We start from the raw sequence: 229,891 nt of genomic DNA on the forward strand, positions 1-229,891 counted from the left end.
GCGTGAGGCGCGCGGCCTGGACTCTCTGCGTCAGGACCTGTGCCTGATTGATCCCGCCGATAACCCCGCTGCTGGATCCGCAGAAGAGGGTGCCGCTGTCTCCGAGACGCCCGTCGAGGTTAGCGCTGAGGCTACCGAGCACGCCCCCATTGAGCGTAAGGACGTACCCGAGAACCCCTTCGCGCACATGAGCATTGTGCGCCCCGACCGTGAACCGGCAAGCACCGACGGCGAGAAGTACCATAGCATCCGCCTCTACGAGGAGCTGCCCGTGGTCATTCTGCCGGTGGACCATGTGCTCACCGTGCTTGATGAGGTGCCCGTGGAGGAGCTTGCCGAAGAGTTCCTGCTGCAGCCCGCCTCCGATATTCCCGCCTATGAGGAAGTCTCCCGCGCATGGCGTGAGAGCGCCGGTCGTATTGTGCCTGAAGGTCTGACCGATAAGGAAACCATCGAGCTGGTTGCCGCCGGTGTGGGCCTGTACATTGTGCCCATGTCCATTGCGCGTTTCTACCACCGCAAGGACCTCACCTACCGCCCCGTTGTGGGCCTGGACCTCTACCCGGTGCACCTGGTGTGGCCGCGTGCCCCCAAGGGCGAGCCGCGCAGCGAAGAGCTCGAAGCGCTCCTGCAGGACTTCATCGGTATTGTGCGTGGCCGCACCGCAACTAGCGAGCGCGGTAGCGAAACCCGACAGGCACGCGCCGAACGTATCGCCGCTGAAAAGGCAAAGGAAAAAGCGAAGGCACGAGCCGCCAATGCCCGCCGCGAAGCACGCGATAAAAAGCGTGCCAACGCCAAGAAAAACGGCAACGCGCGCCAGCACGCTCGACAGTCCGCCAAAGCCGCCAGCGCACGCCGCGGCAAGAAACGCTAACGAACGATAGACGGTAAAATCAAACCATGGCATTAGCAATGGAAACCCGACCCGCAGCCTACGCAGTGATCATTGAGCAGGGCAAGCTGCTCATGACCCGTTGGGTGCCCGAAGACCGCGCGCTCAGCCCCCTCTGGTCCCTGCCCGGCGGCGGCATGGAACCCGGCGAACAGGCCGACGAAACCGCGCTGCGAGAGACCCTCGAAGAGACCGGCTACAGCGTCGCCATTGAAGACATTCTGGGCGTGCACGCCGGACACTTCCCCGTGCGCTCCACCCAGAAAGACCCGCAAGCGCTACCCTTCTGCGCCCTGCGGGTGGTTTTCCGTGCCCACATTGTCACCGGCGAACTGCGCCACGAAATCAACGGCTCCTCCGACACGGCACGCTGGGTACCCATCGCTGAGCTGGACACCATCCGCTACGGCACCCTCATCGACGAGGTCGCCTCCATGATGGGCTACTCGAACGCCGCCAGCTGGGCACGCGAATACCGCGAATTTCTTGCCGACGAGAACGCACGGAAGCTTCCCTAATGAACCGACTAACCCTCACCCGCCGTGCGGCGCTCACCTCCCTGGCGCTCATGCCGCTGCTTGCCGCTTGCGGGAATAATGACGCAACCCCGCAGGTGGACCCTTCCGCCTCCAGCTACGGTACCCTGCGTATCGGCTACGGCGCCCTGCGTGAGATGCGCGCCGTAGCGCACGTGTACGCACGCGCCCTGCGACAGGTCGGCTACACCGTCGAACTTGTTGACACCGATAACAGCCGCGCCGCCGCCCTGCGCGGGCTCATGGTTCCTTCGGCTAATTCCGCCACCCCTACCGCTACTCTGCCCGACGACGAGGCAACCGGTAGCACCACTGCCGCGGCCCTTGAATCGTTGGACCTGGTCATCGACTACAGTGGAGACCTGCTGCTCTACCTGACCGACGACGGCAAAATCAGCCCTGCCGCCGCCCAGAACGAACGTATTGCCGCCTCCGTGAGTGCCTCCGCTCAAGCCGCAGGCGTGACCCTGCCCCCGGCAGCTACCCCCACCGCGGAGGAGAGCACCGCCTCCGCGCATGCTACGGACGCAACCGCAAGCCCCACCGCAAGCTCCACCCGCTCCGCAGACCCCATCAACCTGCGCGCCATGAGCACCACCGACATGACCAACGCCATCTCGCGCATCCTGCCCGAAGAGCTCATGCTCCTCAACGGCGCCCACGCCACCAACAAGGATGTACTGGTCACCACCCGCGCCGTGAGTGCCCGCCACAAGCTCAACTCCCTCGCGAACCTGCGTGAGGTGCAGTCTTCCCTGGCGTTCTCCATTCCGACCGGGTACTCCAGCGGCACCTACGGCGTGGATTCTTTGCGTAGCCTCTACCGTTACCGTGTGCACGACCCGAAGATTCAAGACGACCCCGCCGAGCGCGTCAACGCCCTCACCGCAGACACCGTGCAGGTGACCCTGCTGCACAGCAGCGACTCCGCGATTGAAGAGAATCGCCTGGTCACCCTGGAAGACCCCTCGACGGCGCTTTTGCAGCAGCAACTGGTGCCCATTATTCGCCGTACCCTGCCAGATAGCGCCCGGACGGCAATTAACCGCGTATCATCTACATTAGACACGGGTAACCTCTCGTTCCTGCTGCGTCTGACTAGCGGTTCCAACCCCATCGCAGATGACGACGCAGCACAATTCATTTTGGATCACCCTAGAAAGTAAATCATCATGACGAAGTACCGTCAGTCCTCAAAGTTGAGCAACGTCCTGTACGACATCCGCGGCCCCATTCTGGATGAAGCCAATCGCATGGAAGCGATGGGCCACCGCATCCTCAAGCTGAACATTGGTAACCCCGCGCCCTTCGGCTTTGAGGCGCCGGATGCCATCATGATGGATATCATTCGTCACCTGCCCGAAACTCAGGGCTACTCTGACTCCCGCGGCCTCTACTCGGCACGTACCGCCATTGTGCACCACTACCAGAACCGCGGCATCATGAACCTCGACACCGAATCTATCTACTTGGGTAACGGTGTATCTGAGCTGATCCCGATGACCCTGCAAGCACTGTGCGAGACCGGCGACGAAATCCTGGTCCCCATGCCCGACTACCCGCTGTGGACCGCAGCCACCGCGCTGGTCGGCGGCAAGCCCGTGCACTACCTCTGCGATGAGGAAAACAACTGGTACCCGGACATCGAAGACATTAAGTCGAAGATTACCGAGCGTACCAAGGGAATCGTGGTTATTAACCCGAACAACCCCACCGGTGCCGTCTACCCGCGTTCCGTGCTTAAGCAGATTGTGGATGTGGCACGCGAGCACGGTCTGGTCGTGTTCTCTGATGAGATTTACGAAAAGATTACCTACGATGGCGCAGAGGCCATCAACATGGCGACCCTCACCGGCGACGACGTGCTCTGCCTGACCTTCTCCGGCCTGTCCAAGGCATACCGCGTCTGCGGTTACCGTGCGGGTTGGGTCGCTATCACCGGCCCGAAGAAGGACGCTTCCAGCTACCTGGAAGGCATTCACCTGCTCGCCTCCATGCGCCTGTGCGCCAACGTTCCGGCACAGCACGCAATCCAGACCGCGCTCGGCGGCTACCAGTCCATTAATGAGCTGATTGTTCCCGGCGGCCGCCTGTACGAGCAGCGCACCCTGGCGCACAAGATGCTCAACGAGATTGACGGTATCAGCTGCACCAGCGCGGACGGTGCGCTCTACCTGTTCCCGAAGATTGATGTTGAGCGCTTCGACATTACCGACGACGAGCAGTTCGCCCTGGATCTGCTGAAGAGCCAGAAGATTCTCTTCAGCCACGGCCGCGCGTTCAACTGGAAGGACCCGGACCACTTCCGCCTGGTGTTCCTGCCCGATACGCAGACCCTCACCAGCGCCCTGGAGCGCCTGGGTAACTTCATGGCTGACTACAAGCAGAAGCACTAGCCTTCCCGCCTCTGTTACATATAGACAGAAATAGCCTGCCCCGCAGTTCTGATGAGCTGCGGGGCAGGCTATTTTTATTTGACAGCTGGCGGATGTGCCAGAACGGGTGCTGGAAGCGGCTTTAGTTTGCCAGGTTATCCTGACCGGCCTGTGCGCCGCGTGCCGCGTTCAGGCGCTCCTGCGCGCCCTGCAGCCACGCCTCGCAGCGGGCAGCGAGCGCCTCGCCACGCTCCCACAGGGCGATGGAGGTCTCCAGGTCGCTGGCGCCGGACTCCAGCTGGCGTACGACCTGCTCCAGTTCGGCACGTGCCTGCTCGTAGCCGAGGGTTTCGACGGGTGCGCCCAGCTCGGCGCTGTTGAAGCTAATATTCTCACTCATTGAGGAACCTTTCAGGGGTAAAAACTAGGGGTATCGGGGTTTAGGAGATGTTCGAAGGATCCGTGGAGGTCACGGTCGCCTGCGCCGAACCGGTCGCCGCACGCACCGTAATCTGCTCGCCCTTGCTCAGTGCCGAAGCGTCACGCACAATAGCGCCCGCGGCATCCTGAACGATGGAGTAGCCGCGGTTGAGCGTCTGCGCAGGCGAGAGCGAACGCACCCGCGCCAACGTATGCGACAGAGTCGCCGACTCACGCTCCAGACGGTGCTGCACCGAACGGTGAGCGCGCTCGCGTAGCTGGCTCAGCTCTTCCACACGCATGAGCAGGGAGGACTCCGGGTGGGTGAGCACCGGGCGGCTTCGCAGCTGGGCAATGTAGTTCATCTGCATGCCCACGTAGCCGAGTACCGCGCGGTCCAGGCGGGCGCGGGCTTCGGTGATGCGGGCGGTTTCCTCCGAAATATCGGGCACGATGCGCTTACCCGCATCGGTGGGGGTGGAGGCGCGCAGATCGGCGACCGCATCGAGGATGGGGGAGTCCGCCTCGTGGCCGATTGCCGAGACCACCGGGGTGGTGGCCGCCGCGACGGCGCGGATGAGCGCCTCCTCGGAGAAGGGCAGCAGGTCTTCGAAAGAGCCGCCGCCTCGGGCGATGACGATGACGTCCACCTCCGGGTGGGCGTCCAGTTCGGCGAGAGCCGCAATGACCTCAGCCGCCGCGCCCTCACCCTGAACGCGGGTATTGCGCACCTCGAAAACCACGCCGGGCCAGCGCAGGGAGGCGTTACGGATAACGTCCTTCTCCGCGTCAGAATCGCGACCCGTAATCAGACCCACGCGGTTCGGTAGCATGGGTAGCGGCTTCTTCCGCGCGTCAGAGAACAGCCCCTCAGCGGCGAGAGCTTCACGCAGACGCTGCAGCTGCTCGTGCAGGTTACCGGTGCCGACCGCGTACACTTCCTTGCCGATGAGGGAGAGCTTGCCGTTCTTCCACAGGCTCGGCTTGGCGCGGGTGACGATGCGAGCGCCTACGGTCACGTCAGCCGCCAGGCCGCTACCGGCACGCCCGAAGAGCGCGAGGGTGAAGGAGAAATCTTCGTTGAGGTCTTTGAGCTCCATGAAGACGTTGCCGCCGCGGCCGTTGAGGGAGGCGACCTGCGCCTCCACCCAGAGCTCGGGAACCTTGTCTACGTAGTTTTTGAGGTTCTGCGCGAGCAGGGCGAGGGGCCAGGGGTTGGTGGCGGTGGTTTCCTGAGACTTCCCGGGAAGCTGCCGCTCGTGCACGGGCGGCACCACCAGTGCGGGTGCCAGCTGCACTGCGGAGGGGTTGTAGAAGTTCATACCTTCTATTGTCCCTGATTGGTCGGTTATGCGCCTGCTTACAGGTCAGCCTGGCGACTCGGGTAGCTTGCACGCAGTGCAGGCAGAACTTAGCTTCTGGCGCATTCTGCGGGTCTGAATCGGCTTTGAACACTGTGAGCGGGTACCCTAGGCTCATGCGCTCACCCGATCAGTCAGCACATCAGAACAACGCCCTCAACACCGCCGCGGCTTCGTCAGCGGCGGGTACTGGCGCGCAAAACTACCCGGCGGACGCGACCCGAGTCGTCGACACCCGGATTACCCGCACGGACGGCTACTATACGGCGGACGAAGACACCACCCTGCTACAGCCCACGCGCACGCTCGGCCACGCCGCAGCCCCCACCAAGGCTGAACTGCATGCCGCCCCGGAGCCTCCCTTCGCGGCAGGTTTGCGGAGGTTCCTGACCGTTGTGCTGTGCGCGCTGGCCCTGGTGACCGGTTTGGGTGCGACCACGGGTGCCTGGGTGAACTCTAAGCTCATGTCAGAGCGCGGTTTCTCGCAGATTTCCTCCACCCTGGCAGAGGACTCGCAGCTTGCCTCACGCATCGCGGACGGTGCGGTTGAAGACCTCATGAACTCCGAGGCTATGACAACCTTCCTCGACGGCACCAAACAAAGCGGCTTATACTCCATTCTTGTAAAGCCGACACAAGACGGCATACGTTCCCTGCTCAACCGTTCCGCGGCTGAGCTGTCAAAAACTGAAGAATATCGAAGCCTCTGGAAGGAAATAGCCGAGGAAACTCGCCGCTACAACCTCGAACACCAGGACGGCCCCGCCGTCATTGTGCTCACCCCCTTCTACCGTGCGCTGGATGCGAAGGTCGGCTCTATCGGCTCCTTCGACCCGGACCTGACGAAGCTCGGCCCTGAAACCCTCAACATTGACCGGTTGAAGGACGGCAACAACCAGCAGGAGCAGCAGGAGTGGTACCTGCATGCCGGCATTAACCGTGCCGCCGCGCTGGGCAAATCCACCGTGCCGCTGACCATCATCTCGGTGCTGAGCCTGCTGCTGGCTACGTTGCTGGCACCCAGGCACCGCATCCTGGTACCGGTGGTCACGGCTCTGCTCTACGCACTGCTGGGCTGGGGCGCCGCAGCCTGGTTTGGCTCCAAAAGCCCTGAATCCCTGGGAATTACCAGCCACAGCACCGCCGGAACGGCACTGATTACCGGGGCATGGAACCAGCTTGCACCGTCACTGACCGGGCACTTGCAGGCGGCGGCAAGCTACGGGCTGGTCATGGCGATCCTCGCCCTGCTGCTCGGTATTCTGATTCGCCTCATTGCCCTGGGACGTAGCCCTGCGAGCGGTGCCACAGTCATCACACACTAAAAGTCCGAACAACGTAGGATAGTAACCATGTCCACTGAAACTATTGCCCTGGGCCTGCCGCCCGTACCCCGCGAGCGCCGCAGCCGCGCCGACGTTGAAGCCGCCGCACCCGTCACCGGTGAGAAGAAAGTCCTGCTCGCCACCCCGCGCGGTTACTGCGCAGGCGTTGACCGTGCCGTGATTGCTGTTGAGAAGGCGCTGGAGCACTACGGTGCGCCTGTCTACGTGCGCAAGCAGATTGTGCACAACCGCCACGTGGTGGAGACCCTGGAGAAGCAGGGCGCTATCTTCGTTGATGAAGTGGATGAAGTTCCCGAAGGCTCCGTGACCGTGTTCTCGGCGCACGGCGTGTCCCCGGCGGTGGTTTCCGCAGCTGGCGACCGCTCCCTGAATACTATTGACGCGACCTGCCCGCTGGTGAACAAGGTGCACCGCGAGGCTGTGCGCTTCGCCAAGCAGGACTACGACATCCTGCTCATCGGCCACACCGGCCACGAAGAGGTCGAGGGTACCGCCGGTGAGGCGCCCGAGCACATCCAGATCGTGAACTCGCCCGACGAGGTGGACCAGGTGACCGTTCGCAACCCGGAGAAGGTCGTCTGGATTTCTCAGACCACCCTGTCCGTGGATGAGACCCTGGAAACCGTGGCGCGTCTGCGTGAGCGTTTCCCGTCTCTGCAGGATCCGCCCTCGGACGACATCTGCTACGCAACCTCCAACCGCCAGGGCGCTATCAAGGAAATTGCTCCGCGCGCAGACCTGGTCATCGTGGTGGGTTCGGCGAACTCCTCGAACTCCGTGCGCCTGAAGGAAGTGGCACTCGAATACGGCGCTAAGCGTGCCGAGCGTGTGGACTTCGCACACCAGGTCGACGAGTCCTGGTTCGAGGGTGTAGCAACCGTGGGCCTGACCTCCGGTGCGTCCGTACCCGAGGTTCTGGTTCAGGAGGTGCTGGCTCTGCTCGCCAAGTACGGCTACAGCACCATCGAAGAGGTCGAGACCGCGAAGGAAGATATTCTCTTCTCCCTGCCGAAGGAACTGCGTTCCGCCCTGAAGAATGACGAGAACGTAGGCCGCCAGCTCGGTGGCCGCGGCGCTAAGCCCACTCGATAAAGGCTAGATAGCCCAAATACTGCGAATAATCCCCGTATCTTCCCCGTAGTGGGGCGGATACGGGGATTTTTGTATCTGATGTGCGGGATGCATGGGTAGGGATACTTGCGCTGCTTCACGTTCACGCTACGCGGGGGAGTGCCCCCTCTGCGGCGCCGGGGCGCCTTGAGGACGGAGCCCCCGCTTCGCGTGACCGCCTCTGCTGCTTCGCGGTCTCGCTACGCGGGGTCTTTCGTGCCCGAGGATGCACGGCTTGGGATAGCGGTACGCGCCGGGTTCCGCTCGCGGGGGAGTGCCCCCTCTGCGGTGCTGGGGCGCCTTGAGGACGGAGCCCCCGCTTCGCGTAACCGGCCGCGACGCTCGCATGTCCTCAACTCATGACATTTGTCATGTGCAGGTCATGACACTCTGTACCGCAGCGGCGCGAAAACCGGAGGTGTAATAGAAACATGAACACCGCAGCACTTCAGAACAGCAAGAACAACACCGCAGAAACCGTTATTTCTGCCCGCTCCCTCCGCCAGGTTTTCACCACCCGTGCGGCAGGCACCGTGGTCGCCGTCGACTCGATTGACCTGACCGTCAAGCGCGGCGAAATCATCGCCCTGCTCGGCCCCAACGGTGCAGGTAAGACCACCCTCATCGACATGATTCTTGGTCTGACCCAGCCCAGCGGCGGCGAGTTGAGCGTCTTCGGTCGCAACGCTTCCGAGGCGGCACGCGCCGGTCTGCTCGGTGCGGTTCAGCAGACCGGTGGCCTGCTCAAGGACCTGACGATCCGCGCCACGGTCGAGATGATTGCCGCGCTGTACCCCAAGCCCATCGACGTGGATGAGGTACTCGCCGGCGCCGACCTGACCGATATCGCTAAGCGTAAGGTTGGCAAGTGCTCGGGCGGTCAGCAGCAGCGTCTGCGTTACGCCCTGGCGACCATGCACTCGCCGGAACTGCTGATTCTGGACGAGCCGACCGCCGGCATGGACGTGAACGCACGCCGCACCTTCTGGGAGCGTATGGAAGCCATCGCAGAACGAGGAACGACCATTCTTTTTGCGACGCACTACCTGGAAGAAGCACAGAACTTCGCCCAGCGCATCGTGCTCATGGAATCCGGCTCCATCATCGCTGACGGCTCCTCCGACGAGATCCGCGCCCTGACCGGCCACCGCCACCTTTCCTTCCTCGCACCCGCACCCATCACCGACCTGGATGTTCCGGTCGAGGTCACCGAAGAGTCCGGCGGGTACCGCCACCGCATCTCCGTGCTGGAGATTGAGCAGGTACTGCGCACTCTGCTGAACAACTACAGCATCAGCGACCTGGAGGTCACCAAGCCCTCCTTGGACGAGTCCTTCACCCTGCTGACCGAGCAGGCCGCCGCCTCCAAGGCATCCGACGCCTAAACATTAGGCTGCCTAAACACCACACCATCTAAACGCTACGCCGCCGCTACACACCTCAAGGAAAACATCATGCTCCGCTACGCACTCTACGACATCCGCGCTTCTATCCTCTCGACCGACCGTTTCTTCTTCGGCGTGGCACTGCCCATCGTCTTCTTCCTGCTCTTCGGCGCGATGCAGGACTACTCCTCCCAGCCGATGGGCGACGGCAACGTAGCAGCGTACGTCATGATTGGCATGGCGCTGTACGGTGCTGTGCAGAACACCGTGGCGATTAGCGGCAGCACCGTCACCGAGCTCTCCAGCGGCTGGAACCGCCAGCTGGCGCTGACCCCGCTGACCACCGGCAAGTACCTGGGCGCGAAGGCGCTGACCGCCCTGGTGATTTCTGCGGTGCCGGTGATTGCGGTGAACATTGTGGGCATGTTCACCGGTGTTGAAATCCCCGTGAACCAGCAGCTTGCAGCCGGCGCGCTGACGGTGCTGTGCGGTCTGGTGTTCGCCTTCTACGGCATCATGATGGGTCTGCTGATTCGTAACGAGAACGCCGTGTCCATTGCGAACGGTCTGCTGGTGATTATGAGCTTCTTCGGTACCGTGTTCTCCCCGCTGAGCACCGACCTGCTGAAGTACGCCCGCTTCACCCCGCTGTACGGTGCCGCTGAGATTGCCCGCTACCCCTTCAGCGCAGGTCAGACCATTATTCTGGGTGGTGAGGACTGGTTCGTGACCGAGCCGCTCTGGTACGCAGTGGTGAGCCTGGTTGTGTGGGCGGCTATCTTCCTGGGTGTTTCTGCCCTGCTGATGCGCCGCGCAACCCGCCGCTAAATGCTTCTTCCCGCCGCAGTCTCAAGGGTTCCGTAGTATCAGGGGCTCCCGAGGCTGCGGCGGAAGCCGTACCTACTCAGGCTGTATCTACTAACACTGCCGCTACTGACACCGCCGCACCGGTGGTATCTGCACCCGCGGCACCCGCACGTTAGGCTAGAACCATGACCGAAACCCACACCCATTCCTACGAGAACGAACACCCCCACGCAGAGAACGAGGTGGCACCCTCCGCCGCGAAGCGCACCCTGGGCAAGCACCGCTTCCGCTTCCTCCACCGCGAACGCAGCGGCAACGTGAACTGGCTGGCGCTGGGCTTTAGCGCCCCGTGGCTGGTGTTTCTGCTCATGCCGCTGGACAGCTTCCTCACCACCCCGGAGCTGGGGCCGGTGCGCTGGGCCGGTGTGGCGCTGGTGGCGCTGTTTGCGGTGGTGAACTGCTCGGCGTACGCGGTGCCGTGGCTGGTGCCGGTCGCCTCCACGGTGCGTCGAAGCGTCATCTGGACGATACTGATGGCTCTGCCTGTGGCTGGCCTGACGGCGCTGCGGCTGGAATCGGCGTATACGGTGTTCTTGTCGTTCAGCATGTACTTTGTGGCGTTCTGGATTTTTGGCACAATCGCCCCGTACCGCCTGCGCTTCGGTGTGGCAGCGACGATTGCCCTGGTCTGCTGGCTAATCTTTATGGCGGGCAGCGGTTTTGACGTCACCGCGCGCGGCGGTATCGCCCTCTTTATCGGTGCGCCGATGGTGGGCATGCTGGGCTTCTCCTACCTGATTGAGCTCGGCGAACGTGCGGACGTAGCGCGTGCATCCCTGGCGCTCTCCGAGGAACGTGAAGAGATTGCCCGCGACGTGCACGACGTGCTCGGCCACTCCCTGACCGTCATCACCCTCAAAGCGGAGCTGGCGCAGCGCCTGCTGGAGATTGACCCCGCCCGCGCCGGCGCCGAGATGGAGGCAATCGCGCAGCTGTCCCGCGCATCCCTGGCGGAGGTTCGCTCAACCGTGACGCGCCTGCGCGTGCCCGACTTCTCGGGCGAGATTGAGGGGGCGGGACGTGCCCTGCAGACCGCCGGTATTCGCGCCGAACTGCCCGAGGCGCAGAACGCGCTCGCGGTTGCCGGTGTGAACGCGAAGCTGTTCTCCTGGGTTCTGCGTGAGGCGGTCACGAACATGGTGCGCCACTCCGGTGCGAACGCGGCGCGGGTGCGTCTGAGCGCAACCGGTCTGGACATCCTCGATAACGGCGTGGGTGTGGGCGATGCCCGCGGTAACGGGCTGACGGGTATGACTCAGCGTGTGGCGGCGTCCGGCGGTAGCGTGGTGATTGAGGCGGCGCCCCAGCAGTGGCTGGCGGAGAACCCTGGCGGTGGGGTGGGTACGCGCATCCGTGTGAGCATGGACGGCGATACCTCACTGCTGTAAATAGGTTCTGCAGATTGTGGAACTTAGCGCCGCGCCCTGGACGGGGGAGCTACCCGCCCCTGTATGGTGGTGGTAGACAACCTCACGCGGTTGTTCCGCCCGCCGTTATCACCCCGTATTTACCCCTGGGAGGCTTCCATGATTCGTGTTCTGCTCGCTGATGATCAGCAGCTCATCCGTGAGGCTCTTGCCGCTCTGCTGGGTCTGGAGGTTGACCTGCAGATTGTGGGTCAGGTCGGTAGTGGTGACGAGGTATTGGGTGCTGTCGCCCTGCTGAAGCCGGACGTGGTGCTGTTGGATGTGCAGATGCCCGGTACTTTGCTGGCTGATGGTATTGAGGCGGCTGCGGCGCTGCGTGATGCGGGTGCGGTGAGTGAGTCGGGTGAGCCGGTGCGCACGCTGATTGTGACGACTTTTGGCCGCCCGGGCTATGTGCGCCGCGCCCTGGAGGCTGGTGCGAGTGGTTTCGTGGTGAAGGATACGGGTGCTCGCCAGTTGGCGGAGGCGATTCGTCGTGTGCATGCGGGGTTGCGTGTGGTGGATCCGTCGTTGGCGGCGGATTCTTTGGTGACGGGTGCTTCTCCGTTGACGGAGCGTGAGGCGCAGGTGCTGCGTGAGGCGGCGTCGGGTGGTACGGCTCAGCAGATTGCGTCGGCGTTGTTTTTGTCGGCGGGTACGGTGCGTAATTATTTGTCGGCGGCGATGGCGAAGACGGGTGCGTCGACTCGTCAGGATGCGGTGCGTATCGCCACGGAGAACGGCTGGCTCTAGCCCCCTGCTCTCATCAACCCGGGCGGCTCCTGCGTGAACACGGTAGAATGGTAGTGTCTATGCCCGCAGGCGCCCCGCACCCGTTTCTTTCCGAGACTGGCGGTGTCGTGCTTGGACGCGGGCACCATTTTCGCCCTGTGCCCGCCCGCACCTGCCGCATCACGTACGCGGCGCATCCTGAGTGTATGGCGGGGTACATGATTCGAAGGAAAACTTGTGGCTCTAACTATCGGCATTGTTGGTCTGCCTAACGTGGGCAAGTCCACCCTGTTCAACGCTCTGACCGGCAACACTGTGCTGGCGGCTAACTACCCGTTCGCGACCATTGACCCGAACGTGGGCGTGGTGAACCTGCCGGATGCGCGTCTGAACCGTCTGGCTGAGATTTTTGGTTCGGAGCGTATTCTGCCCGCGACTGTTTCGTTCGTTGATATTGCGGGTATTGTGAAGGGCGCTTCTGAGGGTGAGGGCCTGGGTAACAAGTTCCTCGCGAACATTCGTGAGGCGCACGCTATCGCCCAGGTTGTGCGTGCGTTTGATGACCCGGACGTCATTCACGTGGACGGCAAGGTCGACCCCGCCTCCGATATGGAGACCATTAACACTGAGCTGATTCTGGCTGACCTGCAGACTTTGGAGAACGCTATTCCGCGTCTGGAGAAGGCTGTGAAGATTAAGAAGGGTGACGCCGCTCAGCTGGAGACTTATAAGGCTGCGCAGAAGATCTTGGAGGATGGTGACACCATCATTTCTCGTGCGAAGGACGCGAAGCTGGAGCTGGCTCATTTGAAGGAGCTGAACCTGCTGACTGCTAAGCCGTTCATTTACGTGTTCAACGCGGATGAGGGCATTCTGGCGTCTGAGGAGAAGCAGCAGGAGCTGCGTGACATGGTGGCGCCGGCTGAGGCTGTGTTCTTGGATGCGAAGCTGGAGGCTGATCTGGTGGAGCTGTCTGAGGAGGAGGCTCGCGAGATGCTGGAGATGAACGGTCAGGATGAGTCCGGCCTGGACCAGCTGGCTCGCGTGGGCTTCTCGACTCTGGGCCTGCAGACTTACCTGACTGCTGGCCCGAAGGAGGCTCGCGCCTGGACTATTTATAAGGGTGATACTGCGCCGCAGGCTGCTGGCGTGATTCACTCTGATTTTGAGCGCGGCTTCATTAAGGCTGAGGTTGTGTCTTTCAAGGACCTGGATGAGGCTGGCTCCATGGCGGAGGCGAAGGCTCGCGGTAAGGTCCGCATGGAGGGCAAGGACTACATCATGCAGGACGGCGACGTGGTCGAGTTCCGCTTCAACGTCTAAGCGATAAGAACATAACAGCGGAGCCCCGCACTGTACGTACAGTGCGGGGCTCCGCTTTATCTTTGTTGGCTTCTTCTGAAGAGTCTGATTGGGCTATCTTCTTGCTTGAATCTATAGGATGACAAGATAGAAAGCTGTCTTCCGAAGTGGTCGTCTGTGGTGTTGCGGTAACTCTTATCTGGCGGGATATACGGCAATGGTGCGCTACCTATCTATATGTTTGTGATGGATTGTTACACGCGAAAGAAGACCATTTTTTGAGTTATGTGATGCACTGCATAAAATAAAGCTATGACGAAACCGCAGTTGGTAGCGTCTAACTATTAGCACGGCAAACATGACGGGCAGCAAAACCAGTCAGATCAGTCAATGAAGAAAGCTGATCGTGGATGCCACCGAGGGCACCTTGACTACATTGCTTACTGCATCGTGCATAACCGTTATTAACCATCTCGGATTTTTACGAAAGAGGCTCCAAATGAGCAACAACGCTATCCCCCAGACCGCAAAGCAGCGCGAGCACAACGAGAACAAGGCTGAAGAGACCAAGGAACCCCGCGGCCCCCTCCAGACCGAGCACGGTGTTACCACCATTGATGAGAGCGTCGTCGCAAAGATTGCTGGCATGGCAGCTCGTGAAATCCCCGGCGTCTACGACATGGGCAACGCTGTCCGCCGTGCGTTCAACGCAGTGACCGACCGTATCCCCAACGCTCAGACCAACGTTGCTGGCGGCATTAGCGTCCAGAAGGGTGAGACCCAGGCAGCTGTCGAGGTTACCGTAGTCGTCGAGTACGGTGTCTCCATCGTCGAGGTTGCCGACGCAATTCGTCGCAACGTTATCGAGCAGATTGAGGGCACCACCGGTCTCGAGGTTGTTGAGGTCAACATCAACGTTACCGACGTTCACCTGCCCGAGGACGACTCTAACAAGTCCGAGGACACCGACCTCAAGTAACCCGCATCCAACGCCTTAATCTAAGGAGTTCTTATGAAGACAACGCACCTGGCCCTCCTGGTGGGCCTGTTCCTTGGAGCCGTTCTTGCCTTCGGTTCTTTCGGAACGTTCGTTCTGGTGGCCCTGTGTGGCTTTGCCGGATGGGCCGTAGGCCTCTGCCTGGAGGGCCGGGTCGATGTCCGAAGCCTCCTGGACGGGCGAAAGAAGTGACGATGGTGACCGCGAACCAGCGTGCAAACATGCAGCTAAGTGCTTCCCAGGAAGAACGTTCTTCCTGGGAGCACCGCGGCACCACAACCATCCCCGCGCGACTCGTTGCAAAGATTGCAGCTGAGGCTGCAAATGAAAGCGCCAACGTTGGCTCAAATGCTGGAGGCGTACTGGGAATTGGTACCCGCCACAACTTCGACTCGCGCCCTGAAGCCCAGTGTGAACTCTACGGCCAGGTAGCAGTCCTGCACCTGGACATCGGACTGGTCTTCCCCGCACCTTTGTCCCCCATCCTCGAAAATCTGCGCGCACACGTGCGTAACCGCGTTGAGTACCTCACGGGGCTTAGCGTGGGCAAGATTAACATCGAGATATCCTGGCTCAATCCGAGCAGCCACGTTAGGAAGAGCCTTAAATGAGTACACCTGTTCCGAAACTAATTCGTCGTCCCTCGCGAAGCATCCCTAGCATCCTGTTGGCTCTGGTTTTGCTTGCACTGGGGGGACTGGTGGTTTGGCTTGCGGTTCACCGAATGGTGAACGGTGCCTGGCCTGAGTCTATGGTGGGTGCCCTCACCGCTATTGGTTCTACCACTCTTGGCTCCGTCACGGCTATTATCTTCGCCATCATCCTGGCGGTGTGCGGTCTGGCTATGATCATTGGCGCTGTGTGGCCGGGAGTTCCGGATCGTGTGGAAATTTTCCCCGACGATATTCCCGGTCAGACTGTCGCAAAGCGCCGAGACTTGGCTAACCTCATTCAGACCCAGGTTGAGCAGATTGACGGTGTCCACTCCGCTATCGTTACCGCTAACGGCTCCCGCGTAGACGTTGTTGTCCATAGCGTCTTGGACGACCTCGGCCCCGTGCGTGAAGCTGCACGGAAGAAGACCGACGAAGTTCTAAAGATGCTCGCACCCGTGGGTATTGCACGTAGTCGCGTGCGGATTAAGCATATTAGCTAAAGGAGATACGAATATGCGTTCAGTTTCTGGTGTTTTGAACAGAACTGTCCTGGCCACCTTTGGGCTTCTCCTTGTAGTAGTGTCCTTTTGGCTTTTAGCTTCGGGTTTCAATGCTGGTCAGGCTTGGCCGGAAATTGCGCCTTACCTGGCCTCTGCACAGGACCCGGTAGCTAGCTTTATCGGACCTATGGTGCACACGCCGTGGTTCCTGCCTGTAGTAGCACTGGTATCAGTACTTATTGTCGTTGCCGGCTTGTTCATGCTGGTTGCGCAGGTTCCCCGTAAAGCTGCTGCCTCCCCTTTGAGGTTTAGCGGTTCTGAGGGTGTGCTGATGGCTACTTTGGCACCTGAGGTTCTGGCGCAGGCTCTGTCTGAGCGTGCTCAGGAAGTCCCTGGTGTGGAAAAGTGCGCTGTCTGGGTTACTGGCTCCCCGAAGAGCCTGTGGGTTCAGGCAGAGGCTACTGTCTCTCAGGGGTGTGAGGTTGAGTGGGCTATTGCTGAACTCAAGAACCGACTTAATAATGATGTGGCAGTATCTTTCGGCGCGAGCCCCAAGCAGATTGACGTTCTAGTACGGCTGGAGCGTTCCTCGAAGTCACGTAATGTCTCCGAATCTGTAACTGGCCATCATGCACCCGAAATCACGGGAGAGAGTATTGGCGCATAACCCTCAGAGCGAGGTGGCGCCGGAACCTCAATCCCATCAATACCCCACCGCGCAGCTGAGCGCTTTGTCTGAAGCAACGCAGGACGAGGACAGATACCTTGTTCTGCGTGCTCAGGACGGAGATATTGACGCCTTTGAGAAGCTTGTTGAGCGTTATCAAGGGCGTCTTTTCCGCTCTGCATATATGATTGTTCGGAACCGTCAGGACAGTGAAGATATTGTTCAGGATACCCTCGTCCAGGCTTGGCGTAGCCTTCACCTAGTTCGGGAACCGGCAGCTTTTCGTGGCTGGATTATGCAGATTTGCACTAATAAAGCTACTAGTATGGTGCGTAAGCGTCAGCGTCGTGCCACGGATCCTTATGATGCAGAAGGACTCGAAGGTGTGAGCGCTGCGGCTGAGATGACGTCGAGCAGTACCGCTGACCCGGCTGAGTCCAGTGAAGTTAATGCGCAGATTCAGGCCCTTGCCGATCTTTTGGCGTCCGTGGAACCTGAACTGCGTATAGTATGGATTCTTCGAGAAATCGATGAGATGTCATACGAAGAGATTGCCAAGACACTGAACCTGACAGTTTCGACCGTCCGTGGGAGGCTGGCACGAGCCCGTTCTCTCGTCATACGCCTGATGAAGGAGTGGGCTTGAGTAACACCAAAAACCTCTCAAATAAGGTCCGACACTCAGCAGCGTCGGTGAGGTCAATCGTACGATCCCATGAGCGGGATGATGCAGACACCCGCGAGTACCTACGTTTTATTGCTTCCCTGCACGAAGAATGGGACCGCCTGGAATCTGAAGGGAATGACTCGGTCCTGCCCCGTCGCCCCCTAATGGAAGCTATTCTTGCTGAAACCCGACACGGTAAGCAAGTGGAGATGCCAGCAACAGATTTAGGTCCCTACAGCATGTCTGAGTTTTCGTTGAGGGCTCTTATTCGCCGCGCTGTAGACTCAGTACCCGGTGCACGTTCCTTGCGTTCTTCTTTTGAGCATGCACCTTCAAGCGAAGAGCATCGCGGTCTGGGGGTTCCGGAGGTTGTATCCTGCCGAGTCTCGGCTCACGGTGCCGTTGAAAGCCTACCGCAACTGGCCCAGCAAGTCCGCGAAGCCGTCCGCGAAGCCTGCGATAAGAACCTGGGAGTCTCCCCGACAGTCAATGTACATATCGAGGATATTCATCATGACGACTAACTTTTCTGCCGCCGAGCTACTTCGGCTGGTCACTGCCATTCCCGGAGTACGAGGAATCGAACCTGGGCTGGGTAGCACCCTGAAAGTGATCGGTAGCCGCATGCCGCAGGCCCGCTTTGGCGTAATCGTTGAATCAGGCTCGCGTCAAGCTACTATTGAGGTCGGCATTGACGAATCCAGGCCGGTCAAAGATATCGTACGAGATATCCAAGAGACTGTCATTCGTTCGCTGTCTCAAGCGCAGCAACACGATGAAGAACATTCAAACTCTCAAACCTTAGACTCAACCAGTAGCGATGACGAGAATACCCCGCAGGTTAGGGTGAGGGTCCAGTCCCTCCTGTAGGGGGTCTACCTCAGAAAGCAGCGGAGCCCCGCACTGTACACACAGTGCGGGGCTCCGCCCTATTAACCCTCGCGCGCCACAAAAGGCAGCCGCCTGGGTGTAAGTCTTATCGACCGGGATTAGTGGTCAGCACCAACCATCACGTTGGATGCCTTGATGACTGCGTATGCAGTCTCGCCCACCTTCAGGCCCAGCTCCTTGATGGACTCGTTGGTGATGGAAGCAGAGATAACAACCTCCGGAGCAATCTCAATCTTAACGATGCCGTTGGTTGCACCCTCGGTGATCTCAACAACCTTGCCAGCGAACTGGTTACGTGCAGAAAGCTTCATGAAGCCGTGCCTTTCGTTCATAAAAACCTATAAATGCTCTAAGTACTCTACACGCCGCAGCCACTCAGAAGCACCTTCCAACCAAAATATTACGCACAAACCAGGCAAATTTTATTTTCGGCTTCACCCACGCCCCGAACCCGCCCCAAAAGACCGGCAAAAACCAGCCCCACACATGCGGTTCACACCCGCCAAATGGTATAGTCAGCACGAACGCGAGAATCTTCGCACCCTCCACCGTCGCACCCCCGCCCTCGCTGACGCGCGCCCACACGCCGCAGCACCACCGCAGTAACACCGCGGAAACAGGGGAGCGGCGCATCCGCACAGATCGAAGAAGGAACCATGAGCGAAAACCTCAACGAAATCGAAGCACCCGCCTGCCCCGAATGCAGCGAAAACTACACCTACGAAATGGGTGAACTCTGGGCATGCCCCATGTGTGGCCACGAATGGGAACGCACCGCAGCAGGCGAAACCGAAGAAGAAGCAGGCTCCAAGGTTCTCGACTCCGTCGGTAACGAGCTCGTCGACGGCGACTCCGTTACCATCGTCAAGGGTCTGAAGGTCAAGGGCGGCGCAGACATCAAGGCAGGCACCAAGGTGCGCGGCATCCGCCTGCTCGAATCCCCCGTCAACGGCCACGACATTGAGGCGAAGGTCCCCGGCGCAGGCCAGATGTACCTGAAGTCCTCCGTCGTGAAGAAGGCATAACCCAAGGCGATATAAGCCAAGAAGTATAAAACGCCTCCTGTGAGGCGCAGAAAAGGCGGCACCTCCCGCACTAGCTCACGCTAGGGGAGGTGCCGCCTTTGCATATGAGGGACTCCGTGAGCCCTCAATGGGTCGGATTGCTACTTCCTGCCGGTAAGGCCCAGGTAGACGGAAATAGTCAGCATTGCTGCGAAAATTGAAATAATCCAGCGGATCCAATCAATGCCGCTGGTGTCCGCTACACCCAGCTGGGTCGCTGCCCAGGTACCGATAGCCGCGCCGACAGCACCGCAGATAATGGTCCAAAGAATCGAAATGTTCTGACGACCTCGCATGAAGAAACGTGCGATCGCGCCAATAATTGCGCCGGTAATAATGGTGCCAATAATAGTGCCCATTGTTCTCTCCAAAGGTTGTACACCTGCCGCTGTGACAGGTGGTGTGTTAGTTCTAGTGTAGGCAATGCTGGTTACGGAAAGCTTAATAACGGGTATGTTAAGGTAAACGGCACCTCAATGTTTTACGTGTAAAACACTGAGGTGCCGTTCCTAATGAACGAAGCGACTACTTCGACTTACGCCAAATCTTCAGAGCGCTACAAATCAGCGGCAGCTGCAGGGGCAGGCGACCGTACGCAATAGCCTTACGCTGAGTGGACTGGTTACGCGCATCCAGAGCCATCTGAATGTTCGCGGGGAACACCGCAACAAACAGCAGAGCTGCCAGCAGGCCACCGGCGCGGCGGGTCTTATCATTAGCCAGCAGGGCGGCGGTGCCCAGCTCAGCTACACCCGAACCGTGAGTGTACGCGTGGGCAGGACCCGGCAGATACTTCGGCACAATCGAGTCGAAGGGATCCGGGATGATGAAGTGCAGCGCACCCATCACAGCGAGGGCACGAGCCATGCGAGTAGCCGAGCGCTCAGCGCTGTACTCTTTCTTCTTAAAAATACTCATGCTCCCATTATGCGCCCGTCAGAGGCATATTCTCCGCCTCAACGATGCGCTGAACCGCTGCGTGTTTGACTGTCTAAAATGCGGACTAGGCACGTCAAACAGAAAACATTGTTCAAAAGCAGGTAAGATAGGGAGCAACGGCACCACGTGCGGATGACGCCCCGCCTGCCCTCACCTTTAGGTGAGTCGCCAGACGGAGTAAAACACCGGGTGCCTACCGGAACAATCAAAGGAGTTATACCGTGAAGAAGATTCTGTGCATCGCTATCCTGGCAGGCGCCGCATACTTCGGTTACAAGAAGTTCGTTGCCTAAATAGCTAGCCCTCGGGCACTCTACATATCCTTAAGCAACGGAAAACCCGCCGTCTCACATATGCACCATATGCGAGACGGCGGGTTTCTCGTATGCCCAACCTCCTGGGCATCAAACACGTAGCCTATAAGGTGAATCGGCTATTCGCTCGGCGGAACCTCACCGGTCATCACAACCTTGTTCTGCGAAGAGCTCCAGCTGAACTCAGCAGTTGTGCGGCCGCTCGCGCTGGCGGAGCTCTCATCGCCCTTCACGTAGCGGTAGGTCACGCTAATCGAGCTGTCCGAGGTGCGAGTAATCACCGGGGAGAACGAGTACGGCTCATAGGTTGCGGTACCAATGAACTTGCCGCGGTGGAACAGCAGAATGTGGTGCGCCATCGAGGAGATGCAGCAATCAGACGGGGAAGAACCCGGAATCGCGTCAATCCACGACAGCTCAGCACAGGGGTCGTAACCCTCGTACGTGCGCGAAACGTTCGTCCACTGATCCCACTTGCTCTTATTCTTCAGCTCGCGCAGAGCCTTAGACACCACGGTCGATGCAGAATCAGACGCGCAGGTGGAGTCCTTCTTCGACTCAGACTTAGCTTCAGACTTGGAATCCGACTTCGACTCGGATGCCGTCGGCTCAGCATGAACCGTAATCGTCACCACCGACGGCACTGGAGCAGGCGATGAAGCACTCGGGGTAGCGCTCGCGGATGCACTCGGGCTCGCCGACGGGGTCGGGAACAGTGCCTGAGTGGAGGTCGCGCTCGCGGAAGCAGAAGCGCTACCAGAAGAAGACACCACGGTACCCGAAACAGCAGAATCAGTGCTTGCCGAGCAGGAAGTGACAACAAGAGCTAGAGCGGCGCCCAACGCGGGTAGAGCCAAAGCGGTGCGGCCGGTGAAACGGCGGCGATTAGAAGACATGGATACTCCTGAAGATGCGCGGCAGCGCGCATCGGTGCTGGTCAAGAAGTGAATAGTGAACTCGTCCAGTATAGGGAAAAAGAGGCGGGCACGTGGTGCACGCGGTCAATGCCGTTCGTTACCAGCGCCGTTCGTTACCAGCGCCGTTCGTTACCGTGGCATGGGAGAGCAGCTGCCCTGCGGCAAACCCCCGGCCCAATCACCCAGCACCAAAAACCGGCTAGCAGACCTTATCGTCCGTCAGATAATGCACCAGCCAGGCGCGCCTCGCAGTCGCAATACGCGCCGTAATCCGCGGAAAAACCCACAGACTAATCGCGCCCTGAGCCCACAAAGTCAGCGAAAACAGCAACGGCCGGAACGCAACATCACGCGGATCCACGCCGGGGTTGAGAAGGCGCGCGAGCGCATCCGACAGGAAAATCGACGGGAACATCAGCGACATCAGCACCGTACCCAGCACCCAGCCCGGCCCGAAACAGAGCAGAACCCAGCGGGCACTCATCCGCAGGTTCTTGCGGTGCGCCCAGCGAACTGCCAGCCGCGCAGACGGTACGGATACATCACGCCCAGAATCGAGCCCAGGGACACCACAATAGCCGGCACCACAAAGAACGACAGGGACATCATGAGCGTGGGGGTCAGGTTCTTGTCCTGACTGTGCAGAACCAGCGCCAGCAGGGTGCCAGAAACACCCGTGATCAGACCGATTGCAATAGCCTTCGTATGCACGAACAGGTGCAGGGCATGCGGGTCGCTACTGCGTAGCGCACGCAGCGCATGCTCCTCATCGTGGCCCATCAGGTTCGTTGAGGTGACGTCCGCAACCATCCAGCCGACCATCACCAGCGCAAAACCGGCCGGGCCCTTAAACTCGCTAAACAGCCACGAACGCCAGACGTCCGGGAACAGGTACCAGCAGATTGCCGCCAACAGGGCGTTACACATGAGCGTCTGCGTCTCCACAGGGAAGGGGCGCGTGAACATGCGGCGCAGCTCAGCGCGCACACTCGGACGGTACGTATTCTGCGGATCAACGAGGGCACGACCCTCCACCCGCTGACGGCGCAGGTCCTGACGGAGTGCCCTGAAATTCGTCACGGGGTGCGCCAGCGGCGCAAGGCGGGAAGATACGTGCCTCAAAATACTCACCTGCCCATTGTAGAGGTGCCGCTGAGGCGAAGCGGCACCGCAGAAAATCAGCTATGCGGAAACTCCACCCACTAGAGCCTGTGTCCCCTTGCACACCCGCCGCATCCAAGGGACAATGAAAGCATGGCTGAAGTAACTCTACATAACGAACTCGTAATCCACACCAACGGCGACCTGCCCGCAGTCGGCGCAAAGCTGCCCGAATTTTCGGTTCTCGCGGCTGATCTCTCCGAGATTTCCTCCGCAGATTTCGCAGATAAGAACCTGGTGCTGAACATCTTCCCCTCCGTCGACACCGGTGTCTGCGCAAATAGCGTCCGCACCTTCAACAAGCAGGCTGCAGGCCTGGAGAACACCGTCGTGCTGTGCGTCTCCAACGACCTGCCCTTCGCAATCGGCCGCTTCTGCGCAGCCGAGGGCATTGAGAACGTTGTGACCTCCTCCGCTTTCCGCTCCTCCTTCGGTGAGGACTTCGGCGTGAAGCTCGTGGACGGCCCGCTGGCTGGTCTGCTGGCACGTTCCGTGGTCGTCGTGAACCCCGCTGGTGAGGTTGTCTACACCGAGCTGGTTCCCGAAACCACCAACGAGCCCAACTACGAAGCAGCCCTGGCAGCTATCAAGTAAGCCCTAATAGCTATCAACTAGTAGCTATCAAGTAAGCTTAGTACGGGACCGGACGTAAGCCCGGCACCCGCATAGTACTTCCGTCAGGGACACCTGGCGGTACACAGCACAGCAGATACTGAACGTCTACAGCGCATGATCTAGGGTTCACCCACACATGCGGCTGGCGACAGCATAACGCCCCGCCCACCCGGTATTTCGGGTGGGCGGGGCGCTTTACTATATCCAGACTTAGTGCGCGATTCAGACTTAGTGTGCAGAGGCGTCGGGATTGCCGGGAGCGTCGGTTGCGGCGGGCTCCTCGTCCGCGACCAGCATATGCTCCGGCAGGGTGCCGCGGCGCTTAGCTACCACAAAACGCGACACCAGCAGCAGAATGTACACCACCATCGAAATCAGTAGCATCGATTGCGGCGACACCAACAAACCAACCGCCGCAGACACGCCTGCGATAGCCGCGGTGGTATGGTCTTTTGAACTCTGATATGCATCGATGGCGAGCACTGCAAAGAGTGCCGTCATCACAAAATCCACGCCCTTGAGCTCACTCAAGAAGCTTGCACCTAGTACGTAGCCGAGCGTTGCGCTCGCTAGGACGCTCAAATGCAGGCCCGCGTGAATCCACAGGATGCGGGAGGCACGCAGCTTATGGCGGTCCGGGCCCGTATTCAGTGCATACGCCTCATCAATGAGCGTGTACACGGTGTAGAACTTCGCCAAGCCGCCACGCACCCGCTCAATCGGGTAGGACAGACCGTACATGAGGTGGCGGGAATTAATGAGCAGAGTCATCACGGCGATAGAGAACAGCGAGGCATGATTCGAGATCATGTCGATCAGCACGAACTCTACGGAACCGGCAAAAACCAGGAGCGGCAGCAGGGGCGCCACCCAGAACGGCAGACCGTAACTGTGCACCAGCACGCCCAGACCAATGCCGACAAAGAACAGGCCCAGCATAATCACACCGGCAACGCGCATCGCCTCGGCGAAGCCGCTCTCGCGCGGCTGCTGCGGCCCCTGTGCATCGGGGGAGGCGGGAGCCTCCACCACGGGAATCATGCCGGTTAGCGGAAGCGCAGAAGCAATGACCTGCTCCACCTGCTCGGGAGAAGCCTGATGGGGCGCGGGTTGGCTCGCCTGCTGCGGTGCAGGCTGAGAAGAAGTAGCAGGGGAAGAAATAGAGTTCTTAGAGATGTTCATCGTGACCCTCCTAGAAAACCCAGTTAGCCAGCACAACGCAGGTGACGGTACCCGCAACCATGCTTAGCACCATATTCTTGCGCCACAGGTGCGCCCCCACGGTCACCACCAGGCCCGCCAGGTACGGTGCCGCTGTAGCGAATGAAGAATAATTAATCTTCGCCACAGCATAAATGGCAAGCAGCGCGACCGCGCCGAGCGGAATCCAGTGGCTGAGCGCATCCAAAAGTTCGGAGCCAGCCAGAGCCTTCTTCAGACCGAAGGGAAGCAAACGAAGCAGGAACGTAATACCTGCAGCCACAAGAATTGCGGCAAGAATATAGCCGGTGGTCACTTCACTGTTCATGAAGATTTTCTCTTTCTGCACATACTCAGCGAAAGACCCCGAAAGAGTGCCCCGAAAAGAGCGGAAGAGCCCTGAAAGAGGCGCGCGGGTGAAGCCGTGAAAGCATCCGCGAAAAAGGGTAGGGAGAGCCCAACCGAAGAAGGGGCTGGGGGCTAAGTAGTGCGGTAGGTACGTGAGTTGATGAAAGCCGCGAAACGAAGAGGCGGAGGGTCGTTCCTCCTACACGAGTTTTCTGCGTGGATAGTTGCGCTCGGCAGTAGTTCAGCGCGGACAGTTGCGCGCGGCAGTAGTTCTCGTGTGTGACCTCGGGTGATGCCGCTCCCGGTGCGGTGTTACTCCGGGGCGGCACAGCGTTCTGCGTCGCTAGTTTCCTTAGCGGTGTCTTTCATCTGAGTCATGGTGTACCTTCACCTCTGGGAGCCTCCGCGCAGGTTCGCGCGGGAGGCATCTTAGTAATCCTAGAAATAGAAAGAGTGGAGAGCGAAGCTCCACTCATCTATCCTAACCGGTTTCGAACACGTATGTAACGTTCTTATCGCTGTGTGGAAGCGGGAGCATCAGCGGTATCGGCGCTTTCAGCCTCAGCCGCTACCTCATGCACAGCACGATGCGGCAGAGTACCGCGGCGCCTCGCCACCGGGAAACGCGCCAGCAGCAACACCACATACGAACCCAGAGCCACCACCAGGAACGAGGACGGCACGAAAATCAGCGCAATCGCAGCCGAAACCGCAACAAAGAGCGCCGTCACACGATCCGGGTTAGCGCGGTAGCCGTCCATCGCAAGAACCGTGAAGATAGCCACCATCACGAAATCCACGCCCTTCAGACTGCTGAGGAAGCTTGCGCCCAGCACATACCCGAGGATTACACTCAGAACCCAGGACACGTAAATCAGCACGTTCACCCACAGAATGCGCGCCCCCGAACGCTCATTACGATCGGGACCGGAGTTAACCGCGAACGCCTCATCGCAAAGAGTGTGAATCGCCAGAGCCTTAGCCCAGAAACCCTTCACATTGTGCAGCGGGTAGGAAAGGCCGTACACCAGGTGGCGCGCATTCACCAGGAACACCGTCAACGCAATCGACGCTAGGGACGCTCCACCACTGACCATACCCACCATCAAAAACTCCACCGAACCGGCAAAAACTAGGGCAGATAGCAGTGGCGCAGTCCAGATCGGCAGGCCGTGCGCGTTGAGGATAATACCCAAACCCAAACCCAACACAGCGATACCGAGCATCACCACGGAAGAATCGGCAACAGCCAAGCGGAAATCACTCTGCGTGCTCGTACGCCCAGTGTCGGGACGCCCAGTGCCGGGGGTCTGTGCCATAAAAGAGTTCCTTGTGTATGTTGTGCTCTTCAAAAAATCTACTGTGTGCGTGAGGGACTTCGAAGCTCCGCCGCGGCTTTCCAGTGTATAGGAGCAAGCGGTTGACCGACGAGAAAAAGAGTTCGGGAATAAAATATGAGAAACACGCTTATAGTGAGTGACACTAAACAATGCGGTGCTGAATAACCTAGCGACCGCGCAGACAACCCGAAAGGAACCTCAATGGCCGAGCAGAACAACGCTGAACAGAACAACGCTGAGCAGAACAACACCGTGCAGACTGCTGAAGAGCAGAAGAAGGTGTACTCGCGCCAGCAGGAACGCCGCGAACTCGACAACTACCGCCAGACCAAGATCGAGCGCATCGACCGCCTGCGTTACCGTGCCTACGGTGCCAACGGCGCAACCCTCGACTTCGGTGTGGGTGAGGGCCTGCTGACCCCGGTCGAGCTGCTGCTCGCCGCAATTGCCGGCTGCTCCTCCGTGGACGTGGACGCGGGCACCTCTCGCCGCTCCACCCCCGAGGTGTTCGAGGTGCTCGCCTCGGCGCTGAAGCAGACCGAAGACGGCGCGGTGCGCCTCGACGACATTGAGGTGGACTTTGATGTGCGATTCCCCGAGGATGAGCAGGGCGTCAAGGCGCAGAAGATGGTGGACCGTCTGATTCAGCTCAGTGAGCAGAAGGACTGCACTGTTTCTCGTACCGTGGAGCACCCCACGAACGTTTCGTTCCACAACCTGGCTGACTAAAGCCGGGTGAGCTAAAAGCCTGGCGAAGTAGATAAGCCAGAGGAACCCAGTAAACAGGATTTGAACCCTCCCGTACCGCTTGTAATGAGATGGTATGGGAGGGTTTTTCTGTGTTTTTGTGGTTTTGGGTGGAAAAGAGCCTAAAAAGCGAGTAGGATTGACCCTCAGATTAGGAAAACTTACGGTACGTAAGAAATCCTTATGATTGAAGAATTTCTTGACCCAGGCACAAACCTTCGGCGGCACCACCCGCAGCAAGACTAGACTGGACACCAGACTAGAGCGCTAGCAAACGCACGAAGCAATAGCCTCAGAAAGAAGACCTGACATGGCACAGCCTACAGAGACTTCCGGCGCTGCATCGGAAGCCACCCCCGCAGAGGGTGAACTGAAGCGAGGCCTCTCCGCCCGCCACATGCAGATGATTGCAATCGGCGGCGCAATCGGCACCGGCCTCTTCGTCGCCTCCGGTAAGACCATCTCCACCGCAGGCCCCGGCGGCGCAATCCTCGCCTACGCCCTCATCGGCATCATGGTGCTCTTCCTCATGCAGTCCCTCGGCGAGATGGCTGCGCACCTGCCCGTCCCCGGCGCATTCCAGACCTACGCGGCACGCTACGTGTCCCCGTCCTTCGGCTTCGCCATGGGTTGGAACTACTGGTTCAACTGGGCGATTACCGTCGCCGCCGAGCTCGTCGCCGTCGGCGAGGTGATGAGGTACTGGTTCCCGGACATCCCATCCTGGGTGTGGGCGGCAGGATTCCTCGTGCTGCTGACCGGCATCAACGCCCTCTCGGCACGCTCCTACGGTGAAAGCGAATTCTGGCTCGCCACCATCAAGGTCGTTACGGTGGTCGTCTTCCTCATCGCGGGTATCGCCATGATCTTCGGCATCCTGGGTGGTAGCTCCCCGGGCGTCTCCAACTGGACCGTCGGTGAGGCACCCTTCGTCGGCGGCGCACCCGCCGTACTCGCCATCTTCATGGTGGCAGGCTTCTCCTTCCAGGGCACCGAAATGATTGGTGTGGCTGCCGGCGAATCTGAGAACCCCCGCCGCGACGTGCCCCGCGCACTGACCAGCGTGTTCTGGCGCATCATGCTCTTCTACATCGGTGCGATGGTCGTCATCGGCTTCCTGATTCCTTACTCCGACCCGAACCTGCTCACCGCAGCGGACGGCAACATCAACATCTCCCCGTTCACCCTCATCTTCGAGCGTGCGGGCATTGCCTTCGCGGCAGCCATCATGAACGCCGTGATCCTCTCCGCAGTGCTCTCTGCAGGTAACTCGGGCCTGTACGTTTCGGCTCGTATGCTTTTCGCGCTCGCCCAGGAGGGTAAGGCACCGAAGATGTTCACCCGCATCAACTCCGGCGGCGTGCCCATGAACGCGCTGCTGGCTACCGCAGCTATCGGCGCGGTCGGCTTCATCGCCGCACTGCTCTCGCCCGATGGTGCGTACCTGTGGCTGGTGAACGTGTCCGGTCTGGCTGGCTTCATCACCTGGGTGGGTATCGCCGTGGCTCACTACCGTTTCCGCCGCGCGTACCTGAAGCAGGGCAATAGCCTGAAGGACCTGCCTTACGTGGCGCCGTTCTTCCCCGCGGGCCCGATTATCGCCTTCCTCATGTGCCTGGTCGTTATTGGCGGCCAGAACTACGAGGCGTTCCTGAGCGGCGACTGGGCTGGCGTGCTCAGCTCCTACATTGGTCTGCCCGTGATTATCGCGGTCTGGCTGGTGCACCGCGTGGTCACTCGTGACCGCCTGATTCCGCTGGAGCAGATTGATGTGAGCGGCATCGAGGTTAAGGCTTCGAAGTAACGCGAACGCCAGCTGATAACGCCTGCGTCAGCTGATTGAATGAACTGATACGTGAAGAGCCGCCGGTTCCCCTGATTGAGGGGAGCCGGCGGCTCTTTGCTATGCGCGGTTTACACCGGGCGGGTGGGCTAGACTGTGCGCCCTGCAGCTCTTAGGAATGGCGGCGCGAACGCAGAACGCTCAAGCCAAGACCCGCACAGATCGCGGCAACGCCAATGCCAACAATCACGCCAACACTGGATGCGCCGGTGTTCGCCAGGGTAGCCTTCTTGGGGCTGCTCTCCTTAGCGAGGCTGTCCTTTGCCAGGCCGTCCTTTGACAGGGTGTCCTTAGCCGAGCGGGCGGCGGTCACCGGAGCCTCCTGAGAGGGCTTGCTCTGAGCTGGCTTGCTCTTGGGATGCGCTACGGTTGCGTCCTCCAGCTTGTCAGCGTTGGGGGTCTTATCGGCAACCGGTGCTTCCGGCAGTGCAGGAACCGTCGGCGCGTCGGTCGGGTTCACGCCCACGGTTGCTTCCGGCAGAGCGGGAACCGTGGGTGCGTCGGTCGGGTTCACGCCTACGGTTGCCTCGGGCAGGGGTGCTACGGTCGGTGCGTCAGTGGGGTTCACGCCAATGGTTGCCTCGGGCAGGGGTGCTACGGTCGGTGCGTCAGTGGGGTTCACGCCAATGGTTGCCTCGGGCAGGGGAGCCACGGTGGGAGCATCGGTCGGGTTTACACCCACGGTTGCCTCGGGCAGGGGTGCTACGGTCGGTGCGTCAGTGGGGTTCACGCCGACTGTTGCTTCCGGCAAGGGTGCTACGGTCGGTGCGTCAGTGGGGTTCACGCCGACTGTTGCTTCCGGCAAGGGTGCTACGGTCGGTGCGTCAGTGGGGTTCACACCTACGGTTGCTTCCGGCAGGGGTGCTACGGTGGGTGCGTCGGTGGGGTTTACGCCAATGGTTGCCTCGGGCAGGGGCGCTACGGTGGGTGCGTCGGTCGGGTTCACACCAATGGTTGCCTCAGGCAGGGGCGCTACGGTCGGTGCGTCGGTCGGGTTCACACCGATAGTTGCCTCAGGCAGAGGAGCCACCGTCGGAGCATAGGTCGGAACCGCAGAAACCACGGGCTCCTGCGCGAAAAGCTCAAGAGGCTTCTGAGCATCAAACGAACCGTACTCAGCACCCTCAACTCCGGCAGCCATGGTGCCCGCAATGTACTTGTGAGAGGTATTCAGCGTCGCCGCAACATCCGCCGGGACCTTCACCTCCGTCTCAAAAGCACCGTTGTGAATCTGCGAAGCAGGTACGGTCACCTCAGCCACGAAACGCATACCCTGCTGAGGAAAACGGCCGGGAACCCACACATTCGTATCAGACACCACCACGCGCACACCGTGCGGGGTCGCCTCACCGGTGTAGCCGGTACCGCGCACCTTCAACACAGTCTCACCCTTGGTGTTCAGACGCGGCGAATCCACGTGCAGAACCGGTGCGGCGCTATCCTTCACAACGTCCATGCGCAGAACCTGACCGCCACCGTAACCATCAACGATGATATTAGCGACGAAGCTGTAGTTCTTCGCCGGGTCAATCAGGCTACCGGGAACGTAATGGGTCGCAGTCGCCGTGCCATCCTTGAACGGGCCCTCAACGCGCACCGTCTGAATCGGGTTCAGAAACGGGAAACCCCTATGGTTTGCCTCGTGCAATGCCGGGGCAAAAGCGGTAGTTTTCGCGGGCAGTTTCGACGCCTTGAACGTAATCTTGTTCAGACGCAGGGCAGTCTTCAGCTGACGGGTATTGGTCTCAACCTTGTAGTTGTAGACCGTAATAACCGGCGGGTTATCCGGATTCGGGGTATTAGCCGCTGCAACAGAAGGCAGAGCGCCCAGGCTCAAGGATGCGGCAAGAAGAACAGAAGCGCCGGCGCTACCGTAGCGGCGGGCGTGGGAAGAGTTAGCCATCATGAACTTCCTTCTACATGGGTGATTGAGTGATCCGCACTCTTCCTGTATCGCGCCAAGTCGAGTGCGTATACGGTACCGCGACATCGCGGTTAATTACACCGTAACACGCACCTAAACGCATGAACCGGATATAAGATAACTCGCCGAAATATTACGTAAAACCAATGCCTACAGGACGCACAAATAGGGGGGATGAATAAGACAAACACACACAGCGTCGGCTGGAGGATACGGAAATGCTAGGGTAGAAAGATGCCCACGCAGAAGAACCCACAGAACCGAGTAGAAGCAGCCCCGCCCGCCGAACCCAACGCTACTGAGTACAGCGCTACTGAGCACAGCGCCATCGACAGCACGCACCGCGTCGTGAACGTGTGTGCTGTAGCAATCCGCAACCGGGACGGGCTCGTACTCACCGTGCGCAAACAAGGAAGCGACGGGTTCATGATGCCCGGCGGCAAACCCGAACCGGGGGAGACCCCGCTACAGACCGCCTGCCGCGAAGTGAACGAAGAAATCGGGCTCACCCCCGACCCCACCCGGATGCACCATCGCGGACTCCTGGAAGCGGCGGCACTGAACGAGGCAGGCTTTACGGTACGCGCCGAAACCTACGAATACGCACCCACCGACGAACAACACGAGCTATTGGCTTCTCTGGTGCCGCAGGCAGAAATCGCTGAGCTGCGCTGGGTCAACCCCGCCATGAGCAGCCCCTTCGATTCTGCATCGCAGGCACCGCTGAATACCGAGCAGATTTTCCCGCTGCTGGCACGCACCCCGCTACCGTAACCACCACCCCTGACGCGCCCCTGAACCGGCTGGCGGCACACATGAGGTACACAGGTGCATCCGGTACCCTCAACACAGCAACATCTATCGCGGGTAGAACGCATAGAGGCGCTCCACCCCGGAAACCCCCATACACCCCAAGGAGAACCATGAAGAAGACTGACTACAACCTCGCCGTCTACTGCGGGGCACGCTCCGGCAATGACCCGCTCTTCACCACCCGCGCCCAGGAGCTCGGCACCCTCTGCGCCCAGAACAATATTGGCGTGGTGTACGGTGGTGGCCGCACCGGCCTCATGGGCACCGTTGCGGGCGCAACCTTGGACGCCGGCGGCGTGGTTTACGGCGTGGTGACCCACAAGCTGGTTGGCCTGGAGGGCGTGTACCCCGGCCAGACCACCCTCGACATTGTGGACACCATGCACCAGCGCAAAATCGCCATGATCGACAAGGCTGACGCGTTCGTCGCCATGCCCGGCGGCCCCGGCACCCTCGAAGAGTTCTTTGAAGTTTTCAGCTGGCAGTTCCTCGATATTCACTCCAAGCCGGTCGCCCTGTTGAACGTCAACGGCTACTGGGACAAGCTCATCGACGCCATGCACTACATGGCGTCCACCGGCCTGCTCAACGAACGCTACCTGGACGAGCTCATCATCGTCACCACCCCCGAAGAGCTGCTGGAGGCGCTTGCCAAGGACCTGGAGCGCCGCGCCGCCGAAAAGAACACTGCTGAATAAAACCAACACTGCATAAAACTAACGCAGAAAACGAGATCGACTATGGCAACCACCCCCAACCAGGCACGCACCCTGCTGCTGACCTTCTTCGGCCCGTTTCCCGGCGTGCCCGTGAACCCCACCGTGGCGCTCGCCGAAGGCGCTCAGCGTCTGCTGACCCGGATGCGCCCGGATTTGAACGTCATCACCCGGGAGCTGCCCGTCAGCTACGACGGTTCCAGCACCGCCCTGCGCGCTGCCCTGCAGGATGTGCAGCCCGACGCGCTCATCAGCCTGGGCGTGGCGGTTGGCCGCGACGTGGTCAGCCTCGAACAGGTCGCTATCAACCTGGACTCCGCCGGTATTGAAGATAACGACGGCGACCAGCGCTGCGATGAGCCGATCGCTCCGGGCGGTCAGGAGGCGTACTTCTCCTCCCTGCCGGTGCGCGCCAGCTTTGAGCGTCTGCGTGCGGCGGGGGAGCCGGTCGAGATTTCGTACACCGCCGGAACCTACGTGTGCAACCACGTGTTCTACGAGGGCCAGCGCATCAGCCGTGAACTGGGGCTGAGCATCCCCGCCGGGTTCGTGCACGTGCCCGCAACCCATGCTGACGGTGAAGAAACCACCGAAGACACCGGCATGACTGCTCACCGTGACGCCGGTGGCGTGGTGCGTGACGAGCAGGGCATCCCGCAGCTGCCCGAATCCACCGTGGTGCGCATTATCGCTGAGGTCGCCTCCGACACCCTGCCCGCAGTGAACTAGTAGCACGGTATAGAGCTAAAACCCGCATAGCAAAACCGCCGGATAGCCTCCCTAACTGGGAGCCTATCCGGCGGTTTGTGCATCCTATACCCGCAGGCCATAAAACCCTCGGGGCTATGTTTGAGCTACTACTTGGTGCGGTTCTTCAGGTAGTAGTCAATCAGCGAAGCGGTCGAAGAATCCTGACGAGCCAGAACCTCGCGGTCACCCTCAATAGCGGGAACCAGGTCCAGCGCCAGCTTCTTACCGAGCTCAACGCCCCACTGGTCGAAGGAGTCAATACCCCAAACAACACCCTGAACGAAGGTGATGTGCTCGTACAGGGCAATCAGGGAGCCCAGAACGCGCGGGGTCAGGCGCGGCGCCATGATGGAGGTGGAGGGGCGGTTGCCGCTGAAGATACGTGCGTTGACCACGTGCTCTGCGGTGCCCTCTGCACGAACCTCTTCCTCGGTCTTGCCGAAGGCGAGAGCCTGAGACTGCGCGAAGAAGTTAGCCAGGAACAGCTCGTGAACATCCTGCTCGCCGTCCTTGGTCGGGTGGACCGGGTTAGCGAATGCCAGGAAGTCCGCGGGAATCAGGCGGGTACCCTGGTGGATCAGCTGGTAGAAAGCGTGCTGGCCGTTGGTGCCGGGCTCGCCCCAGAACACTTCACCGGTTGCGTAGTTGACGAAGGAGCCGTCCGCGCGAACGGACTTGCCGTTGGACTCCATGGTCAGCTGCTGCAGGTATGCGGGGAAGCGGTGCAGGTACTGGTCGTAGGGCAGAACCGCGTGGGTTTCAGCACCCAGGAAGTTTACGTTCCAGATGTTCAGCAGACCCATGAGAACGGGTACGTTCTGAGCCAGGGGAGCGGTGCGGAAGTGCTCATCCATTGCGTGGAAGCCAGCGAGGAAGTCAGCGAAAACCTTCGGGCCGAAAACGATAGCCAGGGAGGTACCGATTGCGGAGTCTACAGAGTAGCGGCCGCCAACCCAGTCCCAGAAGCCGAAAGCGTTCTCGGGGTCAATGCCGAATGCTGCGACCTTATCCAGTGCGGTGGAGACAGCCACGAAGTGCTTAGCCACAGCCTCGGATGCTTCCTTACCTTCCAGAGCGCCAGCCTCAGCCAGTGCGGACAGCAGCCACTCGCGTGCCACGCGCGCGTTGGTCAGGGTTTCGAGGGTACCGAAAGTCTTGGACGCGACGATGAACAGGGTGGTCTCGGGGTCCAGGCCGGAGACCTTCTCAGCCACGTCGGTCGGGTCAATGTTGGAGATGAAGCGTGCGGTGATGCCTGCATCAGCGTAGGGCTTGAGAGCCTCGTACACCATGACCGGGCCCAGGTCGGAGCCACCGATACCGATGTTCACAACGGTCTCGATGCGCTTGCCGGTGATGCCGGTCCACTCGCCGTTGCGCACGCGCTCAGCGAATGCGTAGATCTTCTTCAGCACGGCGTGAACGTCTGCGTCTACGTCCTGGCCGTCAACGGTCAGTGCCGGGGTATAACCCTCGGGGCGGCGCAGCGCGGTGTGCAGTACGGCGCGGTCCTCGGTGACGTTAATGTGCTCGCCAGAGAACATTGCCTCGCGAGCCTGCTCCAGCTTGACCTCTTCAGCGAGCTTGACCAGCAGCTCAAGGGTTTCGGAGGTAATCAGGTTCTTGGACAGGTCGACGTGCAGTTCGTCGGCGGTGAAGCTGAGCTTCTGCGCGCGTTCCGGGTCAGCGGCAAACCATTCGCGCAGGTTCGGAGTGAGGGACTTGTGATGAGCGGACAGAGCGGACCACGCGGAGGTGGTCGTAGGGTCAATAGAAGTAGTCATGTTTCCATTCTCTTATTTTCGGGTGTCTATGTCACCTCTTTCGAGAGTGATATGGGACGATACGGCGAAAAAATCGAAACCTGGCACACTATTGTGGGCCTTGCAACATCAAGATGTAGAGTAAAACCTATGACTTCTTCACCTGAACACACGCCCGCTGACACTCACACACCGCGCTACTTGCTCGTCTCCCGCGAAGGGGAAACCCTGCTCAGCGATGACGGAACCCTGCACTACCTGACCGGTATCGGTACTGCCGAGCCGCTGACCGAAGACGCTATCCTTGCGCGCAGCGTGATTCGCCCCGCCGCCTACGGTGCTGACGCCCAGAAGAATAGTGAGGCAGAGGTGCACGTGCTCTACTGTGAGGATGAAACCCTCGTGCAGGTCGCCGCCGACCTGAACAACCCTCGGGTGCGCGCCTCCACCAGTGGTTTCCGCTACTACCCGGTGCACGAGGACCCGGAAGGCCGCGCCCACTACGCCACCGCCCTGGCACGCCGCGACTACCTCATCGACATGCGCTACTCCGCCTACAGTGGCGAGGAGGCGCCCCTCGGCTCCAAGGGAATCCGCCGCACCGCCTCCGGCGAGATGGTGTTCCCCCGTATCGAACCCGCCGTGATGGCGCTGGTGACCAGCCGCGATGGCGAGCGCGTGCTGCTGGCGAATAACCGCCAGTGGCACCCCAACCGCTTCGCCCTCATCGCGGGTTTCGTTGACCCCGGCGAGAACCTTGAAGAGGCGATTGCCCGCGAAGTCTACGAAGAGACCGGCCTGCACACGCTCAGCACCGAGTACCGTATGAGTGACGTGTGGCCTTTCCCGCGCTCGCTCATGATTTGCTACCGGGCGCGTGTGGATGAGAACGAACCCATCATCCATCACGACGGTGAGATTCGTGCCGCACGCTGGTTTACCGCCGCTGAGCTGCGTGAGGCGATTGCTATTTCAGAGGAGCGCGGTAACAGCGACGAGGACGACCCCGCCAAGCTGGAGTTGCCCGGCACGAACGCTGTTGCCCGCCGCATGATTGATGAGTGGCTCGCAGAAAAGCCCTAGTGATACACTGGTAGCTAAGCCCAACGGAGGGGGGTCCGTTTTGGCGTGCCCGGAAACGTTCTCATCGCAGAGCGGGCCCACTGGCATACACTCAAACCGGCAAACACCCCCAGATAACCTATCTAAGGTACTGCCCCGTGACCCCCCGCGCCTTCTAGAGCGCACCCGCTGGCAAGACTATCCCCTAGATTTAAGCGAGAAACTTAACGCATGTCTGAAAACACCGCTTCGCGCCCCGACCTTCGCAATGTGGCCATCGTGGCACACGTTGACCACGGCAAGACCACCATCGTCGACGCGATGCTGCAGCAGACCCACGCCTTCTCTGCCCACGCAGATGTTGAAGACCGAGTCATGGACTCCGGCGACCTCGAAAAGGAAAAGGGCATCACCATTCTGGCGAAGAACACCACCGTGTTCTACAACGGCCCTTCCGCCAACGGTGAGACCATCACCATTAACGTTATTGACACCCCCGGCCACGCAGACTTCGGTGGCGAGGTGGAGCGCGGCCTGTCCATGGTTGACGGCGTTGTGCTGCTCGTGGACGCATCCGAAGGTCCGCTGCCCCAGACCCGCTTCGTGCTGCGTAAGGCACTGGCTGCTAAGCTGCCCGTGATCCTCGTGGTGAACAAGGTTGACCGCCCCGACTCCCGTATCGACGAGGTTGTTGGCGAGTCCATGGACCTGCTGCTCGGCCTGGCATCTGACCTGGCGGACGAAGTTCCGGACCTGGACCTGGACGCTGTGCTGAACGTTCCGGTGGTGTACGCATCCGGTAAGGCTGGCGCTGCATCCCTGAACCAGCCCGCAGACGGCCAGCTGCCCGACAACGACGACCTTGAGCCGCTGTTCAAGACCATCATCGAGCACGTGCCCGCCCCCACCTACGACCCCAACGAGGTTCTGCAGGCACACGTGACCAACCTGGACTCCTCCCCGTTCCTGGGTCGTCTGGCACTGGTCCGTATCTTCAACGGCACCCTGAAGAAGGGCCAGACCGTTGCGTGGGCACGTCACGACGGTGAAATCAAGAACGTCCGCATCTCTGAGCTACTGGCTACCAAGGCTCTTGAGCGTGTTCCCGCAGAGTCCGCTGGCCCCGGCGAGATCGTCGCAGTGGCTGGTATCGAGGACATCACCATTGGTGAAACCCTCACCGACGCTGAGAACCCCAAGCCCCTGCCGCTGATCAAGGTGGATGATCCTGCGATCTCTATGACCATCGGTATTAACACCTCCCCGCTGGCTGGCCGTGTCAAGGGCGCAAAGGTCACCGCACGTCAGGTGAAGGACCGCCTGGACCGCGAGCTGATCGGTAACGTGTCCATCAAGGTTCTGCCCACCCAGCGTCCGGATGCGTGGGAAGTTCAGGGCCGTGGCGAGCTCGCCCTGGCTATCCTCGTGGAGCAGATGCGCCGCGAAGGCTTCGAGCTGACCGTGGGTAAGCCCCAGGTGGTTACCAAGACCATCGACGGCAAGGTCTACGAGCCCATGGAGCACATGATCATTGACGTGCCCGAGGAGTACCTGGGTGCTGTCACCCAGCTGATGGCTGCACGTAAGGGCCGCATGGAGAACATGGCGAACCACGGTACCGGTTGGGTCCGTATGGAGTTCGCTGTTCCCGCACGTGGTCTGATTGGTTTCCGTACCCAGTTCCTGACTGAGACTCGCGGTGCCGGTATTTCTTCCTCCTACTCGATTGAGCACGAGCCTTGGGCTGGCGAGATTGAGTACCGCACCAACGGTTCGCTGATTGCTGACCGTGCCGGCGTGGTGACCCCCTACGCAATGATTAACCTGCAGGAGCGCGGCACCTTCTTCGTGGAGCCCACCTCCGAGGTGTACGAGGGCATGATCGTTGGTATGAACTCCCGTGCAGACGACATGGAAGTTAACATCACCAAGGAAAAGAAGCTGACCAACATGCGTTCTTCGACCGCGGACAACTTCGAAAACCTGACCCCGCCGAAGAAGCTGACCCTGGAAGAGTGCCTGGAATTCGCTCGCGAAGACGAGTGCGTTGAGGTGACCCCCGAGGCGATTCGTATCCGTAAGGTCATCCTGGACTCCAACGAGCGTGTCCGCGAGTTCCGCCGCCGCGCCCGTGCCAACGACTAATACTGCGCGAACTAATAGCGCGTTAGCGACTCACCTGCTGTAGCGGGTGCTGTCGTTGCGTAAGAACCGCCGCTGCCTTCTGAAGAGGAGGTAGCGGCGGTTCTGTTTAACCGCCCCGATTCGTTCGGGAAATATTGTCGGGGCGACGGGGAGAGAAGGGGGAGGTGAATAGGGCGCTTCTGCTTTCTGCCTAAAACTGCTTCCGAAAAGCCTGAACACCCCGCGCTGTACATGCGAGTGTGTAAGATAAAATAATGCGCCTGCACGGTGGCGGCACCCGTCCGCTACTCAACGTCTGCTGATCAACGATGTAAATTGCTGGCGCGATTTGACCGTCTAAGAAACCCAACCCTGCGTATGAGAGGGAAAGCCTGTGTCTGAAACCGAGAACACTCAGCCTGATTCTGCGACCCCCAGCTACCCTACGCAGGGTGAGCGTATCACTCCCGGTTCCCGCCGTGACCTGCTGCCGAATAATTACGATGCGAAGAAGGCACGCATCCTGTTTGTGCACGCACACCCGGACGACGAAACTTCCTCAACCGGCGCAACCATGGCGTACTACGCGCAGAAGGGTTCTGAGGTGTACCTGCTGACCGCGACCCGTGGCGAGCTGGGCGAGGTCATCCCCGAGGAACTACACCACCTGGAGGTCGGTAAGCCCGGTTGCCGCGATAACGGTGAGGCGCTGGGCGAGTACCGTACCGGTGAGCTTGCCGGTGCTATTAAAGCACTGGGTGTGAAGAAGCAGTTCTTCCTGGGTCAGGCGCCTGCCGTGGCTGAGGGCACGCTGCCCCTGTACCGTGATTCCGGTATGGCGTGGGGCCCGGAGGGTAAGCCCGTCGCCAACCCGGTGGCGGCGGCTGATTCGTTGACCGCGCAGCCTCTGGAACCGCAGGCTCAGGCGCTGGTTGCCGCTATCCGCGCCCTCAACCCGGATGTTCTTGTCACCTACGATTCGGACGGGGGTTACGGCCACCCCGACCACGTGCGCGTGTATGAGATTGTGCACCGTGCCCTGCAGATCCTTGAAGATGACGAGGACCGCCCGATTCTCACCTGGGGTATTGAGGGCGAGTTCGACGCGGCGGATCAGCGCGTGCAGGCGGCAATCTACGGTGATGGCACCGCCAAGCGCAAGGCGATGGAGGCGCACCGCACCCAGATCACGGTCGTAGACGAGAAGACTTTCGAGTACTCGAATAAGGTGCCGCAGAAGATTTCTGCCGTGGAGACTTTCCGTGTGCTCGACGGCGACCCGACTGCGACCGTGCATCCGAAGCCGCAGGAGGCTGGTCTGGTGGCGGGCGTTCTGACCGGCTCGATTCTGGGTATTTTTGCCGGTATTGCCGGGTCGATCTACCACGCTTGGGTCGTGTATGCGGGGGATACCGCCCTGCCCCTCGGCTTGCTGGTGGCGTACCTGACGGTTTTCTTTACCGCCCTGTGGTGTGCCCTGTCGTTGCGTCGCGGCTACGCGGCGGCGGTCGTGGCTGTTGCAGTGTTCGTGACCGTGTACGTGCTCGGTTACGGTCGCCCCGATTCGCCGTTTGTTCTGGTGAACCCGGGCCATTCGGCGATTGGCTTCTACGGTGCCCTGTGGTGGTTTGGTGCCCCGGTTGCGGCGATGCTGGGCATGCTCGTGTACACGCGCGCTCGCGTGAAGGACGCGCAGTATTTCTCGCCGCGTGCGGCGCATCAGCGTGCGCGCGCTAAGAAGTAGCCTGAAGGCTATTACTATGTCATATCGTGGGGGAGGGGTGTTCCGGTTAGCCGGGACGCCCCTCCTGCTGTTTTGGGCGCGGCACAGTTGCTGTCTTCTGCACCCGCCGGACAGAGGCCCGGATAGCGGAAAATAGGGAAGAAAATTTATGCGTTATTCGGTGAATTTAGCGGGGTTGAAATAGCGGCGACCTCATCAAAAAATTCATGTGACGAAGATTTCATTTTTGGCTTAATCTATTTTTAAAAGCCAGCCGACTAGCCGTAATGCAAATAAATACCAGGTCAGCCTAGCCTAAAAAATACCCCCACAAACCCAATGACCCACTGTCTGATACACCACGAAAATACTGTTAAACAGTCAGCGCGCGATAGACTATACACAGACTTCCCCGCCGGGTACCACCTACTCGGCGGTTTACTCTGTAGATTTTGCCCTGCAGCAGACGACCCGCAGACCGGCGGGCACGGGGCGAACAGCTTCTAGAAAGGCACACCAATGACCTACGTAATCGCGCTTCCCTGCGTGGATGTCAAAGACCGCGCATGCGTTGAAGAATGCCCCGTCGACTGCATCTACGAAGGCGAACGCACCCTGTACATCCACCCGGATGAGTGCGTGGACTGCGGCGCCTGCGAGCCCGTCTGCCCCGTAGAAGCAATCTACTACGAAGACGACGTCCCCGAAGAGTGGAGCGAATACGTCAGCGCCAACGCAGACTTCTTCGACGACCTGGGTTCCCCCGGCGGCGCAGCAAAGCTCGGCCCCACCGGCAAGGACGTGCCCTTCATCGCGGCGCTGCCCCCTCGTGGCGAGTAATCCCTGCGGCGAGTAATTACGGTATAACCGCATAGACTGACCGCACCCGCTAACGGGTGCCAAGAGCCTCCATCACAGCACCCGGTGCCCACGCACCGTCTAGGCGCTGGAATGGAGGCTCTTGCTGTAGGCACGCCAGCGCACGGACGCTAGACTAAAATGACGAAAACTATTCCCAAGCAACCAGGTGACACAATGACTTACGGCCTGAACCTGCCCGAATACCCCTGGGAGGCGCTCGCCCCCTACCGCGCAACCGCGGCCGCCCACCCGGACGGCCCGGTGGACCTGTCCATCGGCACCCCGGTTGACCCGACCCCGCAGAACATTCGCGAGGCGCTGGCGGCCGCCTCTGACGCTCCCGGCTACCCGACCACCCACGGCACCCCCGCCCTGCGTGAGGCTATTGCCGAGTGGTTTGAGCGCCGACGCGGCGTGAAGGGCCTGAGCCCGGAGGCAATCATGCCCACGGTCGGCTCGAAAGAGCTTGTGGCGTGGCTGCCATTCCTGCTGGGTCTGGGCACGGGCGATGTGGTCGTGTACCCGCGCGTTGCGTACCCCACCTACGATATGGGTGCCCGCTTTGCCCGCGCCGAGTCTGTGCCCGCCGATAGCCTGGATGAGCTGGACGCTGATACCCGCAGCCGTGTGAAGCTGATTTGGGTGAACTCCCCGGCGAACCCGAATGGTGTGGTGCGTACCGTGGAGCAGCTGCGTGAGATTGTGGCGCAGGCGCGTGAAATCGGTGCCGTGGTGGCGTCCGATGAGTGCTACGCGGAGCTCGGTTGGGGTGCTTGGGATGAGGCTCGCGGCGGTCAGCCGGTGCCGTCCATCCTGGATCCGCGCGTGTGTGACGGCGACTTCACCGGCCTGTTCGCGGTGTACTCGCTGTCGAAGCAGTCGAACCTCGCCGGTTACCGTGCCGCGTTCATCGCCGGTGCTCCCGAAATCATGCCGAACCTGATTAATAGCCGCAAGCACGCCGGCATGATCGTGCCTGCACCCGTGCAGGCTGCGATGATGGTTGCGTTGGCTGATGAGGCGCACGTGGCGGCGCAGAAGGACCTGTACCGTGCCCGCCGCGAGGTGCTGGAGGAGGCGATTACCGCCGCCGGTGGCCGCATTGAGGACTCTGAGGCTGGCCTGTACCTGTGGACCACTTTCGGTGAGTCCACCTGGGATTCCATTGGTCGCCTGGCGGAGCTGGGTATTATTGCTGGCCCCGGCGTGTTCTACGGCGAGGACGGCGAAGGCTACGTGCGTATTGCCCTGACCGCTTCTGATGAGGCGGTGGCGAAGGCTGCTGAGCGTCTGAAGGCATCGGCCGCTAAGTAGCCCCGACGGGTCTAACTAGCCCGCATAGCAGAAAGCCCCCGCACCCTCCCGAAAGGGGAGTGCTGGGGCTTTGCCGTATCTGCTGATAATCGTTGGCTGAGGAGCCCGAACGAGAAGGGTTACTTGCGGTCGCCGGGCAGAACGAACATCTGAACGGTCGGCGGGTTCGGGTTATCCAGAGCGTCCGGAATCAGGTTTCGGGTCACCTTTGCGGAGGTGCGCGACGCCAGCCTGTCCGTAATGCCGGTTGCTACAGCCGTCAGCACGAAGTTCACCGTCACGAAGAGTGCCGCCGCCAGAATCAGGGTCTGCAGCACGTTGCCGTCACCGGAACCGATGCGGCGCGCCGAAGCGAGCAGCTCGGGGTAGGAGATGATGTAACCGAGGGCGGTGTCCTTCAGAATCACAACGAACTGGCTGAGCATCGAGGGCATCATCGCGGTGAACGCCTGCGGAAGCAGGATCCGAATCAGCGTCTGGGTCGGGGTCAGACCAATCGCAAGACCCGCCTCGCCCTGCCCGCGAGGAAGTTGCTTCACGCCCGAACGCAGTAGCTCAGCAATCACCGAGCCGTTGTACAGGGTCAGACCAATCACCACGGCGATGAAGGGCAGCTGAGCCGGCGGAAGGCCGCTGTACTTGCCCAAGAACAGCCAGAAGAAGATCATCATGATCAGCACCGGCACGGCGCGGAAGAACTCTACCACCACGGTGCCGAACCAGCGGATAACGCGGTACTGGGAGAGTCGAGCAATACCGAAGACCACACCGAACGCAACCGAGGTAACCACCGAAACCGCTGCCGCCGACAGGGTCGAGGCAAGGCCCGGCAGGTAGTAGGAGCTCCAGGCGCGGGCGGTGAACAGGTCAGTCCACTTTTCTGCCTCCAGCTGCCCCTTCTGACCCATCACGGTCAGCACATACACCGCAAATAGTGCAAAAAGGACTACCGCAGCAATGTTGAAGATGCGGATACGACGCTGCGCGATAGGACCCGGCTCGTCGAAAAGCACCGAAGAAGCGGCGCGGGTGTCATTACTGATAAAAGGGTTTTTCATCGCTTCACCGCCAGCTTACGGGATGACCAGGTGGTCAACGCACCAATGGGAACAACAATGATGACAAAGCCCATCGCAAACATGATGAAGATAGCAAGCACCATGTTCGCGTCGAACTCAATCATGGATTTCATCAGCCCGGAGGCCTCCGCCACCGACGCGACCGAGGCGACAGTGCTGTTCTTCGTCAACGCAATCAGAGTATTGCCGAGCGGGGTAATGGCGCCGCGTAGAGCCTGAGGGAAAATCACCAGGCGGGCGGTGCCGAAGAAACCCAGACCGATAGCGCGTGCCGCCTCAGCCTGACCCTTCGGCACGGTGTTCACACCCGAACGGATCGCCTCGCAGATAAACGCCGAATGGTAAATCGACAGGGCAATGACCGCGTACACGAAGAAGTTCGTGTCGAAATCGTGCGAGAAGGAGAGCTGGAACTGCGTCCACACACCCAAAATGGCGAAAGTCATCATGATGGTGAGCGGAGTATTACGGACAGTATGCACATAGGCGGTGCCCACCCAGCGCAGGGACGGGACGGGGCTGATGCGCATGAGCGCCAGCACAGTACCGAGAACGAACGAGCCAAGAGCCGCCCAGAAGGTCAGCTGAATATTGGTCATGAAGGCGCCAACCACATCGTACTTGGACAGGAGGGTGCCGAGTTGGTCAAAGAATGACATTCGTGAACCTCTCTAGAGACCTAGGCGCAGGAGGTGCCCAGGTGCGGCGGGTTGGTTTCGGTGTTGTAGTGGTAGCCGGTGCCTTCGGTGTACTTGGTGATGAGCTTCTCCCAGGTACCGTCGGCAACCATCTCGTTGATGGCGTTGTTCACGGCTTCGCACTTGTCGGTGCCCTTGGGCAGACCCACGCCGTAGCGTTCGGTCGTGAAGGGGGAGCCGACCACTTTCAGCTTGCCCTTGTTCGCTTTGGTGGCTGCCAGACCGGCGAGGGTAATGTCGTCGGTGGTGACGGCGTCCACCACGCCGCCGTTGAGGGCGACCACGCAGTCGGAGTAGCTGTTCTGCTTGACCAGGTTCACGTTCTTGGCGAACTTGTCCTGCACCTTCTGGGCGCTGGTGGAGCCGGTGACGGAGCAGAGGTTCTTGCCGTTGAGGTCGTCCGGTCCCTTGATGTCGGTGTTGTCGGCACGCACGAGCAGGTCCTGACCAGCCGTGTAGTAGGGGCCGGCGAAGTCCACGGTCTTCTTGCGGCTTTCAGAGATGGAGTAGGTCGCAAAAATCATGTCTACCTGACCGGTGTTGAGCATGTTTTCGCGGTTAGCGGCGGGGGATTCGACGAACTCAATCTGCTCTTCGGAGTAGCCGAGCTTACCGGCGACGTAGCGTGCCACCTCCACGTCGAAACCGGTGTAGGTGTTGCCGTCCTGGTAACCGAGGCCGGGCTGGTCTACTTTGATGCCGATGCGGATCTTGTGGTCGCTGTCTGCACTGGAGCATCCGGCGAGGACGCCGGTCAGAGCGAGGGATGCTGCTGCGGCGAGTGCCGCGAGCCTACGTGAATATTTTTGCATGTTGGTCCCTCTGCTTTAGTGGTTGATGATCTTGGAGAGGAAGTCCTTGGCGCGCTCGCTCTTCGGGTTGGTGAAGAACTCGTCCGGGTGCGCCTCTTCGACGATCTCGCCGTCGGCAAGGAAGACGATGCGGTCTGCTGCCTTGCGGGCAAAACCCATCTCGTGGGTCACCACGATCATGGTCATGCCCTCCCTCGCGAGGGAGACCATAGTGTCGAGCACTTCGTTGACCATTTCGGGGTCGAGCGCGCTGGTGGGTTCGTCGAAGAGCATGACCTTGGGCTTCATCGCGAGTGCGCGGGCGATGGCGACGCGCTGCTGCTGACCGCCGGAAAGCTCTGCGGGCATCTTGTGTACCTGTGAATCCACGCCGACCTTCGCGAGCAGGTTCATGGCTTCTGCTTCTGCCTCTGACTTGGACATTTTGCGGATTCGGCGGGGTCCAAGGGTTACGTTATCGAGGATGTTCTTGTGCGCGAAGAGGTTGTAGGACTGGAAGACCATGCCGACTTCGGCGCGGAGCTTGGCGAGGGCGCGGCCTTCTTCGGGTAGTTCTTGTCCGTCAATGGTGATGGATCCGCTGGTGATAGTTTCGAGGCGGTTGATGGTTCGGCAGAGGGTGGATTTGCCGGAACCGGAGGGGCCGAGGAGGACGACGACCTCACCTTTTCCCACGGAAAGATTGATGTTCTTCAGAACGTGGTTGGTGCCGTAGTACTTGTTGACGTTGGCGATTTCGATGAGGTTTTTTTGCGCTTCGGGAGCTGCCTGTGCGGACATTTTGAACCCTTTCACGTGAGGTGCGTCTATGATGCGGGTTGTCTGTATGCTGAGCTTTCAGCTTACGCCTCAGGCGGTTTCCTGTCTGCAAAATATTCACTTTACTGGGTAAGCAATGTGAATTTTTAAGCACGAATGCATAGTTATAGTATTTTTGACGTAAAAATATGGGTAAAAAACACCCCATCTTCACAAAAGGCTCTGACTAGGGAATATATTCTTCCCTTTCTCTACGCACTCACGAGGTGTCAAACGCCTTTGGGGAGGTAGTCACGACTTGGTAAAAATTTCGAAAAAAGTGCAAAAAAGTGCCCGATAGGTGAGATAAACACCTATCGGGCACTCTTCAACACCCCTCACAAGGGGCTAAAACAGCTTAGGCTTCGTAACCGTTGGGGTTGTTCTTCTGCCAGTTCCAGTGGTCGCGAACCATGGTCTTAATGTCGCGGCTAGCGCTCCAGCCCAGATCCGCCAGAGCAGAGGAGGGATCAGCGTAAGAGACCGCAACGTCACCGGGGCGACGATCCACAATCTTGTACGGCAGCTCCTTACCGCACGCCTCCTCGAACGCGTGCAGAACCTGCAGAACCGAGTAGCCGTTACCGGTACCCAGGTTCCAGGTGTGCAGGCCGCCGTGCTCAGTAATGTAGTTCAGCGCCTTCAGGTGACCGTCAGCCAGGTCAACCACGTGGATGTAGTCGCGCACGCCGGTACCGTCAACGGTCGGGTAGTCGTTACCGAAGACGTTCAGGTGCTCGCGGCGACCCACAGCAACCTGCGCGATGAAGGGCACCAGGTTGTTCGGGATACCCGCCGGGTCCTCACCGATACGGCCGGACTCGTGCGCACCAACGGGGTTGAAGTAACGCAGCAGAGCAATGTTCCACTTGGGATCGGAAGCAGCCAGGTCAACCAGCATGTCCTCAATGTGCTCCTTGGTGCGGCCGTAGCAGGACTGCGCATCCATGTTCATCTTCTCGATCAGAGGCATGGACTCGGGCTCACCGTACACGGTAGCGGAGGAGGAGAACACGATGGAGTGGCAGTCAGCCTCGTCCATTGCGTACAGCAGGTTCAGGGTGCCAGCCACGTTGGTCTGGTAGTACCACAGCGGCTTCTCTGCGGACTCGCCCACAGCCTTCAGGCCCGCAAAGTGAATCACAGCGTCGGGGCGAACCTGCTTGAAGAGAGCCTTCATACCTTCGAGGTCGAGCAGATCAACCTTGTGGAACTCGGGGGCGCGACCAGCGAGTTCAGCGACGCGCTTGAGGGACTCCTCGGAAGAGTTCGCGAGGTTATCCATGACGACGACGTCGTGGCCTGCCTTGAGCAGTTCAAGTACAGTGTGGGAGCCGATGTAGCCGGCGCCGCCGGTAACGAGTACCTTCATGATGTCCTTTCGGGCTTTATATATCCGGAAAAAGTGCTCCGGATGGGGGACAAAAGCTGTTGAGCTGTATCTAATGGTACAGCCGTGCATGCGGTGTAAGTACTGTGGAACACTGTGCGCTTGTGCACTCTGATGTGAGCACGTGGGAGGCGTTATTGAGGTGTGTCGCCACTCGTCCCCACCTCGCTGTATAGCTTGCGTCTAATCCCACCAGAAATACCACTGGCGGCTCTGGTGAATAAACTCCGTCAGCTGCTCAAAATCCTCAAACACCTGGAACGGAAGATCGGAACAGAATGCGAACTGTTCGACCGCCAGATTCTTCGCCTCCAGCGGGTCTGCCACGGGGCGTTCCACCAGAAACTCCAGACAATCAGCACCGTCAAGAGCCGCCGGGATGGCACCGTACTTTTCACGCCAATAGTGGGTGAACGCCAGCTGCATTTCAGCGTTCGGGCAGTCATTCCAGCCGCCAAAGGGCAGGTACGCGGGAATATCGGCGGGGTCATCGGTCGGAATCTGTAGCAGGAGCATCTCGCCTTTCTTTTCTTCATCCAAAAGCTCGTAGCAGAGCAGGGCGGAAAGAGTCGGGGCGTCATCTTCGGGCTCCTCATCGGGCAGAAAATCGGAGCTCATAAACTCGTCAACAAGCTTGTTGAGGTTGAAGTCGTCCGGGTTGTCCTCGTGAGTCTCTTCGCCATCGTCGGCAACCCGGCGCAGCTGCTGGGCAATGACTGCGCTACCGTACTCTTCGGCGGAGGCGCCACCACGGGCGGTACGGTAACGCTGCAGGACAGCACGAGTGTAGGCGCTCACCTGCTCGGGGGTTAGAGTCTCAACATCGTCGATAATGTCGTGCTCAAGGGATACCGCAATGACCATGCTTTCAAGCACCGTATCGTTTAGGTTCAGGAAGAAGGGGACGAACCTCTCCGTGTGCCCCAGCTGAGCCAACTCATCGTAACGAGCCATGGCATCAGTAGCAGGAGCGCCCACCGCAATACGCTCGTGCGGGTAGGGGAAAAGGCGCGTAAAGTGCCGGTAGGTTTCGCTCATCGTCGACTCTGACTTAGTTGATTCAGGCATCTGAGTTCCTCTCTGAACTGTACAAGTGGTCAGTCATGGCGGGTACGCTGTACCCGGTACTACCAGCCTAGCGAAAGCCCGAGCCGTACGCCCTGAAAACGGTCATCGTAGCCGCCGCGGATTCGCGCCCAGCCTGTGAGAGCGGCAGACGAGGGAACACAGGGCACAGAAAAGGGGCCGGGATGCTTCACACATCCCGACCCCAAAAGTTCACGGGCCGACCCCCAACATTCGCAAGGGCAACCAACGCTAGTCCAGGTACAGACTAGTTCAGGTGCAGTGCCTCGTTCAGCTCCACGGTGTTCTTCGCACGCGGCAGAACCTCAATCGCGCCGCTGATTGAATTGCGGCGGAACAGCAGATTCGACACGCCGGACAGCTCCGCAGCCTTCACCACGTGCGCCTCCTGACCGGGCAGCAGAACACTCACGCGCGAACCTGCGGTCACGTACAGGCCAGCCTCAACCACGCAGTCATCACCCAGGGCAATACCGATACCGGACTCCGCACCCAGCAGAGAACGCTCACCAATAGACACGCGCTGAGTGCCGCCGCCGGAGAGGGTACCCATCGTGGAGGCGCCGCCACCCACATCCGAGCCGTCGCCCACCACAACGCCCTGAGAAATACGGCCCTCAACCATGGAAGTGCCCAGGGTACCGGCGTTGAAGTTCACGAAGCCCTCGTGCATCACGGTCGTGCCGGACGCCAGGTGCGCACCCAGGCGCAGACGGTCACCGTCACCAATGCGCACGCCGGCGGGAACCACATAATCCACCAGGCGCGGGAACTTATCAATGTGGCTCACGCTCAGGTGGCCCAGCTTGCGCAGACCAATCGCCAGCTTCTGGAACTCGGCGGCAAGCACCGGGCCGTGGTTGGTCCACGCAACATTCGCCAGGGTGCCGAACAGGCCGTCCAGGTTCAGCTCGTTGGGGCGAACCAGAGTGTGGGAGAGCAGGTGCAGACGCAGGTACGCGTCGACCGCGTCTTCGGGTGCCTCATCCAGGTTGATGGATGCGGTACGCACCTCGGTGCGGGCGTTGCGCGCCGGGTGCTCGGCGGCCAGTTCCTCCAGCTCGTCCGCGATGGACAGGTCGGGGGTCTGGGTGAGGGAGGGAGCGGGGAACCATGCATCCAGGACGGTGCCGGCGTGCTCGCCAGAGATAACAACATTGACCAGTGCGACGCCGGAGGCGTAACGGGGAGTGTTTTCAGACATGCCTCCCATTATAGTTTTGGGGCTTGGCACACATTCAAGACCGTCTCATATGCTCGATATGGGCGTTGTGGGCGCGGGTATGCGCGCGGGGGAACCTGTAAGGTGGAAGGATGAGCGTTTCCCCGAATATTTCTGAGTGTCACCCTGTACCGCAGCCGCCCCTGAACCTGGACGTGTCCATGCCCGAGCTGACCCGTGCCCTGCTGGATTACGAGTCGGTTTCTGGCAACGAACGAACGATTGCCGACGCCGTGCACACGGTACTGTCGTTCTGCCCGCACCTGCACCTGACCCGTGACGGGGACGCCGTTATCGCCCGCACCGAGTTCCCGCCGCTACCCGGCGCTGAGGGGGAACGCACCCGCATTATTCTTGCCGGTCACCTGGACACCGTGCCTCTGCCCACCGTTGAGGGCTCGCTGGGTACCGTGCCGTCCACGGTGCGTGAAGAGGACGGGCACAGCGTGCTATACGGCCGCGGCGCCACCGACATGAAGGGCGGCGTGGCGGTTCAGTTGAAGCTCGCTGCCGAACTGACCGCGCAGGACACCGACTACAACATGACCTACATCTTCTACGACAACGAAGAGGTCGCGAGCGAACTTTCCGGCCTGGCGCGTCTGATTCGCAACCACGGTGAGCTCATCACTGACGCAGATTTCGGTGTGCTACTTGAACCGACCAACGGCACCATTGAGGGCGGCTGCAACGGTACCATGCGTTTCTTCGTGCGCACCCGCGGCCTCGCCGCCCACTCGGGACGTGCATGGCGCGGTGAGAACGCGATTCACGCACTGGCACCGGCGTTGGCGGCGCTCGCCTCCTACGAGCCGAAGACTATCGCGGTGGAGGGCCTGGATTACCGTGAGGGCCTGAACGCGGTGCAGATTTCTGGCGGCGTTGCCGGTAACGTGATTCCTGATGCGGCGGCAATGCACGTGAACTACCGGTTCGCCCCGGATAAGACCCTGGATGAGGCGGTCGCCCATGTGCGTGAGGTCTTCGCCGGATACGAGCTGGATTTTGTGGATCTTTCCCCGGCGGCACGCCCCGGACTGGACACCCCGCTGGCGGCTTCCCTGATTGAGGCGGTGGGGCAGGAGCCTCAGCCGAAGTACGGTTGGACGGACGTGGCGCGCCTGAGCGAGATCGGTATTCCCGCCGTGAACTTCGGCCCCGGTGACGCTCTGCTGGCTCACACCGATAACGAGCACGTGAGCTTTAGCCAGCTGACCCGCTGCCACGCGGATTTGCGTGCCTGGCTGCTCAGCGACCGTGACGAGGACTAGCCGCGACGAGGACTAGCCGCGACGCTAACTCTGTTGCTGCTGATTCTGCCGGTGCTGGCGCTACTATTTGAATTTAGGTGACCGTCAGGGGTTGACGGTCCTGCATGATATGAGATTGACATGAACTTTCTTCTGATTCTGCTTGCCCTGCTGATTTCGGGCATCGCGGTGCTCTCCGTTGTGGCGCTCTCCAATGAGCGTGCCGTGCCCGGTGCCGCGTTCTTCAGCGGTGTGGGCCGTGACGGTCTGGGCACCTTCGACCGTGTCGAGGATTTCGGCTTTATCGCTCCTCTCGTCGGTGCACCCGAAGATGACAAAGTACTCGAGAACGCACCCGCCGCTGAGTCTGCTGCTTCGACCGCAGAATCTGCTGATGCTAACGCGGTTGCCGCTGAGCCGGTTCGCCGCGGTGCGGTTCCCCTGTCTGATGATGCGGAGAGCACCTTGAGCGCGCATGACTTTGTGGAGAAGCGAAAGAACCCGCAGGCTGAGGGTGCGCTTTCGGTGGCTGAGGGGAGCTAGTGCCGGTGAGTGTTCCTTCTCAGCACACTAGTCCTGTTCCGCCTGCCCGCGCTGACTCTGCCGCTGACTCTGCCCCTCGCACCGCCTCCACGAAGGAGCAGGGCGAGTCCTTTGATGAGTTGCTGACCTGGGCGTACACCGCCGCCGGTGAGCGCCTGCACCGGGTGGGGGAGCGTCTGCGTGCCCTGCCCGCGTGGCTGTCGGTACTGCTGATTTACGGTCTGTCCCGCGTGTGGGGCTTCATCGTGTTTGCTGTGGTTGGCCAGCAGCAGCTGCGCAGCCCGTGGGGTCAGCATCTGGATTATTTGTCGTTCATTAGCATCTGGGATGCCGGCTGGTATGAGCAGATCGCGGTACAGGGCTACCCGAGTGAGCTGCCGGTGAATGCGGCGGGTGTGGTTCAGCAGAATCAGTGGGCTTTTTATCCGATTTTCCCGCAGCTTTCCGGCGCTATTAGCCATGCAACGGGCATCGGGTACTACCCGGTGGCGGCGACGGTTGCTCTGCTAGCCGGTTTTGCGGCGGCGTGGGTGATTTACCTGCTGTTTGAGGCGTCGTTGAAGGCGACCGGTTTCACAAGTGAGGAGTCGCCTTCTGCCCTGTCCATGTGGGCTGTGGCGTTGGTGTCGTTCTTGCCGGTGGCGCCGGTGCTTCAGGTTCCGTATGCGGAGTCGCTGAACCTGGTGTTCCTTGCCGGCGCGCTGCTGTGCCTGGTTCAGGGACGCTACGGCCTGCTGGTTCCTGTGGCGGCGTTGGCGTGCCTGTCCCGCCCGGTGGGTGTGCCCCTGGGTGCGGCAGCCGGCCTGTGGTGGTTTGCATGCTGGGTGCGTTCGAGCCGCCAGTCGGGTATGGGCACGGCGTTTGTGCGTCATCTGGGGCAGCTGGTGAGCGCCTTGGTGGTGTGTGCGTGTGCGCTGGTGTGGCCTGCGATTGCGTGGTGGGCTACGGGCCGTGTGGATGCGTACACTGCCACGGAGACGGCGTGGCGCGGTACCCATTTGGCGCCGATTCAGCCGTGGCTTTCGCAGGGGTACCTGTACTTTGGGTATGTGGCTCCGGTGCTGTTGACTCTGCTGATTTTGGGTTTTATTGCTCTGTGTTTGAGCCCTCTGGCGCGTAGGGTTTTGGCGGCTCCGTTGAACCTGTGGTGCCTGAGCTATTTTGCGTATTTGATTCTGTTTTTGAATCCGCAGTCGTCGACGTTCCGCCTGTTGTTGCCATTGTTCCCGCTGGTGATTGTGGTGGCGGCGGCGAGCCGTTCGCGGGCGTATCGTTGGGCGTTGTTGGTGGCGGGTGCGTGTGCGCAGTGGGGCTGGGTTGGCTGGCTGTGGCATTGGAAGCAGCTCCCCGGCGGTGGAGATTATCCACCGTAAACCGAATACCGTGGCTGGAGACCGCCGGTGCGCTGCCGGCGGTCTTTTGCGTTCGGGAGGCGGGCGTGCCTGCGGTTGGAGCCGCAGCGTTTTAACCCGGCGGTGGAGATTATCCACCGTAAACCGAATACCGTGGCTGGAGACCGCCGGTGTGCTGCCGGCGGTCTTTTGCGTTCGGGAGGCGGGCGTGCCTGCGGTTGGAGCCGCAGCGTTTTAACCCGGCGGTGGAGATTATCCGCCGTAAACCGCTGATGTGGTGTTCTTAGCCGTGGGCGCAATGCCCCTCCGCGGTGCTGTAGCGTACGCCTTCTGCTTGTCCAGAGCTTAAAGACACGTCCAGAAAGCGCCGCGGGTTCGGCGGTGCTGGCTCGGAACTGATAATCTATATTCTGTGTTTGGTATTAGTGGCACCGAGTTGATTATTTTGGCCATCATCACGTTTGTGGTGATTGGCCCCGAACGCATGCCCGAATACGCCCGCCAGATTCGTGAATTCGTCAAGACCGTGCGCCGCATGGCGTTCGACGCGAAGGATGACTTCAAGGAAGCCCTGGGCGAGACGGGTCTGGAAGATATTAACTGGCGCCAGTACGACCCCCGCCAGTACGATCCGCGCGTGATTGTGAAGCAGGCGTTCGCTGAGGATGACGCCGAGCGTGAGCGTGAGGCGAAGGAACGTGAAGAGGCGTTGCTGAAGGAGAAGGAAAAGTCGGAGAGCCGTGCTCTTCCGCGAGGCGCATACGCCCCCTTCGACGTGGACGCCACCTAAGATTTTGAAACGAAAGAACCCCGCACCGTGGTGGTGCGGGGTTCTTTCTGTATCAGCTTTTTGACCGTCAGCTTCTAGATGCTCAATCTCTAGACGAAGAGCGGCAGGCTCTGACCCGCCCGCGACTCGCCCGACTGCAGCAGCTGCGAGGCGATGGACTGAATCTCTTCGGCGGTGGGGGAGTTCGGGTGGCTCCAGACCACCGGGGTGCCCTCGTCGCCGCCGGTACGCAGGTTCACATCCAGCGGGACAGAACCGAGCAGCGGTACCGGGTAGGAGAGCGCCTCCGAAAGACGCTCAGCGAGCACCTGACCGCCGCCAGAACCGAACATGTCGAGCACGGTACCGTCCGGCAGGGTCATGGCAGCCATGTTCTCCACCACGCCCACAACCTTCTGACCGGTCTGCAAGCTCAGGGTGCCGGCACGCTCCGCCACATCCACCGCGGCGTGCTGCGGGGTGGAAATGAGCACCAGCTCCGCATTCGGCAGCAGCTGAGCCATGGAAATGGCAATATCGCCGGTGCCGGGCGGCAAATCGAGCAGCAGCACATCCAGAGCGCCGAAGTGTACGTCCATGATGAACTGCTCCAGGGCACGGTGCAGCATGGGGCCGCGCCACGCCACCGGCTCGTTGCCCTTGAGGAACATGCCGATAGAAATCACGCGAATAAAGCCGCCGTTGATCTTCTGCTCACCCCAACGCTGGGCGGGGGCGGGCACATCCACGGTCGGCGGAAGAATCAGGTCATCCAGGCGGGTCGGGGCGTCGGTAATACCCAGCAGACCCGGGATAGAGAAGCCGTGCACATCCGCGTCAATAATGCCCACTGCAAGCCCGCGCGAAGCGAACGCGGCGGCAAGATTCGCGGTCATGGAGGACTTACCCACGCCGCCTTTACCGGACACCACACCGAACACGCGGGTCAGCGAACCGGGCGCGGTAAACGGGTTGGAACGCTCCGGTTTGAGCATCGAACGCAGGGCGGAACGCTGCTGCGCGTTCATCGCACCCACCTGCAGCTGCACACGCTCGATACCCTCAACGGTGGCGGCGGCGTCACGAACCTGCTGCTCGATGGTGTTCTTCAGCGGGCAACCCTCAATGGTGAGTAGCACCGTGACCTCAGCCCAGTGGCGGTCGGGAATCGGCTCACCGTGCTCATCCAGTTCAGGATGCACGAGCGCAGTCTCAACCATGCCCAGCTCCGTAATGGGGCGGCGCAGTTCGGGGTCCTCGACGCGGGCGAGTGCCGCGTAGAGGGCATCCTGCAGCGGGTTATCAGCGGTCACGGGCGCCTCCCTCACGGGTGCGCTCTGCCTGCTGCTGTGCCTGCTGGGATTCGCGGCTCTGAGGCTGGCTTAAATCGCCTCGGTGGGAATCCTGTGTGGAGTCCTTCGCAGAGCGTTCAGCCTTGTCAGAAGCTTGCTCGGTACCGTTCTCGGTACCCCCAGAGTTCTTACCCTCAGCGCCCTGCTCCTCAGCCTCCTGCTCCTCAGCGTCCTTTTCCTCGTCCTCGGAGGTATCAATATCGTCGATAGCCTCCTCCAGGTCCTCAATGTCCTCACTGATGTCCTGCAGCTGCTCGGCGTGACGCTCCTGCTCCTGCGCAATGTTCTGCAGTTCCTCAAGAATGTCACGCAGCTCGCTACGAACGAAGTCACGGGTCGCAACCTCACGCAGAGCAATACGCAGCGAAGCGATCTCGCGGGTCAGGTACTGGGTCTCCTCCAGGTTCTGCTGGTCACGCTTACGGTCCTCAGAGGCCACCACTCGGTCGCGGTCATCCTGACGGTTCTGCGCCAACAGCAGCAGGGGAGCAGCGTAAGAAGCCTGCAGGGACAGCATCAGGGTCAGCAGGGTGAAGTTCAGGCTACGCGGGTCGAACTGCATCTCCTCCGGCGCCAGGGAGTTCCACGCCAGCCACACGCCACAGAAAATGGTCATCCACATCAGGAACTGCGGGGTACCCATGTAGCGTGCAAAACCCTCGGTCATGCGGCCGAAAGCGTCCGGGTTGGGGCTTGAGAACAGCTTCGGCTTGCGGGTGCCGGGGGTGCTCAGCTGTGAGTCGCTACGCTGCGGGCGGGAGTCGCCGCGCTCGCGGTTGCGTTCAGCGTACTTCTTCTCCAGGCGGTCCTTGAGGATGCGCGCCTTATCGATGCGGGGGTTCTCTTCGGTACGGTTTGCGTCGCGGCGGTTCGAATCAGGCAAAGCGTCGTCCTACCTTTCGTACGGGAGTTCCATCATCGTAAGTGCGCCAGTCTTCGGGCAGGAGCGCATCGAGCACGTCGTCGATGGTCACTGCGCCTACCAGGCGGTGCGATTCGTTCACAATGGGAACGATGGTCAGGTCATAGGTCGCCAGCACGCGTGCCAGCTCTTCCAAACTTGCCTGGTCAGAGACAGGCTCAGTGTCGGTATCGAGGATGTGACCAATCGGCTCACTCGGCGGCACACGCAGCAGCTTCTGCATGTGCACCAGACCCAGGTACTTGCCGGTCGGCGTTTCCAGGGGCGGGCGCGTCACCATGACGGCAGCCGCCATTGCCGGAGGAATTTCCTCGGCGCGGATGTGCGCGAGCGCCTCCGCAACGGTCGCCTCCGGGGAGAGGATAATCGGCACCGGATTCATGAGCGAACCGGCGGTACCCTCGTCGTATTCGAGCAGTCGACGCACGTCGTCTGCTTCGTCGGGTTCCATGAGTTCGAGCAGCTTTTCACGCTGGGCGTCGTCCAGTTCGATAAGCAGGTCGGCGGCGTCGTCCGGTTCCATCTCTTCGAGGACCTGCGCGGCACGCTCGTCGTCCAGGTGCGACAGAATCTGCACCTGGTCCTCGGCGGGCAGCTCCTGCAGAACGTCCGCGAGGCGTTCATCCTGCAGCTCGGCGGCGATTTCGACCATGCGCTTATCGCTCATCTCGTGGATGGCGTCTGCAAGGTCGGCGGGCTTGGAGTTCTCGTGGTTCGCCACGAACGCGGTTGCCGCCTGCGGTTCCACGTCGGTGGAGAGTACCGCCTCGTCCCAGTCGACGATGAGGGTCTCCTTGGAGCGGCGGCGCCACGTGCTGGAGGAGGAGCTGACGCGCGAAACGAACAGCTCAGTCACGCCCCAGTCGCCGTTGCGGCGCTGCTCAATGGCGACGTCCTCAATGACGGCGTCGCCGCTGCCGTCGAGCAGACGCACGCGGCGGTCAAAGAGCTCACCGACGATGAGAGTCTCAGAGTTGCGCTGTTCAAAGCGGCGCAGGTTCACCAGGCCGGTCGAAATGATCTGTGAAGCGTCGATACTTCGCACACGGGTCATGGGCATGAACACGCGCTTCTTGCCGAGCACCTCAACGATGATGCCGACAACAATGGGTTCGCTGCCCTTGGCGGGGCGGGCGCCCGCAATGGATGCGCCCAGGCCGCGTTTGAGCACGACGACATCTCGGAGACGGCCGAGGCGGTCACCGAAAGGGTCAAAAACGTCGAGGCCCAAAAGGCGGGCGATGTAAATCTTGCTGGGGGTGCTGAACTTCGAATTGCTCACCTCTCTAGGGTACGCCCCGCCGCGGGGATTCGCACTTTGAGAAGCCTAATTGAACAGGTGTTCGCTACGCCTGTAGAGGAGCTGACTGCCCGCCGGGTCCAGGGTTAGGGCGGGCGGTAGAATAGGAGCCATGACTTCTAACCTGCCGAATATTCCCTCGACCCCGCCTTCTTCATATCTGGTCTCGCGCCTGGCGCAGGCTCAGGGCAAGCCCCTGCCCGCCGGTGAAGCGATCGCCTCCTTCGTCCGTCACGATGATGCGCTCGCCGCTTTTGATGTGCTCAGCGAACAGGATTACCCGGTCACGGCACTGTACCTGGTCAATGATGGTATCCGCCAGGTGGAGTACCCGGTACAGCCCGGTTACGGTCGTGCCCTGATTTCTGCGGCGATTCAGGGTGCGGTGATTGGCCTGGTATTTTCGGTGCTGATGACCCTTGCCGGTGACTCTTTTATCTCTGAAGCACTCAAGTACGTGCCGCTGTCGGTTGCCGTGTTTGTGCTGTGGCAGATGTACGTTCTGCGTCGCTCCCATGGGGGTCGCTACCCGATGCGTACCGAGGCGATTCCTTCGCGTACCGTGATGTACGCTCTGCCGGAGTACGCTCAGGATGCGCGCCGCGTGCTGGGTGCGCACCCTCGCTTCTCGGCGGCGGTTGCGGCTGCTCGTGCGGCGGCAGCCCCGGAAGCTTCGCAGGCGCGTGCCGCTCAGAGTACCGTCTCGATGAATGGTGCACCGGTTCCGACCGGCGCCCCGAAGGCACCCTCGTACCGTGCGCAGGCTGGTAGCCAGCCGGCACCGAACCAGAACCTGCCTGAGCGTGATACTACTGCGCAGAACGCGATGGCTCAGAGTGCGGCGCAGAACATGCCCGCACAGCCCACTCAGCCCACTCAGTCTGCTCAGCCTTCCGAACAGGAACAGACAGGTACTGACCAGGCAACCGCTCAGAAGTCAGATACGCAGAAGCGCCCGGCACAGCGGTACGGTCTGCGAGTGGACGACCCGGAAGAATACGCGAAGCTGATTCAGCCCAAGCCGCAGCGTCCGACCCCGCGCCCACAGGGCCTGCACGATAAGCCCTCACACGATAACTCCTCGCAGGACTCCGAATAACCGAACCTGCAATGGCGGTAGCCGCCCATCACGGCGGGAAACAGGCATAGAAGACAGCAGTACAGAAGACAGCACTTAGAAGACACGAGAAAGCCCCTCACCGAACGAATCGGTGAGGGGCTTTCCCTATAAGACGTTACTAACGTAACTGGGGGGGGGTAGGCGTTACTTCGCCAGCTTCGCCATCCACTCCTCAATGCCCTCAACGGTGCGGGGCAGTGCAGCGGAGAGGTTCACGTTGCCGTCCTCGGTGCAGAGCACGTCGTCCTCCAAACGGATACCGATACCGCGGTACTCCTCGGGAACCGACAGGTCCTCGTCCTTGAAGTACAGGGCCGGCTCAATGGTGAAGACCATGCCCGGCTCCAGCTCAGCCCACATGTACAGCTCAGCCTTTGCCTGCGCGCAGTCGTGCACGTCCAGGCCCAGGTGGTGGCTGGTGCCGTGCGGCATCCAGCGGCGGTGCTGACCGCCCTCAACGGTGAGCGAAACATCAGCGGAAACCGGCAGCAGGCCCCACTCTTCCAGACGGTGCGCCAGAACGTTCATGGCTGCCTCGTGGATTTCGTAGAACTTGGTGCCCGGCTTAGCCACAGCGAATGCGGCGTCAGCGGCATCCAGCACAGCGTTGTAGACCTTCGCCTGAACCTCGGTGAACTTACCGTTCACGGGGAAGGTGCGGGTCACGTCTGCGGTGTACAGGGTGTCGTCCTCAACGCCTGCGTCCAGCAGCAGCAGCTTGCCGTCATCGACGGTGCCGTTGTTACGGATCCAGTGCAGGATGGTTGCGTTGTTACCGCACGCTGCGATGGTGTCGTAGCCCAGGTCGTTACCGTCGGTACGTGCCACGGAGAAGAACGCAGTCTCAACGACGCGCTCACCGCGGTGGTGCTCCTTAGCCTTCGGCAGTGCACGAATGACCTCTTCGAAGCCCTTGACGGTCATGTCAACGGAACGCTGCAGGTTCTCAACCTCGATAGCGTCCTTAATCAGGCGAGCCTCAGAGAGAGCCACAGCCAGCTCGGAGTCCAGCTTGTCAGCCTGCTCCAGCTCCACGCCGGTGTTGTAGCGGGAGGTGTCAACCAGCGCGTCAACAGCCGGGTCAACGTTGCGGACCAGGCGGATGTTCACGCCGCCCAGGCCCTGGTTACCGGCGTTCTTGGTGATAGCAACCTCAAGCTCGGACAGGTCGCGGGTACGCAGACCGAAGCGCTCGGAGAATTCCTTCAGGGTGGGGCGGGGGCCAACCCAGAACTCACCGTAGCGTGCATCCGCGTAGAACTCGGTGGTGTCGCGGCCAGCCAGCGGGCGGAAGTACAGGGTCACCTCGTGGTTGGAGCCGTTGTCGCCGGTACCCTCTTCGACGGGCTCGAAGATTAGCACTGCGTCAGGCTCGTGGTCGATGCCCAGGCCGGTCTGGTGCGCAAACGCCGAGTGGGGGCGGAAGCGGTAGTCGCAGTCGTTGGAGCGGACCTTCAGCGGGCCTGCAGGCAGGACGAGGCGCTCGCCGGGGAATGCCTTGGAAATCTTGGCGCGGCGCTCAGCTGCGTAGTCTGCTACGGGCTCGCGGGTGTAGCCGTCATCTTCGGCCTTGGCCCAGTCCTTAGCAATGAATTCGGTGAACGCAGACGCCTTAGGGGTGCTGCGGTGGTCGTTCTTCTGAGCTTCGGTGCTCTTCTCATTGTTCTCAGTCATGGGTTAATCATATCGCCTTCAATACAGGTGGGCAGGTGTTTTAGCGCTTTTGACCATAAGAGGGGGCACGGTCGGGCAGAATATATCTTTAACCTGCGACCGGGTGCCTGATATTGCGCCGCCGATATTGGTAGGGTTGAATCAGAAGAGTAGATGACATGCCTTAAAACCCCGCTGAGGCGGCAACGAACTAGCAGGGGCGGGGAAGGAGAGAATATGACGCAGACAGAACACCGAAATAGTGCACCTAATGCGCAGCAGGCACCGCAGCCCGCTGAATCGGGTGCGCCTGAGCACCTGAACCGTGCCGGGCGTTACGATCTGCATATTCACTCCGCTATTTCTGACGGCACGCAGAGCCTGATCGAGCTGGTGCCGCTGATTGCTCGCGCCGGGTTAGCTGGATTTGCGCTGACTGATCACGATACGACGGCTGGTTGGGCGCAGGCGGCTCAGCTGGCGGGTGAGTACGGTCTAGATTTTCTGCCGGGTGCCGAGTTCTCTTGCCGTTACCGGTACACCGACGGTGAGGACCGCGCACGCACGAAGACTATTCATCTGCTCGCTTATGGTTTTGATCCGGTGGGTTCGGAGCTTGCGCGCCGTGTGGAGGCGATTCGTGCCAGCCGTGAGGGCCGTGCGCAGGCTATTGTGGGCCGTCTTGCCGCTGACTACCCGCTGACCTGGGATGACGTGTTGGCGCAGGTGGGGGAGGGGAACACCGCGGTGGGCCGCCCCCATATTGCTGATGCGCTGGTTGCTGCCGGTGTGGTTACTGACCGTTCTGAGGCTTTTGCGAAGCTGCTGTACACGGGCAGCCCCTACTATGTGCCGCAGGATGCGCTGGATCCGTTGGAGGCGGTGCGTCTGGTTCGTGAGGCTGGGGGTGTGCCGGTGATTGCGCATCCGATGAGTACGATGCGTGGTCCCGCCCTGAGCCTGGAGTACCTGGGTTTGATGGTGGATGCTGGCCTGGCGGGTGTGGAGGTGTATCACCGTGAGAACTCTCCGGAGGACCGGGCGCGTCTGCTGGAGTTCATTGAGCGTCAGCGTGAGGCGGGCCGTGAGGTTCTGGTGACGGGTTCGAGTGATTATCACGGCGCGGGTAAGCCGAACCTGCTGGGTGAGAACACGACGGATGCGGTGACGGTGGCGCGTATCCGTGAGCAGTTGGCGGCCCAGTAGTAAGACCAAGTAGTAAGGCGAAAGAGTGTGGGGCGGGTTCCTAATCGGGAACCCGCCCCACACTCTTTTGTTTTCACCCCATTGCATGTTCCCTAAATCTCTACCTGAAGGTTAGGATTTTTGATACGCTGAGAACGTTCTACTCATTGGGTTGCACAAAGATTGTGCCCCCTTAGTGTGAAGGAGCTATGATGCTTCGACAATTATTCGCCCGCCCCACGAAGCGGGCTATCCAGACTGGCGGCGCTGTACTCTTGGCTGGCGCCATGGTGTGCGGCAGTGTTCCGGCGTATTCTCTTGGTGTTCTGAAGCCTCGCCAGGTGACCCCTATTGTGCAGCCCGATGAACCGGCAGTGACCTGTAACGACCGCGCAATCTACGAATATAAGTACCTTCCGAATGGTTATGTGGATTACAGTCGCAAGATTATCTACGACTGGGCTGAGTGCGTTGGACTGATTTCTGAATACCAGAAGTATCAGCTAATCGAAGAAAACACCGTGATCTCTCGTGGCCAGTTTGTGGAGTATTTGTATCGCCTGTCGGGTTCTCCTGAGGTGAAGAATCTTCCGGCTCAGTCTCCGTATGGTGATATTAAGACTGATGATCCGCGTTTTCCTGTGGTGATGTGGGCTCGTGAGCGGGGCATTACTTGGGGTTGGAGTGATGGGAATTTCCATTACGATGCCCCAGCAGGTGAAAAAACAACGGTGCTTATGGCATACCGCCTAGCTGGTAGTCCGGCAGTCAAGCTACCCGATATGAATCCTCCAAATGAGGAAGAACCCTGGACCAAGCGGAACCCCAACCTTCCTTACGGTTCAGAGCTGCATCGGGCCTATGTTTGGTTGAAATACACAGGAGCCGGCTCTGATAAGAAGTACACTGGCTTCCACGAATCAGTTAGGTACCATGACGTAGCGAGCATGGACTCTGAAGGTCGACGAGTGAGTCAATGGACTTTCCAAGCAACATATGAACAGGCTTTTGAAGTATTGCGCATGGCGGATACTCGAGGCGTATTTTAAAAGATTATAAAAATAGTTTGGTCCCCTGCTCTTCTATGCAGGGGACCAAACTATTTTCTAGTTTTCTGTGGACTCATTCTCAGCTTTAGGGATTCTCGGCGCTACAAGCTTTCCCTCAAATTTAAAATTATTAATTTCGATCCTTAATAGCTCATAAAGCTCAGAGTTAATTTTAAGAACCCATTTATCCCCCATAATTTTCTTTTGGGCCGCAGTTCTGGTCTTATCACTCATCTGACAAGCATCGAAAGCATTTGCGCCAATAATACTAAGACGCTTTGCACCACCTTCAAGATAGAACCCCCATCGTGCTGCGAGAGCCGTATCAAGTGAAAATTTATCCTCTGGCTTGTCACTATCTTCGTAAGGATTATCAGAGCGCACTCCTGTAAAGGTGCAGTCACTAGCCCACTTGCTGATATACCAGTTTGCTGCCTCGTGGTTATGTGCTTTATCTGAGACTGCGTCATGCCAGCTGGAGGATTCACCGATACAGCCTACATAGTTATTCCGTGGCATTAGGGCGAACCATCCGTGGCCGCCGTTCTCTTGAGCCGTGCATCCTTGAAAGAGGTTACGTGTTCCGGCGACATACCATCCAGCACCGGTCTTGGCAGTATATTGATTGTCGGACTGGTCCTTTTTCCGCGTTACGTAGATAGAATTTTGTAGCACGGATCGGCGGTTGTACCAGCTGGTTGACCCAAAGAATTTACATTGGGAGGCGTAGATTTCAATTCCGGCGTAGTTTTTCCCTGAAAGGTTGGCATCAGAGATATCTACTGTAAGGAACTTATTATCTGCGCCACCAGGATTATTGCCATCTTTGCGGCGTAACGGATGACCGACAGGTTTGCCAACCAGCAAGCCTTGGCGCAAAGACTTGCGGACACGGATTTTATCGACTTTCATACCTCGGTCATGAAGCCCCAAAATCGCAACGCCCATATCTACATCCCAAATTTCTAGGTTAGAGAGGGAAGGGACAGCTTCAGGGTCATTAGGCTTACCCGTAAACTCAGTATGCAGAATAACCCCTGCAACATGAGCTAGTGGCGCCCCAGCATGCATATTATCCCTAAGCTGATCTACGTTGATATCCCCTTTCTTGGTACTTGTGCGAATCCACATGTCACGTACTCCGAAGCGCATCGGACGATTATTTGTCGCATTAGATATCGGATTTTGATAAGTTCCCGTATGAAAAACGCCGAAACATTCATCAGAGGTACCCGCTGCCTTGGTAAGCGCATCTGTGGACGTCGCAATAATTCGGGTAGACATTCCATGGCCGAAAAACTCCACCTTATCGAGCAAGTGAATGAAGGGGTGCGACACCTTGTAAATACCGGCAGGCAGCTCAATTGATCCTCCACCGAGCCAATACAGGCGCTCTGCCAGCTTATTCAGCTGATCGGTGCAGTCCACTACACCCGTGGGGTCTACGCAGTAATCCAGAACATTAACGTGAAGGCCGTTCTTTGCAAGATTGTGGACTGTGCGCGGCCTCGCTTTGGTATTGTACTCGAAGTATTGTAGGCGCGTACGGAACTCGTCTAGCCGCTTCTGGGGATTCTCTACCCATTCTGGGGCAGGAGTCATAAACTCCTCAGGCTTATTTGCTTGCTCAGCATGGGCTGGGGAGAAAGCTGAGACTCCTGCAGTGGTTGCGGCAAGAGCTCCTCCTGCCAAAAGGGAACGCCGTGATGGCGCATGATATTCAGACATCGATGTCTCCTAGAGGTGAGTGAATTATTTGCCCTTCATCACGACGAAGTGACGTTAGTGGGCGGATACTTTCTGCACGTAGCACAGTGCTGCGCTGCAGAAGGTATCTCTAGTGTGTATCGCTTTTTCTTCTCTTTGCAAGAAAATTTATGATTTTTACATAAATTCGTTTCAAGTTTCATGTAAATATTTTAATTTTCTTCAACATATTAATGAGGCGTATGAAATTTATTACTTTAAAGATTTTTTAACATTGCACTGAAGCTGAAGGAGAGAATGAAACTGTGTCGGTTTGCTCTGTATCTTGGCGACAGAAAGGGGTGTGCGGTTCAAGAGAATGGCGGCCACGGATGGTTCGCCCTCATGCCACGGAATAACTATGTAGGCTGTATCGGTGAATCCTCCAGCTGGCATGACGCAGTCTCAGGTACAGCGGGTAATCATGAGGCAGCGAACTGGTATATCAGCTCATGGGCTAGCGACTGCACCTTTACAGGAGTACGCTCTGATAATCCCTACGGACCAAGCCAAGAAGTACCCCTAGAAAGAATCCTTGCTTCACTGTGGGGCTTCTATTTTGAAGGTAGTGTTAGGCGTTTGAATATTATTGGAGCAAACGCATACGACCAATGCCACATGGACTACGAAGACAATAACAAACCTAAACCTAAGGCGCTGGAAGGTGCATGGAAGTTCTCTATTGAGAATCCCCTGAAACAAGCCTGCAAGATTGAAATTATTCAGTATGCCTATACATCTAATGAAACTGCAGAGAAGAAATTAAATCCAGAAGATTATCCACTCAAGAAATAAAAATTACTGAAGAATACCCCTCACCTGTCAACGGGTGAGGGGTAAATCCTATTTAAAATTAAAAGATTTATCTGCCAAACGAATCACTTCGATAGCCTGCTCATACGTAGCGTAAGTCAACCATTCAAATTTATCATTAGGTGATACGATACCGTACTGTCGATACGATACGTTCTCAATAGAATCTTTATTATTTGGATTCTGAAGACCATAGTATAGCCAGGTGTATGCTTTATGAAGCTCCGAATTATATGGCATATTCGGCCATTTTTCTTTCCAAGGAGTATATAGAAAATAGGCATTAGGATCGTCTACTTCTACCGTTACGTTTGGACTACCCGCCAATCGATACACCATCAAGGCAGTAGCAGCCTCACTAGCAGGGGTATCGTAATGGAAATTCCCATCACTCCAACCCCAGGTAATGCCCCGCTGACGAGCCCACATCACCACAGGAAAACGCGGATCATCAGTCTTGATATCACCATACGGAGACTGAGCCGGAAGATTCTTCACCTCAGGAGAACCTGACAGACGGTATAGATACTCCACAAACTGGCCGCGAGAAATAACACTATCTTTCTTGACCATTTGGTACTTCTGGCGCTCAGAAATCAGACCAACACATTGTGCCCAACTAAAGATAACGCGACGCCCCAACTCACCATCTTGCCGATAATACTCATACTCTGCGCGGTCGTTACAGGTCACTGCCGGTTCGTCCGGCTGCACAATAGGGGTCACCTCGTGAGGCTTCAAATGCCCGGTAGCATACGCCGGAACACTGCCGCACACCATGGCGCTAGCCAAGAGTACAGCGCCGCCAGTCTGGACGACCCGCTTCGTGGGGCGGGTGAATAATTGTCGAAGCATCATAGCTCCTTCAAAATAAGAGGGGAGGCACAACCTTTGTGCACCCCAATGAGTAGAACGTTCTCAGCGTATCAAAAATCCTAACCTTCAGGTAGAGATTTAAAGAATATGCAATGAGATGAAAACAAAAGAATGGGGCGGGTTCCTTATCGGGAACCCGCCCCACACTCTTAACACGTGCTCTCACGAACGCGCAGACAAGACAGCCTAGACGCTCTCACGCGACGCATGATGCTGCAACACCGCACCCGCAGCCGCCGCATCCATCTGAGCAGCCGCACGAGCCGCACGAGCCTTAGCCCGCGCCTGATGCTGACGCTGACGACGCAACTCATCACGACCATCAATACGCATCTTCTTATCCACCGCATCCATCGACCGGTGACGCACAAACCGGCAGGACGCACCCTCAACCGGTTGCGTAGTCTCCGTGAGCGTATCCAACACGGCCTTCAACGCATGACGGCTCGCCGCCGTCAACGCATCACGACTCGTGCCGCCACGAACACCCACCGTACGCTTCGGCGTGAACAGCACACTCGCCCCACGCGGCACACCGCGATACTCAGCGAACGACACCGAATCCACACCCAGGCGCTTAGCCATCACCTCAATAGCCGGCGGATTCTGATCCACACACACGAACTTACGACCCAGCTGAGCTGCCGCCGCACCCGTAGAACCAGAACCAGCAAAGAAATCCAACACCCAATCACCCGGGCGGGAACTCGCCGCAATCATACGACGCAACAAACCCGTAGGCTTCTGCGTGGGATAACCCGTCTTCTCCCTACCCGTCGGCGACACAATAGTATGCCACCACACATCCGTAGGGAGCTTACCGCGAGAAGCCTTCTCCTCAGTCACCAAACCGGGAGCCATATACGGTTCACGATCAACCTCCGCAGTATTGAAGTAATAGCAGCGGTGATCCTTCGCGTACACCAAAATATTGTCGTGCTTCGTCGGCCAGCGGCGCGTAGACTTCGCACCGTAGTCATAAGCCCAAATCAGCTCATTAATGAAGTTCTCACGACCAAAAATCATGTCGCACATAATCTTCACATAATGAACCTCACGCCAATCCAGGTGCAGGTACAGGGTGCCATCCTGCGCGAGCAGACGATGCGCCTGCTCAATACGCGGCGCTAGGAACGCCCAATAATCCTCGAACGAGTCGTTATAGCTCGCCAGAGTCTGCAGGGTGCTCGAATAGCTCTTGCCCTTAAAACCGGTGCGGTCACCCTTCTCAGAAGCCTCCGCGCTCAACGTGCGGCGCGTCTGCTTCTTGCCCGTATTGAACGGCGGGTCGATGTAAATCACGGTGAACGCACCATCGGGCAGCTCACGCAGATACTCCAGGTTATCTGCCTGTACCAGCAGCGACGGGCCCTGCGGGTCGAAAACAGCCGAATCCGTGCGGTTCGCCTCAGCGGCAGGGGAGGGCGCGGCGGGCGCCGGGGATGCTGAAATACCCAACCCCGGCCCTAGCCTTCAGAACCAGCACGGTCAGCGCCACGGCCCTTACCGCGAGAACCTTCAGAGCGGCGGCGGGTGCGGCTGCGACCTTCACCCTCCACCGGCTGACCCTCAACACGGCGGGTACGGCGACGCTGACGAGGCGCACGCTCAGAACGCTCCGAAGAACGTTCGGTACGCTCGGATGCGCCCTGCTCGTTACGCTCCGCACGCTCGGAAGAACGCTCGGAACGCTCAGTGCGCTTGCGGCCCTCGGAGCGGCTACGGCGCTCGCCGCGGCCCTCACCGGAACGACCCTCACGACCGCCGCGGGAACGGCGCGAACCCTTCTCACCGTCACGACCGCCAGAACGGCCACCATCGCGGCCACCGCGAGAACGAGCCGGACGGCCATCACGAGAATCGCGGGCACTCTCAAAGAACTCATCGCCCATGCCCTCAGCTACACGCTCCTCGCGCGGCAGGCGGCCCTTAGTGCCAGCCGGAATGTTCAGGTCATGGAACAGATGCTCAGAGGAAGAGTAGGTCTCAACCGGCTCAGGAACGCCCAGCTCCAGGGCGTCGTTAATGACCTTCCAGCGCGGCAGGTCATCCCAGTCAACCAGGGTGACAGCGGTACCCTCATTGCCCGCACGACCGGTACGGCCGGTACGGTGCAGGTAAGTCTTCTCATCCTCGGGCACGCGGTGGTTAATCACGTGGGTCACGTCTTCAACGTCAATACCGCGAGCCGCCACGTCGGTCGCAACCAGAATGTCGACCTTGCCGGTGCGGAACGCCTTCAGCGCCTGCTCACGCGCAACCTGGTTCAGGTCACCGTGCAGGGGAGCAGCAGCGAAGCCACGGTTCACCAGCTCCTCCGCCACGCGGGCAGCGTCACGCTTGGTCTTGGTGAAGATGACGGTGCGGCCGCGGCCGGTAGCGCGCAGAATGCGGCCAATCATCTCGTCCTTGTCCAGGTGGTGCGCACGGTAGACGACCTGGCGGATCGACGCCTTAGTCTTCGAGGCGTCCTCGGGGTCAGCGGCGCTAATGCGCATGGGCTTGGTCATGTACTGACGCGCCATCGCAATGACCGGGCCGGGCATGGTTGCGGAGAACAGCATGCTCTGGCGGTCCTCCGGCAGGTAGCTGAGGATCTTCTCAACCGACGGCTGGAAACCCAAATCCAGCATCTCGTCAGCCTCATCGAGGACCACGATCTTAACCTGCTTCAGGTTCAGGAAGCCCTGCTGGTACAGGTCGATAATGCGGCCGGGGGTGCCCACCGCAACCTCCAGGCCGCGGCGCAGCAGCTCAGCCTGAGGCTCAATCGGCACACCACCGTACAGGGTGGCGACGCGGGCGTTGCGCAGCTTCGCGGCAATCGCCAGGTCCTCACCCACCTGAATAGCAAGCTCACGGGTCGGAACCAGAATCAGTGCCTGAGGTGCGCCGGGGTACTCCAAATCAGCCCAACCCTCATCGTCGCGGCCGACCACACGCTGAATGGTGGGCAGACCGAAGCCGAGGGTCTTACCGGTACCGGTCTTTGCCTGACCAATGATGTCCTGGCCAGACAGAGCCACGGGAAGAGTCAGCTCCTGGATGGGGAAGGGGGAGGTAATGCCAACCGCCGCGAGGGCGTCGCTAATATCCTGGCGAACGCCGAAGTCGGCGAAGGACTTTGCAGTCTGAGTGGTTTCCTGCGTGTTCGTTTCAGTCACTGGACCGTATCTTTCTACCCCTGCTCGGGGTGTGTTTCTCCCCGTAATGGGGGATGTACCAGCCAGCGCCTCGGTAGTGGAGGCGGTGACGGGCGGGCGTCGAAAGCCGGCCGCGGGAAATTCTTACACGGGAAATTCTTACCGAGACGCCGCCTGCACGCATGGTTATTACTCATGGTTCATTCATGATGAGAAGGCGGTGCAGCCTCGGGGTCTTGAAAGGGGTACGACCGGTCATTCACTTAACCCCTCAATATTAACCTGGATTTGCTTTCGGCGCACCCCCGACCGGTTGTGGTGTGCGCCCGTGATGGGCGATATACCGCCTCAAAACCGGGTACTGCGAGGTTTTTGTGCGGGCGGTTTAAAACGCAAAACCCCGCATTCGGCACGGCGTAACCATGTGGCGCATAAAGCGCACGCACACGGCGCATAAAGCGCGGTTACGCATCGTGACGGATGCGGGGAAAGCTCAAGCTAAAGGGTAAACAGCTACCGAACTAATTAGACGCCGATACCGAAACCAACGTGACGCTTAGCGTCGGAACCCAGCTCGACGTAGCCAATCTGAGCGCCAGAAATCAGGGTGGTGTTGCCCTTATCATCCATAATCTGCAGCAGCGAGCCATCCTCAATAGCCTTCGAGACCTTCTCCATGAGGATTTCCTTAGCCTCACTGGTCTCAACAATAATTTCACGAGCAATGTGGCGAATGCCAATCTTGATTTCCATGAGTCTCCTCGCAGAATAGTCCGGCACAGCCAAACGTGCGCCGGGTATGGGAACTGTCTTATCTAGCATCTACTCTAGCGTGAATACGCCCATCGGCACCGTGAACGGGCGGTACTTCGCCGGGGGCTAATAAAATACTCGCCGCCGGATGCGCGAAAATGCGCGCGAAAAACGCCGGGAAGAGGGGAGGGAGCGACTCCTAAGACTCTTCCACCTGAATACCGTAGAGAGTCTCCAGCGCCTGCACGTAATCCTCTGCGCGGCCCTCCGACGCCAGCTTCTTGGCGCGCACTGTCGGGGTGTGCAGCAGGGACTTCACCATGCGGCGCATCGCCAGCTCGAACTGCTCCGTCGCCGCACCGCAGCCAAACTGGTTACGTACCTTCTCCAGCTCAGAATCCAGCACATCCATAGTGTGTGAGCGCAGCGCAACAATCGCGGAGTCAATCGTGCGGGAACGCTGACGAGACACAAACGCCGCCAGCTCAGACTCCACAATGCGCGTAGCCGTCGCCACGGATTCCTCGGTCTCCTCGGGGGCGGCAAGGCGCACCGACTCGAGCGTAATCAGCTCAACATTCGGCAGGTCAGCGACCGACGGATCAAAGTCACGTGAAAGAGCAAGGTCAAGAATCGTGTGGTGGCCGCCCGGAATCTGCTCGGGAAGCAGCGGGTCGGAGCCGCCGGAGCAACCAATAATGACGTCGGCAGAAGCCATGGCCTGCTCCATGCCGTCCACCGGCACCGCAGAAACCTCGCGCTTTGCCGCGAACTCGGCGGCACGACCAGAACGGGAATTGACCCAAATATCGGTGCAACCGCGCTCGCGCAGCGCCGCAATGGTTGCACCCGCATAAGCACCCGTACCAAAAATTAGGGCGCGTCGGGTCGACCAGTCCTTCTCGGCAACCTCATCCGCAAGATCCAGGGCAACAGACACAATCGAGCGGCCCTGGGCGCCAAGCGCCGTGTGCTGACCTACCTGACGAGCCGTATGCGCCGCATGCTCAAACAGCTGCACCAGCTCACCGGGAAGAGTCACGCCCTCCTCCTGAGCCTTCGCCTGCGCGGCAGCCAGGGCGCGGCGTACCTGACCGGCGATTTCGCGCTCGCCAACCACTGCAGACTCCAGGCCGGAGGCGACCGTCAGCAGGTGGCGTGCCGCCTCCTCGTCTGCGTACACGTCGAAACTGGTATTGACCAGTTCCTTGTCCAGGCCGGAGGTTTGCGCAATCGAATCAACAATCAGCTCACGAACCATGTGCACATGCGCAGAGACGTGCAGCTGAACATACATTTCAAGACGGTTACAGGTGGCAAGAACTACTGCACCTTTAACACCGAGTTGACGTGCGATATCCGCCGCCAGAACATCGGGTACGCCAGAGGCACCGGCGCTCAACGCAGCGACGGTGGTCAAATCAACGGTGTGGTGCGATGCCACAAATGCATAAGTACTCACTAGAGACTAATCATAACCACGCCGACTAAGCCCCTGTAAAGCTCACAGAACCTAAGTTCCATCATCGTAGGGGGCAAGAAAATCTGCGCGGTGGGGGATGCGGGCACGAAGAGTAGGCACGAACTAAGGTGCCCCTCACTGCTAAGAAAGCCATCATTAGGTAAGAGTCACCATGACATAGTGTCGCAAAAACGCCCACATAAACCTGTCACACTAGACACTATGAGCGAAAACCAGCACACTACCCCCGCGTCGGCACAGGGCACCGCACAAGCACCCTCCCTGCCCGCACACCCCACTGACGCCCAGCGACCCCTGCTCACCGACGAACAGCTCGCACACCTACCCGCCAACCACCCCCTGCGCGCAGGCACCACCGCCGACTCGCCCATGCTCCGCGCCCTCACCGGCCGCCCCTCCAGCCACCGACCCGTCTGGTTCATGCGCCAGGCAGGCCGCTCCCTGCCCGAATACCGCCAGGTACGCGAAGGCATCCCCATGCTTGACGCATGCCTCACCCCCGACCTCGCCGCAGAAATCACCGTGCAGCCCGTCCGCCGCCACAAGGTCGACGCCGGCATCTTCTTCTCCGACATCGTCATCCCCATGAAGCTCGCGGGCGTCAACGTCGACATCGTGCCCGGTAAGGGCCCCGTACTCGACCAGCCCGTACGCACCCTCGACGAGGTGCGCGCCCTGCCCGAACTCAAAGACAGCGACCTCGACCCCATCCGCGAAGCCGTCGCCGCCACCGTAGAAATGCTCGGTGACACCCCGCTCATCGGCTTCGCCGGAGCCCCCTTCACCGTCGCCGCATACATGGTCGAAGGCGGCCCCTCCCGCGACCACCTGCGCCCGCGCACCATGATGCACGCCGACCCCGCCGCCTGGCACGAACTCGCCGCCTGGGCAGCCCGCACCGCAGGCCAGTTCCTCCGTGCGCAGATCGAGGCTGGCGCATCCGCCGTGCAGCTCTTTGACTCCTGGGCTGGTTCCCTCGGCGAAGGCGACTACCGCCGCTACGTGCAGGCACACTCTGCAACTGCCCTCGATATGGTGCGCGAATACGGCGTGCCGCGCATCCACTTCGGCACCGGCACCACCGCCCTGCTGCCCGCCATGCACGAAGCCGGCGCAGACGTCATCGGCGTGGACTACCGCCTGCCGCTGTCGGCAGCGAACACTCTACTCAACGGCGCCGTACCCCTGCAGGGCAACATCGACCCGGCACTGCTCGCCGCAGGCAGCGAAAACCTCTACGCACACGTAGACGAGGTCCTCGCAGAAGGCAACGCCGCCCCCTCGCACGTGGTCAACCTCGGCCACGGCGTACCCCCGACCACCGACCCGCAGGTGCTCACCGACCTCGTGGCATATATCCACGAACGCACCGCGCAGGCATAGGATAAATAACGATAAATAGACGGCGCAGATGCCGGACACCCTCCGGCATCTGCACCGAACATCTGCACCCCGAACCAACCACCACACCCGTTACCCCCCCCAAGGGCAACTCCACCGCAGACAGACCGAAGGAGAACCACCATGGGCCACACCAACCAGGCACCGCACCGCACCGCACAGGTCAGTTCCTCCGCCGCGCCCCAGAACGCACGAGCTTTCACCCGCAACGAGAAGGCACCCACCGCCATCGTCATCGGCGGCGGCCCCTCCGGCCTAATCTCCGCACGCCGCCTCGCCGCAGCCGGTATGCGCGTCACCCTGCTCGAACAGCGTCACCACCTCGGCGGTGCCGTTGGTGCCCACGAAGTTGGCGGCCTTCTGCTGGACTCCGGCGCAGAATCCTTCGCAACCCGCAGCCCCATTGTCAGCGACCTCGTCAAGGAACTCGGCCTGGGCGACCAGATCGTCACCCCCAACTCCTACGGCTCCTGGCTGTACCTGCCGCAGGGCGCCCGCCGCACCCCCAGCACCGGCATCATGGGCATCCCCGGCAATGTGAACGATAAGTCGCTGATTCCCGTCATCGGTAAGAACGGTCTGCGCCGCGCCCAGGTGGACAAGTTCCTGCCCGTCTCCGCAGGCGAGAACGCGAAGACCCTCGGTGAGCTCGTGCGCATCCGCATGGGTCAGAAAGTGCTCGACAACCTCGTCGCACCCGTAGTCTCCGGCGTGTACTCCACCCACCCCGACAAGCTGGATGTGGACGCGACCATCCCCGGCCTGCGCGAAGCCTTCCGCAAGCACCGCTCCCTCTCCGCCGCAGCGCACGCTTTCCGTTCGGCAGCCCCTGCAGGCTCACAGGTCGCCGGTATCGTGGGCGGCATGAACCAGCTGTCCGAACGTCTCGTCGAAGACCTCTACGCCGCCGGCGTGCGCATCGTCACCGGATTCGACGTCATCGCAGTGGACCGCGACGAATCCACCGGCCAGTGGTTCATCATCCAGCGCCACACCACCGACGGCGAAAACACCCCCCTCTACGCCGACTACCTGGTGCTCGCCACCGACGGCCCGACCGTGGCACGACTCATCGGCCCGCACGTCTCCACCGCACTACCCGCCCTGGAACCCGGCCCCGAAGTCGCCCTCGTCACCCTCGTCGTTGATGCCCCCGCCCTGGACAAGCACCCCCGCGGCACCGGCCTGCTCGTCTCCGAAGAAGCCACCGCCGTACGCGCCAAGGCACTCACCCACGCCACCGCCAAATGGCAATGGGTCGCCGACGCCGCAGGCCCCGGACGCCACGTCGTGCGCCTCTCCTACGGCCGAGGCGGCGAAGACGCCCGCTTCTCAGAAGTGGCACTCGCCGACGAGCAGCTCATCACCCTCGCCCTGCGCGACGCAAGCCGCATGATGGACGTAGCCCTCACCCACAGCAACCTCGTCGACGCGGACGTCGTACGCTGGCGCGGCGTACTACCCGCCTCCACCCCCGGTCACCGCGACCGAGTCAAGGAATTCCGCGAACGCGCCAGCGAACTCGGAACCCTCAGCACCGTCGGCTCCTGGGCCGCCGGATCCGGCCTGGTCTTAACCGTCAAAGACACCTACGAGCAGATGGACCGCCTCATCTACCACGCGGCACAGGACTGGGAAGGCGTCACCTCCCCGAAAGCCGCAACCGCCAAGTAGACGGCGCAGCGGCGGCAGAAGCTCAGCCAATAACTCAGCTCAGCCAGTAACTAGACCAAAAAATTGAGAAAACGCGCAGCTACGGAAGCCGCGCCTCCAGCACAGCGAACCCTCGCTGAAGAAAGGAACACACAATGTCTCACGATCACGCAGCACACGGCCACGGCGGCGCACACGGCGCAGGTCAGGGCGGCTACACCCACGCAGGCCACGGCTACGGCGGCGCACCCAAGGGCTATGCAGTCCAGCACTCCGCAGCTGACGAGAACCGCCGCGGCCGCGAAGAGGGCGAAACCCTGCACTACGCCCTGTACACCGTGTTCGCACGCTCCGGCGCACGCCCCGCAGAATCCAACACCGACGAGGCACGCGCCGAGTTCGAGAAGGTCGCAGAACAGCTCGCAGCAGACGGCGTGACCCTGCGCGGCATCTACGACGTCTCCGCAATGCGCGACAACGCAGACGTCATGATCTGGACCCACGGCCAGAACCCCGAAAAGCTGCAGGCAGCAGTCCGCAAGATTCGCCGCACCGCACTGTTCGCAGGCACCACCATCGTCTGGTCCACCATGGGCGTACACCGCGAAGCAGAGTTCACCCGCAACCACGCCCCCGCCTACGCACGCGGCAAGGCACCTGAAACCTGGGTCTGCGTCTACCCCTTCGTACGCTCCTACGACTGGTACTACATGAACCCCGAACGACGTGCAGAAATGCTCAAGAACCACGGTATGAAGGCCATCGACTTCCCGCAGGTTCTGGCAAACACCGTCGCATCGTTCGGCCTGAACGACTACGAATGGGTCCTCGCCCTCGAAGCACCCGAACTCGTGGACCTCGTCGACCTGATGCGTCACTTCCGCAACACTGAAGCACGCCTGCACGTTCGCGAAGACACCCCCTTCTACACCGGCCGCCGCATCGGCGCAGACGAAGTAGCAGAGGTTCTGGCGTGAGCCATCAGCCGAACAACGGCGTAACCCTCAACGGCACGCTCCTGCCGGACGACGTGGTACCCAACCGCACCGACCCGGCGAACACCGCCTCCAACGGCCCCGCCGTGCTCAACGAGCAGACCCTCGGCGACTACCGAAGCGAACGTAGCATCACCCGTGAACGTGCCGAAGAGGCACGCCCCTACGATCTGGTGATTCTCTCCTCCTTCGGAGGCCCCGAGGGGCAGGAAGACGTCATCCCGTTCCTGCGCAACGTGACCGCTGGCCGCGGCATCCCGGATGAGCGCCTCGAAGAGGTCGCCACCCACTACCGCGCCAACGGCGGCATCTCGCCCATTAACGAGCAGAACCGTGCCCTGCTCGCCGCGCTGCAGCAGGCGCTGGCCGAGCGCGGCCCGCGCATCCCGATCACCTGGGCGAACCGCAACTGGAAGCCCTACGTGAAGGACGTGCTCGCCGAAGCCTACGAGAACGGGCACCGCAACGTGCTCGTGCTGGCGACCAGCGCCTACCCCGGCTACTCGAGCTGCCGCCAGTACCGTGAAGACTACGGCATGGCGATTGAGCAGCTCGGCCTGGAAGGTCGCGTGCACGTGGGTAAGATCCGTCAGTTCTTTGACGTGCCCGGCTTCTCCCGCGCTTTCGCTGACGGGCTGAAGGACGGCCTCGCCACGGTGCGTGAGCAGCTTGCCGCACGCGATAGCGGTTCGCTGAACCCGCACCTACGCATCATGTTCTGCACCCACTCGGTGCCGACCTCCGCGGCGAATGAGGCAGGCCCGCGCGGCGTGAACTACGAGGGTGGCTCCGCCTACGTGGAGAAGCACCTGCAGGTCGCCCGCGCCGTGCTTTCGCTGGTTCGAGATGAGGCCCCGCAGCTTCTGCAGAACGTCGAATGGGAGCTGGTGTACCAGTCCCGTTCCGGCCCGCCGTCCATGCCGTGGCTGGAACCGGACGTCAACGACGCCCTGGAGGCGCTGCCCACCCCCGCCAACCCGGCGGAGGACGGCGAAGCCCCCGTGGAAGGCGTCGTGCTGGTACCCCTCGGCTTCGTCTCCGACCACATGGAAGTCAAGTGGGATCTGGACACCGAGGCACTGGACACCTGCGAGCGCCTGGGCGTGGTTGCCGTGCGCACCCCCACCCCCGGCACGCATCCGGCGTACGTGGAGTCGCTGCGCCGCCTCATTGAGGAGCGTGTGGAGAACGGCGTTTCAGCCGACCTGCGCCCCGAACGTGAGAGCGTCCTCGCCCCGAGCGCGAGCGGTCAGTACGGCTGGTTCGACGAGTGCGAACCCGGCTGCTGCAAGCCCGGCCGAGGTGCGCCGAAGCCGGTCATCGCAGAGTACGCAGCCGATGCTGATACCGCCGAGTCTGAGGAAGCTCCCGCCAGCCGCTCCGGTGGATGCTGCTCCCACTAACACCACCCCTGTAGCTCCGACTCGCCCCAACACCCCCTGACCGGGGTGTGCGGGCGGGTCGGAGCGCACGTGCCTACAGGCTGCCCCCAGAAGTTAGACAAACACACAGCCTCTGGGGGAAACGCACACGCCTACGGGCTATCACACACATCACCGAAAAGGAGAGATATGAGCCATCACGAGTACACCTTGGGCACCCGCGGGTCTGCTCTCGCCCTGACCCAAAGCCGTATTGCCGCTGAAACCGTCACCTCCCTCTACACCGAACACCAGGCACACCACGGCGCTGAAAACCCCGAAGCTGTGAGCTTCGAGTTGCGCACCGTCAAAACCGAAGGTGACGTGCTCACCGGACCCCTGGCAACCCTCGGCGGCACCGGCGTATTCGCTGCGGCACTGCGCCAGCGTCTACTCGACGGCGAGAACGCCTCCGAAGAAAACCGCGTGGACATGGCAGTACACTCCCTCAAGGACCTGCCCTCCGCACCCTGCCCCGGCCTGGTGGTTGCCGCAACCCTCAAGCGTGAAGACCCCCGCGACGCCCTCGTGGCACGCGACGGTCTGACCGTCGACACCCTGCCCGAAGGCTCCCGCGTGGGCACCGGCTCACCCCGCCGCGCCGCCCAGCTGCGTGCACTGCGCCCCGACCTTGAAATCGTGGACGTTCGCGGTAACGTGGGCACCCGCATCGGCCGCGTGAAGGGCCTGGAAGAGCACGCCGGCAAGCAGGTCGTACTCCGCCAGAACGCCGAAACTTCCGAACGCGCCGACCACGGCGTAGGCACCGAACGCAGCGGCGACTGCGACGCCGTGGTGCTCGCCGTCTCCGGCCTCAAGCGCCTGGGCAAGGAAGAACTCATCACCGAGTACCTTGACCCCACCCGCATGCTGCCCGCCCCCGGCCAGGGCGCGCTCGCCCTGGAAGTGCGCGAAAGCGAATTCGAGAACCCGGATTCCGCCGTGCTCGCCGACCCCGAGGTGGCGCGCCCGGTGCGTGCCCTCGGCCGTGCCCTGCTCGCCGCAAACCACCACGAAACCCGCCTCGCCGTCAGCGCCGAACGTGCCCTGCTGCGCCGCCTCGAAGCCGGATGCGCCGCGCCCATCGGCGCGTACGCGCACGTGGTTGAAGGCGACCTGGTGCTTAACGTTGTGGTGGCGTCCCCGGACGGCACCGACATGCTGCGCCACACCTCGGCAACCGCTGAACTGGATGTGCCCGGCGCCGAACGCCTGGGCGTGCGCGTAGCGGAAGACCTGCTGCAGATGGGTGCCGCTGCCCTTGCCGGATTGGACCTGAAGTAGGCGTCATGTCTGCCGCTAGTCCGCAAGCTGAACCCGCGCGCACGGTTCTGCTGACCCGCTCCGCCGCCCAGGGGGCCGCCTTCGCACGCGCCCTCGCCGAGGAATGCACACAGAACGGGTTGGGGGAGCCCCGGGTACTCTTCGCCCCGCTACAGCAGGCACGCACTGTCGAACCGGGCGCAGACCACGCCGCCGCGCTGGAGGCGCTCGCCTCCGGGCACTATGCGTGGGTGAGTTTCACGAGCGCCAACACGGTTCGCGCCTGCGCCGAGTTGTGGGGTGCGGAGTTTGCCCGCGCCTGCGCGAGCGGGGGAGTGCGCATCGCCTGCGTGGGTGCGGCAACCGCCCGTGCCGTGCACACCCAGCTGGGGCTGGGCACGGATTTTCAGCCGCAGGTGCAGAGCGCCGCCGGTATGCTCGCGGAGTTTAAAAAGCCTGCAACCGAGCCCGCCGCCGTGCTGGTTCTGGAAGGCTCCAACGCCCGCCCGACCCTGCGCGAAGGCCTCAAAAACCTGGGCTGGGACAGGCGCCGCTGCGTGCTCTACGATATGGTGCCCGCCGAGCAGGTGGCACCCGGCGAGCTGAGCCTTGCTGCCGCCCGCGCGCTCGTGCAGGGGAGTACCGTAGATGTACCCGCACCGGATGCGCTGGTGGTGACCGCCCCCTCCCGCCTGCACGCCCTGCTGGACGGCGCGCTACCGCCCGAATCGGTGCCGCCGGTGGTGGCGATTGGGGCGAGTACCGCCTCCGCATGCCGCGCCCTGAACCTGCGCTACGTGCAGGCCGATTCGCCGTCACCGCAGGATTTGGCGCGCGCCGCTGTATCCCTCATGTAGGCGCATCCCTCATCTACTAAGACCACATATTTTTATCGAGTTTTCAGGAGAGATCATGAACCTCACCCGCCGCCCGCGCCGCCTGCGCACCACCGCAGCCATGCGCTCCCTCGTCGCTGAGACTACTCTGCGCCCCGCGCAGCTGATTCAGGTGTTCTTCGTTCGCGACGGCATCGACGAACCGCAGCCGATTCGTTCGATGCCCGGTCAGTACCAGCACACCCTGGAGAGCATCATCCCCGCCGTGCGTGAGGCGTACGAGGCGGGCATCCGCTGCATTGACCTGTTCGGTATTCCTCGCGATGAGGATAAGGACGAGGTCGGCTCGACCGCCTGGGATCCGCAGGGCATCCTGAACCGCGCGATTGCGGTGTGCCGCGAGGAGTTCGGCGACGACCTGGTGGTTATGGCTGATACCTGCCTGGATGAGTTCACGAGCCACGGCCACTGCGGCGTGCTGGTTGATAATGGCCACGGCACGCCCGTGGTGGATAATGATCAGACTGTGGAGCTGTACTGCAAGATGGCGGTTTCGCAGGCTCGCGCGGGTGCGCACACGGTGTCCCCGTCGGGCATGATGGACGGCCAGATCGTGGCGATGCGTGCCGCCCTGGACGAGGCTGGCTTTGAGGATGTGTCGATTCTGGCGTATTCGGCGAAGTACGCTTCGGCGTTCTTCGGCCCGTTCCGTGACGCGGTAGAGTCGACCTTCAAGGGCGACCGTAAGACCTATCAGCAGGATCCGGCGAACCGCCGCGAGTCGCTTCTGGAGGTGCGCGCTGACCTGGAGGAGGGCGCGGATATGGTCATGGTGAAGCCTGCCGGTAGCTACCTGGATATTGTGCGCGAGGTGGCGGAGTTTTCGCCGGTGCCGGTGGCGGCGTATCAGGTGTCGGGTGAGTACGCGATGATTGAGGCGGCTGCGGCGAACGGCTGGATTGACCGTAAGGCTGTGGTGTTGGAGTCGCTGCGTTCGATTCACCGTGCCGGTGCGGACGTCATTCTGACCTATTACGGTACGGAGGCGGCAGGCTGGCTTCGCGAGCTGGATGCCTAACCCCTTCCCTCTTTGAACGCTGAGAAGCCACATGCTGTGTGAACAGCATGTGGCTTCTTTTGCATGCGGTGACCAGCGCTGAAGACAAAATTAGAGAATCAGCATAGGATTTAAGAGAGGCTTCTCTATATTCAGAGAAGCAGGCTGGTAAACAGCATAAATTCTATTGCTTGGAGGGACATGCTACCAGAGAAATTTAATACTAGTAGAGGATATAAAGATTTTAATATGAATGATCTTGCTCGATTTGTACTTCGTGCTCGGATCATTCAGGATCATTCCTTAGCTCAGGATATCGGAGCACTAAAAGAACTATCTGAAGTTAAATTCAAATTTAATATTTTAAATTTTAATAAGGGTGGGGGCGCTAATATTACTGTTGATGATATTAAATTGCCACATTCGGAACAAATTGAGAGTGCTGCTGCACGTGTTCGCCCGGTATTTTTATTTTCTGATGGAATTTTCTATGCGGATGTCCTGGCGTTTTTATATGAAAAGATTGTGGATGATAATGGAAAGAAGAAAGTTTTGGAGTTGCTTCATGAGTGTCAGATGGCTGATCCCGACTATCCGGTTAGTGGTAAAGGGAAACGCGCAGGGGATGGAGGGGCAGGATTTTCTAATAAGGAGCTGGCGGGCTCTTGGTTGTATGGGTCTTTGTTGCACGATGATGAAAATCGCAGGACATTTTCTGATGCTGCGGGGATAGAGCATGCTTACCACGCGGCGGTTTGTTCCGTGCCTGCGATGATGTTGGGTGTTGTAAGAATTCTTCATTTTATAGAGCCCCTTGTCTGTGATGGAAAGCTTAATCTAGACCCTGAACTCTGGAAGATTGATGTAACGTTTAAGGGTACAACTTTATCCTTCCGCGGAAAAGTATCTGTGTATGTAGCTGAGGTAGGCACAACATTTCCTCAAAGCATTGAAACGGATATGTTAGAAGCAGAAGGGTGGAAGCCACTGCAAGAAGCTTTATTCCAGGAAAAATAGGGAATTAAATACTTAAATGGCTGTGGGGATTTGAAAATATTCAAACCCCCACAGCCATTCTCTATATACGCTTAAGATATTTCTTCGGGTTTCGCAATTTCAATATAGCGGTCGAAGAGAATCTCCAAACGCTTTACATTAGAGGAACATCTTCTCGAAGCACCGAACGCCTTGTCTACCAACGAGTCTAAATCTCGATGTGCCGCCAGCAACTCGGGGCTCATGGCCAAAGGGTTATACAAGTCTACCAACGAGATTGACCCCTCATGCTTATTAGTCAATTTCTCACGCACTGTCAAAATTTTCTTACCAGCGGCAATGATCCTAGCCCGTAAAGTTGCGTCGACAGGAGGCAGCGGGAGGTTATTCCAGACCACAGTGTTTGAGAAACGTAGGCGTGATTCTAGCGCGCCGCCAATAGCGCGTTGCCAGGTAATAAACATTGAGGAGCTGATAATTGCAAAGATGAACCCATCCGTGTCACGAACAGCGTAAATCTGGTTACCAATAATAACCTCGGCAGGAAGATATTCTGCAGTGTAGAACAGTCTATTCTCTGATACAACAGCAGGAATAGCAAGAAAATCATAATCTGGCTGTCGTAGTTCTACAAACAAGTGAGGGGATGATGCTTTTCTTTGAGTAGGAGCTTTTGAGCTATTTTCGCGGGCTGATTTTACAGCTTCTAGACGAAGCTTGAGCACGGGACTCTTGGCAATATCGGCCGGATTCATGTCTTTGAGCCATAAGCACCAACGTTTCTTGTTGTTCAATAAATCATGACCCATGTAAAAATCTCGTATATATTTAGCAGCAATAGGGTCTTCCAGGACTTTTTGGAGATTATTCTTATCAGATATAATAAGATTTTTTCCATCTGCCGGTTTTGAGCCAATTTTTGCTGGGATTAACTGTGGAGACAATGGTCCTTTTTTATTGTCTTCCACGAATACATTTTTGTGGTCCAATAGGTATGGGTTGATATTTTCAATATTGGGAATTTTGTATGTTTCTTTTTTCTTGAAATCATATTCAAAAAGATGTCGAGTAAACTCCTTTGCGCGAATAAAGCCAATAATGACACAGTGAACAGCTGCCTGGCCGGGGGCTTGGGAGTCCCAAGGGAAGGTTCGATAGGCAAACTTAATCTTCCAATTTTCTTTAAATAGCGGCTTAAAAACAGATGAAACCTGTTGACCTTGCGTGATGGAATTTGTGGCTACAAAAGCAAATTCACCTTCGTAATTATCTTTGAAGAAGAGTGCCGATTTCCAGAACCACGTCGTTACAAAGTCAAGGTAACCATGATAATTCTTATTCCCCCATACGGTCTTCATCGAATTAGTTTGCTCTTTAGACCTACTTGACTGTCCCTTGAACGGAGGGTTGCCAAAAATAAATACCTGTTTCGCATTGCTCGGAATCAACTCACACCAGTCAGCCTTCAGCGCATCCGCATGAACAATATGCGCAACTGAGGTAATAGGAAGACGAGTAGGCACCTGACCCAGGGCGCGCGCCATGTCGCGATCTGCCTGGAACTCAGACAAGAACATTGCAACTTCAGCAATTTTTGAAGGCCACCAGTTAAGCTCAATGCCGTGGAATTGGGCAATAGACAAACTAGTGCTCCAGGACGCATCTAGAGCCATATCACCATCAAACTTAGAAAGACGACGCATCTCAACGAGAATACGAGTCTCTAAAGCACGCAAGCGCATATAGGCGACCTGCAAGAAATTGCCTGAACCACATGCAGGGTCAAAGAAATGGGTCTCTGAAAGCTCCTGCAAAATTGCAGCCAGCGCAAGGCGTTTTTTCTTATTGCCGTCATTGGACGAAAGAACAGCCTCAACACGGGCAGTGAAATCATTCAAGAACAACGGCCCAATAGTCTTCAGAATATTTTCTTCAGTCGTGTAATGTTCGCCTGCAGCTCGTCGAGCCTCACGAGACTTCACCAACTGGAACATCGAACCAAAAATAGCGGTTGAAATCTGTGACCAGTCAAAGCCACAGGCAACCAACAGCTCCTCGCGAAGCTCTCGCGTGAAGTACTCCGTGGGGGTACGCTCAGCAAACAACGAACCATTGACATAAGGAAAACGCTCCATGAGAGCAGGAACATTCTTCATGCGAGAACGTTTAGCATCCGGCGTATCCAAATATTCAAACAGTGCATTAATCTGAGTACCCAAATCTGAGCCATCCTCGCGCGTATGCTTGCGCAAGAAACGAGCAAAAAGATGTCTCTCCCAGATGCCTGCGTCATCGCCAAAGAGCAAGAAAAGGACACGGGTCAGGAACATAGAAGCTTCCAGGACGCGGGTATCCTCATCCTCAGCGTTGACAGCGCCATCTTCACCTACCGGAGTATCTGCTTCATCTCCAAGCATCGCCTGGTATAGGCGCGCCATAATCTTAGAAGCAGCAATCGTAAGTTCCTGCTGCTCCTGGGTGCTAATAGCTTCTTCACCGACCAGGAACTTCAAAGAATCATAACGGTCGGGTAACTGCTCAAGATCAAATTCTTCACGCTCACCCGAGCGGCGATTCACTAGGGTAAAATGCTCAAAATCGCTCACCATAATATAGCGAGGAAGGTTCTCCTCCGGGATGCTACCGCCAGCGATATAGTCCTGAGCTTGGACAATGGCATCTTCAAGATTCTTGCCCAAAGTTTTCTGCTCAACCAATACCGTAGAAGGCCAGAACATGTCGATACGGCCTTGACGACCGGTACTCGCACGACGAGCCGGGAGCTCAAACTCGGCTACCGTACCAGGCTGAATACCGAAACAGCTCAGCAAAGAATTCCAGAAAGTCTGAGTCTCGCTGATCTCAAAGTTTGCTCGGGAAGATGCCCGATAATCATCAATTTTTTGCCGCCACTGCGCCGTGAAACGGTTTAGCTTGCCCTGAATATAAGAGCGATCATGATAGGTCTGCATAAATCCTCAATGTAGTGTGAGTCTAAATGAATCTTCCCTAATTGTGCACCGTGGGCGAAGAAAATACGAATGAAATGGTCAGCAAGTAATAATTCTGACTCTGATGTTTTCTCATAACAAGCAGAAGCCACATGTGTTTCGAAAAGCCACGTCTTATGTGGCTTCTCGAAACACATGTGGCTTTTCGCCGTTTATTCTTGTTCTTCGCTGACTGGCTTGTACCCGAGGGAGGTGCACACAATGTTGCCATTGGTGAAGTATTCCGCGAGTTTCTCCCGGTCGGCGGGGGAACGCAGGTCCGCCCAGCGTTCCTGCTCAAGGTAGAACGCGACCTGGGAGGTCAGGCAGACAACGCGCTCATCGTGTACCGCCACAATGTGCCTGCGCAGCCAGGGCATGCGCTTGGCAAGGTTCGGCGGGATTCTGGACGGCACCTTGATTTCTATCTGCCATTGCGACGGTTCGTAGAAGGTCGTCTTGATTTGTTCGGGGTTCTTCGGGAAGACGCAGAACTCCTCAATATCGGTGTATCTGTACTTCTTCGCGGGCAGGAAAAGCCGCCCGACGTAGAACGAGTCGGGGTTGAACAGCAAGTAGACCTTCAAATAATGCCAACGCAACGCTAGCGCCGCTGAGGCTGTAACCGCCAACATGATTGAGGCACCACCAATAGGCATTGGCGGGGTGTACAAAATCGTCCAGCCGACCAGGGAGTAGAGGAAGACGATGATCGCTATCACCAGCGCCACCACCACGGTCACGCAGAGCCCCAGGTAGAGTCTAGGCGTCGAACGCACCGGTTTGGCTTGGGGATGTGCATCCTGCGGAGCAAAGAACGCGTCAATACGGTTCAGCATTTCGCCCAGGACTTGGGGCATACCCGCGGTGTGGTTATCGAGGTTGAAGTAGCGGGAACTACGCCAAATGAAGCGGCTCCAGCACGCACCCAGGTAGACCATGTAGAACGGCAGGACTAGTGCCGGTAGCAGGATGCCGTCACGGGCAATGTCCTTGTACAGCAGAAAGATGGACCGCGCGATAATGCAAGCCCACACGTACATGACGGCGTGCATCCATGCCTCAAACTTAGATACACCAGAAATGCTATCGAGTTCTTTCCTGGCGCGGGTGAGGTTGGAACGCAGCTTATGTTTGGGGAGCGGGTCGCCGTCCAGGGAGCGGCGTTCGGCGTACCTCATCGCTTTGTCTACGGGGGAGCCCTTGTAGAAAACGTGCAGCCGCCTCGCTTCTTCCTTGCTCATGGTTGAGGAGTAGGCGATATCGACTGCTACGCACACCACCAGGTACAGCAGGAAGGCGATGAGCCATACGTTGCGCACCTGCTCTAGGGGCAGACCCAGGGCTGCAAGGTCCATGATTGTCCTCTCTAACGGTGTCTCTCTACGGGGTATCGGTGATGGTGTGTCTGTGATGCTCAGAAGCCACATGTGTTTCGAAAAGCAACATAAAACGTGGCTTCTCGAAACACATGTGGCTTCTCGTGGTATATAGGCTGCAGGTTTACTTGTACTGCGCCTTCTGGAAGGACGCGCGGCGTGCCGCCTCCTCCGCATGCTTACCGGCAGGCTTATACCCCATGGTCGTGCAGATTACGCGGCCGTCCACGAAGTACTTCGCCAACATTTCACGGTCCGCCGGCGAATCCAGCTGCGCCCAGCGTCCCTGCTCAATATTGAACGCAATCTGCGCCACCAAACAATCAATCTGGTGATCGTTCAGCGAATAGTCGTGCTTGCGGCCGCCGGGGAGCAGAATCTCCAGCGTCCACTGGCTCGCGTCCTTCGGGTTCAGCTTGATAGCGTCCGGGTTCTTCGGGTACACACGGAATGCGCGAACATCCGAGTAGGGGCGGGACTTCGCCGGAAGGAGCAGACGCCCAGCCTGGAACGAATCCGGGTTGTACAGCACGTAATCGCGGCTACGCATCAGCAATATGATGATCAGCAGAACGCCCGCCGCCAGCAAGAACCAGGATGCGTGACCGATATAGATCGCTTCCCAATCCTCGTCAATGCTCCAGCCCGCCAACGAAACCAGGAAGACCGAGGCGAGCAGGAACGCAATACCGCCGAGGATCCAGTAGGCGGTGCGGTCGTCACGGATCGGCTCTACACCCGGCACCGTGCCGCGCACACGGAACGGTGCGCTCAGCTTACCCAGCGTCGCCGAGTAGATGCGCGGCATGCCCAGCACACGGTCGTCCTTGCTGTATCCGCGAACTGCACGCCACTGACGGCGGCCAATACGCGCACCCAGGTACACCATGAGGAACGGCAGAATCAGCGCCGGTAGTACAACACCGTCGTACACGATATCCCAGTACAGGGTGAAGATAGAGACCGCCACAATCCAGCCCCACAGGTACATGACCACGTGGAACCAGCCGCTAAACACGCCGGCGCCCTCAATAGAATCCAGCTTCTTCTTCGCCTTCTTCGTGGCGCTACCCTTGCGAGAGGAGCTCAGCGGCGCACCCATCGCGGTGCGTTCCGCGGTGGCGCGGCGCGCCTCATCAACGGGCGAACCGGACACCTCAAGGTACAGTTCGGCTGCCTTCTCCTTCTTGATGGGCACCGGGTAGGCGATATCCACCAGCAGGCACAAGCCCAGGTACACCATGAAGGCGATCAGCCACACGTCGCGTAGCTGCTCCATAGGCAGTCCCAGAGCGCTCAGATCCATGAGCGGCTCACCTCCTTACGTCTCTCGAACCCCTAAGCGGATGCGGCAGCAGCTGCGGCAGCCGGAAGAGCCGAGATGATACGGTCCATCGCCTCATCGTCGTGTGCGGCAGAAACGAACCATGCCTCGAATGCGCTCGGCGGCAGGTACACGCCGGATTCGAGCATGGAGTGGAAGAACGCGTTGTATCGGCTGGTTGCCGACGCCTTGATGTCGGCGTAGTTGTGCACGCCCTCCTGAGAGGTGCCGAACGCGACCGAGAAGAGGTTACCGGCGCTCTGGATGGAGTGGTCCACACCGGCGGCGTTGAACGCCTCGGTCAGAGCCTGCTGCAGCTGGGCGCTACGCGAATCCAGGTGCGCGTAAACGGCGGCATCAGCCAAAGTCAGGGTTGTAATACCCGCCGCAACCGACAGCGGGTTACCGGAGAGGGTACCCGCCTGGTAGACGGGGCCGACCGGTGCCAGGTGCTCCATGACCTCACGCTTACCGGCCAGTGCCGCGATGGGCATACCGCCACCAATGACCTTGCCGAACGTGAAAATATCGGGAACCCAGCCGCCATCCTCGGGCGCCGCGTAACCCCAGTAACCAGCCGAAGACACACGGAAACCGGTCAGCACCTCATCAAAAATGACGAGCGCACCATTCGCGTGAGCAATCTCGTGCAGGCCACGGTTGAAACCGGGCTCGGGGGTCACCACACCCATGTTGCAGGGCGCCGCCTCAGTAATAATCGCGGCGATCTGACCCTCGTGGTTTGCGAACGCCTCACGCACAGCGTCCAGGTTGTTATAGGGCAGAACGATAGTCTCCGCGGCGGTTGCGGCAGTCACGCCAGCAGAACCCGGCAGCGCCAGGGTAGCCACACCCGAACCAGCCTCGGAAAGCAGCGCATCCACGTGACCGTGGTAGCAGCCCGCAAACTTAATAATCTTGTCGCGACCGGTCACACCACGCGCCAGACGAATCGCAGTCATGGTCGCCTCAGTACCGGTGGACACCATACGCACCTGATCAATAGCCCAGGGAATCGCCGCGTTAATACGGTTGACCACCAGCTCAGCCAGCTCAGCCTCCGGCGCGCTCGCCGCACCAAAAGACAGGCCGCGCTCAGCCGCCTGCTGAACCGCCTCAACCACCTGCGGATGCGCATGACCCAGAATCGACGGACCCCACGAGCAGACCAGGTCAACGTACTCGTTGCCGTCCGCATCGTACAGGTACGCGCCCTTAGCCTTCGCCGCAAACGCAGGAGTGCCGCCCACAGAATTGAAGGCGCGCACCGGGGAATTCACACCACCGGGAATCACCGCGCGAGAACGCTCAAACAGCTTCTCGCTGGCTTCGTGGTGCAGCGGGTGGGTAGAGGAAGGAGTCATCGTATCGGTGCCTTTCAACAGAGACGGCGAACTAAAGAATTACAAGGGACGACGTGCAACGGGCAACGGAGCCCGCACGCTATGAGCGTCCCGTACCTAACCATCATAGGCGCTACAGATGAACCGCAGGTGACAAGCACCTGAACGTACCGAAAGGTGACGATAAAACACAACAGACAAGTTAGGGAACAGAGGGGATGCGCAACGCGCTAACGCAGGTGCCGGTCAGTGTCCAGACGGTTGAGCACCTGAGTGTCCTGATCGAACAGCCAGTTCTTATCAAAGAGCAGACGCACAAACGCCAGGCCCATACCCAACGCCATGAAAATCAGCAGGGACTGCACGAAACCGCTCGCCGCCGAGTACATGTCACCGCTAGCAAAATGCGACATCGAACGGTAGAACGGAACACCCGGAACCATCGTCACCACCGCCGGAACCGACAGGGAAATACGCGTGTACTTACGCTGATGCAGCGGCGCCACAATCTCAGCCAAAATACCCACACCAAACACGGCAATCGTCGCTGCCATATGCGCGGGCATACCCGCCTCCACCATGTGAATACGGGCGGGGTTCGCCACCGCAGCAATCACGCCTCCCCACACACACGCCACCGGGGATGCGGCAAAAAGCATCGCGAAGCCAGCCGCCGCAACACCCGAGGAAAGCACCTGCAACACCAAATACAGGGTCGGGTCAAGGTTAAGAGGCGCAGGAGCCGCCAACGGTAGATGGAAGAGCGAACCCAAAACCCACACCGCAAACGACGCACTCAGCAACAACAAACCCACATAGGTTAGACGCGAAATACCCGCCAAAAAGTCCATGCGGGAAATATCGAGCATGCCCGTCACCATGGGGAAACCGGGCACCAAGAACAGTACCGACGAAATGAAACCAATCATGTGGTTCGGGCTAATCCAACCCGCCGCGACCAGCACATTAACAATCGCAATGTACAGGCCCGCCGCCAGGAAGCCGCACGCCATCCACGTTGCCAAATGGCTAACCCCGCGCTTGAGCAGGGTCGAACGCAAAAACTGGCCGGCACCCGCCGCGAAGAACACCACCGTGCACTCCACCAGACCGCCACGGTTCAAGAACGCGAACCCGGCACACGCCACCGCCGACGCCAGCGCCAACATCCAGCGGGTGTACAGAGGCTTCGCCGAATCAATAAGGTCAAGCTCAGCATTCGCCTCCGCCGGAGTAATCTTTTCAGGAAGCTCAGAAATGAACTTACCCAACTGATCCAGCTTATGAGCGTTAATGCCCATCGTGCGCTGCTCAGCGACCTCGGTACGGAAATTACCCTCCGTGTACGAAGAAGTCGAAATCTCGGTGAAGGTCACCTGCGCGTGATGCTCCTTCAACCCCACAGCCTTTGCCAAACGCGCCATCGACGCCTTAATACGGTAGGCGCTCGCACCCGACTTCATCAGGATGCGGCCCAGGCGGAGCACCACCTGCGACTGCGCCACCAGGTGCTCATGAGCCAGACGGGTAGACCCCAGATAAATACTGCGCGTATTAGTGTCAGGGTACGGCTCGGTAGTGCGGGGCTGATCATCCATGAGAGGCCTTCCGGGTCGTGCTATTCACGTGCTATTCGTGTAGGTGTGGTTCCTTATCTAGCATAGGGGAGAAGCCCAAGCGGGGATAGTGTCAGCCCGTCAGTAAAAGAGAGATATATTGGGTAGCCGGGGTGAGTTTAGCGGCGCAGTTTTATCGGCGCACGGGCCAGCGGCCGTCAATGACCTCAGATTCCTTACCCGGCTGCGTACGCAACCACGCCTGGAAGCTCGCCGCCTGCTCCGCCGCCCACTGAATCTGCTGCTCGTGCAGCTGGCGCGCATCCACGTTGAGAACCTCGGGGAACTGCTCGGTCAGCTTCACCAGCAGACGCTCCGCAGCCAGGGCATCATCAGCGGAGGTGTGCGCATTCTCCAGGGAGACACCGTACTCGGTAGCAAGAACCTCAAGGGTGCGCTTGCCGCGCTTACGCGGAATCACGTGCTTATGCAGAACATACGGGTCGAGCACCACCCCCGGCGGCAGCTCACCGTTGGCAATATTGTGGCGCAGCATCTCGTGGTGCAGCACCGAAAAATCGTAGGCGGCATTGAACGCAATAATCGGCACACCGTCAAGGTTCAGCGCACCAATCGCGCCGGCAAGCTCCCACACGACCTCACGGGCGGGACGGCCGTGCTCACGCGCGTACTCAGTCGTAATACCGTGCACGGCGGCGGCACCGGCGGGGATCTCAACGCCGGGGTCGGCAAGCCACTCGCCACGGCGCACCACATTACCCTGAGGGTCCAGCAGGATCAGGGAAGCAGTCACGATGCGGGCGGTGGTGACGTCCACACCGGTGGTTTCAAGGTCAAAAGTGGCGCGCAGGCCGTTCATCCAGGTCATGCTATAAGACTAACCCAGCGGCGGTGCAGGCGCGCGCCCGGTCGTTACGCGGCTGTGGATAAGCCCTCGGCGGAGCAGCATATTAAGCCCTGGGAGCGGCATATTAAGTCACCGAGGCGGCACATAAGCAGCTGACGAGCCCACATGACCGCCCACAAGGTACAACCGCGCTACAGCCGATAGACTGAAACCATGACAACCCAACTTCTCACCGGCATCCCCGGAACCGGTAAAACCCACCACCTCACCGAACGCGCCCTGCGCTACCTCGCCGACGGGAACGACCCCGCCCGCCTACTCATCCTCGCACCCACCCGCACCGCCGCAACCCGCATGCGAGACACCATCGCCGCATCCAGCGACCGAAGCCTCTCCGTAGCACCCACCCGCGCCTGGGCAGCATACGCCTTCGACCTGCTCAAACGAGCCCAAACCCGCGGGCTACTCAGCGGCGTAGAAGGCAACCTCAAACTCCTCTCCGGCCCCGAACAAGACGTCATCATCGGCGAACTACTCGCCAACCACGCCGAAGGCATCGCCCCCGGACCCGCCTGGCCCGACGTACTCCGCGACGCCCTCGCAACCCGCGGCTTCCGCCACGAAATCCGCGACTTCTTCGACCGCATGGCAGAATACGACCTCACCGCCGAAGACGTACACGCCCTCGCCACCGAACACAACCAGCCCGCCTGGCACGCCCTCGCCCAACTGCACACCGAATACCGTGCCGTGCGAGCCCTCCGCGCCAAAAACGCCTACGACCCGGCAGTACTCATCAACGACGCCTGCCGGCTGCTACTGCGCGCCCCCGAATTCCTTGCCGAGGAACGCCGCCGCTACGACCTGATCCTCATCGACGACGTGCAGGAACTCAGCCCCTCCATCTACCGACTGTTGCGCCTCATCGCCGCAGAAGTCGCCCCCGCAGACGCCGCGCACCTGACCGAAACCCACCCCGACCTCTTCGCTGAAGGCCCCCAGGTTGTCATGACCTACAGCGATGAAGCCGTCGTCCAGGGCTTCCGAGGCGCCCGCCCCGACCTCGTCACCACCCTGCAGTCAAGCTTCCCGAGCATGCGTACCCGCACGCTCACCACCTCGTACCGCCTGCCCGCACTCATGATGCCGCTTGTGGCGGACATTCGCCGCCGCTTGCCGCGCTACACCCGGTTCGTGCCGCTCACCGCTGAACAGGAGGGGGCGAAGAATGGTGCGCAGGGAGGTGTAAAGAACGGCGCACCCGCGACCTTCGGACGCATCAACACCACCCCCGCAGACGAAGCCCTCACCTGGGGCGCCGCCGACGAACCGCTACTGCACCTGGGCGCCGACGGCAAAATCCTCGACCCCGCACACTACCGCACCGCACCCGCTGGCGTGTATAAGTATGCGCTCTCCAGCTCTCAGGACGAGGCGAACCTCATCGCCCAAATGCTGCTCGAAGAACGCATCTACGGCAACCACCCCTACCGCGAGTCCGCCATCATCGTGCGCAGCAGCGCGGACGTGGCGCGCATCCGCCGCGTGCTCTCCTCGAACGGTATTCCCTCGCGTACCTCCGCGGCGCTCGTGCCGGTGCGCGACGAGCCCGCCGTACGCCCCTTCCTCGACGCGCTCAGCCTGCTCGTCTACGCCCGCAAGCGCGGCGAGAAGGCGCTCAACCCCGCCGTGCACATGCCCGCCGCAGAAGGTGCAGAAGGTACGGAGGCGGCGGAGCGTGGCGGCTACGAAACCCTCAGCGTCACCGAAGCTGAAGAGCTCATGCGCCGAAGCCTCGACGACGTCATCGCCGAAGAAAGCCGCGCCAACCCCCTCGGCGGCGCGCAGAGCGCCATCACCCTGCTCACCTCCCGACTCGGTGGCGCATCCAGCATGGACGTGCGACGACTCCGCCAGCAGCTACGATCCATCGAACTGCAAAGCGGCGGCCACCGACCCAGCGACGACCTGCTCCTCGGTGCCCTGCTACACCCCGAAACCCTCCCCGAAGAGGGCGTAGGACGCGCCGTGCACCGCATCGCAGCCGTGCTCTCCGCCGGACGTAAAGCACTCGCCCGCCCCGAATCCACCAGCACCGAAGTGCTCTGGGCGCTCTGGGAAGCCAGCGGCCTCGAAAAAACCTGGGTCACCCAGTCGCGCAGCGCAGGCCCCGACGCCGACGCAGCCCACCGAAACCTCGACGCCATGATTGGCCTCTTCGAAGCCGCCGACCGATTCGACGAGCAGATGCGCGGCGCCGGTGCCGAGCAGTTCCTCGACTTCATCGACGCGCAGGACCTACCCATGGACACCCTCGCCGCCCGCGGCGTACGCCAAGACGCGGTCGAGATTCTCACCCCCGCGCTCGCCGCCGGTCAGTCCTGGCGCACCGTATATGTATGCGGCCTGCAGGAAGGCACCTGGCCCAACACCACCGTGCGCGGCTCCCTGCTGAGCACCGGCGACCTTACGGACCTGTGCGATGCGCGCCTCCGCCAGCGCGCACAGCAGGCAGAACAACAGGCGGGGGAGAGCGAGCAGCCGGTGCCGCCCGCCCGCATCCGTAGCTACCCCGAACGCGTACGCGACACCCGCCACGACGAGCTGCGCATGTTCGCCGTCGCCGCCACCCGAGCCAGCACCCGCCTCGTGCTCACCGCCGTGCGCAACGACGATCAGGCACCCGGTGAGTTCTTCGACTTCGTGCTACCCACCGACGCGGTCGGCGACTCCACAGACGTGCCCATCACCCGCGTGCGCCGCCCCGCCACCCTGCGTTCCCTCGTGGCGGAGCTTCGCCGCACCCTCGTTGAGGAATCGATGAACGCGATGCGTGCCGAAGACGCCCAGCAGGAGGACACACAGCAGAACGGCGCGCAGATGCACAACGCACCGGAGGAAGAAGCACTCACCCCGGAGGCTTCCGCGTACCGACTCGATGCCGCCTCCCGCACTCTGGCGCGCCTGGCGAACGCGCAGGCGCCCGGCGCCGCACCCGATGATTGGTGGGGCCTGCTGCCGCTTTCTAGCACGGAGCTGCTCTTTGCGCACCGCCCGGCGGACCACGCTGAGCTGGACGAAAACCACGGCGAAGACGGCGAAGAACCTGCCGAAAACCCAGCAGAAAACCCCGGCCGCCGCACGATTACGCTTTCGCCCTCGCGCCTGGAAACCATCCACAGCTCTCCGCTGGACTGGCTGGTTTCCGCCGCCCGCGCGGAAGCCCAGACTGACCTGTCACGCTCGCTCGGCACGCTCGTTCACGCCATCGCCGAGGAGTACCCGACCGGCACCCTCGAAGAGCTCCAAAACGCCCTCGACGAGCGCATTAGCTCCCTCGGCGTGCCCGCCCGCAAGGAGGACGAAACCGACGAAGAGTACCGCGAGCGCGTGCCCTGGGAATCCTACGCCCTCTACGAGCGCGCCAAGCGCATGATTCTGCGCCTGAGCTACTACTACCGTCAGCACATGGGCGACGCCGGCTGGCAGAACCTCGGTGTTGAAGGCTCCTTCGCGGTGCGTGTGCCCGTGCCCTTCGACCCCGCCGGTGAGGTTGGCGAGCTGGATGCGCTGCTCACCGGTCGTGTGGACCGCCTCGAGGGTACCGCCCCGGCGGAGGACGGCACCCGCCGCTACGCCATTGTTGACCTGAAAACCGGTAAATCTAAGCCGACCGGCTCGGAGATGGAGACGCATCCGCAGCTTGCCGCCTACCAGATTGCGGTGGAGGCTGGCGCGGGTGAGCAGCTGGAGGAGCGTTACCGCGCCGAAGCCGCCGCCCTGGAGGCGGGTGAGCCGCTACCAGATGCCCGCCCCCAGGAGCTGGAGTACACCGGCTATACGGGTCGTTCCGGCGGCGCGGCGCTCGTGCAGTTGGGCGCCTCGGGCGTGAACGACGAGAGTAAGACTCGCCTGCAGGTTCAGCCGGCTCTGACGGAGCACGATTCGTGGGCGGCTGAGCTGGTGCAGCACGCCGCGGAGCTGATTGCTGGCTCGCAGGTGCAGGCTCGTCACCGTGAGGGCGGCTATGGGTGCCGTCTGCCGGAGATTTGCCCGATTTGTACGCGCGGCCGTCAGGTGACTCAGCCCTAGTAGCCGCGTAACCCCCGTTTACTTTCGATATCACTCACCCCGAACCTCCCATGAGAATGATCCATGAGGAAGAGGAATCATGACTGACTCTGGCGCATACGGCGCTACTAACCCCGGCGCTCACCCCGGTTCTGGCACCGGCATGCTCACCCCCGCCCAGTGGTGCGAGCACAATAGCTGGCAGCTGCCCAACGGCGTGCTCTTCTCGGCTGAAGCCGCCGCGAACGACCCCGCGCTGAAGCCCGCGGGCTACCGCAGTGCCCTCGACATTGCCGAGATGCTCAACGGCGCCGACGGTAAGAAGCCGACCCCCGAGCAGGTCCGCATGATTGAGGCGGGCCCCGCCCCGACCCTCGTCATCGCGGGCGCCGGTTCGGGTAAGACCGCGACCATGGTTGACCGCGTGATTTGGCTGGTCGACAACGGTTTTGTGCGCCCTGAAGAGGTGCTTGGCGTGACATTTACCCGCAAGGCGGCAACCGAGTTGCGCAGCCGTATGCGTGCCGGCCTGAACACTCTGCGCCGTAGCCGCCGCGTCGCCCCGAGCGATGAGGAGCTGCGTGAGGGCATCGCTGACCCGACCGTGCTCACCTACCACTCTTACGCGAATAACCTCGTCAAGGAGTACGGTCTGCGCCTGGGAGTGGAGCAGGACGCGCAGATGCTTGGCGATGCGCAGAAGTGGCAGCTTGCCGCGCAGATTGTGCAGTACTGGGAGGGGGAGCTTCCCCTTGATAAGGACGGCGTGCCGGTGTCTGCGGCGACCATGATTAACCAGATGCTGCAGCTTTCTGACGAGTGCGCGGAGCACCTGGTGGAGCCGCAACAGGTTATTGACTTCTGCACCGAGCAGTTGGCGGCGTATGCGGCGGTGCCCGAGCCTCGCCGTGAGACGAAGACTGAGAAGGACATTCTGAAGGTCCAGCGTCTGCTGCGTAACCGCCGAGTGTACGCGCGCATGGCGATGAGCTACGCCCGCGTGAAGGCGCGCATGCAGGTGCTGGATTTCGGCGACCTGATGCGTTTTGCCGCCCGCATCGCGGAGGCTGACCCGGCGATTCGTGAGGGTGAGCGTGCCCGCTTCAAGGTGGTTCTGCTGGACGAGTTCCAGGACACTTCGCACGCGCAGATGAGCTTGTTCTCCTCGATTTACGGTGCCGATGAGGCGGCGGGTATTCCGGCGCATCCGGTGATGGCTGTGGGTGACCCGAAGCAGTCGATTTACGGTTTCCGTGGTGCTTCGGACGGTCAGATGTTCAGCTTCTACCGTCATTTCCCGACTAAGCATGTGCAGCCGCTGTTCCTGTCCATCGCGTGGCGTAACGACATTTCGGTGCTGAACGCGGCGAACCACGTGGCGGAGAAGCTGAAGGAGGTTCCCGAGTGGGTGCGTGCCGCCGACGGCGATATTACCGCCGCTCAGGTTCCTGACCTGCGCCCGCGCTGCGCCCTGGTTGGGGAGCCTGGTTCACCCGCTTTTGAGCAGGCGGCCGCGGGCATGGTGGGGCGCGTTGATTTGACGTACCACGACTCTGACCGCGAGGAGGCTGTGGCTATTGCCGAGCGTATTGCGGCGATGCGTGCGCAGGCGGTACGCGAGTATGAGCGCGCCTACGCGGCGCATCGTTCCGGTGATGGTTCGGTGCGTCCGCATCTGAAGATGCCTGAGATTGCGGTGTTGGCGCGTGTGCACGGTCAGCTGGACCCGATTCGTGTGGAGTGCGAGCGCCTGGGTATTCCGGTGCAGCAGGTGGGTTTGGGCGGTTTGCTTTCCCAGCCGGAGGTTGTGGACTTGGTGTCGGCGTTGCGTGTGCTGGCTGATCCGAACCGTTCGGATGCTCTGGCGCGCCTGCTGACGGGTGCACGTTGGCGTTTGGGCGCGGCGGATATGTTGGCGCTGGGCGATTGGGCTCAGTCGCTGGTGCGTGAGCGTGAGCGTGCCCTGCGTGAGCAGATGGCGTTGCGTATGCTCGCCGAGGCTGAAGACGCCGACGCAGCTGCTATCAACCTGCAGGCAGAGCACCTGCGCGCCGCCCAGGAGCGCCTGGACGAAACCCTCAAGGGCGCGGTGGAGGATTCCTCCGGCTACGCCTCCCTGATCGAGGCGGTAGAGAACCTGCCGCAGGATGGCGCGGACGGCGAACCCCTCTACGGTGAGCAGTACCGCGGCCGCCGTTTCTCCCCGGCGGCGCTGGAGCGTCTGCGTGCTTTTGCCGAGCAGATGCGCGTGCTGCGTGCCGGTTTGAGTGAGGACTTGGGCACGCTGCTGTACGAGATTGAGCGGACCACGCTGCTGGATATTGAGCTGGCGGTCCGCCCGGGTACCGACCCGCTGGGTTCACGCGCGAACCTGGACGCTTTCCACGAGGTTGCCGCTGCCTACGGCATGTCGGCGCCGCGTATTAACGCGATGATTTACGCCGGCTCTGACGGCGTGAGCGCGGAGGAGGGCGACCCGGGTGCGCGCCGCTTCCTGCTGTCTTCGGGCGGCGTGAGCTACGTGATGGGCTTCCTCGCGTGGCTTGAACGTGCCGATGACGAGGAGAAGGGCCTGGCGCTGGGCGTCGTGGAACCTGACCCGAACGCGGTGCAGCTGATGACCATGCACGCTGCGAAGGGCCTGGAATGGGATCATGTGCTTCTGCCGGGCCTGTGCGGTAGTGCGACCGGCGGGCAGACCCCGAACCTGTGGCAGATGTCGGCTAATGCGGCTCTGCCCTGGCCGCTGCGTGGCGACCGCGAGTACCTTCCGTCGATCCTTGAGACTCCGGAGGAGATTACCGCCTTCGAGAAGGCGAAGGACCTGGAAGACTACCTGGCCGAGCATAAGGACGATGCCGCCGAGCATGCCGGCATGGAGGACCGCCGCCTCATGTACGTGGCGATGACCCGTGCCCGTAACCTGCTGGCGTTGAGCGCCTACCGCTGGAAGAGCGCCGCTATGCTCCCCCTGCCGGTGCAGCCCTTCTGGGAGGAGCTGCTGGAGATGCTCTTCAACCCGTTCGTGGGTCTAGATGCGCCCTCTGTGCGTTTCGAAGAGACGATGGATACCCCCTGGGCGGCGCCGCAGCTGGTGGGTATGGGCCTGTCGTACACGATGCCGAACCCCGCCGATAAGCGCAAGAAGGTGCACCTGAACCATGTGCGCCGCTGGGTTGAGCAGCTGGCTGAGTCGAAGTACCGCCTGGTGGAGCCGGTAACCCTGGTGCACGGTACGGTCGTGGACCCCTCGAACCTGCCGCCTGCCCCCGATGAGGAGGCACTGCTGGAAGAGCTGGAACTCTATCCCGTAGACGCTGACGAGCTCACTCCCGTACAGGCGGAGGCGCGCGCGAACGCTCGGGCAACCTACGTCGAGCAGGTGCAACGCTACGCGTGGGCGCTGGTTGAGGTCATGGCCCCCGCCCTCGCACAGGATTGGCAGCTGGCGGCTCCTTCCGTACGAGCACGCACGGTGGCGGAGAACTGTACCCGCCTGAACCTGCCGGTGCCCGAATGGATTATCGAAGCCACCGAACGGGAGAAATGGCGTGAGGCGCAACCGCCTCAGCCCGGTTTCTCGCCCACGGTGGCGGCGGCGCTACCGATTGAGGTGCGCGGCCAGTTCGCCCAGAAGAACTACGAGGACAGGAACCCGAACCTGGGTGCGGTGCTGACCGCTATGTGGCCTTTTGACCCGCTGGAGCGCCCCGTGATTTGGCGTTGGGCTTCTGATGATGCCCTCAACCGGGGCACGGAGGCGGTGCTTCGCCGCGGCCAGCATGAGCAGCTGGAACGTGAGATTGCGATTAACTCCTCGAGCCGTCGCGAGGCGGTGGAGCGTGCCGCCCTGGCGGTGGAGCTTGCCGTCGGCGCGGGGGAGGACGACCTGCACCAGAGCGGGGATGCAGCGGGGGAGAGCGCAAACCACTCTGCATCCGCCATTCCCGAATCCCTGCGCCAGCAGGCGGTGGACTGGGAACGCGAAGCCGACCTGCTACTGCTCATGATGGGTCAGACCGACCCGGTGCTGAACGATCAGCTGCCCGGGCACCTGTCCGCATCCACGTTCATTCGCCTGAGCGAGGACCCGCAGGGCACGGTGCATCAGCTGATGCGCCCGGTGCCTCAGCGTCCCTCGCGTGCGGCAACGATTGGTACGGCGGTGCACGCGCTAATTGAGGAGCACTTCGGGGTGGCGCCGAGCGCCGACCCGCTGGAGGCACCCGACGCGGAGGACACGGTGGGCGTTGACCTGCCTGGTTCCGCTGCCGCCTCCGCCCCGCCTGCTGATTCTGTAGATCCGGCTGACCAGCAGGAACAGGACGAGTTCACCTTCGAGGACGACTTCGAGGAATCCGAGAGCGAACTGGACGCCTCCGTACAGCGCCTCTGGGAGCGCTTCGCCACCAGCGAGTGGGGCAGCGACGAGTGGAAGGACCGCATCTGGGCGGTCGAATACCCGGTCGAAACCCACATCGAGGGCGTAAGCCTGCGCGGCCGTATCGATGCGGTATTCCGCACCGAGGACGAGGACGGCGAACGCTGGGTGCTGGTGGATTGGAAGAGCGGTTCCCGCCCGAAGATGGCGACCATGCAGTCTCGACGCTTCCAGCTGGGCCTGTACCGCATCGCGTTCTCCCGCATTATGGGTATGGACCCGGAGCGTATCAGCACCGTGTTCGTGTACCTGGGCGGCAAGGGCGTTGCGGAGGTGTGGGATCACCAGATCCGCGGCGGCCTGCCCACGGAGGCGCAGCTGGCGAAGGTGATCCGTGAGGCGCGCAAGGGCTAGGTCGCGGATCTCAACAGCGAATCTCCCAGCGCCGGGCGGGCGGCGCTCGCGTGCTAGCGCTTACTGTCACCGAATAGAGAAAAGCAGCTCACGTAGGCGTTGCGCCTCGTGAGCTGCTTTTCTGCGCGGACTTTTACGGTTAATGGCAGAGGACGCCTCTTCACCCCACTGCATTAGGGTGATGAGGCGTCCTCAGCCGCTGAAGAACTATAGAGGTACTTCGTGCCCTCGCACGCTCCGGGAAAGAATCGCGCCGAACGACTGCCGCTCTCGCGGCCTCACTCGCGCCGCCGGCGCCCCGTGGGGTTTGCGTGCGTCTTTACTCTCAAACACAACCTCGAAAGTAACTCTATAGATTTCTGCCATCGGTGATTGGTTGCGCGGTGCATGAATCCGGCTCGGGTCTGACATGACCGGTCAGGGTCCCGTCCAATCTGTCTCCCCACTTTATCGCTGCCACGATATCAGCGCTGGTCAGTGCGCTATGGGGAGTGTGTCCGCTGGTTTTCTCGCGGCACAGCAAAAGTATTCCAGGAGTTTTTGAAAAAATCTACAGGGTAAGTTTTTACCCTAAAATGCATTATTTTGAGCATAGTTCAAGGTGAAGTTGATGCTCTGTGGACTCTTGAAATCAAAAGTTGGTTTATGTGGGTTTGTGGCGTATTAGCACCTGGGAAATATTGTGAATAACACCTTTAGCGCACCTTCAAGTCTCAGCCTTAATCTGAGTCATTCATGCACAAAAATGCAAAACTGGTGCTCAAAAGGTGAGGGGAAACACTTAAAGAAATTTTGTCAAAAAGGCCACTAAAGCCCCTCCACTAGCCCTTATAGGCATCATCCCGTCGGTTTGGCAGACAGTCAGTGACAGACAGTCAGGAGAGCTAGTTTCACCGGGCGCGAGTCAGCGGATATACAGCCCAGTAGATACAGTTCAGCCCCGCAGTGCAGTACTGCGGGGCTGAACTGAAAAACCTATGCGGCAGGTGACACCCTGGCTGGCAACAACCTGGCGGCTACTTACCTTATGAGCTACTCGGCGGGACCGACCAATATCTATTCGGCGGGGCCGACCAGCGGGCCGACCTCCTCCTGTCCGAGCAGTTCGCCGGAGGCACGCAGGTCGTCCTGAATGTCCAGGAGCATGGACACCGCGTGGGTTGCGCCGTCGCGGTCGCCAACCTCCACGGTGTGGGTGAGCCACTGGGCGATTGCGAACTCTGCGTAGAAGTTCGCGCGTTGCGCCAGGTAGGCGTCGGGCAACTGAGGCATCTGCTGGCGGTACACCTCGATGGCCTCGTCGGTGAAGTTGATGTCCTGGCAGGAGTACAGCCACGCGAAGTCCTGCGCGGGGTCGCCCACGTGCACATCGGACCAACCGGTGACCTCCACGATGCGCGCCTCCGTAGGAGTCACGTGCAGTACGAGGTTCTCTGCGCCCATGTCGCCGTGGACCACACGCGGGCGGAACTGCCACATTGGTCCGGGGGAGAGCACAGCACGCCAGTGCGCGAGCAGGTCGGCGGGCACCTTACCTGTTGCGGCGGCACGCTCCAGCTCGGCGTTCTTGCGCAGGCGAATCTGCTCCGAAGAGTAGGAGGGCAAATCGGCTTCGTAAATAATGTCTTCGGGCATCACGTGCAGGGTCGCAATGTCCTTGGCGATGATGGACGCTAGGGAGGGGCGGTTCGCCGCAACTTCGCGGCGGCTCAGCTCGGCGAGCTGGTCCACGTCGTATATGGTGCCGGGGATGTGCGTGTACACGAACACGTTGCCGCCCGCGTAGGGTACGGTACCGGCGACGGTGGGTACGGCGAAGGGCAGTCGTGCGCGCAGGCCGGGGCTGAACGACTGCAGGATGAGGTGTTCAGCTTCCAGGCGCATGCTGGCGTCGGGGCGGCGCGGGGCGCGCACTCGCCAGCGGCGACCGGTGGAGTCGGCGATGATTGCCGAGTCGAAGTCGTCGCTGTCTTCGCGGACCGGTTCGGCGCCGACGGGGTAAATCCCGGGCACTCCGGCGGAGACAATGGCTGCTAGCTGAAGGGGAGATAAAGTCACGGGTTAAGGTTACCAAACCAATGTGTGCCGTTTAGTAGTTTTTGGGATCTTTATGCCAAGTGGTGAAGATACATGTGGACAAGCCTAAACGTGCTCGCCTGCGCTGCCTGTTGAGCTTCTACTTGCCCACTCCAAAAGAGGCGGGTTCCTCACGCTCTGAATGAAAGCAACAGCTAAGAAGCCACGGCGGGTCTGGAGAACACAGTCTGGGAGAATACAATGGAAGACCGGCTATCACCGCCTCACGCGCCCGCATACACACATGCCCGTATGCCCGTGCAAGCGCATGCCGCCTGCCCGCACCGCCCGCCTTACTGATGGAGCATTATGACCGCAACACCTCAGCAGCCTCAGCATATGATCTCCGCAGACGATATCCTCGCCGGGCTTGACCCGGATCAGCGTGCGGTCGCCACCGAGCTGGACGGCCCCATGCGCGTGCTGGCGGGTGCCGGTACCGGTAAGACTCGCGCGATTACGCACCGCATCGCCTACGGTATTGCGATTGGCCGCTACCAGGGCCCGCGCGTGCTCGCCCTGACCTTCACCCTGCGCGCGGCGGAGGAGATGCGTACCCGCCTGCATCAGCTGGGTGCGTATGGCGTGCAGGCGCGTACCTTCCACTCGGCGGCGTTGCGTCAGCTGGCGTATTTCTGGCCGCAGGTGGTGGGCGGTACGTTCCCGTCCATCGTGCAGAATAAGGCAGCGCTCATTACGGAGGCGGCGAACCGTCTGCGCATCAGTACGGATCGTTCCCTGCTGCGTGATTTGGCGTCGCTGATTGAGTGGGCGAAGGTTCAGCTGCTCACCCCGGACACCATCATGCAGCGCCTGAGCGAGAAGCAGCTGCCCTCGGCGGTTACCCCGCAGAATATGCAGCGTATTTTCCAGGCGTATGAGGATTTGAAGGATGAGCGTAACCTCATCGACTTTGAGGACGTGCTACTACTGACCATCGCCATGCTGGAGGAGGACGAGAAGCTCGCCGCGACCGTCCGCAACCAGTACCGCCATTTTGTGGTGGACGAGTACCAGGACGTATCCCCGCTACAGCAGCGTCTGCTGGATGTGTGGCTGGGTGGCCGCGACGATATTTGCGTGGTGGGCGACGCCTCCCAGACGATTTACTCTTTTACCGGCGCGACCAGCCGTTACCTGCTGGATTTTGCGCGCCGGTACCGTGGCGCGCACACGGTGAAGCTGACCCGCGACTACCGTTCCCATTCGCAGGTGGTGGAGTTGGCGAACCGCCTGTTGGCGGCGCGCCGTCCGCATCCGGATTCGAGCCCGCATTCGTGGGCGCCGCCGCTGGAGCTGATGTCTCAGCGCGGCCCCGGCGTGGATGTGGAGTGGTTCGGCTATGCCGACGATGAGCAGGAGGCGGCAGGCATTGCCGAGGATATCCGCGACCTGATTGAGAAGGACGGCGTGCCGCCTTCGGAGATTGCGGTGCTGTTCCGCACGAACGCGCAGTCGGCGGCGATTGAGTCTGCGCTGGCTGCCGCCCACATTCCGTACCAGCTGCGCGGCGCGGAGCGTTTCTTTGAGCGCCCCGAGGTCAAGCAGGCGATGCTTGCCCTGCGCGGTTCGGCGAAGTCCACGGACGGTACCGAGGACGTCACCCGCTACACCCGCGATGTGCTCGGCGGCCTCGGCTATAAGGAGGAAGGCCCCCTTTCGGGAGGCGCCACCCGCCAGAAGTGGGAGTCCCTCGCCGCCCTGGTGCATATGGTGGATATGATGGCGCAGCACCGCCAAGAGCAGCTTCAGGAGCACCGCGCGAATCCTCGCCCGGGCGTGCCCGAGCCGCTCCCTTTGACCATGCACGAGGTCGTGGCGACCCTGAACCACCGCAGCGAATTCAACGACGCACCGCAGGTCAACGGCGTAACCCTCGCCTCCCTGCACGCGGCTAAGGGCCTGGAATGGGACGCCGTGTTCCTGTGCGGCCTGAACGAGGGCCTCATGCCCATTACTTTTGCGACCACCCCGGACGAGGTGGATGAGGAGCGCCGCCTGCTGTACGTGGGCATTACGCGCGCCCGCAAGTACCTGTGGCTGACCTGGACGATGACCCGCACAGTGGGTGGTCGTGGTCAGCGTAAGCGTTCGCGTTTCCTGGACGATATTGATCCGGCGAAGCGCCGCCGCAGGGCTGAGAGCGCTGGCTCCTCGTATAGCCAGGCCCGCTCAGCACGGCCTGGTTCGATGCAGGCTCGCCGTTCGTCGAAGGGAAGAGGAGACTATGGCTCAGCGTTTTAAACGTGAGATTCTGCCCGCCACCGAGGACCGCCCGCAGATTGAGCTGGTCCGCTCGGCGCGCCGCACCCGCACCATCAGCATGCAGCGCGACGGCGTGGACGAGCACGGCAACCCCGCCTACCGCCTGCTCATTCCCGCCGCGAGTACGAGCGAAGAGATTGACGAGCATATTGCCCGCCTGCTGCCGCGCATTCAGCGTCGTGCCGCCCGCCGCGAGCGTGCCACGCAGCTGACGGTCACGGACGAGTATCTGCACTCCCGTGCCCTGCATCTGGCGCAGAAGCACCTGCCGGAGCTGGTCGCCTCGGGCAGGCTCGAGAAGCTGTCGATTCGCTGGGTGAGCAACCAGCGTCAGCGCTGGGGCTCGGCAACCTACGCGAATACGCAGATTCGCATCTCCTCGGAGCTACAGGGCGTACCGGAGTACGTGCTGGATTCGGTGATTCACCACGAGCTCTGCCACCTGCTGCAGCCGAATCATTCGGCGGCGTTCCGTTCTCTGGAGGCGCGCTACCCGCAGCTGCTGCGGGCGCAGGCCTACCTGGAGGGGTACGCGCTGGGGCGCTCGCGTGCTGAAGGTGAACGGGGCGAGCACGGCGAAAACAGTGCGGACTAAAATCCCGCCAGCTAAAATCCAGCCGACTAAAGCGCTTCTCGAAAATCAAAGAATCAAAAACTAACCGAAACACCTCGAGCGGGGGTGGCTTGTGAATGTACAAGCCACCCCCGCTCGAGGTGTCAGCTATTTACTTTCGCCGCTCAGCTTTACTTCACTCAGCGTTACTTGGCTCAGCTTTACTTTTCTTCGGGCGCGTCGCCGAAGCCGCCGTCCAGCAGCTTCTGCAGCTCCGAGTCGAAGTCTACGTCGTCCAGGCTGATTTCGTTCATGCGCGCATCGTATGCGGTGAAGTCTTCCAGCTCGGCGGGGGTGGGCAGGGTCTCCGGGGTGTCCCAGAGGCCGTCGCGCGCCTCAATGCCGTGGGATTCTTCGTACCAGCGCCAGAACTGCTGTGCCTCACGCACCAGGCGCGGGCGCAGTTCCAGGCCGACCAGGTTCTCGAAGACCTGCTCGCTGGGGCCGCCGTCGATGCGGCGGCGCGCCATGATTTCGGTCAGCTGCGGTGCCTTGGGCAGGTTGCGGGTCGCATCCTCGGTGACGACGGATACCCAGCCTTCGATGAGGGCGAGCAGACCCTCCAGGCGCTGTACCGCCAGTTCCTGGTCTTCGGTGCGCTGGGGGCTGAACATGCCGCCTTCGAATGCTTCCTGTACGGCGTCGGGGTTGCTCATGTCCACCTGGGATGCGGCGTCCTGCATGCGGTTCATGTCCACGCGGATGCCGCGGGCGTAGCGCGCCACGAGCTGGACCAGGTCTTCACGCAGCCAGGGGTTTGCCTTGTGCAGGCGGATCAGCGCGGATTCACGCACGGCAAGGTAGAGCAGGACCTCCTGCGGGGGCACCTCGATGCTGTCGGCGAGCTGCTGGTAGCCGTTGGGCAGCAGCGCGGAGGAGCCGGGCGCGAGGGGGAAACCCACGTCGGTGGAGGAGTACACCTCACCGGCGAGCTGCGCGAGTGCCTGAGCCATCTGCGCACCAAAAATCACGGAACCAATGTTGTTCAAGAAACCGCTGTTGAGAATCTGCGAGATCTCTTCGGGCACGTCTTCAGGTGCGCCGGGCATGACCATGGACTGGGTGACTTCGGCTGCGACCGGCTCGACCATTTCGCGCCAGGAGTCGAAGGAATGCTCAACCCATTCGGCCTTGGACCATGCCTGCACCGGGTGGTTGTGGCGTTCAACGGTGGTTACGGCGTCCAGCCAGAGGTCGGCGAGGTTCGCTGCGTCTTCCACTGCACGCTTGAGGTTTTCGGGTACGGAGGGGTCTTCACCCATGGATGCGAGCATCTGGCGGGTCTGGTTCTTCACGTTATCCCAGTTCACGCCGCTGGGGCTGTCGGATGCGCCCGCGCCGGAGAACATTGCCTGTACCTGCGCGAACATGCTCTGCATCATGGCGGGGTCGAAGCCCATGCCCATGTTCTTCAGGTCTTCGGGGTCGATGCTGATGCCGAAGGGGTTCTGGCCGCCTTCGCCGAAGAGCGCGCCGAAGGGGTTCTGTGCGTTGGAGGAGGCGCCCTTACCGCCCTGGCCGGTTGCCCCTGCGGAGGGGTCGAAGCCCTGCTCCTGCATCTTCTTGAGGAATTCTTCGAGGGGGTCGCGCTCGTTGGAGGCGCCGCCGGTGGGGTTCTCAGACATGTGAAGCCTTTCGTAATCCGGGGGTGGGCGTAGCTGGCCCGCTCGCTGTCCAGCCTACCGATTTTTGCTGAGAATTTCCCGTGCCATTGCTGTGGAGGCGGGTTAATCAGCTGAGGGCTCACAAGCTTGTCTCTGGCGCCGGGGTTTGGGAGCTTTTTCGTGCCGCCGTCACCGTGCGGTGTTGACACAGCGCGGCGCGGGTCAGAGCGTGAACGCCTCCTGGTTGCTCTATTTTTAGCGGGGTGACAGTGCCCGCCTGCGTGTTGTCACAGTGCCCGCCCGCGTGTTGAAAAGCAGGTTTATCCGGTACTGTAGAAACCATGACTAAGTCCACCCCTGATGCTGAGCAGCAGCCGAACGCCGCCTCCGCGAGCGTGAAGAGTAATGAGAAGGCGACCAAGCGCCGTTCGCGTTTTGCACCGCGCCGCGTGAACCTGCGTTCGGTGAGCGCTGTGGCGACGTGCGCCCTGCTGGCTGGTGCTTTTGTTCTGCCCAGTTCCTATGTGAAGGAGGGTCCCGGCCCGCTCTTTGACGTGCTCGGAACGTACCAGGAGAAGGAAGTCATTGAGGTTTCTGGCGCGCCCAGCTATAAGACGTTCGGCAAAATGAACATGACCACGGTGTCGGTTTCGGGCGGCCCGTACACGGAGCTGTCCGGTGCGGAGGCGTTCTACGGCTGGTTGGCGTTTGACGGTAACCGCAGCCTCGTGGTGCCGACCGATGCCCTGTACCCGCACGTGAGCCATGAGCAGGCAACGGCGGCGACCGGCGCGCAGATGGCTGATTCGCAGACTCAGGCGAAGGTCGCGGCGATGCGCCAGCTGAAGATGGCGGTGACCGAGAAGGTTCAGGTGCTTTCCACGGTGGAGGGTTCCCCGGCGGCAAGTGCGCTGAAGGCTGATGACCGCATCGTGAAGGTGGGGGAGAAGCAGATTGAGACCCTCACCGATGTTCCGAAGGCGGTGAACGCCTCGAACGGTTCGCCGATTGACGTGACCGTGGAACGTGACGGCACGCAGCAGACGTTTAAACTGACCCCGGTTCGTTCCAGCGACAATAGCCGCTGGATTCTGGGCGCGGGTTTGAAGCAGAGCTATGACCTGCCGGCGCACGTGCAGTACAACCTGGACGGTGTGGGCGGCCCGAGCGCCGGTCTGATGCTGGCGCTGGGCACGGTCGATAAGCTGAGCGAGGGTACTCTGCTCGCCGATGAGGACGCTGGAGGCGACCCGTACCGCAGCTACATTTCGGGTACCGGCACGATTGATGCTGACGGTAAGGTCGGCGCAATTGGCGGTATCAAGTACAAGATCTTGGCGACGGGCCGTTACGGTGCGCGCTATTTCTTGGCGCCGAAGGAGAACTGCGATTCGATTGTGAAGATGCAGGCGCAGGACCCCGACCTGTTTAACTACTATCACGCCGGTCAGGTGCGCGGCACGATGGTGGTTGTGCCGGTGTCGACCCTGGATGAGGCGGTGAAGACGGTGGAGGCGATTAAATCCGGCACCCCGGATGATTCCCTGCCCCGCTGCGGTTCCTAACATAACGTTTCTCTCCGCGAGGTTCTCACCCGTATAGCGCAGAACAGCCCCGGTACTTTACGGTACCGGGGCTGTTCTGCGCCCTATTTTCTGTCCTCGTCTGCGTCTCCGTAATCCTCGCCAGCACCTCTCAGCTCAGCATTTCGCGCCCCAAAACCTCTCAGCCCGGTCATATTTCGCCCCGAGCTTCTACGAGGTTCTGCCCTTCTGCTGTACCTCTGAGATACTTAAAGGCAGTTATTTTCTCTGAACGTATGATGAGCGAGGAATTGTGTCTGAGTCGACCAATAACACCGCGCATCCCAAGCCGAAGAAGTCAACGCCTAAGCGTCGTAGCCCCCTGAGGGCAACGATTGCTGTGGTGGCGGTGCTCATTGTTGCTTTTGTGGGTGCGTCCCAGGTGTACACGGACTGGCTGTGGTTTGATCAGCTGGGTTATAGCACCGTGTTCACTACCCAGATTTTGTTGAAGGCCGCCGTGTTTGTGGTGGCTGCCGTGGTGATTGCTGTGCCGCTGTGGGCTTCGATGTCCTACGCGGTCCGTCATGCTGATGTGGCGCCGGCGTCCGAGAAGAAGCCGCAGGAGGCGCCGAACCCGAATCAGAGCGTGCCGACGAGCGGCACGGATGCTGCCGAGCAGATGCTGCGTGACGTGTTTGGTCAGCAGCGTGCTGAGGAGAGCATGCGCCGCTACCACGAGAGCGTGGATAAGGCGCGTAAGGTTCTGCTGATTGTGGTTCCGCTGCTGTTGGGTCTGTTCATTGCTTCGGCGACGATGACTCAGTGGAGCACCGTCGCGCTGTTCTTCAACCAGCAGTCCTTCGGTAAGACTGACCCGGAGTTTGGTCTGGATTACGGCTTCTTCCTGTTTGCGTTGCCGTTCTTCCGCATGGTGGTGACTCTGGTGACCTCCGCTGTGGTGCTGTCGGCGCTCGCGGGCCTGTTCATGCACTACTTCTACGGCGGTATTAAGGTGCAGCCGGGTGGTGTGAGTACCACGTCGGCATTCCGCCGTCACGCTGCGATTGTGGTGGCTGTGTTTTTGCTGACTCGTGCGGTGAGCTTCTGGCTGGACCGCTATTCGTCGACTCAGCAGCAGGTGGGCCGTTGGGCTGGCGCGATGTACACGGATGTGAACTCGTCGATTCCGGTGAACGCTATTTTGGCGATTTCTGCTCTGTTGGTGGCGATCATGTTTGTGGTGGCTGCTTCGATGAATCGTTGGCGTCTGCCGCTGATTAGCACCGCGATGCTGGTGATTGTTGCCGTGGTTGCTGGCGGCCTCTACCCGTGGATTGTTCAGCGTTTCCAGGTGGTTCCGAATGAGCAGGGCGCTCAGTCGAAGTTCATTCAGCGCAATATTGATGCGACCCGTTACGCGTACGGTCTGGATAAGATTGAGACCACTCCGTATGACGCGACGATTGATACCCGTGCCGGTGCGTTGAGCTCTTCGAGCGCGACCATTGCGAATATCCGCCTGTTGGATCCGAATGTTGTGTCCTCGGCGTTTGCTCAGATGCAGCAGTTCCGCCCGTACTACCGTTTTGATTCGCAGCTGGCGGTGGACCGCTATTCGGTGGGTAACACCACGCAGGATACGGTGTTGGCGGCTCGTGAACTGAACCCGGCGCAGACGAGCGGCGATTCCTGGTATAACCGCCACGTGGTGTACACCCACGGTTACGGCGTGATTGCCGCGTACGGTAACCAGGTGGATTCTGCGGGTAACCCGAAGTTCTTGCAGTCTGGTATTAAGGCGACCGGTACCCTGAGCGAGGATTATGAGCCGCGTATTTACTTTGGCATGAGCTCGCCGGAGTACTCGATTGTGGGCGGTAAGGGCGACACCCTGGAGCTGGACCGTCCGCTTTCTGCTGAGGAAACCAACGCCTCCGATGCGAAGTACACTTTCGCCGGTTACGGTGGTCCTCGCGTTGATTCGCTGCTGGCTCGCCTGTCCTACGCGATTAAGTTCCAGTCCTCTGACATTCTGCTGTCGGATGCGGTGCGTGAGGGTTCGCAGATTCTGTACGAACGCAACCCGCTGGATCGTGTGCGTAAGGTTGCGCCGTACCTGAGCGTGGATTCTAAGCCGTACCCGGCGATTGTGAATAACCGCGTGCAGTGGATCGTGGATGCTTACACCACGAGCGACCAGTTCCCCTACGCGCAGGGTAGCTCCCAGGATGCGGCAACCGCTGCGGGTGCTCAGCGTTCTAACTCGGTGAACTACATCCGTAACTCGGTGAAGGCTACCGTGGACGCGTATGACGGTTCGGTGACCCTGTACGCGTGGGATGAGGAGGATCCGGTGCTGAAGGCGTGGCAGGGCGTTTTCCCTGGCACGGTGAAGAGCTACCGTGAGATGAACGCTTCGCTGATGAGCCACGTGCGTTACCCGACTGACATGTTCAATATTCAGCGCACCATGCTGAATAAGTACCACGTGACGAACGCGAATAGCTTCTATGCCGGTGACGATGTCTGGTCGATTCCGAATGACCCGACCAATGATCGTAACCAGCCGATTTCGCCCTACTACCTGTCCTTGCAGATGCCCGGGGATTCTCGTGCGCACTTCTCGTTGACGACCACGTTCATTCCTCAGCAGAGCGATTCGAACTCTCGTAACGTGATGTACGGCTTCCTTGCCGCTAATGGTGATGCCGGTACCGGTAAGGACGGCGAGCGTAGCCCCGACTACGGCAAGCTGCGTCTGCTGGAGTTGCCGCGTTCTTCGGTGGTTCCCGGCCCCGGCCAGGCTCAGAACATTTTCAACTCTGATGCTGAGGTGTCGAACCAGCTGAACCTGCTGCGCCGCGGTTCGTCCGAGGTTATTAACGGCAATATGCTGACTCTGCCGGTGGGCGGCGGCATGTTGTACGTTCAGCCGGTGTACGTGCAGTCGAGCGGTGACGCTAAGTACCCGCGTCTGCAGCGTGTGCTGGTGAGCTTCGGCGATAAGGTTGGTTTCGCTCCGACTCTGGAGGAGGCGCTGAACCAGGTGTTTGGTGGCTCTTCGGGCGCGAAGCTGGACGGTTCGGCGGCTAGCCCCTCGGCTTCGGCTTCTGGTTCTTCGGGTACTTCGGGCGCTTCGACCGGCGGTTCGTCGGCTTCGCAGTCTTCGGAGTTGAAGCAGGCTCTGACGGATGCCTCGAAGGCAATGACCGATGCTGATGCGGCAATGAAGAAGGGCGACTGGGCTGCCTATGGTGAGGCTCAGAAGCGTCTGGAGGCAGCCGTGAAGAAGGCTCTGGAGGCTGAGGAGGCGCAGAACGCGGCGTCCGCTAAGGCTTCTGCATCGGCGGCGCCCAGTGCCTCTGCGGCTCCGAGCGCAGCGGCTAGCGCTAAGCCCAGCGCCAGCGCGTCGGCTTCTCCCTAAGATGCCTGAGGTGGCGGGGGAGTAGCGCATACCGGATGCTCACGGATCGGATGTCCACGGGTCTAGCGTCCTCGCTCTAGACACTGGGCAGACACCGGGTACACACCGGGCGCACCTCCCGCTGACTTTCTCTGTGTCGATAGAAGTTCGACAGGAACGGGGTGGAAGCAATACGCTTCCACCCCGTTCTTGTGTGTTCTGCCCCTAACGCCTCCTAACCCCTGACACCTTCTAAGACCCAGCCCCACAACCCCTGTTTTTGTGCGCTTGGTTACAAATCGTGATTTTGGCTTGCATGCCCGGTTTCGGGTCTGTATAGTTATATGAGTCGCCGCGGGGTGGAGCAGTTCGGTAGCTCGCCGGGCTCATAACCCGGAGGTCGCAGGTTCAAATCCTGTCCCCGCAACGGATAACTCCCGATAGCTTAGCTATCGGGAGTTTTTTTATTCCCTAAAACCTGTGCTCTCGCCTTCTTGCCTTCCCGCCTTCTTGCCTTCCCGCCTTCTTGCCTTCCCGCCTTCTTGCCTTCCTATCCCCTCCTGCCGACTGCCGGGCGGCTTTCTTTATATCTTCTGTCTTCTTCTGTCCCCTCACCTCTTCATATCCCTGCCTCCCTGTATCCCCAGCTCTTTGTATCTCAGCCGGCTTCTGGTGGCATCTGCTGGTGCCGCTCACCCTGGGGTGGAATCTGGGGTGGAGTCGACCTAGAACCTTTTTGCAGGTGCTGCGGAGGCATTTTTCTGAGCCTTGTCGGGGCTGGTCTGCAACCCCTCACGCGGGATGCTTCGGAGAGGCATCTGGGAGGGGGGGGCTTGCCTGCTGGTCCTTCGGGGTGCTTGGCATGGATTCCCCCTCCAGGCCCCCAAAGCCTCCTCAGTGAACCGTTGTGAAAGTACCCTGGGCTGGTCTTCAGAACGTCTCCCGATGTGTCTCTCGAAGTGCCTCTCAGTACTTCTATCGGAGCTTCAAGCCGATGTGCTCATAGGGGGGCGGAGCCACTTTTGGGTGGTTATTGGAGAGTAGTTATGCCTTCTTTCGATGCTACTTTTCGGGTTCCCTGAAGGGGGTTCTGGGGAGGGTTTCAATAGCCTGATGAGGGATCCGAAAGGATACCTGATTGGGGGACTGTCGAGAGGGCTATTTTTGCCTCAAAGTGCATTCTCAAAGTGGAATATGCGAAAGGTGTCTATATTCCGGGCTTGGAAATCACCTGTTTTGCCCCGGAATTCCGCGGTTTTTGGAAGAAAATGGTCTTTGAGTGCAACAATTCACTCTGAAAGTGATTGTGGTCACATATGAAACATTCAAGTTAATTGTAGGGTTTTTTGAAACTCTTTCAAAAAACGCTCAAAAACCCCGGAAAATCAAGGAAAAATAGCTCATTCAACCTCTACTTGAGGGTGATTAAAGTTAAGCTAGAAGTTGAGAAAAAGCTCTTGTTAAGATTGAATCTTGTTCGATACCCAAAAATAGCCCCAAAAAACCGCTGGAAAAGGCTTTTTGACCTGGTAGCTTTGAGTACGTGGTCACCGCGGTCCGCCGCGTAGCTCTCCGGATCCACACCGCGCCCCTCCATCACATGAGGACATCCCCGCAACACACACGGGATGGTTGATGGAAGCGTCTCGTGCGGCGTCACATCCGCAGGCCGACCGCCTATAGGCTTCTCACCTATAGACCACCTATCACTCAACCACTCACGGGCGTTCACGCCCCAGAAACACCAACAACGAGGACAACCCCATGGCACTTCGCCCCCGCACTGTTAAGGCTGGCTCTCTCGCAGCCATCGCTGTACCCTCCGTGCTCGGTAGCACCCTGGTAGCACCCGCTTCCGCTTTTGCACCCGTCGTTCAGGACATCCCCGGCGCAGCTACCGCAACCCAGGCTCCGAAGTCTCTGTTCACCTCCACCGTGCAGCCGACCCTCTCTCAGGTTGCTGTGCAGATCCGTCAGCAGGCTGAACAGGTAAAGCAGGCGCAGCAGGCTCCCGCAACGACCGCGGTTCAGCCCATCCAGAAGACTTACACTGCACAGGCTGCTCAGCCCGCACAGGCAACCCAGCAGGCTGCTCCCTCGGCTACCTTCCAGTCCGCACAGGCTGCGCAGGCTACCCAGGCGGCTCAGCCTTCCGCTCAGCCCACCCTGGCACAGGTTGCACAGCAGACCCCCGCAGCTACCCAGAATGTTGCCCCCACCGCTCAGCCTGCACAGGCTACCCAGGCGGCATCCGGTGTGGCGGCAACCCGCACCAACCAGACTTTCCTGTCCTACACCTCCCCGGCGGGTACCACTTCGCAGTACCACGTCTACGCTGAGGGTGTGGACTTCTCCAAGCCCGTTGGCGTGGTCTTCTACTTCGACGGTGACTACTGGCGCAACGACCAGTCCAAGGTCTACGACCCCTCCGGCGAGCTGGCTCAGATGGCTGCATCCGCTACGGCACAAAACATGCTCTTCGTGCCCGTCATCTCCCCGGACACCAACCGTTACGATGCTGGCGTGACCTGGTGGGAAAACATGGACCGTAACGGCGAGTTCTTCCGCTCCTTCGCTTCCTCCTTCATCGCGGCTAACGGCGTGGACTCCTCCAACGTGTGGACCATGGGCTACTCCGGTGGCGCCGAGTTCATCACCTACGAGCTGAACACCAAGCCCCAGACCTGGCGCAACGGCGGCGGCTCCATCATGGTCGCTGGCGGCGGCCTGGACGAAGGCACCCCCTCGGCTGCGCTGAAGTCCCAGCCCATGTTCTGGTACGCAAACTCGAACGACGGTACCGGTGAGACCTACCCGCAGACCTGGAGCGCACGAGGCGCCGTTGAGGGCGGCTACGACGCCTACCTGGCTGCTGGCTACACCAATGCTTCCGCGACCGTGCTGAATGGCTCGGGCCACTTCGACTACAACTTCTCGCAGATTCTGAGCAACTCGCTCACTAAGGGCAAGGCAACCGCCGCTCCCAAGGCTGAGCAGAAGACCGAACAGAAATCTGAGCAGAAGCAGCAGAACACTCAGCGTGCCCGCACCATGAGCTCCGCAACTTACCAGAGCTACACCTCCCCGGCGGGTACCACCTCCCAGTACCACGTGTACGCGAACAACCTGGACTACTCCAAGCCCGTTGGCGTGGTCTTCTACTTCGACGGAGACTACTGGCAGCGTGACGAGTCCAAGGTCTACACCCCCGACGAGGGTATGCTCGCGGCAATGGGCAAAATCGCTAACGCCCGCAACATGGTCTTCGTGCCGGTCATCTCCCCGGACACCAACGCATCTGGCGACGGCATCACCTGGTGGGAAGACATGGACGCTAATGGCGAGTTCTTCCGCTCCTTCGCGAAGTCCTTTGTTAGCCAGAACAACCTGGACGCTTCCCAGGTGTGGACCATGGGCTACTCCGGTGGCGCTGAGTTCATCACCTACGAGCTGACCGACCACAACACCTCCTGGCGTAACGGCGGCGGCTCCATCATGGTCGCAGGCGGCGACTCGGATGGCTCCGTGGACGCTGACGCAACCACCAAGGCATCCCCGATGTACTGGTGGGTTGGTGCGAAGGACACCTCCGGTAACACCAACCCCGTCACCTGGAGCGCACGAGGCGCAGTCGAGTCTGGCTACAACGCATACCTGGGAGCAGGCTTCTCCGACGCCCGCGTGAAGCTGATTGACGGCTTCAGCCACCACGACTACGACCTGCCGCACATCTTGGCATCCTCCCTGGACTTCGCCGGTAAGACCCCCGCACTGGGCTACAGCGACCTGTCCGACTCGAACCCGAACTACAACGAGATCAGCTGGAACTCTGATCACCGCATCATGCTCGGCTTCGCGGACGGTACCTTCCGCCCGAACGCATCGGTCAACCGTGCACAGCTGGCAACCTACCTGTACCGCGTGGCTGGTCGCCCCGCAGTGAATGCACCGGCTGTTTCGCCGTTCAGCGATGTTCCTGTCAACCACCCCGCGTACAAGGAGATTTTCTGGCTGAGCCAGCAAGGCATCAGCGGTAGCGACTTCCGCCCCCTGGAGGCTGTCACCGAGTCCACCATGGCTGAATTCATGTACCGTGCGGCTGGATCCCCGGCACAGGCTCAGGGCGGCTACGCGTCCCATGCTCTGGCATGGGCTGCCTCCAACGGCATCGGTACCGGCTCCACCTCCTCGGCAGCCATCACCCGTGACGCTATGGCAGGCTACCTGTACATCTACGCTAACTAAGGCGCACGGCCCCTAACGCATAAAGAACCGCCCCGCTCCTGAAATTCAGGAACGGGGCGGTTCTTTCTATAGGTTTAGCTCAAGAAGCTATACGCTAGACCAAGCTTAGAAGATCCTAGGCTTAGAGGGTCTGGGTGGGGGATTCCACAGCCAGGGGAGCCGGAGCTGCCGGAGCGTTCTTTGCCTTCAGAGCAGCCAGGCGAGCGTCCAGCTCGGTGTCGCGCTCCATCTGGTCCAGGGTGTTGAACTGTGCGTCCAGGGAGGAAGCTGCCAGCTCCTGCTGACCGATGACGCGTGCCTCTTCGCGGCGAACCTTCTCTTCGAAGCGGCTCATCTCGCTGGTCGGGTCCAGAACGTCGAACGCCTTCAGAGCGTCGTTCACCTGGGTCTGAGCTGCTGCAGTCTTCTGACGTGCGGTCAGCTCATCGCGCTTGTACTTGACCTCTTCAAGCTTGGAGCGCATCTTCTCCAGGCCGTCCTTGAGCTGGTTGACAACCTGAGTCTGAGAAGCCAGCTGAGGCTCAACAGCCTGTGCAGCCTTCTCAGCCAGCAGCTGCTTGTTCAGAGCAATCTTAGCGAGGTTATCGAACTTGTCAGCGTTGGCAACGTCGCCAGCTGCGCGGAACTCATCAGCCTTGTTAGAAGCTGCCAGAGCCTTGGTGCCCCACTCCTGAGCGGCCTTGACGTCCTCAGCGTGGTCCTTTTCGAGCAGTCGCAGGTTGCCGATGGTTTGTGCTACTGCAGCCTCCGCCTCGCGGATGTTGTTGGTGTAGTCACGAACCATCTGGTCCAGCATCTTCTCCGGGTCCTCAGCTGCATCAATCAGAGCGTTGATGTTTGCCTTAGCGAGCTGTGCAATACGGCCGAAGATGGTCTGCTTAGCCATAATCTCCTACTTTCTGTTCACGGGCTGCGGGGGAGCACTACGCTCCTCGTGAGCCGTGCCCGTATAACTAATTATGTGGCAGATTTCTGGGTGCATGCTGTGAAAATGATGCACGCCTGATTTCTGCAACCTAAACTTTTGGTAAATTACCTCAGGTGTTTTCCGACTGGGGAAGAAAGCGGTGAGGTAAGCTATCCACCCCGCCGGTCAGACTGTAGAAAAACCTACAGAAACCAACCGGCAGGATCGCTAGCATGGAGGCAGTTAGAAGCTACCGCCGTCACCGCCGCCGCTACCCCAATCGCCGCCACCGCCGCTGAAGCCGCCGCCCCAGCTGCCGCCGCTACTACCACCACTGCTGTGGCCGCCGCTGCTACCCCAGCTACTGGTGCCGGAGTTCATCGCGGTCATCAGAGCGCCCAGCAGCAGGCCCTTCGCCAGGTCACCGCCGAAGCTGCTGCCGCCGCGGTCGTTCTGGTTGTTGTAGTAGTTGCCGACCTCGCTCTGAGCTCGGTTCTGCGCGTCGGTCGCCTTCTGGATCGCCATGTTGGCTTCCTTCATAGCGTTCAGCGGGTCCGAAGACGCCAGGCGCTGAGCCTGACCCAGGTGACGCTCCGCCTCAGAGACAGCGGTCAGGGTCATCGGACCCACCGCAGCACGGCGGTTATTGATGTAGCTACGCGCACCGTTCACCGCAGCGTAGGCAGAACGCATCGTACGATCCAGGTTCTGCGAAGCCGCACGAGAACGCTCGCGGGTAGCACGCATATTCGTCATTGCCTTATCCAGCTCGGCGGAAAGCTGACGCAGCTGGTTCGCCAGAGTCAGCGGGTCATTCGGGCGAGCCGAAGCGCTCTGATTGACCTGGTTGAGCACCGCCTCCATACCGGCAGCTACCGCACCCAAATCATCGCGACGCTGAGATGCAGCCAGGCTCTTCGCCTCCGCCACGTCGCGCTGAATGCTCAGCAGGTCGGTGCTCAGACCCAGCTGAGCCTGCTCCAGCTCCTGCGCGCGGGTATTTACAGCCGCACCCAGCGCCTGAATCTGCGAGGCGGCTTCCTCAGCGGTGCGCAGGTGAGCAACCGCCTCCGAACGAGCGGTCGCAACGGTCGCCTGAGCCTTCTCAACCTCCGCAGCGCACAGCACCATGTTCGACTCCAACAGGGTAGGAGTCTTAGAAATGGGCTCCAGGGCGCTGGGCAGGTAACGTTCCTTCAACGTGCGGTACTGGGCGGCAATCTCCTCCACCGAGGCACGCAGCTGCGGCAGACGCTGAGCCAGAGCCTCAATAGCCTGCGGTGCCTCCTGCTCCAGGTTACGCAACTGAGCCAGGTTAGCGTCCTGCTCCTGAGCAATGCGGGTGACTTCCTGAGAGTTATCAATAATCTCAGTCAACCAGGCACGCTGCTCAGCCTCAGTATCCGGGATGCTATCGGTCAGAAGCTGCTGACGCTGGAAGGACTTACGCATCAGATCCTCAGCACGCGCAATCTCCTGAGCGAACTCAGCAACCTGCTGATCGCTGTACTGTGCGCGCGCAAAATCCAGTTCCTGCTTCGCGTGGCTCATCGTCGTATCAGCCTGCAGAAGGGCGCTACCGGCGCGAGTGCGCAACTCCTCCAGCGGAACCTCCGGAATGGGGGAGTAGTTACGAGGCGCACTGTAGGAACGCTGAGGCTGCTGCTGAGCGTTCTTCTTCTTGCGGCGGCGGTACATCGCGTAACCGCCAGCACCCACGGTCGCCGCAGCACCCACACCGAGCACACCGGTTACAACACCCGAAGAGCTACCGCCCTTCTGGGCCTCGATACCCTCAACCGCGGCCAGTGCCGCACCCGAATAGTCACTATTCTGCAGCTTCGGTTTGATGTAGTTCTGGTACACCTTCGTCTGCTGATCACTCGACAGGGTCTTCGTGCTACCCGCCAAGAAATACGCCTGGCGAGACTCGGTAGCAATCACCAGCACCACATCGGCAGAACCCCAATTGTTCTTCGTAGCAAGCGCCTTCGTCCAGCTCGAAGAAGTAGACGGGTTCTCAAACTTATCGATGACCACAACGTGCAAATCCACGTTGTGCTTCTTCGACAGAGCAGAAATCTTAGACTTCAGGGTAGCGGTATCACCCAAAGAGTTCGTGGAATCGTACACGGTGGTGCCCGTAATCTGCATCGGGTCAGCCGCCTGCGCCGAGGTGCTCAAAAATGCAGAACCAACCGGCAGAACTACCGGGGCACAAGAAAGACCGGCAGCCAGCACTGTGGCACCCAAGATAGTGCGCAGGCGAGGGCGTGCGGGACGAATCTGACGCGCAAAGGCGTGCTCGGTCATGGTCTTTCCTCCGTTGTCGTGAAGTATGAACGGACCTGCACTTCACGGCGTGCTTGTTCAACGCACACCTTAGTGCTGGTCACATTATTAGTGTAGCGGTGGCATAGCTACACAGACGCACAGATACGAGAATATTGCGCCGCTGTTTGCCACCCGTTTACCGACTTCCCAGGCTTTATACAGGAAAGCCGGTATACAGAAAAGCCAGGGTCTAGCCTCACGCCAGACCCCGGCTCACCGGCTATTCAGTCGATTAGCGCCGGCGCGCAATCTTCAGATTGCTCATCAGGTGCTCCACTACCTCAGCGGCATCAACATCGTGGATGCTCTGTGCTATGCCGTTCACCACCTGAACTCGCGAAGATGAGGCGAACATCCACCCTAAGAACTGCACAGTATTCAGCAACCTAGAACTGCGATCTGCCTGCTTCCGCATCTGCGACCACAAAAAGGGCGTAGTCGGCACGCCACGGCCCTTATACACCTGGGAGTTAGAACGGGCGTCCAGAAGCTCAGCGAGCGCCTCAATATTTTCGGTCAGCTCCTTCAAATCCTCATCCCCGGCAGAGGGACAGACGAAATACCGTTCAACCAGGCTCAAAGGCATGTAGCCGCTACAGCTACTCACCCACACCAGCTTCAACCGTAGATTCTGCAGACGAAGCACCTGCTGCAGAAGCCGCGAATGGGTGCGCAGCACTGACAACGGCATAGAAGAGAATGCCATCGCCTCCGAGAGCAGGCCCTCGGAGAGCGCCTCCTCGGAAGACGCCTCGTTCTGATTCAAGCTACCCACCAGAAGCTCCGGTCCCTCGTAGTGCACGAACGCCAGAACCTCGGGAACACTCGAGAGGGAACGGATGCGCTCGCCAATGGTCGGCAGGTCCTCCCCATCGGGGGCGTACTGTTCGCGTGCGTACATCAACGTCTGGATGGGCCGCTCGGCAAGATGGGACGATTCACGAGCCAGCGTCCGCAAATCGGTCACAACCTCCGCTAGAACGCCGTCCTGCTCAACCTGCAGAAGCTCCTCCAGGAGCTCAATGACAGAGCGCGCCTGCAGGCTCAAGACAGCGGCGCAGAACTCCGCATCCTGAAGCTCAAGACGCACCTTCTCCAGGCGCTCTTCCAGCGTGGACTGCACGCCCTTGAGCTCAAACTCGCTCAGCTGTTCCGGGTGGAGCATACGGTGCGTACCATCCTCGCCGGGACGGTAGAAAAGCTCGCTAAACTCCAACGTAGACTGAACACCCTTCAACGCCCGCTCTCGCAACTCGGGCAGAACGTCAAAGGCAACTTCCGCCATCTCATTCCAGACCTTGGCCTCATCGATCTTCGAATCCTTACGAACAGTCTTCTTCCAAGTCTCGGCAAGCTGCATAGCGCGATCAAATTCGCTCAGCTCTACAAAAGCCGCCAGTTTCTGGGCACTCTCACGCAGATAACGCACCGCGTAGAGGCGGTCGCTCAAAGAATCCGGGAGGGTATCCTCCAGCAGACGCCAACGGAAGGTACGCTCAAAGCATTCCTCGGTCAGGCTAATGACGGCGGCGCTCAGGGAGAGCGCGTGATCACGGGCAAAAGCGAAAGAGCCTGAGGTATCCGCCAGACGAGGCAGGGACGTATAGAACTCCAGCGCCCCGCTCAGCTTCAGCCGAGATACCCGGATGGTCTCTTCCAGCTCGGCGGCAAGCACCGTGCGGTCAGCCTGGGCAGTCTCCTTGAAACTGTGCAGCGGAGACACCTGCGCACGCTCAAGCGTCTGCAGGTTCATGACCGCACGCATGAGATAGTTCTCAAGAATATCGACCTGCTCCCAGCGCTGACGCTGATTCAGCGGAACATGATTCTCCTGCGTGCCGACCAGCAGATGCTGCGGCACACCGCTAATCGACGGCAGCGCAAAGACTTCATCCTCAGATTTACTGACAGAAAGCACCATGGGGTAGCGGCTGCGCTGTGCATTCTCTAGAGGGGGAATGAGCTTGAAGTTGGTGCTCAAAGAGAATGGGTCGGAGGGCGCCGGGTTACTCTTGGGAGCCTGCTGGGCGGTCTCCTGCTGCGGGCGCTCTTCAGGCTGCGCCGGGGTGTTCTGGGGCATGCTCTGCTGCACCTGGCTTTCTGCTGATGGGCTTTCTGCTGAATGGTTCTGCGCTGTAGAAGAACTAGACTCGCCACCTACCTGCATCGGCTCCAACGGCGAAGGTGCAGCCACCGGCTGCTGAGGAGGCTGAGATGAGGCCGGGTGAGGCGAGGTCGCCTGAATCTGCTGACTCTGTTGAGTACTATGTCCCGGCTGAGCACTATGACCCGGATGTGCTGGCTTCGGCTGGTAGTGCATCGGGTAGCTCACCGCGCCCTGTACTGGTTGCGAAGGAACCGGCTGAGGGGGTACTTGCTGTGAAGGCCCCTGCTGATTGGGTGCCTGCGGGGGCGGTACCTGCTGATTCATCGCCTGGTTCTGTTGCTGTTGCAATACCTGCCGCCTAATCTCACGCGCACGACGGCGCGAAGGGCTCAACGACGCGAAAAACGCTACCGCCGCGCAGATCAGCACAAATATAAGCAACGCGTACAGGCGTGTTGCGCCATCCAAAGAAGACGCCACCGCCGCAGGTAGAGCCGGCAGCGCGCCAATAAGCGCGAAAACAGCAGAAATAATCCTCATGACTTCACCATAACCCAGCTAAATCCCGGGTGCTCGCAACGCCGTTGCCTTACCGCATACTAAAAGGGAAGTAGCCGGGGGACCGGGCGCTCTCCACCAGCGCTTCCCGCATCTGCGCCAAGGTTAAAAGACGATGCGGCGTGCGCCCTCATGTGGGGGCTCACGCCGCATCAATCATCACTCAACTCACTATCACACCCGGGCCGGTCCTCACACCGACCCTTCGGGACATACTGGGGATTCTCGCCCCTCCCGGTGCAGGGCTCTCATCTCCCGCCCCGGAAAACTATCAAACTCTATACGCTACCTACCGGCAGTCAGTGCGTGGGTAGCCATCTGCTGAGCCAGCTCGGAGGCCTTTTCCGCACGATGACGGCGGTACACCATTCCCGAGCAACACGCCACAATACCCGCACCAATACCGATGGAGCTTGCCAAGATCGCACAGAAAATCAGGGTGCCGATCATCATGGGTTTCTCCTTTACCTTTGTCCTTTGCCTTTGTTCTCGGCTCTATGCGCCTTCAACATTACGGAGCAACCCTGTGTTCAAGCTGTGTACCAAGAAGCGTCATGCTGTGTAAACCGTGAAGAAAAACTGGGCGCTTTAAAAGAGAAACCTGAGAGTGACGAAAAATAGTGAACAAAGCCCCAAAATAAACTAGCTGCCGGGCAAATCGCCGGGTATCTCAGACCAGCGAATCAGCTGCCGATGAAAGGGTGCGAGGAAAATTCCCAGGGAACTCCCCGATAACCAACAGCAAAAAGATATAGAACGCAATGAAACACCATCTACAGTAGAAAGATAGCGTGTGCCCAGGGTGACGCATACGCACGACTCTAGGAGAACTCATGACTCAAAATAACGGATGGTCTTACGGCGGCAATGACGGCGTCACGGATGCAACCCGTCCCCTGCAGAACGTGAACGGACAGGCAAGCTACCAGCCCGCAAACCAGCAGCAGGGTCAGAACGCATACCCGCAGGCATACGCCTCTCCCGGATACACCTACCCCCAGGCCGCTGCCGCGCAGGTTGCGTCGGCGCAGTCTGCACCCCAGAACACCGATAACAACAAGCGTTACGGTGCTGGCGTTGTGCTCACCGCAGCTCTGCTCGCAGCCCTCGTCGGTGGCGGCGTTGGCGCGGGCGTCGGAGGCGGCATCGCAGCATCGAATAACAGCTCCTCTAGCTCCTCTTCGCGCGGCTCCGTGAGCTCCAATATCAGCAACTCCTCCACCGTGGCCGGCGTAGCAGAAACCGCGAAGAAGGTCCTGCCCTCCACCGTGACCATCATGGCGTCGAGCGGCTCCACCTCCGGCGGCGGTAGCGGCGTTGTCCTCGATAAGGACGGCCACATCCTCACCAACCACCACGTGGTCACCCTCGCATCTTCCAGTGCTGCATCCACCATTGAGGTGCGCCTGAGCGACGGTACCGTACGCACCGCTTCCGTGGTGGGCCTGGACTCTGCGGCTGACCTGGCGGTTCTGAAGATTAACCCCTCCGGCCTGGACCTGCAACCCATCACCTGGGGCGACTCCTCCAAGCTGGTCTCCGGCGAAGCCGTGGTTGCCCTCGGCGCGCCGTATCGTCGTAGCGAATCGGTGACCGCCGGCGTAGTCTCGAACGTCAACCGCGTGCAGCCCGCTGACGCGAAGGGTCAGAACTACATCCCCATGATTCAGGTTGATGTGCCCATCAACCACGGTAACTCCGGTGGCCCGCTGGTGAACCTCAAGGGCGAACTGGTCGGCATTAACGCGCAGGGTCAGGCAAGCCAGGACGGCGGCACCGCCGACGGTATGGCGTTCTCCATTACCTCCAACTACGCCAAGCGCATCTCCTCCGAGATCATTGCCAAGGGTAAGGCAACCCACGGCTACCTGGGCGCGAGCGTAAAGAACAGCCCCGCGGACACCGGTTCGGGCTCGTCCAAGCTCATCCCCGGTGGCGTTGAAATTGCCTCGGTAGAATCTAACAGCCCCGCCGCGAAAGCAGGCCTGCGATCCGGCGACGTCGTGATTGAAGCCGACGGTCACGCCGTGACCAAGAGCGACGAGCTTAACGGTACCGTGCGTGCCGCGGCAGCAGGCTCTGATCTGAAGCTAAAGATTAAGCGCGGCTCCTCCACCCATGACATCACCGTGACCCTGGGCGACGCCGACAGCCAGAAGTAAAACGCACTCTGCCTCTGAACAGGTAGAAACGCGGTTGGGAAACACCCGCTCAGCCGGCTCTACCGTTCAGTAACTCTAACTTCAAAAGAGTGCCACATGGTGTAACGAAAGAAAGCTCCCACCCCGCGTATGGGGTGGGAGCTTCTTTCGTTAGTACAGCAAACTGTATTGGTGTTGCAGATAGGGGCAGGTTAGAGGCCCTCGAGAACCTCGCCCACGCGCTTCTGCAAAGCCGGGATAACCTCCTGCTCGAACCACGGGTTCTTCGCCTGCCACCTAAAATTCAGCGGCGAAGGATGCACCAGCGGCAGAAACTTAGGAAGATAAGACTCCCACGCACGAACCGTCTCCGTCAGGTTCTTCTGCGCCTTAGGGGCGTGCATACCATCCAGGTAGTGCTTCTGAGAGTAAGCCCCCACCAGCAGAATCAGCTGAACGTTCGGCATGAGCTCCAGAAGCTGCGGATGCCACTTCGGTGCGAAATCCTTACGCGGCGGGTTATCGCCGTGCGCGCCCTTACCCGGGTAATAGAAATCCATCGGCAACAGCGAAATCAGGTCGGGGTTATAGAACTGCTCATCCGTCACGCCCATCCACTCGCGCAACTTCACGCCGCTCGGGTCATTCCACGGGATACGGCTCTCCTGCGCGGCACGCCCAGGCGCCTGACCAATCACCACAATACGAGCATGAGGCGACGCCGAATAAACCGGCTCCCAACCCTGCTCCGTGAACTCCCTATTCTGCGGATCCTGGCGAATCTGCTCAGCCAGGGGAGGGCGCGTCTCCAGAATCTGCTGAACCAGAGGCCCCGGCAGATTATGGTGTGCTGCAGCCATGCTAGATAGCGCCTCCCTCAAAACCGTTCTGACGCCACGCCTCAAAAATCGCAATGGACGCAGAATTAGCCAGGTTCAGCGAACGGCGGCCCGGCTTCATCGGAATCTTCACCCGCTCAGTCACGTGCGGGTCCTGCTGAACCTCAGCGGGCAGACCCACCGACTCCGGACCAAACATGAACACGTCACCGGGACGGTACTCAATATCCGCATACGACGTCGAAGCGGTCGTCGTGAACGCAAAAACACGCTCCGGGGCGAGTGCCTCCCACGCATCCTCGAGGGTCTCGTGCACCGTCACCACCGCCAGGTCGTGGTAGTCCAGACCCGCGCGGCGCAGATGCGCATCATCAAAGTTAAAGCCCAGCGGCTTCACCAGGTGCAGCTCAGCGCCAGTAATCGCCGCCAAACGGATAGCATTGCCGGTATTGCCCGGAATCTCAGGGGTATAGAAAAGAATCTTGAACACGTTCCTAAGTGTACCGCGCAGCCCCCGACCAGCATTGAGCGTCCCGGGGTAGTAGCGCTCGCCGACCCAGCCGCAGATGAACACACCTAGAAGAGCGCGGATAGAGCGCGATAAAATAAGCAAGGCGAAAAACCGCCGAACAACCCAGCAGGAGGAACCATGAGCGCAGAAACCAACCGTCAGAACGGCCGCGTCTACCTCGACCATGCCGCCACCACGGACGTGCTTCCCGCAGCCATCGACGCGATGGTCGAACAGATGCGCAACGGCGGCAACCCCTCCTCCCTGCACGCTACCGGACGTGATGCCCGCGCCACCGTCGAGTACGCCCGCGAACGCATCGCCCGCGCTGTTGGAGCGGACCCCGCCGAGGTTATTTTCACCTCCGGCGGTACCGAAGCGGACAACCTCGCTGTCAAGGGCATCTACTGGAAGCGCCGCGAAGAAGACCCTCAGCGCACCCGAATTCTCGTCTCCTCCATTGAGCACCACGCCGTGGAAGAAACCTGCGAATGGCTCGAAAAGGCAGAGGGCGCGCAGCTCGAATGGATCCCCGTAGACGAGTATGGTAGCGTCAACCCGCAGACCGTCCGCGAACTCATCGAGAAGAACCCCGAAGACGTCGCCCTCGTGACCGTCATGTGGGCGAACAACGAGGTCGGTACCGTACAGCCCATCCCCGAAATCGCCGCCATTGCTGCTGAATACGGTATTCCCGTGCACTCGGACGCTGTGCAGGCATTCGGTGCGGTGCCTATCGACTTCCACGCCAGCGGGGTAGCGACCCTCGCCATCTCGGGCCACAAGATCGGCGGCCCCATGGGCATCGGCGCGCTGGTTGCAACCCGCGCCGTGCAGCTGACCCCCGTGCTTCACGGAGGCGGCCAGGAACGCTCCGTACGCTCCGGCACCATCGACGCGCCCGCCATCGCAGGTTTCGCAGAGGCTGCCGTGCACTCGGTACAGCACCTCGACGAAGAATCCGCCCGCATCGCCGCGCTACGCAACGAACTCGTTGTGGCAATTAGCGCGCTCATCCCGCAGGCACACCTGAGCGGCGAAAACCCGCTCACCGAAGAATACCCCGGCCAGAAGCGACTGCCCGGCAACGCCCACTTCACCTTCGAAAACGCAGAAGGCGACACCCTGCTCTTCCTGCTGGACATGCAGGGCATCAGTAGCTCCACCGGCTCCGCCTGCAACGCAGGGGTGACCCGCCCCTCCCACGTGCTCATGGCAATGGGAATGGACGAAGACACCGCCCGCAGCGCCCAGCGATTCACCCTCGGCCACTCCACCACCGGAGCCGATATTGCACGCCTCATCGCGGCACTACCCGCCGCCTACGAACAGGCAGCAAAGGCGGGACTGTCTTCGCAGCTGCCGGACGCCTCCCGCTGGCACTAGAAAGCCAGAAGAGAAGATACCGAACCGCTCTCAGCCTGCAATCTCAGCGTTCGCTGAGGGCGGGCTGAGGGTGCACTGCCCAATATCCCGCCGAGCCCCTGCGTACAATGGGTAGCTACAGTAACGGAAAGTCCGCCCGCACACAGGGCACGTTCCGAACGTTCCTAGAGGCACAACACAACAGAAGGATAGGCAGTGAAAATTCTTGCAGCTATGAGTGGCGGCGTTGACTCCGCAGTCGCCGCAGCCCGCGCCGTAGAAGCAGGACACGAAGTAGTCGGCGTTCACCTAGCCCTATCCCGCATGCCCGGCACCCTACGCACCGGCTCCCGCGGCTGCTGCACCCTCGAAGACTCCATGGACGCCCGCCGCGTCTGCTCCCAGCTGGGCATCCCCTTCTTCGTCTGGGACTTCTCCGAACGTTTCAAAGAAGACGTCGTCGACGACTTCATCTCCGAATACGAAGCCGGACGAACCCCCAACCCCTGCATGCGCTGCAACGAAAAGATCAAGTTCGCCGCGCTACTCGAACGCGCCCTCGCCCTCGGCTTCGACGCCGTGGTGACCGGCCACTACGCCCGCGTCATCACCACCGAAGACGGCAACCGCGAACTGCACCGCGCCGCCGACTGGGCTAAAGACCAGTCCTACGTGCTCGGCGTGCTCACCCACGAACAGCTCAAGCACGCCTGGTTCCCTCTGGCGGACACCCCCTCCAAGGCACAGGTGCGTGCGGAGGCGGCAGAGCGCGGCTTCTCCGTGGCGAAGAAGCCGGACTCCTACGACATCTGCTTCATCCCCGAAGGTGATACCCGCGCCTGGCTGGGCGACCACATCACAATGCGCCCCGGCCTCATCAAAGACACCCACGGCGAGGTGCTCGGCGAGCACCCCGGCGCGCAGGCATACACCGTAGGCCAGCGCAAGGGCCTGGCACTGGGCCGCCCCGCCGCCGACGGCAAGCCTCGCTTCGTGCTTGAGGTGCGCCCCAAGGAAAATGAAGTCATCGTCGGCTCCCGCGAGCTACTTGCCGTGCACGAAATCCGCGGTATCCGCGCCACCTGGGCGGGCATCCCCGTGGAACAGGCGGCACGTTTCCTGGAAGAGCCCGCGCAGCTGGGCGCCCGCAGCGAAGAGTTCGAGGTGACCGCACAGGTGCGCGCGCACGCCGACCCGGTCCGCGCCAAGGCGTACATGACCTGGGCACCCGACCCCGAAGCTGAAGAAGAAGGCGCACTGCGCCTGGAAACCGTAGTGCGCCTGCTGGATCCGCTTTCCGGTGTGGCACCGGGGCAGACCATGGTGCTATACCAGGGCACCCGCGTACTGGGCCAGTCCACCATCGCCCGCGCCTACTCGCTGGACCGCGAAGATATTCAGGAAACCCTGTCTGCCGGCGCCTCAACCAGCGCCGAATAGTTGCACCGAGTAGTTGCGCCACGGCTGATCCCCGACAGCTGCACTAACATCTTGCGTGAGCGGAACACGCAGAAGACCCTATTTGATCCGAGGAGAAACCGATGACCCCCGAAAACACTTCCTGCGAATTTGACCCCCACGCAACCTCCATGGGCGATGAAGTCGCACCGGAGGTCTACGAGGAGCTCTTCGCTATGCGCCGCTCCATCGACAACTTCGATGCAGCGCTGGTGCACATCCTCGCGGAGCGTTTTCAGGCGACCAAGCGGGTGGGCATCCTGAAGGCTAAGCACAACCTGCCCGCTGGCGATCCTGGCCGTGAAGAGGCACAGATTGCTCGCCTGCGTGCCATGGCGAAGGAATCCAGCCTGGACCCGAAATTCGCGGAGAAGTTCCTGAACTTCATTATTTCTGAGGTGATTCGCCACCACGTGCGCATCGCAAACGAGCAGGCTGAGCAGGACGGCGAGGCAACTGAAGCCGAGAACTCCGAAGGCTAGTACCGCGCAACTTTCGCATCATTGCGTTTGAACCTGTACTCCATCTGACCCCTCTGGACACACTCCTATGCCCGCTCAATCTTCCAACCGCCAGAACGTCCGTACTGAACCGACGCCGGAGCGCCTGCTGCTGCCCGGTGAGTACCGTGTCCCCGAAGGGGACGAACTGACCGAGCAGGACCTCGCCGCGCTCGCTACGGAGCGTCCGCTGGTGCGCGCCAGCGGTCTGGGCGATTTTCCCGGCGATGATTTGGGCGAAGCAATGTCTCGAGTGGAAGGGGAGCTGGGTGCCCCGCACCTGCCGTTCTTGCCGCATCTGCCGGCGCTGGGCTGGCGGAGTACTCCTCTGGCACGCACCCTGGCGGTGTGCGAGGGACTTGCTTTTGACGGTGCCTCGTTTGGCTGGCGCATGGTGCATAGCGGCGGCAGGGGAGCACGCGAGTCTGCCCTGGCTCAGGACCGTCTGCTTTCGGATATCAATCTTCTCGCTGACCGTGTGGGTGCGCAGAAGAAGAGGTTCACTTCCAGTGCTGAGGGTTCCGCTGCGGTGTATAAGATTCAGCTGGTCGGTCCGCTGACTCTTGCCGCCAGTATCTATCTGCCCGGCGGCGAGCGTGCCATTAGTGATGCAGGGGCGAGCCGTGACCTGCTGGAGTCGTTCCTGGAAGGCCTGGAACGCTGGATGGGTTCTCTGCGCGAGGCTCTGCAAGCTCCGCGGGCGCTGATTGCCGTGCAGCTGGATGAATCCGAATTTCAGCGTCTGATGGAGGGGGCCATCCCTACGGTGAGTGGCTTCCGCTCCCTGCCGGCTTTGCAACCTCACTACTATCAGCAGGTGTACCGCCGTATCTCGGAGCGTTTCGCCGAGCTGAATCTGCAGCTCATCCTGGACGTGGATGGCACCGCGCTTAAACCTGTGCAGGAGCTGAAGCTGCTGAGCCAGTCCCGCCCTGCCCTTGATGCATTGGCCCTTGTGAAGGCGATGCGTGTTGAGGACGGCGCTTCCTGCGCTTTGCTGTTGCATCCTGATCGCGCCCGCCTCAAAGGGCCCGGCACGCTGCAGGTTCCGCCGCTGAGCGATCCTCGTTCCTGGGAGCCCGTCGCGCAGCTTCTGGATGCGCAGACCCAGCTGTGGCTGCCGGTGGTGACTTCTGCACGGGTTCCTGATCAGGTGCGCCGCCTGTACAGCCTGTGGCGTGAGGTTGGTCTTGAGCCGACGCAGTTGAGTGCGGTAGGTTTGATGCCTGATGAGCGTATTCAGAGCGGTTCCGTGCCTGCTGGGATGACTTCAGCCGCGGTAAGTATGCTGGATGCCACGGCTTCGCTGGCTCGGGTGACAGAGTGTGCCCGTGCATTGGCTGAGTGCGCGGTATGATTAGATAATCAGCATTTTTATGTAAGTATTTACGACAATTCTTTAGGGAGGTACTGTGAGCGCAAGCGACGCACACACCATTTTGGTGGTTGATGACGATGATGCTCTGGCGGAAATGATCGGCCTCGTGCTCGCGCAAGAGGGCTTTAACGCTGTTTTCTGCGAAAATGGCAGCCGCGCTTTTGAAACTTTTATGCGCTCCACTCCCGATTTGGTGCTTTTGGATTTGATGCTTCCTGGCATGAACGGTATTGAAGTGTGCCAGCAAATTCGCCGTTCTTCTAATGTGCCGATTATTATGTTGACCGCTAAAAGCGACACTGAAGATGTTGTTAAGGGTCTTGAAGCTGGCGCTGATGATTACATTGCTAAGCCTTTTAAGCACGCTGAATTGTTGGCGCGTATTCGTACCCGTTTGCGTCCGCGTGAGAGCCGTCAGCTGGTGGTGTCCATTGGCGATATTGTCATGGATATGGACGGTCGTACCGTCAAGTACCACAGCACTGAGGTTCCGATGACTCCTCTGGAGTTTGACCTGTTGGCCGCGCTGGTTCGTCACCCGGGTCAGGCGTTGAGTCGTCAGGAACTGCTGGACATGGTCTGGGGTTACACTGATGTGAGCGATTCGCTGGTAAACGTGCACGTCCAGCGTTTGCGCGCTAAGTTTGATGAGCTGGGTGCGGATCGTTTTATCCAGACGGTCCGTGGCGTTGGCTATAAGATTCCGACCGAGCTGGTGGGATCTTCCGGTAGCTAATCGGAACCTATTCATAGGCGAAGGGATAACCTGATTGTCTGTTGCGAAGTCGAGCCATGAGCACGGCGCTTTGACGGCGGAGGCGGTAGCCTCCGCCTCTTCGCGTACCCGCACTTCCAAGCCGCGTAAGGCACAGAAGCAGCGTAGGAACCTGGTGCAGCGCGCTCAGCGTCTGTGGAAGGAATCTCTGCAGTTCCGTGCTCTGGGAACCGCGGGCATCATGATGTTCCTGAGCTTCTTGATGGTGGGTTGGTCCTTGTCGAGCCAGATTGCATCGAGTCTTTTTGAGAATCAGAAGAGCCAGGCGTTGGCGGAATCAGAGAGTGGTTTCCGCAACGTTCAGAGCGTGCTGGACTCCTCTGAAGCCCGTAGTGACAGCGAGATTCGTCGTAATGTGAGCCGTACCCTGACCGTCTTGGACGCGGGTAGCTCGGGTAAGCGCAATTGGATTCTTGTGCCTTTGGAAGGTCAAGGTAAGCAGGGTTTTATTCCTGAGCAGAGCAGTAATAATTCTTTGAATTCTTCGAGTATTCCGAATGATTTTAAAAAAACTGTTCGTGATAAGGACGGTATTTTCTGGCAGACGTCTACGGTGACTACTGTCGAAAATAATCGTGAGCGCACCTATCCGGTGCTTATCGTTGGTACACATATTTCTATTTCTCAGAACCCTAATTACGGTTTGTTCCTTGTGTACGATATGACGGATTCTTCCGCCACGATTGCGCATATTAACTTTGTTCTTTTTGGTGGTTTCTGTGCACTGCTTACTGTGGTGCTTTCTGTGGTGTGGATTGTGACTCGTTTTGTGGTCCGCCCGATTACGCAGACCGCTATTACGGCGGAGAAGCTGGCTGCTGGCGACCTGGATCAGCGTGTGTCTGTACACGGTGAGCATCAGGCGGCGCGTCTGGGCTATTCCTTCAACCTGATGGCTGACTCGCTGCAGGAGAAAATTGTTCAGCTGGAGCGCCTGTCGACTTTGCAGCAGCGCTTCGTATCTGACGTTTCTCATGAGTTGCGCACTCCGCTGTCGACGGTGCGTTTGGGTACTGAGCTGCTGTACGATTCGCGTGAGAATATGAACCCGATGCAGGTCCGTAGCGTGGAGCTTCTGCATGAGCAGGTGGACCGTTTCCAGTCAATGCTTTCTGATCTGCTCGAGATTTCGCGCTTCGATGCTGGTAGCGCAATGCTGACCATTGACACGGAAGACTTCATCCGTGTTCTCTCGAATATTTTGCAGGAGGCTCTGCCTCATCTGGAACGTACGCATACGAAGCTGAACGTGCATACGAGCCATGAGAGCATCATGGTGGATATGGACCGTATACGTATTGAGCGTGTGCTCCGTAACTTGCTGTACAACGCGATTGAGCACGGCGAATCCCGACCGATTGACGTGTACGTGGATGCAAACGCCACGAATCTGGGTATTGCGGTGCGCGACCACGGTATCGGCTTGTCTGAGGATGAAGCCGTTCAGGTGTTCAACCGTTTCTGGCGTGCTGATACTTCGCGTAAGCGTACCCTGGGCGGTACGGGTCTGGGTCTGTCGATTGCTGCTGAGGATGTGCGTCTGCACGGTGGCACGATTGAGGCGTGGGGCGAGAAGGGCCGCGGTGCTTGCTTCACGGTGAACCTGCCCTTGGTTCATGGCGCTCCGTTGGGTGAGTCGCCGGTTTTGGTGACGGGTGAGCCTGAGTCAAGCTCGCATCGTTCGGCGCCGGCTAAGGATACGCTGCCCAATATCGCTCCTCGTACGGCTGCTGGGGGCGACCTCTAGAAGAGGCGTGGGGCCCTGGTCCCTGTCATGAAACGGGGGGATTGGGGTCGGTGCGGTTGTATTTGCACTTATCCTTGCGTATTTGCACTGTTTACCCAGTACAATCAATGCAGATATATTTTCACGGTGTTGCTATTTCGCTGTGTTGATTCTTTCGCCGCGCTGCGATGGCCTGCAGTGGTAGCTGGTGATTGTTTGTCTTTGTTCGTAGAGGAAGGTTAAGACCTCCATGTCTCACAGGGCTATTGTTTCTCGACGCGCCGCGTTGTCTTGGTGCGCGGTGTCTTTGGCGACGCTGATGAGCTCTTGCGCGGGTCTTCCTTCGAACGACCGAGTGACTCAGCACAGCAGTGGTCTGGACGTGAAGAGCGTTAATACTTCTCCGGCGCGTGCGCCGGGACCGCTGGCGGGCGCTACCCCCGAGGCGATTATTGAAGGCTTCGTGCGTGCTGGCGTGGATAGTATCGAAAATTATGCTGTGGCGCGCCAGTATTTGAGCTCTTCTTTTGCGGGCCGTTGGAATCCCTACGGTACGACTCGTGTGTACCGTAATACGGTGCAGCCGCGCAGTGATGATAGCGGAAACGCTGAGGGTACGTACCATGTGCGTTTTCAGCAGACTGCGACCGTGAATAGTCAGGGTATTACGAGTACCTTCCCTGAGGCTCAGACTGAGACTCAGGATTTCACCGTGGTCATGGAAGATAACCAGTGGCGTATTAGCTCCTGCCCGGATGGCTTGTGGCTGGATGGCACTGAGTTTGAGCGTGTGTTTAGCCCGTGTCGCCTGTATTTCTACGATCGTGCGTTCCGTTATGCTGTGCCGGATATCCGTTGGTTCCCGCATACGGATCGCTATTTTGAGTTGCTGGTGCGTACTCTGATGATTGGTCCGGCGTCCTATTTGAAGGATGTCGCGTTTTCGGCGTTGAATGAGTCGATGAGCCTTGAGACCGCCAACATGAGCGATAACCAGGATGTTCTTGTTCGCCTTTCGGGCGAACAGCTGGACGACAACCGTTTGGCGCGCGTGCGTGAGCAGATTATGCACGGCTTGGAGAACTTCTCCGGTCTGGGTAAGACTGAGGTGTTCTATAACGGAACCTTGATTCCGGAGAGCTCACCGAACGGTTTCTCGGTTGTGAAGCTGAACCCGGGTGTTCCTGCCCGCACGGTTGCTATTAACTCGAATGGTCAGATGGTGGCGCGCGATGACTATATGAGTAATGCGGGCGAGCAGCTGCTTCTGCGTGGTGTGAGCCAGTTGAGCTCCCCGGCGATGGGTTATTCTGCGGATGTGTTCGCTTGTTTGGCGAATGATGCTGCGAGCCTGTACACGGTATACCAGGGTACTGCCCGCCGTGTGTGGCAGAGTACCGCTCTGACTGCCCCTAGTTTTGATGCGTACGGCTGGGTGTGGGCTGCTGACGGTGAGGGCGTTGTACGTGCGTTCAAGCCGGATTCTGAGGACGCGAACGAGCGTGAGCGCGGCGTGGATATTGGTTTGTCCTGGCAGCGTAATTTGATTTTTACGAGCGTGAACGTTTCGCACGATGGTGCGCGCATGGCGATTGTAGCGGCTACTGAGGGCGCGTCGGCGGTGATTATTTCCGGTATTGTGCGTGATGAGGCAGGTAAGCCTCTGCGCTTGACGGAGATGGTGCGTCTGAGCTCTTCTGTGACTCCGCGTAATGCCCGTTGGGCTGGCGACCAGAGCGTCGTGGTGGTGAACGTGAAGAACGGTGAGTCTGAGGTGATTTCCCTCAGCGGTGAAGAGACGAAGCTGGACCGTCTGGATGGTGTCATGAGCATTTCCACCGCAGATAATACGTCGAATATTATTGCCCACCGTTCTGATGGTTCGTGCTATCTGATGGAGGAGCGCGGCTGGATCCGTTTGGATACGACCCTGCACGAGATTAGTTACGCCGGTTAGCCTCGGGTACCGGGTATAGCGCGCGGAAAGGTTGCTTTCGGTGAGTTCAGAACAGCGTGGTTTGAACGGGTCTCTGAGCAGGTCTCTGACCGGGCTCGCTGGCGCTCTCAAGAGTGCCGGCGGGTCTTTGGGCGAGGTGCTGATGCCGCGTACTTGCCCGTGCTGTGCGGTGCCGGTCACTTATGGGGCAGGCTCGCCACTGTGTGAGGCTTGCTTGCCGCAGTTGCGTTCGGCGTTGGCTAAGGCGGAGCGAGTATATGCTCTGCAACCTCTTGATGGCGCGGCTGCACCCGAGGTGCGTGCGGCATCCCGTTATGAGGGGAGCATGCCGCGTGCCCTGTTGGCGTTGAAGAATGCGGGCCGTACAGACCTGCTGCCCCTGTTGGGAGAGGGTTTGGCACGTAGCGTATACGAGCTTCTTCGGGCGCATCGGGCTGAGCTTCAGAGTGAGCCGGGCTCTTCTCTTTCTTCTGTAGATACCTCCGCCGCACCGGTTGAGGTTCTGCTGGTTCCGGCACCGTCCTCTGCGCAGAGCGTGCGCCGCCGCGGTTATGCGCCGGCGAATCTTTTGGTGCAGGAGGCGGCGCGTCAGCTTAATAAGCGTCTGCCTGCCTCGGTGCGGGTGCGCGCTGTGGACGTCATCGGGTATGCGCCTCGCGGTCGGCGGGGGAGCGGCGCCTCCATTATTTCTGATGCGATTTCCGGTGCGCAGAACGAGCAGAAGAGCCTGGGCGCTGTGGGTCGTGCCGAGCGGATGCACGGTGCCTTGCGCGTCATGGAGCCTGCCCTGTGCGCGGGTCGGGTGAGCGTTATTTGTGATGATGTGGTGACCACCGGTGCGACCGCCTCTGAGATGGTGCGTGTGCTGCAGGAATCCGGTTCGCGGGTGCTGGGCGTGTGTGCTGTGGCGGCGGTACCGAAAAAGGCTCAGATATAGCGTTTCTTGTAGTTAGTTGCAAGAGATACACGATTTTTGGCGAATAAAGTTCGCAGACGGACGAATAGCTATTATTTAGGCTAAATATTTGTCATATCTAGTGATATGAAACATGTTTCGTACTAGAATATAGACAAGGGAACGGCATTGGAGTCGAACCCCCGTACCGGGTCCAGCCGGACGCGGTATAAGCCCCCAACCTGGAGGGAATGATCGTGGAAGTCAACATCTACGGCCGCAATATCAAGGTCACCGAACGCCTGGAAGAGTACGTGAGCGAGAAGGTTCAGAAGTTCGCTCAGCTCGGCGATAACGTGAAGGACATCGACGTCAAGTTCAGCAAGGACGGTCACCTGGGTGGCGAGTCCATCCGCGTTGAGATTACCGTTGTTGGTACTGGTCCTGTCCTCCGTTCCGAAGCCCAGGGTCACGACAAGTTCGCGGTCTTCGATGAAACCTACGGCAAGCTCCTGGAGCGTCTGCGCCGTGCACGTGACCGCCGCAAGCTGCACAAGCGCGGTGGCAAGCACCCCGTCTCCGTGGCGGACGCTACCGGATCGATTCCTGTGGTTACCGAAGCAATTACCGAGATTCTGCTGCCGGATGTTCCGGTGGAAGAAGCAGCATTCGACAACAGCGAGGTCACCCTCGCCGACGAGGCAGCATCTCCCATTGAGATTCGCCACAAGAGCTTCAAGGGTGAGCGTCTGACTCCCGCAGAAGCTGTTGACCGTATGGAACTGGTCGGCCACGACTTCTACCTGTACATTGACAGCGAGACCGGCGCACCGGCTGCGGCATACCGTCGTAAGGGCTGGAGCTACGGCATTATTACTCTGGATAACGAGTAAAACCCAACGTACCTGCTGGATGCTGAGGCGTAAGGCTCTTTAGGGGTCGTACTCAGCGAGTGGGCTCAAGACCCGGGCGGTCTGGGAACATACACCGTGTTTCTCCAGGCCCCCGGGTTTTTCTTTGCCCTCCACACATCTGTTCCTTTAGACGGATGGGTCGGCTCTGCCTCAACCGGAGGGTGAAAGATTCGAGTGTCACCAAATGTCACCTCGTGGGCGCAGAGCGTAAAAAAGAGCTCGGACGGGCGAATTAGGCGGCTCTGCCATACAATATGTAGGAAGGCCTCACCGCGCGCACTTTCGCGCGCCCTTGGTGAGGGTACCGAAACAAGCAAGGAGTAGAAGCTCAGTGGCATCTTTCTTGGAGAAAATCCTCCGAACCGGCGATAAGAGGGTTCTGCGACAGCTCGAAGCGTACACTAAGGCGGTGAACTCGCTCGAGGACAGCTTCGCATCGATGACGGATGAGGAACTGCGAGCAGAGACCGACAAGTTCCGCGAGCGCGTCAAGGACGGCGAATCCCTCGACATTATGCTGCCGGAGGCCTTTGCGGTGGTCCGTGAAGCATCCAAGCGTACCCTGGGCAAGCGCCACTACGACGTGCAGCTCATGGGTGGTGCAGCGCTGCACCTGGGCAACATTGCCGAAATGAAGACCGGTGAGGGTAAGACCCTCGTCGCGACCCTGCCCGCGTACCTGAACGCGCTGAGCGGCAAGGGCGTGCACATTGTGACCGTGAACGACTACCTGGCTGAGTACCAGGCGAACCTCATGGGTCGCGTGTTCCGCTTCCTCGGCATGGAGTGCGGCGTGATTCTGTCATCCATGGAGCCTGACGAGCGTCGTAAGCAGTACGCCGCAGACATCACTTACGGTACGAACAACGAGTTCGGCTTCGACTACCTGCGTGACAACATGGCGTGGACCGTGGAGGAGCAGGTTCAGCGCGGCCACAACTTCGCCATTATCGATGAGGTGGACTCCATCCTGATTGATGAGGCGCGTACCCCTCTGATCATTTCCGGCCCCGCAGCGGGTGAGGCGAACCGCTGGTACGCAGAGTTCGCGCGCATTGCCGCGACCCTGCTCAAGCGCGGTGAAGACTACGAAGTAGACGAGAAGAAGCGCACCGTCGGTATCCTCGAATCCGGCATTGACAAGGTGGAAGACCACCTGGGTGTGAAGAACCTCTACGAATCCAAGAACACCCCGCTCATTGGCTTCCTGAACAACTCCATCAAGGCAAAGGAGCTGTTCACCAACAACAAGGACTACGTGGTCATTGACGGCGAAGTCCTGATTGTTGACGAGCACACCGGTCGTATTCTGCCGGGCCGCCGCTACAACGACGGCATCCACCAGGCGATTGAGGCGAAGGAAGGCGTCGAAATCAAGCCTGAGAACCAGACCATGGCGACCGTGACCCTGCAGAACTACTTCCGCATGTACGACAAGCTGTCCGGTATGACCGGTACCGCGGAAACCGAAGCGGCAGAGTTCATGAACACTTATGAGCTCGGCGTGGTGCCCATCCCCACCAACAAGGGTGTGCAGCGTATCGACAACCCCGATAAGGTGTACCGCGACGAAATCGCCAAGTTCAAGGCGGTCGTCAAGGACATTAAGGAACGCCACGAGAAGGGCCAGCCGATTCTGGTTGGTACCGCAAGCGTGGAGAACTCCGAGTACCTTTCCCGCCAGCTGGCGAAGGCAGGCGTGCGCCACGAGGTGCTGAACGCAAAGAACAACGAGCGCGAGGCAGCTATCGTCGCGCAGGCGGGCCGTAAGGGCGCCGTCACCGTGGCAACCAACATGGCTGGTCGCGGTACCGACATTATGCTCGGCGGTAACCCCGAATTTGAGGCCGTCGAGAAGATGCGTGAGCTCGGCCTGGACCCGAACACCAACTCTGAGGCGTACGAGGCACGCTGGCCCGAGGTCCTGAAGGCCTGCGAAGATGCCGCAGCTGAAGAGCATGAGGAAGTCACCAAGCTCGGTGGCCTGTACGTGCTCGGCACTGAGCGTCACGAGTCCCGCCGTATCGACAACCAGCTGCGCGGTCGTTCCGGCCGTCAGGGTGACCCGGGTGAGTCCCGCTTCTACCTGTCGCTGACCGACGAACTGATGCGCCTGTTCAACACCGGCATGGCAACCCGCCTCATGGCGGCAGCCCCCGAGGACTCCGCACTGGACTCCAAGATCGTCAGCCGCGCTATTGCTACCGCCCAGTCAAACGTTGAAGGCCGTAACGCTGAACAGCGTAAGAACGTGCTCAAGTATGACGACGTGCTCAACCGCCAGCGTGAAGCGATCTACAAGGACCGCGGCCGCATCCTGCACGGTGACGACCTGAAGGAACAGATTTCCGGCTTCGTGGACGAGGTGCTGACCACCATCATCGACGCCCGCGTCTCTGAAGGCCACGCCGAGGACTGGGACTTCGACGAACTCTGGAGCGCCCTTAAGCAGGTGTACCCCATCTCCATCACCGTGGACGACCTCGCAGAAGACGCTGGCGACCGCACCAAGATCACTCGCGACCAGATCGTGAAGGAAGTCCTGGCGGACGCACACCTCATCTACGATGAGCGTGAAAAGAGCGTCGGCGAAGAGAGCATGCGCGAAATTGAACGCCGCGTCATGCTGTCCGTCATCGGCGAGCGCTGGCCCGAGCACCTGTACGAGATGGAATACCTCAAGGAAGGTATCGGTCTGCGTGCGATGGCTCAGCGTGACCCGCTGGTCGAGTACCAGCGTGAAGGCTACGACATGTACCAGTCGATGCTCGGCGCGATCCGTGAAGAGACCGTGACCTACCTGTTCAACCTGGACCTGTCCAAGCAGCGCACTCAGGCTTCTGCCGTGCGCCTGGCTGAGCCTTCGCGCCCGAAGTTCCTGCAGTACTCCGCCCCGGATGAGGACGGCCACGAGCAGGTTCACGTGGAACGCTCGAAGGACAAGTAGCCTCAGCGTAAAAGCTGAAATGCTATAGACCTAGCAGAGAGGGTGCGAATCCAACACTGGATTCGCACCCTCTCTGCTTGTCTGTGTGTTTTGTAGGGGAAGCCGGGGAAGCCTTAGTCTTCGTCCAAGCGGCTCTGCGGCTGCTCAATTGCGGTAATCAGCCACATGCCGTGAATCAGGCGCATCTGCATGGTCACCACACGCACCCTTTCCGCACAACGCAGTAGCGCCACCACCTCGTAGAGCTCATCGTGCACCTTCTGCGCTCGCACCCGCAGCAGAACCGGAGGAAGAGTCAACAGCATCTCTTGGCGCACCTGACGCGGATTCTTAGGGAAGAACGGCAGCAGACGGTGGAAACAATCCGCTGATACCCACTGCGCCAGCTGCTGACGCGAACGACGAGCCGACATAATCTCCAGGTAAGCAATCGCCACACCCGCGCAACGGCCCTCCAGCTGGCGAGCTAGCGCATCCGCCGGACGCAGCGGGCGGCCCCTCTTCACTACCTTCGGGCGCTGAGCCGAATGCTGCTCATAACGCGGCAGAGGAAGCAGCGAATAAACCGAGGGACTGTTGCGCCTCTGCACCAGAGTCATCGTGCCCTGCCCCTGCTCGGGGAGCGGAGCCACCTGCTCGGCAGCCACCGGCTGAGTCACCGGCTGGGATGGGCACGTCGCCTGACGCTTCGAGTACGGGCTGGCAGACTGGTTGTCGCGGGAGGTAGGCTGATGCGGCGGGGTCCACGGGGAACGGGGGAGAAGGTTGGAGAAGCTCATGACGGCTCCTTTCGGTGCAGAGGCTTTCGGTGCAGGGGTATGTGAGGTGAGTCGAGCCAACGAAAGACTGTTGGGATGAGGTGGGATGAGGTGGAATGGGGTGGAAGGCGCGGGTGAGGTTAGTGAACGGGCTGTTCGGGGATCTGCAGAACCTGCCCCTCGTAGAGCAGCTCGGCGTTCTGACCCAGAGCGTCCTTGTTCGCCTCGTAAATGTCGAGGGTGTAGTCGTAAATGGTGGAGGCGTCGGTGCCTTCGCCCAGCTGGTCGGCGGCAATCGACCAGAGCGTATCGCCCGCCTGAACCGTGTAAGAGTAGGTGCCCGCCTCGGTGCGGGGAGAAGAAAAGAAGGGGCTACGGTCCTGCAAGTAGCCTGCCGCCTCCGAAGGCTCGGGAGCCAGGGGAATATTGGGAACCTCAGCAGAAAGGGCCAGGGGAGTAGCGGACTGATTCGGGGTGGTATCGGAGAGAACCGCATCTGAGCTGGCGTCTGCCGCCGCGGTAATCGATGAATCTGCTGCCATAACTGCTGAAATGGTTGTCTGCGGTATGCCCTCCGCGCCGTTCAGCCCGGCGTTGCTGGGCGTAGCCACCGTAGCTTGCGCGGGAGCCAGAACCGCCCCCACTCCGAGCGCCGTGCCGCCGAGCGTCAGAACGATGCGGCGCATAAAACGCGGACGGAAAATCGCCGGAACCTGCAGCACAGCGCGGTCAGCGTTGCGGCTCGAAACTCGCAGGGAACGAGCGTAGAAGAGCGCGTAGATAAAACTGATGAACCACCAGGCGGTAATGAGGGCTGCTACCGCGCCAGCGCAGAGCAACGAAGCATCTGCCAGCGGGTGTGCCGAGGGGATGCGGTGCAGATTCACGCTTAACGCGCCCAAGACCGCGGCGGAAAGTAGGGGAGGGGCGATGAAGAGCAGAGCATCCTGGTAGCTAGCTTTGGTGCTGGTTTCGTGACCTGCGTCAGCGCCGGATGCCAGAGGAGCAACGGATGCAAGGGGATGCGAAGCGAAGGCTGCGGGCGCCTGACCCCGCGTGGAAAGATGGTCCACAATGACCTCCAAATGGTGTGTTTGATGTGTTTTGGTATTGCTTCATTTATACAGGAAGTCACGCTAAAAATGAAGCAAAAAGCATCAAAATACATGAAAAACATGTAATTTGGTGGAATTTGGTACAAAAATCAGGTTTGAGAATCATCATCTGACCAGAAAATGTCCCGGTTCGTATCCGCCCCCATCCTCAGGTAGGGTCATAGCATGAGCATGGAAAAGTTCCTACGAGACATTGAGGCGCGCCTCGCCTCCGAACGCGCCTGGGATATGGAACAGGACGCCCGCCAAGTCGCCCGCGTCCAGTACTCCACCATCACCCTCGACGACCGCCTCCTCGCGCAGGTCGGCGGCCCCATCCGCATCTGCGCCACCGACATGCAAACCTACGAAGGCAAACTCGAAATGGTTGGCGAAGAATGGGTCAGCATCGAAGCGCGCGGCGAGAACATCATCATCCCCCTGCGCGGAATGCTCTGGTGGGAAGGTGGCATCGCGCCTGGGCGCGCCGATATTCGCCCCGAACGCTACCGCATGAAAATTCAGCTCGCCCTCCGCTCCCTCGCCATGGCGCGCGAACCCGTCCGCCTCTCCCTCGAGGGTGGCACCGTCAGCTACGACGGCGTGATCGAGCGAGTCGGTGCCGACTTCCTTGAACTGCGCCTGCTCAACGGCGGCCAGTACCCGCGCATCTATGAACGCGACCAGTACGCGCGTGCAGCCTACAGCGCGCAGGGAACCTATGGTCAGGGTGGTTATGGGCAGGCTGGTTACGGTCAGGGTGCCTCCGGCTACTCCCGTGCACCTCGCGGCGCCGGCGTGCGCACCATTCCGCTGGCTCGCGTCAGCGCGGTGATTGCCCGCATCTCGCGCTAAAAATATGCGACAAATAGCGGGTGATGCCGTTTAGTGTAATGTCCCACCCGACAAGCATAAACACCCGCATCAAAGCAATAAATACATACAAAAAGGTCCGCCCCTCTTCATTGAAATCTCAACGAGAGGAGCGGACCTTTCTAAAACACTCGAGCATTACGCCCGCGAGGTGCATGTCGAACTACTAATCGACCTTAGCCTTTGCAGTGAGCTTGCCGGAAGCAATCGCCTCCAGAGTCTGCTCGTGGCGCTCGGTAATGTACTCTTCAAAGCGAGAGCGTTCAATACGCCACTGGTTACGTCCACCAATCTGAATGGCGGGAAGTTCGCCGCTGCGCACCAGAGCACGCACCTGCGAAAGCGAAACCTGCAGCTCCTCGGCGACGTCGCTCAGAGTGAGGAAACGAGGTGCAGTCATCGAATTGGATCCTTTCCGTGAGTGAAATCCTGGGCCCCTAGCTACCGTTAGTAGCCTTTCAGATAGAGTTCGTAGTGAACATCTATTGAGTACTTTCAGTATATGCCATCACCGTGAATTTTGCTCGCAAAAAGCCTTATATGAGCTGAAAAGTTATCTAATCGCCCCTTCAAAAGGGACGAAACCCAAAAATATTTCATAAACACGGCTCTTGTTGAGAGCGAGTACTAAATGAAATATGCTGTTAGGGTTAGTGCCAGAATCCAGTCAAAGTACTAACGAACACACGCCACTCGCTCATCGGTCAGTTGAACAACACCCGGAATCACCGCCGGCTTCCGCACCGAAAGGCACAACCACATCATGCGCATACGACAGAACGCGACGAAGCGTTCCACCCTCACCGAGCCCCACGCCAAACGCCTCAAAAGGCCCACCGTCAAAGACTGGCGATTCATTCTCGGTGTACTACTCGTGCTCGCCTCCATCACCGGCGTGCAGCTCTACGTGCAGGCAAATAACAGCAAAACCGAGTACTACACCGCCAAAAGCGAAATCCGCCTCGGCGAGAAGATTACCGAAGACAAACTAGCCCGAGTCGAAGCGAACATCGACTCCGCCAAAGACAAGTACTTCACCCGCGCCGATGCCGCACAGATGAACGGCAAAATCGCGATTCAGCGCATCCCCGCCGGCAACCTCATCAGCAAAGAATCCGTAGGCACCGAAACCTCCCCGGGACGCCGCCTCGCCACCGTCAGCATTGACCGCACCGCCGCCTCCGCACTCAAGGCAGGCGAGCGCGTAGACGTGTGGACCTCCGGCCCGCGCAACCCCGACACCAAGAGCGATAACCGCGCCGAAAACGGTGCCCGCGCCATCGTCACCAACGCAGAAATCGTCGCCATCACTGTCGACGAGGGCGTGCTCGGCGCCAACGGCAAAGCAACCGTGCAGCTGTGGGTCAAGGAAGAAGCCCTCACCGACCTCGTGAAAGAAAGCAACAGCGACTCCAAGATCAGCCTCATCCCCGGCACCTACGGGGAGGGCCAGTGAACATCCCCGTCATCCTCTACGGCGATGACGGTTCGCTCCTGACCCGCATCGAATCCCAGCGCGGCCGCGTTTCCGTGGCGCGTACCGTGCAGGACTTCAGCGAAGCCGTCGGCATGGCGCACACCGGCATTGCCCGCGTGCTGCTCTGCGTCCATGTGCCCGCCGAAATGAGCGCCTCCACCGTGGATACGCTCGCCGCCTCTGAAGTGCTCCTGGCGATTATCGCCCCGGACACTCTGCCCCTGCCCACGCAGGCACACCGTATTCGCCCCGAAGCAGCCCTCGATGAGATCCTGGGTTCGCTCGAACAGGCGGTGGATGCGGCACTCGCCCGACCCACCGCAGGCTACGGCATTCCCGCGCAGATGCCGGCTCAGCAGCCCGTTCAGCCTGTTGTGCACCACCCGGAGGCCGCCTACGGTCAGGACGCCGGGTACGGCTACGATGCAGGTTACGGCTACGACAGTGGATACGGCGGCTACGGTTACGATAACGGAGCAGCTGGCCATGGGGCGGGCGGCTACGGCTACGACCCCGCCGCGGGCGCTGCCGTAAACGCCGGCGCGCCCTACGGTGCTGACTACGGAAGTTACGGGATCGACCCCGCGGTGCCCGCTGGAAACGCGCCCGGCGCACCCAGTGCATCCGGCGCGCATGACCCGATGGAAACCTCCTCCGTTGTGCCCAGCAACGAGGAATCCGTGCTCAGCCAGGCCGCCGCCATCGTCGACTCTTTCGCACCCGGCAACGACTACGCCCTGCATGTGCAGAACGAGAACAACGACGGCACCCTGCCACAGCACCCGGACATCAACCAGGACCCCGCCGCGCCCTCCCGCTACCAGCCCGGCCACCGCCTCGGCAAGATTGTGACCGTCTGGGGCACTCACGGTGCGCCCGGTCGAAGCACCATCGCCTTCAACCTCGCCGCCCTCGCGGCGCAGCAGGGCCAGCAGGTCTGCCTCATCGACGCAGACACCTACGCGCCCAGCCTGGATGCGCTCATGGCGCTCGAGGATACCGGCTCCGGCCTGGCGATTCTCTGCTCGGACGCCGACCGTGCCCAGCTCGACGAGAAAAAGGCGGGCGCCATCATGGAGCGCGTACCTCTGAAGAACGGCACCTTCGACTTCTTGAGTGGCATCACCTCCTCCTCGCGTTGGCCCGAGGTGCGCGCCCGCGCTTTCGCCGAGGTGCTCGAATGGCTCAAGCACCGCTACGACCTGGTCATCTGCGATGTCGCCGCACCCATCGAGGTGGACGAGGAACTGACCTTTGATGGTCCGGCACCGCGCCGTAACGCCGCGACCCTCACCGCGCTCGCCTGCTCCGACCGCGTGATTGCGCTCGGCGAAGCGGACGTCATCGGCCTGCCGCGCCTGATCAACCTCGCCCGCGAGGTGCAGGCACGCCCGGATCTGTTCGCACCCGAAACGGATGTGCAGTACTGGCTTAACCGCAGCCGCCGCGAAGCCGCCGGGTTCAATCCCGAGGCGAAGATGCGCGATAACTGGGCACGCTACTTGTCCATCCCGCTCGCCGGCGTGATTCCGTACGAACGGAAGGTCATGGACCGTTTGCGCCGCAACGGTGAAGCACTGCTGGAGGTGGCGCCCCGCCACGCGGTCGTACAGTCCTTCGAAGCGATGCTTGCGGGCATGTACGCGGTACACCCCGGCGCGTAGGCCCGTCAGCTATAACTAGCGTTTGCTAAAAAGCCCGGCCTATCGGTATTCCTCCCAGAACATGGGAGCGCCGATACGCCGGGTTTTTGCGCCTTCACACGAGGGTCGAAACGGGGGAGTAGTGCGAATGCCTCACTGTACAGCTGAGGGGTGCATCTCATCTCACAGCGTCATATTTGGGATTAAAAGCGTGCTTCAAGAAATGCTCTGTAAACTATTCCACGTATTGTCGTTTGAATGGGATTTGCGGCGAACAAACCGTAAAATGGTTGAACACACCCGAACTTAGGGAAGCACACAAACATATGTCTTTTGCAGAAGGAATTATGAGCGCCTGCGACTTCGGTCCCGGCGACACTGAACGCGTTCACCTCATCATGGGCGAATGGCAGGTCATCTCTGACATTGCCCAGAGTGACCTGGTTCTATGGTTCCCCACCGACTACGTTGTTGCCGACGGCAGCTCCCCGGACGCCGTATCCGGTCCCAGCGTAACCAGTACTTTCCGTGCCTTCGCGCACGTGCGCCCCTCCAACGTCCGAACCCTCTTCCACCACGACATCATCGACCACGACATGGAAGACGGAATCCGCGACGAAGCATACCGCGTCTGGATTGACCAGAACATCAGCACCTACACCGACGAAGGAAGCGGTGAGGGCGTTGGTGCCCGCCCGCGCGTACACGTAACCTTCGTGCCCATCGTGCGCAACAACCGCACCATTGCGTTGCTGACCAGCCACAAGATTGCCACACCCAGTGGCTACCCCTCCATTAGCGACGAAGTCTACGAATTCGCTGCCGACACCATGCTCTCCATGGTGCACTCCGGCCTGTGGCCCGACCCCCTCGCCCAGGGAAACAACACCCAGGGCAACCCCCGCGTGATTGACGGCATTATTGTGCTTGACCCGGCAGGCCGCGTAGTGGTGGCATCCCCGAACGCGAACTCCATGTACAACCGCATGGGCATGACCGGCTACCTCGAAAAGCGAAACCTTGCAGACGTCACCCGTGCGATGCTTCCTGCCGGTGAGCAGGCGGATGAAACTTTGCAGTTGGTCCTTGCAGGTCGTAGCGACCTGCGCACCGAATTGGTTATTGCTCGTGCCCGCGTGACCATGCGATCCATCCCGCTGCTTGCGCAGAGGCGTGCTCACATCGAGCGTGAGGGCGCCGTGATCCTTTGCCGCGACGTGACCGAGTTGCGCCGCCGCGAGCTGGAGCTCATGACCAAGGACGCGACCATCCGCGAAATTCACCACCGCGTGAAGAACAACCTGCAGACCGTGTCCGCTCTGCTACGCCTGCAGTCGCGCCGTATGACCACTGATGAGGCACGTCAGGGCCTGGAGCAGGCGATGCGCCGCGTGGCAACGATTGCTACCGTGCACGAGGCGCTTTCGCAGGGCCTGACTCAGAACGTCGACTTTGATGAGCTGATTGAGCGTCAGTTCCACCTTGCCGCTGAGCTTGCTTCCCCCGGTCAGCACGTGTCTACCAAGCTGATTGGCTCCTTTGGGTCTTTGCCGAGCCAGTTTGCTACCCCTCTGGCACTGGTTATCAACGAGGTTGTCGCGAACGCTGTGGAGCACGGCCTGGATGGTGAGACCGGCACCGTGACCCTCGAGGGTATTCGCGGCACCAACGATGAGGGTGAGAACATCCTCACCGTCGTGATTACCGATGACGGTAAGGGCATGGGTGATAAGAAGATCGAAGAGTCCGGCCCGAACGCCTACCGCCCGGTGACCGGTAAGGAAGGCCTGGGCATGCAGATTGTGCGTACCCTGGTGGCGAGCGAGCTGAACGGTTCGATTCGCTGGGAGGCTAATGAACCGAAGGGCACCCGCGTGGTGATTACCGCGGTGCTCGTCTAAGCCCTTCTCGTATGACATGTAGAACTGCCGCCGCCCCGAGTACGGGGTGGCGGCAGTTTGCTGTCTAGATAGGTTCTGTATATGGCAAAAGCGTGGTGCAGTGACATAAAGTCACTGCACCACGCTTTTGATGCCCTATTGAATACTCCGGAAGTTAGGATGCACGGCGGGCACGAGCTGCGCGACGCTTCATCGCACGACGCTCGTCTTCACTGGTGCCACCCCATACGCCGGAGTCCTGGCCGGTCTCGATGGCCCACTTCAGGCAGACGTCTACAACCTCGCAAGAGCGGCAGACAGTCTTGGCCTCTTCAATTTGCAACAGGGCAGGTCCGGTGTTTCCTACGGGGAAGAACAGCTCCGGATCCTTGTCCAAACAAGCTGCACGACTACGCCAATCCACGGTGGACCTCCTTCATGATTTACGGTCTCACGCGGTGGCAAGACACATCTATTTTCCTGTGTGCGTGTCAAATACATCCGATGATGGGATGCTCACCCAGCGTTAGGGTGAAAATTGACTTATCAACTTTCGCATGTTGGAGCGGATGTGACAAGTACTTTTCTCTAAAAAACTTCAGTATTACACTGAGGCATCTATCACTTAGGCAAACCTTTGTCTAATTGAGAGGGTGGGGAATCGCATTCTGACACGCATAGTCTGCACCCCGTCTCATGGGCGAGACGTGGGCGGTTGGGTGAGCGGCACCTCAGGCATAATATAAAGCGGTACCTACCCCTGAAATACCGCACCGACGACGAGGCGGTGAACCCGAGGCGAACCCGAGGCAGGGGAGTACCCACCCGCTAACGTACCAGTGCATCGACCAACGCATCGGACCGAGTACACCCCGGTCTGCCGCCGACACTACCCATGAGGAGCCCACCGTGCCGTCACGCCCGTTCAACGTCATCTATGCATTCGCCCTGACCGAAACCTTCGCGGCATACATCCTGATTCGCGGCATCCTCTACCCCTTTATCATCAGCGGAATGTCTACCGCCCAAGCGATTGTGGGCGGTGTGCTCCAGGTGCTCATTGCCGCTGGCATGACCTACTTCGGTCTGCGTTTCTACCGCGGCCGCTTCGGATCGCGCCTGCCCATGATCCTGATTACCCTCTGCGCCCTGTGGGTCACCGCAAGTACCCTCGTTATGAACGTGAGTGCTTACGGTCTGAACATTGGCCAGTCCATCACGATTGCGGGTGTTATTGGTGCGGCGGCTGCCTTCGTCTTTGTGCTCATGCCCAGTAGCCGCCGCTATATTGAGGCGGTCACCGAAGCATCGGGCGAAGAAGCAGAGAAGTACAGCCGCCGACGCCGCTAAACCCCTAGCGCCGCTAAACCCTAGACGGCTTGGCTCTAGAATGCTCAGCTCTAGACCGCTACCGGAACCTTCTGCGTAGCTGTTACAGCCTGCGCTGCCGTGGTCAGAGCCAGGGGAACCTGCGCCGCGCACACGGAGGCGCCATCCACCACCACAAGACGGCCGGCGGGCTGCTCACCCTGCGTGAACCGGTCCAGCGGCAGCGCGGTCACCGTGCACATGTCGGCATCCGCCAGGGATGCGGGCGCGAGCAGAAGCGCACGCGAGCATCCCATGAGCGCAGCCAGCAGGGGTGAGGAGGCGCGCCTCGGCCAGGGCGTGTAGGCGACCAGCATGGCGCGGAACTCACCGCGACGCTCCAGAAGTAGCTGCTGAACGGCGGGCTGCAGGTACTGCAGATCGTCAATGAGCACGAGCGTGTGCGCGGGGTTTGTCACCGAGTCCAGGAGCACGCGGGTACGCTCCACGCTCGGCGGCTCACCTGAGGCGCCGCCAGACCCCAAGGTGCCGCCATCACCCGAGGCGCCGCCAGACCCCTCAAGGACGAGGGTATCCAGATGCGGGTTGAGTCGAGCAATGCTTTCCAGCAGGGTACTTTTACCCGCCGACCGGGAACCCTGCACCGGAACTACCGCGCCAGCCGGGGCGCTCAACCACACCGGCATCTGCCGGCGGTCAAACGCGACCAGTAGCTTAGCGCCCTGAGGATTGCACGCGGCATGGGTGGCGGTCACGTACTCGGTCGAGGGCATGCGATAGTACTCGGGGAACTGCCTCAGAAGAGTGCCAGGGCGAGTGCTCGACCCGTTAGAAGCGCTCTCGGTGTTACCCCGCAGAACCTGAACCAGCTCCCGGAAACCCGCAACGCAGGGCGAAAGAATCGAAGCGCTCAGCGGCTGATCCCCAATCAGCTCCTCATTGATGGCACCTTCCACGCAGTAGTGGCTCTGCGCCGGGGTCGGGTAGTCCTTGCTCGTTGAACGCATCAGGTCGGCGTCCAGGAAGCGGCGGCTCAACAGCGTGGAATGCGCCGCAGCGGCGAAACGACCGCGCGGGTTCAACGCGGAGGTGAACACCACCGAATAGCCGCGACGGCACCCCTGCGAGAGTAGATCGTAGAGCAGGTTCTCCGTATCGGGTTGGCGGACCAGCGCCTCCAGCCAGCTGTCCAGACCGTCCACGACAATGAGCGGGCGGGCGGAAGCCTCGGTGCCCCACAGGTTCGGGGTGCGCAGCTCCTCCAGGCAGAAACGCAGATGCGAAAGTTCCTGCGCACCCACGAGCGTCTCAAAGGCACCGGCGTAGGGTTCCAGGTCGCGGTAGAGTGCACCGTCAGAGGTCAGCAGAACAACCGGCGTGCGTGCGGCGAATGCCTGAGCTAAAAGTCCGTACAGCATGGGGGCACGTTCGGCGCTCTGAGCCAACAGCGCCAGCGTCTGCTGACCCGACCAGCTGATCGGGCGGCGCACACCGTAGCGGGCAATCTCCAGCTCGCCCAGCAGATACCCCTCGGAAGCCGCGCCAGAGTCTGCGGGTTCCTGAGAATCTACAACCTGAGAGGTAGCCGCCGGGTCAATACCGTACGCTACCGGTTCGCTCACCGACGCCTGCACCACTGGCAACGGAGTGCTCTCGGGAAGCTCAGGCGGAATCGGGCAGTACTCATCCTGAACCGCCGCGTTCTTCTGCGCACCCCTCGGAACGTACTCGCGTTCATAGAGCGCACGAATCTGCTGCGCCGAACGAATCAGCAGCTCATCCTCATTGCCACCCAACGTTTGAACGGCAGAAGCGGCAGTCAGCTCACGCCAGCCGCCCTCCTCAAGACCCAGCACCTGCACCGGACGAGCATCGCTACTCGAAGGGACCGCATCCACCAGCGGGGCGCGGAACGGCAGGGAACGACCATCCGGCAGGCGCACATACCCGGCACCCGGATGCGCCGCCGAAATATACGCCGCAGACTCATGCTCCAGCAGGTTATAGGAATCCTGCGCGCTCGCCACACGCAAGCAAATGCTCGTGGCAATATTGGCGCGAATATCCTGCGAAATAGCACCCTGCGGACGCTGAGTCGCCAACACCAGGTGCAGACCCAGCGAGCGACCAATCGTGGCAATGCGCATCAGCTCAGCCATAGCGTCCGGCATAGAATCGATGAGCATACGGAACTCATCCACCACAATCAGCAGCTCGGGGTAGCGCGGAGTCGTACCCGCCGCCTGGCAGGATGCCAGATAGTCGCGGTAGGAGTTCACGCCGAGCGCCTGCAGATCCACCTCGCGGCGGTGAATATCGGCGCGCAAAAATTCGAGCGCACGCTCCACCGCGGACACATCAAAATTGCTCAACACGCTGAGCGCATGCGGTAGCTGAGCCAGAGGACCCAAACCAGCCGAGCCCTTGAAATCCACCAGAATCAGGCCGAGGCGCTCGGGTGGGTAGCGTAGCGCAGCGCTGAGCACCAGCGAACGCAGCAGCTGCGATTTGCCGGCACCGGTCGTGCCACCGAGCAGCCAGTGTGGGCCGTGCTCAGACAGACCAATATTTAGCGAGCCACCTGAAGAAACACCCAGGTAGCAGCGAATATCGGAGGCGTAACGCTGAGCGGACCAGCGCTGCAGAACAGACTCCACCGCCATGTCATCGGTGCGGTTCTTCTGCCGCGCGCTCTGCGCCTGCAGGGAAGAGAATAGATGCGCCGACTGGTGCACCTGCGCCTCACTGAGCGGGCCCTGCTCCTGCTCGCATCCGGTGCGGTACAGGTTCTCAAGAGCGGCACAGAACGCCTCAACGCTGAGCCCGTCGGCGTGCTGGCACAGACCCTCACACGCCAGCGGGTGCACCTGGTAGACACCCTCTGTGGGTTGCACCGGAGGTGCCGCGTAACCCTGCGCGCGGTATCGGATGCTCTGACGGTGGCTACCCTCACTCACACACTCAACCCAGGCGGCACCAAAAAGCGCACCGGGGGCATTGGCAGAATTCTCGCTCTCGGCACTGCCCAGCACACAGAGCGCCGGGGCGTTCATCTTCTGCTCACGCGGGGAGGCGAACGCACGGGACTGCGAAGACTCCTCGACCGCCCCAGAGTTCAGCGCGGTCAGCAGGGGAGCGTAGATAGCGCTCGCCTGCAGGGGCATGAGAATCAGCGGCGGAACCGAGAGCTCCGACTGCAAGCTACTCTGCAGGGCCTGCAGATACTTCTCCTGCTGCACGCCCGGCAGACAATGCACGCTCACGCCCGGCACCACAGCCAGAGTCTGCATCAGGCGATTGGTTCGCTGCTGATCAGCGCTATCAGCGCCCGCCAGCAGAACGTGCACCGAACCCGGATAACCCGCCACCAGCTGCACCAGGTAGGCGCGCAGATGCGCCTCCTCCAGCTTCAGGTAGTGACCGAGAGTCGGGGTGGGTAGCGGCAGATAGTGGGGCGCATCCTGCTGCTCCAGAGTGCCCAGCGGGAGGTTGCGCCCGCGCAGGTAGGGCTGGCGGGGACCGCACCCGAGCACAATAGCCGGGTAGGCGGCATCATGCAGAGCGGAGGGACCCGAAATCGCCAGGTCGCCCGCGGTCGGCAGGGCGAGGGCACGTTCCTTTTCCTGCAGTGCCGCCTGATGAGTTTGCTGCGATGCGGCACGGTTCTCCGCCCGACCGCCAAAGAAATGCAGAAGCATCAGCAACGAAGACGCCGCAGACATCAGCAGAAGGAACCACATGCCGGTCACCAGCGCAATAATCAGACCCACCACAATCGGCAGACACACGCTCAACAGAATCTGCTTGAGCTTACGCGGTGCGGGAGGGTTCACCACTACCGGCTCAAAGGGGTTGCCGGCGTCGCCCAGAGGAGCGAGCATCTGCACGGGCTCGCCAGAGGTCGTGGCAGGCGTGCTCGCCTTTTCTACGGTGCGTTCGCCGTCTGCGCTGGGGGAGGTGAGCATGCAGAGCGAGGAGCCGAGGCGGAAAGGCTCGTCCCAGCGCAGGATGCGCGGCTCAGCGTCCTGGTTGTTACCCTGTGTTTTCTTACCGCCTTCATTCTCCGGGCTCATCGGGTGCTTTTCGATCCAGCGGATGCCGGAGCTATCGGCGTAGAAGCTACCGTGCACCGGCTTGAGGAAGGGATCCTGCAGGTGAATATGGCGCGGCTGCTCTCCTCCGCGGGGAGCTAGAGCCGCCCTGCCGAGGCTGGTTCGGCCGCGGCTGATGGGGAAGGTTGCGCCCGCGTCGGGTCCGCGCAGAATGTGCAGGAGGCTGACGGCGGGCGCGCCCGGAGTTTGAGATTCGTTCGGAATGCGGCTGTTTGGCGCAATCGAGGCGCCGGCGGGGTTCTTATCGTGCGCGGGGCGTAGCTGGAACGTCGTTTCCTGTGCCTGAGCGTGCGCGCCGGGTGCAGGGTGCTGCAGGGTGTGGTTGAGCGCCTGTTCTAGAGCCTGCTGGTGTGCGCTACCGGGGCACAGCTGTATTCCAGTGGGTGCCGCCTCGCCGTCGAGTCGGAGTACGCGAGGGTAGGGGAGCGCGTCGGTGGTGTTGTGGTGGTCGAGAAAGAAGAGAGTCATACCCCCAGAAAACATTAAAAAGTATTAAAGCTCAATAAATTATCTGTATATAAATTAACATGTTCGTATTTTTTGAATTTTTCGCCCCATTTTTCGAAAAATTGTGGATAACTCACCGAAATACTGCCCAGATTGCCGCTCGAAAAGCCCAGCAGTGTACCCGCTGAAACATCCATGCTTGACCCTGCTCGCGCATCCTCAATGACACCCCTAGAAGACTCCTGTAATTCGAATCGGTTCATGGCTTTGTCTCGTTGATTGTTTGGTGGTTCAGCAAAATCGCGATCGCTATTCACAATGAATATTTACCCGTAAACCAACTTTCCTCGCCGTTGGTGGAACGTCAAAGTCTGCAGAAAAAGGAACTCGCTCAGACCCGCTTGACCTCGGGGTTCGTGAAGAATATTCACTCGGGGAAAGAGTGTGTGAACAATAGTCCAAAAGCCACTAAAAACACGTCATAAGTATGCGTGAGGCATGATAAACGGGTATCTTAGATTATGACTATATCCATCACGGGTGGGGCTTTTTGTCCCTACCCGTGCGGATTGCGGCGCGACTGAGAACCCTCGGATGTGTCCAATCTGGTAGGTGAATACCGCCCTCGCAGAAGCGGCGGTGCGCCGTGATAATACAGGAGAAAACATTGACCGCTGACCTCGTAGTAGTCGGTTCGGGCCTCTTTGGTCTGACCATCGCAGAACAGGCTGCCACTGAGCTGGGCCTGAAGGTTGCCCTGCTGGACCGCCGTTCCCACATCGGTGGTAACGCATACAGCGAGAAGGAGAAGCAGACCGGTATTGAGGTGCACCGCTACGGTGCGCACCTGTTCCACACCTCCAACGAGCGTGTCTGGGAGTACGTGAACCGTTTCACCGAGTTCACCAACTACGTACACCGCGTGTACACCCGCCACAACGGCATCGTGTATCCCATGCCGATTAACCTGGGTACCATCAACCAGTTCTTCAACGCAGCTTACTCTCCCGCAGAGGCAAAGGCGCTTATCGCTGAGCAGGCTGGCGAGCTGGCTGGTACCGACCCGCAGAACCTGAACGATAAGGGTATCTCCCTGATTGGTCGCCCCCTGTACGAGGCGTTCATCAAGCACTACACCGCTAAGCAGTGGCAGACCCCGCCGGAAGAGCTGCCCGCATCCATCATTTCCCGCCTGCCGGTTCGCTACAACTACGACAACCGCTACTTCAACGACAAGTACGAGGGTCTGCCCGTTGACGGCTACGCAGCATGGCTGGAGCGTATGGCGGCGCACCCGAACATTGAGGTGCACCTGAACACTGACTTCTTCGAGCCCGGTCACCAGTACTCTCGCGAGAACGTCCTGGGTCAGATTCCCGTGGTCTACACCGGCCCGGTTGACCGCTACTTCGACTACGCTGAGGGTGACCTGTCCTGGCGTACCATCGACCTGGAAGAAGAAGTCCTGCCGATTGAGGACTTCCAGGGCTGCTCCGTGATGAACTACCCCGATGCTGATGTTCCCTTCACCCGCATCCACGAGTTCCGTCACTTCCACCCCGAGCGTGACTACACCAAGGACGCAACCGTCATCATGCGCGAGTACTCTCGCTTCGCGAACAAGGGCGACGAGCCGTACTACCCGGTCAACACCTCCGTGGACCGTGAGAAGCTGCTGGCGTACCGCGACCTGGCTAAGGGTGAGAACAACGTGCTGTTCGGTGGCCGCCTGGGTACCTACAAGTACCTGGATATGCACATGGCTATCGGCGCTGCACTGTCCATGTTTGACAACAAGATTCGCCCGCACTTCGCTAACGGTGCGAAGATCGAGTCCGGTGGTGTTGACGCATAACCATGGCTGATAAGACTTTGAAGAACCTGCAGCGGGTTATTTTCCCGAGCGCGGTTGAGACTGACGTCGTGCCCCTGTACGTGGACGCGAGTGTCGCAACCGGCGTTCAGCTGCCCACCCGTATTGACGGTGACGCTTCCACCTCCATTGCGGAGGCGATGAACACCTCCGGTCAGTCTGTGTCGAACGCCAGCGCGAACCGTGATGCCGCGAACAGCCTGAACAGCCGCCGCTCCATCACCGTGAACGCGGGCCAGAGCCTGTCTTTCGGTACGTACTTCAACGCGTTCCCCGCCTCGTACTGGCGCCGCTGGACTGACCTGCAGAAGGTCGTGCTGAGCGTTCAGACTCGCGGCGAGGGCATGGTCATTGTGTACAAGTCCAACGGCCGTGGCGTGATTCAGCGCGTGGATGCGAAGCTGCTCTCCGGCGAGGAGACCAACACCTTCACCCTGCCCCTGGCACCGTTCGGTGACGGCGGCTGGTACTGGTTCGACCTGGCTGGCACCACCGACCTTGAGCTGGTTGAAGCGAACTGGCTGGGCGACATCGAGCCCCGCGCAGACGTGAAGGCTGGTCAGGCGACTGTGCAGATTACCACCATGAACAAGGTGGAGTACTGCATTAACAACATTCGTGCTCTGGGTGAGAGCCCCGAGATTTTCGATGCTGTGCACGAGTTCCTGATTGTTGATCAGGGCACCCAGAAGGTGCAGGACCACGAGGATTTCGAAGAGGTCGTCAAGCCCCTCTCCGGTAAGTTCCGCATTATCAACCAGGGCAACCTGGGTGGTTCCGGTGGCTTCTCGCGCGGCATGTTCGAGGCTGTCAACAACGGTTCCGATTACGTGCTGTTGCTTGATGACGACGTTATCGTTGAGCCCGAGTCGATCCTGCGTATGGTGACCTTCGCGAACTACTGCAAGGAACCCACCATCGTGGGTGCGCACATGTTCGACATGTTTGACCGTTCGGTCCTGCACGCGTTCGGTGAGGTTGTTGATCCGTGGCGTAACTTCTACGCTAAGCCGCACGATGACATGGCGATGGGCCACAACCTGGGTCACCACAACCTGCGTAACACCCCGTGGCTGCACCGCCGCGTGGACGTGGACTACAACGGTTGGTGGATGTGCCTCATCCCGACCACCGTCATTAAGGAAATCGGTCTGTCTCTGCCCCTGTTCCTGAAGTGGGATGACGCTGAGTACGGTCTGCGCGCTAAGGCTGCGGGCTTCGCTACCGTGTCCTTCCCCGGTGCTGGCGTGTGGCACGTGTCCTGGACCGATAAGGATGACTCCGTCGGCTGGCAGGCGTACTACCACGAGCGCAACCGCCTCATTACGGCGCTGCTGCACTCGCCCTTCGATAAGGGTGGCCGCGTGCTGCTGGAGTCCCTGTTCTTGGACGTCAAGCACACCCTGTCCATGCAGTACTACACCGAGGCTGGCCGCCTGATGGCGCTGGAGGATCTGCTCTCCGGCCCCGAGCACCTGCACCCCTCGCTCTCGCAGCGTCTGCCGGTGATTCGTGCGATGGCTAAGGAGTACCCGGAGTCTCAGGTGAAGCCGAACGTGGATGACTTCCCGGCTATCCAGACGAAGAAGCCTCCGTTCCGTGGCCGCCGTTCCTTCGCGTCCCCGGGCTACAAGAAGCTTGCTTCCTGGACCGCGAAGACTGTTGCTCGTCAGCTGTTCAAGCCGGTGAGTGAAGAGGCGAAGGCTCACCCGCAGATTCAGCTGAACTACGGTGAGACTAACTGGTGGACCCTGTCGAAGTTCGATTCGGCTCTGGCTACTAACGCTGAGGGCACCGGCCTGTTCTGGTACCGCCGCGACCCCGAGCAGCTCAAGTCGAAGCTGGCTCAGGCCGCTAAGCTGCACGTTCAGCTGGTGACCGGCTGGGATAAGCTACGTGAGCAGTACCGTTCGAAGGCTGCTGAGGTTGCCTCCTACGATGCGTGGGCTAAGACCTTCGCTGAGCATACGGATTCTGAGCTGACCCGATGAACGATCTGAAATCTGTTCCCCTGAAGGCGCCCGGCCGTGGGCGCGGCATCCTGGATGCGGTGAAGAACCGCTACCTGCTTCGACTGCTGGTCGATAAGGAAATCCAGGTCCGCTACCGCGGCTCGGTGCTGGGCATTTTGTGGTCGTACATTAAGCCGGGTGTGCAGTTCCTGGTGTTCTACATTGCCATGGGTATGTTCCTTGGCTTGGAACGCGGTATGCACAACTATGCGGTGTACCTGTTCTCGGGCATGATTGCCATTAACTTCTTCTCGGAGGGGTTCGGCAATGGTGCTCGCGCCATGGTGGTTAACAGCGCGCTGATTCGTAAGATTTACCTGCCGCGTGAGCTGTTCTCGCTGTCGACGGTGTGGGTGGCTCTGGTGCATTTTGTGCCTCAGATTGCTGTGATGTTGCTGGCCTGCTTCTTGGTGGGTTGGTCCCCGACTTTCCTGGCATTTGGGTCGATTCTGGCGGGCATGCTCATCGTGATGATGCTGTCCTATGGTCTGGGTCTGATTTTCGGTGTAGCTAACGTGTTTTTCCGCGATTCGGAGAACATTGTGGACATGCTGCTGATGGTGGCTACCTGGTTCTCGCCGGTGCTGTACTCCTGGACCATGGTGCGTGACACTCTCTACCCATGGGTGTTCAACGTGTTCATGATTAACCCGCTGACTGTTGCGGTGGAGCTGTTCCACTATGGCTTCTGGCATCCGACGCTTCGTCCTGAGGATTTGGCGCTTCCTGCTTCGCAGGTGGTTCCGCATCTCTTCAGCTTCTGGACTCCGATTGCCATTGGTATTTCTCTGCTGACCGTTTTGATTGGTGATTTGCTCTTCCGTAAGTTTGAGGGCAACTTCGCCCAGGAGCTCTGATTCTGTGGATATTAAGAAGCTTGAGTTCCCGCCGGTGAGCCCGGACGCTCCCGTAGTGATTCACGTGGAGAATTTGGTGAAGCGCTTCGTTCTGCGCCACACCCGTTCGATGAAGGAAGCTTTTGTGTGGCTGATTAAGGGCCGCAAGGGTGATCTTTCGGAGAAGTTCAATGCGCTCAACGGCGTGAGCCTGGATATTCGTCAGGGCGAGCGTGTGGCTCTTCTGGGTCTGAACGGCTCGGGTAAGTCCACGCTGCTGAAGATGATTTCTGGTGTGATGCGCGCCGATGAGGGTGAGGTTCTCACGCGCGGCAATATTGCGGGTCTGATTGAGGTGGGCGCTGGTTTCCACCCGGATCTGACCGGTCGCGATAATGTGTACCTCAACGGCGCGATTTTGGGTATGACCAAGGATGAGATTGAGGCTTCCTTCGATTCGATTGTGGATTTCGCTGAGATTCACGACTTTATCGATACCGAGGTGAAGTTCTACTCTTCGGGTATGTATCTGCGTCTGGCCTTCTCGGTTGCGGTGCATACGAACCCGGATATCTTCCTGGTGGATGAGATTCTTGCGGTGGGCGATGAGCCGTTCCAGAAGAAGTGTATTGCGAAGATTCAGGAGCTGTGCTCTGCCGGTAAGACTCTTGCCGTGGTGAGCCACGACCTGGATTTGGTGTCTAAGATTTGTGACCGCGGCGTGGTGCTGGAGCACGGTAACCTGCGTTTTGACGGTCCGATTAAGGAAGCTGTGAAGGTGATTCGTGGCGGCGACTAACCGCTAGATGTATCGCTTGTGATGGGGCGTGTATTCCCGATGGGGGAGTGCACGCCCCTTTGCTGTGCCCGAAAGTTGTGCACGAAAGTTGTGCCCGGGAAGGTGTTGCTGCTGGGTAGGGTTCTTTCGTTTTAGCAGGGGAGACTGCGGCTTTTAAGACGAAATGTTACGTGTGCACCGAGTGTAATATGGCGGTGATTCATGGTGAGCGGTTCGAGGGGTACACGTGTAGCTGTTCTGTAAGTCACAGCTGACTAGGCGTTTTGAATCTTAGTGCACGTTGGGTAACGATATGCGCAATTCCATGCATCAAAAATGCTCAAATACTATACTCGTAAATATTAAGGGGCGTTTTATTACATTTTGATAAATTTGATGCGCTGAGGGTAGGGTGATGGTGGCATTGATGTATCAATGCCTCACCGTATTCCACACAACCACACCACACACAGCATCGGATCACTTCAATGGAGAACACCGTACTGGATACCCGGGCGGAGCATCTAACTCTGCTCGAGGAAAATATCCGTGAGGCAATGCGCCACCGCAGCCTGGATCCGCACGAGGACCAGCATGCGGTGCGTGGGCTCATTGACGAGCACCTGAACGATTATGAGCAGCGGCGCACCCGCATTTCCCTGCCGGATTTGGGTGACCGCGAATCCGTGATTCAGCGCCTGCACGATGAAATCTGCGGCTTTGGCGTGATTCAGCCGTTTCTCGATGACGAGAGCGTTGAAGAAATCTGGATCAACTCTCCCGACGAAATCTTTATCGCCCGTAACGGCGAAAGCGAATTGACCGGTCTGCACCTGAGCGCCGAGGCGATCAATAGCTTGCTGGAGCGCATGCTCAAGCCTTCGGGTCGTCGTGTGGACCTTTCTTCCCCGTTTGTTGATGCGTCCCTGCCGGATGGCTCCCGATTGCACGCGGTGATTCCGGATATTACTCGCAGGCACACGAGCATCAATATCCGTAAGTTCGTGGTGCGTGCCCGCCGCCTGCCCGACCTGGTGCGCATGAACTCGCTGAGCGCCGGCGCGGCGTCCCTGCTGCACGCGGCGGTGGAGAGCGGCATGAACATCCTCGTTTCGGGTGCAACCCAGGCGGGTAAGACCACGATGCTGAATTGCCTGTCGGCATCCATTCCGCCGCGTGAGCGCGTGATTACGTGCGAAGAAATCTTTGAGCTCGCGGTTCCGCTACGCGATGTGGTGGGCCTGCAGTGCCGCCAGCCGAACCTTGAGGGCACCGGCGCGATTGAGCTGCGCCGCCTGGTCAAGGAGGCTCTGCGTATGCGCCCGGACCGCATCCTTATTGGTGAGGTGCGTGAGGCGGAGTCCCTGGATATGCTCATTGCGCTCAACGCGGGTCTGCCGGGTATGTGCACAATTCACGCGAACTCGGCGCGTGACGCGGTAACCAAGATTTGTACCCTGCCGCTGCTGGCGGGCGAGAATATTTCCTCGGCGTTCGTGGTGCCGACCGTGGCGTCCTGCTTTGACATTGTGGTGCATTGCGGCCGCGATTCGCGCGGTCAGCGTCAGGTCGAAGAGATCAGTATGCTGGGTGGCCGTGTTGAGGACGGCGTGATTGAGATGTCCCCGCTGTTTGTGCGCCGTGACGGTCAGATGGTGTGCGTGGCGTTGGAGCTGCCGAACCCGGACCGTTGGATTCGTGCCGGTCACCGCCCCGAGCAGGTGCTGGCTGCGGCGAAGGCGGGTCAGTAATGCCTCTGTTTCTGAGCCTGATTTTGGGGTTGGGCGTCTGCCTGATTTACCTTTCCTGCTTTCCTGATAACGGCAAGCCTCCGAAGCCGAGTAACGACCCGGCGCTGGTTGTGGCGTTGCGTAAAGCGGGTATGCATTCGCTGACTCCTCGCACGTTCATGTGGGTGAGCGTCGCCAGTGGTGTGAGCACGTCGGTTCTGCTGCTGATGCTTACTCAGCTTTTGCCGCTGGGTCTGCTGGGACTGATTGGTGGTTTTGCGGCGCCTCGCGTGATCGTGAATCATCGTGCCCGCGCAGCGGATGCCCGTATTTGGCAGTTGTGGCCGGATGCGGTGGACCACCTGCGTTCGGCGATTCGTGCGGGCCTGTCGCTGCCGGAGGCGCTGATTCAGCTCTCGTACCGCGGCCCGGAAGAGCTGCGTGATGCCTTCGCCCATTTCTCGCGTGATTACCGCGCGTCGGGCGAGTTTGTGCCGTCGCTGAACCGTTTGAAGGAGTACCTCTCTGACCCGGTGGCGGACACCATCATTGAGGCTTTGAAGATTGCTCGCGAGGTGGGCGGTTCGGACCTGGGTAAGCTGCTGGGCACGCTGAGCGATTTTCTGCGTGAGAATGCGCGTACCCGTTCGGAGCTTCTGGCTCGCCAGTCGTGGACTGTGAATGCGGCTCGTCTCTCCTGTGTGGCGCCCTGGTTTGTGCTGTGTCTGATGGCGACTCAGCCTGCCGCGCGCATGGTTTATAACTCGTTTGCCGGTGCGATGCTGATGATTGCCGGTGCCGCTATTTCTTTGGCGGCGTACCGTCTGATGTTGCGTATTGGTGAGTTGCCGCGTGAACGGAGGGTTTTCGGGTGAACCTGCCTCTGATTTTTGGTCTGCTGCTGGCGGCCGGCGTGGGTCTGATTCTCTCATCGGTGCTGAATACTCGCAGTATTTCGTTTTCTGATCGTGTGGCGTCGCAGCTGCGCGGTGAGACTCTGCGTGAGTCGCTGTTGAAGGAGCAGGAGCGCCGTGAGCCGAGCCTGCTGGAGGCGATTTCGGCGTTCTGCGCGCCGCTTCTGCGTTCGCTGTCTTCGTCGTTGAGCGGCTCGTCGCTGAGCGATAGTTCGGTGCAGGAACGTCTGCGTCGTGCTGGCTCTTCGCAGAGTGTGAGCGCGTTTCGTGCTGAGCAGCTGCTGTGGGCTCTTGCCGGCGTGACCGTTATGAGTGCCTTGACCGTCATTGGTGTGGTGCAGGAGCGTTTCTCCATCCTGGTGGCTCTTATGCTGGTGCTGGTGAGCGGTTTGAGCGGCTTTCTGGCGCGTGACTGGTGGCTGGGTGAGGCGGTGACTAAGCGTGAGAAGCAGTTGGTTGCTGAGTTCCCGGCGCTGGCGGAGATGATGGCTCTGTCGGTGACGGCGGGCGAGTCGGCGCTGGCGGCTTTGGAGCGTATCTGTTTGACCTCTCGCGGCGAGTTGGCTCGTGAGTTTTCTGAGATTTTGGCGCAGACCCGCACCGGCGTTTCGCTACTGAGCGCGCTGCAGGAGTTTGCGGAGCGTACTCGCGTTCCGGCGTTGAGCCGCTTCGTTGAGGGTATTGCTGTTGCGATTGAGCGCGGTACCCCTCTGGCTGATGTGTTGCGTGCGCAGGCTCAGGATGTGCGCGATAACGCAAAGCGTGAGCTGATGGAAACAGCCGGTAAGAAGGAGATTGCGATGCTCGCCCCGGTGGTGTTTTTCATCCTGCCGCTGACCGTAATTTTTGCGGTCTTCCCGGGCCTGTCGCTCATGCGTTTGAACTTTTAGATTTTGCGGCGGGTACACACCGTACCGGCTGCACTGCGGTGGGCTGGGCTGATTGCCCGGCGCGCCGCACCAACCACACACTACACCCTTTGATAGAAGGAGAAAATCATGTTCCGTCGTTTCCGCACCACCCTCACCGTGCTGATTGCCCTGGCTATCGCATCCGTGCTGGCTCTGCGCCTGAAGAACAAGCAGGATGACCCCGAGCGCGGCGACGTGCCCGGCTGGGTCATGATCACCATGATGAGCGCCGTGCTGGTTGCCGCTATCTTGGCGATTGCTCAGCCCGCTCTGACCAAGATGTTTAACGACGCGATTGCTCTGGTTCACCAGTAATGCGTAAGCCCCGCATCGCTTCTGAGCTGACTGCCGCTGAGCTATCCTCCGCGGAATATTCTGTGGAGGAGAGCGAGCGCGGTGACGCCAGCACGGAATTCGTCATGGTCGGTGCGCTGTTGGTGTTGCTGACCATGGCGATTCTGCAGGTTTCTTTCGCCCTGTATGCACGAACCATGCTGGTGGATGCTGCGGCGGCTGGGGCACGTTACGGTACGATGCGTGACCGCACTCCGCAGGAGGGCATGGAGCGTACCCGTCAGATGATTGAGGGGGTTCTTCCGTCTTCGTATGCGGAGAATATTTCGTACCGTCAGAGTAGTGATTCTACGGGTGTGCGCACCTTGGAGGTGACGGTGAAGTCTCCGTTGCCGGTGCTGGGCCCGTGGGGTTTTCCGGATTCTATTGAGGTGAAGGGGCATGCGATTTATGCGGAGCAGCGTTCCGGTGATTAGCGACTTTTCGCTTCGGCAACGGGTGAAGGAACGCTTGAAGAGCCGCTCTGATCGACCTCTTTCTGAGCAACACGACTCTGAAGAGGGTAGCGCCATTGTGGAGTTCCTGGGGTTGGGTATTACTCTGCTCATCCCGGTGCTCTACGGCATTCTGACGATTTTTAGCTTGCAGTCTTCGGTGATGGCGGCTCATGCGGCGAGCGCCCAGGTGGTGCTGTATGTGCAGGAGCAGCCGCAGGACTCGTCGGTTGGCCCGGATTTGGCTCAGCGTCTGGCGGTGCATGCTGCCGCGGATTACGGGGTTGAGCCTTCCGATGTGAGCGTGTCGTTGAGCTGTGCGTCGGGGGAGTGTGTCTCGGGTACGAAGGCGTACGCCACGGTGACGGTTCAGGCGCGTCTGCCGCTTCTGCCTTCGTTTATGGGTGGCGGCGTGATTCCGGTGAGTTCTCATGCGACGAGTTGGGGGTCTGGTCATGCTGATTCCTAATGGTTCGCCCGCTCGCCTGTTCTCGCCCGCTCGCCTGCTTTCCTCTGTGCGGGAGCGCTACGCTAACGCATACCGTTGTGCCCGTCTACAGGTTCGTGCCCGTGTGCAGAGCCGGGCGCTCGCCGCTGACCCGGTCGCCTCAAACCCGGAAGAGGGCAGTATTGCCCCGCTGATTGTGGGCATGCTGGCGTTGCTTCTGCTTATTGGTTCGGTGACGGTGGCGATTACCGGTGCGTATCTGCAGACTCAGCATCTGCAGGATGTTGCGGACGCTCAGGCGAACTCGATTACCCGCACGATGCGCACTCCGGATGAAGCGAGTGGTTCGGCGGCGTGGGAGTATGCGAGTGCGTACCTGGCTGAGGTTCAGCCGGGGCAGGATTTTCAGGCGTTGCGCCTGGAGAACGTGTCCGTGGATTCTGATCACAGTGTGCACGTGTACCTGTCGGCTCGTATTCGTCCGCCGCTGCTGTCGATTCTGGTGCCTGATGGTATTGAGGTAACCGCTCATGGTTCGTCGCGTTTGAAGACGAGCCAGGGCCCGTCCAGCGACTAGGGGCGTTGTGAGCCCCCATAGACTGCGAGGGTGCATCCGCAAGGTAGTGTAACGGCTAGCGGATGCGCCCTCGTTTTATGCCCTTTTTAGGTCTTCGTTGCGCGGGTTCTGCCCTCTGTCTGCCTTATCCTTCTGCGCTGTGGGCTGTTGCGGGCTGTAACGGCGGGACTTTCTGGCCGTTTCGCGATAGTGTTAAAAGCTATGGCATCCTTCGACTTTTCTGCTGAGATTAAAGAGCTTCGCGCGATTTTCACCTCTATTGCTGCTGTGAGCGATATTGAGGGGATTGAGCGCGCCATTGAGGACCTGTCTGCGCAGGCTGCCGCACCCGATTTGTGGGATGACGTGGAGAATGCGCAGAAGGTGACGAGCGCGCTGTCGTATAAGCAGTCGGAGCTGAATCGTCTGCGTTCGCTGTCTTCTCGCATTGATGATGTTGAGGTGATGGTGGAGCTTGCCGAAGCGGAGGACGAGGAAACTGCCGCCGAGCTGCTCGCTGATGCTGAGCGTGAGTGCGCTGAGATCCGCGCCAAGCTGGAGGAGCTTGAGGTGCTGGTGCTACTGTCGGGTGAGTACGATCAGCGTGAGGCTGTGGTGACGATCCGTTCGGGCGCCGGCGGCGTGGATGCTGCTGATTTTGCGGAGATGCTGCTGCGCATGTATCTGCGTTGGGCGGAGAAGAACGGCTACCCGACGAAGGTTCTGGACACCTCCTACGCTGAGGAGGCGGGTCTGAAGTCGGTGACCTTTGAGGTGAACGCGCCGTACGCTTTTGGCCGCCTGTCGGTGGAGGCGGGTACTCACCGTCTGGTGCGTATTTCGCCGTTCGATAATCAGGGCCGCCGCCAGACGTCGTTCGCGGCGGTTGAGGTGATTCCTCTGATTGAGCAGACGGATGCTATTGAGATTCCCGAGTCTGAGATTAAGGTGGATGTGTTCCGCTCCTCGGGCCCGGGTGGTCAGTCGGTGAATACGACGGATTCGGCGGTGCGTATGACTCACTTGCCGACCGGTATCGTGGTGTCGATGCAGAATGAGAAGTCGCAGTTGCAGAACCGTGCGGCGGCTTTGCGTGTGCTGCAGTCTCGCTTGTTGCTGTTGCGTAAGGAGCAGGAGGACGCGAAGAAGAAGGAGCTTGCCGGCGATATTAAGGCGAGCTGGGGTGACCAGATGCGCTCCTATGTTCTGCATCCGTACCAGATGGTGAAGGATCTGCGTACCGGCTATGAGGAGGGTAACACCTCTAATGTTTTGGATGGCGGTTTGAACGCCTTTATTGATGCTGGTATTCGCTGGCGTGCTTCGGGGCGCGCGGCTGAAGAGAGCTAAGACGTATAAGGATTGAGTGATGGCTCAGAAAAAGAAGAAAGACGCGAAGAAGGACCCGAATAACGCGATTATTGCCCAGAATAAGAAGGCTCGCCACAACTACAACATTGTGGATACCTATGAGGCGGGTATTGTTCTGCTGGGTACTGAGGTGAAGTCTCTGCGTGATGGTGGGGCGTCCATTGTGGATGGTTTCTGCCAGGTGACCGATAACGAGTTGTGGCTCGAGGGTATTCATATTGCGGAGTATGGTTACGGTACGTGGACGAACCATGCGGCTCGTCGTCGCCGTAAGCTGCTGCTGCATCGTTCTGAGATTAATAAGTTGGCGCAGAAGTTGAAGGAGACCGGTTACACGGTGGTTCCGTTGAAGCTGTACTTCTCGAATGGTCGTGCGAAGGTTGAGATTGCTTTGGCGACCGGTAAGCGTGAGTATGATAAGCGTCAGGCTTTGCGTGAGCGTCAGGATGACCTGGAGGCGCGCCGCGCGATGCGTTACCGCAACCTCGGCTAGGGCTGAGGCAACGGCGGGATGCACGGCTGCTCCAGGAACTTGCCGGTAGGGGCGGGGCGCGGTTCCTCGCGTATAATGGTTGAAAATTCGTGGCGTACCGCGAACACCATTCATTCTTTGAGGAGACACATGTCTGAGAACCCGAACTACCAGCAGAACCCGGGCGAGTTCATTCCCGCACCGCAGCAGGCACCCGCATACAACATGCAGGGCAGCTACCCCGGCTACCAGCCGACCCCGAGCTCGGCTCTGGCGATTGCTTCGCTGATTCTGGGTATTATTGGTCTGCTCTCTGGCTGGCTGATTTTCGGTGGCGTGCTGGGTCTGGTCGGCGTGATTCTGGGTATTGTTGCCCTGGTGAAGGTGAAGAACGGTACCGCATCCGGTAAGGGCATGGCGATTGGTGGTATTGTCACCGGTGCGCTGGGCATGATTGTTGCTGTTGTCGTGCTGATTCTGGGCTTGATTGGCATTGGTATGCTCAGCGAGTGCGCTGAGAATGCCGAGCCGGATTCGAGCGGTAACTATGTGTGCACCGTTCATGGTGAAACCATGACGATGAGCCCTAAGGAATATGAAGCTGTCCGCCGCTAAGCCGCGTTGAGCATATAGAGATGTGAAGGGACCGAATAGTGTTGAACTATTCGGTCCCTTGTTCTTTTTCGGCGCTGATTCTGCCCGATTGGTGGATTCTGGGCGCTGAATCTGAAATCTTGAACTTCACAGATGACCCAAATGACAGCTTATTTATATAATGGAACCGAACTCAGCGCGCAATGGTGCGTTGGGCGAGTATAAATTGTTCGCTGCAACTGTGAAGGAAAGAACGACGGATGTCTGAGAATAACTACGGAAACAACCAGGGGAACGCGCAGAACCCCTACGCTGCTCAGCAGCCTAATTCTTCCGCCCAGGGCTCGTACGGTCAGGATTATGGCCAGGCTCCTTCGGCTCAGAACACTTACGGCCAGGACTACGGTCAGAGCGCATCCGCTCAGAACAGCTACGGCCAGGCGCAGCAGAACTCGGGCCAGCAGTCTTCGGCTCAGCAGAGCCAGTACGGCCAGTTTGGTGCGCAGCCCTCTTCACAGAATGCTTACGGCCAGAACGTTGCTCAGGGTACCTCAGCCCAGGGCGCTGCGACTCAGAACACCTACGGCCAGGCTCAGCCCGCTCAGCAGCAGTATGGTTACGGTCAGGATGCTTCCTACCAGGCTCAGCCCGCTCAGCAGAACCAGTACGGTTACGGCCAGGAAGCCTCGTACCAGGCTCAGCCTGCTGACTACAACTACCAGCAGAACTCTTACCAGCAGCAGCCTCAGCAGGACGCTTATGGTTACGGTCAGCCCGCAGGTTACCCGTATGCGGCTCCCATTGTGAAGAAGGCTCCCGGCATGGCGCTGGCTGCGATGATTCTGGGTATTGTGGGCGTCGTGACCGGTTTCTTCGTATTTGGTGCGCTGCTGGGTATCGCTGCGATTATTCTGGGCGCCCTGTCCCTGAAGAAGGTCAAGGAGGCTGGCGCGGGTAAGGGCTTCGCGATTACCGGTATCGTAACCGGCGCGGTGGCTGTCCTGTTCTCGCTGTGCATGCTCTTCGTGTACATTTCTGTTGCTCAGACTGCTGAGAAGTGCCTTGAAGTTGGTACCGATGACGGCCACGGTAACGTGGTGTGCCAGATTGGTGATAACCCGAACAACCGCATGACTGTTCCGGCTCACCGCTAAGTCTTAGCGCCTAATTTTGGCTACCCAGCGCGGTACGCGAACGGGGTGAGGATTCCAGATTTTCTGGGGTGCCTCACCCCGTTTTTATGCGCTGTGTCAGGCTACGGTGTTGCTGCTGTGCTAATCTGTTCGCTTTATTCGCCTCTAGCGGAGGGGTGTACTTACGTGGGTAGGGGACTTGCACGCCGTTAAACATCTTAGATATACTGAATCTCTACCGTGTTTGAATGGCACCACGGCATCAAGGTATGTCGAGGAAAACTTTCAGAAGACGGTGGGCTTTTTGATAAAAGCATAGGGGGATGATCGGTTTCGACGATGTGAGTTGAGATGGGTGAAGCGTGCCGAGGATGCAGGGTTATCTCGTTAACGCCCTCTGCAAAAAATTAAGTGCAGAATCTAAGCGCACTGACTTCGCACTCGCTGCCTAAGCGCGAGTTGCCGTCTGTCGGCCTGAGCATGCCTTTGGCTCAGTTACCGGCATCGACTTAAAAGGCCACTGCTGCTAGCCCTTGTTGCGGGGGTTAGCGGGACTTTTACGTGACTAGGTTCGTCGGTATATGTGTTTATGCAAGTACCGGAGCCGAAAAGTAGCGTTCGCATAAACTGCGCACGGAGAAGCCCCGTTGACGCCACATCGGACCGGGGTTCGATTCCCCGCATCTCCACGATCTCCCAACCGTCCGCTATCCCGTATGGGGTGCGGCGGTGATTATCGGTTCCAATCCAGAGGAAGAACCGCGGTAGGTTTCTACCACCCGGCAGGACGCCCCACGGCGTCACCTGCCGGGTATTTTTATGCCCAATTGGTCGGTCCTGTATTGCCGGTCCGTTCTGGGGTGTACCGGCGTGCCCGTGGGTTGGGCGTCAAAAGGTTTGGGCTAACGTCAAAAAGTATGGGCTGGCGTCGAAAGGTTTAGATGGACAGCATCTTCATCCGCACTGACCCTGCCGGGAACATCAAACCCGACAAAGAAAAATCCACCGAGAAAATCGACGGCGTGGTGGCCACTATCATGTGCCTCGACCGCGCGATTAGATGCGGCAGTGGACCCGCCACTGAGAGCGTGTATGACAGAAGAGGCATGTTTTTCATGTAGTGTCAATTTACGTGGTGCATCTGACGAGGCTCTCTGATAGACTGCTGAGTAGTGATGTAAGATACGTCACTATGTGACGTGGAAATGCAATCACAACCGCAATTTCTGCTTGGAATTGGGGGCTAGCTGCTTCCACGATTGCAAGAGCTTTAGGGCCAGCATTTGTTGGTGGTTTTGGAAAAGCCCTTGGAGGTCCGGCAGTAATTGCCGCTGCGCTAGCTGTTGCAGCAGTGTCCTGCACTCTCACTCTTTAACCTGGGAGAGGTCCAATGCGTACGAAGAATATATTTACACTAGGATTTTTTCTCACTATTGTTCCGGTGTTCTGGGTGATTATCTCATTTGCCAGAGACGGGGAGTTCTTTAATCCAGTATCAATTCTAAGTGCAATTTTAGGAGGTCTTTTGGTCACTTTTGCAGCCAGAAGGACGCTTGAGAGTGATTCAAAGTTCCCTAAGGGACCCCCTAAAGGACCTAGTGTGTAAAACATCGCTTAGAAGTTTCTAAGAGGAAGAACCGCGGTAGGTTTCTACCACCCGGCAGGACGCCCCACGGTGTCACCTGCCGGGTATTTTTATGCCCAATTGGTCGGTCCTGTATTGCCGGTCCGTTCTGGGGTGTACCGGCGTGCCCGAGGGTGCTCAGGTGACCGCATTGTAATGAGAACGTCATCAGAGAAGACGAAAACGCACCCTATGGCGTAGTATCGAAGGGTAAATATCGTTGTTCGGCGTTGATTGTTCATTCAATCTCACCGGCAACATTCGAGAGCAACCACAGAGCCACAGAATAGCCGGTCATAGGGATGCCACCGCTACGATGCGGTAGCCACACAGCCGCTATGACGACCACTCAAGGACACACCATGGAAAACCAGATTCCCGCCCCCTCCTTTCCGGAGCAGAACAACGCAAACTCCCCGCAGCCGGTACCTGCAGGCGTCGCACCCGGCGCTCCCCTCGGCGCAGCACCCGCACCCGCCCTGGGCGTGGCACCCGCTAACGTGCGCGACCGCGATGACAGCTACCAGCGCATCCCGGACATCTACCGGGTACCGGCTGAGCACCGCCGCCCCTACGGCGAGACCACCGGCGACTTCCGCGGCCCCGGCTACTTCTACTCCATCGGTGCGTTCGGTGCCTCCCTGGGTGCCCTGGCGCTGACCCTCTACGCGTGGGTTCAGGTCGCGGCACTCCACGCTGAGGCAAGGACCAGGTCCGGCGATTACAGCTCCTCTGCTTATAGCTCCAATCTGAGCCTGAGCCCCAACATCATGGTGATTGCTCTGCTGCTCGTGGGTCTGATCCCGGTAGGCGTGTCTATCTGGCTTGCCATCTACTCGGCGAAGGTGAACGCCGGTCACACCACCAAGTACACCTCGAAGATGACGACCTTCAACATTCTGGCGTACATCATCTCGGGTCTGAGCTTGCTGGGTCTGCTCGGCACCCTCACGATGCTGTCCTAAAACAAGCAACGCTTGCTCTCATAGCGATAATAGCGAGGCGGCGGCTTTCCACTTACCGGAAAGCCGCCGCCTCGCTATATTGTCACCGTCACCGGGGAGGGGAGTGCAGGCTAGGGTTGGGGCGCGAGCGCCTCCAGCACCTGCTGCTGAACCGCCGCCGTATTACTTGCCACCAGGGACACCGGGTGCACACCGGCGGCCGAAACACCCGCGTGCTCGGGCAAATCGCCCTCCAGGGTGGAGGCGACGCCGCCAGCCTCGCGAATCAGCGGCAATAGCGCCGCCACCTCGTAGAAAGACAGGGATGCATCCACGACGGTGTCCACGGCACCCTCAGCGAGCATACACGCCGCCCAGAACGAACCGTACGCACGGGAACAACCCACGCAGCCCAGAAGCTGTACAAGCTCGCCAGAGCGGTCCACAGCGCCTTCAGAGGCAGCCTTCCAGGAGGAGAGGTCGGTGTACGCGGCAGACAGCTGATCCAACTGAATCAGCGAAGACACCTCAAGACGAGTAGCCTGCGCCAAAGACTTACCCGTGTACGCGCCCGAACCGCGAGCAGCCCACCAGCGGCGACCCAGCGCGGGTGCAGACACCACACCCACCACCGGCTCACCCTGATCCAGCAAAGCAATCAGAGTCGCCCACACCGGTACGCCGCGGCGAAAATTATCCTGCTCAGCAATCGGTGCAATCACCCACTGGCGCGCCGCCTGACCGTTATAGCCGGCATGCGCACCGGCAATACCGTCACGAGTACGCACACGCGACAGCTGCGCGCGCAGAAGCTCCTCAACCTCCTGAGCCACACCCGAGGCGTAATCGGCAGGCTCCTGCACCGGCGCCTGCTGCTCCGCGGGCTGCTGAGTAGCCTGCTGCCACGGCGCCAACGGTGCCGCAGCGGGGGCAGCCTCTGCGGGCTCTACCACCTCGGATGCGGGGGAGAAGACCGGGCGGTCACGAAAACGCATGGCGCTCACACGATCGACGCTATCGGCAAGAATATGCGCAAGACGCAAATCGTCGGTGTACTGCTGGGGACGGCTCATAGTAATGCTCTTCTTCAGTATCGGTGATGTAGTCAGCAAAAATGTGTGTGTAATGCTGTGTGCAGTGCAGGGGAGAGAACCTAGACGAGAGCGCCCAGTTCCTTCTCCGAATCGCCCTCTTCAGGAGTCAAAAGCAGTAGCTTACGCAAGGAGTCCAGGCGGTCGGGACCGCTCTCACCGGCGTGACCGGCGGCAACGTACGCCTCCAGACCGCACTCGGGAGCCTGCGCCGCGTGAGTACACGCCTTCGGGCAATCTGCCGCACCCGGTGCCAGGTCCACGAACGCCTCCACGACGGTCTCCGGCGGCACATGCGCCAGACCGAAAGAACGAATACCCGGAGTATCAATAATCCAGGTGCCCGGCTCCATCGGATCGCCATTCGCATTCACCGGACGCAACGCCAACGCCGACGAGGAAGTGTGACGGCCACGGCCCGTCACCGCGTTCACATGACCGGTCGCACGCTCGGAGCCGGTCAGCGCATTCACCAGGGTCGACTTACCCACACCCGAATGACCCAGAAGCACCGACACCTGACCCAACAGCTCCTGCAGAAGCTCCTGAACCGGTGCCGACTCCAAACCGGCAGCGCCCTCCTGACTCGGCGCCAAACCATCCGAAGACGAAGACAGCACAATCTTCAAACCGCTCGCCGCATAGTAATCCAGCAGGTTCTGCGGGTACCGCACATCGGTCTTCGTAATGCACAGGATCGGCTCAATCCCGGCGTCAAACGCCGCCACCACGGCACGGTCAATGAAGCCGGTGCGCGGCTCCGGGTTCGCTGCAGCAACCACAATCACCAGCTGCTGAGCATTCGCCACGACCACGCGCTCCGACGGGTCGGTGTCATCGGCACTACGGCGCAGAATCGAGGTGCGCTCACCCAGACGCACAATGCGCGCCAGGGTATCCTTCGCACCGGAGGTGTCACCCACCAGGTCCACAAAGTCGCCGGTCACAATCGCGGTGCGGCGCAGCTCCTTAGCGCGCGCCGCAATGAGGGTACGCTCCTTCTCGGTACCCTCATCCACGACGACCGACCAGCGGCCACGGTCCACCGTAATGACCCTGCCACGAATCGCTTCTTTGAAGGTCGGGCGGTCCTTCGTGCGGGGGCGGGAGCCCTTCTTGTTCGGGCGCACGCGCACATCCGACTCATCCCATTCGGAGAAATCGCGCACGTTCATGCGGGAAGAACCCATTTAGAAGACCTCCTGGTCGGCGGTAACGTCAGAGGTGGAAGCGCCGGTCTGCCATTGCGCCAGCATGTCCTCCCACATTGCGGTAAATTCGGGCATGGTCTTAGCCACGGTGGCTACGTTCTGCACCACCACATTGGGGCGGCGCAGACCAATAATCGCCGCGAAGGTTGCCATGCGGTGATCGTCGTAGGTGTGCGCCAGAACCGGCGCAGCCTCAGCGGTAGCGGGGATGGGCGCCTCAATCACCAGCGAATCGGCGGTGTCGTGGGCGGCACCTCCCAGGCGGTTAATCTCAGCGGCGAGCGCTGCGAGGCGGTCCGTCTCATGACCGCGCAGATGCGCAATACCGGTCAGCTCAACGCGGCCCTTCACAAAAGCGCAGGCAGCCGCCATGGTCGGCGCCAGCTCGCCACCGGCAGACAGGTCAAAGGAGAAGTCACCCTCGGGAAGCTGCGCCGGACCGGTCACAGTCAGACGGCCCTCAGCGTAGCGAACCTGCGCACCCAGCGCGGGCAGAAGCTCACGCCACATATCGCCCACCTGGGTCGTACCCGCCGAAGAATCAGCCGCGGGTGCCGGCCAGTGAGGAATAGTCACCGACTCGCCGGTAACCACGGCGGCGGCAAGGAACGGACCGGCATTCGAAAGGTCCGGCTCAATGGTCATCTCAAAGCCGGGGAAAGAACCGGGGTGAACCGTCCAACGGTACTCGCCGCTCTCTGCTTCGTTGCCTTGGCTCGGGTAGTGCTCCTGCACTCGAATACCCATCTGGCGCAGCGCCTCAACGGTCATCTGAATGTGCGGGATGGACGGCACCGAAGAGCCCTCGTGCACCAGCACCATGCCCTGCGGCAGGCGAGGCGCCATCAGCAACAGCGCCGAAACGAACTGGGACGACGTCGAAGCATCAATACGAACCACGGGCGCCTCAGAAACACCCTCTGCGCTCGCCAGACCGGGGGAGCGCAGCACGAAGGGCAGAGCGTTCTCGCCCTGCTCACAATCCACCTGCACACCCAGCTGACGCAGACCCTCCAGAACCGGACCCATCGGACGCTGACGGGCATGCGGGTCACCGTCAAAAGCGAACTCACCCGGCAGTAGCGCCGCCAGAGCGGGCACAAAACGCATCACGGTACCGGCAAGACCGCACTCAATCGATACGGTGCGCGACTGAGCGGAATCGGACTGCGCCTGAGCGGAATGCGCTTCCACAAAGTTGAGGGGAGTAACTTTTACATCCGGACCGAACGGCGAATCGGTCGGCACCAGCTCAATACCCGCACCCAGCTGACGCAGTGCCTCAATCATGAGCGCCGAATCGCGCGAATGCAACGGCGCACGCAAATACGAGGGGGAATCAGCCAGAGCAGCAAGCAACAGATAACGGTTCGTGAGCGACTTAGAACCCGGAATATGCACCAGCGCGTTCTTGCCAGCGGCTTCGCTGGAGGCGGGTGCCAGGGGAGCGGGCCAATCACCGGGGGAAAGCTGCACTGCTGCGTCGCTCATACATCCTCTTCTGGTTCAAATCATGGGGAGGGCGCAGACTCAGAGACGCTGCGCCGGTTGACGTCTACCCCTATTCTACCGGTTGAGGGTTTGCGAGCCGCTGAGGGCTCCAGGGATGAGATAGGCAGCGTGAACCATGCAACACGAACCAGACAGCGCGAACCAATCAATACGCGTAAAGGCGGTGCACCGTTATTGGTGCACCGCCTTCACTCATCATCAGATGTCTATACCCCCAGCGGGGCAACAGCTTGAGGCAGCTTAGAGGTTAGCCTCGGCGCAGAACTTCTGCACATCCTGCAGCAGACGCGCCTTCAGCTGCTCGGGCGCCTGCTGAGCGCACGAAGAACGCATCTTCTCACGAATCATCAGCTCAAAGTCTTTCACATCCGCGCAGTCGGGGCAGGCATCCAGATGCGCCTGAACCGTGCGCAGCTGCTCGGGGCTCAGCTCCCTATCGAGGAATTCGTAGAGGCGCTTGAGGGACGACGAGCAGGGCTGGCCGCCGCAATCCTCTAGCGGCTCAGAAGCCGCGGAGGCTTCGGGGACAGAAGAATTCTTGTCTGTGGTTGACATCGGGGTTCCTTTCACACGGAAGGTATAAAGCGTTAGGGGAGTCTAGCCTCAACCGCATGGGGGGCTAGCTCACGTGTAGAAGAGCGAATCTAAGAATCCGCAGGCGCCTCGGAGCTAGAGCCCGCCGGCGGGGACTTTACGCCCTTGGCCGCCTTAGTGCCCTTGGTAGCCTTTGCCGGCTGCCCCTTAGCGCTCGCCTTCGCTGCGGCTTTTGCCTCAGCCTTCGCTTCTACCTTTGCGATGGTCGATGGGCGCAGACCGTTCTCACGCGCATAATCGAGCAGCTTCTCACGCAGAATACGGCGGCCACGATGTAGGCGAGACATCACCGTGCCCAGAGGGATATCCAGAATCTCCGCAATATCCTTGTACGCGAACCCCTCCACATCGGAGTAGTACACCACCATGCGGAAATCCTCAGAGAGCTCGTTCAGAGCCTCACGAACCTCCGTATTCGGCAGGGCGCTCAGCGCCTCCGCCTCGGCAGAACGCAGACCCACCGCATCATGCTCACCGGCCTGAGCCAGCTGCCAATCCTCCACCGTCTCACCCTGAGACTGCTGCGGCTCACGCTGACGCTTACGGTACAAATTGATGTACGTATTCGTCAGGATGCGGTACAGCCACGCCTTCAGGTTCGTACCCTCGGTGAACTGGTGGTACGAGGCAAAAGCCTTCATGTAGGTTTCCTGCACCAAGTCTTCAGCATCGGCAGAGTTGCGGCTCATCCGCAGGGCGGCAGCGTAGAGCTGATCCACATACTGCATAGCGTCCGCGGTAAAGCGTTCGCGTAGCTCGCGGGTATCCGCCGCGGTGTTGGTTTCAGCCATGTTTCTCCTCTACAGGAACGCGCCAGGCGTTCACTTCCATAACGTAGAATTCTTCTCTTTATTCCGCAGAATGCGCACAAACATCTGCGGGTAAAGCAAAACCCCGGGTCCGAATAATATCCGAAACGCCGGGGTTTTAAAGTGTATGCAAGATACCTTATGCGTTGGGGCGCTTACCGTGGTTTGCGCCGCCCTTACGACGGTCCTTGCGCTTACGACCGCGCTTGCTCATCAGAGCCTCCTTATAGTGTTCATGGATGCACGCCCCACCTTCGCGGTGCGCGCTCCCTATTACCTGCCCTAGCAGAGGCGGTCACCGAAAACCGGTGCTCCACGCTATAAGGGCAACGCCGTCTATTTTTTCATAGAAACGGCATGATTGCATCTTGGAACCGGGATATGAGCTAAAAAACACGAACTTTCTTCGCATCAGCTCACAACCCCAGCGGGGAGAGCGGGCTCTTAGCCGTGCTCAGGAATGTTCAGCCAGTTGTACCAGCCTCGGTGCAGAACCAGCCACGCCATCAGACCGTAACCGGACTGACCCGGGCGACCGTCATTAGCGGCAAGGTCGTTGCGCCACTGCTCGTGGTGAAGCAGCGGGTTGAACGTATCCACGTACACGTGGTTACGGCGGGTCACCACATCTGCGTACGCCGCCGACAGGTCAGCGATACGGCGGTTACGCTCAGCGTCCAGGGTCGGCGGCGGACCAACAACCAGAACCTTAATGTTGTTCTGCGACGCCATGTCCACAATGTTCGCCAGGTTCAAACGCGAACGAGCGCTGGTCAGACCCAAATCAATGTCAAAGGTCGACGGAGCAATAATGAGGCGGTTATCAGCACCGGGAACGAAGCGGCGGCGCGCCTCCTCGAACCAGCGTGCATTCAGCTGCTCGCTACCTTCATTGGGGGCGGCAAGGTTATATGCCGCAATGGATGCAGTGGTCTGCGGGGTGCGCGCCATAACGCGACCAAACCAGCCCAGGGTACGGGGGTCGCCAACACCGGCGAGCAGGTCATCACCGACTGCCACAATTCGAATATTGCGTTGCTCCACGGAATTCTTTCTTCAGCAGGATGCGCCCGCCGTGAGAGGCGGCAAGGCACGTGAGTAATAGTCTTCATATCTAGGATAAGCGCTCTTGAGCCTCTTTTCGAACTTAATACCCTATCCGGTAAGTATCCGAGACTAAAAAACCCGTCTGCCCACCAGAAACATCTGACGGGAAGACGGGTTTTGAAGAGCTAAATCATGAGCCGATCAGCTGTAGAAGATCTTAGCCTTCGAAGACCTGCTTGAGCAGAGCCTCAGCCTCAGCTGCGTGCAGCTTACCGGTACCGGCAGCCGGGGAAGCAGCTGCGGAGCGGGAAGCCAGGCGCATACGGCGGTCGATCAGCGGCTGCAGGTTGAGAGCCATGAACGGCCACTGACCCTGGTTAGCAGGCTCGTCCTGAGCCCACACAACGTCGGTAGCGTTCGAGTACAGAGCCAGCTGCTCCTTGATCTCCTGCTCGGGCAGCGGGTACAGCTGCTCCACCGAGACAATAGCGGTCTTGGTGTCGCCGCGGCGCTCGCGCTCAGCTTCCAGATCGTAGTAGAGACGACCGGATACGAAGACCACACGCTCAACCTGAGCCGGGTTAATACCCGAACGGTCACCAATCACCGGCTGGAACGAACCCTCGGTGAAGTCCTCAATCGAGGACGCAGCAGCCTTCAGACGCAGCAGCTGCTTGGGGCTGATTACCACGAGCGGCTTGTACGGACGGTGCTGAGAGTGGCGACGCAGCAGGTGGAAGTGCGAAGCCGGAGTCGAGGGGCAAGCAACAGTCATGTTGTTCTCAGCGCACAGCTGCAGGTAACGCTCAACACGAGCCGAGGAGTGGTCAGGACCCTGACCCTCGTAGCCGTGAGGAAGCAGCATAACCAGCGAGGAGCGCTGGCCCCACTTCTGCTCGGAGGAAGACACGAACTCATCAATGATGGTCTGAGCGCCGTTTGCGAAGTCACCGAACTGAGCCTCCCACACCACGAGCGAGTCGGGGCGCTCTACCGAGTAGCCGTACTCGAAGCCGAGAACGCCGTACTCAGAGAGGAAGGAGTTGTAGATACGGAACTTGCCCTGGTCCTCAGAGAGGTGCTCCAGCGGCGACCACTCTTCATCAGTGATGTGGTCGTGCAGAACAGCGTGACGCTGAACGAAGGTACCGCGCTGAACATCCTGACCGCTCATACGAACGTCGGTGCCCTCCATCAGCAGCGAACCGAAGGCGAGCAGTTCACCCATACCCCAGTTCACGTTGCCGGTGCGGCCCATCTCAACGCGCTGCTCCATGAGCTTCTTCAGCTTCTTGTGGACGGTGAAGCCCTCGGGAGCCTTACCGAACGCGTCAGCGATGTGCTGCAGAGTCTCACGGGAGATTGCAGTCTTACCGCCGTGAACGACCTCGGTGTTCTGCTGAGCAGCAGGCAGTTCCAGACCGGAAACGTGCGCGCCAGCAGGAGCCGGTGCCGAAGACTGAGTCTCGACGAAGATAGCGTCCAGCTTCGAGTGGTAGGAGTCCAGAACTTCGTCTGCCTCTTCCTGAGAGACATCGCCACGACCGACCAGGTCCTGTGCGTACAGGGTGCGGGTCGAGGGCAGGACGTCAATATCCTGGTACATCTTCGGCTGGGTCATCGACGGATCGTCAGCCTCGTTGTGACCGCGGCGGCGGTAGCAAATCAGGTCAATGACAACGTCGCGACCGAAGCGCTCACGGTACTCGAATGCCAGGCGTGCGGCGCGAACCACTGCATCCGGGTCATCAGCGTTGACGTGGAAGACCGGAGCCTTGGTCATACGCGCAATGTCGGAGGCGTGGGTTGCGGTGCGGCCGTCGTTCGGCAGGGTGGTGAAGCCAATCTGGTTGTTCACCACAACGTGCACGGTGCCGCCGGTGGTGTACGCCTTCAGGTCAGCCATCTGCAGGGTCTCCATGACGATACCCTGGCCAGCGAACGCTGCGTCACCGTGAATCAGGATCGGCAGGACCGGGTGGCCCTCAACGCCCTGCTCGCGGTAGACGTCCTGCTTAGCGCGGACGATACCCTCGAGCACGGTGTTTGCAGCCTCAAGGTGCGAGGGGTTAGCAGCCACGTAAACCTGGGTCTGCTTACCGGAATCGGAGGTGAAGACACCCTCGGTACCGAGGTGGTACTTCACGTCACCGGAGCCACCCTCGTAGGGTGCTGCGGTGCCGGAGAACTCACGGAAAATCTGGGCGTAGGACTTACCAGCAATGTTGGTCAGCACGTTCAGGCGACCGCGGTGTGCCATACCAATGGCTACGCCCTTCAGGTCGTTGTTAGCGGCCTTGTCCAGAACAGCGTCCAGCAGCGGAATCAGGGACTCGCCGCCCTCCAGGGAGAAACGCTTCTGACCCAGGTACTTGGTCTGCAGGAAGTTCTCGAATGCCTCAGCCTCGACCAGCTTGGAGAGAACACGCAGCTGCTCCTCGCGGGTGGGCTTAGCAACGCCGCGCTCCAGGCGCTCCTGGAACCATGCGCGAACCTCGGGGTCCTCAGAGTACATGTACTCAACGGACAGGGAGCCGGAGTATGCCTCGTGCAGGCGCTCCAGGATGGTGCGCAGCGGCAGACGCTCGGAACCGCCAAAGCCACCGGTCGGGTAGACGCGGTCCAGATCCCACAGGGTCAGGCCGTAGTTCTCCAGCTTCAGGTCCGGGTGCGAACGCATCTTGTAACCAACGGGGTTGGTTGCTGCGGTCAGGTGGCCGTGCACGCGGTACGCGTGAATGAGCTGCTGGATACGTGCAACCTTGGAAATCTCGTGAGCGTCATCGACGTGGTTGTCGCGTGCCCAACGAACCGGCTCGAAGGGAACCTTCAGGTCGCGGAAGATTGCGTCGTAGAAGTCGTCGCCGCCGAGCAGGTAGTGCTCAACCAGCTTCAGGAATTCACCGGAACCTGCACCCTGAATGACGCGGTGGTCGTAGGTGCTGGTCAGGGTGATGATCTTGGACAGACCCTGCTGGGTGATGAGCTTCTCGGACAGGCCGCGGAACTCAGCCGGGTACTCCAGAGCACCCACACCGATAATGGCAGCCTGGCCCTTGGAGAGGCGGGGCACCGAGTGGACGGTACCAATACCACCGGGGTTGGTCAGCGAAACAGTGGTGCCGCGGAAGTCCTCAATGGTCAGCGCGCCGTTACGGCCACGCTTAACGATGTCGTTGTACGCATCCCAGAACTCGCGGAAGCTCAGCTGCTCAGCACCCTTGAGGTTCGGAACGACCAGGTTACGGGAACCATCGGGGCGGGGCAGGTCAATAGCCAGACCAAAGTTCACGTGTGCGTTGTGGATTGCAACGGGCTTGCCCTTCTCATCCACACCGTAGGTCACGTTCATCGAAGGCATCGCAGCCACTGCGCGAATCACAGCGTAACCAATGATGTGGGTGAAGGAGACCTTGCCGCCGCGGGTGCTTGCCAGGTACTTGTTGATGGCAGCACGGTTCTCAATGAGCAGCTTTGCGGGGACCGCACGAACGGTGGTTGCGGTGGGGACAGTCAGCGACTCTTCCATGGTCGTGACAACTGCCTTAGCAGGGCCGCGGAGGGGGACAATCTTGTCTTCAACAGGTTCCACAGGTTCAGCCTTCTTGGTAGCAGCGGGAGGGGTGGGGTTAGCAGGCGCAGCCGCAGGCTTCGGTGCCGCGGGGGCGGGAGTTGCTACAGGTGCGGCAGGTGCAGCCGGTGCGGCGGGTGCCGCAACAGGAGCTGCACTAGCGGTACCGGCGCCTCCCAGCGCCTTGTCGATGGTCTCAAAAATGGGCCACCATGAAGGGTCCACGAGGTTCTTGTCCTTCTGGTAACGCTCGTACTGTTCTTCAACGAACCATTCGTTACCGGCAAATTCCTCAGGCACCAGATGTTCTGGCAGATTTGGCACGTTAAACGCCTCTTCCAATTAGTGTGAATTTATCCGTCGCGTCCGGGACTCTCCCCGGCATAGACGACCCGCGTCTTCGAGGGGCGAATCATCACGCTGAGCATGTGCGCATCGCCTAAGATGGTGGCCGTATGTGCGGGGTGTGCACCGTACAAACCTGCCTAGCGTGCCGTGAACGTCGGGGTTCATCCGCTTGCTTGGCGGCACACTCATGCTCCTATGTATAAGTGTAAAGAGAATCACGGTGAACTTTCCAGCTCATCGCGCTATATCCGCAATGCAATTTTTCACTCTTAGGGATTAGCAATGAGCCGCGTGCGCAACAAGTGCTGTCTTGCGCTTGTGAGCAGGCACTCTACAGCACCGGGAAGAGACGAAACCTTCGCTAAAATATGGGGTATGGATGACCCTTTGAGTAAGACTCTGACTACTAGCCAGCGCAGAATACTGCCCGCGTACTCTGCGCAACACGGCACTGTAACACCCAAAAACACCACCTCCGATGCTCAGCATCTGGACAGCCTGACTGCGGGGCTACCCCGTCAAGCCCAAGGCGCCGCACACCAGTCGATGGAGGCGGTGGCTGAGTGGATCTGATCCTCCTGCTCATCGGCCTGCTGCTCATCCTGGGAACGGGCTTCTTCGTTGCTGTAGAGTTCTCACTCGTGGCGCTCGAAACCGCCACCGTGCAGCAGGCAAAGGACTCCGGCGATAAAGCAGCCGACGCCGTCCTGCGCTGCCTCAAGACGCTCTCTACTCAGCTCTCCAGCTGCCAGATCGGCATCACCATCACCACGCTGCTGACCGGTTACACCCTCGACGCTGCCATCAAGGCGCTCACCACCGGCGCCATCAGCAGCTTGGGTCTGCCCACCAGCGTGACCGACGTATTCACCCTGGTGCTGGCGATGCTCATCGCGACCCTGCTCTCCATGGTCGTCGGCGAGCTGCTGCCCAAGGGCCTCGCTATCGCCGAACCCTACGATGTGGCGCGTCGAGTCGCCCCCGCGCAGCTCGCCTTCACCCGCGTCATGTCCCCGCTCGTGCGCATCATGAACGGCTCCGCCAACTGGATCCTCGGACGCTTCGGCATGGAAGCCAAAGAAGAACTCTCCGCGGCACGCACCCCCGAAGAGCTCTCCTCCATGGTTCGTCGCTCCGCAGAAGAAGGCACCCTCGACTCCGACGCGGCACGCTTCGTGGACCGCACCCTGCGCTTCTCCGAGCTGACCGCCTCCGAAGTCATGACCCCGCGCGGCCAGGTCGCCATGCTCGAAGACACCGCACCCGTTGCCGAAGTCATCAAGCTGGCACGCTCCACCGGCCACTCCCGATTCCCCCTCTACAAGGGCGACCACGACAACATCGTGGGCGTCGTACACGTGAAGAAGGCAGTCGGTGTTCCCCCGGAGGTACGTGAAACCCTCGAAGCCGGAGCCCTCGCAGAAGACGTGCTGCAGGTCCCCGAAACCCTGCACCTGGATGCGCTGCTCACCCAGCTACGCCAGGGCGCCCTGCAGCTCGCCGTAGTCCTCGACGAATACGGCGGAACCGCCGGCATCACAACCCTCGAAGACCTCGTCGAAGAAATCGTCGGCGAAGTCTCCGACGAACACGACCGCGGCCGCACCGAACGCCCCCTACGCTACGGCAACGGCGACTGGGTGTTCTCCGGCCTGCGCCGCCCCGACGAAATCAACGTTCTCATCCCCGGACTCGAGGTTGAGGAAAGCTCCGAATACGAAACCGTCGGCGGCTTCATGATGGAACGGCTCGGACGCATCCCCGAAGTAGGCGACAGCGTCCCCGTAACCGGCGGTACCCTGCGCGTCGACACCCTCGAAGGCCGCCGCGTGGACCGCATCCGATTCACCCCCACGCCCGCCACTAGCGCACAGGAACAGACCGAGAAGGGAGGCAACGCATGAACGACTGGGTAGCTATCGCACTGCTCGTCATTCTGCTCGCCGGTAACGCCTTCTTCGTCGCCGGTGAATTCGCCATCATGTCCACCCGACGAGCACAAATCGACCCGCTCGCCGAAGAAGGCAACAAGCGAGCGCAGACCGTTATCTACGCGCTAGAGAACGTCTCGCTCATGCTCGCCACCTGCCAGCTGGGCATCACCATCTGCTCCCTGCTGATTCTGAACGTCTCAGAACCGGCGCTGCACCACATGCTGGAGGTGCCCCTGCACCTGGTCGGCCTGCCCCACGCAATCGTGGACGTAATCGCCTTCGGCATCACCCTAATCCTGGTCACCTACCTGCACGTGATCTTCGGCGAGATGGTTCCCAAGAACGCCGCCGTGACCCTCGCCGCCCGCGGTGTGGCCCTCTGGATTGTGCCGACCCTGGTGACCTTCTCCAAGATTTTCGCCCCCGTGGTCGCCCTGCTGAACAACCTGTCCAATAAGCTGCTGGCGCTCATGAAGGTCGACGCGAAGGATGAGGTCGCCTCCACCTTCACCCTGGGCGAGCTGCAGACCATCGTGGCAACCTCAACCGCGGAAGGCACCGTGGAAGACGACGCTGGCGTGATTGAAAGCGCCCTCGAATTCACCGAGAAGGACGTCTACGAAATCATGGTGCCCGGCGATAAGCTCGTCACCCTGCCCTTCGGCAGCACCCCCGCCGAACTGGAACGTGCCGTGGCACGCAGCGGCTACTCCCGCTTCGTCATTACCGACAGCGACGGAACCTACATGGGCTACCTGCACGTGAAGGACGCCCTCGCCATCGCCCCCGAGCGGTTCGACGAGCCCTTCCCCTGGTACAAGCTACGTTCCCTGGACACGCTCACCCCGACCACCGATATTGACGATGCGCTCGCCTCCATGCAGCGCAGCCGAACCCATATCGCGCAGGTTATGGATGAACAGGGCGTAACCCTCGGCGTGGTCTTCCTCGAAGACGTGCTGGAGGAGCTCGTCGGCGAAATCAACGACACCACCCAGGATGCGGTGCGTGAGCGTGTACGCCGCCAGCAGGCGCGCGAAGCCCAGTAATAAGCCCAGTAGCCGCATCGTGAGATACCCCGAATAAAACAGGGAAATCTTGAACACACAGCCCGCCCCGCACTCTCGTGAAGGAGAGCGCGGGGCGGGCTGTTTTGCGGTCAGAAACGGCTTATGGGTGTACCCAAGGGGCACTCTCAGACGGCGGGATGAAGCGGCAGTATAAAGTAGCGGTGGGGGAGCGCAGTAGGCTGAGCTAACTATCCCTGTTGCATAAGCTACTGACAGGGAAAAGGGTTGCCTAACAGCACCCAAATGACACCAATAAAGAGTTGTTTATACGGGTGTGCGCATGATGTAGTTAAGGAACCTACAGACTAGAACGAACCGAAAGAGAGCCCTCATGTCGCACCCGAAGATTACCCGCAAGCACTTCCTCACCGCAATGGGCTCACTCGCAGCGTCCTCCCTGCTGCTGGCAGGCTGCGCAACCGAGAACAAGACCTCCTCCGGTTCGTCCTCCTCGGCTGGCTCCAACAACGGCAAGGTGAAGGTCGTCGCCTCCACCGACGTCTACGCAGACATCGCCAAGCAGGTCGGCGGCGACTACATTGAGGTCACCGCACTCATCGCCTCCACCAGCACCGACCCCCACTCCTACGAAGCCACCAGCGCCGACCGCCTCAAGGCAAAGGACGCATCCCTGATCGTCATCAACGGCGCAGGCTACGACCTGTTCCTCGAAGACCTCGCAGGTAAGGACAACGCCTCCCAGAAGATCGTGAACGCGGTCAAGGTCAGCGGCAAGCTCACCGACGCCGAATACACCCACCTGGTCGAGGACCACCGCGGCGGCGAACACCACGAAGACGGCGGCGACCACGCCCACGCACACGAGTTCAATGAGCACCTCTGGTACGACTTCGAAACCATGAAGAAGGTCGCCCAGAAGATCGCTGAAGAGCTCGCAGGCCTCGACTCCGCACACGCTGAGACGTTCCGCACCAACGCATCCACCTTCTCCAAGGAACTGGACGCACTGGACACCACCGCCAAGGCAATCGCCGGTGAAGGCAAGAAGTACCTGTCCACCGAGCCCGTGCCGGACTACCTGATTTCCTCCACCGGCGCAGAGAACGCAACCCCCAGCGAATTCGCTGAGGCAGCCGAAGCCGGCAACGACGTCCCCGCACTCGTCCTGAAGGAAACCAAGGACATGATCACCGAGAAGAAGGTCCAGCTGCTCGCCTACAACGAGCAGACCTCCACCTCCCAGACCAACGAGGTGCTGCAGGCAGCTAAGGACGCCTCGGTGAACTACGTATCCTTCACCGAAACCCTGCCGGAAAACACCAACTACCTGGCATGGATGAAGACCAACGTCAGCAACCTCGAAAAGGCGCTCTCCTAAGTGACTGACAACAATAACGGTGCCGCCCCCGCGATTTCCATTCGCGGGGGTAGCCTCGCTTTCGGGGCCCGCACCCTCTGGAAAGATTTAACCCTCGACATCGGCGCAGGCGAATACTTTGCCGTGCTCGGCCCCAACGGCTCCGGCAAGTCCACCTTCCTCAAAGTCGTTCTCGGCCTGACCGGACTCAACGCTGGCGAAATCTCCGTGCTTGGCAAACCCGCACGCCTGGGCAACGCCGGCGTCGGCTACGTACCGCAGCAGAAGTCCATTCCCACCTCCACCCCGATGCGTGCCCGCGACCTCGTGGGACTTGGCGTGGACGGGCACCGCTGGGGCATCCGCCTGCACGGCCGCAAATACCGCGCCAAGGTTGACGAACTCCTCGAAGCCGTCGGCGCGACCGAATACGCGAACGTGCCGGTGGGTCTGCTCTCCGGCGGTGAGCAGCAGCGTCTGCGTATCGCCCAGGCGCTCGCGAACGACCCGAAGATTCTGCTGGCTGACGAGGCGCTACTCTCCCTGGACCTCAACCACCAGTACGCGGTGGCTGAGCTGATTCACCGGTTCAACCGTGAACGCGGCGTGGCGGTGGTGTTCGTGACCCACGAAATCAACCCCATCATTGAGCATGTGGATCGCGTGCTCTACCTGGCAAACGGTCGTTTCACGGTCGGGTCGGTGGAAGAGGTCATGACCAGCGAGACTCTCACCTCCCTATACGGAACCCCGGTGAGCGTGCTCAAATCTAATGGCCGTTACGTGGTGGTGGGTGAGACTCACGCCAGCGACCACTGCCATATTGAGGGCACCGACCAGAACATTCACGGTTCCCACCTGAAGTCTGGTCTCTCCGAACCGCAGCGCACCCTACACCTTCCGGGAGGAACCACTCGATGACCATTCTTGCTTCCCTCCCCGCTCTGGCTCCGGTTGCCGCCGCGCAGAATGATTTGCTCTCCCGTATCTTCGTTTTTGACCGCTACGGCGAGCTGTTGCAGATGCTGCAGAACTCCATTTTTGCTGGCGCTGTGCTGGGCCTTATCGGTGGTTTCGTCGGTATTTTTGTGATGATGCGCGACCACGCCTTTGCGGTGCACGGCGTCTCTGAAATGTCTTTCGCGGGTGCCGCCCTTGCCCTGTTGCTCGGCTATGACGTGGTGACCGGCTCCATGGTCGGTTCGATTGCCTCGGCTCTGCTGATTGCCTTTCTGGGCTCTAAGGCGAGTAACTCGAACTCAGTCATTGGTGCGCTCATGCCGTTTGGCCTGGGCTTGGGTATTCTCTTCCTCTCCCTGTACCAGGGCCGTAGCGCGAATAAGTTCGGTCTGCTGACCGGTCAGATCGTGTCCGTGGATGCCGACCAGCTGCACACCATGATTATTGGTGCGGTGGTTATTATTTCCCTGCTGGTGATGGTGTGGCGTCCGCTGAGCTTCGCTTCCCTAGACCCGGAGGTCGCACGCGCTAAGGGCGTGCCGATGCGCTTCCTGTCCCTGGTGTTCATGGTGATTCTGGGTATTGCTGTGGCGCTGTCAGTGCAGGTGGTCGGTTCGCTACTGGTGCTGGCGCTGCTGATTACTCCGGCGGCTGCGGCGATGCAGGTGACTGCCTCTCCGGTGCGCACCCTGATCCTGTCGGTGCTGTTCGCGGAGGCGTCCATTGTGGGCGGTATTCTGCTGGCTCTTGCCGGTTCGCTGCCGATTAGCCCCTACGTGACCAGCATTTCCTTCCTGATTTACGTGGTGTGCCGTGTGATTGGTGGCGTGAAGCGCCGCCATAGCGCGTCGGGCCGCCAGCTGGTTGAGAAGGCGTAGGACCTATAGAAAGAGCTCCACCTCGGGAATGAGGTGGGGCTCTTTCGTTGTCGTGCTGTGTTAGCGCTACGGGTCATGTACCCGGTACGCAATGCGGGCTCAACCTGCGTGGCGTTGTGTTGCCTTGTCCAGATGCCCTGTGTGTCGTGCTGTAGTGGCGCCGAAGATCTATAAAGACGCCCTCTCGTTGTTCCTCCAGAGAAGGATTTTCTCCGGTGAAGGAAAGCCCCTCAGAAGGTGAGGGGTGCGGCTTAGCCTGCACCGTTAGCGTGCAGCGCCGCCCTGCGATTCTTCCTCGCGACGTGCCAAAGTGCAGTCCGGGCAGTAACCGGTCACTTCAACCACGTGCTCCAGCTCCGAGAAGCCGTGCTGCTTACCCATCGCCAGTGCCCAGTCCTCAAGGGCGGGTGCTTCCAGCTCAATGGCGGTGCCGCATCGGCGGCAGAGCAGGTGGTGGTGGTGATCTTTCACCCGGCAGTGGCGGTACAGGGTCTCACCCTCAACGCCCTTGACCGAGTCGAGCTCACCGGCGTTAGCCAGCGACTGCAGCACACGGTAGGTGGTTGCGAGAGAGACCTGTTCCTTGCGGTTCGCGAGGGTCAGGTGCAGATCCTGTGCTGAGATGAAATCGCCGAGCTCTTCCATGGTCGCCTTGATGATGCGACGCTGGCGGGTATTTCGGGCTTCGGCGGGCTTCGTAATTCTCCGTACGGGAATATGAGTGTCCATTGCTGAACCTTTCGGGGCGGAAATCCGCCCCATTGTGTGGTCGATCTTGTCTTACGACTTTACACTAGAGGCGTTCAAAAGGTGGTTGATTTGCGCTTTATCTCAAAAATTGAAGTCATCAACAGGCACGAATGAGGGTTAACGGTAGACTAAAACTATGAAAATGACGAAGTACACCCACTCATGTATCCGCCTTGAGAATGAGGGGCGCACCCTCGTTCTTGACCCCGGCAATTTTGCCGCAGAAGGCGAACACGCCACCGCGCTGGAAGGCGCCGATTACCTGTTCGTGACCCACGCGCATCCGGACCATTTTGATGGCCCGTCGGTGTTGCCGCTGATTGCTGAGCGTGCCGAGTCGCAGACCCCGTTGAAGATTTGGGCTCCCGAGGCTGTCACCCAGGTCATCAAGGAGGCTGTGCCCGCTGCCGAGGTTACCGTTGTTTCCTCTGATTCTGAGTTCAGCATCCCCGGTTTTGAGGTGAAGACCTACGGCGGTCAGCACGCCCTGATTCACCCGCTGATTCAGACCATCGCCAATGTCGGTTACCTGATTAACGGTGCCGTGTACCACCCGGGTGACTCGTTGGTGGTTCCTCACCGCGTGCGTGCGAATACCGTTCTGGTGCCGATTCACGCCCCCTGGTCGAAGGTTCAGGAAGTCATTGATTTTGTGATTGCGACCGGCGCTCAGCGTGTGGTTCCGATTCACAATGGCATGATTAACCAGAACGGCACCGGCATTATTGAGGGACTGGTGACGAACTTCGGCGCGAAGTACGGCACTGAGCTGAAGCATCTGAACCCCGGTGAGAGCATTGAGGTTGAGGCGTAAGCCTGACCGTTGAGCTTCAAACGCGCCGATGACGGCGCATAAAGGAGAGTATTGTGAGCACGATTTTTACCAAGATTATCGAGGGCGAGATTCCCGGCCGCTTCGTCTGGAAGGACGAGCACTGCGTCGCCTTCCTGGACATCATGCCTCTGTCGGAAGGTCACCTGCTGCTCGTTCCCCGCGCGGAGATTGACCGTTGGCCCGACCTGCCGGCTGAGCTGGCGGCGCACCTGTTCGCTGTGGCGCACAAGATTTCTGGTGCCCTGGATCAGGCGTTTGATAAGGACCGTGTGGCTCTGATGATTGCGGGCTTCGACGTTCCGCACACCCACATCCACCTGTTCCCGGCTGACGGCATGGCTGATTACGATCCCGCTAACGCGAAAAAGGACGCTACCGCCGAAGAGCTGGATGCGGCGGCTGAGAAGGTGCGTGTTGCCCTGCGCGAGCGCGGCCACGGCGAGTTCGTGCCGGAGGCGTAAGCGCCGTTTACAGCGCGTATAAAGACGAAGGAACCGCCCTCTACAGAACAGTAGAGGGCGGCTCCTTCGTTAAATATCCCGTTGCTATATCCCGGTATGGGAGAAGCTTAGTGCTTTTCAGCCTTGGAGATCTGGTCAGCCAGGTCCTCGGGGGAGAGGTTAGCGGAGGAGAACTCGGGGGTCAGCGGCAGGTGCAGCTGCAGGCCGGTACCGGGGCAAATTTCGACCTTTGCCGAACGCAACTTGAAGTCGACCACGTGGCCGCCCTGAACGTGCTCATCATCGATAAAGTGGGCGTGGCAGCCGGGCACCGAGATGCCCTGCTCGTAGATCGGGGTGCGGAAGCCAACAATCGTGCCGGTTACGTTATCGAACTGGACAATGTCCTCGTTCTCTGTGGCCGCAACCATCTTCGGGTAGGGCTTCTCCTGCTTGATGACGGTGCGGGTGCGGACCCATTCGAACTCGCCGTAAATCTTGATGGCGTACATGTAGTTCTTGGAGACGGTGAAGTCATCCAGAATCTGCGAGGCAGACTTACGGAGTAGGTTCTGCGGTAGTTCGCGCTTAATCATGGGCACGAAGTTGGTGACCACGGCGTAGGGGGTCTGCTGACGCAGGTCGGGCAGGGACACGGAGCCGTCGTGACGTACCTGGTAGCAGACGCCGTCGAGGACGACCATTTCGCCGTCGAGGCCGTTGAAGGTACCCACACCGAAGTTGCCGTGGCTCAGGAGCTCACCGATGGTCATCTCGCCATCGTAGATGCCGTCCAGCAGCTGGGACATGAGGCCGGTCTGAAAAACTTCGTTACGGAAAACAGTTTCACCGTTTAGGATGGTCGGCTGATATGCCATGAGATTTCTCCTCGTTACAGTGGATGCGGCGTCAGACGGGTCGGTCGGTCATCGGCGATACTCGCCCTAACTGATGCTAAAAAGGGGAAGGGCGGCGGGGAGAACACGGCGTTTTGGTGTCGTTTCTCGCGGAATTCGTAGGTGCCACCGGCCGGGCGCACGCACTTTCATTGTACGCCTGTGCGGGAAGAACCCCGGGACTAGCGGGTACAACATCTTATGATGTGGCCTCTAGAACGCTGAAAGCAGTCAACTGCACAAGGGCATAAAAATAGACTGGCATTCCCTCCGGTTGCACGACAAAAAGAGAGGGAACGCCAGCACCAACAGCTTAGCCCTTAGAGCCGCTCTAAGCGCAACTAAGACACCCGAGGCTCATCGAGGCAGAAAAATATTAGACACGAACCGTCACCAAAAATGGCCCGACGAGCCTGCAACCGGCAGACCCCCTGCAGAAACCCAGCAGAAAACACAACAACGGCCTATACGCTCCCAAAGGAACGTATAGGCCGTTGCCTGTTCTCCTGAACGCACCCCCTACAAGGGGCACCGTTCAGGAAGAAAGATTAGACGCCGTAGTACAGCTGGTACTCAAGCGGGTGCGGAACCAGCGAGAGCGGCTCCAGCTCGTTCTTACGCTTGTAGTCAATCCACGCCTGAATCAGGTCCTCGGTGAAGACGCCGCCCTCGAGCAGGAAGTCGTGGTCAGCCTCCAGAGCAGCCAGAGCCTCCTCGAGGTTAGCCGGAGCCTTCTTGATGTCCTTAGCCTCTTCAGCGGGCAGCTCGTACAGGTCCTTGTCGATCGGCGCCGGCGGCTCGATGCGGTTGCGGATACCGTCCAGACCAGCCATCAGCTGAGCAGCAAACGCGAAGTAGGGGTTAGCGGAGGGGTCCGGTGCACGGAACTCCAGACGCTTAGCCTTCGGGTTGGTGCCGGTAATCGGGATGCGGATACCAGCGGAACGGTTACCCTGCGAGTACACCATGTTGATGGGAGCCTCGTAGCCGGGAACCAGACGCTTGTAAGAGTTCACGGTCGGGTTGGTGAACGCCAGAACAGCGGAGGAGTGCTCAATCAGACCGCCAATGTACCAGCGTGCGGTGTCAGAGAGGTTAGCGTAGCCGCGCTCATCGTAGAAGAGGGGCTCGCCGTCCTGCCACAGCGACTGGTGGCAGTGCATACCGGAGCCGTTGTCACCGAACACGGGCTTGGGCATGAAGGTCACGGACTTGCCCCATGCGTCTGCGGTGCCCTTGATGACGTACTTGAACTTCAGCAGGTCGTCAGCAGCCTTGGTGAGGGTGTCGAACTTGTAGTTGATTTCTGCCTGGCCAGCTGCGCCCACCTCGTGGTGGCTACGCTCAACCTCAAGGCCAACCTCGTCCATTGCTACGCACATTGCGTCACGCAGGTCAGCTTGCTTGTCGACGGGGGAGACGGGGAAGTAGCCGCCCTTGACGGGGGTCTTGTTGCCCAGGTTGCCGCCCTCTTCCTTGCGGCCGGTGTTCCAGGGAGCCTCATCGGAGTCGATCTTGTAGAACACGGAGTTCGGCTCGACCTGGTAGCGGACGTCCTCGAAGACGAAGAATTCAGCCTCGGATGCGAAGAATGCGGTGTCTGCAATGCCGGTGGACTGCAGGTACGCCTCGGCGCGCTCAGCGACGCCGCGGGGGTCACGGTGGTAGGGCTCGCCGGTGCGGGGGTTCACGATGGAACAGATGATGACCAGGGTCTTCTCAATGCGGAAGGGGTCAACGTACGCGGACTGAACGTCGGGGATCAGCTGCATGTCGGACTCTGCAATGCCCTGGAAGCCGCGAATGGAGGAGCCATCAAAAAGCTGGCCGTTGACGAAGAAATCGTCATCAATCGCCTTGGCGGGCAGGTTGAAGTGCTGCTGCACGCCGGGCATGTCGGTGAATCGGATATCAACGAAGACTACTTCTTCGTTCTTGATAAAGTCGAGAACTTCCTGGGGGCTGGTAAACATGAGGACTGCTCCTTGTTCGACTGACGGTGCAGGAGGGTATCTTCCCTCATCACATTCAGTCTTTGGTTTAGTTTTTGGCCGCGGGCAAAACCCTGTGACATATCAAGCATAGTGGTTATTTTTTGCGCGTGCGTGACTATCGTGTTTCGGTAATGTTACAAATCCTGGAAAGGAGTTACATCTTGGTTGCCTTACGACACACAGTACAGATGCTAACGCCCTCAGTAGAGCCAGTAGCAAAGCCAATATCAATGCCAGCAGCAGCGCAATAACCGGGCGTAACAAAAGGCCCCGGCCCTCCCCACACGGGAAGAGCCGGAGCCTTCAAAACCTTATATCGGCGTCTCGCTTAGCGGCCGCGCATCGCACGACGGTCCGGGCGAGCACGCATCGGGTCAACACCCTTCGGCAGACCATTCATCGGGTTACGCATCGTGTTCAGGGTGCTCAGACGACCCGAAACAACCTGCATCTCCTGCTGAGTCAGAGCCTTCGGAAGCTTATTCATGGTCTTCACAACGTCCTTGAGCTCAACCTGACCCTCATCGTGACCGGTCTCAATCACGTGAACCGGAACGCCCGGAGCCACACGAGCCAGGTGCTTCTTCTCAGTGTTCACCAGCGAGTTCACGCGGCTGTGAGGGCCCTCGGTCACCAGCACAATACCGGGACGGCCCAGCGCACGGAACACCAGATCCTGGTTGCGGTTCGCAGCAACAGGCTGCTCCTCAACAATCCAACCGCGGCGCACCGAGTTCATCGCCGCACCACTACGACCGGGCTGGTTCTCAATCTGAGCAAAAGCCGCAGTCTGCGCGCGGCGACCCAGCAGAAGCATCGCCACAATAGCGGCAACGCCCAGACCCAGAATCAGGAAAGTAATCCAGTTACCCAGGGCAATACCGATGAGGAGGAAAACCAAAAGGGTACCCAGAGCCGACAGACTCAGAATCCAACCGATATTCGGGTCGGACTTCTTGGTCATCTGGTAGACCTGCTTCATCTGGGCGAAAGTGCCCGGAGTGCGTTCCTTCTTCTTTTTCTTCTCTTCGCGCTTATCTGCCACGATTCTTCCTCGGCTGGTTCTTCCGCGGCCCCGAGAAGCGCCTCAAACGCTCACGGAACCATAGTGACGTAACGATGCAGTATATGCCTGCAATTTTTCTAGTTTACCCTACCCGCACAAGGGGCGGGGCATAAGGGGAGGCTCCCCGAACACCGGACGAACACCGGGTTCGAGGAGCCTCAACGCTCTCAGAAAGATTCTGAAAAGGCTTAGTAGCCCGCAGCCACCAGGGAGGAGGCTTCCTGCAGAGCTGCACCCTCACCCTCAATGTGGGCAAGGTTCTCAGGGATCGGGTAGCCGTTCTTACGCATTGCACGAGCCCACAGGCGACCTGCACGGTAGGACGAGCGAACCATCGGGCCCGCCATAACGCCAGCGAAACCAATCTCCTCAGCCATGTTCGCAAAATCCACGAACTGCTGCGGCTTCACCCAACGCTCAATCGGGTGGAAGAGCGGGCCGGGGCGCAGGTACTGGGTGAGGGTAATAATGTCACAACCAGCATCGTGCAGATCGCACAGCGCCTCGTAAATCTCGTCATCGGTCTCGCCCATACCCAGAATCAGGTTGGACTTGGTGACCATGCCGCCTTCCTTAGCCTGGGTAATAACATCCAGGGAACGCTCGTAACGGAACGCCGGGCGAATCTGACGGAAGATACGGGGGACGGTCTCCAGGTTGTGCGCGAACACCTCAGGCTTAGCGTCAATCACCTTCTGAACATGCTCGGGAACACCCTTGAAGTCGGGGACGAGCATCTCAACGCCGGTGTTCGGGCACATCTTGTGAATCTGGCGGGTGGTCTCTGCATACAGCCACGCACCGCCGTCTTCCAGATCGTCACGAGCAACACCGGTCACGGTTGCGTAACGCAGACCCATGACCTTCACGTTCTTAGCAACCTTGAACGGCTCAGCGTAGTCAACAGCAACAGGCTTGCCGGTCGCAATATTGCAGAAGTCGCAACGGCGGGTGCACTCGGAACCACCAATCAGGTAGGTTGCTTCACGGTCTTCCCAGCACTCGTAAATATTGGGGCAGCCAGCCTCTTCACACACGGTGTGCAGGCCCTGACCGCGAGCCAGCTCGCGCATCTCGTTGTATTCGGGGCCAACAATAGCCTTGGTCTTAATCCAGTGAGGCTTCTTCTCAATGGGAACCTCAGCGTTGCGGGCCTCCACACGCAGTAGCTTGCGTCCTTCAGGTGCGGTGCTCAAAAGTCTTCTCCTTGGTCTAGATGTGCCCTCTGTGCAGGTGGGCCATCTTCTATTTTACGCCCGCTCAGGCGTAGGTGAAACTGATTTTCGTATATGACGAACAAAGCTGGGCGCGTTACGTGTACGGCCCGTTCGATGCTTCTTGACTGCGTCTAACCCTGCGTTTAGTGCTGCGCCGCAATGGGATCGAAGGACTCCGCCAGGCGGTCCTGATACTTCAGAAGCTCCGCCTCCAGCGGCTCCAAAATATCGGCGGGGGTGACGGTGCGGCCCAGCTGCTCCGAAATAGTGGTAACACCCGCATCGCTAATGCCGCAGGGAATGAACTGCTGGAAAGGCGCGGTGTCGTTGCAACAGTTAATCGCGAAGCCGTGCATGGTGGTGTTACGCGAAACGCGCATGCCCAGTGCCGCGATCTTCTTGTCCTGGGTGACGCCGTCGCCCAGAATCCACACGCCGCTACGGCCCTCAACGCGCTCACCCTTAATGCCCAGACCAGCCAGGACGTTAATGATGATTTCCTCGATGATGCGCACATACGCCACCACGTCAATAGGCTCGGGCAGGCGCAGAATCGGGTAGCCGGTCAGCTGGCCGGGACCGTGCCAGGTCAGCTTGCCGCCGCGGTCAATCTTGACGACGGGGGTGGACTTGTCTGCGGGGTACTCGTGGTCTTCCGTGCGTTTACCGGCGGTAATCACTGCCTCGTGCTCAAGCAGAAGAATCGTATTCTGGCGGGTGCGGTTAGCCACCTCATCGTGGATGCGGTACTGCTCGTCCAGGCACTCAACATAGTTCACATAGTTCGGGGCGAAGCCCACACGTTCAATCGTCACAGACATACTTTCTACCTTAGTACTGCTAGTGGAGGGAAGAAAATTAGGGCGCCCTGAATCACGTGATGAGCGAACACGTCGGAATATTACGGGCGGATGTGGTGGCATGCCGGGATGAATATTCCGGGTGTTGATTTTAGGATTGCATGGTTTATTTATGGTGTTTTATTAAGTCTAAAAATATTATTTAGTGTTATTTGATAACATAATGGTATGAGAAGCAAAGAAGCACACGTTCTGGAAAGCATCGCCAACCCGGCTCTACCCACCCTGCAGATTGTCGAGTACCGGGGTGAAACCACTGAGGGCGCACCCGCCGCACGTTCCGTAACCTCCGCGCACCCCGGACGCTACACCCTGCGCACCATTTCTCAGCCTGCCCCGCCTGCTCCCTCCACCCCTGTAGCTCCCTCCACCCAGCTGGCTCCTGCCGCGCCCACTCTGCGCGCGGCAGCCAACGGGTACGGATTCGAGGAAAACACGGATACATCCGCTCAGCGGCACGCCCAGACCCCGCAGGTAGCCGCCGCCCTACGTAACGCGCCCGGACTCGCCAAGCTCCACGCCGTTACTAGCGAGAGCACCGATAGCGCCGATCAGCTGTGCCTCTGGTACGAGCCCCTCGACGCGGGTACCCTCGACAAGCTCCTGCGCGCTCGCACCCTGACACCCGCCGAGCTCATGACCCTGGCACGCACCCTGCACCGGGCGCTCGGCAGCCTCAAAAAGGTGGGGGAGGGGCGCGCCGAACTAAGCGCCGAATACATCGCTCTGAGCACCGCCGGAGTGCCCAAACTCCTGCTACCTGATGCCGTCTACCGTGAAGCGGCCCCTCAAGACGGAGAACAGCTCACCGCCGCTCGGGGCAACTACGCACGCTCCGCAGCGGCACTGCTCTGGCAAGCCGCCTGCGGGCACGCGCCGGAACCCTCCACCGCCCGCGTACCCCTCTCACTGCGGATGGGAACCACCGGTACTGCAGCCGAAGGGGCGCCCAGCAGCGAGTGGATTGAGCGCCTCGGCAGAGCCCTCGAATACCTGCTGGACGCACCCGCCCAGGAGGCGGCGCTCGCAGGGCTCAGCTCCGTGGTCGCCCTGGCGGAGGAGATGCCGCCTCGCCCGCTCAACGTCTACCTGAGCTGTTCAGAACGAGCCCGCGCCCTCATTCCCGCAGCTGTGGAGCCCGCGCCGGTACAGAAGCTCTCAAAGACGCAGAAGGCGCAACGCTACCTGGCGGAACGTTTGCCTCGCGTGAAGAAGCCGTCGAGCCCCGCAGAGACCGCGCCGCCCATCCTAAAGAACGCAGACGCGACGGGCGCATCCCGCCTGAGGGGGCTACGCGGCGCGTTCACCCGCCCCACCGCGCGACTGGGACTGGCTGCACGCCTGGGACTTGCCGCGCTCGCGCTGGGGGCTATTGCGCTACCTCTCGGGTTCACCCTCTACGGGCGGAACGCCCCGGCAACGGCACAGCCCGTATCCGCTCAATCCGTGAACGCAGCGGGGGAGCAGACGCCCGGCGGCACGGAAGAACAGAATCAGGCTGTGCAGGGCGATCAGATTCTACGTGCCCTGATTGACCAGCGAAACCAAGAACGCCGTGCCCGAGGCGGCGCAGAGCTCACCGTCGACACCGCCGAAGAACTCAGCCGTGATAGTGAGAACATCCGCGTTATGGCGGTAGTCTCCGCACCCGGCTACCGCGCCGATAAAACCGAGCAGGAAGCCCGTAAACTCAGCGAAGAAAACGGCGTCAGCCGCCAGAAAGTCATCTTCGACCTGCATCGAGGTGAGAAAGGCTGGGAGATCGCCCGCGCCGAACCCGTACCGGCATAGCTGACACCGAGTAACTAACACTGTGTAACTGACACCGTAGAAACGCGGACACAACAAAAGGCGGCGGCCCCACCCACCGAAGTGGATGGAACCGCCGCCTTTTTGCTCACTGTCCGGGAAAACCCGGAGAGCTACACTCGGTTACCCATCAGGGCACCGCCACAAGGAAACTTCCTTGAATCTATGCAGGTCTTAGAGGCCCAGCTCAGACTCGAAGTTTGCCTCCTCCAGGCGGGTCTTGAGGGTGTGCAGGAAGCGACCAGCGTCCGCACCGTCGACCACGCGGTGATCGTAGGTGAGGGACAGGTAGCACATGGAGCGGATAGCGATAACGTCGTTACCGTCAACGTCCTTAACAACCATGGGGCGCTTCACGATGGAACCGGTACCGAGGATTGCAACGTTCGGCTGGTTGATGATCGGGGTGTCGAACAGTGCACCGAAGGAACCAATGTTGGTGATGGTGAAGGTCGAACCCGACAGCTCCTCGGGGGAGATGTCGCCGGTACGTGCACGGCCACCCAGGTCGCCAATAGCCTTTGCCAGGCCAGCAATGCCCAGGTCAGAAGCGTTCTTGATGACGGGAACCAGCAGACCCTTGGGGGTGTCCACAGCAATAGCGATGTTCTCGGAGCCGTGGTAAGTGATCTGCTTGTAGTCTTCGGTCATGGAAGCGTTCAGAGCGGGGTGCTGCTGCAGAGCCTCAGCGGATGCCTGGACGAAGAAGGGCAGGAAGGTCAGCTTAGCGCCCTCACGAGCAGCGAAGCCGTCCTTAGCCTTTGCACGCAGCTGAACGATGCGGGTCACGTCAACCTCGGTGACCTGGGTCAGCTGGGTGGAGATGTCCAGGGACTCACGCATACGCTTTGCAATAACCTGGCGGATACGTGCGGTCTTCTCGACGGTGCCACGCTTGGGGGAAACCTCGAAGGTGTGCGGTGCCTTTGCGGAACCAGCAGCCGGAGCAGCAGCTGCAGCGGGAGCAGCAGCGGCGGGAGCAGCGGAACCCTTAGCAGCGATAGCAGCCTGAACATCCTGCTTGCGGATGCGGCCACCAACACCGGTGCCCTTGACGGTGGACAGGTCGATGCCGTTGTCCTTAGCGAGTTTACGGACCAGCGGGGTCACGTATGCTTCGCCCTCAGCAGCTGCCGGAGCGGCAGGTGCAGCGGGAGCTGCAGGAGCTGCAGGAGCCTCAGCAACCGGAGCCGGAGCTGCGGGAGCCTCAGCAACCGGAGCCGGAGCAGCGGGAGCAGCTGCAGCAGCAGCGTCGCCGATGATAGCCAGAACCTGGCCAACCTCTGCGTCCTCATCCTCGGGGATGCGGATCTCGAGCAGGGTACCTGCTACGGGGGAGGGAACCTCGGTGTCAACCTTGTCGGTGGAAACCTCAACCAGGGGCTCGTCAACCTCAACCTGCTCGCCAACTTCCTTCAGCCAGCGGGTAACGGTGCCCTCGGTGACGGACTCGCCCAGTGCGGGCAGTACGACCTCAATGCCTGCAGCAGCAGCTGCGGGAGCAGCAGGAGCCTCAGCAACCGGAGCGGGAGCTGCAGGAGCAGCAACTGCGGGAGCAGCCGGTGCAGCAGCGCCGGAACCGTCGCCAATGATAGCCAGAGCAGCGCCAACCTCGACGTCCTCGTCCTCGGGGACGAGAATCTGCTCAACAACGCCTGCTACGGGGGAGGGGACCTCGGTGTCAACCTTGTCGGTGGAAACCTCAACCAGGGGTGCGTCAACCTCAATGGTGTCGCCGACCTCAACGAGCCAGCGGGTAACGGTACCCTCGGTCACGGACTCGCCCAGTGCGGGCAGTACTACGGTGTGGGACATAATCTTTCCCGTTCTCCTTGTGAATGCTTGAACTAGAAAAATGTGAGCGGCGACCCGGATGCGCGCCGCATGCGTCGAAACATGTCGACGCGCATCCGGATAGGGGCGTTGTTCAGCGGATACGCCCGGCAACCGCTAACGACCAACGGTCGTCAATACTAAGCTGACGCGCTAACGCCAGTCAGCAAAATTTATGCGCTGTGCAGCGGGGTGCCGTTCAGGACCATTGCTGCCTCACCCAGGGACTCGTTCTGAGTCGGGTGTGCGTGGATGAACTTAGCGACGTCCTCGGGGAATGCTTCCCAAGCAACCCACATCTGAGCCTCACCAATCTGCTCACCCATGCGCTTACCAATAGCGTGAACACCAACGATGGGGCCGTCCTTCTGGCGGACAACCTTCACGATACCGGTAGCACCGAGGATAGCGGACTTACCGTTACCAGCCAGGTTGTACTCAGCGGTCTCAACGTTCTCAGCGCCGAACTTCTCCTTAGCCTTGGGCTCGGAGTAGCCAACGGAAGCGATCTCCGGGTCACAGAAGGTGACCTTGGGGATGTTCACGTCTTCAACGATGGAGGGGTTCAGGCCAGCGATTTCCTCAGCAACGAAGATACCCTGCTGGTAACCGCGGTGAGCCAGCTGAACGCCGGGGACGATGTCGCCAACAGCGTAGATGTTGCCAACGCCGGTGTGCAGGCGCTCGTTAGCCAGGACGAAGCCGCGATCCATGGGGATGCCCTGCTCCTCGTAGCCCATGTTTGCGGTGTTCGGGCCACGACCAACAGCGACCAGAACGATCTCTGCCTCGAAGACCTTGCCGTCAGCCAGGGTGACCTTAGCACCGTTAGCGTCCTGCTCAACCTTCTCGAAGAGGGTGCCGGTGTTGAACTTGATGCCGCGCTTCTTGAACGCACGCTCCAGAACCTTGATGATTGCCGGGTCCTCGTTGGGAACCAGGTTCGGCAGGCCCTCGATGATGGTGACGTCAACGCCCATAGCGTTCCACATGGATGCGAACTCGCAACCAATCACGCCGCCGCCGAGCACGATAGCGCTCTTGGGCAGGTAGTCCATCTCCAGTGCCTCAGTGGAGGTCAGAACGCGACCCTCAATGGGCAGACCGAAGGTCTTGGAGACCGAGCCGGATGCCAGGATAATGTTCTTACCCTTGTACTCAACACCACCGACGGTGATGGTGTCCTGAGCGGTCAGCTTACCCTCGCCGGGGATAACCTCTACGCCCTTCATCTTCAGCAGGCCTGCAAGACCCTTGAACTTACCGGAGACGATGTTGTCCTTGTAATCGCGAACCTTGCCCATTTCGATGGACTGCAGCACAGCGTTAACGCCAACCTTGGACGCCTCGCGTGCCTCTTCTGCCAGCTCAGCAGCGTGCAGGTACGCCTTGGTGGGGATACAGCCGGTGTGCAGGCAGGTGCCGCCGACCTTTTCCTTCTCGATCAGGCCGACGGTGAAGCCTAGCTGGCGTGCGCGAATAGCTGCAGAGTAGCCAGCGGAACCGCCGCCGAGGATGAGGATGTCGAATTCTTGAGCCACGATATTGCTCCCTTGCATAGTTGTTGGGGCTAAAGACCCCTGCAATGAGTTCTTTACCAATTTATTGGTAGGTTTCCCAGCATGCGCGAAAGGCCCGCGAGCTCGAAAAATCGCGCGCCCCTCCGCGTACGCAGAAAAACACTTAATACAACAATACCCCCGTTGACGGTCGTTTAAGTTCACTCAGGGCGGTTTTAGCCGATTAATCGCCCAAACACCGCAAATTTTTCACCACTCAAGAAAAGCGGCGCGTCATAGAACGGCCAGATGGCAGCCCCACCACAGCGGTCGCACTGAACCAGCCAAGAACGGAACCAGCCAAGAACAGACGCAGAGGAGGGCTCCCCGGTAGAAATACCGAGAAGCCCTCCTCAGATTAGCTCTATGCTGTGCGGCTCGCGCTAGTTAGGACGCGCCAGTTAGGATGCGCCAGCTAGGGTGCGTGCCCAGTGAAGCAGACTACTTAGCGTACGACTGGATGAAGTTCACCAGGGTAGCGGTACCGAAGCCGGTACCCTCCTTCGGGGTGAAGCCGTAGGGAGCCTCTTCGTTGAACGCAGGGCCCGCAATGTCCAGGTGAGCCCAGGGGATGCCCTCGCCCACGAACTCCTTCAGGAACAGACCTGCAGTCAGCGCGCCACCGTAGCGGGAACCAATGTTCTTAATATCAGCAACGGGGGACTCCAAGCTCTTACGCAGGTAGGACTCCAGCGGCATCGGCCAGTACGCCTCACCTGCGGCAGCACCGGCTGCAATCACGCGGTCACGAATCTCCTCGTCACCGAGCAGAGCCGCAGTGCGCAGACCCAGAGCAGCCATAGCGGCACCGGTCAGGGTAGCGATATCCAGGATGACGTCCGGGTTCGACTCAGAAGCCAGAGCGATACCATCAGCCATGACCAGGCGCCCCTCAGCGTCAGTGTTCAGAACCTCAACGGTACGGCCATCACGCATGGTGATGATGTCCTCCGGGCGCAGAGCATGGCCGCCGGGCATGTTCTCAGCCAGGCACAGGTAACCGGTCACAGCAACCGGCACATCCAGCTCAGCGGAAGCAACCACAGCGTTCAGCACGGAGGCGGCACCCGCCATATCGCACTTCATGGTCATCATCGAAGCGGCAGGCTTCAGCGAGTTACCACCGGTATCGAAGGTAATGCCCTTACCCACCAGAGCCACGTGAGCCTTCGGGTTTTCCGGAACATACTTCACAACGGCAAGAACCGGCTTGCGAGGCGAACCCTGACCAACACCGGAAATGCCGCCGAAGCCCTCCTCAGCCAGGCGATCGTGGTGGAACAGCTCAATCTCAATATTTGCGTAATCCTCAGCGACCTCAGCAGCGAACTCAGCGAAAGTCTCCGGGTACAGGTGCGACGGAGGCAGGTTCACCAGGCGGCGAGCATCCTTAGCGGTCTCACCCAGAACCAGGGCGTGAACCAGAGCCTCCTCAGCCTCTTCCTGGTCAATCGAGGAAACGATCAGGATCGAATCGATCTCTTCCTTGATCGAATCCTGAGTCTTGCCGCGCAGGCCCTCCTCAACGAAGTTACCCAGCACAGCGCCGTGAGCAAGAGCCTCAATTTCCTCAACCGAAGAAACACCGAAATCGAAAGCAATCTCCTCAGCAGAACCAACCAGCTGACGAGCCGCAGAACCAGCCGCGTAACGCAGAGCGTCCAGACGCTCCTGACCCTCAGCAGTATCAGAGCCCAGACCCGCCAGCGCCACAATACCGGCACCGGTGTCCTCAAGGCCGGGCAGACGCAGCAGCTGATCGGGGGCACCCGAGGCGCCCAGCGCCTCCAGCAGCTCGTTAATACCCTCAACAGAGTCCTCAGACAGGGAGCTCGGTGCCAGGTACGCACCGTCCGAACCCTTCAAAACGCCCAGAACCAGAACGTCAGCTTCGAGCGCTTCAAGGTCGGTGCTGTGAATAGACAGAGACAGAGACATCGTTACTCCTTTGCGTATGTCTTCTCAAAATAGTCGGTGCACATCCTCGCGCCCGAAAAACTCAACTGTAGGCCCTCGAAGAGTGAGGATGAATACCGCCGCGCAAAGCCGCGCGGACTACTGCTTCTACTCTACACGGATATGTAGGAGGGCGTGAGGTTCAGCTCTCACCCCGAACAGCTGGCAGAACAGAAAAATGCACAGGAAGCCGAGCTGCAGCGTCTTAAGAACGTCGACGAGAGATCAAACAAGTTCACCTACTGCGAGAAAAGCCCGCACACTGTCGAGACAGGGCAGTAGTGGCATAAAATGAAAGACTACGGAAAGCGTCAGATAACAGAAGACGCCCCTTCGCCCCAACACCTCGGGTACTGGCAGAAAACACTAAGCCCACCCGAACGCGGCGCGAACCAGACAGAAGTGAGGAGGCGTAATGCTCAACCCCGAAGATCTCTACTTAGCCAACACCAAAATATTGGACGACCCCAGGATGCACGGGCTAACCCTCGTCATCGCCCTCTCCAGCCCGCAAGACGCAGGTTCCACCGCAGGTCAGCTCGGGCAGGTGCTGCTCAGCGAGCTCAAAAACATTGAAATCGTCGAGTTCGACAGCGACCAGCTGCACGACTACCGTGCCCGCCGCCCCTTCATCCGCTACGAAAAAGACCACTTCGAAAAGCCGCAATACCCGCAGCTGAAGCTCTACGCCGTAGAAGACAGCCTCGACAAGCCGTTCCTGCTACTTACCGGTGCCGAACCGGACCTGCAGTGGCAGCGCTTCGAAAAGGCGGTGCTGACCATCGCCCAGCGGGTCAAGCCCTCCCTGGTTGTGCTGGTCTCCGCATTCCCCATGCCGGTGCCGCACACCCGCCCCTTCCCGATTACCGCTCACGGCTCCCGCAAGGACCTGATTCGTGGCATCTCCCCGTGGAAGCCCAGCGCAGACGTGCACGCGACCGTCACCAACCTGCTGGAAGTGCTCTTCACCGAAAACGGAATCGACACCGTCGGCTTCGGCGTGAACATTCCCCAGTACATTTCGGAGGCGGACCTGCCTCAGGGCACCCTCACCGCCCTCGAACACGTGGGCATGGCGGCGCACCTCTCCCTACCCACCGAGAACCTGCGCGAAGCCGCACGCCACGTGCACAGCCAGATCAACGACCAGGTCAAGCAGAACCCCGAAATCGGTCGCATGATCACGACCATGGAAGAGAACTACGACGAGAACTTCCGCACCTCCGACATCGCGGTTCCCCTCTCGCGACGCGACGCGCACAACGTGCCCAGCCGCGACGAGATTGGTGCGCTCTTCGAGCGGTTCCTCGACGAACAATAGGTGCGCGCAGTAGGGGATACCGCGGGGGAGTACGAGTCATAGGGGAGCGAAGGGTTACCCGCCGAGAGCCTGGCTCGTGGATACCGCCCGTCAGAAATTGTGTGACAGGTATTGCGTGACAAATTATGACGCGGCACCCCGCGCCGCTGTGGACAAACCCCGGCGTACAAACGAACAATACGAATAAATCTGTGGAGCCTTCGGACACATGACCCGAAGTATCCACAGATTTATTTGTATAACCTGCGAACCCGCGCAAACCATGCCACCGTGAAGGCATGAACGCAAACAACATCTCCAACGGCAACACCCCTAACAGCGGCCACAACTACGGCGGCTACAGTAACGACACGCCCCCGCCCATCCGCAACGAATACGACGTGCTCAGCTGCGCCCTCCACCAGCACGGCTACTGGCCCGACCACTCACTCATCATCCTCACCGCAACCGACAACACCCTCGGCCCCAGCCTGCGCGTCAACCTACCCGACGAACCCTGCACCCTGCCCGAACGCGCCGACTTCCTTCACGAAACCTTCACCAAACTCCCCACCCACCACAACGGCGAAACCCTCACCCGCTTCTACGCCATCATCATCGACGGCGACAACACCGTACGCCAACGCCAACTGCACCCCAACACCGCGCAACTTGCCGCCATCGAAGAGATCCAACAGGACGTCGACACCCAAATCCCCATCAACGCATGGCTCCACCTGCTCCACGACCCGCGCATCGTCAGCGAACTACGCTGTGAAGACGTCATCTACGCAGGCGGCGCCAGCATCTGGGCGCTCAACCCCGAACAGCAGGCACTCACCCTCCTCGCACCCATCGAAGAAATCCGCCACAGCAGCTACTACACCTGGCTCACCCGCCACGGCGACACCATCGCCGACACCGCCCAACACAACTACGCCCACAGCCCCTGGGACACCGACCCCACAACCAACCCCGAAACCCGCCACGACTGGGAAAACGCCGTAGAACTCTGGGACCACACCCACACCACCCGCCACGACGAAGCCCGCCAGGGCGTCCGCACCATCTACCGCCAAGCCCAAATCGACCTGTGCTACTGGGACGCCGCCATCAACGCCGCCGCGCACCTGCTCACCACCCACCCGGTCGATAACGCCGGCAACCCCACCACCGGTGATGCACCCACCATCGGCGACGCACTCCGCGAACTCATCCCCGCCGAAGTTGCCGGGCACCTACGCGCCTCCATCGCATCGGCAACCCTCAACCCCATCACCGCCGAAATGCTCACCTATCTCGCCGGATACGGGCTCAACCACGCCCAAAAAGCGCTCGCCTACCTGCACTACTCCGCCCAATACACCTACCACGCCTTCGGCGGCGAATACCCCAGCACCAGCCCCGACCGCGCGCCGCTCGAACCACCCCACTACGGCACCCGCATCACCCGCAAAACCTACATACCCGCCAGCTTCACCCACGCACTCAGCGCCACAGCAGGCACCGAACAGGCGCACGTACGCGCCGTGCCCGAAAAATGCGTGCAATGGCAAGACTGGATCCGCCGCACCCACCGCACCATTCAGCAGAGCCGCAGCGTCCAACAGAACCGCAGCGTCCAGCACACCAACCTCAACGGCTGGGCACTCGAAAACCTCACCCCCGCCGACCACGCCAGCGCTGCCGAACTCAATACCATCAGCCGCGACCTGCTCCCACGCATCGAGGAACGCCCCAAAGACCACAACGCCCACAACAAATTCGAAAACCTCAAACAACGAATCGACGAAAGCTGCACCAACAGCGAATACCTCACCAAACACCACGCCGTCTACACCCACTACCTCAACGCCCTCAAAGGAAAACTAGACAGCCCCCACTGGGCACGCCTCAACGCGCTCGAACTACTCACCAGCCTGCTCACACCCCACAGCACCGACGGAGAATACGCCGCACTACGCAACACCCAAGCCTGGACCAACTGGTACAAGGGCTACAGCACCTACGCCCGCATGCTCCGCCAAGAAGCCCACCGCCACACATTCGGAAAGGACCTCAACATCCTCGACGTACACCTCAACGCAGGCAACCTACCCGCCTGGATTAAACACACCATCTGCGGCGAACCCGGAACACACCGCGAACCCATCAGCACCCTCAAACCCCGAAAACCCTAAAACCGGCGCTTAAACCCGGCTCCTAAACGCGAGGTGCAAAACAGGGGAGGGGTGCGCCACCGGGCACGCCCCTCCCACCGGCTCCTCCCACCCGCAACCGCACACAGCCGCACCCAGCCAAAACCAGGCCCACAAGCCACCCAAACAGCGCGTCAAATTGAAAACAACCAAAAATCTGCAATACTTATATATTGACCCCGTACAGTCAATGCGCTACAACGCGCCCTCAAACCGCTCCACACAACGAGCAACGGAACCCTGCAAACCACCCAACGCACGCGGAATATAACCCGCCCCCACAGCGTTAAAACGGACAAACGCAGCAAACACCCCGACCGAGGACGCCAGCACAGACTTGACAGGGTCTTAGGTGTTTTGCAAACAAAACACCCCACCACAAGCCAGAAAGGGTTCTAGTGGCACCTGCAACCAGCAAGAAGACCGCGACCGGCGACGCAACCGAAGAAACCGTCGCAAAAACCACCACCAAGACCACCCGCACCAAGAAGGCAACCACCAAAGCCGCAGCGGCAACCGAAGACACCACCGGCGCAACCGCCGAAACCGGTGCCGAAAGCACTGCCGAAACCGAGGCAGACAAGCCCAAGCGCACCCGCAAAACCACCACCACCAAAACCGCAACCAAGCGCAAGACCGGTGGCCGCCGCAAAAAGAACGACGACGACGAATTCGACCTCGCCCTCGACGAAGAACTCGAAACCACCGACGGCGAAGACGAACCCGATGAAGAAGACGAAGAAACCGTAGCCAAAAAAGAAGAAAAGAAGGCCGCAGAAGCAGTAGCAGCCAAGGGCTCCGGCTTCGTCCTCACCGCAAACGACGACGACGACGCACCCGCACAGCGCGTCGTAACCCCCGGCGCAACCGCCGACCCCGTCAAGGACTACCTCAAGCAGATCGGCAAAGTCTCTCTGCTCAACGCACAGCAGGAAGTCGACCTCGCCATGCGCATCGAAGCAGGCCTCTATGCCGAACACAAGCTCGCCGAAAACCCCGACATGGACAAGGACCTCAAAAAAGCCCTGCGCTGGGTCATCCACGACGGCAAGCGAGCCAAGAACCACCTGCTCGAAGCCAACCTGCGACTCGTCGTCTCCCTCGCCAAGCGCTACACCGGCCGCGGCATGCTCTTCCTCGACCTCATCCAGGAAGGCAACCTCGGCCTCATCCGCGCCGTCGAAAAGTTCGACTACTCCAAGGGCTTCAAGTTCTCCACCTACGCAACCTGGTGGATCCGCCAGGCCATCACCCGCGCAATGGCAGACCAGGCCCGCACCATCCGCATCCCCGTGCACATGGTAGAAGTCATCAACAAGCTCGCCCGCGTGCAGCGCCAGATGCTCCAGGACCTCGGCCGCGAACCCACCCCCGAAGAACTCGGCAAGGAACTCGACATGACCCCCGAAAAGGTCATCGAAGTCCAGAAGTACGGCCGCGAACCCATCTCCCTGCACACCCCCCTCGGTGAAGACGGCGATTCCGAATTCGGTGACCTCATCGAAGACTCCGAGGCAGTCGTCCCCGCAGACGCAGTGTCCTTCACCCTTCTGCAGGAACAGCTCCACTCCGTGCTCGACACCCTCTCCGAGCGTGAAGCCGGCGTGGTCGCAATGCGCTTCGGCATGACCGACGGCCAGCCCAAGACCCTCGACGAAATCGGCAAGGTCTACGGCGTGACCCGCGAACGTATCCGCCAGATTGAGTCGAAGACCATGTCTAAGCTCCGTCACCCGTCGCGTTCGCAGGTACTGCGAGACTACCTGGACTAGGAAACACCACCTAGCTTGAGCGGACGTAGCCGGTTCCCGCTCGCGGGGGAGTGCCCCCTCTGCGGCGCTGAGCGCCTTGAGGACGGAGCCCCCGCTCCGCGTGACCGGCTACTCCGTAAAGGCTTAGTTTTGCTAGTTCTAGCGCATACAGAAAAGGCTCTCCGAGATACCGGAGAGCCTTTTCTATGCCTATATAGGTCGCGAAGAGTATTCGCACAGGTAGAGTTCATTAGACGGCTTGCGGACGATGCTCGCGGGGGAGTGCCCCCTCTGCGGTGCCCCAATAAGTGAATGGGCCAGCCGCCTTGAGGACGGAGCCCCCGCTCCGCATCGCCGCTATGCCGTTAAGGTTCAGCGCTGCTACAGTCCCAGCTGGTGCAGATAGCGGTCCGCCACTGCCTCCACCTGATCCAAACCGCGCACACGACCCAGCGCCTGCGACCACGCATCAGCCTCACCGCCGCCCACCGGGAAACCAGCCGCCGCCCACAACGCCGCCGTCATCGCACCCACCGAATCCGAATCCGAATCCACCGACACCGCACGGCACAAACCCTCAAACAGCGCATTGCGTACCGTTGCATCGTCGGTATCAGCAGGCAGACTCTTCACGGCATCCGCCGCACACCAGAACGCCACACCCAACAGCTCCGGCGCCGTCCAACCCGTACCAAAATGCTCCGCCACAGCCTCCGGAACCGGCACCGTACCGCCCTCCAGCAGCTCGACGGCACGACTCAACGCCGCCGCCGTCCGCGAAGCATCACCCGGAATCGAATCATCCGCCGCCACCGAACCACACCACGACACCACACGACGCGCCGCCTCCAACAACACACCAAACGAGCCAGACGAGGACGCCAACAAATCACGAACCAACAACGCATACGCCGCCGCCGAAGCCAACGCCTCCGGATGCCCATGCGTCAACGCCGCCGCACGCACCGCCAACAAAACCACCGTACGCTCCTGCGCCACTGGCAACACACCCAACGCCGCCGAACGCACCAACGCACCACTACCCAAAGCATCAGGATTCAACGACTTCGACACCAACTGCATCTCACCCGAACCCAACGCCCGCAACGTCGCCGCACCCGGACCACGACGAGCCGTCAACTCCGAAGACCCATCAATCTCACGATCCAACGAAAACGGCGCAGAGTCCGGCAGAACCTCACCAATACCGCGGAACCACCGCAAATACGCCAACCACAAACACGCCAACTCATCCGCCGCCGCGCCCTCATTATTCCACTCCAAAACCTCCGTCAGGCCATCTAAGGTGTAGCAGGTCAGCTGCGTATCATCACTGACCAGTAGCTCACCAAACGCCGACTCCCACGGCTTAGGGGCGCACTTCGCAATCTGCTCAGCCGACAACAACTCCAACGGATAACCCAGCGCATCACCCAACGCAGACGCACGCAACAAGCCGCGCACCCTGCCCGCAAACTCAGCCGAAACCTCAGGTGCACGTGTGAACTCAACAGAAGAAAAACTCATAGGGCGATTATCCCATGTGCGTTCAGGACGCGGAGGCTAGGGCATAAGCGGCTTCGTACTCATGCTCGCGGGGGAGTGCCCCCTCTGCGGCGCCGGGGCGCCTTGAGGACGGAGCCCCCGCTACGCATGAGCACCTACGCCGCGATGGGGTGCCTACTCCGCGGACGGGGAGACACCGGGGATGGAGCCCCCGCTACGCATGAGCACCTACGCCGAGGATGGTTGGCTACTCTTCCTCGCCGGGAATGGAGAGACTTAGACAAAAACGGCTTCGCACTCACGCTCGCGGGGGAGTGCCCCCTCTTCAGCGCCTGGGGGCGCTTCGAGGACGGAGCCCCCGCTCCGCGTGAGTGCCTATGCCCTGAATGACGAACTGTGAGGCGCAAAACACGACGCAATGCCATACTGAAACCATGAAGATCCTGCACACCTCCGACTGGCACCTCGGCCGCACCTTCCACCGCAGCCCCCTCACCCGCGAACACCAGCAGTTCATCGACGAACTGCTCAACTACGTGCACGCCGAAGGTATCAACACCCTCCTCATCAGCGGCGACGTCTACGACAGCACCATCCCCACCGCCGAAAGCACCACCCTGCTCGACCAGGCACTCACCCGCCTCATGCGCGCCGGTGTGCAAGTCATCCTCAGCTCCGGCAACCACGACTCCTTCCGCCGTCTCAGCTACGGCGCCGCCTTCTTCGAAGCCTCCGGCGTGTACCTGCGCACCAGCCTCGAAGACGCCACCTGCCCCGTCGAACTCACCGACGGCACCTTGCGTGTACACGTCTACGCCATCCCTTACCTCGCCCCGCGCCTCCACGCCACCGCCCTCGGCGTCGACCCCACCCACCAGGCAGTCCTCGGCACCGTCACCGACGCCATCCGCGCTGATGCCGTCGAACGTCACGCCCGCGGCGAAGGTGCCGACCGCATCATCGTCATGAGCCACGCAACCGTCAGCGACACCACCGGCAGTGACATTGCCGGCAGCGCAGACACCACACCCCGCAGCGACTCCGAACGCGACATCAGCGTCGGCGGCATCGACTGGGTACCCGCCTCCCTCTTCGACGGCTTCGACTACGTAGCCCTCGGCCACATCCACAAGCGCTACCCCGTCACCCACACCATCCGCTACAGCGGCTCACCCCTCGGCTTCTCATTCAGCGAAGAACACAACCGCAATGGCGCCTACCTCATCGAACTCAACCCCGGCGAGGAACCCACCATCAGCAGCCACGAATGGGCAACCCGCGTACACATGAAAACCCTGCGCGGCACCATGGACCAGCTGCTCAACAGCCCCGAAAACAGCCCCTACGAGCAGGGCTACTACTGCCGCATCGAACTCACCGACGAAACCCTACCCGTCGGCGCCGTCGACCGCCTGCGCAGCCGCTACGAAACCATCTCCCACTTCAGCTACCGCAGCACCCAACCCGCCACCGACAAACCCGTCGCCGCGCCCCTCACTCGCGATGCCGACCCCGTCGAAACCTTCGACCAATTCCACCAATACGTACGCAACCGCCCCCTCACCAGCGAAGAACGCGACGTCATCACCACCCTCAGCGACCACATCAAAAGCCACAAGGACAACGCATGATCCTGCACAACCTCGAATTCGAAGCCTTCATGGCATACCCCAAGCGCCAAGAAATCAACTTCGACACCCTCAACAACGCCGGCGTATTCCTGCTCAACGGACCCACCGGCGCCGGTAAAACCACCATCCTCGACGCCATCTGCTACGCCCTCTACGGCGAAACCAGCAGCGACCGCGAATCCGCCAAACTGCACTCCACCTACGCGGCACACAGCGGCACCAAACCGCGCGTGCTACTCGACGTCACCCTCCACGGCAAGCGCCTGCGCATCGACCGAACCCCCGCCTACAACAAGCCCATCACCCGCGGCGCCCGCAAAGGCCAGATGCGCGAAGAAAGCGCCAAAGCAACCCTCGCCGAACTCGCACCCGGCGCCGACCCCTCCGACGAAAAGGCATGGACGCCCATCTCCAGCAGCGTCGCCGAAGTCAACCGCACTATCGCCGAACGCACCCACCTGACCAAAGAACAATTCCTCAAAGTCGTACTCCTGCCGCAGGGCCAGTTCGCGCAATTCCTCAAGTCCAAGCCCAAAGAACGCAAAGAACTGCTCAAGAAAATGTTCCCCGTCGAACACTATGAACAGCTCTTCGCCGCACTCACCGAGGAAGCGAAAACCGCCCAGCAGGAAGTCGCCCAGGACGAAAATACCCAGCGCGGCTACCTTGAACGTGCCCGCGTAGAAATGCTCGCCCTGCAGGCGCTCCTGGATGCTGTAGATACGGATGCTGAGGGCACCGATACCGAGGACTCTGCTGTCGAAGGGTCTGTGGAGGCGGGGGAGGAGCCGGAAAACCTCACCGCTGAGAACGTCACCGCCGAAACCCTCGACGCATGGGTCGCCGGCGGAGCAGAACGCGCCCGCGAAACCTCCGCACGCGAAAAGCAGGAACAGCAGCGCCTCACCGACGAAGCCGACCAGAACACCCGCCTGCTCGCCGAACGCGCCCAGCTGCAGGCCGACTGGCGTGAATACGAGCAGCTCTGCGAGCGCCGCACCCGCCTGACCGAACGCGCCGATGAGCACAAGGCGCAGCGTGAAGAGCTGGGGCAGGCGCGTGCCGCCGCGCCCCTGCACGCACAGTACACGCAGGTCCACGCCGAATCGCAGGCGCTCGCCGCCCGCCAACAGGACCAGGCGGCGTGCGCATCCGCGCTGGATGAGACTGGTCGCGCCCTGCTTGCGGCACTGCGCGATGAGGAAACCGCGGAAGAAGTCACCTTCCCCGAGGAGACAACCTTCGCCGCGCTCCCTTCCTTTGAACCCGCCGAGCAGCAAACCCAGCTCGAGGCGCTCCTCGACACCCTGCGCGCCCTGCAGAAGAAGGACGCACAGCTTACCGACGAGGAAGCCGCCGCAGCCACCCTGCTGAAGCAGGCTAATGCCCTCGAGCAGGACAAGTCTCGTGCCGAAAAGACGCTGAGCGACCTCACCGCCCATGCCGAGCAGCTTGCCGAAGAACTCGCCGGCTACAGCACCGCCGACGAGGAACGCACCCTCGCCGCGCACCTGGTCACCGAGGCGCAGCAGAAGCACGACGCCGCCCAGCAGATGCAGCAGAAGCTGGACGCCGCCTCCGCCGCGGTTGCTGAGGCTGAGAAGCAGAGCAAGCGCACCGCCACCGCCGAGCAGAAGGCGCAGGAAAAGTGGCAGGCTTCGGCTCAGCAGGCGCTCGCCGCGACGGAGGAGTTCAAGAACCTGCAGGTGCTGCGCCTCGCCCAGGCGTCCTCCTTGCTGGCGCGCGAGCTCAAGGACGGCGAACCCTGCGCGGTCTGCGGCTCGGTCGAGCACCCCGCCCCCGCGCAGATTGCCGAGGGGGAACAGCTGGTTGAGCGTGCCGACCTGGACGCCGCCAAGGAGCGTGAAGACAAGGCTCACAAGCAGGCGCGCGCCCACGAACTGGCTAAGGAGCGGGCGACCAAGGCGCACCAGGAAGCCTCCGAGGCGCTCGCCGCCGCCCGCACCCAGTACGAGACTCTGGCGGCTCAGGGCGAGTGCGATGTGGAGCAGAGCGCCGCCCAGCTGCAGCAGGCGCAGACCCGCCTCGCGCAGGCTCAGTCACGCGTGACGGCGCGTGACGGCGTGCTGGTGAAGGTTGAGCGGGTGCGGGTTAAGCTGCAGAAGGCTCAGGAGGCGCTACGCACCATCGAGGGCGCGGCGGTGGAAGCCCAGACGCGTCACCGTGACGCTGCGGCGCGCTGTGAGGCGGCTGCGGCGCAGTTGGCGCCTGCTCGTGCGGCGGTGGGTTTTGCGCAGCGTGTTGAGGCTGTGGAGGGCTACCGTGCGGCGCATCAGCGTCTTGCTCGTGCGGTGTTGCTGTTGGGGCAGGCGCGTGAGCGTCATGCTCTGGCGGCGGCGCAGGCGCAGCGCCTGTTGGGCGAGTCTGCGTTTGAGAGTGCTGAGCTGGTGCAGGCGGCGGTCCGCACCCCTGAGCGCGTCGACGCCCTGGAGCAGGCTGTTGCCGCGTACGAGCTGGAGCATGCCCGCCTCCTTGAGGGCTTTGGCCGTGAGGCGATTGTTGCGGTGGCGGCTCGTGCCGCCGCTGGTGAGCAGGCGCCGGATGATCTGCAGGGTGTGCGTGAGCGGGTTGAGCAGCTGCGTGCGGCGGTTCACCGTTTGACTCTTCGTGAGGGTGAGCGGGAGAGCGTGCTGCGTTCTTTGCAGGCGCTGCGTGGCGAGTATGCGGCGTTCCGTGCGCAGACGGCGCAGCGTTATGACCGTGCGCAGATGCTGGCGAACCTGGCGGCGGCTGCCCGCGGTGATACGCTGGGCGGTTATGAGCATCAGGTTGACCTGGTCAGCTATGTGCTGGGTGCCGAGTTCGAGCGGATTCTGCACTCGGCGTCACTGCACCTGGACCGTATGAGTGAGGGTCGCTACGGCATGGTGTTCAGCGATCACCGTGCGAAGGGTAGCCGTTCCGGCGGTGGCCTGAACCTGGAGATTACTGACACTTGGACGGGTGAGCCGCGTGAGGCGTCGTCGCTGTCCGGTGGTGAGTCATTCTTGGCGTCGCTGTCGTTGGCGTTGGGTCTGGCTGAGGTTGTTCAGGCGAATAACGGCGGCATCGAGCTGGACACCCTGTTCATTGATGAGGGCTTCGGCACGCTGGATGCTGAAACTCTGGACATGGTGATGGGCACGATTGAATCTCTGCGTGATAGCGGCCGCACTATTGGCCTGATTTCGCATGTGGAGGAGATGAAGAACCGTATTCCAGCGCAGATTGTGGTGGAAAAGGGTCAGAACGGCTCGTCGGTGAGGGTAAACTCCTAGTAGGCATAAATTCGCTTCCGGGTTGCTGTTATGGCATGTCCGGCGGCTTATTCGTGAAAGAGATGATGACCTCGACACCTCAGGACAGGGCACCGAATTCAACGTATCGTGTGGAACCTTCGGCTGATGCGCGTACTGGCGCATCCGCGCCGGAGGTTCCTCCGCGCACCATGAAGGTGGCACCCGCCTCCGACGCGCTGAATAAAATGCGTGCTTCGGGCACGGGCATTCCGACGGTTCCGGGCACGTCCCTGACGGATGTGGTGCGCAACAACGAGCACGTGTTGCAGGAGCTGCCGCCTCGCCCGATTCCGGCTGCGGACGAGATTAATACGAACGCGTCGGTGCCGGACATTTTGCGTCAGCATTGGGCGTTGTTCCTGCGCAACGGTAAGGAGCAGCGTCGTCACCTGTATGCGGTGCTTCGTGCTGAGGGTTTTGCCCGTAATGTGTTGACGATTCTGTTCCACATTCCGGCGGCTTCTTCGGCGTTTGCGCTGTATATTCTGTTGGCGAGCCACCTGGGTAGCGTGCATGATGGCGGCTACGCGGTGGCGGCGTTTACTGGCGCGTATTCGGTGCAGATTATGCTCGGCCCGATGCTGGTGCGTGCTCTGGGTTTGCGGTCGTTGCTGGCGATTACGTCGATTCTGAATATCGCTGCGGTGCTGAACATGCTGGTGATTGGTTGGCGTCTAACGGTTGACCCGAATAATGTGAGTACGACCTACCATGCGCTCTCGTGTGTGGCGATGGGTTTCACGACTCCGCCGTGGACTCCGTTCGCTCTTGAGTCGCTGTATCGCCGTAACTATCAGTACAGCGATATTCGCTTGTCGACTGCGGTGTCGTGGGGTACCACGGCGAACATGTCGATGCATCCGCTGGCTGCTCTGCTGGTGTGGCTGGGCGATGCGTACATCACCCCGAATAATGAGTATGCGGGCTTCTGGATCACGATTATTCTGGATGCGCTACTGTTCGTCGTGGTGCTGGCGGCGCCGAGGTGGCTACCGGATATTTCGCGTATTCGCATGGCTCCGCCGCAGAATCTGGTGCGTCCGAGCCGTCAGACGGTGGTGCTGATTCTTGGTCTGGTGCTGCTGGGCGCGTGCATGGGTTCGGTTGGTTCTGGTCTGCTGGGTTTCTCGCTGATTCACGGTTCGATGAACCTGTTCATGGCTATGGTTGCGACCGGTACCGGTGCGCTCGTGGTGGTGGCTTTCCCCGTGGTTTTGGGTGGCCGTTCGGTGAACCCGTGGCATGGCTGGCTGGTGAGCGGTGTTCTGCTGATTATGGCGGCGCTGTACTTGCCGGCGAGCGATGATACGTCCACGATTTTCTATGCGTTGGCGCTGTGCGGCGCGGTGCTGGGTGTGGCGTTTGGTGGCCATGAGCTGTGGCTGAACCGTTCGCTCAAGCATATTCCTGACGCTCAGGCGAGCTTCTTTACCCGCTCGATGCTGGGTATTGGTCTAGCGCTGGGTAGTATGTGGGGCGGCTATATGGGGGATGCCCCGTATTACCGTAATGCGTTTATGGTTCCGGTGATTATTGCGACTCTGTATTTTGCGTTGGGTCATTTGTACGGCTACCTGTGGCGTGAGGAGCATGAGGAGCAGCTGACTCCTTGGGATTAGTTGGAACGTCGTTAGCGCATGTTTAAAGGCGGATGCCCCGCCACCTTCTGCAGGTGGTGGGGCATCCGCCTTTTGTGTACCGTGCTCGGTTTGTGGTGAGCCTCAGCGTGAGAGCCTCAGCGTGAGGCTGCCGGTTTAGTGACCGCGCTTGATCCAAGCCGGAAGTTCGGGTGCTTCCAGGCCGATGCCGGTGCTGTCGCCGTGGCCGGTGAGGACCGCGGTGGACTCGGGCAGGGTCAGCAGGCGGGTCGAGATCGACTCGATGATGGTGTCGAAGTCGCTGTAGGAGCGTCCGGTGGCGCCGGGGCCGCCGTTGAAGAGGGTGTCGCCGGAGAAGACGACGCCTTCGCTGTTCTCCCAGCTGAGGGTGGGTGCGTAGAAGCACACGGAGCCGGGGGAGTGGCCGGGGGTGGCGAGGACCTTCAGTTCGGTGTCGCCGATGCGCAGTACGTCGCCGTCAGCGAGTTCGTGGTCGAAATCCCAGGAGGGGTACACCATTTCCCAGAGCACACGGTCCGCGGGGTTCAGGTAGACGGGTGCGCCGAAGCGTTCTGCCGCCTCCTTGGCGCTGCGGATGTGGTCGTCGTGGGCGTGGGTCAGCAGAATCTTCTCCACGGTGCGGCCTGCGACGGTGCGGGAGATCTTGTCGACGTCGTGGGCGGGGTCAATGATGATCACGGAGGAGTCATTGCCGATAATCCAGACGTTGTTGTCGACGTCCCAGCAGCCGCCGTCCAGCGAGAAGGTGCCAGAGGTGACGACTCGTTCAATACGTTCGCTCACGCTACGCTCCTAGAGTTCCACGACCGAGCGCAGCACGCGGCCGGTCTTCATGGTTTCGAATGCTTCGTTGACGTCTTCGAGGCGAATGCGCTCGGAGACGAAGCCGTCCAGGTCGAGGCGGCCGAGCAGGTACTGGTCCACGAATTCGGGGAAGTCGCGGGAGGGCAGGGTGTCGCCGTACCATGCGCTCTTGATGGAGCCGCCGCGGCCGAACACCTCATCCAGAGGGATGTCCCAGGTGGTGCCGGGTGCGGGCACGCCGACGAGGACGACGCGGCCAGCCAGGTCGCGTGCCTCGAATGCCTGCTTGAAGGTGGGGGCGATGCCGACAGCGTCGATGACGAGGTCTGCACCGAAGCCGCCGGTGAGTTCCTTGATGGCCTCGACGGGGTCGACCTTGGAGGAGTTCACGGTGTGGGTTGCGCCGTGCTCGCGTGCGCGTGCCAGCTTATCCTCGTCGATGTCGACGGCGATGATGGTGGTTGCGCCACCGAGCTGTGCGCCTGCGATTGCTGCGGTGCCGACGCCGCCGCAACCGATGACTGCGACGGACTCGCCGCGCTTGAGTTCACCGGTGTTCAGCACAGCGCCCAGACCTGCGGTGACGCCGCAGCCGAGCAGGCCGATTGCTGCGTACTGTTCGGGGCTGATGTCAGCGGTGATCTTGGTGCACTGACCTGCTGCGACGAGGGTCTTCTCCGCGAAGGAGCCGATACCCAGCGCGGGGGTGAGCTCGGTGCCGTCCTCGAGGGTCATCTTCTGGGTTGCGTTGTGGGTTGCGAAGCAGTACTGCGGCTGGCCCTTGCGGCATGCGCGGCATTCGCCGCAGACGGCACGCCAGTTGAGGATGACCAGGTCGCCGGGGGCGATGTCGGTGACGTCATCGCCGACAGCCTCTACGATACCTGCGGACTCGTGGCCGAGCAGGTAGGGGAAGTCCTGACCGACGCCGCCGGTGACGTAGTGGTGGTCGGTCTGGCAGACACCGCAGGTGAGGACCTTGACGAGTGCTTCTCCCTTGCCGGGGTCGGGTACGTTGATGGTGGTGACGGTGACGGGCGCGTCCTGGGAGAGGGCTACGACAGCCTTAACCTTGTGCATGGTGCTCCTTTGCTAAGGCGCGGCTGAGGTTCAACCGCAGATAAAGGTTTTTTGATACGTTCCCATTCTAAGAGCTAAGGCATACCTGATGCACCCCGGGGTTGAGCGTGAAGCCCCCAGGTGAATGTGACGTTTTATGACGTTGCCGCCTCCACCTCTGCTGCAAAGGCGAGCGCGCCGCGTCGGAACGCACCCGAGGTCAGTGCGTTCACGTGGTCGCGGCCGGGCAGGGAGATGAAGCGGTTGAGCGGGTTGTTGCCGCGCACCATGTCGTAGAGTTCGGCACCGTCGGCGGCGATGGTGTCTGCGTCACCGAGCACGACCGCAACGGGTGCGTGCGGATGCGCGCCCGGGTGACCCGCAGGTAGGTCGGGGGATCCGGCACGCAGCGCGGGCACGTCGAAGAACGGGCCGAAGGGAATCCGCACGAACTTCAGCAGCGCGTCGGGCTGAATGGGGGAGTTGTCAATAATCGAGGTGAAGGAGGCAATCGCCTCGTCGGTGGAGTCAGCCGCCGGGGTTTCACTATCCGCCGTGACGCTGGTTCCTTCGTGCGCTTCGAGCATGGCGCGCAGGGTAATGAGGTGGTCGTGTAGGGGCAGGCCGCCCAGGGTGAGGGATGCGACCGCCTCCGGGTGGGTGAGGGCGAGTTCCCAGCCGACGCGGGCGCCGAAGGAGAAGCCGATAACGTGCGCGCGGGGCTCCAGCTCAACGCCGAGGTCGTTCTCGGTGGCGACGGTGCGCAGCAGCTGGGCGAGCAGGTTGGTGAACAGGTGCATGGGGGTCAGCGGCTGACCTGCCGCATCGACAGGGGACACCGCATCGACAGGGGGCACCGAATCGAACGGAATTGTGCGGCTGCGCACGCTCGTGTTGCCGGGGAGCTTGCAGTCGATGGCGTGCATGGATTCGGGGTCTTTGAGGTATTCGTCTGAGTGGTAGGGCAGGGTAACAATCAGCACGGGGTATCCGGCGCGCAGGTATTGGCGGATCCAGCTGGTGCCGCCGTAGAGCTGTTCGCCGCGGGTGGCGAAGCCGTGAATCATGAGGGCGGGGACGCGGCTTTTGAGCTGCTGCGGCTGGTAGAGGGTGTACTCGAGGTCGGGGAGAACGACGGCGGGTGCTGCGGCATCGGGCGCATCAACATTGGGTGTAGCGGCGTTGGGTACAGCAAAGGGCGCGGGAGAGAATTCTGCACTGGTCATATGTCTATCTTAGTGACCAGCGCAGGGTTTCTGTCCTGCGCCCTTTTCTATCTCGCGCCCTTGATGTGTTGAGGCGGTACGCGCTCAGCTGAGCTGCCGCTTAGTTCTTCTGTGCCGCACCGGTTGAGTTATCGGTGCCCAGGTCGAAGAGCGCCTCCTGCTGAGGTTCAGCCTTTGCGCTCGCTTCTGCCTTCGCCGCGGTTGCCTCAGAAGCCTGAGTTTCGGCGGCATCGGCCTTAGCCTGCTTCTGCTGCAGCTGCTCCTTGCCGTTTTCGATGCGTTCCTTACCGTCGGCAATGAACGTGCGAATCATGGTGGTGTTGGTGTCCACCGCCTTCTGCACGCGAGCGGCAATGGAGGGGCCCTTCGGCTTGGGGAGCATGTCCTGGCCTGCCGCCTGCTGCTGTAGTTCGCGTCCGGCGGACATGAGGCGTTCGCTCTGTTCTTTCATCGCACGGGATGCGGTGGTGCTGCGCGGCTGAACCTTCAGGTGTCCGTGGTCGTCTTCGCCGGCGAGTACCTGGCGCATGAGCATGATTTCTGCGTCCAGGTGCGCGCCGAAGAGGAGCATATTGTTCATGATCCAGATGAACAGCAGCATCACAATCACACCACCAATGAGGCCGTAGGTGGCGTTGTACTTGCTGAAGTTGTTGGCGTAGAGGGTGAAGCCGAAACCGCCCAGGCCCATGCCGAAGAGTGCCAGCGCCGCACCGGGGGAGAGCTTCCACTGTTTGAAGCGGCGCACGTTCGGGGTTGCGGCGTACAGCAGGGTGATGAGCCCGATTGCCATGAACAGGATGAGGATCCAGCGGCCGTTCAGCCAGATGAGCTTGATGAGCTCCATATCGACGGTTTCGGGTACATACTGACCGACCATGTCCAGGACGGTTACGCCCAGCAGCATCATGAGCATCATGAGTACCACGAGGATGATGAGCACGGTGGTGACGAAGACGTTCAGCGGCTTGAGGATCCAGCCGGGGCGGCCTTCACGCACGTTGTAGACCGTGTTGAGAGCTCGGCCGAAGGATCCGGTGTACCCAGAGGCGGACCAGAGCGCACTGAGGATACCGGTCAACAGCACCAGGCCTGCGCCATGGTCGCCGGTAATCTGCTTGATGGGGTCTTCCAGAATGGCGTACATCTGGGCGGGCGCGTTGTCCTTGAGGAAGGCGAGGATGACGGCGGCGCTTTCCTCACCGTGACCGAATACGCCCAGCAGGGAGACAATCGCCAGCAGGGCGGGGAAGATGGACAGCACGGTGAAGTAGGTGAGTGCTGCCGCCATGTCGGTGCCGCCGTTTGCGCCGAATTTGTAGATGGCACGGCGCAGAATGTAGAGGATGCTGCCCTTGGGGAAGTCGCGCAGTTTCACGCTTGCGTACTTGGGGGCTGCGGGCTTCTTCTTACGGGAGAAGAGTCCGCGTCGAGCTCCGGCGGGTACCTGGGTTGAGGAGGTGTCCGTGGAAGAGCCGGTGTGTGCAGCCAATGGGGCTCCTTGAATGAGTGGGATGTACACAGTGGTGCGCCTATGAGCTTCAGCGTGTGGGCGCACAGAAGGGGCGAGGAGAACAATGAGCTGTCCTTCCCGCCCCTGCGGTGACATTATAGGGTCTTCTAACCCTCCCGCATTTTTCTGCGAGTGCAGATAGCTGACCTATCGGTCAGTTAGAGAGGGTAACCGCCCCGAAAAGCCTCAAAAAAGGCTTGTCAGCTAGGGTATAAAGCTACCTGCTGAGCCTAACTGAAAACTAGTTGTGAATACCCAGAACCTTAGCGGTGTGAGCCATCAGCTCATCAGCCAGGTCGTGGTTATCGTTGAGCTTCACACCGTAACCGGGGATGAGCTCCTTCAGGCGAGGCTCCCAACCGGCAATCTTGGAGGGGAAGCACTTAGCCAGCAGGTTCAGCATAATCGGAGCCGCGGTGGAAGCACCGGGGGATGCACCCAGCAAAGCCGCGATGGAGCCGTCCGCTGCGGAGACAACCTCGGTACCGAACTGCAGGATGCCGCCCTTCTTTGCGTCCTTCTTCATGATCTGAACGCGCTGACCAGCTTCGATGAGCTCCCACTCGCCGCCGTCAGCCTCGGGGTAGTACTGGTGCAGGGTCTCCAGGCGAGCGTTCTTGTCCTTGACCAGCTCGGAGAGCAGGTACTTGACCAGGGAGAAGTTATCCAGACCTGCACGGGTCATGGGGTATAGGTTGTGCAGGCGCAGGGACTTCGGCAAATCCAGTACGGAACCCTGCTTCAAGAAGTTTGTCTTGAAACCGGCGTAGGGTCCGAAGAGCAGAGCACGCTTGCCGTCCACGTAGCGGGTGTCCAGGTGGGGAACAGACATGGGAGGTGCACCCACCGAAGCCTGACCGTACACCTTAGCGTTGTGCTGGTTTGCGGTTGCCTCGTGGGTGTTGCGCAGGAACAGACCGGAGACGGGGAAGCCGCCGTAGCCCTTACCCTCTTCAATGCCGGACTTCTGTAGCAGATGCAGGGCGCCACCGCCGGCGCCGAGGAACACGAACTTCGCGTTGATGCTCAGAGGCTCATCCTTGTTGATGCGGTTAATCGCCTCAACCTGCCAGGAACCGTTCGATTCGCGGTTCAGGTTGGTGACCTGGTAGCCGTAGCGAACCTCAACACCCTTGGTCTGCAGGTAATCGACCAGCTGCTCGGTGAGGGAGCCGAAGTTCACATCGGTACCTTCGGGGGACCAGGTTGCAGCCATCGGCTCGTTACCCTTGCGGCCCTTGACGGTCAGCGGTGCCCATTCGCCAATCTTCTCGCGGTCATTGGAGAACTGCATACGCTCGAAGAGCTTCTCCTTGCGGAAAGAATCGTAGCGCGCAGCCAGGTACTTGGAGTGGTCTTCGCCGAAGACCAGGGACATGTGGGGGACCGGGTTGATGAAGCTGGTGTCAGTCAGAATATTCTTCTCAGTCAGGGAAGCCCAGAATTGGCGGGAAACCTGGAACTGCTCGTTAATGTTCAGCGCCTTAGCTGCCGAGACGGTGCCGTCGGGGCCAGCGGGTGCGTAGTTGAGTTCGCATAGCGCCGAGTGGCCGGTACCTGCGTTATTCCAGGGGTTGGAGGATTCCTGAGCAACCTTGTCGAGGCGTTCGAGCAGGATAATATTCCAGGTCGGTTCGAGCTCCTTGAGGAACACGCCGAGGGTGGCGCTCATGATGCCGCCGCCGACCAGGACGACGTCGGTTCGTTCAGTACGTGCTACCACTGAATTCTCCCTTAGGGGTGCGGGTGCCCGGCCTGGGCACAATGACTGTGGGGTACATCATCTAGCCTACTCCTTTTAGCGGGGTTGGCATAGCTAGAATCAGCAAATAACAGGAGAGTGTTGCAGTTCACATGTTAGCTTCCCTGGAGGGTAAAAACCCTCCAGAGCACGCCAAACATGCGCACAATGCAACACTCAAACCTGAACTGCCTACAACTTACGCAGTTTTCCAAACAGCTCAATCGCATTCTGCTCCGTCTGATAGCCCTGAACCTCACGGCTCACCGCCACCTTAGACGTCACATTCAGCAACGGAACCGCCGGCATGAACTGACCCAACTGAGACACAACCTTCGCATACAACTCGCGCTGCGAATCCACCGAATCGGCAGAGTCCGCGGTACGAATCGCCTCCAAAATCTCAGTAAAACGAGGCGACGGTGCCACCGCCACAGCAGTAGGCGACGGCGAAGGTGACGCCGACGGGCTCGGCGAAGCCGAAGCCGAAGCCTCCTCCTCAGGCGTCAACGGGTCCGGCGAATAACTCGGCTGCGGGCTCGGAGTCGCAGAAATCCGCACATTCGAATTCGCACCACCCGACGACGGCACATCAGAACTCTTCTTCATCAAACCAGTCGTCATATCCGACGGCGCATTCGTAATCAACGAACGCACCTGATGCTCAGCAATCAGCGGCGCCAACACCGGACCAAAGAACGCATACGGGTCACGGTACATGCCGTAGAAACCCGCCAACGTAATACCGCGCTCAGAAGAAACCTCACGGCTCTTCGACAGATACTCAGCCCACGGCAGAGGCACAGGCTTAATATTTAGGCCCACCTCAATCAGCGAAGCCACCATCTCCGAATACACCTTCTGCGGAGTATCCATCCACGGCAGAGACACATCGGCAGGGTAGTAACACTCAATCACCTGATTGTCGTACCCAGCAGTCGCCAACAGCGAGCGCGCCATATCCTGATTACGGTCCGTGTAATCCTTCGCGTCATCAGCCTTAATGCGGAACGACGGCGAAATCAGCGTCTGCGCATCCGAGGTGCCCTGCGGATAATACTGACGTAGTGCACCGCGATCCACAGCATGCGAAATAGCGCGACGCACCGAAATATTCTTCAACACCGGATGCGCCGTATTCAAACCCAAATACACCAGCGAGAACGGGTCACGGCCCGGCGTCTGATAGCCATCACGCGCCAACTGACCCAGATCAGACGAATTCACCTGATCACACGCATCAATGTGACCCTCCATCAGCGCAAAATAACGCTTATCCGACGAAGTGAGGGTCGAAATCTGAATCTCATCCAGCTCAGGTGCCTGACCATCAAAATGGGTATTCTTCAGCAAGCGAACCGTGCCGGCCTCGAACGACTCCACACGGAACGCACCCGTACCCACCGGGTTACCCGTCAGCTTCTGATCCGCACCAAAAAGCGAAGGATCAATAATGCCAAACGCCTGCTGCGTCAAAATACGCGGGAACGCCAGAGAAGGACGCGACAGCGTCACCACCACAGAGTTACCCTTCGCCACCACGGACGAAACCAGCGGCAAGAACGACTGCACCACAGAGGACTGAGCGGAATCCGACTTCTGCGCACCCTTCTTCTCACCCGGATGCGCAGCATCAGAAGCCGATGCAGAAGCAGACGCGCTCGGGGTAGCAGTCTCAGAAGCACTCGCAGACGGAGTCGCCGCACCCGACGGAGACGCCTGAACAGGCACAGGCTCCACCGCCGAAGGATCAATAGAACCCGGCTTCGGCACACCAAAACCCCACGCAAACAACGGCTGAGCAGGCACCGCCAAAGCAACAGTACCCTCACCCGTAGCCAACGCCTGCCACCTCTGGAAATTCTGCACCACAGCATCCGCAGTCAACGCAGAACCGTTACTAAAATGAGCCTCACGCAACACAAACGTATGCACCAAACGGTCATCAGAAACCGTCCACTCACTACACAACGAATCCTGAACCTCAGGATCACCCGTGTAATGATTCGCCACCAACAACGTCTGCAAAACCTGCGCCGTCACCTGATACGTACTCGCCACAGGAAACAACGCCGGATCCAAACCCAACGGCGCCGCACCCTGCGCAAAACGAAACACACGACGCGCATCAGCAGAGGACGCGCTCGCACTCGCCGAAGAACCAGCAGAAGACTGACCAGAACACGCAGAAAGCGCCAAACCAGCACTAAAAAGCGCGCCAAAACGCAAAACGGCACGTCGACTCAAGCCACTCGAGCCGGCAGTGGCTCGCAGCAGCGCATCAGAACTGCCAACAGCTGATGATGCATAAGGCTGATGCTGCACGGGAGGGTCCTCTCTTCCGTCGCGGATGCTTATCTCTCAGGATAACGGTTCAACACCCAACCGGGCGAGACACACCCACCCCGGCAAGGCACATACAAGAGAACCCGCCGCCACGAAAACCGTGACGGCGGGCCCAATGTGAATGTGTGTGCGCGAGGGGGGACTTGAACCCCCACGCCATAAGGCACAGGAACCTAAATCCTGCGTGTCTGCCAATTTCACCACTCGCGCGCAGTGTCACCTCACATCCGAAGATGCATGCGTCTGAGGCAACAAAAAATTAGTGTACACCAGGAACCAAGGTTCTCCAAGCCTTAAAAGAAGCCCCCATAGGGCAAAAAGTCCGCAAACACGCCGAACAACAACCCCCTCAAGAAGCAACAGAACGGCGATACGCAAACCCCAGAAAACGTGACCCTACTTCGGGTCAATACCCAAATCACGACGCAGCTTCGCCACATGACCCGTCGCACGCACATTGTACTGAGCCACAGAAATAACACCCTGCTCATCAATCACAAACGTCGAACGAATCAGGCCCTCATACACCTTGCCGTAATTCTTCTTCTCACCCCACGCACCATACGCCTCAGCCACCGCATGATCAGCATCAGATAGCAGCGGGAACGTCAACGACTCCTTCTCCACAAAGCGAGCAATAGCCGCCGGCGAATCCGGAGAAACACCCAACACCACGTAACCCAACGACTTCAACGACGCCAAATTATCGCGGAAATCGCACGCCTCCTTAGTGCAACCCGGAGTCGAAGCCTTCGGGTAAAAATACAAAATCACCTTGCTGCCCGCATAATCACTCAGGCTATGTTCCTTACCCGACGCATCAGCAAGGGTAAAAGCAGGCGCCGGGGTGCCCGGCTCAAGACGAACGCTCATCAATAACTCCTCAAAACATCAATAGAGATCAGCAGGGGAGCGGCGGATGCGCCCCATGCAGTACCAAGGGCGGACGCGCCCCATGCAATACACACAGTCTAGTGTCCCACACACCCCACCCAAACAATGTGTCCAGGCTCACTCCAAATCAACTTGCGCACACCACAAAAACTCGCGTATAGTATTTTTCTGTTGCAAGGGAAACCTTGAAAAACAAAACAAGCGCCTCTAGCTCAATTGGCAGAGCAATTGACTCTTAATCAATGGGTTCTGGGTTCGAGTCCCAGGGGGCGCACTTCAAAGAAAATCCCGCTGATTCTTCGGAATCGGCGGGATTTTTGCGTTCCCTCTGAAAAAGATTTTGCTGGGCTTGAGGTATAGATATTTCCCCTTGCTCCTACAGGGGACCCGTCCTCGCTTCGCTTCGGACACCCTGATGTCGCGACGGGGAATATCTATACCTCTGCGCATCTGTGGTTCAGGGGTTCGCGAAATCCCGCCGGGGTTGCGGTAGATTTGCGGTGGTTCAGTGTGTGCGCCCCGTGCCTGGCGAACTGGGGCGGGGGAGGCTGTCGCGGTTTAGCCTGTTGCTTGGTGGTTGGTGTTTTGCGTGCAGGCACACGAAAGCCCGCCACCGTCACACAACAGCAGCGGGCAATCATTTCAAAAAGTCACAAGGCTACAGGACCGGCCAAATCCGCGTCACAAACTCACGGAAATCCTCCACGTCCTTACCCTGCTCCAACAGGCCAGTACCAAGGTGAGTTGCAACCTCAGCATTATCCTCAAACGACAAATAAAACGAGCTACCATTCACCGACTCAAGCGTCACCGCATCATCACCCACACGATACGCATGCAGAGCATTTGTATTATCAATCGTCGTAGCCGTACCCGCAGGCGTCAATGCAGGCAAATTCACCGGAGCAATAATCACCTCATCAGGCGCATCCTGATACCCAACAATAAAATGCTGCTGATCAGGATACTGATGCAACGCCAAATCAGGATTACGGTAAACCGCACGGCCCGTCGCATACACCAAATTGTATGCACCGTAATTAATAATCTGCTCGTCAAAAACCGGGTGCAGAACTCGGATAAGTTCCTCACCCGTCAAAAACACGTCACTCTCAACAGAGTTACGGGGGTCAACAACCTCTGCGTACTTACTTGCTTCGGTCAGCTCATCAGCGACCGGGATGATCGGTTCGGTCATAGCTTCAGTCTACCGGGGTAACCAACGAAGGTCACGAGTATTCGCGCATATTACGCGCCATGACGTCCAAAAATGCGAGTTTTTCTCACCTGTTCAAATGAACACGTGGGAATGTGTCAACAAGTGCAATGTGTCCACATCATGAAAGAAAGTATCTGACCTGCACCTTTATGAACAAAAACGGGCGTGTTGCTCGATAGAGATTTGACTCACCCCTTCTTGGGGCGCACCATAGAAGGGTGAAGACAGCAATGTTCCAGCGAATTCTACGCCTTGTCGACGTCGCCTAGGGCGCGTGGCAGGGTCTATTCACTGCGACTGAGCGCCCCTACCGCTACCACCAACAGCGAGGGGCATTTTTTATAGCTTGGTACCCCCGGGCATAGGATGCGTGAGGATCACACAAACCTCACGCAGAACATTGAGTACAACGAAGAACCATTAAGACACGAGGCATTTCCATGACTATGGGATTTTCCACTTCTGATGACGCGGCAAACGCTCCCGCAGAACGCATGACCGGTTCTCAGGCAATCGTCCGCACCCTTGAAGACCTGGGTGTGACTGACGTATTCGGCCTGCCTGGTGGAGCCATTCTGCCGACCTATGACCCCCTGTACGACTCCAAGAAGGTCCGCCACATCCTGGTCCGCCACGAGCAGGGCGCAGGCCACGCAGCTCAGGGCTACGCAGTGTCCAGCGGCAAGACCGGCGTGTGCATCGCAACCTCCGGCCCCGGCGCAACCAACCTGCTGACCGCAATCGCTGACGCAAACATGGACTCCGTCCCCCTTGTCGCAATCACCGGCCAGGTGTCCACTAAGCTGCTGGGCTCTGACGCATTCCAGGAAGCTGACATCGTCGGCATGGCAATGCCCATCTCCAAGCACTCCTTCATGATCACCGACCCGCAGGACATCCCCCGCGCGCTCGCAGCAGCATTCCACATCGCATCCACCGGCCGCCCCGGCCCCGTGCTCGTGGACGTCACCAAGGACGCACAGGTCGGCATGATGGAATACCGCGGCATTCCTGAGGACCTGGAGCTGCGCGGCTACACCCCCGTCACCCGCGGCCACTCCAAGCAGATTCACGAAGCAGCTAAGTTCATCACCGAATCCAAGCGCCCCGTCTTCTACGTCGGCGGTGGCCTGGTCCGCGCAGGTGCTTCCGAAGAGTTCCACAAGCTGGCTAAGCTCATCGGCGCACCCGTCGTCACCACCCTGAACGCTATCGGTGCATTCCCCGACTCTGACCCCCAGAACCTCGGCATGCCCGGCATGCACGGCACCGTCCCCGCCGTTGCCGCAATGCAGAAGTCTGACCTGCTGATTACCCTCGGCGCACGCTTCGACGACCGCGTCACCGGTAAGCTCGACTCCTTCGCACCCGAGGCTAAGGTCATCCACATTGACGTTGACCCGGCAGAAATCTCGAAGATCCGCTTCGCAGACGTGCCGATTGTTGGCGACCTCAAGTACGTGCTGCCCGAGCTGACCGACCTGCTCTCCACCGAGTTCGCAGACCAGCTGCCGAACCTGACCGAGTGGTGGAATGAGCTGAACGTCATCCGCAAGGATTACCCGCTCGGCTATGAGAAGCCCAACGATGGCCTCGGCTCGCCCGAATACGTCCTCGAGCGCATCAGCGCCCTCACCGGCCCTGACGCATACTACGTCACCGGCGTTGGCCAGCACCAGATGTGGGGTGCACACTACATTCAGCAGGAGAGCCCCCGTCACTTCATTAGCTCCGCTGGTCTGGGTACCATGGGTTACGGCGTTCCTGCCGGCATGGGTGCAAAGGTTGCACACCCCGAATCCACCGTGTGGATTATCGACGGTGACGGCTGCTTCCAGATGACCAACCAGGAGCTGGTCACCTGCGCGCAGAACAACATCCCCGTCAAGGTTGCTATCATCAATAACTCCTCCCTCGGTATGGTGCGTCAGTGGCAGACTCTGTTCTACAACGAGCGCTACTCCAACACCGACCTGAAGGACGGTCACGGCACCGTACGCATCCCCGACTTCGTGAAGCTCGGCGATGCATACGGTTGCGCCACCTTCCGTTGCGAGCGCGACGAAGACGTGGACGCCACCATTAAGGCTGCCCTGGAAATCAACGACCGCCCCGTGGTCATTGACTTCACCGTCAGCCCCCACGCACTGGTCTGGCCCATGGTCCCGGCAGGCGTTTCTAATGACAAGATTTGGATTGCGAAGAACACTTCGCCCGAGTTCGATCGTGAGGGAGAGAACTAATGTCTCAGCACACTCTGTCCGTTCTGGTAGAAGATAAGCCGGGCGTTCTCACCCGAGTTTCCGGTCTGTTCTCCCGCCGCCTGTTCAACATCCTCTCCCTGGCTGTGGGCCCCACCGAAAACCCCGGTGTTTCCCGCATCACCGTCGTGACCGAGGGTGACGCTCACACCATCGAGCAGATCACCAAGCAGCTGAACAAGCTTGTTCACGTGCTGAAGGTCGTCGAGCTTCCCGCCGACTCCTCCACCCAGCGTGGTCACATCCTGATTAAGGTCAAGGCCGATGCAGTTGCTCGCCTGCAGATCGTTCAGGCAGCTGACCTGTTCCGTGCATCCGTGATTGACGTTTCCCCTGAGTCTGTTGTCATTGAGGCAACCGGTTCTGAGGAGAAGCTCAACGCACTGCTGGATGTTCTGGAGCCTTACGGTGTTCGCGAAATTGTTCGCGCAGGCACCATCGGCCTGGCACGTGGCCCCCGCGCTATGAGCGAGCGCATCTAGCACAAAATACCTGACGCTACATTCCCGTAGCAGTTCTCCCGCCCGCACAACCGAAACACACGTATTCGCAGTGCGGGCGGGGGAGCATCAGGTACTCTCTATTTCTTTCTCTACTAGGTGATTTCTCTACCTAGGCACCCCAATACCAAAGAAATAGATGCAGTACCCCATAAACTCTGCAGGTTATAAAATCTTGAGCCACAATCTGAGAAGTGCTCTCGTAAACCTGCACCCCAAAAGCTATCAAGTAGAATAGTCAATGTTGAGCCCAGCCTGGGCCGCATACCAAACTTACTGAGGAGAAGAAATGGCAGCAACCATTTTCTACAACGACGACGCAGACCTCTCCCTGATCCAGGGTCGCACCGTAGCAGTTATCGGCTACGGCTCCCAGGGCCACGCACACGCACTGAACCTGCGTGACTCCGGCGTGAAGGTCATCGTCGGTCTGTCCGAGGGCTCCAAGTCCCGTGCCAAGGCTGAGGCAGAAGGCCTGCGCGTCGCAACCGTTGCAGAAGCAGCAGCAGAAGCAGACGTCATTATGATCCTGACCCCGGACCAGGTCCAGGCAAAGGTCTACGCAGAGAGCATCGAACCCCACCTGAAGCCCGGCAACGCACTGTTCTTCGCACACGGCTTCAACATCCGCTTCGGCTACATCACCGCACCCGAGGGTGTCGACGTGGCAATGGTCGCCCCCAAGGGCCCCGGCCACACCGTCCGCCGCGAATTCGAAGCAGGCCGCGGCGTTCCCGCCCTGGTTGCAGTTGAGAAGGACGCATCCGGCGAAGCACTCGCACTGGCACTGTCCTACGCAAAGGGCCTCGGCGCAACCCGCGCAGGCGTCATCAAGACCACCTTCACCGAAGAGACCGAGTCCGACCTGTTCGGTGAGCAGGCAGTCCTCTGCGGCTCCACCTCCCAGCTCGTCCAGTACGGCTTCGAGGTTCTGACCGAGGCTGGCTACCAGCCCGAAATCGCATACTTCGAGGTCCTGCACGAGCTCAAGCTCATCGTTGACCTGATGATCGAAGGCGGCATCGCTAAGCAGCGTTGGTCCATCTCCGACACCGCAGAGTACGGCGACTACGTCTCCGGCCCCCGCGTGATCTCCCCCGAGGTCAAGGAAAACATGAAGGCTGTCCTGGCAGACATCCAGAACGGCAACTTCGCAAAGCGCTTCATGGAAGACCAGGCTGCAGGCGCACCCGAGTTCAAGGAACTGCGCGCAAAGGGCGAGGCACACCCCATCGAGGCAACCGGCCGCAAGCTGCGCGAGCTGTTCTCCTGGAACTCCGTTGACGACGACTACACCGAAGGTTCCGTCGCTCGCTAAACGGTAGCTCAGCAATAGCTTTCTAAGGATCCGGCGTTCTACTTCTCACCCATACAGGGGAGGGGTAGGGTGCCGGATTCTTGCTGTTTCAAGCTGAACAGCAGCACCCGTCAAATATGTGATGCAGTTCATGCTTGCTCGAGTTGCGGGCATCCGCGGAATGCCGTATAGTATTTACTTGTTGCGAGGGAAACCCGCAAAACAAAATAAGCGCCTCTAGCTCAATTGGCAGAGCAATTGACTCTTAATCAATGGGTTCTGGGTTCGAGTCCCAGGGGGCGCACTTCAAAGAAAATCCCGCTGATTCTTCGGAATCGGCGGGATTTTTGCGTTCCCTGAATTTTATAGATTTTGGCTTGAGGTATAGATATTCCCCTTGCTCCTACAGGGGACCCGTCCTCGCTTCGCTTCGGACACCCTGATGTCGCGACGGGGAATATCTATACCTCTGCGCATCTGTGGTTCAGGGGTTCGCGGAATCTCGCCGGTTCGTTGGGTTGCGTGGTGGTTCAGTATGTGCGCCCCGTGCCTAGCGAACTGGGGCGGGGGAGGCTGTCGCCTCTTGGTCTGTTGCCTGGTGGCTGGTGTTTTGCGTGTGGGGCGGGGGAGGCTGTCGCGGTTTAGCGTGTTGCATGGTGGCTGAATGTTTGGGCTGGTGCGCCGTGTTTTCCGGAAGCGCCCTCAGGGTGTCACACGGACGCTCTCCGCAGCGAAGCAAGGAGGGGGCGGAGCGTCCGGGTGACGGGTGCCCCTGCGTAGGCGCGGAGGAAACATGCGGCGTGCTAGCCTCCACCCACACGCAATGAGTCAGCGCGTATCAGACTATAACCAGGGTGAGAGTCGTACCTAATACTGCGGTAAACTGAAAGTTATGACTGCAACTCCGTTCTACATCACCACCGCCATCTCCTACCCCAATGGCAACCCGCACATCGGCCACGCCTACGAAACCATCGCAGCCGACGTGCTAGCCCGCTTCAAGCGCCTCGACGGCTTCGACGTGCGCTTCATGACCGGCACCGACGAGCACGGCCAGAAGATGCAGACCACCGCCGAGAAGCTCGGTAAGACCGCTAAGGAACTCGCCGACGAGAACTCCGCACGCTTCAAAGCAATGAACGACGCGCTGAACATCAGCTACGACCGCTTCATCCGCACCACCGACCCCGACCACTATGTCGCATCCCAGGCCATCTGGAAGCGCATGGAAGAAAACGGCGACATCTACCTCGACAAGTACGCCGGCTGGTACTCCGTACGCGACGAAGCCTACTACGCAGAAGACGAAACCGAAGTCCGCGACGGCCAGCGCTACGCCATCACCACCGGCACCGAAGTCGAATGGACCGAAGAAGAATCCTACTTCTTCCGCCTCTCCAAGTACGGCGACAAGCTCCTCGAACTCTACGCCAACGAAGGCTACGTCTACCCCGAATCCCGCCGCAACGAACTCATCTCCTTCGTCAAGGGTGGCCTCAACGACCTGTCCATCTCCCGCACCACCTTCGACTGGGGCGTACCCGTACCCGGCAACGACAAGCACGTCATGTACGTGTGGGTCGACGCCCTCACCAACTACCTGACCGGCCTCGGCTACCCCGACACCGACAACGAACTGTTCACCAAGTACTGGCCCGCCGACCTGCACCTCATCGGTAAGGACATCACCCGATTCCACTCCATCTACTGGCCCGCATTCCTGTGGTCCGCCGGAGTCGAGCTGCCCAAGCGCGTGTTCGGCCACGGCTTCCTGCTCGTCAACGGCGAGAAGATGTCCAAGTCCGTCGGTAACGTTGTCGACCCCGCAAACCTCGTCGACGCATTCGGCTTGGATGCCGTCCGCTTCTTCCTCATGCGTGAAGTGTCCTTCGGCCAGGATGGCTCCTACTCCGAAGAGTCCATCATCAACCGCATCAACTCCGACCTGGCAAACAACCTCGGCAACCTTGCCCAGCGTTCCCTGTCCATGGTCGCCAAGAACTGCGGTGGCGCCGTCCCCACCCACGGCGAATTCACCGAAGCCGACCGCCAGATCCTCGACCAGGCGGCAGCCCTCTACGAGCCCGTCCGTGCAGACTTCGACGAGCAGGCATTCCACCGCGCTTTGGAACGCATCTGGACCGTCCTCGCAGACACCAACGCCTACTTCGCAGAGCAGGAACCCTGGACCCTGCGCAAGAACGGCGAACTCGACCGCATGAACACCGTGCTGTACGTAACCCTCGAGGTCGTACGCCAGGTCGCCCTGCTGCTGCAGCCCGTCATGCCCGACTCGACCGCCAAGCTGCTGACCCTGCTCGGCGTACCCGAAGGCGACGCACGCCAGTTCGCAGCCCTCGGCACCGCGCTCGTGCCCGGCACCGAACTGCCCGCACCCGCACCGGTGTTCCCCCGCTACGAAGCGCCCAAGGCATAACAGCTGCCTGAGCATTAGCGGATAGCGCCGTAACTGACCGCGCCGTAACTGATAGTGCTGTAACGGATAGTTCATGAAAGCCCCCGCAGCCGAGAGTC

At 60.1% G+C, this 229,891-nt stretch carries 179 protein-coding genes, 4 tRNA genes and 1 other RNA gene (1 of these 184 cut by a window edge); 107 read left to right on the forward strand and 77 right to left on the reverse strand.

Annotated features, from left to right (window positions below; all coding sequences use genetic code 11):
* The 4 genes in view from ROTMU0001_RS04965 to ROTMU0001_RS04980 are tightly spaced (at most 26 nt apart) and all read left to right on the forward strand, a layout consistent with a single transcriptional unit that may run on beyond the window.
* Positions 1-877, forward strand: partial view of a LysR substrate-binding domain-containing protein gene (locus ROTMU0001_RS04965; protein ID WP_005508450.1) — the 3' portion only. It extends 326 nt beyond the left edge of the window; 877 of the gene's 1,203 nt are visible here — the last part of the coding sequence; the start codon falls outside the window, past its left edge; the stop codon is at positions 875-877.
* Between the two features lie 26 nt (positions 878-903).
* Positions 904-1,413 (forward strand): NUDIX domain-containing protein, encoded by a 510-nt coding sequence (locus ROTMU0001_RS04970; RefSeq protein ID WP_005508451.1) that lies wholly within the window; start codon positions 904-906, stop codon positions 1,411-1,413.
* The gene (locus tag ROTMU0001_RS04975; protein ID WP_005508452.1) at positions 1,413-2,597 is read left to right on the forward strand and encodes a glycine betaine ABC transporter substrate-binding protein; all 1,185 of its coding nucleotides are present in this window, start codon (positions 1,413-1,415) and stop codon (positions 2,595-2,597) included. Before ROTMU0001_RS04970 ends, ROTMU0001_RS04975 begins: the two co-directional genes overlap by 1 nt.
* Positions 2,598-2,603: 6 nt before the next feature.
* The gene (locus ROTMU0001_RS04980; protein WP_005508453.1) at positions 2,604-3,827 is read left to right on the forward strand and encodes a pyridoxal phosphate-dependent aminotransferase; all 1,224 of its coding nucleotides are present in this window, start codon (positions 2,604-2,606) and stop codon (positions 3,825-3,827) included.
* Positions 3,828-3,948: 121 nt separating this feature from the next.
* Here ROTMU0001_RS04980 and ROTMU0001_RS04985 read toward each other — a convergent pair whose 3' ends face one another.
* Together ROTMU0001_RS04985 and xseA are read right to left on the reverse strand one after the other, a co-directional pair.
* Positions 3,949-4,206, reverse strand: a complete 258-nt coding sequence (locus ROTMU0001_RS04985) for an exodeoxyribonuclease VII small subunit (protein ID WP_005508454.1) — start codon at positions 4,204-4,206, stop codon at positions 3,949-3,951.
* 40 nt (positions 4,207-4,246) lie between these two features.
* Positions 4,247-5,548, reverse strand: a complete 1,302-nt coding sequence (gene xseA, locus ROTMU0001_RS04990; protein WP_005508455.1) for an exodeoxyribonuclease VII large subunit — start codon at positions 5,546-5,548, stop codon at positions 4,247-4,249.
* A gap of 155 nt (positions 5,549-5,703) precedes the next feature.
* Between xseA and ROTMU0001_RS04995 the strand changes: the two genes are divergently transcribed.
* The 13 genes from ROTMU0001_RS04995 to ROTMU0001_RS05060 all read left to right on the forward strand — a co-directional run bounded on the left by ROTMU0001_RS04995 (position 5,704) and on the right by ROTMU0001_RS05060 (position 18,092).
* Positions 5,704-6,912 carry a hypothetical protein gene (locus ROTMU0001_RS04995; protein WP_005508456.1) on the forward strand — a complete coding sequence of 403 codons (1,209 nt, stop codon included), beginning with the start codon at positions 5,704-5,706 and terminating at the stop codon, positions 6,910-6,912.
* Between the two features lie 27 nt (positions 6,913-6,939).
* Positions 6,940-8,025, forward strand: a complete 1,086-nt coding sequence (locus ROTMU0001_RS05000; protein WP_005508457.1) for a 4-hydroxy-3-methylbut-2-enyl diphosphate reductase — start codon at positions 6,940-6,942, stop codon at positions 8,023-8,025.
* A gap of 449 nt (positions 8,026-8,474) precedes the next feature.
* A complete protein-coding gene (locus tag ROTMU0001_RS05005) occupies positions 8,475-9,428 on the forward strand; it encodes an ABC transporter ATP-binding protein (RefSeq protein WP_005508458.1) in 954 nt (317 codons plus the stop codon).
* Between the two features lie 69 nt (positions 9,429-9,497).
* Entirely contained in the window at positions 9,498-10,256 is a 759-nt protein-coding gene (locus ROTMU0001_RS05010) for an ABC transporter permease (protein ID WP_005508459.1), read from the forward strand.
* A gap of 164 nt (positions 10,257-10,420) precedes the next feature.
* Complete coding sequence (locus tag ROTMU0001_RS05015; RefSeq protein WP_005508460.1) at positions 10,421-11,683, forward strand: sensor histidine kinase; 1,263 nt, start codon at positions 10,421-10,423, stop codon at positions 11,681-11,683.
* Between the two features lie 138 nt (positions 11,684-11,821).
* Positions 11,822-12,454 carry a response regulator transcription factor gene (locus tag ROTMU0001_RS05020; protein ID WP_005508461.1) on the forward strand — a complete coding sequence of 211 codons (633 nt, stop codon included), beginning with the start codon at positions 11,822-11,824 and terminating at the stop codon, positions 12,452-12,454.
* A 216-nt stretch (positions 12,455-12,670) separates the two neighbouring features.
* Positions 12,671-13,756, forward strand: a complete 1,086-nt coding sequence (ychF, locus tag ROTMU0001_RS05025) for a redox-regulated ATPase YchF (RefSeq protein ID WP_005505132.1) — start codon at positions 12,671-12,673, stop codon at positions 13,754-13,756.
* A 478-nt stretch (positions 13,757-14,234) separates the two neighbouring features.
* Positions 14,235-14,714, forward strand: a complete 480-nt coding sequence (locus tag ROTMU0001_RS05030; protein ID WP_005508462.1) for an Asp23/Gls24 family envelope stress response protein — start codon at positions 14,235-14,237, stop codon at positions 14,712-14,714.
* A 212-nt stretch (positions 14,715-14,926) separates the two neighbouring features.
* Positions 14,927-15,343 carry an Asp23/Gls24 family envelope stress response protein gene (locus tag ROTMU0001_RS05040; RefSeq protein WP_005508463.1) on the forward strand — a complete coding sequence of 139 codons (417 nt, stop codon included), beginning with the start codon at positions 14,927-14,929 and terminating at the stop codon, positions 15,341-15,343.
* Complete coding sequence (locus ROTMU0001_RS05045) at positions 15,340-15,888, forward strand: DUF6286 domain-containing protein (RefSeq protein WP_044142322.1); 549 nt, start codon at positions 15,340-15,342, stop codon at positions 15,886-15,888. The genes ROTMU0001_RS05040 and ROTMU0001_RS05045 overlap by 4 nt, the downstream gene beginning before the upstream one ends.
* A gap of 331 nt (positions 15,889-16,219) precedes the next feature.
* Entirely contained in the window at positions 16,220-16,555 is a 336-nt protein-coding gene (locus ROTMU0001_RS09200) for a hypothetical protein (protein WP_239663393.1), read from the forward strand.
* Positions 16,545-17,201 (forward strand): RNA polymerase sigma factor, encoded by a 657-nt coding sequence (locus tag ROTMU0001_RS05055; protein WP_239663394.1) that lies wholly within the window; start codon positions 16,545-16,547, stop codon positions 17,199-17,201. The genes ROTMU0001_RS09200 and ROTMU0001_RS05055 overlap by 11 nt, the downstream gene beginning before the upstream one ends.
* A 534-nt stretch (positions 17,202-17,735) precedes the next feature.
* On the forward strand, positions 17,736-18,092 hold the full coding sequence (locus ROTMU0001_RS05060) for a hypothetical protein (protein ID WP_044142325.1): 357 nt from the start codon (positions 17,736-17,738) through the stop codon (positions 18,090-18,092).
* A gap of 119 nt (positions 18,093-18,211) precedes the next feature.
* Here the strand turns inward: ROTMU0001_RS05060 and ROTMU0001_RS05065 are convergent, their stop codons facing one another.
* On the reverse strand, positions 18,212-18,424 hold the full coding sequence (locus tag ROTMU0001_RS05065) for a TOBE domain-containing protein (protein WP_005505155.1): 213 nt from the start codon (positions 18,422-18,424) through the stop codon (positions 18,212-18,214).
* 345 nt (positions 18,425-18,769) lie between these two features.
* Between ROTMU0001_RS05065 and ROTMU0001_RS05070 the strand changes: the two genes are divergently transcribed.
* Positions 18,770-19,138, forward strand: a complete 369-nt coding sequence (locus tag ROTMU0001_RS05070) for a zinc ribbon domain-containing protein YjdM (RefSeq protein ID WP_005508467.1) — start codon at positions 18,770-18,772, stop codon at positions 19,136-19,138.
* A gap of 140 nt (positions 19,139-19,278) precedes the next feature.
* Here ROTMU0001_RS05070 and ROTMU0001_RS05075 read toward each other — a convergent pair whose 3' ends face one another.
* From ROTMU0001_RS05075 to ROTMU0001_RS08970, 5 genes are all read right to left on the reverse strand, one after another.
* A complete protein-coding gene (locus tag ROTMU0001_RS05075) occupies positions 19,279-19,536 on the reverse strand; it encodes a GlsB/YeaQ/YmgE family stress response membrane protein (protein WP_005505157.1) in 258 nt (85 codons plus the stop codon).
* Between the two features lie 166 nt (positions 19,537-19,702).
* Positions 19,703-20,095 (reverse strand): DoxX family protein, encoded by a 393-nt coding sequence (locus ROTMU0001_RS05080; RefSeq protein ID WP_005508469.1) that lies wholly within the window; start codon positions 20,093-20,095, stop codon positions 19,703-19,705.
* 454 nt (positions 20,096-20,549) lie between these two features.
* Entirely contained in the window at positions 20,550-21,326 is a 777-nt protein-coding gene (locus tag ROTMU0001_RS05085; protein ID WP_005508470.1) for an LppP/LprE family lipoprotein, read from the reverse strand.
* A gap of 220 nt (positions 21,327-21,546) precedes the next feature.
* Positions 21,547-21,831, reverse strand: coding sequence for a hypothetical protein (locus ROTMU0001_RS05090; protein ID WP_044142332.1), 285 nt, complete (start codon positions 21,829-21,831; stop codon positions 21,547-21,549).
* A complete protein-coding gene (locus ROTMU0001_RS08970) occupies positions 21,828-22,469 on the reverse strand; it encodes a hypothetical protein (RefSeq protein ID WP_155115049.1) in 642 nt (213 codons plus the stop codon). Before ROTMU0001_RS08970 ends, ROTMU0001_RS05090 begins: the two co-directional genes overlap by 4 nt.
* A 132-nt stretch (positions 22,470-22,601) precedes the next feature.
* Between ROTMU0001_RS08970 and tpx the strand changes: the two genes are divergently transcribed.
* A complete protein-coding gene (tpx, locus tag ROTMU0001_RS05100) occupies positions 22,602-23,102 on the forward strand; it encodes a thiol peroxidase (protein ID WP_005508472.1) in 501 nt (166 codons plus the stop codon).
* A gap of 249 nt (positions 23,103-23,351) precedes the next feature.
* Here the strand turns inward: tpx and ROTMU0001_RS05105 are convergent, their stop codons facing one another.
* The 3 genes from ROTMU0001_RS05105 to ROTMU0001_RS05115 form a co-directional block, all read right to left on the reverse strand.
* Entirely contained in the window at positions 23,352-24,305 is a 954-nt protein-coding gene (locus ROTMU0001_RS05105) for an AzlC family ABC transporter permease (protein WP_005508473.1), read from the reverse strand.
* Between the two features lie 10 nt (positions 24,306-24,315).
* A complete protein-coding gene (locus tag ROTMU0001_RS05110; RefSeq protein ID WP_044142340.1) occupies positions 24,316-24,651 on the reverse strand; it encodes a branched-chain amino acid transporter permease in 336 nt (111 codons plus the stop codon).
* A gap of 532 nt (positions 24,652-25,183) precedes the next feature.
* Positions 25,184-25,990, reverse strand: coding sequence for an AzlC family ABC transporter permease (locus tag ROTMU0001_RS05115; RefSeq protein WP_005508475.1), 807 nt, complete (start codon positions 25,988-25,990; stop codon positions 25,184-25,186).
* 222 nt (positions 25,991-26,212) lie between these two features.
* Here ROTMU0001_RS05115 and ROTMU0001_RS05120 point away from each other — a divergent pair, with 222 nt between their 5' ends.
* Complete coding sequence (locus tag ROTMU0001_RS05120) at positions 26,213-26,740, forward strand: OsmC family protein (RefSeq protein ID WP_005508476.1); 528 nt, start codon at positions 26,213-26,215, stop codon at positions 26,738-26,740.
* A gap of 328 nt (positions 26,741-27,068) precedes the next feature.
* Entirely contained in the window at positions 27,069-28,562 is a 1,494-nt protein-coding gene (locus ROTMU0001_RS05125; RefSeq protein ID WP_005508477.1) for an amino acid permease, read from the forward strand.
* Between the two features lie 151 nt (positions 28,563-28,713).
* Here the strand turns inward: ROTMU0001_RS05125 and ROTMU0001_RS05130 are convergent, their stop codons facing one another.
* A complete protein-coding gene (locus ROTMU0001_RS05130; RefSeq protein ID WP_005508478.1) occupies positions 28,714-30,507 on the reverse strand; it encodes a hypothetical protein in 1,794 nt (597 codons plus the stop codon).
* Positions 30,508-30,759: 252 nt separating this feature from the next.
* Between ROTMU0001_RS05130 and ROTMU0001_RS05135 the strand changes: the two genes are divergently transcribed.
* The 3 genes from ROTMU0001_RS05135 to ROTMU0001_RS05145 all read left to right on the forward strand — a co-directional run bounded on the left by ROTMU0001_RS05135 (position 30,760) and on the right by ROTMU0001_RS05145 (position 32,783).
* Positions 30,760-31,299 (forward strand): NUDIX hydrolase, encoded by a 540-nt coding sequence (locus ROTMU0001_RS05135; RefSeq protein ID WP_005508479.1) that lies wholly within the window; start codon positions 30,760-30,762, stop codon positions 31,297-31,299.
* 149 nt (positions 31,300-31,448) lie between these two features.
* Positions 31,449-32,036 carry an LOG family protein gene (locus ROTMU0001_RS05140; protein WP_005508480.1) on the forward strand — a complete coding sequence of 196 codons (588 nt, stop codon included), beginning with the start codon at positions 31,449-31,451 and terminating at the stop codon, positions 32,034-32,036.
* A 42-nt stretch (positions 32,037-32,078) separates the two neighbouring features.
* Positions 32,079-32,783 (forward strand): pyroglutamyl-peptidase I, encoded by a 705-nt coding sequence (locus ROTMU0001_RS05145; RefSeq protein WP_005508481.1) that lies wholly within the window; start codon positions 32,079-32,081, stop codon positions 32,781-32,783.
* A gap of 128 nt (positions 32,784-32,911) precedes the next feature.
* Here ROTMU0001_RS05145 and pgi read toward each other — a convergent pair whose 3' ends face one another.
* Positions 32,912-34,588, reverse strand: a complete 1,677-nt coding sequence (gene pgi, locus ROTMU0001_RS05150; RefSeq protein ID WP_005508482.1) for a glucose-6-phosphate isomerase — start codon at positions 34,586-34,588, stop codon at positions 32,912-32,914.
* Between the two features lie 129 nt (positions 34,589-34,717).
* Between pgi and nudC the strand changes: the two genes are divergently transcribed.
* From nudC to dapC, 5 genes are all read left to right on the forward strand, one after another.
* Positions 34,718-35,650 (forward strand): NAD(+) diphosphatase, encoded by a 933-nt coding sequence (nudC, locus tag ROTMU0001_RS05155; RefSeq protein WP_044142343.1) that lies wholly within the window; start codon positions 34,718-34,720, stop codon positions 35,648-35,650.
* A gap of 210 nt (positions 35,651-35,860) precedes the next feature.
* Positions 35,861-37,774 (forward strand): translational GTPase TypA, encoded by a 1,914-nt coding sequence (gene typA / locus ROTMU0001_RS05160; protein WP_005505209.1) that lies wholly within the window; start codon positions 35,861-35,863, stop codon positions 37,772-37,774.
* A 373-nt stretch (positions 37,775-38,147) separates the two neighbouring features.
* The gene (locus ROTMU0001_RS05165) at positions 38,148-39,497 is read left to right on the forward strand and encodes a PIG-L family deacetylase (RefSeq protein WP_005508484.1); all 1,350 of its coding nucleotides are present in this window, start codon (positions 38,148-38,150) and stop codon (positions 39,495-39,497) included.
* A 498-nt stretch (positions 39,498-39,995) separates the two neighbouring features.
* Positions 39,996-40,316 (forward strand): ferredoxin, encoded by a 321-nt coding sequence (fdxA, locus tag ROTMU0001_RS05170; protein WP_005505213.1) that lies wholly within the window; start codon positions 39,996-39,998, stop codon positions 40,314-40,316.
* A 195-nt stretch (positions 40,317-40,511) separates the two neighbouring features.
* Positions 40,512-41,651 (forward strand): succinyldiaminopimelate transaminase, encoded by a 1,140-nt coding sequence (dapC, locus tag ROTMU0001_RS05175; RefSeq protein ID WP_005508485.1) that lies wholly within the window; start codon positions 40,512-40,514, stop codon positions 41,649-41,651.
* Positions 41,652-41,770: 119 nt separating this feature from the next.
* Here the strand turns inward: dapC and ROTMU0001_RS05180 are convergent, their stop codons facing one another.
* The 7 genes from ROTMU0001_RS05180 to dapD form a co-directional block, all read right to left on the reverse strand.
* On the reverse strand, positions 41,771-42,709 hold the full coding sequence (locus tag ROTMU0001_RS05180) for an amino acid ABC transporter permease (RefSeq protein ID WP_005508486.1): 939 nt from the start codon (positions 42,707-42,709) through the stop codon (positions 41,771-41,773).
* Entirely contained in the window at positions 42,706-43,389 is a 684-nt protein-coding gene (locus tag ROTMU0001_RS05185) for an amino acid ABC transporter permease (protein WP_005508487.1), read from the reverse strand. The genes ROTMU0001_RS05180 and ROTMU0001_RS05185 overlap by 4 nt, the downstream gene beginning before the upstream one ends.
* A 20-nt stretch (positions 43,390-43,409) precedes the next feature.
* The gene (locus tag ROTMU0001_RS05190) at positions 43,410-44,240 is read right to left on the reverse strand and encodes a glutamate ABC transporter substrate-binding protein (protein ID WP_005508488.1); all 831 of its coding nucleotides are present in this window, start codon (positions 44,238-44,240) and stop codon (positions 43,410-43,412) included.
* Positions 44,241-44,255: 15 nt separating this feature from the next.
* Entirely contained in the window at positions 44,256-45,020 is a 765-nt protein-coding gene (locus tag ROTMU0001_RS05195) for an amino acid ABC transporter ATP-binding protein (protein ID WP_005508489.1), read from the reverse strand.
* Between the two features lie 376 nt (positions 45,021-45,396).
* Complete coding sequence (galE, locus tag ROTMU0001_RS05200; protein ID WP_005508490.1) at positions 45,397-46,410, reverse strand: UDP-glucose 4-epimerase GalE; 1,014 nt, start codon at positions 46,408-46,410, stop codon at positions 45,397-45,399.
* Between the two features lie 201 nt (positions 46,411-46,611).
* Positions 46,612-47,496 carry a DUF4253 domain-containing protein gene (locus ROTMU0001_RS05205; protein WP_005508491.1) on the reverse strand — a complete coding sequence of 295 codons (885 nt, stop codon included), beginning with the start codon at positions 47,494-47,496 and terminating at the stop codon, positions 46,612-46,614.
* A gap of 265 nt (positions 47,497-47,761) precedes the next feature.
* Positions 47,762-48,727, reverse strand: a complete 966-nt coding sequence (gene dapD / locus ROTMU0001_RS05210) for a 2,3,4,5-tetrahydropyridine-2,6-dicarboxylate N-succinyltransferase (protein ID WP_005508492.1) — start codon at positions 48,725-48,727, stop codon at positions 47,762-47,764.
* A 101-nt stretch (positions 48,728-48,828) separates the two neighbouring features.
* Between dapD and dapE the strand changes: the two genes are divergently transcribed.
* From dapE to ROTMU0001_RS05230, 4 genes are all read left to right on the forward strand, one after another.
* Positions 48,829-50,007 carry a succinyl-diaminopimelate desuccinylase gene (gene dapE, locus ROTMU0001_RS05215; RefSeq protein ID WP_005508493.1) on the forward strand — a complete coding sequence of 393 codons (1,179 nt, stop codon included), beginning with the start codon at positions 48,829-48,831 and terminating at the stop codon, positions 50,005-50,007.
* Between the two features lie 120 nt (positions 50,008-50,127).
* Positions 50,128-50,529 (forward strand): hypothetical protein, encoded by a 402-nt coding sequence (locus ROTMU0001_RS05220; RefSeq protein WP_005508494.1) that lies wholly within the window; start codon positions 50,128-50,130, stop codon positions 50,527-50,529.
* The gene (locus tag ROTMU0001_RS05225; protein ID WP_005508495.1) at positions 50,529-51,902 is read left to right on the forward strand and encodes a hypothetical protein; all 1,374 of its coding nucleotides are present in this window, start codon (positions 50,529-50,531) and stop codon (positions 51,900-51,902) included. Before ROTMU0001_RS05220 ends, ROTMU0001_RS05225 begins: the two co-directional genes overlap by 1 nt.
* Positions 51,903-52,293: 391 nt before the next feature.
* Positions 52,294-52,671, forward strand: a complete 378-nt coding sequence (locus tag ROTMU0001_RS05230) for a twin-arginine translocase TatA/TatE family subunit (RefSeq protein ID WP_005505243.1) — start codon at positions 52,294-52,296, stop codon at positions 52,669-52,671.
* An 89-nt stretch (positions 52,672-52,760) separates the two neighbouring features.
* On the opposite strand, the gene ROTMU0001_RS05235 is transcribed toward ROTMU0001_RS05230, so the two are convergent.
* Genes ROTMU0001_RS05235 through ROTMU0001_RS05245 form a run of 3 tightly spaced genes read right to left on the reverse strand, consistent with a single transcriptional unit; the run spans position 52,761 to position 56,206 of the window.
* Positions 52,761-53,963 (reverse strand): P-loop NTPase, encoded by a 1,203-nt coding sequence (locus tag ROTMU0001_RS05235; protein ID WP_005508496.1) that lies wholly within the window; start codon positions 53,961-53,963, stop codon positions 52,761-52,763.
* The gene (locus tag ROTMU0001_RS05240) at positions 53,953-54,885 is read right to left on the reverse strand and encodes a DUF1003 domain-containing protein (RefSeq protein WP_005508497.1); all 933 of its coding nucleotides are present in this window, start codon (positions 54,883-54,885) and stop codon (positions 53,953-53,955) included. The genes ROTMU0001_RS05235 and ROTMU0001_RS05240 overlap by 11 nt, the downstream gene beginning before the upstream one ends.
* On the reverse strand, positions 54,878-56,206 hold the full coding sequence (locus ROTMU0001_RS05245; protein ID WP_005508498.1) for a magnesium transporter MgtE N-terminal domain-containing protein: 1,329 nt from the start codon (positions 56,204-56,206) through the stop codon (positions 54,878-54,880). Before ROTMU0001_RS05245 ends, ROTMU0001_RS05240 begins: the two co-directional genes overlap by 8 nt.
* A 130-nt stretch (positions 56,207-56,336) precedes the next feature.
* On the opposite strand from ROTMU0001_RS05245, the gene ROTMU0001_RS05250 reads away from it, so the two are divergent.
* Entirely contained in the window at positions 56,337-57,323 is a 987-nt protein-coding gene (locus ROTMU0001_RS05250; protein WP_005508500.1) for a hypothetical protein, read from the forward strand.
* A gap of 165 nt (positions 57,324-57,488) precedes the next feature.
* On the opposite strand, the gene ROTMU0001_RS05255 is transcribed toward ROTMU0001_RS05250, so the two are convergent.
* Positions 57,489-59,018, reverse strand: a complete 1,530-nt coding sequence (locus ROTMU0001_RS05255) for an aminopeptidase P family protein (protein WP_005508501.1) — start codon at positions 59,016-59,018, stop codon at positions 57,489-57,491.
* Between the two features lie 216 nt (positions 59,019-59,234).
* On the opposite strand from ROTMU0001_RS05255, the gene ROTMU0001_RS05260 reads away from it, so the two are divergent.
* Together ROTMU0001_RS05260 and ROTMU0001_RS05265 are read left to right on the forward strand one after the other, a co-directional pair.
* On the forward strand, positions 59,235-60,203 hold the full coding sequence (locus ROTMU0001_RS05260) for a PHP domain-containing protein (protein WP_005508502.1): 969 nt from the start codon (positions 59,235-59,237) through the stop codon (positions 60,201-60,203).
* Between the two features lie 188 nt (positions 60,204-60,391).
* Positions 60,392-61,231, forward strand: coding sequence for an S-layer homology domain-containing protein (locus ROTMU0001_RS05265; RefSeq protein WP_245534283.1), 840 nt, complete (start codon positions 60,392-60,394; stop codon positions 61,229-61,231).
* A gap of 57 nt (positions 61,232-61,288) precedes the next feature.
* Here ROTMU0001_RS05265 and ROTMU0001_RS05270 read toward each other — a convergent pair whose 3' ends face one another.
* Positions 61,289-62,959 carry a hypothetical protein gene (locus tag ROTMU0001_RS05270; protein ID WP_005508504.1) on the reverse strand — a complete coding sequence of 557 codons (1,671 nt, stop codon included), beginning with the start codon at positions 62,957-62,959 and terminating at the stop codon, positions 61,289-61,291.
* A gap of 363 nt (positions 62,960-63,322) precedes the next feature.
* Between ROTMU0001_RS05270 and ROTMU0001_RS09205 the strand changes: the two genes are divergently transcribed.
* A complete protein-coding gene (locus ROTMU0001_RS09205) occupies positions 63,323-63,772 on the forward strand; it encodes a hypothetical protein (RefSeq protein ID WP_245534284.1) in 450 nt (149 codons plus the stop codon).
* Positions 63,773-63,820: 48 nt separating this feature from the next.
* Here ROTMU0001_RS09205 and ROTMU0001_RS05275 read toward each other — a convergent pair whose 3' ends face one another.
* From ROTMU0001_RS05275 to ROTMU0001_RS05295, 5 genes are all read right to left on the reverse strand, one after another.
* A complete protein-coding gene (locus ROTMU0001_RS05275) occupies positions 63,821-64,648 on the reverse strand; it encodes an S-layer homology domain-containing protein (protein WP_245534285.1) in 828 nt (275 codons plus the stop codon).
* Between the two features lie 204 nt (positions 64,649-64,852).
* Positions 64,853-66,124 (reverse strand): DNA-methyltransferase, encoded by a 1,272-nt coding sequence (locus ROTMU0001_RS05280; RefSeq protein WP_005508508.1) that lies wholly within the window; start codon positions 66,122-66,124, stop codon positions 64,853-64,855.
* 8 nt (positions 66,125-66,132) lie between these two features.
* Entirely contained in the window at positions 66,133-67,830 is a 1,698-nt protein-coding gene (locus ROTMU0001_RS05285) for a DEAD/DEAH box helicase (RefSeq protein ID WP_005508510.1), read from the reverse strand.
* Positions 67,831-68,334: 504 nt separating this feature from the next.
* Complete coding sequence (locus tag ROTMU0001_RS05290; protein ID WP_005508512.1) at positions 68,335-68,562, reverse strand: DUF3107 domain-containing protein; 228 nt, start codon at positions 68,560-68,562, stop codon at positions 68,335-68,337.
* Positions 68,563-68,761: 199 nt separating this feature from the next.
* Positions 68,762-70,024 (reverse strand): glutamyl-tRNA reductase, encoded by a 1,263-nt coding sequence (locus ROTMU0001_RS05295; protein WP_044142344.1) that lies wholly within the window; start codon positions 70,022-70,024, stop codon positions 68,762-68,764.
* Between the two features lie 222 nt (positions 70,025-70,246).
* Between ROTMU0001_RS05295 and hemE the strand changes: the two genes are divergently transcribed.
* From hemE to ROTMU0001_RS05335, 8 genes are all read left to right on the forward strand, one after another.
* A complete protein-coding gene (gene hemE / locus ROTMU0001_RS05300; RefSeq protein WP_005508515.1) occupies positions 70,247-71,428 on the forward strand; it encodes a uroporphyrinogen decarboxylase in 1,182 nt (393 codons plus the stop codon).
* A gap of 141 nt (positions 71,429-71,569) precedes the next feature.
* Positions 71,570-73,120: a protoporphyrinogen oxidase gene (gene hemG / locus ROTMU0001_RS05305; protein ID WP_005508517.1), complete on the forward strand. Its 1,551-nt coding sequence runs from the start codon at positions 71,570-71,572 to the stop codon at positions 73,118-73,120.
* A gap of 134 nt (positions 73,121-73,254) precedes the next feature.
* A complete protein-coding gene (gene hemQ, locus ROTMU0001_RS05310) occupies positions 73,255-74,076 on the forward strand; it encodes a hydrogen peroxide-dependent heme synthase (protein ID WP_005508519.1) in 822 nt (273 codons plus the stop codon).
* Positions 74,073-75,497: a ferrochelatase gene (locus ROTMU0001_RS05315; RefSeq protein WP_005508520.1), complete on the forward strand. Its 1,425-nt coding sequence runs from the start codon at positions 74,073-74,075 to the stop codon at positions 75,495-75,497. Before hemQ ends, ROTMU0001_RS05315 begins: the two co-directional genes overlap by 4 nt.
* Before the next feature lie 168 nt (positions 75,498-75,665).
* A complete protein-coding gene (locus ROTMU0001_RS05320) occupies positions 75,666-76,799 on the forward strand; it encodes a hydroxymethylbilane synthase (RefSeq protein ID WP_005508521.1) in 1,134 nt (377 codons plus the stop codon).
* Positions 76,800-76,804: 5 nt separating this feature from the next.
* Complete coding sequence (locus tag ROTMU0001_RS05325; RefSeq protein WP_005508523.1) at positions 76,805-77,635, forward strand: uroporphyrinogen-III synthase; 831 nt, start codon at positions 76,805-76,807, stop codon at positions 77,633-77,635.
* A gap of 55 nt (positions 77,636-77,690) precedes the next feature.
* A complete protein-coding gene (gene hemB / locus ROTMU0001_RS05330) occupies positions 77,691-78,692 on the forward strand; it encodes a porphobilinogen synthase (protein WP_005508525.1) in 1,002 nt (333 codons plus the stop codon).
* A gap of 228 nt (positions 78,693-78,920) precedes the next feature.
* Positions 78,921-79,688 carry a hypothetical protein gene (locus ROTMU0001_RS05335; protein WP_044142360.1) on the forward strand — a complete coding sequence of 256 codons (768 nt, stop codon included), beginning with the start codon at positions 78,921-78,923 and terminating at the stop codon, positions 79,686-79,688.
* A 71-nt stretch (positions 79,689-79,759) separates the two neighbouring features.
* Here the strand turns inward: ROTMU0001_RS05335 and ROTMU0001_RS05340 are convergent, their stop codons facing one another.
* The 6 genes from ROTMU0001_RS05340 to ROTMU0001_RS05365 form a co-directional block, all read right to left on the reverse strand.
* On the reverse strand, positions 79,760-82,639 hold the full coding sequence (locus ROTMU0001_RS05340) for a class I SAM-dependent DNA methyltransferase (protein WP_005508526.1): 2,880 nt from the start codon (positions 82,637-82,639) through the stop codon (positions 79,760-79,762).
* A gap of 191 nt (positions 82,640-82,830) precedes the next feature.
* Positions 82,831-84,015 (reverse strand): hypothetical protein, encoded by a 1,185-nt coding sequence (locus ROTMU0001_RS05345; RefSeq protein ID WP_005508529.1) that lies wholly within the window; start codon positions 84,013-84,015, stop codon positions 82,831-82,833.
* 145 nt (positions 84,016-84,160) lie between these two features.
* Positions 84,161-85,342, reverse strand: a complete 1,182-nt coding sequence (locus ROTMU0001_RS05350; protein ID WP_005508530.1) for a hypothetical protein — start codon at positions 85,340-85,342, stop codon at positions 84,161-84,163.
* Positions 85,343-85,374: 32 nt separating this feature from the next.
* Complete coding sequence (gene hemL, locus ROTMU0001_RS05355) at positions 85,375-86,724, reverse strand: glutamate-1-semialdehyde 2,1-aminomutase (RefSeq protein ID WP_005508532.1); 1,350 nt, start codon at positions 86,722-86,724, stop codon at positions 85,375-85,377.
* A gap of 209 nt (positions 86,725-86,933) precedes the next feature.
* Positions 86,934-88,301 carry a threonine/serine exporter family protein gene (locus tag ROTMU0001_RS05360; RefSeq protein ID WP_005508534.1) on the reverse strand — a complete coding sequence of 456 codons (1,368 nt, stop codon included), beginning with the start codon at positions 88,299-88,301 and terminating at the stop codon, positions 86,934-86,936.
* A 151-nt stretch (positions 88,302-88,452) separates the two neighbouring features.
* Complete coding sequence (locus ROTMU0001_RS05365; protein ID WP_044142397.1) at positions 88,453-89,148, reverse strand: 3'-5' exonuclease; 696 nt, start codon at positions 89,146-89,148, stop codon at positions 88,453-88,455.
* A gap of 192 nt (positions 89,149-89,340) precedes the next feature.
* Here ROTMU0001_RS05365 and ROTMU0001_RS05370 point away from each other — a divergent pair, with 192 nt between their 5' ends.
* Positions 89,341-93,219, forward strand: a complete 3,879-nt coding sequence (locus ROTMU0001_RS05370) for a UrvD/REP family ATP-dependent DNA helicase (protein WP_005508537.1) — start codon at positions 89,341-89,343, stop codon at positions 93,217-93,219.
* Positions 93,220-93,298: 79 nt separating this feature from the next.
* Positions 93,299-97,993: an ATP-dependent DNA helicase gene (locus tag ROTMU0001_RS05375; protein ID WP_005508538.1), complete on the forward strand. Its 4,695-nt coding sequence runs from the start codon at positions 93,299-93,301 to the stop codon at positions 97,991-97,993.
* Between the two features lie 1,056 nt (positions 97,994-99,049).
* On the opposite strand, the gene ROTMU0001_RS05380 is transcribed toward ROTMU0001_RS05375, so the two are convergent.
* Positions 99,050-100,051: a phosphotransferase gene (locus ROTMU0001_RS05380; RefSeq protein ID WP_005508540.1), complete on the reverse strand. Its 1,002-nt coding sequence runs from the start codon at positions 100,049-100,051 to the stop codon at positions 99,050-99,052.
* Between the two features lie 327 nt (positions 100,052-100,378).
* Here ROTMU0001_RS05380 and ROTMU0001_RS05385 point away from each other — a divergent pair, with 327 nt between their 5' ends.
* A complete protein-coding gene (locus ROTMU0001_RS05385) occupies positions 100,379-102,313 on the forward strand; it encodes an ATP-dependent helicase (RefSeq protein WP_005508542.1) in 1,935 nt (644 codons plus the stop codon).
* Positions 102,297-102,929: a M48 metallopeptidase family protein gene (locus ROTMU0001_RS05390; protein WP_005508543.1), complete on the forward strand. Its 633-nt coding sequence runs from the start codon at positions 102,297-102,299 to the stop codon at positions 102,927-102,929. Before ROTMU0001_RS05385 ends, ROTMU0001_RS05390 begins: the two co-directional genes overlap by 17 nt.
* A 179-nt stretch (positions 102,930-103,108) precedes the next feature.
* Here ROTMU0001_RS05390 and ROTMU0001_RS05395 read toward each other — a convergent pair whose 3' ends face one another.
* Positions 103,109-104,572 (reverse strand): zinc-dependent metalloprotease, encoded by a 1,464-nt coding sequence (locus ROTMU0001_RS05395; RefSeq protein ID WP_005508544.1) that lies wholly within the window; start codon positions 104,570-104,572, stop codon positions 103,109-103,111.
* 320 nt (positions 104,573-104,892) lie between these two features.
* On the opposite strand from ROTMU0001_RS05395, the gene ROTMU0001_RS05400 reads away from it, so the two are divergent.
* The 4 genes from ROTMU0001_RS05400 to ROTMU0001_RS05415 all read left to right on the forward strand — a co-directional run bounded on the left by ROTMU0001_RS05400 (position 104,893) and on the right by ROTMU0001_RS05415 (position 113,725).
* The gene (locus ROTMU0001_RS05400) at positions 104,893-106,116 is read left to right on the forward strand and encodes a YlbL family protein (RefSeq protein WP_005508545.1); all 1,224 of its coding nucleotides are present in this window, start codon (positions 104,893-104,895) and stop codon (positions 106,114-106,116) included.
* A gap of 271 nt (positions 106,117-106,387) precedes the next feature.
* A complete protein-coding gene (locus tag ROTMU0001_RS05405) occupies positions 106,388-109,501 on the forward strand; it encodes a UPF0182 family membrane protein (protein WP_005508546.1) in 3,114 nt (1,037 codons plus the stop codon).
* A gap of 332 nt (positions 109,502-109,833) precedes the next feature.
* Positions 109,834-109,907 (forward strand) — tRNA-Met (locus ROTMU0001_RS05410).
* Between the two features lie 1,337 nt (positions 109,908-111,244).
* Positions 111,245-113,725 (forward strand): S-layer homology domain-containing protein, encoded by a 2,481-nt coding sequence (locus ROTMU0001_RS05415; protein ID WP_005508547.1) that lies wholly within the window; start codon positions 111,245-111,247, stop codon positions 113,723-113,725.
* A gap of 121 nt (positions 113,726-113,846) precedes the next feature.
* Here ROTMU0001_RS05415 and ROTMU0001_RS05420 read toward each other — a convergent pair whose 3' ends face one another.
* The 4 genes from ROTMU0001_RS05420 to ROTMU0001_RS09155 form a co-directional block, all read right to left on the reverse strand.
* Positions 113,847-114,611 carry a PspA/IM30 family protein gene (locus ROTMU0001_RS05420; protein ID WP_005508548.1) on the reverse strand — a complete coding sequence of 255 codons (765 nt, stop codon included), beginning with the start codon at positions 114,609-114,611 and terminating at the stop codon, positions 113,847-113,849.
* 264 nt (positions 114,612-114,875) lie between these two features.
* Positions 114,876-116,945, reverse strand: a complete 2,070-nt coding sequence (locus tag ROTMU0001_RS05425; protein ID WP_005508549.1) for a TPM domain-containing protein — start codon at positions 116,943-116,945, stop codon at positions 114,876-114,878.
* 253 nt (positions 116,946-117,198) lie between these two features.
* Positions 117,199-119,613 (reverse strand): hypothetical protein, encoded by a 2,415-nt coding sequence (locus tag ROTMU0001_RS05430; protein ID WP_005508550.1) that lies wholly within the window; start codon positions 119,611-119,613, stop codon positions 117,199-117,201.
* Positions 119,614-119,916: 303 nt separating this feature from the next.
* Positions 119,917-120,084, reverse strand: coding sequence for a hypothetical protein (locus ROTMU0001_RS09155; RefSeq protein WP_168160863.1), 168 nt, complete (start codon positions 120,082-120,084; stop codon positions 119,917-119,919).
* A 380-nt stretch (positions 120,085-120,464) separates the two neighbouring features.
* Between ROTMU0001_RS09155 and ROTMU0001_RS05435 the strand changes: the two genes are divergently transcribed.
* Positions 120,465-121,793: a S1C family serine protease gene (locus ROTMU0001_RS05435; protein WP_005508553.1), complete on the forward strand. Its 1,329-nt coding sequence runs from the start codon at positions 120,465-120,467 to the stop codon at positions 121,791-121,793.
* Between the two features lie 191 nt (positions 121,794-121,984).
* On the opposite strand, the gene ROTMU0001_RS05440 is transcribed toward ROTMU0001_RS05435, so the two are convergent.
* Together ROTMU0001_RS05440 and ROTMU0001_RS05445 are read right to left on the reverse strand one after the other, a co-directional pair.
* Positions 121,985-122,632: a uracil-DNA glycosylase family protein gene (locus tag ROTMU0001_RS05440; protein WP_005508555.1), complete on the reverse strand. Its 648-nt coding sequence runs from the start codon at positions 122,630-122,632 to the stop codon at positions 121,985-121,987.
* A gap of 1 nt (position 122,633) precedes the next feature.
* Positions 122,634-123,101: a tRNA (cytidine(34)-2'-O)-methyltransferase gene (locus tag ROTMU0001_RS05445; protein ID WP_005508556.1), complete on the reverse strand. Its 468-nt coding sequence runs from the start codon at positions 123,099-123,101 to the stop codon at positions 122,634-122,636.
* A gap of 159 nt (positions 123,102-123,260) precedes the next feature.
* Between ROTMU0001_RS05445 and ROTMU0001_RS05450 the strand changes: the two genes are divergently transcribed.
* The 10 genes from ROTMU0001_RS05450 (at position 123,261) to secA (ending at position 137,037) form a co-directional block, all read left to right on the forward strand.
* Positions 123,261-124,508: a cysteine desulfurase family protein gene (locus ROTMU0001_RS05450; RefSeq protein WP_005508558.1), complete on the forward strand. Its 1,248-nt coding sequence runs from the start codon at positions 123,261-123,263 to the stop codon at positions 124,506-124,508.
* Between the two features lie 195 nt (positions 124,509-124,703).
* Positions 124,704-125,927 carry a tRNA 2-thiouridine(34) synthase MnmA gene (mnmA, locus tag ROTMU0001_RS05455; RefSeq protein ID WP_005505354.1) on the forward strand — a complete coding sequence of 408 codons (1,224 nt, stop codon included), beginning with the start codon at positions 124,704-124,706 and terminating at the stop codon, positions 125,925-125,927.
* A gap of 101 nt (positions 125,928-126,028) precedes the next feature.
* Positions 126,029-126,427: a chorismate mutase gene (locus tag ROTMU0001_RS05460; RefSeq protein ID WP_005508560.1), complete on the forward strand. Its 399-nt coding sequence runs from the start codon at positions 126,029-126,031 to the stop codon at positions 126,425-126,427.
* A gap of 67 nt (positions 126,428-126,494) precedes the next feature.
* On the forward strand, positions 126,495-127,802 hold the full coding sequence (locus ROTMU0001_RS05465) for a uroporphyrinogen decarboxylase/cobalamine-independent methonine synthase family protein (RefSeq protein ID WP_005508562.1): 1,308 nt from the start codon (positions 126,495-126,497) through the stop codon (positions 127,800-127,802).
* Between the two features lie 55 nt (positions 127,803-127,857).
* Positions 127,858-128,559 carry an MtrAB system response regulator MtrA gene (gene mtrA, locus ROTMU0001_RS05470; RefSeq protein ID WP_005505360.1) on the forward strand — a complete coding sequence of 234 codons (702 nt, stop codon included), beginning with the start codon at positions 127,858-127,860 and terminating at the stop codon, positions 128,557-128,559.
* Between the two features lie 34 nt (positions 128,560-128,593).
* Complete coding sequence (mtrB, locus tag ROTMU0001_RS05475) at positions 128,594-130,345, forward strand: MtrAB system histidine kinase MtrB (protein ID WP_005508565.1); 1,752 nt, start codon at positions 128,594-128,596, stop codon at positions 130,343-130,345.
* 229 nt (positions 130,346-130,574) lie between these two features.
* Entirely contained in the window at positions 130,575-132,281 is a 1,707-nt protein-coding gene (locus ROTMU0001_RS05480; protein WP_005508567.1) for an LpqB family beta-propeller domain-containing protein, read from the forward strand.
* Positions 132,282-132,495: 214 nt separating this feature from the next.
* Positions 132,496-133,218 carry a ComF family protein gene (locus ROTMU0001_RS05485; RefSeq protein ID WP_245534286.1) on the forward strand — a complete coding sequence of 241 codons (723 nt, stop codon included), beginning with the start codon at positions 132,496-132,498 and terminating at the stop codon, positions 133,216-133,218.
* A 209-nt stretch (positions 133,219-133,427) separates the two neighbouring features.
* On the forward strand, positions 133,428-134,069 hold the full coding sequence (gene hpf, locus ROTMU0001_RS05490) for a ribosome hibernation-promoting factor, HPF/YfiA family (RefSeq protein WP_239665130.1): 642 nt from the start codon (positions 133,428-133,430) through the stop codon (positions 134,067-134,069).
* A 352-nt stretch (positions 134,070-134,421) separates the two neighbouring features.
* The gene (gene secA, locus ROTMU0001_RS05495) at positions 134,422-137,037 is read left to right on the forward strand and encodes a preprotein translocase subunit SecA (RefSeq protein WP_005508570.1); all 2,616 of its coding nucleotides are present in this window, start codon (positions 134,422-134,424) and stop codon (positions 137,035-137,037) included.
* 113 nt (positions 137,038-137,150) lie between these two features.
* Here secA and ROTMU0001_RS05500 read toward each other — a convergent pair whose 3' ends face one another.
* Both ROTMU0001_RS05500 and ROTMU0001_RS05505 read right to left on the reverse strand, forming a co-directional pair.
* Positions 137,151-137,816 (reverse strand): Rv3235 family protein, encoded by a 666-nt coding sequence (locus ROTMU0001_RS05500; protein ID WP_005508571.1) that lies wholly within the window; start codon positions 137,814-137,816, stop codon positions 137,151-137,153.
* A 119-nt stretch (positions 137,817-137,935) separates the two neighbouring features.
* Complete coding sequence (locus ROTMU0001_RS05505) at positions 137,936-138,868, reverse strand: LysM peptidoglycan-binding domain-containing protein (RefSeq protein ID WP_005508572.1); 933 nt, start codon at positions 138,866-138,868, stop codon at positions 137,936-137,938.
* A 207-nt stretch (positions 138,869-139,075) separates the two neighbouring features.
* Here ROTMU0001_RS05505 and ROTMU0001_RS05510 point away from each other — a divergent pair, with 207 nt between their 5' ends.
* Positions 139,076-139,744, forward strand: coding sequence for a hypothetical protein (locus tag ROTMU0001_RS05510; protein ID WP_005508573.1), 669 nt, complete (start codon positions 139,076-139,078; stop codon positions 139,742-139,744).
* Between the two features lie 184 nt (positions 139,745-139,928).
* Here ROTMU0001_RS05510 and ROTMU0001_RS05515 read toward each other — a convergent pair whose 3' ends face one another.
* A complete protein-coding gene (locus ROTMU0001_RS05515) occupies positions 139,929-140,162 on the reverse strand; it encodes a helix-turn-helix domain-containing protein (RefSeq protein ID WP_005505378.1) in 234 nt (77 codons plus the stop codon).
* Positions 140,163-140,525: 363 nt separating this feature from the next.
* Between ROTMU0001_RS05515 and ROTMU0001_RS05520 the strand changes: the two genes are divergently transcribed.
* From ROTMU0001_RS05520 to ROTMU0001_RS05530, 3 genes are all read left to right on the forward strand, one after another.
* Positions 140,526-141,218, forward strand: a complete 693-nt coding sequence (locus tag ROTMU0001_RS05520; RefSeq protein WP_005508574.1) for an SAF domain-containing protein — start codon at positions 140,526-140,528, stop codon at positions 141,216-141,218.
* Positions 141,215-142,903 (forward strand): CpaE/TadZ family protein, encoded by a 1,689-nt coding sequence (locus tag ROTMU0001_RS05525; protein ID WP_005508575.1) that lies wholly within the window; start codon positions 141,215-141,217, stop codon positions 142,901-142,903. Before ROTMU0001_RS05520 ends, ROTMU0001_RS05525 begins: the two co-directional genes overlap by 4 nt.
* A 305-nt stretch (positions 142,904-143,208) precedes the next feature.
* A complete protein-coding gene (locus ROTMU0001_RS05530) occupies positions 143,209-144,783 on the forward strand; it encodes a sensor histidine kinase (protein ID WP_005508576.1) in 1,575 nt (524 codons plus the stop codon).
* Between the two features lie 154 nt (positions 144,784-144,937).
* Here ROTMU0001_RS05530 and ROTMU0001_RS05535 read toward each other — a convergent pair whose 3' ends face one another.
* The gene (locus tag ROTMU0001_RS05535) at positions 144,938-145,186 is read right to left on the reverse strand and encodes a WhiB family transcriptional regulator (RefSeq protein WP_005505386.1); all 249 of its coding nucleotides are present in this window, start codon (positions 145,184-145,186) and stop codon (positions 144,938-144,940) included.
* A 485-nt stretch (positions 145,187-145,671) separates the two neighbouring features.
* On the opposite strand from ROTMU0001_RS05535, the gene ROTMU0001_RS05540 reads away from it, so the two are divergent.
* Positions 145,672-146,112 (forward strand): hypothetical protein, encoded by a 441-nt coding sequence (locus ROTMU0001_RS05540; RefSeq protein WP_005508577.1) that lies wholly within the window; start codon positions 145,672-145,674, stop codon positions 146,110-146,112.
* Positions 146,113-146,162: 50 nt separating this feature from the next.
* Here the strand turns inward: ROTMU0001_RS05540 and ROTMU0001_RS05545 are convergent, their stop codons facing one another.
* Complete coding sequence (locus ROTMU0001_RS05545; RefSeq protein ID WP_245534287.1) at positions 146,163-150,671, reverse strand: FtsK/SpoIIIE domain-containing protein; 4,509 nt, start codon at positions 150,669-150,671, stop codon at positions 146,163-146,165.
* Between the two features lie 14 nt (positions 150,672-150,685).
* Complete coding sequence (locus tag ROTMU0001_RS09105; RefSeq protein ID WP_155115052.1) at positions 150,686-150,967, reverse strand: hypothetical protein; 282 nt, start codon at positions 150,965-150,967, stop codon at positions 150,686-150,688.
* Positions 150,968-151,317: 350 nt separating this feature from the next.
* Here ROTMU0001_RS09105 and glf point away from each other — a divergent pair, with 350 nt between their 5' ends.
* From glf to ROTMU0001_RS05630, 18 genes are all read left to right on the forward strand, one after another.
* Positions 151,318-152,505 carry a UDP-galactopyranose mutase gene (gene glf / locus ROTMU0001_RS05550; protein WP_005508581.1) on the forward strand — a complete coding sequence of 396 codons (1,188 nt, stop codon included), beginning with the start codon at positions 151,318-151,320 and terminating at the stop codon, positions 152,503-152,505.
* A 2-nt stretch (positions 152,506-152,507) separates the two neighbouring features.
* The gene (locus tag ROTMU0001_RS05555; protein ID WP_005508582.1) at positions 152,508-154,514 is read left to right on the forward strand and encodes a glycosyltransferase; all 2,007 of its coding nucleotides are present in this window, start codon (positions 152,508-152,510) and stop codon (positions 154,512-154,514) included.
* The gene (locus ROTMU0001_RS05560) at positions 154,511-155,392 is read left to right on the forward strand and encodes an ABC transporter permease (RefSeq protein WP_005508583.1); all 882 of its coding nucleotides are present in this window, start codon (positions 154,511-154,513) and stop codon (positions 155,390-155,392) included. The genes ROTMU0001_RS05555 and ROTMU0001_RS05560 overlap by 4 nt, the downstream gene beginning before the upstream one ends.
* A gap of 4 nt (positions 155,393-155,396) precedes the next feature.
* The gene (locus tag ROTMU0001_RS05565) at positions 155,397-156,170 is read left to right on the forward strand and encodes an ABC transporter ATP-binding protein (RefSeq protein ID WP_005505398.1); all 774 of its coding nucleotides are present in this window, start codon (positions 155,397-155,399) and stop codon (positions 156,168-156,170) included.
* A gap of 467 nt (positions 156,171-156,637) precedes the next feature.
* Entirely contained in the window at positions 156,638-157,900 is a 1,263-nt protein-coding gene (locus ROTMU0001_RS05570; RefSeq protein WP_005508584.1) for a TadA family conjugal transfer-associated ATPase, read from the forward strand.
* Positions 157,900-158,754: a type II secretion system F family protein gene (locus ROTMU0001_RS05575; protein ID WP_005508585.1), complete on the forward strand. Its 855-nt coding sequence runs from the start codon at positions 157,900-157,902 to the stop codon at positions 158,752-158,754. The genes ROTMU0001_RS05570 and ROTMU0001_RS05575 overlap by 1 nt, the downstream gene beginning before the upstream one ends.
* Positions 158,751-159,683 (forward strand): type II secretion system F family protein, encoded by a 933-nt coding sequence (locus tag ROTMU0001_RS05580; RefSeq protein WP_005508586.1) that lies wholly within the window; start codon positions 158,751-158,753, stop codon positions 159,681-159,683. The genes ROTMU0001_RS05575 and ROTMU0001_RS05580 overlap by 4 nt, the downstream gene beginning before the upstream one ends.
* A 108-nt stretch (positions 159,684-159,791) precedes the next feature.
* Complete coding sequence (locus ROTMU0001_RS05585) at positions 159,792-160,019, forward strand: hypothetical protein (RefSeq protein WP_005505403.1); 228 nt, start codon at positions 159,792-159,794, stop codon at positions 160,017-160,019.
* Entirely contained in the window at positions 160,019-160,474 is a 456-nt protein-coding gene (locus ROTMU0001_RS05590; protein ID WP_005508587.1) for a TadE family protein, read from the forward strand. Before ROTMU0001_RS05585 ends, ROTMU0001_RS05590 begins: the two co-directional genes overlap by 1 nt.
* A 34-nt stretch (positions 160,475-160,508) precedes the next feature.
* Positions 160,509-160,961, forward strand: a complete 453-nt coding sequence (locus ROTMU0001_RS05595) for a hypothetical protein (RefSeq protein WP_005508588.1) — start codon at positions 160,509-160,511, stop codon at positions 160,959-160,961.
* Positions 160,924-161,517, forward strand: coding sequence for a pilus assembly protein TadG-related protein (locus ROTMU0001_RS05600; RefSeq protein WP_005508589.1), 594 nt, complete (start codon positions 160,924-160,926; stop codon positions 161,515-161,517). The genes ROTMU0001_RS05595 and ROTMU0001_RS05600 overlap by 38 nt, the downstream gene beginning before the upstream one ends.
* 201 nt (positions 161,518-161,718) lie before the next feature.
* A complete protein-coding gene (prfB, locus tag ROTMU0001_RS05605) occupies positions 161,719-162,846 on the forward strand; it encodes a peptide chain release factor 2 (protein WP_005508590.1) in 1,128 nt (375 codons plus the stop codon).
* A gap of 19 nt (positions 162,847-162,865) precedes the next feature.
* Positions 162,866-163,360 (forward strand): SsrA-binding protein SmpB, encoded by a 495-nt coding sequence (gene smpB / locus ROTMU0001_RS05610; RefSeq protein WP_005508591.1) that lies wholly within the window; start codon positions 162,866-162,868, stop codon positions 163,358-163,360.
* 129 nt (positions 163,361-163,489) lie between these two features.
* A complete protein-coding gene (locus tag ROTMU0001_RS05615) occupies positions 163,490-163,954 on the forward strand; it encodes a DUF4190 domain-containing protein (protein ID WP_005508594.1) in 465 nt (154 codons plus the stop codon).
* 239 nt (positions 163,955-164,193) lie between these two features.
* Positions 164,194-165,087 carry a DUF4190 domain-containing protein gene (locus tag ROTMU0001_RS05620; protein WP_005508596.1) on the forward strand — a complete coding sequence of 298 codons (894 nt, stop codon included), beginning with the start codon at positions 164,194-164,196 and terminating at the stop codon, positions 165,085-165,087.
* 298 nt (positions 165,088-165,385) lie between these two features.
* Positions 165,386-165,758: a transfer-messenger RNA gene (gene ssrA / locus ROTMU0001_RS09040) on the forward strand.
* A gap of 249 nt (positions 165,759-166,007) precedes the next feature.
* Positions 166,008-166,187 carry a hypothetical protein gene (locus ROTMU0001_RS05625; protein WP_044142600.1) on the forward strand — a complete coding sequence of 60 codons (180 nt, stop codon included), beginning with the start codon at positions 166,008-166,010 and terminating at the stop codon, positions 166,185-166,187.
* Between the two features lie 865 nt (positions 166,188-167,052).
* Positions 167,053-167,655: a hypothetical protein gene (locus ROTMU0001_RS05630; protein WP_005508597.1), complete on the forward strand. Its 603-nt coding sequence runs from the start codon at positions 167,053-167,055 to the stop codon at positions 167,653-167,655.
* 110 nt (positions 167,656-167,765) lie between these two features.
* Here ROTMU0001_RS05630 and ROTMU0001_RS05635 read toward each other — a convergent pair whose 3' ends face one another.
* The 8 genes from ROTMU0001_RS05635 to ROTMU0001_RS05665 form a co-directional block, all read right to left on the reverse strand.
* Positions 167,766-168,707: an inositol monophosphatase family protein gene (locus ROTMU0001_RS05635; protein WP_005508598.1), complete on the reverse strand. Its 942-nt coding sequence runs from the start codon at positions 168,705-168,707 to the stop codon at positions 167,766-167,768.
* 80 nt (positions 168,708-168,787) lie between these two features.
* The gene (rsgA, locus tag ROTMU0001_RS05640; protein ID WP_005508599.1) at positions 168,788-169,915 is read right to left on the reverse strand and encodes a ribosome small subunit-dependent GTPase A; all 1,128 of its coding nucleotides are present in this window, start codon (positions 169,913-169,915) and stop codon (positions 168,788-168,790) included.
* Positions 169,916-171,427 carry a 3-phosphoshikimate 1-carboxyvinyltransferase gene (gene aroA / locus ROTMU0001_RS05645; RefSeq protein ID WP_005508600.1) on the reverse strand — a complete coding sequence of 504 codons (1,512 nt, stop codon included), beginning with the start codon at positions 171,425-171,427 and terminating at the stop codon, positions 169,916-169,918.
* A gap of 261 nt (positions 171,428-171,688) precedes the next feature.
* Positions 171,689-172,003: a mycothiol system anti-sigma-R factor gene (gene rsrA, locus ROTMU0001_RS05650; RefSeq protein ID WP_005508601.1), complete on the reverse strand. Its 315-nt coding sequence runs from the start codon at positions 172,001-172,003 to the stop codon at positions 171,689-171,691.
* Positions 172,004-172,092: 89 nt separating this feature from the next.
* On the reverse strand, positions 172,093-172,833 hold the full coding sequence (locus ROTMU0001_RS05655) for a sigma-70 family RNA polymerase sigma factor (protein WP_005508602.1): 741 nt from the start codon (positions 172,831-172,833) through the stop codon (positions 172,093-172,095).
* 157 nt (positions 172,834-172,990) lie between these two features.
* Positions 172,991-173,065, reverse strand: a complete 75-nt coding sequence (locus tag ROTMU0001_RS09290) for a 50S ribosomal protein bL37 (RefSeq protein ID WP_095343185.1) — start codon at positions 173,063-173,065, stop codon at positions 172,991-172,993.
* Positions 173,066-173,295: 230 nt separating this feature from the next.
* Positions 173,296-173,895 carry a GDSL-type esterase/lipase family protein gene (locus ROTMU0001_RS05660; protein ID WP_005505446.1) on the reverse strand — a complete coding sequence of 200 codons (600 nt, stop codon included), beginning with the start codon at positions 173,893-173,895 and terminating at the stop codon, positions 173,296-173,298.
* A 220-nt stretch (positions 173,896-174,115) separates the two neighbouring features.
* Entirely contained in the window at positions 174,116-177,793 is a 3,678-nt protein-coding gene (locus ROTMU0001_RS05665) for a multifunctional oxoglutarate decarboxylase/oxoglutarate dehydrogenase thiamine pyrophosphate-binding subunit/dihydrolipoyllysine-residue succinyltransferase subunit (RefSeq protein ID WP_044142653.1), read from the reverse strand.
* 587 nt (positions 177,794-178,380) lie between these two features.
* Between ROTMU0001_RS05665 and ROTMU0001_RS05675 the strand changes: the two genes are divergently transcribed.
* The 5 genes from ROTMU0001_RS05675 to ROTMU0001_RS05695 all read left to right on the forward strand — a co-directional run bounded on the left by ROTMU0001_RS05675 (position 178,381) and on the right by ROTMU0001_RS05695 (position 183,977).
* A complete protein-coding gene (locus tag ROTMU0001_RS05675) occupies positions 178,381-179,721 on the forward strand; it encodes a hemolysin family protein (protein ID WP_005508604.1) in 1,341 nt (446 codons plus the stop codon).
* A complete protein-coding gene (locus ROTMU0001_RS05680) occupies positions 179,718-180,800 on the forward strand; it encodes a hemolysin family protein (protein WP_005508605.1) in 1,083 nt (360 codons plus the stop codon). The genes ROTMU0001_RS05675 and ROTMU0001_RS05680 overlap by 4 nt, the downstream gene beginning before the upstream one ends.
* Positions 180,801-181,152: 352 nt before the next feature.
* Complete coding sequence (locus ROTMU0001_RS05685) at positions 181,153-182,160, forward strand: metal ABC transporter solute-binding protein, Zn/Mn family (RefSeq protein WP_005508606.1); 1,008 nt, start codon at positions 181,153-181,155, stop codon at positions 182,158-182,160.
* Positions 182,161-183,060: a metal ABC transporter ATP-binding protein gene (locus tag ROTMU0001_RS05690; protein WP_005508610.1), complete on the forward strand. Its 900-nt coding sequence runs from the start codon at positions 182,161-182,163 to the stop codon at positions 183,058-183,060. It begins immediately after the preceding gene.
* Positions 183,057-183,977, forward strand: a complete 921-nt coding sequence (locus tag ROTMU0001_RS05695; protein ID WP_005508611.1) for a metal ABC transporter permease — start codon at positions 183,057-183,059, stop codon at positions 183,975-183,977. The genes ROTMU0001_RS05690 and ROTMU0001_RS05695 overlap by 4 nt, the downstream gene beginning before the upstream one ends.
* 264 nt (positions 183,978-184,241) lie before the next feature.
* Here ROTMU0001_RS05695 and ROTMU0001_RS05700 read toward each other — a convergent pair whose 3' ends face one another.
* On the reverse strand, positions 184,242-184,706 hold the full coding sequence (locus ROTMU0001_RS05700; protein ID WP_005505454.1) for a Fur family transcriptional regulator: 465 nt from the start codon (positions 184,704-184,706) through the stop codon (positions 184,242-184,244).
* Between the two features lie 157 nt (positions 184,707-184,863).
* Between ROTMU0001_RS05700 and ROTMU0001_RS05705 the strand changes: the two genes are divergently transcribed.
* Complete coding sequence (locus ROTMU0001_RS05705; protein ID WP_005508612.1) at positions 184,864-185,541, forward strand: MBL fold metallo-hydrolase; 678 nt, start codon at positions 184,864-184,866, stop codon at positions 185,539-185,541.
* Positions 185,542-185,594: 53 nt separating this feature from the next.
* On the forward strand, positions 185,595-186,023 hold the full coding sequence (locus ROTMU0001_RS05710; protein WP_005508613.1) for an HIT family protein: 429 nt from the start codon (positions 185,595-185,597) through the stop codon (positions 186,021-186,023).
* A 107-nt stretch (positions 186,024-186,130) separates the two neighbouring features.
* Here the strand turns inward: ROTMU0001_RS05710 and budA are convergent, their stop codons facing one another.
* The 5 genes from budA to lipB all read right to left on the reverse strand — a co-directional run bounded on the left by budA (position 186,131) and on the right by lipB (position 192,098).
* Entirely contained in the window at positions 186,131-186,880 is a 750-nt protein-coding gene (budA, locus tag ROTMU0001_RS05715; protein WP_005508614.1) for an acetolactate decarboxylase, read from the reverse strand.
* Positions 186,881-187,446: 566 nt separating this feature from the next.
* The gene (gene glnA, locus ROTMU0001_RS05720) at positions 187,447-188,871 is read right to left on the reverse strand and encodes a type I glutamate--ammonia ligase (protein WP_005508615.1); all 1,425 of its coding nucleotides are present in this window, start codon (positions 188,869-188,871) and stop codon (positions 187,447-187,449) included.
* Between the two features lie 349 nt (positions 188,872-189,220).
* Positions 189,221-189,937, reverse strand: coding sequence for a DUF4191 domain-containing protein (locus ROTMU0001_RS05725; RefSeq protein WP_005505470.1), 717 nt, complete (start codon positions 189,935-189,937; stop codon positions 189,221-189,223).
* Positions 189,938-190,146: 209 nt separating this feature from the next.
* Complete coding sequence (lipA, locus tag ROTMU0001_RS05730; RefSeq protein ID WP_005505472.1) at positions 190,147-191,154, reverse strand: lipoyl synthase; 1,008 nt, start codon at positions 191,152-191,154, stop codon at positions 190,147-190,149.
* Between the two features lie 164 nt (positions 191,155-191,318).
* Complete coding sequence (gene lipB, locus ROTMU0001_RS05735; RefSeq protein ID WP_281015329.1) at positions 191,319-192,098, reverse strand: lipoyl(octanoyl) transferase LipB; 780 nt, start codon at positions 192,096-192,098, stop codon at positions 191,319-191,321.
* A gap of 105 nt (positions 192,099-192,203) precedes the next feature.
* Between lipB and ROTMU0001_RS05740 the strand changes: the two genes are divergently transcribed.
* Complete coding sequence (locus ROTMU0001_RS05740) at positions 192,204-193,826, forward strand: hypothetical protein (protein ID WP_005508617.1); 1,623 nt, start codon at positions 192,204-192,206, stop codon at positions 193,824-193,826.
* 192 nt (positions 193,827-194,018) lie between these two features.
* Here ROTMU0001_RS05740 and sucB read toward each other — a convergent pair whose 3' ends face one another.
* The 3 genes from sucB to ROTMU0001_RS05755 form a co-directional block, all read right to left on the reverse strand.
* Positions 194,019-195,659 (reverse strand): 2-oxoglutarate dehydrogenase, E2 component, dihydrolipoamide succinyltransferase, encoded by a 1,641-nt coding sequence (gene sucB / locus ROTMU0001_RS05745; protein ID WP_005508623.1) that lies wholly within the window; start codon positions 195,657-195,659, stop codon positions 194,019-194,021.
* A gap of 191 nt (positions 195,660-195,850) precedes the next feature.
* Complete coding sequence (lpdA, locus tag ROTMU0001_RS05750) at positions 195,851-197,236, reverse strand: dihydrolipoyl dehydrogenase (RefSeq protein ID WP_044142607.1); 1,386 nt, start codon at positions 197,234-197,236, stop codon at positions 195,851-195,853.
* A 441-nt stretch (positions 197,237-197,677) separates the two neighbouring features.
* Positions 197,678-199,174: a leucyl aminopeptidase gene (locus ROTMU0001_RS05755; protein ID WP_005508625.1), complete on the reverse strand. Its 1,497-nt coding sequence runs from the start codon at positions 199,172-199,174 to the stop codon at positions 197,678-197,680.
* Positions 199,175-199,607: 433 nt separating this feature from the next.
* Here ROTMU0001_RS05755 and ROTMU0001_RS05760 point away from each other — a divergent pair, with 433 nt between their 5' ends.
* The 3 genes from ROTMU0001_RS05760 (at position 199,608) to ROTMU0001_RS05770 (ending at position 204,462) form a co-directional block, all read left to right on the forward strand.
* Entirely contained in the window at positions 199,608-200,513 is a 906-nt protein-coding gene (locus ROTMU0001_RS05760; protein ID WP_005508628.1) for a PAC2 family protein, read from the forward strand.
* Positions 200,514-200,791: 278 nt separating this feature from the next.
* Positions 200,792-202,672: a hypothetical protein gene (locus ROTMU0001_RS05765; protein ID WP_005508629.1), complete on the forward strand. Its 1,881-nt coding sequence runs from the start codon at positions 200,792-200,794 to the stop codon at positions 202,670-202,672.
* A 416-nt stretch (positions 202,673-203,088) separates the two neighbouring features.
* Positions 203,089-204,462 carry an RNA polymerase sigma factor gene (locus ROTMU0001_RS05770; protein ID WP_005508630.1) on the forward strand — a complete coding sequence of 458 codons (1,374 nt, stop codon included), beginning with the start codon at positions 203,089-203,091 and terminating at the stop codon, positions 204,460-204,462.
* A 360-nt stretch (positions 204,463-204,822) separates the two neighbouring features.
* On the opposite strand, the gene ROTMU0001_RS05775 is transcribed toward ROTMU0001_RS05770, so the two are convergent.
* Entirely contained in the window at positions 204,823-205,968 is a 1,146-nt protein-coding gene (locus ROTMU0001_RS05775; protein WP_005508631.1) for an ADP-ribosylglycohydrolase family protein, read from the reverse strand.
* A 413-nt stretch (positions 205,969-206,381) separates the two neighbouring features.
* On the opposite strand from ROTMU0001_RS05775, the gene ROTMU0001_RS05780 reads away from it, so the two are divergent.
* The 3 genes from ROTMU0001_RS05780 to ROTMU0001_RS05790 all read left to right on the forward strand — a co-directional run bounded on the left by ROTMU0001_RS05780 (position 206,382) and on the right by ROTMU0001_RS05790 (position 212,496).
* Positions 206,382-207,578, forward strand: a complete 1,197-nt coding sequence (locus ROTMU0001_RS05780) for an exonuclease SbcCD subunit D (protein ID WP_005508632.1) — start codon at positions 206,382-206,384, stop codon at positions 207,576-207,578.
* On the forward strand, positions 207,575-210,856 hold the full coding sequence (locus ROTMU0001_RS05785) for an AAA family ATPase (RefSeq protein WP_005508633.1): 3,282 nt from the start codon (positions 207,575-207,577) through the stop codon (positions 210,854-210,856). Before ROTMU0001_RS05780 ends, ROTMU0001_RS05785 begins: the two co-directional genes overlap by 4 nt.
* A gap of 65 nt (positions 210,857-210,921) precedes the next feature.
* Complete coding sequence (locus ROTMU0001_RS05790) at positions 210,922-212,496, forward strand: MFS transporter (protein ID WP_245534288.1); 1,575 nt, start codon at positions 210,922-210,924, stop codon at positions 212,494-212,496.
* 135 nt (positions 212,497-212,631) lie between these two features.
* Here the strand turns inward: ROTMU0001_RS05790 and ROTMU0001_RS05795 are convergent, their stop codons facing one another.
* From ROTMU0001_RS05795 to bcp, 8 genes are all read right to left on the reverse strand, one after another.
* Positions 212,632-213,279 (reverse strand): MBL fold metallo-hydrolase, encoded by a 648-nt coding sequence (locus tag ROTMU0001_RS05795; protein ID WP_005508635.1) that lies wholly within the window; start codon positions 213,277-213,279, stop codon positions 212,632-212,634.
* A gap of 9 nt (positions 213,280-213,288) precedes the next feature.
* Positions 213,289-214,380, reverse strand: coding sequence for an S-(hydroxymethyl)mycothiol dehydrogenase (locus tag ROTMU0001_RS05800; RefSeq protein ID WP_005508636.1), 1,092 nt, complete (start codon positions 214,378-214,380; stop codon positions 213,289-213,291).
* A 134-nt stretch (positions 214,381-214,514) separates the two neighbouring features.
* Positions 214,515-215,585, reverse strand: a complete 1,071-nt coding sequence (locus tag ROTMU0001_RS05805; RefSeq protein ID WP_005508638.1) for an alpha/beta fold hydrolase — start codon at positions 215,583-215,585, stop codon at positions 214,515-214,517.
* A gap of 100 nt (positions 215,586-215,685) precedes the next feature.
* Positions 215,686-217,077: a YihY/virulence factor BrkB family protein gene (locus ROTMU0001_RS05810; protein ID WP_005508639.1), complete on the reverse strand. Its 1,392-nt coding sequence runs from the start codon at positions 217,075-217,077 to the stop codon at positions 215,686-215,688.
* Between the two features lie 262 nt (positions 217,078-217,339).
* Positions 217,340-218,821, reverse strand: coding sequence for a malate:quinone oxidoreductase (locus ROTMU0001_RS05815; RefSeq protein ID WP_005508640.1), 1,482 nt, complete (start codon positions 218,819-218,821; stop codon positions 217,340-217,342).
* A gap of 210 nt (positions 218,822-219,031) precedes the next feature.
* Positions 219,032-221,164, reverse strand: coding sequence for an ABC transporter substrate-binding protein (locus tag ROTMU0001_RS05820; protein WP_005508641.1), 2,133 nt, complete (start codon positions 221,162-221,164; stop codon positions 219,032-219,034).
* A 149-nt stretch (positions 221,165-221,313) separates the two neighbouring features.
* Positions 221,314-221,395: transfer RNA gene (locus tag ROTMU0001_RS05825), tRNA-Leu, on the reverse strand.
* A gap of 186 nt (positions 221,396-221,581) precedes the next feature.
* Positions 221,582-222,058 carry a thioredoxin-dependent thiol peroxidase gene (gene bcp / locus ROTMU0001_RS05830; RefSeq protein WP_005508643.1) on the reverse strand — a complete coding sequence of 159 codons (477 nt, stop codon included), beginning with the start codon at positions 222,056-222,058 and terminating at the stop codon, positions 221,582-221,584.
* 222 nt (positions 222,059-222,280) lie between these two features.
* Here bcp and ROTMU0001_RS05835 point away from each other — a divergent pair.
* A tRNA-Lys gene (locus tag ROTMU0001_RS05835) sits at positions 222,281-222,353 on the forward strand.
* A 384-nt stretch (positions 222,354-222,737) separates the two neighbouring features.
* Here the strand turns inward: ROTMU0001_RS05835 and ROTMU0001_RS05840 are convergent.
* Positions 222,738-223,277 carry a hypothetical protein gene (locus ROTMU0001_RS05840; RefSeq protein WP_005508644.1) on the reverse strand — a complete coding sequence of 180 codons (540 nt, stop codon included), beginning with the start codon at positions 223,275-223,277 and terminating at the stop codon, positions 222,738-222,740.
* 461 nt (positions 223,278-223,738) lie between these two features.
* On the opposite strand from ROTMU0001_RS05840, the gene ROTMU0001_RS05845 reads away from it, so the two are divergent.
* The 5 genes from ROTMU0001_RS05845 (at position 223,739) to metG (ending at position 229,793) form a co-directional block, all read left to right on the forward strand.
* Positions 223,739-225,541 carry an acetolactate synthase large subunit gene (locus ROTMU0001_RS05845; protein ID WP_044142611.1) on the forward strand — a complete coding sequence of 601 codons (1,803 nt, stop codon included), beginning with the start codon at positions 223,739-223,741 and terminating at the stop codon, positions 225,539-225,541.
* Positions 225,541-226,041: an acetolactate synthase small subunit gene (gene ilvN, locus ROTMU0001_RS05850; protein ID WP_005505523.1), complete on the forward strand. Its 501-nt coding sequence runs from the start codon at positions 225,541-225,543 to the stop codon at positions 226,039-226,041. Before ROTMU0001_RS05845 ends, ilvN begins: the two co-directional genes overlap by 1 nt.
* 307 nt (positions 226,042-226,348) lie before the next feature.
* The gene (gene ilvC, locus ROTMU0001_RS05855) at positions 226,349-227,377 is read left to right on the forward strand and encodes a ketol-acid reductoisomerase (protein ID WP_005508646.1); all 1,029 of its coding nucleotides are present in this window, start codon (positions 226,349-226,351) and stop codon (positions 227,375-227,377) included.
* Positions 227,378-227,587: 210 nt separating this feature from the next.
* Positions 227,588-227,660 (forward strand) — tRNA-Lys (locus tag ROTMU0001_RS05860).
* Positions 227,661-228,248: 588 nt separating this feature from the next.
* Positions 228,249-229,793 carry a methionine--tRNA ligase gene (gene metG, locus ROTMU0001_RS05865; protein WP_005505531.1) on the forward strand — a complete coding sequence of 515 codons (1,545 nt, stop codon included), beginning with the start codon at positions 228,249-228,251 and terminating at the stop codon, positions 229,791-229,793.
* Positions 229,794-229,891: the final 98 nt, after the last annotated feature.

The organism is Rothia mucilaginosa ATCC 25296, assembly GCF_000175615.1.
Lineage (GTDB): Bacteria > Actinomycetota > Actinomycetes > Actinomycetales > Micrococcaceae > Rothia > Rothia mucilaginosa.

Excerpts from the sequence above, each read along its gene's own strand:
- ROTMU0001_RS04970 (WP_005508451.1), top strand. The coding sequence starts at position 904 with ATGGCATTAGCAATGGAAACCCGACCCGCAGCCTACGCAGTGATCATT.
- ROTMU0001_RS04975 (WP_005508452.1), top strand. The coding sequence starts at position 1,413 with ATGAACCGACTAACCCTCACCCGCCGTGCGGCGCTCACCTCCCTGGCG.
- ROTMU0001_RS04980 (WP_005508453.1), top strand. The coding sequence starts at position 2,604 with ATGACGAAGTACCGTCAGTCCTCAAAGTTGAGCAACGTCCTGTACGAC.
- ROTMU0001_RS04985 (WP_005508454.1), bottom strand. The coding sequence starts at position 4,206 with ATGAGTGAGAATATTAGCTTCAACAGCGCCGAGCTGGGCGCACCCGTC.
- xseA (WP_005508455.1), bottom strand. The coding sequence starts at position 5,548 with ATGAACTTCTACAACCCCTCCGCAGTGCAGCTGGCACCCGCACTGGTG.
- ROTMU0001_RS04995 (WP_005508456.1), top strand. The coding sequence starts at position 5,704 with ATGCGCTCACCCGATCAGTCAGCACATCAGAACAACGCCCTCAACACC.
- ROTMU0001_RS05000 (WP_005508457.1), top strand. The coding sequence starts at position 6,940 with ATGTCCACTGAAACTATTGCCCTGGGCCTGCCGCCCGTACCCCGCGAG.
- ROTMU0001_RS05005 (WP_005508458.1), top strand. The coding sequence starts at position 8,475 with ATGAACACCGCAGCACTTCAGAACAGCAAGAACAACACCGCAGAAACC.
- ROTMU0001_RS05010 (WP_005508459.1), top strand. The coding sequence starts at position 9,498 with ATGCTCCGCTACGCACTCTACGACATCCGCGCTTCTATCCTCTCGACC.
- ROTMU0001_RS05015 (WP_005508460.1), top strand. The coding sequence starts at position 10,421 with ATGACCGAAACCCACACCCATTCCTACGAGAACGAACACCCCCACGCA.
- ROTMU0001_RS05020 (WP_005508461.1), top strand. The coding sequence starts at position 11,822 with ATGATTCGTGTTCTGCTCGCTGATGATCAGCAGCTCATCCGTGAGGCT.
- ROTMU0001_RS05030 (WP_005508462.1), top strand. The coding sequence starts at position 14,235 with ATGAGCAACAACGCTATCCCCCAGACCGCAAAGCAGCGCGAGCACAAC.
- ROTMU0001_RS05040 (WP_005508463.1), top strand. The coding sequence starts at position 14,927 with ATGGTGACCGCGAACCAGCGTGCAAACATGCAGCTAAGTGCTTCCCAG.
- ROTMU0001_RS05045 (WP_044142322.1), top strand. The coding sequence starts at position 15,340 with ATGAGTACACCTGTTCCGAAACTAATTCGTCGTCCCTCGCGAAGCATC.
- ROTMU0001_RS09200 (WP_239663393.1), top strand. The coding sequence starts at position 16,220 with ATGGCTACTTTGGCACCTGAGGTTCTGGCGCAGGCTCTGTCTGAGCGT.
- ROTMU0001_RS05060 (WP_044142325.1), top strand. The coding sequence starts at position 17,736 with ATGACGACTAACTTTTCTGCCGCCGAGCTACTTCGGCTGGTCACTGCC.
- ROTMU0001_RS05065 (WP_005505155.1), bottom strand. The coding sequence starts at position 18,424 with ATGAAGCTTTCTGCACGTAACCAGTTCGCTGGCAAGGTTGTTGAGATC.
- ROTMU0001_RS05070 (WP_005508467.1), top strand. The coding sequence starts at position 18,770 with ATGAGCGAAAACCTCAACGAAATCGAAGCACCCGCCTGCCCCGAATGC.
- ROTMU0001_RS05075 (WP_005505157.1), bottom strand. The coding sequence starts at position 19,536 with ATGGGCACTATTATTGGCACCATTATTACCGGCGCAATTATTGGCGCG.
- ROTMU0001_RS05080 (WP_005508469.1), bottom strand. The coding sequence starts at position 20,095 with ATGAGTATTTTTAAGAAGAAAGAGTACAGCGCTGAGCGCTCGGCTACT.
- ROTMU0001_RS05085 (WP_005508470.1), bottom strand. The coding sequence starts at position 21,326 with ATGTCTTCTAATCGCCGCCGTTTCACCGGCCGCACCGCTTTGGCTCTA.
- ROTMU0001_RS05090 (WP_044142332.1), bottom strand. The coding sequence starts at position 21,831 with ATGAGTGCCCGCTGGGTTCTGCTCTGTTTCGGGCCGGGCTGGGTGCTG.
- tpx (WP_005508472.1), top strand. The coding sequence starts at position 22,602 with ATGGCTGAAGTAACTCTACATAACGAACTCGTAATCCACACCAACGGC.
- ROTMU0001_RS05105 (WP_005508473.1), bottom strand. The coding sequence starts at position 24,305 with ATGAACATCTCTAAGAACTCTATTTCTTCCCCTGCTACTTCTTCTCAG.
- ROTMU0001_RS05110 (WP_044142340.1), bottom strand. The coding sequence starts at position 24,651 with ATGAACAGTGAAGTGACCACCGGCTATATTCTTGCCGCAATTCTTGTG.
- ROTMU0001_RS05115 (WP_005508475.1), bottom strand. The coding sequence starts at position 25,990 with ATGGCACAGACCCCCGGCACTGGGCGTCCCGACACTGGGCGTACGAGC.
- ROTMU0001_RS05120 (WP_005508476.1), top strand. The coding sequence starts at position 26,213 with ATGGCCGAGCAGAACAACGCTGAACAGAACAACGCTGAGCAGAACAAC.
- ROTMU0001_RS05125 (WP_005508477.1), top strand. The coding sequence starts at position 27,069 with ATGGCACAGCCTACAGAGACTTCCGGCGCTGCATCGGAAGCCACCCCC.
- ROTMU0001_RS05130 (WP_005508478.1), bottom strand. The coding sequence starts at position 30,507 with ATGATGGCTAACTCTTCCCACGCCCGCCGCTACGGTAGCGCCGGCGCT.
- ROTMU0001_RS05135 (WP_005508479.1), top strand. The coding sequence starts at position 30,760 with ATGCCCACGCAGAAGAACCCACAGAACCGAGTAGAAGCAGCCCCGCCC.
- ROTMU0001_RS05140 (WP_005508480.1), top strand. The coding sequence starts at position 31,449 with ATGAAGAAGACTGACTACAACCTCGCCGTCTACTGCGGGGCACGCTCC.
- ROTMU0001_RS05145 (WP_005508481.1), top strand. The coding sequence starts at position 32,079 with ATGGCAACCACCCCCAACCAGGCACGCACCCTGCTGCTGACCTTCTTC.
- pgi (WP_005508482.1), bottom strand. The coding sequence starts at position 34,588 with ATGACTACTTCTATTGACCCTACGACCACCTCCGCGTGGTCCGCTCTG.
- nudC (WP_044142343.1), top strand. The coding sequence starts at position 34,718 with ATGACTTCTTCACCTGAACACACGCCCGCTGACACTCACACACCGCGC.
- typA (WP_005505209.1), top strand. The coding sequence starts at position 35,861 with ATGTCTGAAAACACCGCTTCGCGCCCCGACCTTCGCAATGTGGCCATC.
- fdxA (WP_005505213.1), top strand. The coding sequence starts at position 39,996 with ATGACCTACGTAATCGCGCTTCCCTGCGTGGATGTCAAAGACCGCGCA.
- dapC (WP_005508485.1), top strand. The coding sequence starts at position 40,512 with ATGACTTACGGCCTGAACCTGCCCGAATACCCCTGGGAGGCGCTCGCC.
- ROTMU0001_RS05180 (WP_005508486.1), bottom strand. The coding sequence starts at position 42,709 with ATGAAAAACCCTTTTATCAGTAATGACACCCGCGCCGCTTCTTCGGTG.
- ROTMU0001_RS05185 (WP_005508487.1), bottom strand. The coding sequence starts at position 43,389 with ATGTCATTCTTTGACCAACTCGGCACCCTCCTGTCCAAGTACGATGTG.
- ROTMU0001_RS05190 (WP_005508488.1), bottom strand. The coding sequence starts at position 44,240 with ATGCAAAAATATTCACGTAGGCTCGCGGCACTCGCCGCAGCAGCATCC.
- ROTMU0001_RS05195 (WP_005508489.1), bottom strand. The coding sequence starts at position 45,020 with ATGTCCGCACAGGCAGCTCCCGAAGCGCAAAAAAACCTCATCGAAATC.
- galE (WP_005508490.1), bottom strand. The coding sequence starts at position 46,410 with ATGAAGGTACTCGTTACCGGCGGCGCCGGCTACATCGGCTCCCACACT.
- ROTMU0001_RS05205 (WP_005508491.1), bottom strand. The coding sequence starts at position 47,496 with ATGCCTGAATCAACTAAGTCAGAGTCGACGATGAGCGAAACCTACCGG.
- dapD (WP_005508492.1), bottom strand. The coding sequence starts at position 48,727 with ATGGGAGGCATGTCTGAAAACACTCCCCGTTACGCCTCCGGCGTCGCA.
- dapE (WP_005508493.1), top strand. The coding sequence starts at position 48,829 with ATGAGCGTTTCCCCGAATATTTCTGAGTGTCACCCTGTACCGCAGCCG.
- ROTMU0001_RS05220 (WP_005508494.1), top strand. The coding sequence starts at position 50,128 with ATGAACTTTCTTCTGATTCTGCTTGCCCTGCTGATTTCGGGCATCGCG.
- ROTMU0001_RS05250 (WP_005508500.1), top strand. The coding sequence starts at position 56,337 with ATGACTTCTAACCTGCCGAATATTCCCTCGACCCCGCCTTCTTCATAT.
- ROTMU0001_RS05255 (WP_005508501.1), bottom strand. The coding sequence starts at position 59,018 with ATGACTGAGAACAATGAGAAGAGCACCGAAGCTCAGAAGAACGACCAC.
- ROTMU0001_RS05260 (WP_005508502.1), top strand. The coding sequence starts at position 59,235 with ATGACGCAGACAGAACACCGAAATAGTGCACCTAATGCGCAGCAGGCA.
- ROTMU0001_RS05265 (WP_245534283.1), top strand. The coding sequence starts at position 60,392 with ATGATGCTTCGACAATTATTCGCCCGCCCCACGAAGCGGGCTATCCAG.
- ROTMU0001_RS05270 (WP_005508504.1), bottom strand. The coding sequence starts at position 62,959 with ATGTCTGAATATCATGCGCCATCACGGCGTTCCCTTTTGGCAGGAGGA.
- ROTMU0001_RS09205 (WP_245534284.1), top strand. The coding sequence starts at position 63,323 with ATGCCACGGAATAACTATGTAGGCTGTATCGGTGAATCCTCCAGCTGG.
- ROTMU0001_RS05275 (WP_245534285.1), bottom strand. The coding sequence starts at position 64,648 with ATGATGCTTCGACAATTATTCACCCGCCCCACGAAGCGGGTCGTCCAG.
- ROTMU0001_RS05290 (WP_005508512.1), bottom strand. The coding sequence starts at position 68,562 with ATGGAAATCAAGATTGGCATTCGCCACATTGCTCGTGAAATTATTGTT.
- hemE (WP_005508515.1), top strand. The coding sequence starts at position 70,247 with ATGAGCGAAAACCAGCACACTACCCCCGCGTCGGCACAGGGCACCGCA.
- hemG (WP_005508517.1), top strand. The coding sequence starts at position 71,570 with ATGGGCCACACCAACCAGGCACCGCACCGCACCGCACAGGTCAGTTCC.
- hemQ (WP_005508519.1), top strand. The coding sequence starts at position 73,255 with ATGTCTCACGATCACGCAGCACACGGCCACGGCGGCGCACACGGCGCA.
- ROTMU0001_RS05320 (WP_005508521.1), top strand. The coding sequence starts at position 75,666 with ATGAGCCATCACGAGTACACCTTGGGCACCCGCGGGTCTGCTCTCGCC.
- ROTMU0001_RS05325 (WP_005508523.1), top strand. The coding sequence starts at position 76,805 with ATGTCTGCCGCTAGTCCGCAAGCTGAACCCGCGCGCACGGTTCTGCTG.
- hemB (WP_005508525.1), top strand. The coding sequence starts at position 77,691 with ATGAACCTCACCCGCCGCCCGCGCCGCCTGCGCACCACCGCAGCCATG.
- ROTMU0001_RS05335 (WP_044142360.1), top strand. The coding sequence starts at position 78,921 with ATGAATGATCTTGCTCGATTTGTACTTCGTGCTCGGATCATTCAGGAT.
- ROTMU0001_RS05340 (WP_005508526.1), bottom strand. The coding sequence starts at position 82,639 with ATGCAGACCTATCATGATCGCTCTTATATTCAGGGCAAGCTAAACCGT.
- ROTMU0001_RS05345 (WP_005508529.1), bottom strand. The coding sequence starts at position 84,015 with ATGGACCTTGCAGCCCTGGGTCTGCCCCTAGAGCAGGTGCGCAACGTA.
- ROTMU0001_RS05350 (WP_005508530.1), bottom strand. The coding sequence starts at position 85,342 with ATGGATCTGAGCGCTCTGGGACTGCCTATGGAGCAGCTACGCGACGTG.
- hemL (WP_005508532.1), bottom strand. The coding sequence starts at position 86,724 with ATGACTCCTTCCTCTACCCACCCGCTGCACCACGAAGCCAGCGAGAAG.
- ROTMU0001_RS05360 (WP_005508534.1), bottom strand. The coding sequence starts at position 88,301 with ATGGATGATCAGCCCCGCACTACCGAGCCGTACCCTGACACTAATACG.
- ROTMU0001_RS05365 (WP_044142397.1), bottom strand. The coding sequence starts at position 89,148 with ATGACCTGGATGAACGGCCTGCGCGCCACTTTTGACCTTGAAACCACC.
- ROTMU0001_RS05370 (WP_005508537.1), top strand. The coding sequence starts at position 89,341 with ATGACAACCCAACTTCTCACCGGCATCCCCGGAACCGGTAAAACCCAC.
- ROTMU0001_RS05375 (WP_005508538.1), top strand. The coding sequence starts at position 93,299 with ATGACTGACTCTGGCGCATACGGCGCTACTAACCCCGGCGCTCACCCC.
- ROTMU0001_RS05385 (WP_005508542.1), top strand. The coding sequence starts at position 100,379 with ATGACCGCAACACCTCAGCAGCCTCAGCATATGATCTCCGCAGACGAT.
- ROTMU0001_RS05390 (WP_005508543.1), top strand. The coding sequence starts at position 102,297 with ATGGCTCAGCGTTTTAAACGTGAGATTCTGCCCGCCACCGAGGACCGC.
- ROTMU0001_RS05395 (WP_005508544.1), bottom strand. The coding sequence starts at position 104,572 with ATGTCTGAGAACCCCACCGGCGGCGCCTCCAACGAGCGCGACCCCCTC.
- ROTMU0001_RS05400 (WP_005508545.1), top strand. The coding sequence starts at position 104,893 with ATGACTAAGTCCACCCCTGATGCTGAGCAGCAGCCGAACGCCGCCTCC.
- ROTMU0001_RS05415 (WP_005508547.1), top strand. The coding sequence starts at position 111,245 with ATGGCACTTCGCCCCCGCACTGTTAAGGCTGGCTCTCTCGCAGCCATC.
- ROTMU0001_RS05420 (WP_005508548.1), bottom strand. The coding sequence starts at position 114,611 with ATGGCTAAGCAGACCATCTTCGGCCGTATTGCACAGCTCGCTAAGGCA.
- ROTMU0001_RS05425 (WP_005508549.1), bottom strand. The coding sequence starts at position 116,945 with ATGACCGAGCACGCCTTTGCGCGTCAGATTCGTCCCGCACGCCCTCGC.
- ROTMU0001_RS05430 (WP_005508550.1), bottom strand. The coding sequence starts at position 119,613 with ATGAGGATTATTTCTGCTGTTTTCGCGCTTATTGGCGCGCTGCCGGCT.
- ROTMU0001_RS09155 (WP_168160863.1), bottom strand. The coding sequence starts at position 120,084 with ATGATGATCGGCACCCTGATTTTCTGTGCGATCTTGGCAAGCTCCATC.
- ROTMU0001_RS05435 (WP_005508553.1), top strand. The coding sequence starts at position 120,465 with ATGACTCAAAATAACGGATGGTCTTACGGCGGCAATGACGGCGTCACG.
- ROTMU0001_RS05440 (WP_005508555.1), bottom strand. The coding sequence starts at position 122,632 with ATGGCTGCAGCACACCATAATCTGCCGGGGCCTCTGGTTCAGCAGATT.
- ROTMU0001_RS05450 (WP_005508558.1), top strand. The coding sequence starts at position 123,261 with ATGAGCGCAGAAACCAACCGTCAGAACGGCCGCGTCTACCTCGACCAT.
- ROTMU0001_RS05460 (WP_005508560.1), top strand. The coding sequence starts at position 126,029 with ATGACCCCCGAAAACACTTCCTGCGAATTTGACCCCCACGCAACCTCC.
- ROTMU0001_RS05465 (WP_005508562.1), top strand. The coding sequence starts at position 126,495 with ATGCCCGCTCAATCTTCCAACCGCCAGAACGTCCGTACTGAACCGACG.
- ROTMU0001_RS05480 (WP_005508567.1), top strand. The coding sequence starts at position 130,575 with ATGTCTCACAGGGCTATTGTTTCTCGACGCGCCGCGTTGTCTTGGTGC.
- hpf (WP_239665130.1), top strand. The coding sequence starts at position 133,428 with ATGATCGTGGAAGTCAACATCTACGGCCGCAATATCAAGGTCACCGAA.
- ROTMU0001_RS05500 (WP_005508571.1), bottom strand. The coding sequence starts at position 137,816 with ATGAGCTTCTCCAACCTTCTCCCCCGTTCCCCGTGGACCCCGCCGCAT.
- ROTMU0001_RS05510 (WP_005508573.1), top strand. The coding sequence starts at position 139,076 with ATGAGCATGGAAAAGTTCCTACGAGACATTGAGGCGCGCCTCGCCTCC.
- ROTMU0001_RS05515 (WP_005505378.1), bottom strand. The coding sequence starts at position 140,162 with ATGACTGCACCTCGTTTCCTCACTCTGAGCGACGTCGCCGAGGAGCTG.
- ROTMU0001_RS05520 (WP_005508574.1), top strand. The coding sequence starts at position 140,526 with ATGCGCATACGACAGAACGCGACGAAGCGTTCCACCCTCACCGAGCCC.
- ROTMU0001_RS05530 (WP_005508576.1), top strand. The coding sequence starts at position 143,209 with ATGTCTTTTGCAGAAGGAATTATGAGCGCCTGCGACTTCGGTCCCGGC.
- ROTMU0001_RS05545 (WP_245534287.1), bottom strand. The coding sequence starts at position 150,671 with ATGACTCTCTTCTTTCTCGACCACCACAACACCACCGACGCGCTCCCC.
- ROTMU0001_RS05555 (WP_005508582.1), top strand. The coding sequence starts at position 152,508 with ATGGCTGATAAGACTTTGAAGAACCTGCAGCGGGTTATTTTCCCGAGC.
- ROTMU0001_RS05560 (WP_005508583.1), top strand. The coding sequence starts at position 154,511 with ATGAACGATCTGAAATCTGTTCCCCTGAAGGCGCCCGGCCGTGGGCGC.
- ROTMU0001_RS05570 (WP_005508584.1), top strand. The coding sequence starts at position 156,638 with ATGGAGAACACCGTACTGGATACCCGGGCGGAGCATCTAACTCTGCTC.
- ROTMU0001_RS05575 (WP_005508585.1), top strand. The coding sequence starts at position 157,900 with ATGCCTCTGTTTCTGAGCCTGATTTTGGGGTTGGGCGTCTGCCTGATT.
- ROTMU0001_RS05585 (WP_005505403.1), top strand. The coding sequence starts at position 159,792 with ATGTTCCGTCGTTTCCGCACCACCCTCACCGTGCTGATTGCCCTGGCT.
- ROTMU0001_RS05590 (WP_005508587.1), top strand. The coding sequence starts at position 160,019 with ATGCGTAAGCCCCGCATCGCTTCTGAGCTGACTGCCGCTGAGCTATCC.
- ROTMU0001_RS05600 (WP_005508589.1), top strand. The coding sequence starts at position 160,924 with ATGCGACGAGTTGGGGGTCTGGTCATGCTGATTCCTAATGGTTCGCCC.
- prfB (WP_005508590.1), top strand. The coding sequence starts at position 161,719 with ATGGCATCCTTCGACTTTTCTGCTGAGATTAAAGAGCTTCGCGCGATT.
- smpB (WP_005508591.1), top strand. The coding sequence starts at position 162,866 with ATGGCTCAGAAAAAGAAGAAAGACGCGAAGAAGGACCCGAATAACGCG.
- ROTMU0001_RS05615 (WP_005508594.1), top strand. The coding sequence starts at position 163,490 with ATGTCTGAGAACCCGAACTACCAGCAGAACCCGGGCGAGTTCATTCCC.
- ROTMU0001_RS05620 (WP_005508596.1), top strand. The coding sequence starts at position 164,194 with ATGTCTGAGAATAACTACGGAAACAACCAGGGGAACGCGCAGAACCCC.
- ROTMU0001_RS05625 (WP_044142600.1), top strand. The coding sequence starts at position 166,008 with ATGGACAGCATCTTCATCCGCACTGACCCTGCCGGGAACATCAAACCC.
- ROTMU0001_RS05630 (WP_005508597.1), top strand. The coding sequence starts at position 167,053 with ATGGAAAACCAGATTCCCGCCCCCTCCTTTCCGGAGCAGAACAACGCA.
- ROTMU0001_RS05635 (WP_005508598.1), bottom strand. The coding sequence starts at position 168,707 with ATGAGCCGTCCCCAGCAGTACACCGACGATTTGCGTCTTGCGCATATT.
- rsgA (WP_005508599.1), bottom strand. The coding sequence starts at position 169,915 with ATGGGTTCTTCCCGCATGAACGTGCGCGATTTCTCCGAATGGGATGAG.
- aroA (WP_005508600.1), bottom strand. The coding sequence starts at position 171,427 with ATGAGCGACGCAGCAGTGCAGCTTTCCCCCGGTGATTGGCCCGCTCCC.
- rsrA (WP_005508601.1), bottom strand. The coding sequence starts at position 172,003 with ATGTCAACCACAGACAAGAATTCTTCTGTCCCCGAAGCCTCCGCGGCT.
- ROTMU0001_RS05655 (WP_005508602.1), bottom strand. The coding sequence starts at position 172,833 with ATGGCTGAAACCAACACCGCGGCGGATACCCGCGAGCTACGCGAACGC.
- ROTMU0001_RS05680 (WP_005508605.1), top strand. The coding sequence starts at position 179,718 with ATGAACGACTGGGTAGCTATCGCACTGCTCGTCATTCTGCTCGCCGGT.
- ROTMU0001_RS05685 (WP_005508606.1), top strand. The coding sequence starts at position 181,153 with ATGTCGCACCCGAAGATTACCCGCAAGCACTTCCTCACCGCAATGGGC.
- ROTMU0001_RS05695 (WP_005508611.1), top strand. The coding sequence starts at position 183,057 with ATGACCATTCTTGCTTCCCTCCCCGCTCTGGCTCCGGTTGCCGCCGCG.
- ROTMU0001_RS05700 (WP_005505454.1), bottom strand. The coding sequence starts at position 184,706 with ATGGACACTCATATTCCCGTACGGAGAATTACGAAGCCCGCCGAAGCC.
- ROTMU0001_RS05705 (WP_005508612.1), top strand. The coding sequence starts at position 184,864 with ATGAAAATGACGAAGTACACCCACTCATGTATCCGCCTTGAGAATGAG.
- budA (WP_005508614.1), bottom strand. The coding sequence starts at position 186,880 with ATGGCATATCAGCCGACCATCCTAAACGGTGAAACTGTTTTCCGTAAC.
- glnA (WP_005508615.1), bottom strand. The coding sequence starts at position 188,871 with ATGTTTACCAGCCCCCAGGAAGTTCTCGACTTTATCAAGAACGAAGAA.
- lipB (WP_281015329.1), bottom strand. The coding sequence starts at position 192,098 with ATGCCACCACATCCGCCCGTAATATTCCGACGTGTTCGCTCATCACGT.
- ROTMU0001_RS05740 (WP_005508617.1), top strand. The coding sequence starts at position 192,204 with ATGAGAAGCAAAGAAGCACACGTTCTGGAAAGCATCGCCAACCCGGCT.
- sucB (WP_005508623.1), bottom strand. The coding sequence starts at position 195,659 with ATGTCCCACACCGTAGTACTGCCCGCACTGGGCGAGTCCGTGACCGAG.
- lpdA (WP_044142607.1), bottom strand. The coding sequence starts at position 197,236 with ATGCAAGGGAGCAATATCGTGGCTCAAGAATTCGACATCCTCATCCTC.
- ROTMU0001_RS05755 (WP_005508625.1), bottom strand. The coding sequence starts at position 199,174 with ATGTCTCTGTCTCTGTCTATTCACAGCACCGACCTTGAAGCGCTCGAA.
- ROTMU0001_RS05760 (WP_005508628.1), top strand. The coding sequence starts at position 199,608 with ATGCTCAACCCCGAAGATCTCTACTTAGCCAACACCAAAATATTGGAC.
- ROTMU0001_RS05765 (WP_005508629.1), top strand. The coding sequence starts at position 200,792 with ATGAACGCAAACAACATCTCCAACGGCAACACCCCTAACAGCGGCCAC.
- ROTMU0001_RS05775 (WP_005508631.1), bottom strand. The coding sequence starts at position 205,968 with ATGAGTTTTTCTTCTGTTGAGTTCACACGTGCACCTGAGGTTTCGGCT.
- ROTMU0001_RS05780 (WP_005508632.1), top strand. The coding sequence starts at position 206,382 with ATGAAGATCCTGCACACCTCCGACTGGCACCTCGGCCGCACCTTCCAC.
- ROTMU0001_RS05785 (WP_005508633.1), top strand. The coding sequence starts at position 207,575 with ATGATCCTGCACAACCTCGAATTCGAAGCCTTCATGGCATACCCCAAG.
- ROTMU0001_RS05790 (WP_245534288.1), top strand. The coding sequence starts at position 210,922 with ATGACCTCGACACCTCAGGACAGGGCACCGAATTCAACGTATCGTGTG.
- ROTMU0001_RS05800 (WP_005508636.1), bottom strand. The coding sequence starts at position 214,380 with ATGCACAAGGTTAAGGCTGTCGTAGCCCTCTCCCAGGACGCGCCCGTC.
- ROTMU0001_RS05805 (WP_005508638.1), bottom strand. The coding sequence starts at position 215,585 with ATGACCAGTGCAGAATTCTCTCCCGCGCCCTTTGCTGTACCCAACGCC.
- bcp (WP_005508643.1), bottom strand. The coding sequence starts at position 222,058 with ATGAGCGTTCGTCTTGAGCCGGGCACCCCGGCGCCTGCTTTTACCCTT.
- ROTMU0001_RS05840 (WP_005508644.1), bottom strand. The coding sequence starts at position 223,277 with ATGACCGAACCGATCATCCCGGTCGCTGATGAGCTGACCGAAGCAAGT.
- ROTMU0001_RS05845 (WP_044142611.1), top strand. The coding sequence starts at position 223,739 with ATGACTATGGGATTTTCCACTTCTGATGACGCGGCAAACGCTCCCGCA.
- ilvN (WP_005505523.1), top strand. The coding sequence starts at position 225,541 with ATGTCTCAGCACACTCTGTCCGTTCTGGTAGAAGATAAGCCGGGCGTT.
- ilvC (WP_005508646.1), top strand. The coding sequence starts at position 226,349 with ATGGCAGCAACCATTTTCTACAACGACGACGCAGACCTCTCCCTGATC.
- metG (WP_005505531.1), top strand. The coding sequence starts at position 228,249 with ATGACTGCAACTCCGTTCTACATCACCACCGCCATCTCCTACCCCAAT.